The sequence below is a fragment of the Clostridium saccharoperbutylacetonicum N1-4(HMT) genome (assembly GCF_000340885.1).
In the GTDB taxonomy this organism is placed as follows: Bacteria; Bacillota; Clostridia; order Clostridiales; family Clostridiaceae; genus Clostridium; species Clostridium saccharoperbutylacetonicum.
Window position 1 is genome coordinate 209,495 of record NC_020291.1, and the last position, 230,686, is coordinate 440,180.

At 30.2% G+C, this 230,686-nt stretch carries 165 protein-coding genes, 1 riboswitch and 1 other annotated feature (1 of these 167 only partly in view); of the genes, 142 read left to right on the top strand and 23 right to left on the bottom strand.

Features of this window, described 5'->3' with window-relative positions; genetic code table 11:
- Nucleotides 1-116 precede the first annotated feature (116 nt).
- The 16 genes from CSPA_RS01080 (at nucleotide 117) to CSPA_RS01155 (ending at nucleotide 16,810) form a co-directional block, all read left to right on the top strand.
- Complete coding sequence (locus CSPA_RS01080; RefSeq protein ID WP_015390363.1) at nucleotides 117-968, top strand: energy-coupling factor transporter ATPase; 852 nt, start codon at nucleotides 117-119, stop codon at nucleotides 966-968.
- The gene (locus tag CSPA_RS01085) at nucleotides 953-1,810 is read left to right on the top strand and encodes an energy-coupling factor transporter ATPase (RefSeq protein WP_015390364.1); all 858 of its coding nucleotides are present in this window, start codon (nucleotides 953-955) and stop codon (nucleotides 1,808-1,810) included. Before CSPA_RS01080 ends, CSPA_RS01085 begins: the two co-directional genes overlap by 16 nt.
- 18 nt (nucleotides 1,811-1,828) lie before the next feature.
- Nucleotides 1,829-2,629, top strand: a complete 801-nt coding sequence (locus tag CSPA_RS01090; RefSeq protein ID WP_015390365.1) for an energy-coupling factor transporter transmembrane component T family protein — start codon at nucleotides 1,829-1,831, stop codon at nucleotides 2,627-2,629.
- Nucleotides 2,630-2,650: 21 nt separating this feature from the next.
- A complete protein-coding gene (truA, locus tag CSPA_RS01095; RefSeq protein WP_015390366.1) occupies nucleotides 2,651-3,385 on the top strand; it encodes a tRNA pseudouridine(38-40) synthase TruA in 735 nt (244 codons plus the stop codon).
- Between the two features lie 157 nt (nucleotides 3,386-3,542).
- Nucleotides 3,543-3,977, top strand: a complete 435-nt coding sequence (gene rplM, locus CSPA_RS01100) for a 50S ribosomal protein L13 (RefSeq protein ID WP_015390367.1) — start codon at nucleotides 3,543-3,545, stop codon at nucleotides 3,975-3,977.
- 26 nt (nucleotides 3,978-4,003) lie between these two features.
- Complete coding sequence (gene rpsI, locus CSPA_RS01105; protein WP_015390368.1) at nucleotides 4,004-4,396, top strand: 30S ribosomal protein S9; 393 nt, start codon at nucleotides 4,004-4,006, stop codon at nucleotides 4,394-4,396.
- A 233-nt stretch (nucleotides 4,397-4,629) separates the two neighbouring features.
- Entirely contained in the window at nucleotides 4,630-5,292 is a 663-nt protein-coding gene (cwlD, locus tag CSPA_RS01110) for an N-acetylmuramoyl-L-alanine amidase CwlD (RefSeq protein ID WP_015390369.1), read from the top strand.
- 314 nt (nucleotides 5,293-5,606) lie between these two features.
- The gene (locus CSPA_RS01115) at nucleotides 5,607-6,449 is read left to right on the top strand and encodes a fumarate hydratase (protein WP_015390370.1); all 843 of its coding nucleotides are present in this window, start codon (nucleotides 5,607-5,609) and stop codon (nucleotides 6,447-6,449) included.
- Between the two features lie 110 nt (nucleotides 6,450-6,559).
- Entirely contained in the window at nucleotides 6,560-7,123 is a 564-nt protein-coding gene (locus tag CSPA_RS01120) for a Fe-S-containing hydro-lyase (RefSeq protein WP_015390371.1), read from the top strand.
- Between the two features lie 84 nt (nucleotides 7,124-7,207).
- Complete coding sequence (locus tag CSPA_RS01125; protein ID WP_015390372.1) at nucleotides 7,208-7,957, top strand: tetratricopeptide repeat protein; 750 nt, start codon at nucleotides 7,208-7,210, stop codon at nucleotides 7,955-7,957.
- 45 nt (nucleotides 7,958-8,002) lie between these two features.
- Nucleotides 8,003-8,695 (top strand): response regulator transcription factor, encoded by a 693-nt coding sequence (locus CSPA_RS01130; protein WP_015390373.1) that lies wholly within the window; start codon nucleotides 8,003-8,005, stop codon nucleotides 8,693-8,695.
- The gene (locus CSPA_RS01135) at nucleotides 8,667-10,019 is read left to right on the top strand and encodes a sensor histidine kinase (protein WP_015390374.1); all 1,353 of its coding nucleotides are present in this window, start codon (nucleotides 8,667-8,669) and stop codon (nucleotides 10,017-10,019) included. The genes CSPA_RS01130 and CSPA_RS01135 overlap by 29 nt, the downstream gene beginning before the upstream one ends.
- 198 nt (nucleotides 10,020-10,217) lie before the next feature.
- Entirely contained in the window at nucleotides 10,218-12,446 is a 2,229-nt protein-coding gene (locus tag CSPA_RS01140; RefSeq protein ID WP_015390375.1) for a ribonucleoside-diphosphate reductase subunit alpha, read from the top strand.
- 86 nt (nucleotides 12,447-12,532) lie between these two features.
- On the top strand, nucleotides 12,533-13,567 hold the full coding sequence (locus CSPA_RS01145) for a ribonucleotide-diphosphate reductase subunit beta (protein WP_015390376.1): 1,035 nt from the start codon (nucleotides 12,533-12,535) through the stop codon (nucleotides 13,565-13,567).
- Nucleotides 13,568-13,770: 203 nt separating this feature from the next.
- The gene (gene ptsP, locus CSPA_RS01150) at nucleotides 13,771-15,390 is read left to right on the top strand and encodes a phosphoenolpyruvate--protein phosphotransferase (protein WP_015390377.1); all 1,620 of its coding nucleotides are present in this window, start codon (nucleotides 13,771-13,773) and stop codon (nucleotides 15,388-15,390) included.
- A gap of 145 nt (nucleotides 15,391-15,535) precedes the next feature.
- On the top strand, nucleotides 15,536-16,810 hold the full coding sequence (locus CSPA_RS01155; protein ID WP_015390378.1) for a tetratricopeptide repeat protein: 1,275 nt from the start codon (nucleotides 15,536-15,538) through the stop codon (nucleotides 16,808-16,810).
- An 85-nt stretch (nucleotides 16,811-16,895) separates the two neighbouring features.
- On the opposite strand, the gene CSPA_RS01160 is transcribed toward CSPA_RS01155, so the two are convergent.
- Nucleotides 16,896-17,504 (bottom strand): cell wall hydrolase, encoded by a 609-nt coding sequence (locus CSPA_RS01160; protein ID WP_015390379.1) that lies wholly within the window; start codon nucleotides 17,502-17,504, stop codon nucleotides 16,896-16,898.
- A gap of 226 nt (nucleotides 17,505-17,730) precedes the next feature.
- Here CSPA_RS01160 and cdaA point away from each other — a divergent pair, with 226 nt between their 5' ends.
- The 18 genes from cdaA (at nucleotide 17,731) to buk (ending at nucleotide 38,814) form a co-directional block, all read left to right on the top strand.
- Entirely contained in the window at nucleotides 17,731-18,582 is an 852-nt protein-coding gene (cdaA, locus tag CSPA_RS01165) for a diadenylate cyclase CdaA (protein WP_017810874.1), read from the top strand.
- Nucleotides 18,555-19,775: a CdaR family protein gene (locus tag CSPA_RS01170; RefSeq protein ID WP_015390381.1), complete on the top strand. Its 1,221-nt coding sequence runs from the start codon at nucleotides 18,555-18,557 to the stop codon at nucleotides 19,773-19,775. The genes cdaA and CSPA_RS01170 overlap by 28 nt, the downstream gene beginning before the upstream one ends.
- A gap of 275 nt (nucleotides 19,776-20,050) precedes the next feature.
- Nucleotides 20,051-20,353, top strand: a complete 303-nt coding sequence (locus tag CSPA_RS01175; protein WP_015390382.1) for a WXG100 family type VII secretion target — start codon at nucleotides 20,051-20,053, stop codon at nucleotides 20,351-20,353.
- Nucleotides 20,354-20,392: 39 nt separating this feature from the next.
- Entirely contained in the window at nucleotides 20,393-20,902 is a 510-nt protein-coding gene (locus tag CSPA_RS01180) for a type VII secretion EssA family protein (protein ID WP_015390383.1), read from the top strand.
- Nucleotides 20,865-21,104 carry a hypothetical protein gene (locus CSPA_RS01185; protein ID WP_015390384.1) on the top strand — a complete coding sequence of 80 codons (240 nt, stop codon included), beginning with the start codon at nucleotides 20,865-20,867 and terminating at the stop codon, nucleotides 21,102-21,104. Before CSPA_RS01180 ends, CSPA_RS01185 begins: the two co-directional genes overlap by 38 nt.
- A 13-nt stretch (nucleotides 21,105-21,117) precedes the next feature.
- Complete coding sequence (gene essB, locus CSPA_RS01190; protein ID WP_015390385.1) at nucleotides 21,118-22,350, top strand: type VII secretion protein EssB; 1,233 nt, start codon at nucleotides 21,118-21,120, stop codon at nucleotides 22,348-22,350.
- A gap of 8 nt (nucleotides 22,351-22,358) precedes the next feature.
- Nucleotides 22,359-26,789, top strand: a complete 4,431-nt coding sequence (gene essC, locus CSPA_RS01195; RefSeq protein WP_015390386.1) for a type VII secretion protein EssC — start codon at nucleotides 22,359-22,361, stop codon at nucleotides 26,787-26,789.
- Nucleotides 26,790-26,824: 35 nt separating this feature from the next.
- Nucleotides 26,825-29,200 (top strand): hypothetical protein, encoded by a 2,376-nt coding sequence (locus tag CSPA_RS01200; RefSeq protein ID WP_015390387.1) that lies wholly within the window; start codon nucleotides 26,825-26,827, stop codon nucleotides 29,198-29,200.
- Between the two features lie 150 nt (nucleotides 29,201-29,350).
- Nucleotides 29,351-29,770, top strand: coding sequence for a hypothetical protein (locus CSPA_RS01205; protein WP_015390388.1), 420 nt, complete (start codon nucleotides 29,351-29,353; stop codon nucleotides 29,768-29,770).
- Between the two features lie 11 nt (nucleotides 29,771-29,781).
- A complete protein-coding gene (locus CSPA_RS01210) occupies nucleotides 29,782-30,081 on the top strand; it encodes a hypothetical protein (RefSeq protein ID WP_015390389.1) in 300 nt (99 codons plus the stop codon).
- A gap of 22 nt (nucleotides 30,082-30,103) precedes the next feature.
- Nucleotides 30,104-30,415: a hypothetical protein gene (locus tag CSPA_RS01215; protein WP_015390390.1), complete on the top strand. Its 312-nt coding sequence runs from the start codon at nucleotides 30,104-30,106 to the stop codon at nucleotides 30,413-30,415.
- Nucleotides 30,416-30,476: 61 nt separating this feature from the next.
- Nucleotides 30,477-31,238 (top strand): hypothetical protein, encoded by a 762-nt coding sequence (locus CSPA_RS01220; RefSeq protein ID WP_015390391.1) that lies wholly within the window; start codon nucleotides 30,477-30,479, stop codon nucleotides 31,236-31,238.
- A 17-nt stretch (nucleotides 31,239-31,255) separates the two neighbouring features.
- Nucleotides 31,256-33,028 (top strand): Mbeg1-like protein, encoded by a 1,773-nt coding sequence (locus CSPA_RS01225; protein ID WP_015390392.1) that lies wholly within the window; start codon nucleotides 31,256-31,258, stop codon nucleotides 33,026-33,028.
- Between the two features lie 110 nt (nucleotides 33,029-33,138).
- Nucleotides 33,139-33,903 carry a hypothetical protein gene (locus CSPA_RS01230; protein ID WP_015390393.1) on the top strand — a complete coding sequence of 255 codons (765 nt, stop codon included), beginning with the start codon at nucleotides 33,139-33,141 and terminating at the stop codon, nucleotides 33,901-33,903.
- Nucleotides 33,904-34,167: 264 nt separating this feature from the next.
- Nucleotides 34,168-34,779 carry a hypothetical protein gene (locus CSPA_RS28945; protein WP_017810872.1) on the top strand — a complete coding sequence of 204 codons (612 nt, stop codon included), beginning with the start codon at nucleotides 34,168-34,170 and terminating at the stop codon, nucleotides 34,777-34,779.
- A 60-nt stretch (nucleotides 34,780-34,839) separates the two neighbouring features.
- On the top strand, nucleotides 34,840-36,447 hold the full coding sequence (locus CSPA_RS01240; RefSeq protein WP_017810871.1) for an NAD(P)/FAD-dependent oxidoreductase: 1,608 nt from the start codon (nucleotides 34,840-34,842) through the stop codon (nucleotides 36,445-36,447).
- A 252-nt stretch (nucleotides 36,448-36,699) separates the two neighbouring features.
- A complete protein-coding gene (gene ptb, locus CSPA_RS01245; protein ID WP_015390396.1) occupies nucleotides 36,700-37,608 on the top strand; it encodes a phosphate butyryltransferase in 909 nt (302 codons plus the stop codon).
- A 138-nt stretch (nucleotides 37,609-37,746) separates the two neighbouring features.
- Nucleotides 37,747-38,814, top strand: coding sequence for a butyrate kinase (buk, locus tag CSPA_RS01250; protein ID WP_015390397.1), 1,068 nt, complete (start codon nucleotides 37,747-37,749; stop codon nucleotides 38,812-38,814).
- A gap of 76 nt (nucleotides 38,815-38,890) precedes the next feature.
- Here the strand turns inward: buk and CSPA_RS01255 are convergent, their stop codons facing one another.
- Together CSPA_RS01255 and CSPA_RS01260 are read right to left on the bottom strand one after the other, a co-directional pair.
- A complete protein-coding gene (locus tag CSPA_RS01255) occupies nucleotides 38,891-40,771 on the bottom strand; it encodes a hypothetical protein (protein WP_015390398.1) in 1,881 nt (626 codons plus the stop codon).
- 20 nt (nucleotides 40,772-40,791) lie between these two features.
- Nucleotides 40,792-41,895 carry a bifunctional glycosyltransferase family 2/GtrA family protein gene (locus tag CSPA_RS01260; RefSeq protein WP_015390399.1) on the bottom strand — a complete coding sequence of 368 codons (1,104 nt, stop codon included), beginning with the start codon at nucleotides 41,893-41,895 and terminating at the stop codon, nucleotides 40,792-40,794.
- A 223-nt stretch (nucleotides 41,896-42,118) separates the two neighbouring features.
- On the opposite strand from CSPA_RS01260, the gene CSPA_RS01265 reads away from it, so the two are divergent.
- The 40 genes from CSPA_RS01265 (at nucleotide 42,119) to CSPA_RS01460 (ending at nucleotide 95,999) form a co-directional block, all read left to right on the top strand.
- Nucleotides 42,119-42,592 (top strand): HD domain-containing protein, encoded by a 474-nt coding sequence (locus CSPA_RS01265; RefSeq protein WP_015390400.1) that lies wholly within the window; start codon nucleotides 42,119-42,121, stop codon nucleotides 42,590-42,592.
- A gap of 13 nt (nucleotides 42,593-42,605) precedes the next feature.
- Nucleotides 42,606-43,415, top strand: coding sequence for a dihydropteroate synthase (folP, locus tag CSPA_RS01270; RefSeq protein WP_015390401.1), 810 nt, complete (start codon nucleotides 42,606-42,608; stop codon nucleotides 43,413-43,415).
- A gap of 12 nt (nucleotides 43,416-43,427) precedes the next feature.
- The gene (folK, locus tag CSPA_RS01275; protein ID WP_015390402.1) at nucleotides 43,428-44,249 is read left to right on the top strand and encodes a 2-amino-4-hydroxy-6-hydroxymethyldihydropteridine diphosphokinase; all 822 of its coding nucleotides are present in this window, start codon (nucleotides 43,428-43,430) and stop codon (nucleotides 44,247-44,249) included.
- A 30-nt stretch (nucleotides 44,250-44,279) separates the two neighbouring features.
- Nucleotides 44,280-45,116, top strand: coding sequence for an AIM24 family protein (locus tag CSPA_RS01280; RefSeq protein ID WP_015390403.1), 837 nt, complete (start codon nucleotides 44,280-44,282; stop codon nucleotides 45,114-45,116).
- A gap of 132 nt (nucleotides 45,117-45,248) precedes the next feature.
- Nucleotides 45,249-45,569 carry a YerC/YecD family TrpR-related protein gene (locus tag CSPA_RS01285; protein WP_015390404.1) on the top strand — a complete coding sequence of 107 codons (321 nt, stop codon included), beginning with the start codon at nucleotides 45,249-45,251 and terminating at the stop codon, nucleotides 45,567-45,569.
- 200 nt (nucleotides 45,570-45,769) lie between these two features.
- Nucleotides 45,770-47,116: a phosphoglucosamine mutase gene (glmM, locus tag CSPA_RS01290; RefSeq protein ID WP_015390405.1), complete on the top strand. Its 1,347-nt coding sequence runs from the start codon at nucleotides 45,770-45,772 to the stop codon at nucleotides 47,114-47,116.
- A 165-nt stretch (nucleotides 47,117-47,281) separates the two neighbouring features.
- Entirely contained in the window at nucleotides 47,282-48,760 is a 1,479-nt protein-coding gene (locus CSPA_RS01295; RefSeq protein WP_015390406.1) for an alpha-L-fucosidase, read from the top strand.
- 562 nt (nucleotides 48,761-49,322) lie between these two features.
- Nucleotides 49,323-50,015, top strand: a complete 693-nt coding sequence (locus CSPA_RS01300) for a DUF624 domain-containing protein (protein ID WP_015390407.1) — start codon at nucleotides 49,323-49,325, stop codon at nucleotides 50,013-50,015.
- A 47-nt stretch (nucleotides 50,016-50,062) separates the two neighbouring features.
- Nucleotides 50,063-52,870 carry a glycoside hydrolase family 2 TIM barrel-domain containing protein gene (locus tag CSPA_RS01305; protein ID WP_015390408.1) on the top strand — a complete coding sequence of 936 codons (2,808 nt, stop codon included), beginning with the start codon at nucleotides 50,063-50,065 and terminating at the stop codon, nucleotides 52,868-52,870.
- Nucleotides 52,871-53,135: 265 nt separating this feature from the next.
- On the top strand, nucleotides 53,136-54,101 hold the full coding sequence (locus tag CSPA_RS01310; protein ID WP_015390409.1) for an ABC transporter permease: 966 nt from the start codon (nucleotides 53,136-53,138) through the stop codon (nucleotides 54,099-54,101).
- Between the two features lie 94 nt (nucleotides 54,102-54,195).
- A complete protein-coding gene (locus tag CSPA_RS01315; protein ID WP_042314968.1) occupies nucleotides 54,196-55,029 on the top strand; it encodes a carbohydrate ABC transporter permease in 834 nt (277 codons plus the stop codon).
- A 48-nt stretch (nucleotides 55,030-55,077) separates the two neighbouring features.
- The gene (locus tag CSPA_RS01320) at nucleotides 55,078-56,004 is read left to right on the top strand and encodes an alpha/beta hydrolase (RefSeq protein WP_015390411.1); all 927 of its coding nucleotides are present in this window, start codon (nucleotides 55,078-55,080) and stop codon (nucleotides 56,002-56,004) included.
- A 20-nt stretch (nucleotides 56,005-56,024) separates the two neighbouring features.
- The gene (locus tag CSPA_RS01325) at nucleotides 56,025-57,701 is read left to right on the top strand and encodes an ABC transporter substrate-binding protein (RefSeq protein ID WP_015390412.1); all 1,677 of its coding nucleotides are present in this window, start codon (nucleotides 56,025-56,027) and stop codon (nucleotides 57,699-57,701) included.
- A gap of 618 nt (nucleotides 57,702-58,319) precedes the next feature.
- On the top strand, nucleotides 58,320-60,671 hold the full coding sequence (yicI, locus tag CSPA_RS01330; protein WP_015390413.1) for an alpha-xylosidase: 2,352 nt from the start codon (nucleotides 58,320-58,322) through the stop codon (nucleotides 60,669-60,671).
- Between the two features lie 68 nt (nucleotides 60,672-60,739).
- The gene (locus CSPA_RS01335; RefSeq protein ID WP_015390414.1) at nucleotides 60,740-62,887 is read left to right on the top strand and encodes a glycoside hydrolase family 3 C-terminal domain-containing protein; all 2,148 of its coding nucleotides are present in this window, start codon (nucleotides 60,740-60,742) and stop codon (nucleotides 62,885-62,887) included.
- A gap of 216 nt (nucleotides 62,888-63,103) precedes the next feature.
- Nucleotides 63,104-64,873, top strand: coding sequence for a cache domain-containing sensor histidine kinase (locus CSPA_RS01340; RefSeq protein WP_015390415.1), 1,770 nt, complete (start codon nucleotides 63,104-63,106; stop codon nucleotides 64,871-64,873).
- Between the two features lie 20 nt (nucleotides 64,874-64,893).
- The gene (locus CSPA_RS01345; RefSeq protein ID WP_015390416.1) at nucleotides 64,894-66,414 is read left to right on the top strand and encodes a response regulator transcription factor; all 1,521 of its coding nucleotides are present in this window, start codon (nucleotides 64,894-64,896) and stop codon (nucleotides 66,412-66,414) included.
- 194 nt (nucleotides 66,415-66,608) lie between these two features.
- Nucleotides 66,609-67,034, top strand: a complete 426-nt coding sequence (locus tag CSPA_RS01350) for a hypothetical protein (RefSeq protein ID WP_015390417.1) — start codon at nucleotides 66,609-66,611, stop codon at nucleotides 67,032-67,034.
- A gap of 536 nt (nucleotides 67,035-67,570) precedes the next feature.
- The gene (gene ilvN, locus CSPA_RS01355) at nucleotides 67,571-68,080 is read left to right on the top strand and encodes an acetolactate synthase small subunit (RefSeq protein ID WP_015390418.1); all 510 of its coding nucleotides are present in this window, start codon (nucleotides 67,571-67,573) and stop codon (nucleotides 68,078-68,080) included.
- A 61-nt stretch (nucleotides 68,081-68,141) separates the two neighbouring features.
- Nucleotides 68,142-69,731 carry a citramalate synthase gene (cimA, locus tag CSPA_RS01360; protein WP_015390419.1) on the top strand — a complete coding sequence of 530 codons (1,590 nt, stop codon included), beginning with the start codon at nucleotides 68,142-68,144 and terminating at the stop codon, nucleotides 69,729-69,731.
- A 7-nt stretch (nucleotides 69,732-69,738) separates the two neighbouring features.
- Nucleotides 69,739-71,004, top strand: coding sequence for a 3-isopropylmalate dehydratase large subunit (gene leuC, locus CSPA_RS01365; RefSeq protein WP_173682158.1), 1,266 nt, complete (start codon nucleotides 69,739-69,741; stop codon nucleotides 71,002-71,004).
- Between the two features lie 12 nt (nucleotides 71,005-71,016).
- Nucleotides 71,017-71,502, top strand: coding sequence for a 3-isopropylmalate dehydratase small subunit (gene leuD, locus CSPA_RS01370; protein ID WP_015390421.1), 486 nt, complete (start codon nucleotides 71,017-71,019; stop codon nucleotides 71,500-71,502).
- A 128-nt stretch (nucleotides 71,503-71,630) separates the two neighbouring features.
- Nucleotides 71,631-72,707, top strand: a complete 1,077-nt coding sequence (leuB, locus tag CSPA_RS01375) for a 3-isopropylmalate dehydrogenase (RefSeq protein WP_015390422.1) — start codon at nucleotides 71,631-71,633, stop codon at nucleotides 72,705-72,707.
- Between the two features lie 94 nt (nucleotides 72,708-72,801).
- Nucleotides 72,802-74,460, top strand: a complete 1,659-nt coding sequence (gene ilvD / locus CSPA_RS01380; protein ID WP_015390423.1) for a dihydroxy-acid dehydratase — start codon at nucleotides 72,802-72,804, stop codon at nucleotides 74,458-74,460.
- A gap of 163 nt (nucleotides 74,461-74,623) precedes the next feature.
- On the top strand, nucleotides 74,624-76,297 hold the full coding sequence (gene ilvB, locus CSPA_RS01385) for a biosynthetic-type acetolactate synthase large subunit (protein WP_015390424.1): 1,674 nt from the start codon (nucleotides 74,624-74,626) through the stop codon (nucleotides 76,295-76,297).
- Between the two features lie 13 nt (nucleotides 76,298-76,310).
- Nucleotides 76,311-77,315, top strand: coding sequence for a ketol-acid reductoisomerase (gene ilvC / locus CSPA_RS01390; protein WP_015390425.1), 1,005 nt, complete (start codon nucleotides 76,311-76,313; stop codon nucleotides 77,313-77,315).
- A 105-nt stretch (nucleotides 77,316-77,420) separates the two neighbouring features.
- Nucleotides 77,421-77,660 (top strand): GIY-YIG nuclease family protein, encoded by a 240-nt coding sequence (locus CSPA_RS01395; RefSeq protein ID WP_015390426.1) that lies wholly within the window; start codon nucleotides 77,421-77,423, stop codon nucleotides 77,658-77,660.
- A 358-nt stretch (nucleotides 77,661-78,018) separates the two neighbouring features.
- Entirely contained in the window at nucleotides 78,019-79,326 is a 1,308-nt protein-coding gene (locus CSPA_RS01400) for an ABC transporter substrate-binding protein (protein WP_015390427.1), read from the top strand.
- A gap of 104 nt (nucleotides 79,327-79,430) precedes the next feature.
- Nucleotides 79,431-80,297, top strand: a complete 867-nt coding sequence (locus tag CSPA_RS01405; RefSeq protein WP_015390428.1) for a carbohydrate ABC transporter permease — start codon at nucleotides 79,431-79,433, stop codon at nucleotides 80,295-80,297.
- Entirely contained in the window at nucleotides 80,297-81,196 is a 900-nt protein-coding gene (locus tag CSPA_RS01410; RefSeq protein ID WP_015390429.1) for a carbohydrate ABC transporter permease, read from the top strand. Before CSPA_RS01405 ends, CSPA_RS01410 begins: the two co-directional genes overlap by 1 nt.
- Before the next feature lie 259 nt (nucleotides 81,197-81,455).
- Nucleotides 81,456-82,994 (top strand): 4-alpha-glucanotransferase, encoded by a 1,539-nt coding sequence (malQ, locus tag CSPA_RS01415; RefSeq protein ID WP_015390430.1) that lies wholly within the window; start codon nucleotides 81,456-81,458, stop codon nucleotides 82,992-82,994.
- Nucleotides 82,995-83,121: 127 nt separating this feature from the next.
- The gene (locus CSPA_RS01420; RefSeq protein WP_015390431.1) at nucleotides 83,122-84,123 is read left to right on the top strand and encodes a LacI family DNA-binding transcriptional regulator; all 1,002 of its coding nucleotides are present in this window, start codon (nucleotides 83,122-83,124) and stop codon (nucleotides 84,121-84,123) included.
- A 219-nt stretch (nucleotides 84,124-84,342) separates the two neighbouring features.
- A complete protein-coding gene (locus CSPA_RS01425) occupies nucleotides 84,343-85,737 on the top strand; it encodes a methyl-accepting chemotaxis protein (RefSeq protein WP_015390432.1) in 1,395 nt (464 codons plus the stop codon).
- A gap of 96 nt (nucleotides 85,738-85,833) precedes the next feature.
- The gene (locus tag CSPA_RS01430; protein ID WP_015390433.1) at nucleotides 85,834-87,042 is read left to right on the top strand and encodes a CapA family protein; all 1,209 of its coding nucleotides are present in this window, start codon (nucleotides 85,834-85,836) and stop codon (nucleotides 87,040-87,042) included.
- A gap of 357 nt (nucleotides 87,043-87,399) precedes the next feature.
- Complete coding sequence (locus CSPA_RS01435; RefSeq protein ID WP_015390434.1) at nucleotides 87,400-88,818, top strand: efflux RND transporter periplasmic adaptor subunit; 1,419 nt, start codon at nucleotides 87,400-87,402, stop codon at nucleotides 88,816-88,818.
- 5 nt (nucleotides 88,819-88,823) lie between these two features.
- Nucleotides 88,824-89,561, top strand: a complete 738-nt coding sequence (locus CSPA_RS01440; RefSeq protein WP_017810868.1) for an ABC transporter ATP-binding protein — start codon at nucleotides 88,824-88,826, stop codon at nucleotides 89,559-89,561.
- Nucleotides 89,552-90,823 carry an ABC transporter permease gene (locus tag CSPA_RS01445; RefSeq protein WP_015390436.1) on the top strand — a complete coding sequence of 424 codons (1,272 nt, stop codon included), beginning with the start codon at nucleotides 89,552-89,554 and terminating at the stop codon, nucleotides 90,821-90,823. The genes CSPA_RS01440 and CSPA_RS01445 overlap by 10 nt, the downstream gene beginning before the upstream one ends.
- A 127-nt stretch (nucleotides 90,824-90,950) precedes the next feature.
- Nucleotides 90,951-93,227, top strand: coding sequence for an acid phosphatase (locus CSPA_RS01450; RefSeq protein ID WP_015390437.1), 2,277 nt, complete (start codon nucleotides 90,951-90,953; stop codon nucleotides 93,225-93,227).
- A 92-nt stretch (nucleotides 93,228-93,319) separates the two neighbouring features.
- Nucleotides 93,320-93,433, top strand: a riboswitch (SAM riboswitch).
- Between the two features lie 153 nt (nucleotides 93,434-93,586).
- Complete coding sequence (locus CSPA_RS01455; protein WP_015390438.1) at nucleotides 93,587-94,744, top strand: trans-sulfuration enzyme family protein; 1,158 nt, start codon at nucleotides 93,587-93,589, stop codon at nucleotides 94,742-94,744.
- Nucleotides 94,745-94,862: 118 nt separating this feature from the next.
- The gene (locus tag CSPA_RS01460) at nucleotides 94,863-95,999 is read left to right on the top strand and encodes a trans-sulfuration enzyme family protein (protein ID WP_015390439.1); all 1,137 of its coding nucleotides are present in this window, start codon (nucleotides 94,863-94,865) and stop codon (nucleotides 95,997-95,999) included.
- Between the two features lie 94 nt (nucleotides 96,000-96,093).
- On the opposite strand, the gene CSPA_RS01465 is transcribed toward CSPA_RS01460, so the two are convergent.
- Entirely contained in the window at nucleotides 96,094-96,579 is a 486-nt protein-coding gene (locus CSPA_RS01465) for a MarR family winged helix-turn-helix transcriptional regulator (protein WP_015390440.1), read from the bottom strand.
- A 393-nt stretch (nucleotides 96,580-96,972) separates the two neighbouring features.
- Between CSPA_RS01465 and CSPA_RS01470 the strand changes: the two genes are divergently transcribed.
- The 3 genes from CSPA_RS01470 (at nucleotide 96,973) to CSPA_RS01480 (ending at nucleotide 102,338) form a co-directional block, all read left to right on the top strand.
- Complete coding sequence (locus tag CSPA_RS01470; RefSeq protein WP_015390441.1) at nucleotides 96,973-98,271, top strand: TolC family protein; 1,299 nt, start codon at nucleotides 96,973-96,975, stop codon at nucleotides 98,269-98,271.
- Nucleotides 98,272-99,092: 821 nt separating this feature from the next.
- Entirely contained in the window at nucleotides 99,093-100,919 is a 1,827-nt protein-coding gene (glmS, locus tag CSPA_RS01475; protein WP_015390442.1) for a glutamine--fructose-6-phosphate transaminase (isomerizing), read from the top strand.
- 435 nt (nucleotides 100,920-101,354) lie between these two features.
- Nucleotides 101,355-102,338, top strand: coding sequence for a patatin-like phospholipase family protein (locus CSPA_RS01480; protein WP_015390443.1), 984 nt, complete (start codon nucleotides 101,355-101,357; stop codon nucleotides 102,336-102,338).
- Nucleotides 102,339-103,668: 1,330 nt separating this feature from the next.
- On the opposite strand, the gene CSPA_RS31040 is transcribed toward CSPA_RS01480, so the two are convergent.
- Together CSPA_RS31040 and CSPA_RS01485 are read right to left on the bottom strand one after the other, a co-directional pair.
- Complete coding sequence (locus CSPA_RS31040; RefSeq protein WP_241393354.1) at nucleotides 103,669-103,782, bottom strand: hypothetical protein; 114 nt, start codon at nucleotides 103,780-103,782, stop codon at nucleotides 103,669-103,671.
- Nucleotides 103,783-103,989: 207 nt separating this feature from the next.
- On the bottom strand, nucleotides 103,990-104,745 hold the full coding sequence (locus tag CSPA_RS01485) for an SDR family NAD(P)-dependent oxidoreductase (protein WP_015390444.1): 756 nt from the start codon (nucleotides 104,743-104,745) through the stop codon (nucleotides 103,990-103,992).
- A gap of 219 nt (nucleotides 104,746-104,964) precedes the next feature.
- On the opposite strand from CSPA_RS01485, the gene CSPA_RS01490 reads away from it, so the two are divergent.
- The 25 genes from CSPA_RS01490 (at nucleotide 104,965) to CSPA_RS01610 (ending at nucleotide 132,317) form a co-directional block, all read left to right on the top strand.
- Nucleotides 104,965-105,852: an AraC family transcriptional regulator gene (locus CSPA_RS01490; protein WP_015390445.1), complete on the top strand. Its 888-nt coding sequence runs from the start codon at nucleotides 104,965-104,967 to the stop codon at nucleotides 105,850-105,852.
- A 1,507-nt stretch (nucleotides 105,853-107,359) separates the two neighbouring features.
- A complete protein-coding gene (locus CSPA_RS01495; protein WP_015390446.1) occupies nucleotides 107,360-107,608 on the top strand; it encodes an acyl carrier protein in 249 nt (82 codons plus the stop codon).
- A gap of 3 nt (nucleotides 107,609-107,611) precedes the next feature.
- A complete protein-coding gene (locus CSPA_RS01500; RefSeq protein WP_015390447.1) occupies nucleotides 107,612-108,982 on the top strand; it encodes a coproporphyrinogen-III oxidase family protein in 1,371 nt (456 codons plus the stop codon).
- 4 nt (nucleotides 108,983-108,986) lie between these two features.
- On the top strand, nucleotides 108,987-110,225 hold the full coding sequence (locus CSPA_RS01505) for an aminoacyl--tRNA ligase-related protein (RefSeq protein WP_015390448.1): 1,239 nt from the start codon (nucleotides 108,987-108,989) through the stop codon (nucleotides 110,223-110,225).
- Nucleotides 110,226-110,241: 16 nt separating this feature from the next.
- Nucleotides 110,242-111,372: an acyl-CoA dehydrogenase family protein gene (locus CSPA_RS01510; protein ID WP_015390449.1), complete on the top strand. Its 1,131-nt coding sequence runs from the start codon at nucleotides 110,242-110,244 to the stop codon at nucleotides 111,370-111,372.
- An 18-nt stretch (nucleotides 111,373-111,390) separates the two neighbouring features.
- A complete protein-coding gene (locus tag CSPA_RS01515; RefSeq protein WP_015390450.1) occupies nucleotides 111,391-112,140 on the top strand; it encodes an electron transfer flavoprotein subunit beta/FixA family protein in 750 nt (249 codons plus the stop codon).
- A 15-nt stretch (nucleotides 112,141-112,155) separates the two neighbouring features.
- On the top strand, nucleotides 112,156-113,124 hold the full coding sequence (locus tag CSPA_RS01520) for an electron transfer flavoprotein subunit alpha/FixB family protein (protein WP_017810865.1): 969 nt from the start codon (nucleotides 112,156-112,158) through the stop codon (nucleotides 113,122-113,124).
- 10 nt (nucleotides 113,125-113,134) lie between these two features.
- Entirely contained in the window at nucleotides 113,135-113,932 is a 798-nt protein-coding gene (locus tag CSPA_RS01525) for an ABC transporter permease (RefSeq protein WP_015390452.1), read from the top strand.
- Nucleotides 113,932-114,711, top strand: a complete 780-nt coding sequence (locus CSPA_RS01530) for an ABC transporter permease (RefSeq protein WP_017810864.1) — start codon at nucleotides 113,932-113,934, stop codon at nucleotides 114,709-114,711. The genes CSPA_RS01525 and CSPA_RS01530 overlap by 1 nt, the downstream gene beginning before the upstream one ends.
- A gap of 6 nt (nucleotides 114,712-114,717) precedes the next feature.
- Nucleotides 114,718-115,734 carry an ABC transporter ATP-binding protein gene (locus tag CSPA_RS01535; protein WP_015390454.1) on the top strand — a complete coding sequence of 339 codons (1,017 nt, stop codon included), beginning with the start codon at nucleotides 114,718-114,720 and terminating at the stop codon, nucleotides 115,732-115,734.
- Between the two features lie 8 nt (nucleotides 115,735-115,742).
- Nucleotides 115,743-116,756, top strand: coding sequence for a BtrH N-terminal domain-containing protein (locus CSPA_RS01540; RefSeq protein WP_015390455.1), 1,014 nt, complete (start codon nucleotides 115,743-115,745; stop codon nucleotides 116,754-116,756).
- 24 nt (nucleotides 116,757-116,780) lie between these two features.
- Nucleotides 116,781-118,496 carry a non-ribosomal peptide synthetase gene (locus CSPA_RS01545; protein WP_015390456.1) on the top strand — a complete coding sequence of 572 codons (1,716 nt, stop codon included), beginning with the start codon at nucleotides 116,781-116,783 and terminating at the stop codon, nucleotides 118,494-118,496.
- Nucleotides 118,497-118,533: 37 nt separating this feature from the next.
- On the top strand, nucleotides 118,534-119,628 hold the full coding sequence (locus tag CSPA_RS01550; protein ID WP_015390457.1) for a hypothetical protein: 1,095 nt from the start codon (nucleotides 118,534-118,536) through the stop codon (nucleotides 119,626-119,628).
- Complete coding sequence (locus tag CSPA_RS01555; protein ID WP_015390458.1) at nucleotides 119,615-121,063, top strand: class I adenylate-forming enzyme family protein; 1,449 nt, start codon at nucleotides 119,615-119,617, stop codon at nucleotides 121,061-121,063. Before CSPA_RS01550 ends, CSPA_RS01555 begins: the two co-directional genes overlap by 14 nt.
- A 3-nt stretch (nucleotides 121,064-121,066) precedes the next feature.
- A complete protein-coding gene (locus CSPA_RS01560; RefSeq protein WP_015390459.1) occupies nucleotides 121,067-121,339 on the top strand; it encodes an acyl carrier protein in 273 nt (90 codons plus the stop codon).
- Nucleotides 121,340-121,368: 29 nt separating this feature from the next.
- The gene (locus tag CSPA_RS01565; RefSeq protein WP_015390460.1) at nucleotides 121,369-122,274 is read left to right on the top strand and encodes a hypothetical protein; all 906 of its coding nucleotides are present in this window, start codon (nucleotides 121,369-121,371) and stop codon (nucleotides 122,272-122,274) included.
- Nucleotides 122,275-122,374: 100 nt separating this feature from the next.
- On the top strand, nucleotides 122,375-123,304 hold the full coding sequence (locus CSPA_RS01570; RefSeq protein WP_015390461.1) for a peptidase U32 family protein: 930 nt from the start codon (nucleotides 122,375-122,377) through the stop codon (nucleotides 123,302-123,304).
- A 28-nt stretch (nucleotides 123,305-123,332) separates the two neighbouring features.
- The gene (locus CSPA_RS01575) at nucleotides 123,333-124,124 is read left to right on the top strand and encodes a hypothetical protein (protein WP_015390462.1); all 792 of its coding nucleotides are present in this window, start codon (nucleotides 123,333-123,335) and stop codon (nucleotides 124,122-124,124) included.
- A 552-nt stretch (nucleotides 124,125-124,676) separates the two neighbouring features.
- The gene (locus tag CSPA_RS01580) at nucleotides 124,677-125,267 is read left to right on the top strand and encodes an anthranilate synthase component II (RefSeq protein WP_015390463.1); all 591 of its coding nucleotides are present in this window, start codon (nucleotides 124,677-124,679) and stop codon (nucleotides 125,265-125,267) included.
- Entirely contained in the window at nucleotides 125,254-126,609 is a 1,356-nt protein-coding gene (pabB, locus tag CSPA_RS01585) for an aminodeoxychorismate synthase component I (protein ID WP_015390464.1), read from the top strand. Before CSPA_RS01580 ends, pabB begins: the two co-directional genes overlap by 14 nt.
- The gene (locus CSPA_RS01590) at nucleotides 126,610-127,338 is read left to right on the top strand and encodes an aminotransferase class IV (RefSeq protein WP_015390465.1); all 729 of its coding nucleotides are present in this window, start codon (nucleotides 126,610-126,612) and stop codon (nucleotides 127,336-127,338) included.
- Nucleotides 127,339-127,659: 321 nt separating this feature from the next.
- Nucleotides 127,660-128,211 carry a PadR family transcriptional regulator gene (locus CSPA_RS01595; RefSeq protein WP_015390466.1) on the top strand — a complete coding sequence of 184 codons (552 nt, stop codon included), beginning with the start codon at nucleotides 127,660-127,662 and terminating at the stop codon, nucleotides 128,209-128,211.
- Between the two features lie 63 nt (nucleotides 128,212-128,274).
- Nucleotides 128,275-128,976 (top strand): flavodoxin family protein, encoded by a 702-nt coding sequence (locus CSPA_RS01600; protein ID WP_015390467.1) that lies wholly within the window; start codon nucleotides 128,275-128,277, stop codon nucleotides 128,974-128,976.
- 15 nt (nucleotides 128,977-128,991) lie between these two features.
- Entirely contained in the window at nucleotides 128,992-129,624 is a 633-nt protein-coding gene (locus tag CSPA_RS01605; RefSeq protein ID WP_015390468.1) for a VC0807 family protein, read from the top strand.
- Nucleotides 129,625-130,058: 434 nt separating this feature from the next.
- Nucleotides 130,059-132,317 (top strand): glycogen/starch/alpha-glucan phosphorylase, encoded by a 2,259-nt coding sequence (locus tag CSPA_RS01610; RefSeq protein WP_015390469.1) that lies wholly within the window; start codon nucleotides 130,059-130,061, stop codon nucleotides 132,315-132,317.
- An 89-nt stretch (nucleotides 132,318-132,406) separates the two neighbouring features.
- On the opposite strand, the gene CSPA_RS01615 is transcribed toward CSPA_RS01610, so the two are convergent.
- Nucleotides 132,407-133,078, bottom strand: coding sequence for a helix-turn-helix domain-containing protein (locus CSPA_RS01615; RefSeq protein WP_015390470.1), 672 nt, complete (start codon nucleotides 133,076-133,078; stop codon nucleotides 132,407-132,409).
- Nucleotides 133,079-133,325: 247 nt separating this feature from the next.
- Here CSPA_RS01615 and CSPA_RS01620 point away from each other — a divergent pair, with 247 nt between their 5' ends.
- Nucleotides 133,326-133,748: a hypothetical protein gene (locus CSPA_RS01620; protein WP_015390471.1), complete on the top strand. Its 423-nt coding sequence runs from the start codon at nucleotides 133,326-133,328 to the stop codon at nucleotides 133,746-133,748.
- A 63-nt stretch (nucleotides 133,749-133,811) separates the two neighbouring features.
- On the opposite strand, the gene CSPA_RS01625 is transcribed toward CSPA_RS01620, so the two are convergent.
- The gene (locus tag CSPA_RS01625) at nucleotides 133,812-134,429 is read right to left on the bottom strand and encodes a HutD family protein (RefSeq protein WP_015390472.1); all 618 of its coding nucleotides are present in this window, start codon (nucleotides 134,427-134,429) and stop codon (nucleotides 133,812-133,814) included.
- Nucleotides 134,430-134,714: 285 nt separating this feature from the next.
- Here CSPA_RS01625 and CSPA_RS01630 point away from each other — a divergent pair, with 285 nt between their 5' ends.
- Together CSPA_RS01630 and CSPA_RS01635 are read left to right on the top strand one after the other, a co-directional pair.
- Nucleotides 134,715-135,293, top strand: coding sequence for a 5-formyltetrahydrofolate cyclo-ligase (locus CSPA_RS01630; protein WP_015390473.1), 579 nt, complete (start codon nucleotides 134,715-134,717; stop codon nucleotides 135,291-135,293).
- A gap of 36 nt (nucleotides 135,294-135,329) precedes the next feature.
- The gene (locus CSPA_RS01635; protein ID WP_015390474.1) at nucleotides 135,330-137,939 is read left to right on the top strand and encodes a hypothetical protein; all 2,610 of its coding nucleotides are present in this window, start codon (nucleotides 135,330-135,332) and stop codon (nucleotides 137,937-137,939) included.
- Nucleotides 137,940-138,045: 106 nt separating this feature from the next.
- On the opposite strand, the gene thrS is transcribed toward CSPA_RS01635, so the two are convergent.
- Nucleotides 138,046-139,977, bottom strand: a complete 1,932-nt coding sequence (gene thrS / locus CSPA_RS01640) for a threonine--tRNA ligase (RefSeq protein WP_015390475.1) — start codon at nucleotides 139,975-139,977, stop codon at nucleotides 138,046-138,048.
- 157 nt (nucleotides 139,978-140,134) lie between these two features.
- Nucleotides 140,135-140,400 (bottom strand) — a binding site (T-box leader).
- Between the two features lie 297 nt (nucleotides 140,401-140,697).
- Here thrS and CSPA_RS01645 point away from each other — a divergent pair.
- Complete coding sequence (locus CSPA_RS01645; RefSeq protein WP_015390476.1) at nucleotides 140,698-143,079, top strand: methyl-accepting chemotaxis protein; 2,382 nt, start codon at nucleotides 140,698-140,700, stop codon at nucleotides 143,077-143,079.
- Nucleotides 143,080-143,151: 72 nt separating this feature from the next.
- Here CSPA_RS01645 and CSPA_RS01650 read toward each other — a convergent pair whose 3' ends face one another.
- Nucleotides 143,152-143,556 (bottom strand): HNH endonuclease, encoded by a 405-nt coding sequence (locus tag CSPA_RS01650; protein WP_015390477.1) that lies wholly within the window; start codon nucleotides 143,554-143,556, stop codon nucleotides 143,152-143,154.
- Nucleotides 143,557-143,861: 305 nt separating this feature from the next.
- Between CSPA_RS01650 and CSPA_RS01655 the strand changes: the two genes are divergently transcribed.
- On the top strand, nucleotides 143,862-144,536 hold the full coding sequence (locus CSPA_RS01655; protein ID WP_015390478.1) for a hypothetical protein: 675 nt from the start codon (nucleotides 143,862-143,864) through the stop codon (nucleotides 144,534-144,536).
- An 86-nt stretch (nucleotides 144,537-144,622) separates the two neighbouring features.
- Here CSPA_RS01655 and ispF read toward each other — a convergent pair whose 3' ends face one another.
- Nucleotides 144,623-145,099, bottom strand: a complete 477-nt coding sequence (gene ispF / locus CSPA_RS01660) for a 2-C-methyl-D-erythritol 2,4-cyclodiphosphate synthase (protein ID WP_015390479.1) — start codon at nucleotides 145,097-145,099, stop codon at nucleotides 144,623-144,625.
- A gap of 426 nt (nucleotides 145,100-145,525) precedes the next feature.
- Here ispF and CSPA_RS01665 point away from each other — a divergent pair, with 426 nt between their 5' ends.
- Nucleotides 145,526-146,551 carry an anti-sigma factor domain-containing protein gene (locus tag CSPA_RS01665; protein WP_015390481.1) on the top strand — a complete coding sequence of 342 codons (1,026 nt, stop codon included), beginning with the start codon at nucleotides 145,526-145,528 and terminating at the stop codon, nucleotides 146,549-146,551.
- Nucleotides 146,552-146,565: 14 nt separating this feature from the next.
- Here the strand turns inward: CSPA_RS01665 and CSPA_RS01670 are convergent, their stop codons facing one another.
- The gene (locus CSPA_RS01670; RefSeq protein WP_015390482.1) at nucleotides 146,566-147,552 is read right to left on the bottom strand and encodes a polysaccharide deacetylase family protein; all 987 of its coding nucleotides are present in this window, start codon (nucleotides 147,550-147,552) and stop codon (nucleotides 146,566-146,568) included.
- 304 nt (nucleotides 147,553-147,856) lie between these two features.
- On the opposite strand from CSPA_RS01670, the gene CSPA_RS01675 reads away from it, so the two are divergent.
- Nucleotides 147,857-148,585 carry a DUF3298 and DUF4163 domain-containing protein gene (locus CSPA_RS01675; protein ID WP_015390483.1) on the top strand — a complete coding sequence of 243 codons (729 nt, stop codon included), beginning with the start codon at nucleotides 147,857-147,859 and terminating at the stop codon, nucleotides 148,583-148,585.
- Nucleotides 148,586-148,709: 124 nt separating this feature from the next.
- Here the strand turns inward: CSPA_RS01675 and hydE are convergent, their stop codons facing one another.
- Nucleotides 148,710-149,759 carry a [FeFe] hydrogenase H-cluster radical SAM maturase HydE gene (gene hydE / locus CSPA_RS01680; protein WP_015390484.1) on the bottom strand — a complete coding sequence of 350 codons (1,050 nt, stop codon included), beginning with the start codon at nucleotides 149,757-149,759 and terminating at the stop codon, nucleotides 148,710-148,712.
- 188 nt (nucleotides 149,760-149,947) lie between these two features.
- Between hydE and CSPA_RS01685 the strand changes: the two genes are divergently transcribed.
- The 4 genes from CSPA_RS01685 to CSPA_RS01700 all read left to right on the top strand — a co-directional run bounded on the left by CSPA_RS01685 (nucleotide 149,948) and on the right by CSPA_RS01700 (nucleotide 153,004).
- Nucleotides 149,948-150,409: a DUF2975 domain-containing protein gene (locus CSPA_RS01685; protein ID WP_015390485.1), complete on the top strand. Its 462-nt coding sequence runs from the start codon at nucleotides 149,948-149,950 to the stop codon at nucleotides 150,407-150,409.
- Nucleotides 150,410-150,498: 89 nt separating this feature from the next.
- Nucleotides 150,499-150,708, top strand: coding sequence for a helix-turn-helix domain-containing protein (locus CSPA_RS01690; protein ID WP_015390486.1), 210 nt, complete (start codon nucleotides 150,499-150,501; stop codon nucleotides 150,706-150,708).
- 232 nt (nucleotides 150,709-150,940) lie between these two features.
- Nucleotides 150,941-152,389: a DUF4153 domain-containing protein gene (locus tag CSPA_RS01695; protein ID WP_015390487.1), complete on the top strand. Its 1,449-nt coding sequence runs from the start codon at nucleotides 150,941-150,943 to the stop codon at nucleotides 152,387-152,389.
- Nucleotides 152,390-152,431: 42 nt separating this feature from the next.
- Complete coding sequence (locus CSPA_RS01700) at nucleotides 152,432-153,004, top strand: hypothetical protein (protein ID WP_015390488.1); 573 nt, start codon at nucleotides 152,432-152,434, stop codon at nucleotides 153,002-153,004.
- 75 nt (nucleotides 153,005-153,079) lie between these two features.
- On the opposite strand, the gene CSPA_RS01705 is transcribed toward CSPA_RS01700, so the two are convergent.
- On the bottom strand, nucleotides 153,080-155,749 hold the full coding sequence (locus CSPA_RS01705) for a cation-translocating P-type ATPase (protein WP_015390489.1): 2,670 nt from the start codon (nucleotides 155,747-155,749) through the stop codon (nucleotides 153,080-153,082).
- Between the two features lie 410 nt (nucleotides 155,750-156,159).
- Between CSPA_RS01705 and CSPA_RS01710 the strand changes: the two genes are divergently transcribed.
- The 17 genes from CSPA_RS01710 to CSPA_RS01790 all read left to right on the top strand — a co-directional run bounded on the left by CSPA_RS01710 (nucleotide 156,160) and on the right by CSPA_RS01790 (nucleotide 176,302).
- A complete protein-coding gene (locus CSPA_RS01710; protein ID WP_015390490.1) occupies nucleotides 156,160-156,999 on the top strand; it encodes a patatin-like phospholipase family protein in 840 nt (279 codons plus the stop codon).
- Nucleotides 157,000-157,155: 156 nt separating this feature from the next.
- Entirely contained in the window at nucleotides 157,156-157,848 is a 693-nt protein-coding gene (locus tag CSPA_RS01715) for a FadR/GntR family transcriptional regulator (protein WP_015390491.1), read from the top strand.
- Between the two features lie 484 nt (nucleotides 157,849-158,332).
- The gene (locus tag CSPA_RS01720; RefSeq protein WP_042314972.1) at nucleotides 158,333-159,805 is read left to right on the top strand and encodes an L-lactate permease; all 1,473 of its coding nucleotides are present in this window, start codon (nucleotides 158,333-158,335) and stop codon (nucleotides 159,803-159,805) included.
- Between the two features lie 77 nt (nucleotides 159,806-159,882).
- Nucleotides 159,883-160,671, top strand: a complete 789-nt coding sequence (locus CSPA_RS01725; protein WP_015390493.1) for an electron transfer flavoprotein subunit beta/FixA family protein — start codon at nucleotides 159,883-159,885, stop codon at nucleotides 160,669-160,671.
- Nucleotides 160,672-160,712: 41 nt separating this feature from the next.
- Nucleotides 160,713-161,903 (top strand): electron transfer flavoprotein subunit alpha, encoded by a 1,191-nt coding sequence (locus CSPA_RS01730; RefSeq protein WP_015390494.1) that lies wholly within the window; start codon nucleotides 160,713-160,715, stop codon nucleotides 161,901-161,903.
- Between the two features lie 3 nt (nucleotides 161,904-161,906).
- A complete protein-coding gene (locus CSPA_RS01735) occupies nucleotides 161,907-163,310 on the top strand; it encodes an FAD-binding oxidoreductase (RefSeq protein ID WP_015390495.1) in 1,404 nt (467 codons plus the stop codon).
- A 658-nt stretch (nucleotides 163,311-163,968) separates the two neighbouring features.
- Nucleotides 163,969-164,541 carry an RNA polymerase sigma factor gene (locus CSPA_RS01740; RefSeq protein WP_015390496.1) on the top strand — a complete coding sequence of 191 codons (573 nt, stop codon included), beginning with the start codon at nucleotides 163,969-163,971 and terminating at the stop codon, nucleotides 164,539-164,541.
- A gap of 17 nt (nucleotides 164,542-164,558) precedes the next feature.
- Nucleotides 164,559-165,482 (top strand): hypothetical protein, encoded by a 924-nt coding sequence (locus tag CSPA_RS01745; RefSeq protein ID WP_015390497.1) that lies wholly within the window; start codon nucleotides 164,559-164,561, stop codon nucleotides 165,480-165,482.
- Nucleotides 165,483-166,045: 563 nt separating this feature from the next.
- Nucleotides 166,046-167,605, top strand: a complete 1,560-nt coding sequence (locus CSPA_RS01750) for an ABC transporter substrate-binding protein (RefSeq protein ID WP_015390498.1) — start codon at nucleotides 166,046-166,048, stop codon at nucleotides 167,603-167,605.
- Between the two features lie 171 nt (nucleotides 167,606-167,776).
- On the top strand, nucleotides 167,777-168,781 hold the full coding sequence (locus tag CSPA_RS01755) for an ABC transporter permease (RefSeq protein ID WP_015390499.1): 1,005 nt from the start codon (nucleotides 167,777-167,779) through the stop codon (nucleotides 168,779-168,781).
- Nucleotides 168,782-168,796: 15 nt separating this feature from the next.
- Nucleotides 168,797-169,681 carry a nickel transporter permease gene (gene nikC, locus CSPA_RS01760; RefSeq protein ID WP_015390500.1) on the top strand — a complete coding sequence of 295 codons (885 nt, stop codon included), beginning with the start codon at nucleotides 168,797-168,799 and terminating at the stop codon, nucleotides 169,679-169,681.
- 13 nt (nucleotides 169,682-169,694) lie between these two features.
- Nucleotides 169,695-170,672 carry an ABC transporter ATP-binding protein gene (locus CSPA_RS01765; protein WP_015390501.1) on the top strand — a complete coding sequence of 326 codons (978 nt, stop codon included), beginning with the start codon at nucleotides 169,695-169,697 and terminating at the stop codon, nucleotides 170,670-170,672.
- Entirely contained in the window at nucleotides 170,665-171,639 is a 975-nt protein-coding gene (locus tag CSPA_RS01770) for an ABC transporter ATP-binding protein (RefSeq protein WP_015390502.1), read from the top strand. Before CSPA_RS01765 ends, CSPA_RS01770 begins: the two co-directional genes overlap by 8 nt.
- 273 nt (nucleotides 171,640-171,912) lie before the next feature.
- Entirely contained in the window at nucleotides 171,913-173,019 is a 1,107-nt protein-coding gene (locus tag CSPA_RS01775) for a hybrid sensor histidine kinase/response regulator (protein ID WP_015390503.1), read from the top strand.
- Entirely contained in the window at nucleotides 173,012-174,220 is a 1,209-nt protein-coding gene (locus CSPA_RS01780; protein WP_015390504.1) for an oligosaccharide flippase family protein, read from the top strand. Before CSPA_RS01775 ends, CSPA_RS01780 begins: the two co-directional genes overlap by 8 nt.
- Before the next feature lie 4 nt (nucleotides 174,221-174,224).
- Nucleotides 174,225-175,394: a glycosyltransferase family 4 protein gene (locus tag CSPA_RS01785; protein ID WP_015390505.1), complete on the top strand. Its 1,170-nt coding sequence runs from the start codon at nucleotides 174,225-174,227 to the stop codon at nucleotides 175,392-175,394.
- A gap of 23 nt (nucleotides 175,395-175,417) precedes the next feature.
- Entirely contained in the window at nucleotides 175,418-176,302 is an 885-nt protein-coding gene (locus CSPA_RS01790; RefSeq protein WP_015390506.1) for a glycosyltransferase family 2 protein, read from the top strand.
- Between the two features lie 15 nt (nucleotides 176,303-176,317).
- Here the strand turns inward: CSPA_RS01790 and CSPA_RS01795 are convergent, their stop codons facing one another.
- The 4 genes from CSPA_RS01795 to CSPA_RS01810 are packed head-to-tail and all read right to left on the bottom strand — an operon-like array spanning nucleotide 176,318 to nucleotide 179,919.
- A complete protein-coding gene (locus CSPA_RS01795; protein WP_015390507.1) occupies nucleotides 176,318-176,938 on the bottom strand; it encodes a response regulator in 621 nt (206 codons plus the stop codon).
- Between the two features lie 3 nt (nucleotides 176,939-176,941).
- Nucleotides 176,942-177,247, bottom strand: coding sequence for an Hpt domain-containing protein (locus CSPA_RS01800; RefSeq protein WP_015390508.1), 306 nt, complete (start codon nucleotides 177,245-177,247; stop codon nucleotides 176,942-176,944).
- A 15-nt stretch (nucleotides 177,248-177,262) separates the two neighbouring features.
- Nucleotides 177,263-178,774 (bottom strand): response regulator, encoded by a 1,512-nt coding sequence (locus tag CSPA_RS01805; protein ID WP_015390509.1) that lies wholly within the window; start codon nucleotides 178,772-178,774, stop codon nucleotides 177,263-177,265.
- 8 nt (nucleotides 178,775-178,782) lie between these two features.
- On the bottom strand, nucleotides 178,783-179,919 hold the full coding sequence (locus CSPA_RS01810) for a glycosyltransferase (RefSeq protein ID WP_015390510.1): 1,137 nt from the start codon (nucleotides 179,917-179,919) through the stop codon (nucleotides 178,783-178,785).
- Nucleotides 179,920-180,129: 210 nt separating this feature from the next.
- Between CSPA_RS01810 and CSPA_RS01815 the strand changes: the two genes are divergently transcribed.
- The 4 genes from CSPA_RS01815 (at nucleotide 180,130) to CSPA_RS01830 (ending at nucleotide 187,937) form a co-directional block, all read left to right on the top strand.
- Nucleotides 180,130-181,209, top strand: coding sequence for a mannose-1-phosphate guanylyltransferase (locus CSPA_RS01815; RefSeq protein WP_015390511.1), 1,080 nt, complete (start codon nucleotides 180,130-180,132; stop codon nucleotides 181,207-181,209).
- Nucleotides 181,210-181,725: 516 nt separating this feature from the next.
- Nucleotides 181,726-182,823, top strand: coding sequence for a hypothetical protein (locus CSPA_RS01820; RefSeq protein ID WP_015390512.1), 1,098 nt, complete (start codon nucleotides 181,726-181,728; stop codon nucleotides 182,821-182,823).
- Nucleotides 182,801-187,225 carry a polysaccharide biosynthesis protein gene (locus tag CSPA_RS01825; protein WP_015390513.1) on the top strand — a complete coding sequence of 1,475 codons (4,425 nt, stop codon included), beginning with the start codon at nucleotides 182,801-182,803 and terminating at the stop codon, nucleotides 187,223-187,225. Before CSPA_RS01820 ends, CSPA_RS01825 begins: the two co-directional genes overlap by 23 nt.
- Nucleotides 187,226-187,670: 445 nt before the next feature.
- Nucleotides 187,671-187,937 (top strand): sugar phosphate nucleotidyltransferase, encoded by a 267-nt coding sequence (locus tag CSPA_RS01830; protein WP_015390514.1) that lies wholly within the window; start codon nucleotides 187,671-187,673, stop codon nucleotides 187,935-187,937.
- Nucleotides 187,938-188,201: 264 nt separating this feature from the next.
- Here CSPA_RS01830 and CSPA_RS01835 read toward each other — a convergent pair whose 3' ends face one another.
- Together CSPA_RS01835 and CSPA_RS01840 are read right to left on the bottom strand one after the other, a co-directional pair.
- A complete protein-coding gene (locus CSPA_RS01835; protein WP_015390515.1) occupies nucleotides 188,202-190,631 on the bottom strand; it encodes an excinuclease ABC subunit UvrA in 2,430 nt (809 codons plus the stop codon).
- 124 nt (nucleotides 190,632-190,755) lie between these two features.
- Complete coding sequence (locus CSPA_RS01840; RefSeq protein WP_015390516.1) at nucleotides 190,756-192,138, bottom strand: MATE family efflux transporter; 1,383 nt, start codon at nucleotides 192,136-192,138, stop codon at nucleotides 190,756-190,758.
- A 1,055-nt stretch (nucleotides 192,139-193,193) separates the two neighbouring features.
- Here CSPA_RS01840 and CSPA_RS01845 point away from each other — a divergent pair.
- The 7 genes from CSPA_RS01845 to CSPA_RS30450 all read left to right on the top strand — a co-directional run bounded on the left by CSPA_RS01845 (nucleotide 193,194) and on the right by CSPA_RS30450 (nucleotide 224,981).
- Nucleotides 193,194-203,393, top strand: a complete 10,200-nt coding sequence (locus CSPA_RS01845) for an SDR family NAD(P)-dependent oxidoreductase (RefSeq protein ID WP_015390517.1) — start codon at nucleotides 193,194-193,196, stop codon at nucleotides 203,391-203,393.
- Between the two features lie 5 nt (nucleotides 203,394-203,398).
- On the top strand, nucleotides 203,399-211,297 hold the full coding sequence (locus CSPA_RS01850; RefSeq protein ID WP_015390518.1) for an SDR family NAD(P)-dependent oxidoreductase: 7,899 nt from the start codon (nucleotides 203,399-203,401) through the stop codon (nucleotides 211,295-211,297).
- Nucleotides 211,290-222,554, top strand: coding sequence for a non-ribosomal peptide synthetase (locus tag CSPA_RS01855; RefSeq protein ID WP_015390519.1), 11,265 nt, complete (start codon nucleotides 211,290-211,292; stop codon nucleotides 222,552-222,554). Before CSPA_RS01850 ends, CSPA_RS01855 begins: the two co-directional genes overlap by 8 nt.
- Nucleotides 222,555-222,619: 65 nt before the next feature.
- On the top strand, nucleotides 222,620-223,687 hold the full coding sequence (fabD, locus tag CSPA_RS01860; protein ID WP_241393352.1) for an ACP S-malonyltransferase: 1,068 nt from the start codon (nucleotides 222,620-222,622) through the stop codon (nucleotides 223,685-223,687).
- A 436-nt stretch (nucleotides 223,688-224,123) separates the two neighbouring features.
- The gene (locus CSPA_RS30695; protein WP_278046196.1) at nucleotides 224,124-224,255 is read left to right on the top strand and encodes a hypothetical protein; all 132 of its coding nucleotides are present in this window, start codon (nucleotides 224,124-224,126) and stop codon (nucleotides 224,253-224,255) included.
- A gap of 325 nt (nucleotides 224,256-224,580) precedes the next feature.
- Nucleotides 224,581-224,721, top strand: coding sequence for a hypothetical protein (locus CSPA_RS29655; protein WP_157228431.1), 141 nt, complete (start codon nucleotides 224,581-224,583; stop codon nucleotides 224,719-224,721).
- 86 nt (nucleotides 224,722-224,807) lie between these two features.
- Complete coding sequence (locus CSPA_RS30450; protein WP_015390521.1) at nucleotides 224,808-224,981, top strand: hypothetical protein; 174 nt, start codon at nucleotides 224,808-224,810, stop codon at nucleotides 224,979-224,981.
- 548 nt (nucleotides 224,982-225,529) lie between these two features.
- Here CSPA_RS30450 and CSPA_RS01865 read toward each other — a convergent pair.
- From CSPA_RS01865 to CSPA_RS01875, 3 genes are read right to left on the bottom strand one after another with little or no spacing between them, the layout of a single operon-like run.
- Nucleotides 225,530-227,755, bottom strand: coding sequence for an ABC transporter permease (locus CSPA_RS01865; protein ID WP_015390522.1), 2,226 nt, complete (start codon nucleotides 227,753-227,755; stop codon nucleotides 225,530-225,532).
- A gap of 24 nt (nucleotides 227,756-227,779) precedes the next feature.
- Nucleotides 227,780-228,478: an ABC transporter ATP-binding protein gene (locus CSPA_RS01870; protein WP_015390523.1), complete on the bottom strand. Its 699-nt coding sequence runs from the start codon at nucleotides 228,476-228,478 to the stop codon at nucleotides 227,780-227,782.
- A 15-nt stretch (nucleotides 228,479-228,493) separates the two neighbouring features.
- Nucleotides 228,494-229,855, bottom strand: coding sequence for an efflux RND transporter periplasmic adaptor subunit (locus tag CSPA_RS01875; protein ID WP_015390524.1), 1,362 nt, complete (start codon nucleotides 229,853-229,855; stop codon nucleotides 228,494-228,496).
- Between the two features lie 483 nt (nucleotides 229,856-230,338).
- Between CSPA_RS01875 and CSPA_RS01880 the strand changes: the two genes are divergently transcribed.
- Nucleotides 230,339-230,686: the 5' end (the start) of a class I SAM-dependent methyltransferase gene (locus CSPA_RS01880; RefSeq protein WP_015390525.1), read on the top strand. Its footprint extends 1,473 nt past the window's final position; 348 of the gene's 1,821 nt are visible here — the first part of the coding sequence; the start codon lies at nucleotides 230,339-230,341; its stop codon lies beyond the right edge, outside the window.

The window sequence follows — 230,686 nt, forward strand, 5'->3', positions numbered from 1 at the left end:
GAATGTGTTGATTTTTACGATATAATAGAAATAATTAATCAAACGCTTAGTTAATTAATTGATGTATGAGACTTTTGCATAATGTATTAACAATAAATTATCTTGGAGGATAAGAGATGAGTAATGAAATGATAAAATGCACAAATGTGTCTTTTAAATATATTAAGGACTCAGAAGGAGATAAAAAGGAAAAATATGCAGTTAAAGATGTTAATTTAGAAGTTAAAAATGGTGAATTTTTAGTTATATTAGGCCATAATGGATCTGGTAAGTCAACGATGGCTAAACATATGAATGCATTAGTGATCCCAACAGAAGGGACTGTGGTTGTGGATGGGCTTGATACCAAAGAACCTAAAAATGTTTGGGATATAAGATCTAAAGCTGGAATGGTATTTCAGAATCCAGATAATCAGTTAGTTGCAACAATAGTTGAAGAAGATGTAGCTTTCGGTCCTGAGAATTTAGGGGTTGAACCATCACAGATAAGGGTAAGAGTTGATGAAAGCTTGGAGAAGGTTGGAATGAGCAAATATAAGAGACATGCACCACATCTTTTATCAGGAGGCCAAAAACAAAGAGTTGCTATAGCAGGAATACTTGCAATTCAGCCTGAATGCATAATCTTTGACGAGCCTACAGCTATGTTAGATCCTATTGGAAGAAAAGAAGTTCTGAAAACTATAAAAGAACTTAATAAGAAACATGGAATTACTATAATACTAATTACACATTATATGGATGAAGCAGCACAAGCAGATAGGATTATAGTAATGGATGGTGGAAGTGTCAAGATGGAGGGAACTCCGAAAGAAATTTTCCCAAGAGTAGAGCATATGAAAAAAATAGGGTTAGATGTTCCACAGGTTACTGAGTTAGCTTATGAATTGAAAAAAGCTGGCATAGATATCAATGAAAAAATATTAAATGTAGATGAGATGGTGAATGAATTATGTCAATTAAAATAGAAAATTTAACACATATATACATGCCCAAAAGTCCATTTGAAAAGGTAGCATTGGATGATGTGAGTTTAGAAATAAAAGATGGGGAGTTTGTGGCTTTAATCGGACATACAGGATCAGGAAAATCAACTTTAATTCAACATTTTAACGGATTGCTAGAGGCTACTAGTGGAAAAATAATTGTTGATGGAATTGATATTACAGATAAAAAAGTTAAATTAGCAGATGTAAGAAAAAAGGTGGGCTTGGTATTTCAATATCCAGAGTATCAAATTTTTGAAGAGACAATTGCTAAGGACATTGAATTTGGACCTAAAAATTTAGGGCTCTCCAATGAAGAAATTCATGAAAGAGTAATTAAAGCTATGGAGATGGTTGGTTTAGATTATGAAACCTATAAAGATAGATCACCATTTGACTTAAGTGGTGGACAGAAGAGAAGAGTTGCTATTGCTGGAGTTGTGGCAATGCAACCTACTACATTAATATTAGATGAACCAACAGCTGGATTGGATCCCAAAGGTAGAGATGATATATTAGAGCAAATAAGTAAATTGCATAAAGATTATAATATGACAGTAATTATAGTAAGTCATAGCATGGAAGATGTTGCTAAGATTGCTGAAAGAATTATAGTAATGAATAGTGGTAAAGTTGCACTGCAAGGAGTTCCAGGAGAGGTTTTTAAAGAAGTAGATACACTAGAAAAAATAGGTCTTGGTGTTCCCCAAGTGACATATTTAGCTAGGGAATTAAGGAAAAAAGGTTTTAATATTTCAGAGAATATATTCACAATAGAAGAGGCCAAAAAAGAACTTTTGTCTATTTTAAAAGTGAAACATTAAGGAGGAATAGATGAAACTATGTTAAAGAATATTACGATAGGACAATACTTACCAGGAGAGTCATTTATACACAAGTTAGACCCTAGAACAAAAATATTAATATCAATACTATTTATTGTATGTTTGTTTATTATCAATAAATTTATAGGATATACTGTTATTGTTGCGTTTTTATTGGCAATAATACTAATAGCAAAGATACCATTTAGATTCATTTTTAATGGATTAAAGCCAATTTTTTTATTGGTAGCATTAACCGCAATTTTAAATATATTTATGATTAGAGGAACAGAGGGAACAGAAATTTTTAGTATAGGTTTTTTGAAGGCTTATCCAGAAGGGTTAAGCACTGCCGCGTTTATGGCTATTCGATTAATTTTATTGATTATAGGGACTTCATTATTAACATTAACGACATCCCCTATTGAACTAACTGATGGTATAGAAAAATTACTTAAGCCAATTGGGAAGGAAATAGCACATGAATTAGCCATGATGATGACAATAGCATTAAGATTTATACCTACATTAATTGATGAAACAGATAAAATAATGAAAGCTCAAAAAGCTAGAGGGGCTGATTTTGAATCAGGTGGAATTATTAAAAAGGCTAAAAGTTTAGTACCACTACTTGTACCTTTATTTATTAGTTCATTTAGAAGGGCAGATGAACTCGCAATGGCAATGGAAGCTAGAGGATATAGAGGTGGATCAGGACGAACTAGAATGAAAGTATTGAAGTTTTCATATAGGGATATGATCGCTTGGGGAATATTTGTTGTGCTAATTTTGTGGTGTGTAATGGTTAGGTTTATATAATTTAAGATTAAGAGGATATAAATGCGAAATATAAAATTATTAATTGAATTCGATGGAAGTAATTTCTCTGGATGGCAAAGGCAGCCGAAGGGACGAACAGTTCAGAATGTTATTGAGGCGGCCATATCAAAAGCTACAGGGGAACAGATTATGATTAATGGGAGTTCTAGGACTGATGCTGGTGTTCATGCAAGAGAAATGGTAGCAAATTTTTTTACAAATAGCACAATCCCAGGAGAAAAGTTTAGAGAAGCTTTAAATACAAGATTACCTAATGATGTATCTATAATTAAATCAGAAGAAGTTGATGATAGTTTTCATGCTAGATATTCATCTAAAGGAAAAACATATTCTTATACAATTGTGAATAGAGAAGAAAGATTATCATTAGGATATCAATATCTATATCAGTATAAATATAAATTGGATATTAATGAAATGAAAAAAGCATGTAAATATTTTATTGGAAGCCATGATTTTAGAGCATTTATGTCTCCTGGAAGTTCTGCAAAAACAACTGTACGAGATATTAAAGAACTTTTTATAGAAGAAGATGGAGACAGAATAAAAATAATCATAACAGCAGATGGATTTTTATATAACATGGTAAGAATAATAGTAGGCACATTATTAAAGGTGGGGAATGGCAGATTAAATGCTGATGAAATAGAAGAAATAATTATAGAAGGAAATAGAAAAAAGGCTGGTATGTGTATACCGCCTAATGGATTAATATTAGAAAAAGTTTTTTATTAAATGGCAAAAAAATGTTGACACGCCCGTGTGCGTGTATTATAATTAGTTTTGTTTGTTAAATAATTTATGTATATAAGATCCACTAGCCCCGGGTCTTGACATAAAAACTTTTACTTTAGAAAGTAAAAAATAAATGTAAGTTCAGGGAGGGAAACAGATGAAATCATACATTGCTAAAGCAAGTGAAATCGAAAGAAAATGGTATGTAGTTGATGCTGCTGGTAAACCACTAGGAAGAGTTGCTAGCCAAATTGCTTCAATTTTAAGAGGAAAGAATAAACCAACATTTACACCAAATGTGGACTGCGGAGATTTCGTTATTGTAATTAATGCAGAGAAGGTTGTTTTAACTGGTAAGAAGTTAGATCAAAAATTAATGAGAAAACATAGTCTTTACCCAGGTGGATTAAAGGAAACTCCTTATAGAGTAGTGTTAGACAAGAAACCTGAATTCGCTTTTGAAGAAGCTGTTAGAAGAATGCTTCCAAACGGTGTATTAGGAAGACAAATGTTAAAGAAATTAAACGTATATAGAGGTGCTGAACATAATCATGCAGCTCAAAAACCAGAAGTACTAGAATTAAGATACTAATACGATCTCGGGAGGAGGAATAAGAAATGGCAAAAGTTCAATACATGGGAACTGGAAGAAGAAAGAAATCAGTTGCAAGAGTAAGACTTGTACCAGGAAATGGTAACGTAGTTGTAAATAATAGAGAAATAGAAAACTTTTTTGGTTTAGAAACTTTAAGAGTTATTGTAAACCAACCATTAGTTTTAACTGGAACTAAAGATAAGTTTGACGTTTTAGTAAATGTTCACGGTGGTGGATTTACAGGTCAAGCAGGAGCTATCAGACATGGTATAGCTAGAGCATTAGTTAAATCTGATGAAGCTTTAAAATCAGATTTAAAGAAGGCTGGTTTCTTAACTAGAGATCCAAGAATGAAGGAAAGAAAGAAATACGGTCTTAAAGCAGCAAGAAGAGCTCCACAATTCTCAAAAAGATAGTATTTGGAGTATATGCAATCTCACAAACGCAATGTTTGTGGGATTTTTTTATTTATAATACTATCATGCAATAGGGAGTATGCAAAAATCCAAGAAAGAATATTGTGCTTATGGATAAAAAAATATAAGAATGAACAAATAAATATTAAAATTGATATAAGAATCTGAATAATTAAGGTTGTATAGCAAACAATAATTTATATAGTCTTAAAATAGTTTGGAGGAATAACTTTATGAAAATCAAAAATGTAGTAGTACTATTTTTTTTATTTCTTTTTATATTTGAAGTGCCTATTAAGGCGAATTCAGATGAAAAAAAGCAAAAGGGAATAATATTAGTAGATCCAGGGCATGGTGGAATAGACGGAGGAGCAAGGTCTAAAAATGGTACAATTGAGAAAGAGATTAATTTATCAATTTCTAAAAAGCTAAAATCTCAATTAGAGGAAAGTGGATATACAGTATATATGACTAGAGAAGAGGATTTACAATTAGACTCTAAAAAGGTTAAAGATTTAAATGCACGATGCAAAATGAAGAAAGATACTAAATGTGATATTTTTATATCTATACATCAAAATATGTTTCCACAAGCAAGCTGTTATGGAGCTCAAGTTTGGTATTCCTCTAATGATTGCAGTAAAATCTTAGCAGAAGGAATTCAATCTTCACTAAGAGAAGTTATAGATGATAATAATAAAAGAATTCCTAAAGCTGCTAAAGATCAATATAGGATATTAAGAGATGGATATGAAGGTGCATGTGTTCTAGTGGAATGTGGATTTTTATCAAATTATAAGGAAGAAGAAAAATTGAAGAAGGATGAGTATCAAGGTAAGATTGCTGAAGGTATAACTAATGCCGTTAATATTTATTTTGAAAATAAGAATAGTTAATTTGGAGGTTTTATATTAATAGGCATGATTTTACTGCTGTTTCATAGTAATTAGAGAAATTAAGGATTTTAGTTATAGGTTACCAAGCATAAGAAAATTACAGTAGAGAAATAGATTAATATAGTGAATTTTAATATAGAAATCATAGAGTTAAAAAAATAGTATAATAAATAAATTTATTATAGGGTTGTAAATAATAGAAAATAATTTTAAACTTATTATAGTAATGAAAGAACACTTTTTGAGTGTGGAATGCGGTTATATTATTATTTTCATTACTATAACTTAAGCAATGAGCAAAAGGAGCTGTAGAAATGAGAGAAATTAATGTTGAGCTTGTTAGAGATGCTGTGAGAAAATTATCTATAGAAGCCAATTATTTTTTAGGGGCAGATATTAAAGAGGCATTAGAGAAAGCTAAGAATGAAGAAACATGGAAGTTAGCAGAAGATGTTTTAGATAAAATAATTATTAATTCAGAGATTGCATGTAATGAAGAGATGCCTATGTGTCAAGATACAGGCATGGCATGTGTCTTTGTTGAGATAGGACAAGATGTGCATTTAATTGGAGGAAGCCTTGAAGATGCGATTAATGAGGGAGTACGCAGAGGATATGAGGAAGGGTTTTTAAGAAAATCAGTTGTTGGAGATCCAATTAGAAGAGTTAACACAAAGGATAACACACCAGCTGTAATTTATTATGATATTACAGAAGGAGATAAAATTAAAATTACGTTAGCTCCAAAAGGTTTTGGATCAGAGAATATGAGTAAAATTGGGATGCTAAAACCTTCAGATGGGTTAGAGGGAGTTAAAAAATTTATAATAGATACAGTTAAGGCAGCAGGCCCAAATCCATGTCCACCAATGATTATAGGAGTCGGAATAGGTGGAACATTTGATAAAGCTGCTTATTTGGCTAAAAAGGCATTACTTAGGCCTATTAATATAAGAAACAAAGATAACTTTTATGAAGATTTAGAGAATGAATTATTGATAAAAATAAATGAATTAGGAATTGGTCCGCAAGGATTTGGTGGTAGGACTACTGCTTTGGGTCTAAATATTGAAACTTATCCTACTCATATTGCAGGATTGCCAGTTGCAGTAAATATTAATTGTCATGCTACCAGACATAAAGAAGTTGTATTATAAATATAGAAGTTTAGATTTTTTAAATTATGGAACATTTTGAATTAGTAAAGATTTGAGTGATCTTAGTTATAGATTAAGAATACTTATTATATTGTTTGGAGGAAAAAGGGATGGAAGTTAGATTACAAACGCCTCTTACAGAAGATAAAATACTAAACTTAAAAGCAGGGGATAGTGTATTATTAAGTGGAGTAATTTACTCAGCTAGAGATGCAGCGCATAAAAGATTAATTGATTTATTAGTTGAGGGGAAAGAGTTGCCGTTAGATATAAAGGATGAAACTATATATTATGTTGGACCATCTCCAGCGAAACCAGGAAAGGTGATAGGATCAGCAGGTCCTACAACAAGTTATAGAATGGATGCATATGCACCAACATTGATGGATTTGGGACTAAGAGGTATGATAGGTAAGGGTGCAAGAAATGGTGAAGTAATTGATGCAATTAAAAGAAATAAGGCAATTTATTTTGGAGCAATTGGCGGTGCTGCCGCACTTATAGGGAAAAGTATAATTAAATCTGAAATAATTGCATATGAGGATTTAGGCGCAGAAGCGATAAGACGCATGGAAGTTAAAGATATGCCATTAGTTGTTATCATTGATTCAAAGGGAAATAATCTTTATGAAATTGGACAAAAACAATATTTAGATTCAATAAATAAAGAATAAGAACTTTTAAATAGTTTAAAATTATTTACATAGTTATATTATCAAGTAAACTTGAGCTTAGCTTGTACCTAAAAGGAGAATTTTATGGGCAGAATTCAATTACCAGGAAAAGAAAAAAATAAAAAAATATTATTAGTTATTTTAGTATTAGTAGCACTGGGAATAATATTTCATGAAAAAATTGGGAATATATATAATTCAAATTCTAAAAATAATGGGCAAGAGGAAATGCTAACTCCAACTAAAATAGAAGAAGCAGATTCTGTCATCAATACGACTAAAAAAGAGGATGTTGAAGTTAAGAACAATGATGCTGAAAATAAGAATGCTAAAGATAACACTTCGACTGAAGAAAATGAATTATATAATGAAGCATATAATTTATTTTTTGCCCATGAATATGAAAAGTCAATTAATAAAGCAAAGTCTATTATAGATAAATTCCCGAGTAGTGCGAAAGGATATAATATAATGGGAATTTCAAAGGCTTATAATGGAGATTATGATGGAGCTATGAAAGATATAGATAAAGCATTAAGTATTAATGCTAGTTATGGCTATGCACGCTTTAATAAAGCGTTAACATATGAACTGTTTGGGAAAATGGATGAGGCATTAGAATGGTATAATAAGGATTTAGAAATTGAGAATTATGTTTGGAGCTACTATGGAATAGCATCTATTTATGGAAGAAAAGGTGATGTTAAAAATACTATGGTAAATTTAAATAAAGCAATACAATTAGATGCAGGAGTGAAAGAAGTAGCAAAGGCAGAACATGACTTTGATCCAGTAAAGGATTCGGAAGAATTTAAAAAAGTGATATATAATTAATGAAAATATAATGTAAAGAGTGAGTAGAAGTTGGGAGGACTTGATGTGTTTAATGTATTAGTTGTTGATGATGAAAAAGAAATACGAGATGCAATAGAAATATACTTGAGAGGTGAGAATTGGAAGGTATTTAAAGCTCAAGATGGAATAGAAGCTTTAGATATTCTTGAACAAGAAAAAATACATTTGATTATATTGGATATCATGATGCCTAGACTTGATGGAATAAGAACATGTTTAAAAATACGAGAAAAGCAAAATTTACCTATAATAATGTTATCTGCAAAAGGAGAAGATTCAGATAAGATATTAGGTTTAAATGTAGGCGCAGATGATTATATAACAAAACCATTTAATCATTTAGAATTGGTGGCAAGAGTAAAATCACAATTAAGGAGATATGAAAAGCCTCTAAGTGTTGAAGAGGGTAAGGACATAATTACAGTTAAAGACTTAGTTATAGATACTATTGCGAAAAAAATCACTTTACGTGGAGAGGAAATTAAAGTGACAGCAACAGAATATAAAATACTTCATTTATTAGCATCAAATTTAGGGAAAGTTTTCTCAATAAAAGAAATATACGAAAATGTATGGGAAGAAATATTTTATAAGAGTGAAAATACTGTAACAGTACATATTAGAAGAATAAGAGAAAAAATAGAAATAAACACAAAAGAGCCTGAGTATATTAAGGTGGTGTGGGGGATTGGATATAAGATTGAAAAGGAAGATTAAAATATATTTTAGTAGTATTTATCTTATTGATGTAATATTAATAGCGTTGAGTACTCTAATTTTACTTTCAAACTTGGGAGATTATATTCAAGTAAATAGAATACAACATGATTTAGCAATTAACAGAGTCAATAGAGATAAAATAGAATTAATTATATTAATAGCTATTGATTTAGTTTTTATGTTAAAGATAATTTGGATAGTTCGGATTAATCCTAAAAATCCAAAGGTACAGTCTCGTATTATTAGTAATATGATTTTTGTAATAAAAAATGGATTTCTTTATAAAGAAACAAGAAGCACGTTAATAGTATCGATATTGTTAGTATTGGTATTATTGATTGCTTACCTATATTTTCTTGCAACAGGAGGATATGAGAATAATATTTTTGTTAAGTTTTTTCAGACATATCCATTTAAAGGAACTATTTTTGTAATTATAATTATATTTTTAACTATGATGTATGCATTGAAAAAAACATTAGATATAATTGTTGTTAATGAAGCTCTTAGGCGAGTAGGACAAGGAAACTTAGATAAAGATATAAAGTTAGATGGTTCGCAAGCAATAAGAGAATTGGCTGAAAATATTAATTTAATTAAGGCGGGATACAAAGAGATTTTAGAAAATGGGGTTCGTAATGAAAAATTGAAGACTGAACTAATATCTAATGTATCTCATGATTTAAAAACACCATTAACTTCAATAATAAATTATGTAAATATACTGAAGAATGGTGAAATAACTGAAGAAGAAAGGGAAGAATATTTATCTATATTAGAAAGAAAATCTCTGCGATTAAAAGTTTTAATTGAAGATTTGTTTGAAATGTCAAAAATCAATAGTGGTAAAATTAAATTAAATAGGGATCTAATAGACATAGTATCATTGATACATCAAAATATAGGTGAATATAGTACTTTATATGAAGAAAAAAATATCTCATTTAAGGTAACAAGTCAGCAGGATGCAGTATATATGGAGCTCGACGGTAAGATGATGTCCAGAGCGTTAGAAAACATTATAATTAATGCCTTAAAGTATTCTTTAGATAATACCAGAGTCTATGTTGATATAAATATAGAAGATAATTACCTCAAAATAGGAGTGAAAAATATTGCAAGTTATGAAATGCAATTTAATGATGATGAAATGTTTGAACGCTTTGCTAGAGGCGATAAATCAAGAAATTCAAAAGTTGAAGGGTCTGGATTGGGACTTGCAATAACTAAAAGTATAATTGAACTTCATGATGGAGAAGTAAAAATAAAAAAAGAGGGAGATATGTTTAAAATTTATTTGATCCTACCTCTTAAAAAATAAAAATTATTAAATAAGAAAATGTATCTATAAAGTAGTTTATCTGCATAAAATGAAAGATTAACTACTTTTTGCATATATATTAACAAATTTTAGAGTTTTACAACTATCTCTCTAGCAACTATAATATACAATATATTGTATGATGGGAATGAATTTGTGCACTAAAAGCACTATATATAGGTAGGGAGGAAATTAGTAATGTCTATTTTAAATCAATTATGTAAGGATGCTATTAATGCAATTAAAGGCAATGAGGGGATTTATACTGAGGAAAAATTATTAAAAGCAATAACTCATATTGTTAGGGATGGAATGAATGATAATGAAATAAGGAGATGCTTAATTCAAGCAACATTAGAACTTACAAATGATAAGGAACCTAATTGGCAAAATATTGCAGCCAAAATGTATACGTACGAGTTATATGACAAAATTAAAAATATTAGAAAAGTAGATAATGATAATTTATATAGTGATTATTATGAATTTATTAAAGAGCTAACAGAAAAAGGTCTTTATGGAGAATATATCCTTGAAAATTATTCAAAAGAGGATATTTTAGAATTAGAAAAAGAAATAAAACCCGAGAGGGATTTTTTATTTAATTATAGTGGAATAAATCTTTTAGCTAGTAGATATTTAGTTCAGGACTACGATAGAAATCCTATAGAGCTGCCACAGCAAATGTTTATGGGAATAGCTATGCACTTAGCAATTAGTGAGAAGCAAGAAAATAGAGTTTATTGGGCAAAAAGATTTTATAATGTTTTAAGTTCATTAAAAGCTACTATGGCAACACCAACTATGTCAAATGCAAGGAAACCATTTTATCAATTAAGCTCATGCTTTATAGATACTGTAGAGGATAGTTTAGATGGAATATATAAATCACTGGACAGTTTTGCTAAAATATCAAAATTTGGTGGTGGAATGGGAATCTATATGGGAAAGATTCGAGCATTAGGAGCTCCAATTAGAGGCTTCAAGGGAGCATCTGGTGGTGTAATACCATGGGTAAAGCTATTTAATGATACTGCAATAGCTGTAGATCAGTTAGGGGTAAGAAATGGTTCGGTTGCTGTATGGCTTGATGCTTGGCATAAGGATATTCCAGAATTTTTACAAATAAGAGCTAACAATGGAGATGATAGAAAGAAAGCTCATGATGTATTTCCTGGGGTTTGTTATCCTGATTTATTTTGGAAACTTGCAGAAAATGATATAGATGCTAATTGGTATATGATGTGTCCTCATGAGATTAAAACTGTAAAAGGATATGCTTTAGAAGATTTTTATGGTTCTGAATGGGAAGAAAAATACTATGAATGTGTAAATGATGAGAGAATAGAAAAGAGAGTAATAACAGTAAAAGAATTGGTTAGATTGATAATAAGAAATGTAGCTGAAACAGGAACACCATTTGCTTTTTACAGAGATACTGCTAATAAAATGAATCCTAATAAACATAAAGGTATTATATATTCTTCAAATTTATGTTCTGAAATTATGCAAAATATGAGTTCTATGAAGATAGAAAAGAGTGAAACTATAAAGGTTGGAGATGAATATGTTGTAGTTGAAAAAGTGGTTCCAGGGGATTTCGTTGTTTGTAATCTTTCTTCTATTGTACTTGGAAATGTAGATGTTCGTAATGATGAAGAATTGGAATATGTTGTAGAAACACAAATAAGAGCTATGGATAATGTTATAGATTTAAATTATTATTCTGTTCCTTTTGCAGAAGTTACTAACAAAAAATACAGAGCTATAGGACTTGGAACAAGTGGATATCATCATATGCTTGCAAATAATAAAATACAATGGACAGAGCAGGAACATAAGAGATTTGCTGATAAGGTTTATGAAAAAATAAATTATTATGCAATAAAATCAAGTATGAAGATTGCTAAGGAAAAAGGTTCATATGAGTTATTTAAAGATTCTGATTGGGATAATGGTGATTATTTCGAATTAAGAAATTATAATAGTAAAGAATGGGATGAACTTAGAGAAGAAGTACATGAAGCTGGAATGAGAAATGGCTATTTAATAGCAGTTGCACCAAATGGTTCAACAGCAACTATAGCAGGAACCTCTGAAGGTATTGATCCTGTAATGTCTAGATTTTATTTTGAAGAAAAGAAGGGCAGTATAATTCCCAAAACAGCACCAAATCTTTCAGAAGATAATTATTGGTACTATAACTCAGCTTATACTATAGATCAAGCAATATCAGTTGAAATAAATGGAATACGTCAAAGGCATATAGATCAAGGCCAATCATTTAATTTGTATATTACTAATAATTATACTACAAGACAAATTATGAATTTATATATAGAAGCTTGTAAGTGCGGAGTTAAATCAATTTACTATGTTAGATCAAAATCACTTGAAGTAAATGAATGTGAAACTTGCTCAGCTTAATCAAGGAATAAAATATTATGTTTTTGCATGACTTGCTTGCTAGTAAATTAATATGATTGTTGTATATAAGGAGATGTATTAAGAATATGAATATTAACAAAAAACCTCTTTTTAATGAGTTTGGAGATAGAGATGTCAGTAAAAAAAGAATTATAAACGGAAATACTACTAATTTGAATGATTTTAATAATATGAAGTACAATTGGGCATCAGATTGGTATAGACAAGGTATGAATAATTTTTGGATTCCTGAAGAAATTAACCTTTCACAAGATTTAAAAGATTATCAAAATTTATTAGAAGAAGAAAGAACTGCTTATGATAAAATATTATCTTTTTTAATATTTTTGGATTCAGTTCAGACTGCTAATTTGAGCAATATAAATAATTATATAACAGCAAGTGAAATCAATCTTTGTTTAACAATTCAAAGTTTTCAAGAGGCAGTACATTCTCAAAGTTATAGTTATATGCTTGATAGTATTTGTTCTCCAGAAGAAAGAAATGAAATACTTTATCAGTGGAAAGATGATGAGATACTATTAAGAAGAAATAAATTCATAGGAGATTTGTATAATGAATTTATAAATGATCCTACTGATAGCAATTTGTTAAGAACGCTTATGGCTAACTATATCTTAGAAGGAATATATTTTTACTCTGGTTTTATGTTCTTTTACAATTTAGAGAGAAATGGAAAGATGCCAGGTTCAGCCCAAGAAATTAGGTATATTAATAGAGATGAGAATACTCATCTCTGGTTATTTAGAAATATAATAAAGGAATTGCGTAATGAAAATCCTCAATTGTTTACCCGGGAAATAAAAGAAGAGTTAAGACAAATGATGAAAAGTGGAGTAGAGCAGGAAATTTTGTGGGGACATTATGTTATAGGAGATAAAATACAAGGAATAAATAAAAAATTAATAGAGGATTATATAAAATATTTAGGAAACAAAAGATTGAAAGACATTAATTTAGAACCATTATTTGAAGAATATAATGAAAACCCTGCTGCATGGGTAGATAATCTATCTAATGCCAATTTTGTTAAGACAGATTTCTTTGAAGCAAAGTCTACAGCCTACGCAAAATCAGCTAGTTTAGTGGATGATTTGTAAATGATGGTAAAAACTAGAGATAAATTAAGCTATATGCACTTTTTTCGTTAAAAATCATAAAAAATAGGTTAAATTAAGTTAATTTTTTTGTTAATTATGTTATAATAGAAAAGGTTTATACTTAAAAGAAGATTTACAAATATAGTAATATGTAAAAATATCAAATTACAATAAAATTAATTATCAAGGAGGAGTTCCATATTATGAAAAAAGGTATTGCTGCTTCTAAGGGATATGCAATAGGAAGAGTTTTCTTACAAGAACATGAGGAAATTGTTATTAATGATGCAAAAATTACAGATATAGGTGCAGAAAAAGAAAAAATGCAAAAAGCATTAGATAGTTCTAAAGTACAATTAGAAACTATTAAAGCTAAAGCAGAAAAAGAAATGGGTGCAGAAAAAGCAGCAGTTTTTGAAGCACATATCACATTATTAGATGATCCAGAATTTACTGGTGCAATGATGATGGAAATTGAAAATAATAATGTAAATGGATTAAAAGCAATTGATAATGTTACAAATACTTTTGTTGCTATATTTGAATCGATGGACAATGAATACATGAGAGAAAGAGCTGCAGATATTAAAGATGTATCGAAGAGAATATTATCAAATTTTGCAGGTAAGGGCGGAGACTCTATTGCAATAAATGAAGATAATACAATTGTTGTAGCTCATGACTTAACACCATCGGATACAGCAGGTTTAGATAGAACTAAGGTTGTAGGATTTATTACTAATATTGGTGGAAGAACTTCACATGCAGCTATAATGGCTAGAACTTTAGAAATTCCAGCTGTACTTGGATTAGGCGATATAACTAGTTGTGTTAAAACTGGAGACACAATTATAGTTGATGGATTAACAGGAGATGTAATTATAAATCCATCAGAAGAAGTTGTTGCAGAATATAAAGTTAAAAAAGATAAATTCCAAGCAGAGCAAGAAGAATTAAAGAAATTAATAAATGTTAAAACTACTACTAAATCAGGTAGAAGAATCGAAGTTTGTGGTAATATTGGAAAGCCAGAAGATGTTCTTGGTGTTTTAGCAAATGGTGGAGATGGAGTAGGATTATTTAGAACAGAATTCTTATATATGGATAGAGATAGTGCTCCAACTGAAGATGAACAATTCGAGTCTTATAAGTTTGTTCTTGAAAAAATGGAAGGTAAGCAAGTTGTTATAAGAACTTTAGATATTGGTGGAGATAAGACTCTTCCATACTTACCATTGCCAGAAGAAATGAATCCTTTCTTAGGATATAGAGCAATTAGACTTTGCTTAGACAGAAAAGATATATTTAAGGTTCAATTAAGAGCATTACTTAGAGCTTCAATACATGGTAATCTTGCAGTTATGTTCCCAATGATATCAGGATTACAAGAATTCGAGCAAGCAAAAGAAGTTGTTGAAGAGTGTAAAGCTGAATTGAAGGCTGAAGGAAAAGAATACTCAGAAAATATCCAATGGGGTATTATGGTTGAAATTCCAGCAGCAGCAGTTTATGCTGATGAATTGGCTAAACATGTTGATTTCTTCTCAATAGGAACAAATGATTTAATTCAATATACATTAGCAGCTGATAGAATGAGTGAAAAAGTATCATATCTTTATAATCCAATGCACCCAGCAGTGCTTAGATTAATAAAGATGACTATAGATGGAGCACATAAACATGGTAAGTGGGTTGGAATGTGCGGAGAAATGGCTGGAGATGAAGCAGCTATTCCAACATTAGTTGAATATGGATTAGATGAGTTCTCAATGAGTGCTACATCAATCTTAAATGCTAAGAAAATAATGTTAGAGCAAGAATAATATTGAATTTTTATAGAAAATAGAGGCTATCTCAAGTAATTGAGATAGCCTTAATTTTAATATTTAATTGTAAGTAGCAGGTACAATATAATATACTATTAGAGTATAAGAGAATTATATCTTAATTGTGATAGGGGATATATTTATGGATAAAAGGGCTAAGAAGGCTTATGAAAAAGCTATGAATTATTATGAAAAAGGAAAAATAAATAAAGCACTTGAATTGTGTGAAGAAGCATTATCAGAAGGATTAGATAATCCACTTGTTTTAAATTTTAAGGGGCTTTTGTTGTATCAAAAGGGAAATTTAAATGAAGCAGTTACCGTATGGAGAATAAACCATAAGATAAATAATGATGCCATTGCAGAAAATTACATTAGGGATTCTGAAATGGATGAAATGAGACAAGATTTATACAATGAGGCAGAGCAAGCTTTAAATCAATTAAAAATTACAAAGGCATTAGAGTTATTTATGAAATGTGCAGAAAGTGATTTTAATAGTATAGATGTAAATACGAAGATTGCTTTATGTTACCAAAAGAAAGGTGATTTTTATAGAGCTAAAGAGTATGTTGATAAGGCTTTAATGATAGATGGAGATGCAATTTTAGCAAAATCTATTTATGAAGAGTTAAAACAAGAAGGAAATTATTCGAATTATAAAAAATCATCAAAAACATTTCTAGCTGTAATTATAGGATTAGTTTTAGCTCTTATAATAGGTGTTGGGGGATATTCGATAATTAAATTTAAGAATAGCAATTTGACAAATAATATATTAGCAGATAATACAGAGGAATCACAAAATAATGAGCAGAAATCTGAGGAAGATGCAAATAATTCAAAGCTAGTAGAACCAAATGATAAAGTTGAAGGGGAATCTAAAGCACAAATTGGGAGTACAAATTTAGATAAAGAAAAATTGAAATTAATGATAGGTAATAATGATTTTGATGGAATATATGTTCAACTAAAAAACATTAAACAAGAGGAAATAAAACCTGAAGATAACGAGATATACAAAAAGGCTATTAGTTTAATGAAAGATGCTGGTATATCAAAATTCTATGAAGTTGGATTGAAGTATTTTAATCAAAATAATTATTCAGAGGCGAAGGATGAGTTAGACAAGGCGTATACATATTGTGAAGGAAGTAGTATAAAGGAGCACATTTGGTTTTATAGGGCAAGTAGTTATGCTAAATTATCAGATGCTAATGAAGCGGTATCACAGTTTGAAAAATATTATGATAAGTATCCTAAAGGCGTATACACACAAGAAGCATTATATGAATTAGCATTGTTAACGAATAAAAGTGATAAAGAAAAAAGTAAAAAGTACGCAAATATGCTAATTAATAATTTTCCAAATTCAATTTATGTTAATGATAACATTGCAGCAATAGCAAGAAATTAAATTTTTTATTTTTAATAAGAAAAGGGTAAGCTATATTTAAAGATTATTGTAGCCTACCCTATTTTTATGCAATTAATGTTAGAAATTATGCTTTAATTTTGAAAAATGTATGATGACCTATGGTCATCTCGTTCATTTTTTGAGTTTCTTTCATCCAATTACATGTTGCTGTAACTGGATTATAGAAGAATAAAGCATCATTTGTGGGATCAGCACCTTTGATCGCATCGTATACCGCATTATAGCAATCTTGATCTGCAATGGCATTTATTTTACCATTTTTAACACAGGAAAAAGCATTTTTTTGAAAGATTACTTCTTTTATAGTATTTGGAAAATGTGGATCAATAGTACGATTTAATACTACAGAAGCAACGGCAACTTTTCCATTGTATGGCTCACCACCACTTTCAGCAAAAACAAGCTTTGCCATTAATTCTATATCTTCACCCGTTATATACAATTGTTGAGAGTTATGATTAAAAACTTGTAAAACTTCCTCATTCTTTTGGTTAGATAGTAAATAACTTTTTATATTAGTATCTGAATGATTTTCATCGAATGTTTGACTAACTGATGTACTATTAGTTTTACTACAAGTTTCATTTAAAGTTGCGGCAAAAACTAGTTTTGAATTAATAACGGAAAGATATAGTATTAAAGCAGTTACAAAAATACTACATTTCTTTTTCATAAAAAACCTCCTTTAGCATCGTGCAACAAATAATATTATTACCAAAGAAAGTAATTATATGCACTATTTATTTTAATAATCATTTATAGGCATAAGATAAACTACAGAATTAAGAAAAAATTATTATAAAAATAATTAAAAAGTAAGAAAATTATAATTCTCTTTATACCAACACATATAGTATTTGTTGTATAATTTTAATTAAGAGAGAATAGGGGTGAAGAATTTGCAAGAATTGTTATTAATGTTAGAAAAAAGCTTTTCTAATATGTCGTTATGGTCTGTCTTAGATATATTAGTTGTATCTTTTATATTCTATAAAGCGTATATGTTAATAAAAGAAACAAGAGCAGAGCAATTATTAAAAGGTATATTATTAATAGTAGCATTGATCCCAATAAGCTACTTATTAAAATTAGATATGTTATATTTTATTTTAAATAAGACATTAACTATTGGAGTATTATCTGTAATTATAATTTTCCAACCTGAAATAAGAAGAGCTTTGGAGCATTTGGGGAGAAGTGCCTTTGATGATAAACATTATATAAATGATAAAGAAACAGTGATGAAGACTATTAATGAGATAGCAGTTGCAGTACAGAATTTATCAGAGGCTAAAACTGGAGCTTTAATAGTAATAGAACAAAGTACAGGACTTAATGAAGTAATTGGTGCAGGTACATTACTGGATGCAAATGTGACCTCAAATCTTTTAGAAAATATATTTGTAGTAAATACGCCTCTTCATGATGGAGCAACTATTATAAGAAATAATAGAATCTTAGCATCAGGATGTGTTCTTCCACTAACTGATAATAATACAATTAATAAAAAATTGGGAACAAGGCATAGAGCAGCACTTGGATTGTCAGAAGTATCAGATGCATTAATTATAATTGTGTCTGAGGAAACAGGAGTTGTATCTTTAGCTATAAATGGAAGAATTACAAGAGGTTATGATAAGGAAAGATTAAGTACTATATTAATAAAGATAATAGAAAATAGAGCTGAGAAGAAAGTTAAAACAGCAGGAGAGAAGGTGAAGTCGTGGATAAGGGTAAAAATAGAACGTTAATTCCTAAGATAATTTGTTTACTTTTATCCTTTGGATTATGGCTGTATGTTTCAAATGTTGAAAATCCACAAAGAACCCACGAATTAACTAATGTTCCAGTGGAATTGATTAATGAGGATTCTTTAGCTGATTCTAAATTTGCAATTGTTAATAAGCAGCAATTTACAGTAGACTTGGAGTTAGAAGGTCCATCTAGTGAAGTGTTAAAAGTCAAAAAAGAGGATTTTAAAATAGTTGTTGATATGTCTGCATATGCATTAAAAACTGGAGAGAATTTTATACCAGTTCAAATAATAAATGCTCCTCAGAAAATTAATATTAAAAATAATGGATTATTAGGAATAAAGGTTAACTTAGAAGAATTGGAGAAAAAGGAATTTACAATAAAATCTAAAGTGAAGATTAAGTATAAAGAAAATATCTACGAGAAGGAACAAGTGATAAGTCCAAAGGTTGTAACAGCTACAGGTGGGAAAAGTTCTATAGAAAGAATTAGTGAAGCTGTTTTAGTAGGAGAAGAAAAGGATGTAGATAAAGATAAGCAAAGCGATTATGAAATAAAATTTTTAGATGCTTATGGAAATGAAGTGAATAATATTGAAGCTGATAATAAGACTGCAAAATTATCAATCTCTGTGACTAATGGAAAAGTAATACCTATAAATTTGAAAACTACGGGAAATATATCTAAAGGTTTTGTTTTGACTGGTTATGAGTTAAGCAAAAATAGTATAAATATACTGGGGGATAATCAAAATTTAAGCAAAGTACAAGCTGTGAATACTGAACCCGTGGACATATCATCATTGCAGGAAGATAGTGAACTGGAGGTAAAACTAAGTTTGCCAGAGGGTATCACGGCTCAAGATGGAGAAGAAACTATTAAAGTTAAGTTTAAGGTTCAAAAAGAAGAAAGTGTAACTGAGAATATATCATGTAATGTTCAATATAGTAATTTAAATGAGAATTTATCATTGGATAACCAGAATATTACTACAAATGTGACATTAACAGGGATAAAATCTGCTTTAGATAAAATAAGTGCTAAAAATATAAATGTAACATTAGATTTATCTAATTTAAAAGATGAAGGAACATTTGAATATACACCAAAAGCAACACTTGTTGATGGGACTGATGTTACTATCTCAGAGATTGGAAGTGTAAAGGTAGTAGTTAAAAAGAAAAATTAATATAAAAAAATTTTTATGTTAAGTTTTAGTGAAATTATCACAATGAATAAAAAGTATAGAAGTATAGTGCAAAAAATTATGTATTATACTTCTTTATTTTTTTGCATTTATTTAAAAATAAAATTTAATTAAAATAATATATTTTTTTACTAGTTATAAATGCATAAAAATGTAGAATTTAATTGATAAATGGATGCTTAGTGTAAAATGTGTTAAATATATACAGAAAGTATTCTTTTATGTTATAATTGCTAGCTGAAGGGAGAGGATTGATTATGGCAAATCAAGGACAAATTAGAATTACACCAGAAAGAATGTTCGAAAGAGCTAAGGAATATCTTGGAGAGGCAGAAGCTATTGGACAAGTTATCAGTAAAATGGATACGTTGATAAATGAATTACAAAGTGAATGGGAAGGTCAAGCAAGTGCAAAATTTGCAGATCAATATAATGAATTAAAACCAAGTTTTCAAAAAATGCAAGAACTTACAGAAACAATAGCTAAACAATTACAACAAACTGGCAATGCTATGCAACAAATGGATCAAGACATTGCAAATCAATTTGGAGTAAGATAAAAAAAGAGATGTACATCATCTCTTTTTTAGGAGTTAACAATGAAAAAAATTATAATATTATTTGTAATGGCGTTTATGTATATATTTAATATTACTGAGATATATGCAGAAGATGGACTTAAAATAGATTCTAAATCATTGCAAGGGAGTGGTAATGAGGCATATATATCAGTTACAGATATATATGGGATTCCTTTGTTCACAGAAAAGGTTATAAAGAATAAAAAAGAAAATGATCAAAAGAAAAAAGCAGAGTTGAATGAAATAAACAACAATGTATTTCTAAAGGTAACATCGACAAATAATGATACAAGTGAAGAAGTTAGAAAATTAGCTGAAAGTTATAATTTGTTTGTTAAACCTACAGAACATGCAAAGATTAAATATATGCAGGAAAATAGTAGTGATGGAGTATTAAAAGTATCAATCAGCATAATAATGTTATGTATGCTAACAGCCATATTAACAAGAAAATATCATAAACATAAAAGTCAAAAGGAAGATTATAGTAATGAATATAAAGATTACGATAGACCTGAGAGCATATAGAAAAGGAGTATTTGATATCTCTGTAAATAGTGAACAAATAATAATTGAATGTTTGAAGATAATAAGTGAAAGTCAAAATTTAAGCTTAAACTTACTAGAAATAAATTATTGTAAATCAAAAAGAGAGAAAAAGGCAGTATCTGTATATAGTAGTTTTAAAGAAAGCAATATCTATACAGGAGATATATTAGAATTTATATAAAGGATAATTATAGATGAATGATAATAAATTGGAAGTAGTATTAAAAATATCAGATTTAAAAGCAAAGAACAGTATTGAAATCAATAGAATAGCATACGAGCATAGATATCTAGTTCCTTGTGAATTAGATATTCAAGAAGAAGAAGTTAAATTTATATATGATTTAAATGGATTGAAACTTTTTAGTGAGATAAAGAATGCAAAGCTTGTTGATAAATTGAGGGTAGCTATAAATATAAGTGATTTATTTGAAGTACTAGATGAATACTCATTTGATTTAAATCCTAATAATTTATATTGTGATTATAATTTTAATGTGAAGATTTTAGGAAGAGATATAAAGCTAGAAGAAGAAATTATAAATTATGAGGAAATGGTGCTTGAATATAAAAGCATAATTGGGTATATATTCAATTATGAGTACTCATATGATGATTTTTATAATGGGGGACTAGATTTAATAAAAGCTAATAAGCATATAAAAAAATATGCATTGCTTAATAGTATTAAAGAAATACGGGATGAGCTTTTAGTAGAGTTACAAGAACAAGAACGAAATCAAAGAGAAAACTATATAGAAATAAAATTAAGAAGCTTAAAAATAAGAAAATATAGTATTGTTGGTATGAGCATAATAATTTTAGGATTATTAGTATACATGATTTATAATTCTATTTTCTTAAATCCATATTATTTAAATATAATAAAAGCCAACAATTATTATATGACAAAAGATTATGAAGGTGTAATTAAAAGCCTTGAATCAACAAGAGGATTAAAGCTTGATAAAGAATCTAAGTATAAACTTGCATATTCTTATATAATATCTGAAAACCTTTCGGATGCACAAAAGAAAAATATAATAGCAAATCTAGATGCAAAAAGTGATGAAAATATTTTGGATTATTGGATTGCATTAGGAAAATCTAAATATGATGAAGCAATAGACTTATCTAAAAAGCTGCAAGATGATGAATTGACGTTATATGCTCTTTTAAATAAAGATAAATACATTCAGGATAATAATAAGATGACAGGTGAAGAAAAGCAGAAAGAAAAAGAAGCTATCAAATCTGAAATTGATAAATTAACAAAAGAGCTTAATGGAAATAATACGTTTCAAAAAAATTCAGTGAATGATAAAAAAGCTGAAAATACAAACGGAAATTCAACAAAGGAAGAAGTAGCTAAGGATAAAAATTCAAGTGAATCAAGTGGATTGAGTTTGGTTCCGAGCTCTAATTAGGAGGAAAAATGTATTACCGAAATAGTGTATTATTTTTTGTAAAAGATGTTGTAAGGGAAATTCCTTGTGATAAAAAAGTATATATAAAAGAGGACTTTACAATCGGAACTAATAGTAACTACATAGGAACAATCCTTTGTGATACTGAAAATGATAAAGTTATTTTAGATATTAATAATAGAAAAATGGAATTGGAACCTTTCGAAAAACAAGAAATTATTGAAATAGAAGATGTTTCAATCATGTATTTCATAAATGATAGAATTAAGGTTTCTACCAAAGGAAAAGACTTTATTAAGATAGGTGATTCAAAAGAAAATCAAATATCTTTGATTGAAGCTAAAGATATTAGATTAAGACTAGAGGGTAATAAATTATGCAGAGTTAATGGCAATAATACTGAAATATATGTAAATGGACGCATGAAAAAAGATAATCTAATTTCATTAAATGAAGCTGATTTAATATTAATAGACAAAATAAAAATTACATATTACAAAAATACCTTGTTAATTGAAGGAAATGAAAGATACTATGAAGCAAAACTTAAAAGAATACAAGTAAGTGAAATTAAATTTGATGGGTTTCCAGAATATAAAAGATCACCTAGAATAATTAAAATTCCACCTACAGAAGAGGTTGAATTAAAGAAGCCACCAAGCAAGGTTGAAAAGAAAAAAGGTCAGCTTGCAAGAATGATAGTTCCACCATTAGTAATGATGATTGTCACAATAGCGATAAGTATTTTAACTCCAAGAGGACTATATGTTATCATGAGTATCGCGGGTACATCTATGACTACTGTATTTTCATTAACCACTTATTTTAGTGATAAAAAGGAAATGAAAATGAAAAACAAACGTAGAGTAGAAGTATATAATGAGTATTTGCTTAACATTAGAAAAAAGTTAGATATATTAAGAAAAGAACAAATAGAATCATTGAGGTATCATAATCCATCATTAAAAGAAATAGATAAAATGACAGAATTCTATAGCAGCAGAATATATGAGAAAACATATATTGACGATGATTTTTTAAGTGTATCAATAGGAAAAGCAAGTATAGAAACAAGTTATAAAATAAAATTTTCTAATGATATTATTGAGTTGGAAAAAGATCCACTAGTTGAAAGTGCTGAAGAAGTATATAAAGAATTTAATAAAATTGATAATATGCCACTATCAATAGATTTGAAAAAAGCACATTTAGGTATAGTTGGTCAAAAAAAATACATTCATGAACAATTAAATCTTTTATTTGCACAATTAACATTATTTCAAAGTTATCATGACCTTGAAATAATATTAGTGAGCAGTATGAAAGATAGGGAAGCATTTGAATGGTTAAACTGGTATCCACATTTCAATATAAGCTCAATAAATGTAAGAGGAATTATAGATACTGAAGGGTTGAGGGATCAAGTATTTAGTAATATTTCTCAAATATTAAAAGATCGAGATATAACAAGTGAAGAAAAGAAGGATAAAGTGAAATTCTTACCACATTATTTATTTGTTATAGATGAACCAAGCTTAGTACTAAATCATTCAATAATGGAATATTTGCAAAAGTATGATTCAAATTTAGGAATTTCTATAATATACACAAGTCAATTAGAAGCAAATTTACCAGAAAACATTAAGACTATTTTTAGAATAGACAATTATGAGCAAGGAACACTTGTAATCAATGAAGGTACTTTGGTTAATAAAAAAATTGAACTAAATCATGTAGATGTGGAATTAAGTAATATATCAAGAAGATTAGCTTGTTTGCAGCATGTTAAAGGGATGACTAATCAAATTCCTAATAGTATTACTTTTTTTGAAATGTATAAAGTTAAAAAGCCTGAAGATTTCAATGTAGAAAAAAGATGGATGAATAATCAAGCTTATAAGACTTTAGCAGTTCCATTAGGGGTAAGAGGACAACAGGATTATGTGTATTTAAATCTTCATGAAAAAGCACATGGGCCACATGGACTTGTTGCAGGTACTACAGGGTCAGGTAAGAGTGAAATAGTACAATCATACATATTATCATTAGCAGTTAACTATCATCCATATGAAGTTGGATTTTTGTTAATAGATTACAAGGGTGGAGGAATGGCTGGTTTATTTAAAAAACTTCCACACTTATTAGGAACTATTACAAATTTAGATGGATCTGAAAGCATGAGAGCAATGGCCTCAATAAAAAGTGAGCTATCAAGAAGACAACAAATATTCAGTGAATATGGAGTAAACCATATTAATCAATATAATAAGTTATTTAAAAATGGTGAAGCAAAAGAACCAATTCCGCATTTATTTTTAATTTCAGATGAGTTTGCAGAATTAAAGAAAGAACAACCTGATTTCATGAGTGAATTGGTAAGTGCTGCGCGTATAGGAAGAAGTTTAGGAATACATTTAATATTAGCAACACAAAAGCCATCAGGTGTTGTTGATGATCAAATTTGGAGTAACTCTAAATTTAAATTGGCTTTAAAAGTACAAAATGAAAGTGATAGTAATGAGGTTCTTAAAACTCCCGATGCAGCCAAAATCACTCAAGCAGGAAGAGCTTATTTGCAAGTAGGAAATAATGAAGTATATGAGTTATTTCAATCAGCTTGGAGTGGAGCTGTTTATGATAATGAAGAAGATGATGAGTCTATAGATGATAGAGTTTATATAATTAATGATATTGGTCAGGGAGAACTTTTGAATAATGATTTGAGTACTGGAACAGAAGACTTGAAGCTTAAGGAAACGGAATTAGATGTAACTGTTGGTTATATGGAAAAAGCATTTGAAAAATTAGAATTGAACGAAGTGAAAAAACCTTGGTTGCCACCGTTGGAAATCAAGATAACATCACCTCATATTGATATGGATAATATAGTGGATGTAATATCCTTTGAAGAGTTAGATTTAAATGTTTCACTAGGGCTTGTAGATAAACCAGAATTTCAAACTCAGGACGAATACGAGATAAACTTTAATAAAGATGGTAATTTTATGATTTTTTCATCAGCAGGATTTGGAAAAACAACTACATTAACTACGATTATATTATCACTGGCTGTTAAAAATTCGCCCCAAAATGTACAATTCTTTATACTTGACTTTGGTAATTCAGGTTTAATACCAATGAAAGAATTACCACATACAAGGGATTATATAAAGTTTGATGACAATGTGAAGTTTGGAAAGTTTTGCAATATAGTAGATGAAGAAGTTAAGAAAAGAAAAAGATTATTAGGAGAAGCTAGTGCAGCTAATTTCAGTATATATAATGAAGTGAGTGACAGTAAATTACCAGCTTTATTTATAGTAATAGATAATTATGATGCTATAAAAGAATTTGGATTAGAAGCAGAAGATTTTATTTTGAAGTTAACTAGAGATGGTGCTGGGATAGGAATATTCACAATAATAACAGCATCTCGACAAAATGCAGTTAAGTTTGCGGTTCTAAACAATTTTAAAAATAAAATAGCTCACTATATGTTTGATGAATCAGAAATAAATTCAATTATAGGAAGAGGTAATTATAAAGTAACGGATATTCCAGGTAGGGCTATGGTTAAGCTAGAAAGTCCTAATATAATGCAGGTTTATTCAGCTGTTGAATTTAAAAATGAAATACAGTATTCAAATAATATATTAGATATTGTAAAGAAACTTAAAACTTCATATACAGGAGAAGAAGTACAAGGTATTAGAATGCTTCCAGAAGTACTTACTGCTAAGATTCTAAGAAAATTTGCAGATGAGACTAACTTTGAGAAGAAAATACCAGTTGGATTAGATGCTGAAGAGGTAAGAACTCAGTTTGTTGAATTAAATGGAATGATTCAGTTAATTATAGGAGCACCACAGACTGGTAAAACAAATCTTTTAAAAGTTTTACTTACATTGAAACAAGGTGTAGATACATATTTAATTGATTCAAAAAATGGGGAACTGTATTCCTATAGAAATGAAGTTGATAGATATATCACAACGGTTGATGAAGGAAAAGAATTCTTAGAAGAAATTCAAGAAATAACTATGAAAAGAAGAGAAGAATTTGAAAAACAAAGAATTAGTGAGCCTAGCATTATACCAAAAATGTACTATGCATCATTGAAGCCAATCTTGGTATTAATCGATGATTGCGATAATTTTATTTATAATGTAACTTCAATTAAAGATATAAATGTAAATAAGATTATAGAGGATGCAATCAATGTAGGAATCACATTTGTTGCTACTGCTCAATCAAATGGTCTCAAGGGATATGATGATTTAACAAAAATGTTTAAAGGTGCTATAAATGCAATTATTTTAGGGAATCCAAATGAGCAAAATATCATAAATGCTTATATTAGGAATCCAGAAAATGCTATAGATTTAGGTTATATTAATAACAAAGGAAGAAATAAATTGATAAAAATACCAAAGATATAAATTAAGGGATTAAAAATTAGTAAGGGGGAAAAAAGTTGAAGGGCAAATTAAAACCTGTTCTTTTGATTGCAGGTGTTATAATTTTGACTTCAGTTAGTTCGTTCCTTCTTGGAAAGCAGGTTGAGGAGAAAAAGACATTACTTGGTAAGCAAGTTCAAAATGAAGAATCTACTCAAATTGCAGTTGTCAACCAAGATATGGGAACAAACTACAAGGACAAAAGTGTAAATTATGCTTCGGATTTAATAAAATCCTTAGATAATGATTTTGTATTGACTAATAGAGATGCAGGGAAAAGTGGTTTAGAAGATGGGAAATATGGAGCAATGGTAATAATTCCAGGTAATTTTTCTCAGAATATAACAACTATAAATGAAGTTACACCGTCTAAAGTAGAAGTTTATTATGAAACTAATGATAAATTAAGTGAAGAAAATAAACTTAAAGTGACAGCTAAGGTATCAAGTTTTGAAAAGAAATTAAATAGTAAGCTTAGTTACATGTATTTATCATCTGTATTCAATGAATTGCATCAAGGGCAAGATTATGTATCAGATATATTAAAAAATGATAATACTGATTTAGATGCAATTAATTCAATAAACGATGCAGATATACTTGAAACTATAAATTTAACACAATTAGAAAGTCAAAACATTGATATAAAGGATTTAGATTTAAATAAGAATTTTGAAGAAAATAAAAAAATTATCAATGAAATTGATGAAAAATATAGAGATAGACTTTTAGAGCAAGAACAACAATTTAATGGAGTGAAAAATGAACTGTTAAAGGTCACAGGAAATAGTTCTGTTGGAATTAAGTCTTTTAGAAGTAAAATTCAAAATATGACTCCAGAGGAATTAAGACGAGCATTATCAAAACGACATAATTATAACTATGGTGTATTGTCGAGAAATAATGATGTAAATGTTAGTGAAGTTAACGAATTTATAGAAGATTTTACTAAGAAAGATGGATATATAGATGACTTAGTTAACAAATATAATCAAAATGTTTTAGCCCAAGTTGATGAAAAAGGGAAAAACGCAATTGGGAAAGCTAATGAAAATCTAGATAAAGTAAAAGAAACAACAGATTTTAGTAAGGATACGTTAGAAAACAGCACTATAAAACAATTAAAAAGTTTAAGAAGTAATATTGTACTTGGAAATGATCCTAAACTACAATCACTAAATGAAGAATATTTATTATATGGAGAAATGGTTAAGGAGCTTAGAAAGAGTAATCCAGGAGAATTTGATAGAGTTTACAATAATGTTGTTGCTGAAAATAAGATTAATTATTCTAATATATTAAAAGATCCTGCTGCAGAAAGATCTCCAGGTAATACATTTGCAAACTGGAATGATTTGAAGACATATATTACTAATATTCCAGTTGAGCAGAAAGATTCATTTGTATTAGACAGAAGCAGTAAATATAAGAATTCTAATGTAAATGCTCTTAGTTTGAATGGAAATGTAAAGACAATAGATGATGTAATTGGACAAGTAAATAGTGTTAATGATAAATTAAAGGAATGCTCAACCTCAACAAATAATCTTCAAAAGGATTCTGACTATAAATACATCAGTAATCTATTTACAGAGGATACTAAAAAAACATTAGATGAAAAATTAAAATTAAATGAGTCTCTTGTTGATGAAATAAAGGATGACTTAACAGGAAAAAATAAAAAATCATTAATTTCAACAATGCAAGCTAATAACACTAAAAATGTGGAAAGTGTAAAAGATAAAGTTGAAGCTGTGGTTGAAAAGACAGTAGCAGATGATGGTCCTATTGATGTTAATCAAGTATTAAAAATATTTGATGAAAATTATGTGAGCAGATTTGATGACTTAATTAAGAAAGTCGAAAATTTGACTAAAACTCCAAAAAGATTAAGTAAAGATAAAGAAATTTCAGAGCTTTGGGATAAATATAATAAAGCTAATGAAGATTTAAATAAAGCGGTAACTAAACAGCTTGATGATTATGGGAAAGCTGTAGAAACTTCACATGATGAAGCTGAAAAGCATGTAACTACAATGCAAGAAGACTTAAACAAAGGAATTCAGGCATCACAAAGTAAGCTTTCAGGTGCACTTCAAGATGCTAAAGAAACAAAGGAAAGCACTGCTAATTCTAATAAAGAAAAGTTAAATTCACTAGCACATGTATTATCAAATTCAAGAGTTGGTACAGTAGAAAATACAGATATGTATAATTTTATGATTAATCCTGTATCTACAATAAAAACTGAAAATTTATTGGGAAAAGTATCTGAACCAGCAAAAACAAGTAATTATGATAAAGATATTGAGATATTTATATTCGTAATACTTAGTATTTCAACAATATTAATTGGATTGTCAGTACGTAAAAGAAAGAAAAATATATTATAAAAATAAATTTAATATGAGTGAAGGATCCAGTAAGGATTTCCGAAATAATTGAAATAGTCCCTATATAGTTTTTGAAAAATTATTATATAGGGATTTTATTTAAAATTATAACCTTTGAAATTAACTAAATGAATACAGGTGAGGGATAAGATGAGTCATAAATCAATAATGAGGCAAATTAGGAAATATGAAAAATTAAAAAGTGAAACTGAAGAAGAATTAAAAATATATGAGAAAAGATTAGAAAATTTACTTGCTTTCAAAGCAAGATTTATCTCAGGAAAAGAAGAGTTTGATTATAATATAAATCATAGAAGAGTAAGAGCAGAGAACGTAGGCTCTATGTCAAAGCATATAAAATCAGGACAAGCATATTGTAAAGGCATGCTTGAGGATTTAACAGGAGAAAAATATCAAATGGCTGTCAAAAATATTAATTCTATATCAGAGAGTATAGAGATAGTAATAAAATGTCTTGAAGAAAAAATTGAAGATTTGAAAGCACAAATAGCTGAATATGATAGAATAATAGAAGATTTATATGATGAACTAGATAGAGATGATGATTAGGGGGTAAGGAGATGGCAGCAGGACAAAATTCGGGGAATTTGATAGTAATGGATGCAGATTTCTTATGTGCAGCAGAGACGATAAATAAATGTGGAGATAAGTTTAAAGGAGTAATAGATCAATATAAGCAAATAATGTTCTATATATCAGCTCATGGGTTTGTAGATGGATTAATAACTAGTAATATACTAGAAATAGAAGAAGAAGTAGATAAATATACTCTTATTGTTGACGGAATCGTTAATCAGTCAAAAATGATACTTGAAAGTTTTGCTAAGGAAATTGATTCTAATGATAATTTTAAATATTAATACAAATACAGGGAGGAAGATTATGGAAATAAAGGTGGATTTATTAAATTTGGATAATGCAAAGAGTGCATTGTCTCAATTAAAAAGCGAAATGGATACAAATTTTCCTGATAAATTAATACATATAAGTGTTGGGCAAGCATGTGACCAAGTTAATAACATGTATAATTCATTAAATAAAACAGAATTGGCTTTATTAAAATTAATTGAGACTACGCAAACATGTGTAAATAATGGAAGAATAGTTGTAACTAGAACAGATACAGAATTAGGTAATATATATGAAAAGACATATTCAGGATATATTAGTAGTGGTATGCCATCTATAAAATAGGAAATAATTATAGTTTTGATTTAGGAATAAGTGCATATTATAAAATGAAATGAGGGATTTGATGAATAAATTTTTAAGAAGAGTAAGTGCGGTAAGTATATCAATATTACTAGTTGGAATGTGTGGAGGTTGTATGAATAAAGTTAATGATAAAAATCAAAAGGATTCGAGTAAAGTAGAAGAACAAAAGGAAAATGAAGAAAGACCAAAAGGACCAGAAGCAGTAAAGGATAGAATAATAAGCTTCTTAAATGAAAAGTATGGAAAAGAGTTTATTCCCATAAGCTTAACCAATAACGATTGGCAGAATATTACTGATGAGTTATGGGTGTATCCAAAAGGCGGAGATAAAAAGAAAGATGCTTTTGGAGCCTCTGGACAAGTTCAAAATGGTAAATATACTATATATGATGATTATGTAAGTGTGTTAGTAAGAGATGAATATGAAGACAGAATTCAAAAAATTGCAAAAGAATTTTTCCCACAATGCAAGTTAGATATATCATTTGAGTTTAGCCTTCCAAACAAATTTGGAATTAATACTAAATTACAGGATATAATTGATGCTGGTTCCGAAGTCAAATATGATCCAACAGTTAGAATAATGGTTGCTCCAACATTAGGAAGTGTTGAAGAATTTGATAAAAAAGTAGATTTATTTGATCAAAAAATGGCAGATAATAAATTACAAGGAAGTCCAATAATTTTTTATTTAAAAGAGAATAATCTTGATTTGAAGTTTGAAGATATGAATATTCGGACATATCAAAAAAGAAGAGCCATTTATATAGATGAATATTTTAATATTAAAAATTTAAGTTAATATAAGAGAGGTAAAATATGTCACAAGTAAATTCAGCACAATTGACAAATGAACAATTGGCTTTATTAGATTCATTAATGTATATGGATGAAGTTAAAGATGATAAAGGAAATGTGGTAATTAAGGCAATTTCAGATAAAGATAGTAAAGATAAAACATTAGGCGAATATCTTAATAAAATAAATATAGATAAATTGCCAGCAGCGACAAAAGATTCAAATGGAAATATATCAGGTGAAATAACTAGTTATAGCAAAGAAGATTGGAAAAACTTGATAAATGCCGCTAAAAATGATGAAAAATTAAATAACTTAACAATTGAAAGTACATTACCAGATCCAAATGGTAAGAAGGCTAGCGGTGTTTGTTTTGTAGATGATAGTGGAAATGCAACAGTAGCATTTAGAGGAACAGGACAATATGAATGGTTAGATAATGGTAAGATGGCATATAGTGCAGATACAGAGCAGCAAGAATTAGCTAAAGAGTGGGTTAATAGTTTAGGGCATGATGATATAACCGTTATTGGTCATTCTAAAGGAGGAAATAAAGCAGAATATGTTACGATTGCAACTGATAAAATTGCAAGATGTGTAGCATTTGATGCACCAGGCTTTGGTGAAGAATTTTGTGATAAGTATAAGGATGAAATTGCAAATAAGAAAGATAGGATAACTTTAATAGCACCTCAAGATGGGTATGTTTGTGATTTGTTTTTTAATATTGCAGGAATTACAAAATATTATAAGACTAATGGAGGAACTACATCAGACAAGGTTGAAGATGCACTTGGTATAGTAGGTAAAAATTTAAATGGTTTTTCAAAAGATACAATATTTTCTTTAATAGGCATAGGTATAAGTGGAGAACCTACATTATTTAAAATAATAGATGATTATAATATAGTAACAGGTAATGCTGGTGAATATTGGGGGAATGCAGAACCTTTTCTAAAAAATATAGGAGTAATTGCAGGAAGAGCACATATGGCTAATTCATTTTTTACAATTCAAGGTGGAAATGCAGTATTTAATGAAGAAACTGTTCAAGATCCTGCGATGGCGCTAATTCATGATTATATAAATTTTATGGTTAAAAATGTTTCAAAAGAAGACAGGAAATGTTTAACTAAATTCTTGATGGGACAATTTCAAGGCGGCAAAGAAATGGTTAATGGCGAGGTTAAAGACATAGATTTTGGTGAATTGAAACCAGAATTTGTACTTAGAATGGCTAACTTAACTTATTTGTGGGTAGAAACTTTAGGTATTCCAGAAGATGATAAGAAAAAGTTTAAAGATGAATTAAGTAAATTTTTAAAAGGTAAAGAGAGTGCAGCAGAATTTAGTGTCATATTATCAAAAGTAGCTAATGAATCGCATAAGACTATGCTTTCAAGTTTGAAAAATGACATAAGAGATTTTACAAATGTATCAAGAGAAAATCTGATTAATTTAATAAAGGATGTAGAAGGGGATAATCCATTAGAATATAATAAATGGCCTCAATGGGATGCGGTTGATGATTTTACTAGAAGATTATTACATATTGATTACCAACATAATCAAATTAATAAATACTATGAATATTTGATTGAAAAAAATAATTTGAGTATAGATAAAATAAATAAAATATTTGATAAAGCATATGAAATAGATAATGAATATAGTGCTATGCTAATGGAACAGGATGATAAGATTAAGCAGTTTGAAGTAAGAATTGAAAAATTGGTACAAAGATTTGATACAAGTCTTATAAATGTTGATGTATCGAGTGTAAAGGTAAAATGAACTTGAAATCTTTAAAGAAATAGAATGAATAAAAAGTTAATCTAATTAGATATTGGGTTAACTTTTTATTTAAGAGTGTAATTTATATAGCTATAAAAAGAGGTACATAGATGAAAATAAGAAAAAAGATAATAATTTTAATAAGTGTATTAGCATTACTTGTAGTATTGTTTGAAGGATGTATTAATAATGTTAATGACAAAAATAAAAAGGATTTAAGTAAAGTAGAAGAACAAAAAGAAAGTGAAGAAAGACCAAAAGGGCCAGAAGAGATAAAAGATAGGATAATAAGTTTTTTAAATAAGAAATATGGGAAAGAGTTTGTGCCTATAAGTTTAATCGATAAAGATTGGCAGAATGCTAATGATGAGTTATGGGTTTATCCTAAAGGTGGAGATAGAGATAAAGATGCCTTTGTAACATATGGGGAAGTAGAAGATGGTAAATATAATGTATATGATACCTATGTTTGTCAGTTAATAAGAGGCGAATATGAGGAGAGAGTTAGAAAAATAGCAGAAGAATTTTTTCCACAATGTAAGGTTGAAGTTTTGTTTACTAGCGACACTTTTCCGAATGAATTTGAGATTAAAACTAAATTGCAGGATATAATTGGTGCTGGGGCACAAGTAAAATATAATCCCAAGGTGTTAATAATGGTTGCCCCAACATTAGGGAGTGTTGAGGAGTTTGATAAAAAAGTAGACTTGTTTGAAAAAAAGATGGCTGAAGCTAAATTGCAAGGAAGTCCAATAATTTATTATTTAAAAGAGGTAAATTTAAATTTAACATTTGATGATATGAATACAAACACATATCAAAAAAGAAGAGCTTTATATATAAAACAGGATTTTAGCATTGAAAATTATAAATAATTTATAATGAGAATTTTATGCCGCAGGAAAAGTTATCAAAAGAACAGTTAGCTCTGTTAGACTAATTAACAAACAATATTTCAAAGATAAGAAGTTGAGTGAGATAAGGTACCTTAAAGGTTATATTATAATCATGGATAATTTTATATGAATTCTGATTTTGAAATAAAAGAATAAATGGTAATTAGAGATGAAAGTAGATATGTCTCAATTGGAAAACTTGAGCGTAGGATAAAAATAATAAGTTATACGGGGGAAATAATAATGAATAAGAAAAAAATATTTGTACTAATTTTATCTATAGTAGTGGTTTTAATGTTGGTTGGATGTGGGAACAATAAAAAAAGTTCAGATACTGAGACACAAGCGAGTTCAGCAGAAAATTTAAATGAAAATAGTACTGTGAAAGATGATAAAGATAAAAAACAGGAAGAATTAAATACAAAAGATAATGAAAAGGGTGAGAGTGTTGAGACACAAGGAATTTCAGTAATATACCCTTCAGGGTGGAAAAAAGTTAAAGCTGATGGAGATGATGTTTATATCTTAGATGAAAGAGGAACGAATGTAAATTTAACAGTGGAAAGTATGAAAGGATATTCAGAAGAGCAATACAATAAAGCATCAGATATAGATGTGCGTACTAATTTACATGTTAATGATATTCAAGTTAAAGAAGCAAATTTTAATAATAAAAAAGCAAGAGTAACTTATTATGTTCAAAAAAATAGTAGAGGAGCTCTTCCTACATGCCAAGTGACTTTTTTACACAATAATACAGCATATATATTTACAATAGCAGGAACAGAAAAGATTTCTGGTGAAAATATAAAGCTTTTTGAAAATATGTTAAATACAGTTGAGTTTACAAAGTAATAATTGCAATATATACTTAAACTAATTCAATACAGTTTTTAATGGAAAGTAGTGAAAAGTATGGCCATAAGAATAAATAATATAAACTTAAACTTAGATGATGAGTTTAAGGTATTAGAAAAAAAAGTATGTAAAAAGTTAAAAATATCAAAAGAGGATATAAATAAAATAGAAATAATAAGAAAAAGCATTGATGCTAGAAAAAAGAATGATATAAAATTTACCTATAGTATAGATGTGATTTGTGATAATGAGGCTAAGATAATATCAAAAATTCATGATAAGGATGTACGATTAGAAAAAGCTGAAGAGATTGATTCAATAATACCAGGTACAGAAAAAATGGAGCACAGACCAGTAGTAATTGGATTTGGTCCAGCTGGAATTTTTGCAGCTTTGACTTTAGCAAGAAAAGGTTATAAACCGATTGTGTATGAACGAGGAGAATCTGTGGATAAAAGAACAGAAACTGTGGAAAAGTTTTGGAAAAGTGGAGAGTTAAATCTTGAATCTAATGTTCAATTTGGTGAAGGTGGAGCAGGTACATTTTCTGATGGTAAGCTGACTACGAGAATTAAAGATCATAGGTGCACATTTGTACTAGATGAATTGATAAATGCTGGGGCTCCATCAGAAATTAAGTATGAAAGTAAGGCACATGTTGGAACTGATCTTTTAAAAGGTGTAGTTAAAAACATACGTGAAGAAATAAAGCGTCTAGGTGGAGAAGTTCATTTTGATTCTAAATTAGAAAAACTATCATATGAGAATGGAAAGTTGAAAAAGATAATTGTAAGTGGGAAAGAAATACCATGTGAGGCGCTAGTTTTAGCTATAGGTCATAGTTCAAGAGATACTTATGAAATGTTACATAAAGAAAATGTTTCTATGGATGCAAAAGCATTTGCAATTGGAGTAAGAATTGAGCATCCACAAGAACTGATAAATATTAGCCAGTATGGAGAAAACCACAAGCATCCTAAATTGCAAGCTGCTGATTATAGACTAACATATCAAAGTGAAAGATTAAAAAGAGGAATTTACTCATTTTGTATGTGTCCTGGAGGAGTAGTAGTAGCGGCTGCTTCAGAAGAAGGTAGACTTGTATCTAATGGTATGAGTTATCATGCGCGAGATTTAGAAAATGCTAATTCAGCTTTAGTAGTTACTATATCTCCTGAAGATTTTGAAGGGGATTCACCACTTAGAGGTATGGAATTTCAAAGGCATTATGAAGAACTTGCATTCAAATTAGGGGGAGGCAATTATAAAGCTCCAGTACAATTAGTTGGAGACTTTTTAAAGGATAGAATATCGACTAAATTAGGAGAAGTTACTCCAAGTTATACTGCAGGATATGAATTTAAAGAATTAAAAGATTGCTTACCTAGTTATGTTATAGACGCACTTAAAGAAGGAATTTATAATTTTGATAAAAAGATAAAAGGGTATGCACGTGAAGATGCAGTATTGACAGGAATAGAAACTAGAACCTCAGCACCAGTAACGCTTAATAGGGATTCTAAGCTTGAAAGCGTAAATGTTAGTGGACTTTATCCAACAGGAGAAGGCGCTGGCTTTGCAGGTGGAATAATATCAGCTGCAGTTGATGGTATAAAAGTTGCTGAACATATAATCGAAAAATTTGCTTTACCAAAAGAAATATAAGATATATTTATGTGAGTTTGAAAAATACCAGAGAAATCTGGTATTTTTTATATCAAAAATACATTAAATTATTAAATTTGTTAAATTTTTATTTAAATTTAAAAATAATTTTCTGAAAATTTAGCATTTGTACTTATTTTTTGTTACAATAGAAAAAGGGATTATAATAACCATGATTGATATAAATTTAACAAAATATTAACCTTATATTAAATAAATAAAAAAATAATTATTAAGTAAGAGGTGCAAGAAATGAGCAAAAACTTTGACGATTTATTAGCAAGATTAAAGGAAGTTCCAACAAAGAAAGTGGCAGTGGCAGTGGCACAGGACGAGCCTGTATTAGAAGCTATTAAAGAAGCTACAGACAAAAATATAGCTCAAGCTATATTGGTTGGAGATAAGCAAAAAATACAAGAAATAGCAAAAAAGATAGACTTAGATTTATCAAACTATGAAATAATGGATATTGCAGATCCTAAGAAAGCTACCTTAGAAGCAGTAAAATTAGTTTCAAGCGGTCATGCAGACATGTTAATGAAAGGTTTAGTTGATACTGCTACATTTTTAAGAAGCGTATTAAATAAGGAAGTTGGATTAAGAACAGGAAAGTTAATGTCACACGTTGCAGTGTTTGATATTGAAGGTTGGGATAGACTATTATTTTTAACAGATGCAGCCTTTAATACATATCCAGAATTAAAGGATAAAGTTGGAATGATTAATAATGCAGTTGTAGTTGCACATGCTTGTGGAATAGATGTTCCTAAGGTAGCATCTATATGCCCAGTAGAAGTAGTGAATACAAGTATGCCTTCAACTGTAGATGCAGCATTATTAGCAAAAATGAGTGATAGAGGACAATTTAAAGGTTGTATAGTTGATGGACCTTTTGCTTTAGATAATGCAATATCAGAAGAAGCAGCTCATCATAAAGGTGTTACAGGAAATGTTGCAGGTAAAGCAGATGTATTATTATTACCAAATATAGAAACAGCAAATGTTATGTATAAAACATTAACATATTTCTCTAAATCAAGAAATGGTGGATTATTAGTGGGAACATCAGCACCAGTTATCTTAACTTCAAGAGCAGATTCTTTTGAAACAAAAGTTAACTCTATTGCTTTAGCAGCATTAGTTGCAGCAAAAAATAAGTAAAATTAACATATAAAAAGCTATGATAAATTAATAAAAATGTTCCTATAGAATTACAAAATTCTATAGGAGTTCATTTGATAAATTGAGATTATGAAACTGTATAATAAGCAGTAACAATTAAATTGAGGGGGATTTACAATGTCATATAAGTTATTAATAATCAATCCAGGATCAACATCAACAAAGATTGGTGTATATGAAAATGAAAAGGAATTATTTGAAGAAACCTTAAGACATACAAATGAAGAAATAAAAAGGTATGATACTATATATGATCAATTTGGGTTTAGAAAAGAAGTTATATTAAACGTTCTCAAAGAAAAGAACTTTGATATAAAAACATTAAGTGCAGTTGTTGGTAGAGGTGGAATGCTTAAGCCAGTAGAAGGTGGAACTTATGCAGTTAATGATGCTATGGTAGAAGATTTAAAGGTTGGAGTTCAAGGACCACATGCTTCTAACCTTGGGGGAATCATTGCTAAATCTATAGGAGATGAATTAAATATACCTTCATTTATTGTAGATCCAGTTGTTACAGATGAATTGGCAGAGGTAGCTAGATTATCAGGAGTGCCAGAACTTCCAAGAAAAAGCAAATTCCATGCACTTAATCAAAAAGCAGTAGCGAAAAGATATGGAAAAGAAAGTGGACAAGGATATGAAAATTTAAATCTTGTTGTTGTACATATGGGTGGAGGCGTTTCTGTTGGAGCTCATAACCATGGAAAAGTAGTTGATGTAAATAATGCATTAGATGGAGATGGTCCATTTTCACCAGAAAGAGCTGGATCAGTTCCAATTGGTGATTTAATTAAGATGTGTTTTAGTGGAAAATACAGTGAAGCAGAGGTATATGGAAAAGTAGTTGGAAAAGGTGGCTTTGTTGGATACCTAAACACAAATGATGTAAAAGGTGTTATAGATAAAATGGAAGCAGGAGATAAAGAATGTGAAGCAATTTATAAAGCATTTGTTTATCAAATTGCAAAAGCAATTGGGGAAATGTCAGTTGTATTAGAAGGTAAGGTTGATCAAATTATCTTTACTGGTGGAATTGCATATTCACCAACTCTTGTTCCAGATCTTAAAGCAAAAGTTGAATGGATAGCTCCAGTTACAGTTTATCCAGGAGAAGACGAATTATTAGCTTTAGCTCAAGGTGCTATAAGAGTTCTTGATGGGGAAGAAAAAGCTAAGGTATATTAATAATATTAAAGTAAAGGCATTTTGAAATACTTTCAAAATGCCTTTTTATAGCTCATATCAAGAATACTTTTCTGATTTAGGCTATTTTTTCTATTCTAATTTGTTCATTTTCATGAATAATTTTGTACAAGATTCCATCCTTTTCATTTGTAACTTTGATGTTGTTATTATTTAACTCATTCCAAAATATTTCATCATTTTCAGCCATTATTATGTAATTTCTCTTAGCTAAGAACTCTAGGAATTTCTTTTTATCGCTATTTATCAAATTTACATCTATAACATTTAGATCATTTGTAAGCATTTCATATTTTCCAAGAGCTAAATAAAAACCAGTTGTATTATCCTTATCTCCATTATAGATTAATATAGACTCATCTCTTCCTAAATAGTTTTTAACTTTTTCACAGGCTTTTTTGACATCAATTCTTCTAAATTCCTGCTCATTTGGTCTTATGAACAATTGCTTCATACCTGTTCTTACGATATAGAAATTTGGAAGGATAATCATACAGCATATAAGAAGTAGGAGTAATTTTTCAAAAAGAGGCCTCCTTTTATTTGTATTATTTGCAGTAGTAATATGTTCTAAAAGTTTATTAATTGAATTTATTCCACAAATAAGTTGTGTGGATGCAAATAATATGATTGCACTACAAAAATACCTGTCAAAAGAAGCTAAATTAACAGCTTCTGCCTCTGGCATTATTAATAAGTACATTAAGAATTCACCAATAAGGTATGCTACTAACATACAATTACTTAAAGCTAAGGCTTTAAGCTGGAGTGAAGCTCTTTTCTTCAATAATATATAATATATTATTGAAATCAATATAGAAATAGCATTAACAGATATTAATAATTGAGTGTTAATTGAATGTATATCGAAAACTCTATTTATAAATTTAGCTGGCAATGTTTTTACAAACTCGTGAGAGTGAGAATTATAGGTTTCTTTCAACTTGCTCTTAGAGATGGCAAATTTATTTGATTCATAGGCAGTTGATGGATAGGCTTTCTTCACATAATTTGCCCATGAACTTGAAAAAAGTAATGGTACCCATACTAAAAGTATAATTAATGGTAAGATAATTTTTAATTCTTTAATATTTTTTTTGAAAGCTTTAAGTTGAGTGTTACTAAAAAGTACAAATAAAATACATATAAAAAAGAATAACTTACCAGAGTCTTTAGTCAAGACTAGAAAACTTAATAGTGGCAAATTGACAAAAACATTTTTCTTAATATCATTTCTATAATAATAAGTGACAATAATAGATGCACTAGCTAGAAACCCTAAAATGCCATCAACTAACAAATTATAAATATGCAAGGTTGTATCATCAAAGGATAACATTGATATAGTTATAAAAATTATTGTAAAAGATAAAGAATTAAAAAATACTTTTTTTAAATTGTCTTTCCATAAAAAAGTAGCTAGAATGCTTATTACTAAAATAGCTTGTGCAACTAAAGCATGTCCTTCACTATATCCTATAATTTTGCAAAAGTAATAAATAAATATTGCTGTTGCAGGAGGATAGTTTTGAAAAGTTATTGTTGTATTCATATTCGGAAGACTGTCAAAGTAAAACATTTCTTTAACTATTTTCCCAAAGTGAGTGAAGTTATCATAATGAAAATATGATAAATCTTTTAATAAGAACCCAAAATATAATGCTCCTATTAAAAAGAATATTATAGCTGGACATAAAAAAAACTTCATTGAAAAGTTTTTTCTCAAGGCCTGAACAATGAAATAAATAAAAAGCAATAAGCCAGCTATATTTATAATTTGGACTGATAATTCAAGCTGATTAGCAAGTCCAAAAATATAAACTATACCTGTAATAGAAGTAATTATTGTTACTGGAATAAAGGCAGAATTAATTTTAAATTTATGATAGATTAATGCTGCATAACCAATAAAGACTGCAAGTATTAAAAGCATTTCCATTTTTATTAATGTCCTCCTTTTTAGATATCCTCTGCTTTTTCAAAGGAGGTTCTCTTTTTAAATACCCATTCTCTTTGAATTTGAAAGCTTAACATAAATAGAATGAAATCAACAATGATTTTTACAAAGGTTGGATATGCTTTTATAAGCATTGTACCTAAATATACACCACCATAAGAAAGCAACATTTGCGTAATACAAAGGGTATAATATCTTGCAACAGCTGGTTTATTGTCTTCTTTATGTTCAAAAACCATATTTTTATTTATTAAAAAGTTAATAATTGAAGATGAAATTCTTGCTAAAACTGTTGATAACAGTATTCTAACATCTAAGTCTAAAGTTTTAAGCAAAGAATAAACTAATGTAAATAATAACAAATCAGCAATGGATGATAAAAATGAAGCTGATGTAAATTTTAAAATTAATATGTAAATTTTTATAGAATCCTTAAAGGGATTAAAATGGGAAGTTTTGTTTTCTTCAATGTAAACAGTCTTAATTTTAATCTCTTTTATGTTAATACTATTATTTTTGGCTTTTATGAGCATATTGGTTTCAAATTCAAATCGCTCACCTTCCATATCCAAAAATGTAGAAAGATATTTAATTGGAATTGCTCTAAGACCTGTTTGTGTATCAGTTACATTTATACCACACAATGCCTTTAAGGTGAAGCGAGTGAGTTTATTTCCAAAACTACTTCTAAATGGTACAGTATCATGATCAAAATCTCTTGCACCTAATATTAGAGAATCATTTGATTCACTCAATTCTTTAGCAATACTTACTATATCATCTATGTGATGTTGATTGTCTCCATCAACAGTAATAACTCCATTACAAGAATCCTTATAATTTATTAAACAATAATTAAATGCAGTTTTTAAAGCACGACCTTTACCTAAATTGATACTGTGCTCTAAAAGTATGCATTTATCATATTTGTGTATTATATCATTGAAAATTTTTTTGTTTTCTTTTGAACTACCATCATCAACTAAAATGACACGATTAAAACCTATATCAATTACTGCAGCTACTACCTGAGGTAATTTTTCATCTGGATCTAGAGACGGAATGATTATAGGTGTATCTTTCCAGTCATTTTCTTTATATTCCATAACTGTTTCTCCTTTTTAGCCTGTGTTTCCTTATATATTATATCATTTCTGTTTATTTAATCTATACTAGTATTTTCCAGTTTACATTATATAGGAATAATTAACTTCAAAAGTGAGGAATAATTTAATATAGTTATATTTTTAATTATATGTTGATGATATAATAATAAAAAAGTAAGGATAGTTATAGACTAGTTAATATTAAAAATAATTGGGGTAGAATATGAAAAGATTTAATTCCATCTTAAATGATGAACAATATATATATTACTTAAAAATAATTAAGAAACTTGAAAAGGGTAGAAAATTCTGCAAACATAATTTAAAGCATTTTTTAGATGTAGCAAGAATTGCTCAATTAATTAATTTAGAAGAAAATTTAGGTTTTGAAAGAGAAATAATATACGTAACAGCAATTTTACATGATATAGGAAAGTGGATTCAATATGAAAATGGAACACCACATGAGATAGCTTCGTGGGAGTTAGCAGAGGAATTTCTGGAAGCTTATAGCTTCTCTGAAGAGGAAAGTGAAATTATAAAACAGGGAATATTAGGACATAGAAATAAAACAAGTCAAGGTTTTTCAGGTCTTATTTATAAAGCAGATAAACTCTCACGGTTGTGTGTAAGCTGTAAGGCTAAAGCTGAATGTAACTGGAGTGATGAAAAAAAGAACTTGGAAATACTTTACTAGGAGGAATTATAGAATGAAAATAGGTAATAAGGAATTTGAAATTGGGAAAAGGACATACATAATGGGAATTTTAAATTTCACACCTGATTCTTTTTCTGATGGAGGAAAATTTAATAATATAGATATGGCTTTAGAGCATGTAAGAAAAATGATTGAAGAGGGAGCTGACATAATAGATGTAGGAGGAGAATCTACAAGACCTAATCACACACCTGTAGAAGAAGCAGAAGAAATTAATAGAGTAGTTCCTATAATAAAAGCAATAAGAGAAAAATTTGATATTCCAATATCAATTGATACATATAAAGCAAAGGTTGCCGAAAAGGCTATAGAAGCAGGAGCTGATTTAATTAATGATGTATGGGGCTTTAAAATGGATAAGGATATGGCAAAAGTTGCAGCGAAATTTAATGTGCCTTGCTGTCTTATGCATAATAGGACTAATACAGATTATAAGGATTTAATGGGTGAGATACTCGAAGACTTAAGAGAATGTATAAAAATAGCTAAGGAAGCTGGAGTTAACGATGAAAATATAATATTAGATCCAGGTATAGGATTTGGGAAAACTTATGAGCAGAATTTAGAAACAATGAATAATTTGGAGCGAATTAAGGAATTAGGATATCCTATATTACTTGGAACATCAAGAAAGTCTATAATAGGATTAACTTTAAATCTACCGTCAGAAGAGAGAATTGAAGGAACTATAGCTACAACAGTTATTGGTATAATGAAAGATGCTTGTGACTTTGTTAGAGTTCATGACGTATTGGAAAACTTTAGAGCAGCAAAAATGACAGATGCAATAGTTAGAGAATAGGATGGATGTATTTTGGATAAAATGTATATAAGGAATATGGAATTATTTGGCTTTCATGGAGTTTTTGAAGAAGAAAAAAAACTAGGTCAAAAATTTATTTTATCATTAGAATTAGATTTGAACTTAAAATTAGCAGGCAAAAGTGGAGATTTAACAAAATCTGTACACTATGGCGAGTTATGCGAATTAGTAGAAAAGGAATTTAATAGAGAAAAGTATGATCTTATTGAGACAGCAGCTTTAAAAATGGCAGAATGTATTTTAAAGGAATATAAAATAATAGAAGGCGTGAAAGTGTTTTTGAAAAAGCCTTGGGCACCAATAAAAAAACATTTGGATACAATTGAAATAATGATTGAGAAAAAAAGACATAAAGCATATATAGGGTTAGGTTCTAATATTGGAGATAAAGAAAAATATTTAAATGAAGCAATCAATAAAATATCTAATGAAGAGAGTATTGAAGTATTAAAGAAATCTTCATTTATTACAACAAAACCGTGGGGATATTTAGAACAAGAAGATTTTTTAAATTCTGTTATTGAAATTGAAACAACTCTTGAAGTTGAAGAACTTATGGATTTATTATTAGAATTCGAAGCTGAATTAGATAGAAAAAGAACAATTAAGTGGGGACCAAGAACTATCGATTTAGATATTATTATGTATGATGAAATTATATCTTCTAATGAAAAGGTGGTTTTACCACATCCAAGAATGCATCAAAGAGAATTTGTATTAAAGCCGTTAAATGAAATAGCACCATATCTTATGCATCCTGTACTACATAAAAGAATATTTACATTATTGGAGGAATTAACTTTAAATAATTAATTAGAAATTTTGATAAGATAGGAGTAATTTATGAGAAGTTCACTAAAGTTTACAAATAAATTAAAGATGTTATCTGAAATGGAATATGAATCTAAATTTCAAGTATTGGAATATGAAGATTTAGACGGGGCTACAGATGTGCAGACAGCTTTTGGACTAAACATAATAAAACAAAGTGGTATAAAGTTAAAACAAGTTAGAATAATATTAGATGATAGCACAGTGAAACTTGAACCGGGAACATTGAGTTATATGAAAGGAAATATAGAGATACAAAGCAGATCTGGTGGCTTAATAGGGTTTGGAAAAAAAATAATATCAAGTAAGTTAACAGGTGAAACGGCATTTAAACCAATCTATAGTGGTACAGGTGAGATATTTTTAGAGCCTTCTTTTGGGCACTTTGCCTTAATAGAATTGGAAGATGACGAGATAATTTTAAGTGATGATATGTTCTATGCATGTGAGGAAGGCGTAGAAGTTAATGCAGCGGCACAAAGGTCTGCCTCAGCTGTATTTTTAGGTAATGAAGGTCTTTATCAAACTAGACTAGAAGGCAATGGAATTGTAGCAATTAAAGTTCCTGTTCCAGAGAATGAAATATTTAAGTGTGTACTAATTAATGATACCTTGAAGGTAGATGGAAGTTTGGCTATTTTAAGGACTGGAAATATTGAGTTCTCGGTGGAAAAATCATCAAAATCAATTATGGGAACAGCTATTAGCGGAGAAGGTATAGTAAACGTATATAGAGGAACGGGTGAAGTATGGTTAGTTCCTACAAAAAATATCTATAGTGAGTTAAAGCTGAAGGGTGCTCACAAAGCAAACAAGTTGGAAACTGAGTTAGAAGATGAAGATGTTTAATAATATAGACTATTTTGGAATGCATTTATAAGATAATCAGTGTGTAAAATTGCTTTTGCATATTAAAGTTGTAAAGGGAATTATAGATAAGTATAATTATAGATGTAAATAGTTATACAATGAGGTGATAAAGTGAGTTCTTTTGAATCAAAAATTAAGAGTCCAGAGTTAGATATTTTTTTTAAAGCAATTTTAGAACTAAAGAATATAGATGAATGTTATAGATTTTTTGAAGATGTGGCAACTATAAATGAAGTTAAAGCTTTGGCACAAAGGTTACATGTAGCAGCATTACTTAAAAACAAAAAGACTTATTCAGAAATTGCAGAAGTAACAGGAGCAAGTACAGCAACTATCAGCAGAGTTAATAGATGTTTGAATTATGGAAGTGATGGATATAATACCGTACTTGAAAGATTAAAAGATAACAAAGAAATTGATATGAACTATTAGAATTATAAAAAATTGTATTCAATTTAAAAATAAAAAGTATTAAAATAAATAGAAGATTGTAAATATTATTTAAAAATATTATACTATTTAAGGTAAAGCAAATGAAGAGATAATAATTATATATTGTTTTTTATAATAAGAGCTATAAAATATGTGGTTAATGTAGCAATTATAACAGAATGAAAAAGTGAGGTAAAATTATGGGTAGAATGTTTGGAACTGATGGTGTTAGAGGAGTTGCAAATACAGAATTGACAGCAATAACAGCATATAATCTTGGAAGAGCTGGTGCATATGTATTAACAGAAGGAGCTCATAAGCCTAAGATATTAGTTGCAAAAGATACAAGAATATCAGGTGATATGCTAGAATCAGCATTGATAGCAGGAATATTATCAGTTGGAGCTGAAGCAGTAGTGCTTGGAGTAGTGCCAACACCAGCAGTAGCATATTTAACAAGAAAATATGGTGCAGATGCAGGTGTCATGATTTCAGCATCACATAATCCTGTAGAGTATAATGGTATTAAATTTTTTGATGACAAAGGGTACAAGCTTTCAGATGAATTAGAAGATGAAATCCAAAGAATTATAGAAAGTGATTTTGAAGGAGTGCCTAATCCAGTTGGGACAGACTTAGGAAGAGAAACTATAGAAGTATCCGCATTAGATGATTATATAGAATTCGCTAAGGACACAATTCCATACAATTTAAAAGGTCTAAAGGTAGCTTTAGATTGTGCAAATGGAGCATCGTATAAATCCTCAGTAAAAGCATTTAGAGAATTAGGTGCTGAAGTTTTTGTAGTTAATGATAATCCAGATGGAACAAATATAAATGAAAATTGTGGGTCAACACATCCAGAAGAATTGATGGAATATGTTGTGAAAAAGAAATGTGATTTAGGGTTTGCCTTTGATGGTGATGCAGATAGATGTTTAGCAGTAGATGAAAAAGGGAATTTAATAAATGGTGATTTCATATTAATGTTATGTGCTAAGTATTTAAAAGAAATTGGAAAATTAAAAGATAATACTTTAGTAGTAACTGTTATGAGTAATCTTGGATTAGATCTTGCATGTAAAAAAGAAGGAATAAATCTTGTTAAAACTAGTGTTGGAGATAGATACGTTTTAGAAGAGATGGTAAAAGAAAAATATGTTTTAGGTGGAGAACAATCTGGACATGTAATATTTTTAGATTATAATTCAACTGGAGATGGATTAGTTACAGCTCTTCAAATTGCAAGCATTGTTAAGAAAAAAGAAACTCCATTATCAGAATTGTGTTCTATAATGAAAGAATTACCACAAGTATTAGCAAATGCTACAGTACCAAATGATAAAAAAGATTTATATCTAACAGATAATGAAATACAAAGTCAAATAAAGAAAATAGAAGATGCATTAAATGGTGTTGGAAGAGTTTTAATAAGACCTTCAGGAACAGAACCATTAGTTAGAGTAATGCTTGAAGGAGAAGATCAAGCAGAAATAGATAAAATGGCTCATGATTTAGCAAATTTAATTGAGAAAAAATATAATTAAGCAGTTTATTTAGAATATATTAAGCAGTAGATAACTTTTTGAGTAAAACCAAAATATCTGCTGCTTTTTTTAGGAAGAAATCATTCTTTTATTACTTATTTAAGAAGATTCTTAAGAAAAGGTAACTATTAATGGATATATAAAATTATATGAGGAGGCTTAATGATGTATAACAAAGAAAACTATCTTAAAATAATTGATCAGGTTATTGATAAAGGTCCTTTTTATGATAATTGGGACTCATTGGGTGAGTACCAGGTACCGAAGTGGTATAAGGATGTTAAGTTTGGAATTTTTATTCACTGGGGAGTTTATAGTGTTCCGGAATTTGGAAATGAGTGGTATTCAAGAAATATGTATATTAAGGGAAGTACTGAATTTGAGCACCATAGGAAAACTTATGGTGAACATAAGGATTTTGGGTATAAAGATTTTATTCCAATGTTCAGAGGTGAAAAGTTTAATGCAGATGAGTGGGCAGACCTATTTACAAATGCAGGGGCTCAATATGTGATACCAGTAGCAGAGCATCATGATGGCTTTCAAATGTACAAAAGTGAAATCTCAAAATGGAATGCTTATGAAATGGGACCTAGAAGAGATATTCTAGGGGAATTATCTCAAGCATTTCAACAACGTGGAATGAAGAATGGTGCTTCCTCTCATCGTGTAGAGCATTGGTTTTTTATGGGGCATGGGAGAGAATTTGAAAGTGATATAACTAATGAGGAAAAAGAAGGAGATTTTTATTGGCCAGCTATGGAAGAAAAGAATCATCATGATTTATTTAGTGAACCAACGCCGACAAAAGAATTTTTAGAGGATTGGCTAGTTCGATGCTGTGAAATTGTAGATAAATTTAGGCCTAAAATAATGTATTTTGACTGGTGGATACAGCATAGTTCTTTAAAACCATATTTAAAAAAATTTGCTGCATATTATTATAATAGGGCAAAAGAATGGGGATTAGATGGTGTGGTAATTAACTATAAGCATGATGCATTCATGTTTGGTACAGCTGTTATTGATATTGAAAGAGGACAATTTGCTGATATTAAGCCATTCATTTGGCAAACAGATACAGCAGTTGCAAAGAATTCTTGGTGTTATACTAAAAATAATAATTATAAGAAGGCAAAAGATATTATTTGTGATTTGGTGGATATTGTAAGTAAAAATGGTCGCTTATTATTGAATGTTGGACCGAAGGCAGATGGATCAATTCCAAAGGAAGATAAAAATATTTTACTTGAGATAGGGGAATGGCTCAAGGTAAATGGAGAAGCAATATATGGCGCAGGTATTTATAGAGTTCCTGGTGAAGGACCAACAAAGATTACTGAAGGCCAATTTTCTGATGGTAAGGACAAAGTTTTTACTAGCAAAGATATCCGTTATACTATAAAAGGTTGTTATTTATATGCGACAGTGTTAAATTATCCAGAGGATGGATTTGTAAACTTGGTTGAATTGGCAGAACAAGATGCTTCTTTGCTGCCTAAATTTCATGGTATAGTAAAGGATGTTTCTGTTCTGGGCTTTGAAGAAGTTATAGAATGGAAAAGAACGAAAACCGGTTTGCAAATAAAAACTAATAAAGTGAAAAGTGATAAACCAGTGGTAATAAAAATACAAATTGACTAGGCTAAAATATGTATTTTTATTTGATAAGAGAAAAATTAAAATGCTTAAGAGTTCCTTATAGATAAACAGAAAACATGCTTATGATAATTCCATGAATGTGCCTAAATTAGTAGCTTTGAATGATTTTTATAATTATTTATTAAATTTAAAGTTAATAATAAAGAATATAGGTATAATTTTCATGGAATTATTATTTGAGGATGATAAAGAAGAAATATAATTAGCATATATTTTAATTAGAATTATGAAATAGACAGCTTATACTTATTGAATATGTATGAGCTGTCTATTTTTATAATATATATTATAACTTTCAGTTATCAATGGTCAATTACCAGTTAATGAAAAAATTCTATCAATATTTTCAGAAATTACATGTATAGTATTAATTAGAATTTATATATATCTAATTAATATTTTTACGAAATATATTTTGTATATCTAATGTTTAAGGTAAAACATATAAAATTTTTATAGTAGGACATTAAAATAATTAGCTATATAATAATGGTAAAATATTATCATTATAATGAATTATTTAAATAGGAAGTGAAAATTTTATATGAGAAGTAAGTCTGGAATACTAGATAGTATAGTATATAAAATTACAGTGTGTATAACCAAGTTCTTTGTAATAAACTTTTGGTTTTTGATAATGATATCTCCATTTTTATTATATATATTCTTTTTTGAAGGTCACATATCTATATCAATATTATTAGTATTCTCAATATTGCTTGGACCAGCGATAACAACACTTTTCTCGATAAGTGGAAAATTTATAAATGAAGGGGATATATGTCCTTCAAAGGATTTTTTTCGATTGTATAAAATGAATTTTTTCCAAGGAATCTTTATAGGCATAATATTAAATAGTTTTATGGGGATCTTATACTCTGATATGGAGTATTTTAATTCAATAGGAAATACATATCTTTCGCTTATATGTTTACTTTTGTTAATAGTCGTAATTATGCTAAGTTTTTATATATATCCTATTATCTCAAGGTATAACATTAAAATGATATATTTATTTCAACTTTCAATAAAATTATTAATCAAAAAAATATATATAAGTTTAAGCTGTATATCTATGATTATCATTGTATTAGCACTTATAAGAATTACGAGAATATCATTAGTAGGAGTTTTATTTGGAGCAAGTATACTATGCTATTTAATAATGAAAATAGAAAATAAAACAATTGATGAATTAAATGAAGAAATAAAAGAAAAATATAATATAAATGACTAATTAAATAAAGAGTATTAGAATTCTGAGTAGATAAGGAAGATGGATAAATGTATAAAATAATTGATTTAAGTGGTATGTGGAGATTTCAATTAGATGAAGAAAAATTGGGAGTAAGTGAACCGTTTAACGATACAATGACACTACCAGGTACAACTTCCTACTTTAAAAAAGGTAAGAAAAATGAAAAAGTTGAACTTGGATTTCTGACTGAAGAATATAAATTTGAAGGGTATGCATGGTTTTCAAAAACCATTTATATTTCAGAGGATGTTGCAAGTAAGAAGTGTTTTCTTTATTTGGAAAGAACACGTGTAACTACTATTTGGATAGATGAATTTATAGTTGGTACACAAAATAGTCTTTGTACACCACATGTTTATGACATAACAAACTACATGTCAACTGGTGAACATGTAATCAAAATATGTGTTGATAATACAAATTATCCAACTAAGGGAGGTCATTTAACTTCAGCGGATACACAAACAAATTGGAATGGTATTACAGGAAAACTTGAATTGCAAATATATGAGAGGAGTTATATAAGTGATATCCAAATTTATCCTAATACTAGAGATAAATCTGTTACCATAAAGGCGAAGCTTATTGGAGTAAATGAAGGCATTATTTCAATTTCAGGAGTAAGTTTTAATAGTGAAAAGGAACATAAGGTAGAAGAAGTTGATTTTAAACTTGCTTCAAATGAGGTTTTTATAACCTGTGAACTGGGAGAAGATGCTTTGCTCTGGAGTGAATATAAACCTAATTTATATAAGTTAAAATTAAATCTTGTGATTAATGGATTAATAGCAGATACAAATGAGGTTATATTTGGACTTCGTAAATTTAAGGCACAAGGTAATAAGTTTACAATAAATGGTGTTGAAACCTTTCTTAGAGGGAAACATGATGGCTTGATTTTTCCATTAACAGGTTTTGCTCCAACAACTGTTGAAGAGTGGTTAAAAGTTTTGAAGATTTCAAAGTCATATGGAATAAATCATTATCGGTTTCATACGTGTTGTCCTCCTGAAGCTGCATTTATTGCTGCTGATATCCTTGGAATTTATATGCAACCTGAATTACCATTTTGGGGAACTATTACTGATGAGAATGATAAAAATCATAATCAAGTTGAGCAAGATTTTTTATTTAATGAAGGGGTATCTATGCTAAAATGCTTTGGAAATCATCCTTCATTTGTTATGATGTCTCTTGGAAATGAACTTTGGGGTAGTAAGGAGAAATTAGAGGATATATTAAAAAGGTATAAAGACTTAGATAATCGCCATCTTTATACACAAGGGTCAAATAATTTTCAGTTTTGTCCTGTGATTCTAGAAAATGATGATTTTTTCTCTGGAGTTAGATTTTCAAAATATCGTCTTTTAAGAGGATCTTACGCAATGTGTGATGCGCCTTTAGGTCACATACAAATTGACGCACCTAATACAATGAAAGATTATGATGAAAATATTATTCCTAAATTAGTTGATGCTCAGAAAAATTTAATAGTAAACTGTGATGATCCAATAGAAATTCAATTTGGTACAGAGACTAAAATTGTTCAAGCAGCTAATTATGATTCTGAAATTATACCAAGAGTTCCGGTAATTTCACATGAAATTGGTCAGTATGCCACCTATCCAGACTTTAATGAAATAAAAAAATATATAGGGCCTTTAAAGGCAAAGAATTTTGAAGTGTTTAAACAAAAACTTGAAGAAAGAGGTCTTGGTGATTTAGCAGAAAAGTATTTTTACTGCTCAGGAAGACTTGCAGTGTCTTGTTATAAAGAGGAATTAGAAGCAGCATTTAGATCAAGAAGACTAGGAGGATTTCAGCTTTTAGATTTACAAGATTTTAGCGGACAGGGAACAGCATTAGTAGGGATGTTAGATTCATTTATGGATTCAAAAGGATTGATTTCACCAGAAGAATGGCGCAGTTTTTGCTCAGATTCAGTGCTTATGGCGAGATTTAATAAGTATAATTATATATCAGAAGAAAATTTTGATGCGCATGTTGAACTTTGCTATTTCAAAGACATCCCATTACATAGTTTAAATTTATTTTGGGAACTAAAAGATAGTAATACTGTATATGAAAAAGGAGAAAGTTATATTTGCAATATTGAAAATCAAAATTATATTGATATATGTGATATTAATATAAAAATGCCTAATATAACTTTGATGAAAAAATTAACACTATCACTTCAAGTAAAGGAGATAGGTGTTGAAAAAAACTATGATTTGTGGATTTATCCGAAGAATGTTATTTGGGATAAGGCAGGTGTAAATATATTTAATAATTTATCCAAAGGGGTAATTGAATTACTTGAAAATGGCGAAAAGGTAATATTATTTCCCCAAGCAGATACTTTGAAAAATAAAATAGATGGATTTTTTTGTACAGATTTTTGGTGTTATCCAATGTTCCGTTCTATTTCTGAAAGCATGGGCAAAAAAGTTCCTATAGGTACTATGGGCTTATTGATTAATAATACACATCCTATTTTTAATGATTTTCCTTGTGAAGAATATTCAACCTATCAATGGTGGAACATAGTCTCAAATTCATGCTCGATTATTTTGGATGATACTGCAAAGGACTTTAGACCTATTGTGCAAACAATAGATAACTTTGAGCGAAATCATAAGTTGGGATTAATTTTTGAATGTAAGGTATTAAATGGGAAACTGTTAGTTTGTGCGTGTGACTATAATAAGATAATTAATCAACCAGATGGAAGACAATTATTATTTAGTATGTTTAATTACGTAAAATCTAAAGACTTTAAGCCAAGTACTGAAATTAGTATTCCAGCACTCAGAAATCTTTTGTTATCTTAAAAACTATGGTACAGTAGATAGATTGCTTTTATAGCAACTTAGCTACTGTCCTTTTTAATTAAGGGGATTTTAGCTATCAATCAGTAATTATAAAGCAATATAAGGACTATAGAAATTATCGCTTACAATAGCAAGAAATTTACTCCAACATAATTGGGAACTCTAATTTTTATATGAAAACATATACATTTTTTCGGGTAGTTGAGTTTGAAAATCCAGATTAAAATTAATACATAAGTTAGAGAGAAAATAAGGAGGTACATAGATGCAAATTTCAAAAATTGATACAGAAATGCTACTAAAAGATAAAACTAAAAGACAGAAGAAAAATTTATGGAAATTAATAAAGAAACAAAAATTCCTAATATTTATGTCACTGCCTTTTGTGGTTTGGATAATTATTTTTAAATATATGCCATTAATCGGATGGTCGATGGCCTTTCAGGATTATAAGCCTGGTAAATCATTTTTTGATCAAACATGGACTGGATTAAAACAGTTTAAAGTATTATTCACGGAACAACAATTTTATCAATCATTAGAAAATACTATTGCTATGAGTTTGTTGGGATTAGTGTTTGGAACTATATGTGCAATAGGTTTTGCTTTGTTGTTGAATGAATTGAAAAATGTAAAATTCAAAAAGAGTGTACAAACTATTTCGTATTTACCTCATTTTATATCTTGGGTAGTAGCTGCAAGTATAATTACAAGTATGCTTGCGCCAAGTGGAATAGTCAATGAATTATTAGTAAAATTTCATATAATTAATGACCCTATAAGCTTTATGTCAGATCCAAGTTTGTTTTGGGGTATAGTAACTACAGGAGATATTTGGAAGGAAATGGGATGGAATGCCATAATATATCTAGCTGCTATAACAGCTATAGATCCAGAAATGTATGATGCTGCAAAAGTTGATGGGGCAGGACGGATAAGACAGATTATTAGTATAACATTACCTTCAATAAAGCCAACGATAATAGTTTTGTTAATAATGAGTATAGGAAATTTACTGAATATAGGTTTTGAAAAACAAATGTTACTTGGAAATCCTGTTGTTGCAGATAAATCATTGGTAATAGATAAGTACGCTTTGGATTATGGTATCGGAATGTTTAGATATTCTTTTGGTACTGCAATAGGTATATTTAGGTCAATTGTTAGCATTATTTTGTTATTTTCTGCAAATAAGTTAGCAAAAAGAGCTGGAGAAGGTGCTTTGATTTAGAACATGTTGAAATAACTAACCAAAATTCATTTAAAGAGGGGGATATCCAGTGAAGAAAAAGATTAAAAGATTTGATATAGTATTAGTTATTATTATGACAATAATTGCGCTAGTAACAATATATCCATTTTTAAATGTATTAGCAATTTCATTAAATGATGCATCAGATACAGTTAAAGGTGGAATTCACATATGGCCAAGATCTCTTACAATACAGAACTACAAGGAAATTTTCGAGGGAAGTAGTAAGTTACCTCAGGGACTTTTGATATCAGTACTTAGAACTGTAGTAGGTACTATAACAGGAGTTTTAGCGAGTGCAATGGTAGCATTTGTATTAAGCAGAAGAGAATTCATATTCAATAAATTTGTTACAATATTATTTGTTTTAACAATGTATGTAAGTGGAGGATTAATACCTGAATATATGTTGATAAAAAATTTAGGATTGGTAAACAATTTTGCTGTATATATATTGCCTGGGTTAATAAGTGCTTTTAATGTAATTGTTATTAGATCATTTATTGATGGATTACCTCCAGCATTAAATGAATCAGCTATGATAGATGGTGCAAATGATTTTGTAATATTTACCAAGATAGTGCTGCCACTTTGTTTGCCGGTAATTGCAACTGTAGCCTTGTTTATAGCTGTAGGTCAATGGAACAGCTGGTTTGATACTTACCTTTATGCAAGACAAAGTGATGGTTTAACAACACTTCAATATGAACTTATGAAGGTAATGAGCACCGCAAATGCAAGTGCAAAGGTAGATCCAAACAGTGTAGCATTGCAAGCAGCCGCTGTTAATCCAGAATCAATAAAGATGGCAATAACAATGGTTGCAACTGGCCCAATATTACTTGTATATCCATTTGTGCAGAAATATTTTGTAACAGGAATGACTTTAGGTGCAGTTAAAAGTTGATAATATTAGATGGGAAGTTATGTTGATTTTTATAAGGGGGAATCATAATTGTTAATTGAAAAAACTAAACTGTGGGAAGATAATGAAGAGGTTATCTTAACATCATATATTTTAGATAATTCAGAGGAAATAAAATTAAAAAAGCGCCCAGCAATAATCATTTGTCCAGGAGGAGGATTTTTATATACTTCCGATAGAGAAGCAGAACCAATAGCAATGAAATTTGCAGGAGAAGGTTATAACACTTTTGTGCTTAGATATGGAACATATTTTAATAATTCAAAATTGGATTTCAACAATCTGCCAAAGGAAATCGAAGGAAATAAGGGAGTGAAATATCCACAACCATTGTTTGATTTAGCTAAAGCAATATTGACTGTACGAGAAAATTCAGAAAGATGGTCAATAGATAGTGAGAAGATTTTTCTATGTGGATTTTCAGCTGGTGGATATGTGGCCGCTAGCCTTGGGGTGCATTGGCAAGACGAATTGTTAAAAAGAAAGTTTGATGTAGATAATGAATTATTTAAACCCAATGGTATGATATTAGGTTATCCAGTCTTAGATTATGCATTAATGAAAGAAGTTCTAGTAGAAACAAATGATAAATTTTTGCATGAATTTTGGAGGGTATCCAACGATTCCATTTTTGGAGAACCAGAGCCATCAAATGAGTATATTGATAAATTAACTCTTACAAATCATATAACTGAAAAAACACCCCCTACATTTATGTGGCATACGGCTAATGATGGATTAGTAAGTGTAAGAAATACACTCAATTTTGCAAATGAATTATCGAAAACTAAGATTCCGTATGAACTTCATATATTTGAAGATGGATGGCATGGCTTAGCGCTTTGTGATGAAGTTACTGCAAATGGTGATGGGCATATTAATCCAGAAGTTAAAGTTTGGTTTGACATGGCGTTAGCTTGGTTAAAAAAATATTCATTTAATATAAATAAACTGTAATAAAGAAAGAAGGACTAGACATGAAAAAAAGTAAAATTTTATCAGTAATAATTTCATTTACTTTAGTAGCAAGTTTGTTTGTTGGGTGTGGTGGAAGCTCAAAAGGAGATAAAGCGACATCGGCTAGTGGTGGAACAATGGATAAGACACCAGTAACATTAACTATGTATACTGTTGATTCAACAGAAGATATGCTTTTTGATGATGATGTAGCAAAGAAAATAACAGAACTTACAGGGGTAACCTTAAAAATATCACATCCAGTAGCAGGAGATACTCAAGCAATTCCTTTAATGATAGCAAGTGGTGATTATCCAGATTTAATTTATGCTAAAGGTGATACAGGTAAGTTAGTAGATGCAGGGGCAATTATTAAACTTGATGATTATATCGATAAGAAGGGTGATAATTTAAAGGCACTTTATGGAGATCAATTAAAGAGATTAAAATATAGTACAGAAGATCCATCTATATATACGGTTGGAACATATGGAGTACATTCAGATATATTTGACCCAAATGGAATTATGCAATTACAGCACGCTGTTTTAAAAGATTTGGGATATCCACAAATTAAGAATTTACAAGACTATGAAAATGCAATAAAAGCATATATAAAAAAATATCCTGAAATAAATGGTAAGAAGACAATTGGGATGACGCTAATGGCAAGTGATTGGAGATGGTTGATAACATGTGGAAATATAGCTAGCCAAGTAGCTGGAATACCAGATGATGGACAGTTTAAAATAGATGATGAAACTCAAAAAGCTACTTATAAATTTGAATTACCAGAAGTTAAAGAGTACTTCAAATGGTTAAATCATATGAATGCAGAAGGATTGTTAGATCCAGAATCATTTACACAAAAGGAAGACGTATATCGTGCAAAGATAACTCAAGGTAATGTTTTAGGATTAACAGATCCAAAGTGGGATTATGATACTGCAACAAAAGCATTAATTTCATCAGGAATGGATGAAAGAACATTTGCACCACTTTCAGTTACTTTAGGTGATAAATATAAAGATCAAACTATGAAAGATTATGGATATAGTGGAGGCTGGGGAGTTGCTATATCTTCAACAAGTAAAAACAAAGACAGAGCTTTTGAATTTTTAAATTGGTTAGCATCAGATGAAGCCCAAGTTTTATTAAACTGGGGAGTTGAAGGAAAACATTACAAAGTTGAAAATGGTAAGAGAATTTTTTTACCAGAGATACAACAACAAAAAAATTCTGATAAGGACTTTAAAAAGAAGACTGGTATAGGGCAATATAATTATCCATTCCCAGAAAGAGGAGATGGGGCTATAGATCCAACAGGAAATTCTTATACTACTAATACTTTAGATAATTTCATTCAAAATTATAATAAGGGCGAAAAAGCTACCTTAGCAGGTTATGGAAAGAAATCTTTTGTAGAGTTTTTCCCACAAGCAAAAGATTTAGGTCAATCTAAGCACGGACAAGCATGGGAATATAATATTCCAAGTGATAGTGATATGGCTATAATTCAAAAGAAAGCTGATGATTATACTCAAAAGGCTATAACGCAAGCAATTCTTGGAAGTGAATCTAATTTTGATTCAGCTTGGGATAAAATTCAACAAGATCTTAAAGCAATGAATATAGACAAACTTGATGAAGGCATGAGTAAATTAACAGTAGATAAGATTAAGCTTTGGAATAATTAAATTAAAATTATAGATATCCAAACCAAGAATTAGACTTATGCAACAATTACCGAAATATGATACATTTATCTTCCGCAGGACTAGTGAAATTTTCGCTGGAAGGTTCTAAATGTGGGCTTGTCGTCATTTCAGCGTGTTCCAGATGTAAAATCTAGACAAGCTGTAAATGAAACAAGCCCACACTAATAACCTTCAACAGCTCAATTTCACATGCCTGCTCCAGAAAAAATGCATCATATTTCTAGTGTAGTTTAGTAATTTTAATTTCTCAAAAGTGTATACATATTCCATTTATAAGTTTGATTATTCATTTGGATATCTATATGAAGTAGATACACTAAGGGATAGAATAGTTTATTTCATATAAAGAAGATTTTAATGGATGGAAGGGTGTAAATGCTTTTGGATATTCCCAATACTGAGTTGGGTTAGCAAAAATAAAACATCCTTCCATTAAAAATTTTACCTGGTTTGTATAAAAAATAAAGAGATAGTTTAATAAGAGTTAAAGTAAAATATATCCAATTTATTAAGTACAAGTGGTGACAAGTATAATGATTTATATAGCTTTGGACATAATGAGAATAAAAATAATTTGTGTGAAGAAGGAGTGTTAATATGAAATTTAGCAACGGATGTTGGTTAAATAAAACAGGAGTTGAAACATTTAGTCCACAAGAAATTTATAACACTAAAATTGAAAAAAATCTTTTAACAATATATACGCCTTGTAGCAAAATATATAACAGAGGATGTACCCTTGGTGGACCAGTTATAACATATAAAATTACATCTCCTATGAAGAATGTTATAAGAGTAAGAGCTTATCACTATATGGGTCAGCAAAAAAAGAGTCCAAGCTTTGAAATTTATGAAGATGATGATACTAACGTTTTGATAGATGAAAATAAAGATAAGGTTTCGTTCAAATCAGGAAACCTTAGAATGGAATATGATAAAAATACAATTGAAATGAGTTTTTATAGAGGAGATAAAAAATTAACTTCTAGTAAATATAGAGGTATGGCTTATGTAAAAACTGAACCAGAAACAGCATTTCTAGAATCATCAGATAAAGGAATATACATGAGAGAACAACTGCAGTTATCTGTAGGCGAATTAGTATATGGCTTAGGTGAGAGATTTACACCATTTGTAAAGAATGGTCAGACTGTAGATGTGTGGAATGAAGATGGTGGAACAAGTACAGAACAATGTTATAAGAATATTCCATTTTATCTTACTAATAAAGGATATGGTGTATTTGTAAATCATCCAGAAAAAGTTTCTTTTGAAGTGGGATCAGAAAAAGTAACCAAGGTTCAATTTAGTGTTCCAGGAGAATGCTTAGATTACTTCATAATAGGCGGAGGCTCAATGAAAGAAGTAATTGAAAATTATACAAATTTAACAGGTAAGCCAGCAATGCCACCAGCTTGGTCATTTGGATTGTGGTTATCAACTTCATTTACAACAAATTATGATGAAAAAACAGTAAATGAATTTGTAGATGGAATGAGAGAAAGAGAGATTCCATTAAGGGTATTCCATTTTGATTGTTTCTGGATGAAAGAATTTAATTGGTGTGATTTTGAATGGGATAGCAGAGTATTTCCAGATCCAAAAGGAATGTTAAAAAGATTAAAAGAAAAAGATTTAAATATCTGTGTTTGGATTAATCCTTATATAGCCCAAGAATCTAAACTATTTGAAGAAGGAAAGGAAAACGGATATCTTATTAAGAAAGCTAATGGGGATGTATGGCAATGGGATATGTGGCAGCCAGGAATGGCCATTGTAGATTTTACAAATCCAGATGCATGTAAGTGGTATTCAGATAAATTAAAAGAATTAATGGCAATGGGAGTTGACTGTTTTAAAACTGATTTTGGTGAACGTATACCAACTGATGTAGTTTACTTCGATGGATCAGATCCAAACAAGATGCACAATTATTATACTCAAATGTATAATAAGGTTGTTTTTGAAACAATAAAGGAAGTTAAAGGTGAAAATGATGCAATAGTATTTGCAAGATCAGCTACAGCTGGTGGACAACAGTTTCCAGTTCATTGGGGTGGTGATTGTGAATCTGATTATGAATCAATGGCTGAAAGTCTAAGAGGTGGGTTATCGCTATGTATGTCAGGATTTGGATTCTGGAGTCATGATATAGGTGGATTCGAAAGTACATCTACAGCTGACGTTTATAAGAGATGGGTTGCCTTTGGTTTATTATCTTCACATAGCAGATTACATGGAAGTACATCATACAGAGTTCCATGGGCATATGATGAAGCTGCATCAGAGGTGGTAAAATTCTTCAGTAAACTGAAATGTAGTATAATGCCATATTTATATGAAACAGCTAATACAGCTAATGTTAAAGGGATTCCTGTAATGAGAGCTATGGTGTTAGAATTCCAAAATGATCCGACATGTACTTATTTAGATAAACAATATATGTTGGGAGATTCTATTTTGGTAGCACCTATCTTTAATGAAGATGGAGAAGCTAAGTACTATTTGCCTGAAGGAAAATGGACTAATTTTATAACAGGTAAGCAATATGATGGTGGAAAGTGGATTAAAGAAAAACATGATTATTTGAGTATACCTATGATGGTAAAAGAAAATAGTCTTATAGCTTTAGGATATGAAAATAATGTGCCGGATTATGATTATAGAAAAGAAGTTACCATATTAGCCTATGAATTAAAGGAAAATGTCAAAGCTACTGCAAAAATTTTAGATATGGAGAGAAAAGAAAGTCTTAAGGTTGAAGTATTAAAAACTGAGAAAGCTATTAATATAGAAGCAAAGGGAACTGATAAAGGCTGGAGTATTGTTTTAAAGAATGTAGTAAATGTAACTGAAGTTTGTGGGGCAGAATGTAAGATACAAGGAAATGATACAAGGATAATAGTGAAGTCAGGAAACAGTAATATTGTATGTAAATTAGAAGGATAGGAAATATACTGAGAACAGGGAAAAGCTGTTCTCAGTATTAAAAGCATCAAATATTTAGGAGGTTAGTGATGGATAAAAATGAATTGATAGATGAAGAAAAAATAGAGAAAATAATATCGGAATTAACACTTAAAGAAAAAGTAGCGATGTGTCATGGGAATGGCTTGTTCAGAACTGAAGGAGTAAAAAGATTAAATATACCTCCAATAAAAATGTCTGATGGGCCAATGGGAGTAAGAGCAGAATTCCCAGATGATAGCTGGATGCCAATTGGAAATTCAGATGATTATGTTACATATCTTCCATGCAATACAGCTTTAGCTTCCACTTGGAATGTTAACTTAGCCCATGAAGCAGGTAGAGTTTTAGGAAATGAAGCAAGAGGAAGAGGGAAAGATATTATACTTGGGCCTGGAATTAATATTGTGAGAAGTCCTTTATGTGGACGTAACTTTGAATATATGTCTGAAGATCCATATTTAATAAGTAAGTTAGCAGTGCCTTTTATAAAAGGAGTTCAAGAAAATAATGATGTGGCAGCTTGTGTAAAACATTTTGCAGTAAATAATCAGGAAACTGAAAGATTAAAGATTGAAGTAGAAGTGGATGAAAGAACTTTAAAAGAACTATATCTACCAGCATTTGAGGCCGCAGTAAAAGAGGGAAATACTTATTCAATAATGACAGCTTATAATAAGCTTTTTGGATACTATTGTTCCCACAATGAATATTTAATAAAAGAAATATTGGAAGATGAATGGGGCTTTGATGGAGTTGTTGTATCAGATTGGGGAGCAATACATGATACTGTAGAAGCTGCTATAGCTGGTATGGATATAGAAATGAACGTAACATACAATTTTGATGAATATTTCTTTGCTAAACCATTAATTAAGGCTGTTGAAGAAGGCAAAATAAGTGAAGAAGTAATTAATGACAAAATAAGAAGAATTTTAAGATTAATGTATAAGATAAATATTTTTTCTGATGATAGAAAAAGTGGAAGGTATAATTTACCTAAACATAGAGAAAAAACATTAGATATTGCTAGAGAATCAATAGTTCTTCTTAAGAATGAAAATAATGTATTACCATTAAAAGATAGTAAAATAAAAACTTTAGCAGTAATTGGTGAAAATGCAAATACAATGCACTCCAATGGTGGTGGAAGTGCTGAAATAAAAGCCTTATATGAAGTTACACCATTATTAGGAATTAAAACAAGATTAGGTGGACAAACAGAAGTTAAATATGCTAAAGGATATAGTGCTGATAAATCAGAGAAGGAAAAATTAATAGAAGAGGCTGTTGAATTAGCTAAAATATCAGATGCAGTAGTTATAATAGGTGGATTAAAGCATACGGCTGAAGATATGGAATTAGAAAACAATGCACTTACAGTATCAAAAGATAAAGAAATAAAGCGTTATGTTGATAGTGAAGGATATGATAAAACTGATATGGATCTTCCATATAATCAAGATGAGCTTATTAATAGAGTATTGGAAGTTAATAAAAATGCAGTTGTAGTTATGCTTAGTGGTGCACCAGTAAAAATGACTGAATGGATAGATAATGCAGCGACTGTAGTCCAAACGTGGTATAACGGAATGGAAGGTGGTACTGCATTAGCAGAAATACTTTTTGGAGATGTTAATCCTTCAGGTAAATTACCAGTTACTTTCCCAAGAGAACTAGAAGATTCTCCAGCACATAAAATAGGAGAGTTCCCTGGTGGTGAGAAAGTTAAATATACTGAAGGTATTTTTGTTGGGTATAGATATTTTTCAACTTATGACGTAAAACCTCTATTCTGCTTTGGACATGGACTTTCATATACAAATTTTAAATATGAAGATTTAAAAATATCAGTTAACGAAGAAGTAGCTGATGTTGATATATCAGCAGTATTTAAATTAACCAATACAGGCCATATAGATGGAGCAGAGACTGTTCAAGTTTATGTAAAAGATGCAGAGGCATCAGTAGAAAGACCTAAAATAGAATTAAAGGGCTTTGATAAGGTATATCTAAAAGCTGGTGAAATCAAGGAAATTGAAATTAAATTAGATAAAAAAGCATTAGCATTTTATAGTGTAGAAGATAAAAAATGGACAGTTGAAAGGGGGACTTTTGAGATTTTTGTTGGAAGTTCTTCTGAAGATATAAGATTAAATGGTGAAATTAATTTGGAATCAAGCTATAAATTTAAATAGTAAATAGAGTATTACAATAGCTATTAAATGGAAATGCTATAGAACTTTAAAATTGTACCCAATAGAGAATGGAGTTTTTCTGTTGGGTACAATTATATATACCAGGTAGTGGATTTTTAGTTACTATGTAAAATATTTTTAAAATACACGAAGTGATGTATAATGTTATAACAAATGTTTTCTAAATAATTCCATATTTACTGGAGAGGATTAACTATGAAAAAAAATATAAGAATTATAATAAATAATATAAAAATAAAAAATAAACTAATATATACATACTTAATAGTAACCATTGCAACTGCATTAATAGTTGGAACATATTTAACAACACAAATGACAAATGTAATTGTAAATAGGGCAATAGAGAATGCAGAAAATAATTCTGATACAATTCGAAATAGATTAGAAGAAGTACTTAATTTAACAACAAAGGTATCTGATTTGGCGTATTCAGACGAAAAATTAATTTCAATTTTAAAAAATAGATATCAAACTTATGGAGAAGTTATAAATACTTATTCTAATTATCCTGTACTCAGAAATTATCTAAAATATTATAGGGAACTTTCAAGTATAACTGTATATGTAGATAATGACACAATCCTTGGAAATACTGAAATACTAAGAGTTTCAGACAAAGTAAGAACTGAAGATTGGTATAAAAAAGCTGTAAGCAATAGTGGTAAAATAGCATGGAGATATACTACAGATGAATTTACAGGACATGAATATTTATCATTAATTAGGAGTATAAAGGATAATAATGGAGCATTAGTTGGTGTGCTAGTTATAAATATTAATCCTAGTATATTAAATGATCTAATAAGTACAGAACCAGATAATAACATGATACTTTTAGATGGGGAAGTGATTTCATTAAAAAATTCTTATCAAATTGATAAGAAGCAACTACTTAAATATAATACACAATCTAATGAAATTAATGTATTAAAGACTAAATTTAATGATAAAGATAGCTATTTAATTTTAAATTCATTTAAAATAGAGAAAACACTAGAAAATAATTTTAAAGTCGTTACAGTCTTGCCTATAGCTCAAATCACAGATCAAACTAATAAGGTTATTATTAATAGTATAATTGCAATTACAGCAACCATTATATTAGCAATAATAATGATAATATATTTTTCTAAGAATATATCAAATAGAATTGATTTGTTAAGAAGAGAAATGCATAGAGTAGTTAACGGAGATTTTTATATAATGACGAAGATTGATGGTAATGATGAAATAGGACAACTATATGATGACTTGAATATTATGGTTGAAAGTATTAATAAATTAATTAATGAAGTCTATCTAGGAGAAATACAAAAAGAACAACTTAAATTAAGGCAAAAAGAAGCAGAATTTAAGATGCTTGCAAATCAAATAAATCCTCACTTTTTGTATAATACATTGGAGACAATTAGAATGAAAGCCTTCTGCAATGGAGATAAAGAAATAGCTGATATAGTGAAAAAATTAGGGAAAATAATGAGAAGAAATCTTGAAGTTAGTGGTAAGGAAGTTACACTTAAATCTGAGTTGGAGCTTATAGAAGGATATCTTCAAATTCAATCCATGAGATTTGAAGGCATGGTTAGTTATGAAATGAATATAGAAGATAATATAGATACGGAGAGCTATAAAATATTACCATTGTTACTTCAACCAGTTGTAGAAAACGCATTTATTCATGGATTAGAAGAAAAAAGAAATAAAGGTACTATTATAATTAATATATTTATAAAAGAGAAACTTTTAATAGTAAAGATTTGTGATGATGGAGTAGGAATCAAATTAGAAAGATTACAAGAAATAAATAAAAAATTAGATTGCTTTGAAGAAAATAATGGGAAAAGTATTGGATTAATGAATGTAAACCAAAGAATAAAAATGTACTATGGAGGAGAATATGGGATGAATATAGAAAGTGAATTTGGAAAAGGGACAATCGTCACTTTATTTCTTCCTATATAGTGAAAGTGGAGGGATTTTAAATGTTGAATGTTTTAATTATAGATGATGAACCTAATGTTAGACTAGGTCTCAGAAAAATAATTTCTTGGGAGGAAAATGGGTTTAAGGTATGTGGTGAAGGACAAGATGCAGAAGATGGATATGATAAGATAATTAACTTGAAGCCTGATATAGTATTAATAGATATAAAACTTCCAGGAAAGCTTGGAACGGATGTAATTAAGGAAACTATAGAGGCTGGATTCACTGGAAAATTTATAATTATAAGTGGATATTCTAATTTTGAGTATGCTAAAACAGGAATAAAATATGGAGTTAAATCATATATCTTAAAGCCTGTTGATGAAGATGAATTAATGGATATTCTATTAAAATTAAAGAAAGAAATAGAAACTGAAAAAAGATGGGCATTAAAAAAGACGGTAGTACACTATGCTAATTTGCAAGAAATGATTTTAGATGAGAAGTACAACTTTGATAAAGAAGATGAATTAAATTCAAGTTATTATAATTATGATAGGTTTCAAGTAGTCTTAATGCTTAATCAAAGAAATAAAAAAAATAATTTGTTTAATTTGGAGGAGTTTGTAAAGACACAACTTGAAAATCATGGAGATGTAGATATAGTAAAATTCGAAGACTTAATTTTAATTTTATTCAAAGGTTTTAAAGAAGAGAGGGTATTTAAGACATTAGATGCAGTAAAATCAAAATTAGATCAGGAAGTGGAAAATCCAATTTTTATAACTATAGGAACTCCAGTTAATAAGATAAATAAAATAAGAAGTGCTTATAATGAAGCAAAGGAACTTATGGAAAAGAGATTTATATTTTTGGAAAAAGGAATAATTTCAAAAGACAATATTGAATTAAATTTTAATAATATTAAAGTGGATCTCAATGAAGTTGTTTTTAAAATATATAGTTTTGTCGAAGTTAATGATTTAGAACAAATAGAAATAGAGTTTAGAAATATTGAAGCAGCAATTATAAAAGAGGGATACTTGGAAGAGGAAATAAAAGCGTATAGTACAAGAATCTTTATAGAACTAAAAGAAAAGTTAATTAATGATTATGATTCGAGTGAAATCAAAATAATAAATAATGAGGAAATAATAAAAAACATATATAATCAATTAAGTTTGAAAAGCACAATAGATTATTTGATTAAAAATTTTACTGATATTTCAAATCAAATTGGGACAAATTCTTCAGATAATATTATAAAAAGAGTGACTGGTTATATAAATAGAAATTATTATAAGGACATAAAATTAGAAAGTTTAGCTGAAATATTTAATTACAATAGTGCGTATTTAGGAAAACTTTTTAAAAGTATTGAAGGTGAAAGTTTTAATACTTATTTAGATAAGATAAGAATAGAAAAAGCGAAGTTATTATTGGTAGATGATAATCTTAAAGTATATCAGGTTTGTGAAAAAATAGGGTATAAAAATATAGACTATTTCCATAGTAAATTTAAAAAATATGTAGGTACAAGTCCGTTAAGTTATAAAAAACAGTTTGATAAGGAAGAATAGAGTGTATAGAAAAGTTTAATTAGTAACATTTATCTATTACTTCTAACTAAAAGTTATTTTAACAATAAAAATGATAATAAGAATAATTTTCAAGGAATTATTATTTAGTCATTGTAAAAAATAAAAGTAAGAACTATAACATAAAGTGAAAAATAAGAGGTTATATTCTTTAGAAGTTGGAGGTGGAATGATTAATGGATAAAGAACCTTATAATGAGTATTTAGTAGTGATGCCAAGTGGAAATTGTAAAGGATTTAATGATATAGAAGGAGCGAAAGCGTATATAAATATATACTATGAATGGAAATATGATGATGTTATTCACAAGGATGGATTTGTAGATGCGACGGAAATAGGAGGTGATCAACCTAGATTTATTGTATTTACTCAATTAGGAGCTGAGGAAGGAGCAAAATGTGAAATATACAAAACTGAAGCCTTCATTAATGCAATTAATAAGGAGTTAGTATTTGAAGATGAAAAAGAAGAAATAATTTCAAAATTATGTGAAGCCAAGGTTGAATTTAATATATATGATTATAGTTTAGATACAGTTTTAGCAGATATTCAAGAAGTTGAATATATGGAGGATTTTGGAGATTACATTAGTAGAATGTAATTTTTATATACTAATAGTATAAAATGGATATATTTAATTTATTAAAATATATTTGATAATTAATATATATAATCAAATAAATGATAAAATGATTAATAAAATAATAAAAAAATAGCTAAAAAATTAATGAATAAATAATTAAGATGTGCTTTTTGCAAATAAAAAAACAAGAATGAAAAATATATTACGAAAATATTGACAATAGTAAAAACGGAGAGTAAAATTCTATCTAACAAGAAAACTTAATATGTCCTTACGTTAAAAAATGCTATGATGGAGACAATTGTTTAGCAGACAAGTTGCAGAGAGTCGATGGTTGGTGAGAATCGATACTTTAGCTTTAGAATTATCACTCCTGAGCAGAATCCAGAAAGAGAAGGTAAATTTCTCGAGTAAAAGATATCCGGTGTGCATCCGTTATATGCAAGGGTTTGTTGGAACCTAGTGATATTATATAAGGCGGAATATTATCCCACTTCTTATGATTCATATCATTAAGGGTGGATTTTTTTAACCATTTTTAAGGGGGGAAGTAAATGGAGAAGTATGTGTTATCAGTACTGGTAAAAAATTCATCTGGTGTTTTAAGTAGAGTTAGCGGGTTGTTTTCAAGAAGAGGCTATAATATTGAAAGCTTAACTGCAGGCAGAACGGAAGAACCATCAATTTCAAGAATGACAATTACCTTAATGGGAGATGAAAACACCTTAGAACAAGTAAAAAAGCAATTAAATAAATTAGAAGATGTAATACGAGTTGTGAATTTTAAAGCTGATGAATCAGTTTATAGGGAGTTAGTGCTAATAAAGGTAAAAGCAAATGCAGAAAATAGAGCAGCTATAAATGAAACTGTAAAAATTTTTAGAAGTAAGATAATTGATTTATCTACAGATACTTTAACAATTGAATTAACTGGGGATGAAAATAAAATATCAGCATTAATTAACCTGATGGAGGAATATGGAATTGAAGAGCTAGTTAGAACTGGGGTTACAGCACTTCAAAGGGGAGAAAAAACTATAAAGAATTCATCAGAAAACTATTAGTGAATGACTAAACTAGAAGCAAAGGCAATATAGCAATAAGAGTGGAAGGGGGATACGATAAATGAAGCAGGTCAAGATATTTGATTCTACCTTAAGAGATGGAGCGCAAGGCCAAGGAATTTCATTTTCATTAGAAGATAAAATAAAAATAGTAAAAGTGTTAGATGAGATGAATATTAATTATATAGAAGCTGGAAATCCTGGTTCAAATCCTAAGGATATGGAATTCTTTAAAAGACTTAAGGATATACAATTTAAAAATTCCAAAGTGGCGGCGTTTGGATCAACTAGAAGACCTAATATTAATGTGGAAGATGATAAGAATCTACAAGATTTATTAGCATCAGGTGCAGAGGTAATTGTTGTATTTGGAAAGTCATGGGATTTTCAAGTGACAGATATTATTAAAACATCATTGGATGAAAATATTAATATGATAAAAGATACAATTAAATATTTATGTGAAAATGGGAAAAAAGTAATTTTTGATGCTGAACATTTTTATGATGGATATAAAGCAAGAAAGAATTATGCGCTAGAAACTTTAAAGGCAGCAGAAGAAGCAGGGGCTGATGTAGTTGTGCTGTGTGATACTAATGGAGGAACTTTGCCAAAGGAGATATATGATATAACTAAGGCTGTGAAAGAGCAAATTGCAATAGAAATTGGTATTCACAGTCATGATGACATGGGAATGGCAGTGGCAAATTCAATTATGGCAGTAGAAGCAGGGGCCACTCAAGTTCAAGGTACTTTTATTGGAATAGGCGAAAGGTGTGGAAATGCTAATTTAAGTGCAATAATACCAGCATTAAAATTAAAGCTCGGCTATGAGATATTAAATAATAGAAATTTAGAAAATTTAACTAAGACTGCAAGATATATATCAGAAATATGCAATGTTACATTAGTGGATCAAAAACCTTTTGTAGGGAATTCTGCATTTGCTCATAAAGGTGGAATGCATATAGATGCAATAACCAAAGCACCAAAATCATACGAGCATATAGCACCAGAGTTGGTTGGAAATAAAAGAAGATTTTTGGTTTCAGAAGTTAGTGGAAAAAGTACAATACTACAAGAAATACAAAAGATTTTCCCTAATATATCTAAAGATGATACTTCTGTTAAAAAGATTACAGATAGATTAAAGGAATTAGAGTATGAAGGGTATCAATTTGAAGGCGCAGAAGGGACAATTGAACTAGTTATAAGAAAAATTATTGGGAAATATAAACCTTTCTTTCAATTAAATCATTTTAAGATTATTGGTGAGCAGCCTTATGGTTCAGAAGAATTTTCATCAACAGCTGTGATAAATATTACAGTTGATGGGAAAAGTGAGATGACAGCAGCAGAAGGAGAAGGGCCTGTAAATGCACTAGATAAAGCAATAAGAAAAGCGCTTGAAGTATTTTATCCAGAGATTAAGCAAGCAAGGCTTGTGGATTATAAGGTTAGAGTTCTAGATTCAGAAAGTGCAACAGAAGCGAAGGTAAGAGTTTTAATTGAGTCAACAGATGGAATTGAAACTTGGAGTACAGTTGGGGTATCCCGAGATGTAATTCAAGCCAGTTGGATAGCATTAGTAGACTCTATAGAATATAAATTGATAAAAGATATTGAAAGAAAAGTAAAAGCATATTTTTAAGGAGATGATTAAAATGGGAATGACAATGACACAAAAAATCTTAGCAGCACATGCAGGTTTAGAAACTGTAAAGGCAGGACAATTAATAGAGGCGAATCTTGATTTAGTTTTAGGAAATGATATTACAACTCCAGTAGCTGTAAATGAATTTAAAAAGTTTGGGACAGATAAAGTTTTTAGTAAAAGTCAAATTGCAATAGTGCCTGATCACTTTACTCCTAACAAAGATATAAAAGCAGCAGAGCAAGTTAAATATATTAGAGAATTTGCTCAAAAGATGGAGATTGAGAATTTTTTTGAAGTAGGAGAAATGGGAATTGAACATTGCTTACTTCCTGAAAAAGGATTAGTTGTTGCTGGAGATGTAGTCATAGGGGCTGATTCGCACACCTGTACTTATGGTGCACTTGGCGCATTCTCAACAGGTATTGGTTCAACTGATATGGCAGCAGGTATGGCTATAGGAAAATGTTGGTTTAAAGTACCATCAGCTTTAAAATTCGTGCTTAAAAATAAACCAGCCAAGTGGATAAGTGGAAAAGATATAATATTGCATATTATTGGGATGATTGGTGTTGATGGAGCATTATACAAATCAATGGAGTTTGTGGGTGATGGATTAGAATATCTTTCAATGGATGATAGATTCACAATGGCTAACATGGCAATTGAAGCAGGAGGAAAAAACGGAATATTTCCTGTTGATGATAAAACTATTGAATACTTAAAAGAACATGCAACTAGAGAATGGAAGGTTTATGAAGCGGATGAAGATGCTGAATATGATGAAGTTATTGAAATTGATTTAAGTACATTGAGACCAACAGTATCATTTCCACATCTTCCAGATAACACAAGAACAATTGACAATACAGGAGATGTAGTAGTTGATCAAGTAGTAATTGGATCTTGTACTAATGGTAGAATCTCTGATTTAAGAATAGCTAGAGATATATTAAAAGGAAAGAAAGTAAAGAAAGGAATTAGATGTATAGTGATTCCTGGAACTCAAAAGATTTACTTACAGGCTTTAGAAGAAGGAATTATTAAAGATTTAGTTGAAGCTGGTGCAGTATTCTCAACACCAACCTGTGGACCATGCTTAGGTGGACATATGGGGATTTTAGCAAAAGGTGAAAGATGTGTATCAACAACAAATAGAAATTTTGTAGGAAGAATGGGACATGTTGAATCAGAAGTATATCTTGCAAGTCCAGCTGTAGCAGCAGCATCTGCATTGACTGGAAAAATAACAGACCCAGAATTAGTCTAGGAGGTATTAGTAATGAGCGTAAAAGGAAAAGTATTTAAATATGGTGATAACGTAGATACAGATGTAATAATCCCAGCAAGATATTTAAACACATCAGATGCTAAAGAGCTTGCTGCGCATTGTATGGAAGACATAGATGTTAATTTTGTGAAAAATGTAAAAGATGGAGATATAATTGTTGCTAATAAAAATTTTGGATGTGGTTCTTCAAGAGAACATGCACCACTAGCAATTAAAACTGCTGGAGTTAGTTGTGTTATTGCATCAACTTTTGCAAGAATATTTTATAGAAATTCAATCAATATTGGATTACCAATTTTGGAATGTGAGGAAGCTGTAAAAAATATTGATGCAGGGGATGAATTAGAAGTAGATTTTTCAACAGGATTAATTAAAAATCTATCAAAAAATCAAGAATATCAAGGTGAAGCATTTCCGGAGTTTATGCAAAAAATTATCGATAATGATGGACTAATAGGATATATAAGAAATAAATAAGTAAAAATATGAATGCTTTATATTGATATAATTTTTGAATAAAGAGATAATAATAGAAGAACGTTAAATTGAGTGAATTTTCAAATAAGCAATAAGAATCAGAAAATTACAAAAGGGGGATTTTTATAATGAAATATAATGTAGCTGTAATACCAGGGGATGGAATAGGCCCTGAAGTAATAGAGGAAACAATAAAAGTTTTAAAAATTATTGGGGAGAAGTTTGGGCATAGATTTGATTATGAATATGTTCTAGCTGGAGGCTGTGCTATAGACAAAGAGGGAACACCACTTCCAGAGGAAACTTTAGAAATATGTAAAAAAAGTGATGCCGTTTTACTAGGGGCTGTTGGTGGACCAAAATGGGATGATCCTACGGCTAAAATAAGACCAGAACAAGCATTATTAGGTTTAAGAGGGGCCCTAAATCTTTATTGCAATTTAAGACCAGCGGTTTTATATGCACCATTAAAAAATGAATCACCACTTAAAGATAGCATTGTTAAAGATGGAATTGATATTTGTATAGTAAGAGAATTAACTGGTGGAATTTATTTTGGTGAAAGAGGACTAGAAACAGTTGATGGTGTAAAAAGTGCTTATGATACTGAAAGATATAATGTAAAAGAAATAACTAGAATTGCTAAAATTGGATTTGAAACAGCAATGAAGAGAAATAAGAAGCTTACAAGTGTTGATAAAGCAAATATACTAGAAAGTTCAAGACTTTGGAGAAGCGTAGTAAATGATATGGCTAAAGACTATCCAGAAGTTGAAGTAAATCATTTATATGTTGATAATGCAGCAATGCAATTGGTTAAGGACCCAAATCAATTTGACGTAATTGTAACTTCAAATATATTTGGAGATATATTATCAGATGAAGCTAGCATGGTAACTGGATCAATAGGAATGTTGCCTTCAGCATCTCTTGGAGAAGGAACATTAGGAATGTATGAACCAATTCATGGAAGTGCACCTGATATAGCAGGGAAAGGAATCGCTAATCCTTTAGCAACAATTCTTTCAGCAGCTATGATGCTTAGATACAGCTTTTCATTAGATGAGGAAGCTAAGGTTATTGAAAACGCAGTGTTAGCAGTGCTTGAAGATGGCTATAGGACTGGAGATATAATGACAGAAGGAAAGAAAAAAGTTGGAACAGTTGAAATGGGGAAATTAGTTTGTAAAAAAATAGAAGCATAATTGGCAATTATTATTGAAATGGAGAAAATACTGAAGAGTTTTTTCAAAAACATGGTTGCTGAGCATAAAATCAATTAAATAGGAGGAATATAGCGTGAGAAGCGACATTATGAAATTGGGCCCTACTAGGGCGCCACAAAGATCCTTGTTAAAAGCATCAGGATTAACTGATGAAGAAATAGAAAGACCACTAATTGGAATTGTTTCTGCACAAAATGATATAATTCCAGGTCATATTAATTTAGATAAAATTGTTGAAGCAGTAAAAAAGGGTGTTTTAATGAGTGGTGGAACTCCACTTGTATTCCCTGCTATTGGTGTATGTGATGGAATAGCAATGGGGCATGAAGGAATGAAATATTCTTTAGTTACTAGAGAACTTATTGCAGATTCGATAGAATGTATGGCTAAAGCACATGCATTTGATGCTTTAGTATTTGTACCAAACTGTGACAAGATAGTCCCTGGAATGGTAATGGGGGCTCTAAGAGTTAATATTCCATCAGTTGTAGTAAGCGGTGGTGCTATGCTTGGAGGAAAACATAAAAATAAAAGTATTTCCCTTACAACTATGTTTGAAGCTGTTGGTGCATATGAAAATGGAACAATGGATGAAAAGGAATTGTGTGATTTAGAAAATTGTGCATGTCCAACTTGTGGCTCATGTTCGGGAATGTTTACTGCAAATTCGATGAACTGTTTATGTGAAGTATTAGGAATTGCATTACCAGGGAACGGAACAATTCCAGCAGTATTTTCAGAGAGAATAAGACTTGCCAAAAAAGCTGGTATGGCCGTTATGGAAATGCTTAAAAAAGATATTAAGCCAAGAGATATAATCAATGAGAGAAGTATTCAGAATGCATTAAAAGCTGATATGGCACTTGGATGTTCAACTAATAGTGTTCTTCATATAACTGCAATAGCAAACGAGGCAAAGGTTGAAATGAATTTAGATATTATAAATGATTTATCAGCGAAGACTCCAGACCTATGTAAATTAGCTCCAGCATCTGATGTTCAAATTGAAGAATTATATGCTGCTGGTGGGATTTCAGCAGTACTTAATGAACTTTCTAAGAAAAATGTTTTAGATTTAGATTGTATGACGGTTACAGGAAAGACTGTTGGAGAAAATATTAAGGGAGCTCAAGTTAAGGATTATGAAGTAATTAGACCAATTGATAATCCTTTTAGCCAAACTGGAGGAATTGCAATTCTTAGAGGTAATTTAGCTAAAGATGGAGCTGTTGTAAAAAGAGCAGCAGTTTTGCCTGAAATGTTAGCACATGAAGGTCCTGCTAAAGTATTTAATTCTGAAGAAGAAGCTTTAGAAGCTATATTTGGAAAGAAAATAGTTTCAGGGGATGTTGTTGTTATAAGATATGAAGGACCAAAAGGTGGCCCAGGAATGAGGGAAATGCTTCAAGCAACAGCAGCCGTTGCAGGGATGGGACTTGATTCATCAGTAGCTTTAATAACTGATGGAAGATTCAGTGGTGCAACAAGAGGAGCTTCTATTGGGCATGTTTCACCAGAAGCAGCTGATGGAGGAGTTATTGGATTAGTTGAAAATGGGGATATTATTTCAATTGACATAAATAATGCAAAACTTGAATTAATGGTTTCTGAGGAAGTATTAGAAGAAAGAAGAAAGAAGTTTAAACCACTAGAGCCAAAAGTTAAAGAAGGATATCTAGCTAGATATGCTAAACTTGTAAGCTCAGCAGCAGAAGGAGCAATTCTTAAGTAGTTAAGAGTTATGAATTAGGAGTTATGAGTTTGAGGGAAAATTACTTTCGTAATTTTATGAGGCGTATGATAACTGAAAAAATGAAGATTACGAATAAATTTCCTCCACAACTCATAACTGTGAACTCCTAACTCATAACTGAATAAAGGGGGGAGTGAATACAATGTTGTTAACAGGGGCTGAAATCTTAATAAAGTCATTGCTTGATGAAGGAGTAGAGACTATATTTGGATACCCAGGAGGCGCTGTATTAAATATATATGACGAACTATATAAATATAAAGATAAGCTTCACCATGTCTTAACTTGCCATGAGCAAGGAGCAGCACATGCGGCTGATGGATATGCAAGAGCTACAGGTAAAGTCGGAGTATGCCTTGCAACTTCAGGTCCAGGGGCAACTAATTTAGTAACGGGAATTGCTACAGCATATATGGATTCAGTTCCAATGGTAGCTATTACAGGAAATGTAGCTAAGCCGTTACTTGGAAAGGACAGCTTTCAGGAGGTTGATATAACTGGAATTACAATGCCTATAACGAAGCATAATTATATTGTAAGGGATGTTAATAAACTTCAAGAAGTAATTAGAGAGGCTTTCTATATAGCACAAGAAGGCAGGCCAGGACCTGTATTAATAGATATTCCTAAGGATGTTACAGCTGAGAAGACTCAATATACAAAACTTATTCCTAAAGAAGTAATTAGAAAAGCAGATTATATTACTGATAAAGCTTTACAAGAAGCAATAGAATTAATAAATCAAAGCAAAAGACCTTTTATTTATGCTGGTGGAGGTATAAGAATTTCAGGAGCAACTCAGGAATTAATAAATTTTGCAGAAAAAATAAAAGCACCTGTATCAACATCACTTATGTGTATGGCTGAATTTCCTAATGATCATGAACTTTATACAGGGATGATAGGAATGCATGGGACAAAAGCGTCAAATATAGCAGCAACTAAATGTGATTTGTTAATAACACTTGGAGCTAGGTTTAGTGATAGGGTTATTAGTAATCAAAATCATATTAAGAATGCTAAGGTATTACAAATTGACGTAGATCCAGCAGAAATAAATAAAAATGTAAAAGTTGATACCTGTATTGTAGGAGATTTGAAGGTTGCACTAGATAAATTAACTCCATTAATTGATGAAAAGAAAAATGAAGAATGGATAAGTTTAGTTAGTGGCTTAAAAGAAGATATGAAAATACCTTCAACTGATGAACTAAATCCAGAATTGCTTTTTGATAAATTAAACAAATTAAATGACAATAATTTTATAATATCAACTGAAGTTGGGCAACATCAAATGTGGTCAGCGCAATATTTCAAATTTAAAGCTGAAAGAAGCTTCATTACTTCAGGTGGTCTTGGAACAATGGGATATGGACTTGGGGCAGCAATTGGAGCACAAATTGGCAGATCAGACAAAAGGGTTATAAACATTGCTGGTGATGGTAGTTTTGGAATGAACTGTAATGAGTTAGCTACAGCTGTTAAAAATAGACTTCCATTAATACAAGTGATAATGAATAATAACTGTTTAGGGATGGTTAGACAATGGCAAAATTTCTTCTATGAAGGAAGATATTCTGAAACAACGTTGGATAGACCAACAGATTATGTTAAACTTGCTGAAGCTTTTGGAGCCAAAGCATTTAGAATAACTAAAGTAGAAGAGATAGATGAGGTTTTGAGAAAAGCTCTGGACTCGAATGAACCAGTTCTTATAGATTATATGATAAATACAGATAAAAAAGTTTTTCCTATGGTTGCACCTGGTGCACCAATTAATCAAATAATAAGTGAAGAAGATATTAATAATAATTAGGAGGGTCATTAAAATGCCAAAAATGTATTATGAAAAGGACACAGATTTAAATTTATTAAAAGGAAAGAAGGTTGCTATAGTAGGTTATGGTAGCCAAGGTCATGCACATGCATTAAATTTACATGAAAGCGGAGTAGATGTTGTAGTTGGCTTATATAATGGAAGTAAGTCTTGGGCTAAAGCTGAAGCAGCTGGATTAAAGGTTGCAACTGTTGCAGAAGCAGCTAAAGCAGCAGATTTAATTATGATTCTTTTACCAGATGAAAAACAAGCTAAAATATATAATGAAGAAATAGCTCCAAACTTAGAAGAAGGAAATGCATTAGTATTTGCACATGGATTTAATATTCATTTTGGACAAATCAAACCACCAACATATGTCGATGTATTTATGGTTGCACCTAAGGGGCCAGGTCATTTAGTAAGAAGAACATATACAGAAGGTGCAGGAGTACCTTGCTTAATTGCTATACATCAAGATGCATCAGGAAAAGCAAAACAATATGCTTTAGCATATTCAAATGGAATAGGTGGAGCAAGAGCTGGTGTTCTTGAAACTACTTTTAAAGATGAAACAGAAACAGATTTATTCGGAGAACAAGCAGTACTTTGTGGTGGTGTTTCAGAACTTATTAAAGCTGGATTTGAAACTTTAGTAGAAGCTGGATATGCACCAGAAAATGCTTATTTTGAATGTATGCATGAGATGAAACTAATAGTTGATTTATTATATCAAGGTGGATTAAGCATGATGAGATATTCAATTTCAGATACTGCTGAATATGGAGATTATCAAATCGGTAAGAGAATAATAACTGATGAAACTAAGAAAGAAATGAAGAAAGTGCTTACTGAAATTCAAGATGGTACATTTGCTAAGAATTGGTTATTAGAAAATGCAACTAATAGACCTGGTTTCAATGCAAGAAGAAGAATGGAAGCTGAGCATCCAATTGAAAAGGTTGGTAAAGAATTAAGAGGAATGATGAGCTGGATTGATACAGCTAAAGTAGATTAGTTCTAAAAACACTTTTTTGGAAAGTCAAGCTCTCTATGGAGAGCTTGACTTTCTTTTGTGATATAATAAACCTTAGAATAAGTATATAAATTAAGAGGGATATAAATGAACTATGTATATATTGTGGAATGTTCAGATGGAACATTCTATACAGGATGGACAAATAATTTGGATAAAAGGATTGAAATGCATTCGAATGGTACGGGAGCGAAGTATACGCGAGGAAGAGGTCCTGTGAAATTAGTATATAACGAACAGTTTGAAGATAAAAGAGATGCTATGAAAAGGGAATATGAAATTAAGCAAATGACAAGACAGGAAAAGATGTTGCTTATAAATGAATAAGGATGAGCAAAAAGTTTATGCAAACGGTTTTGTGAGAAATAAACTATATTAAAGCAAATGATAATAAATTAAAGAAAAATTGAATAATTTGCCCTAAAATGATAAGAATAAATATTTGTAAAAGTTTTCTTGGACTGTTATACTAATCTCAGGTAGGAAGAAGATTTAAAAAGCTAGATGTTATGCAATCATCAAAGCTAAATTTTTTTGAAGTTTTCGCAAACGGTTGCGAAAACTTCGATATAAAAGATAACATTATATGTTCAAAATAAACATTTTAGACATATGTTATATAAAAATATTATTCTATATTTTAAAAACTGATTAATAAAAATCAGATATGTGGAGGGGTATTTACATGAAAACAAAAAAAATATTATCGTCTATATTGGCTTCAACATTATTAGTTGGAACTATGGTTGGATGTGGAACATCATCAACTAGTACAAGTGATCAAAATTCAAGTGCTTCTGGAAGTGGAAAGACAGTTAGAGTTTATCAATTAAAAGTTGAAATTAATGATGCACTTCAAGAATTAGCTAAAAAGTATGAAGCAGAAAAAGGTGTAAAAGTTGAAGTCACTTCTGTTGGTGGAGGAGCTGACTATGGTGCATCACTAAAGGCAGAATTTCAAAAAGGTACTGAACCAGATATATTTATGATTCAAGGAGCTGGAGACTATGAGACATGGAAGCACAAAATTGATGATTTGAGTTCAGAAAAGTGGGTAGGTGATGCTGTTAAAGGTACACTTGATACAGTTAAAATCGATGGAAAAGTATACGGTATGCCAGCCGCAACAGAAGGTTATGGATTGTTATACAATAAGGAAATATTGGACAAGGCAGGTATAGATCCAAAGTCTCTAGATACCTTTGATAAATTAAAAGCAGCCTTTGAAAAATTAGATAGTAAGAAAGCTGAATTAGGAATTGATAATGTTGTATCTTATACAACAAAAGAGTTTTGGGTTACTGGCAATCATACATTTAATATACCTTTAGCAGCACAAGATAATCCAACTCAATTTACAAAAGATTATCTTGCAGGTAAGGCAGATATAGTTAACAACAAGCAATTTAATGACTGGATGAATTTAGTTGAGTTATTATGCAAATATGGTGGAGGAAAAGCACTAGATACTATTGATTATGCTACTCAAGTTGGTAATTTTGCGCTTGGAAAAACTGCATTCTTACATCAAGGTAACTGGGTCGCTTCAGATTTAAAGAAATTAGATGCAAAGTTCGATATGGGATTTGTTCCATTAGCAATTAATAATGATCCAAAGGTAAGTGGAGCTATTCCAGTAGGAGTTCCAATGTATTGGGTAGTTAACAAAGATTCTAAGGTTAATAAAGATGCAAAAGAATTTTTAGATTGGATGGTTTCTAGTAAAACTGGTCAAGAAGCCTTAGTTAAGAATATGGATATGATTCCTGCATTTAATAACTTTACTGTTGAAAGTGACAATCCATTGAATAGATCAATATCTGAATATAATAAAGCAGGAAAAACAATCCCTTGGGCATTTACTAATTTACCAGATGGATTTAATAAAAATAAATTAGCTCCTTTATTCTCTAAATTCATTACAACTGACATGGGAGCTCAAGCTAAAAAAGATATGTTACAAGGAATTCAAGATGCAGGGAAAGCTCAATAGCAGCAAATGAAATTTTATTCATGGGGAGAGTGATTCCTCCTCATGAATTTTTTAGAAGGAATTTTAATGCAGTAATTAAAAATTTTTAAGAAAGGGGTAAGTATATGAGTAAAAAATCAAGAGAAAGTAAAGATTTTTGGATTTTTGTAGGACCTTCTTTATTTGCAATAACAATGGTAGTAATAATTCCTTTTTTAATTGGTATATATTATACATTTACAAATTGGAATGGTGCTAATCCTAAATATGATTTTGTAGGAATAAAAAATTATTTAGGAATTTTTAAAGATGTTCAATTTATTTATTCATTAAAAATAACTGTTTTATATACAATTGCCAGTGTAATAACTATAAATTTGGTGGGGTTTGGATTAGCATATGTAGTTACAAGAAAACTAAAGACTAGCAGTTTTTTAAGAACTGGCTTTTTCATGCCAAATTTAATTGGAGGATTAATTTTAGGTTTTATATGGCAGTTTATGTTTAACTCTGTATTTACAGGCATAGGCCATGTTTTAGGAAGTGAAACACTTTCGACATCACTTTTACAAGGAGCATCTACATCAATGCTTGCAATGTTAATTGTTTCAACTTGGCAATATGCAGGTTATATAATGGTTATTTATGTTGCAGCATTAGAAAATGTGCCTAGTGATTTAATTGAAGCAGCACATATTGATGGAGCTAATGGATGGTGCACATTTAAGCATATTACGATTCCTATGGTAAGACAAGGAATGACAATTTGTTTATTTTTGACCTTGGCAAACTCCTTTAAACTATTTGACTTAAACTTCTCTCTTACACCATTGAAGACTACTGAGATGTTAGCTTTAAATATTTATAATGAAGCTTTTATGGTAAATAATATGGGTATAGGACAAGCTAAAGCTATTATATTTTTTATACTTGTAACAACCATTTCTTTAACTCAGGTTTATTTTAATAAGAAAAAGGAGGTAGAAGTATAATGGAGTCAAGCAATATCGCAAGTAATGTAGAGAAATATAAACCAGCTAAAAAGCTTAAGACACTAGATAGTTATACTGGAAGATTAAAATTGTTAGAAGTATTTTCCTGGTTACTACTAATTATATATATGGTCCCATTTTATTTAATGTTTATTAATTCATTTAAGACAAGAAGAGAGATTTTTGCAAATACTACTGGATTGCCTAATACCTGGAACTTTCAAAATTATTTAGAAGCAATGAATAAAATGAATATATTAAGTTCCTTCACTAATTCAATGCTAATAACCGTAGTAAGTGTATCATTAATTATATTATTTTCTTCAATGGCTGCCTGGGTATTAGTAAGAGATCAAAGCAGAAAGAGTAAAATATTATTTTATGTATTTACGTCTGGAATGATTGTTCCTTTCCAAGCTGTAATGATACCTCTTGTAAAGTGGATGGCTAAAATTGAATTCGGACCGTTTAAAATGCTAGGAACACACTATGGGCTTATTTTTATGTACATAGGATTTGGTGTTAGTATGAGTATATTTTTATACCATGGATTTATCAAAGGAATACCAAAAGAAGTTGAAGAAGCGGCAACTATAGATGGTTGTACTAAATGGCAAACATATGTTAAAGTGTTACTTCCACTATTGAAACCAACTACAGTTACAGTAGCAGTACTAAACAGTATTTGGATATGGAATGACTTTTTGTTACCTTTCTTAACTGTAAATGGAAAAATAAATACTATACCATTAGCCATGAATAATTTTTTTGGAGCATTCTCAAAACAATGGGAATTAGCAATGGCAGCACTAGTTTTAGCTATAATTCCAATAATAATATTCTACTTCTTTGTTCAAAAACAAATTATTGCAGGAATTGTTCAAGGATCTATAAAATAATTATAGATTAACTACAGAGATTATTTTTAAAGTATAATCAATAAACAATTTTATTATGATTCTACCTGACAGGAATAGGTAAGCTATCTTGTGAAAAGCACATTTTTGTTAGATAAAGTTAAACTTTTAAATAATCTCTTGATTTTTAGATAAAATACAGTAATTAAATAGTGATAGTAAAAACAGAATTTTTTGTGCAAGCGGTTGCTTAAGGGAATATCTATAATATATTTAATTAGTGAGGAAATAGGAGGAAGATATGAATAGAGGAAGCGGCATCATTATGCATATTGCTTCTTTACCAGGTAAATATGGAATAGGAACTTTTGGTGAGGAAGCATATAAATTTGGGGATTTTCTAAAAGACTCTGGACAGAAGTATTGGCAGATACTTCCACTTGGCCCTACTAGTTTTGGAGATTCACCATATCAATCTTTTTCAGCATTTGCTGGAAATCCATATTTTATAGATTTTGATATATTGAAAAAGGAAGGGATATTAAATAAAGAGGATTATGAAGTTATAAACTTTGGAAAAAATCCAGAAAAAATAGATTATGCAAAAATTTTCATAGAAAAGTTTAAAGTATTAAGAAAAGCATATGAAAATTTTAAAATAAAGGGCAATTTTAATGATATAAAGAAATTTGAAGAAAAAGAAGCTTATTGGTTAGAGGATTATGCTCTGTATATGGCATTAAAAAATCATTTCAAATTGAAAAACTGGCAGACTTGGGATGAAGATATTAGATTAAGAAAAGCTGAATCAGTAACTAAATATAAAAAAATATTAAGTGATGAGGTAGGATATTGGAAGTTCTTACAATTTGAATTTTATAAACAATGGAATGAATTAAAAGCATATGTAAATAGGCTTGGAATTCAGATAATTGGAGATATGCCTATATATGTAGCAGAAGATAGTGCTGATGTATGGAGCAATCCAGAAGCATTTTTACTTGATAAAAACACATTAAAGCCTTTAAAAGTTGCAGGCTGTCCACCAGATATATTCTCAGCTACTGGTCAATTGTGGGGAAATCCGATATATGATTGGAACTACATGGAGAAAACTAATTATAAGTGGTGGGTTGCTAGAATAAAGCAAAGTTTAAATTTATATGATGTGCTTAGAATAGATCATTTTAAAGGATTTGAATCATATTGGTCAATACCTTATGGCGATTTAACTGCGGAAAATGGTAAGTGGGTTAAAGGACCAGGTATAAAGATTTTTAATGCAATCAAAGAAAAATTAGGAGAAGTGAATATAATTGCAGAAGATTTAGGAACCTTAACTGAAGAAACAATTAAACTTAGAGACGATACAGGGTTTCCAGGCATGAAAATATTGACATTTGCTTTTGATACAGATAGTACCAATCCATTTTTACCTCATAATTATGAAGAAAATTTTATAGCTTATACAGGTACTCATGATAATGATACAGTTAGAGGGTGGGTGGAAACAACTGCTCCAAAGGAGCAAGTTAAAAAAGCAGTACAGTATTTGGGGTTAAATAATGAGGAAGGATATAATTGGGGCTTCATTAGAGGGGTATGGGGAAGTGTTGCACGTGTTGCAATTGCGCAAATGCAAGATTTCTTAGACTTGGGAAATGAAACTAGAACAAATTTACCATCCACTCTTGGAAACAATTGGTGCTGGAGAATGAAGGAAGATTTAATTAATAATAATTTAGCTAAAAAAATCTATAGTTTAACTGAAATTTATGGAAGATGCGATCAGAAGAAAAATAAACTGGCTAAGGATAAAAATAATCTAGATACCAATTAGAATAGTATAAATTTAGTTATATATTGTTTATACATGAGTCGAAGTATGGTAATATTAACTTAATAGTGTTAGAAAAAATGAATATTTATAAGTTTAGTAAATTTGTAAATATAGATAGGAGAAAAACATGAAGGTTACCATAAAAGAAGTGGCTAGGGAAGCTAATGTATCTCCATCAACTGTATCTAGGGTTATCTCGAATAGTTCGCAGATAAGTGAGGAAACAAAGGAGAGAGTTAGGGAAGCCATAAACAAACTTAAGTATAAACCAAATGCAATAGCTAGGAGTTTAGCTAATCAGAAGAGTAGAATTTTAGGTGTTGTTTTACCAAATGAATCACAGGATTTAATAACTAATACATTCTTTATACAAGCTATGAAAGGAATGAGCAGATATGCTCAAAATAAGAAATATTATATTACCTATGCATTTAGTGAAGATGAAAAAACAGAATTAGAATATATAAATAATTTCATTACCAGTAATTTAGTTGATGGTATATGCTTACTTCGTGCAAGGGCAGATGATAAAAGTATTAAGTTTCTTAAGGATGCGGAATTTCCGTTTGTAGTAATAGGTAGACCTGAAGAAGCTGATGGAGTATTGTGGGTGGATAATGATAATTTTCAAGCTACCTATAATCTAGTGAATGAACTGATAAAGAAAGGACATAAAAGCATAGCTTTTTTAGGAGCAAAAAAAGAATGGAATGTTACAAAAGATAGATTTAATGGGTTTAAAGTTGCATGTGAAATTAATGGTATTTCTATACAAGATAAAATGGTTGTAATGATGAATGACTTTAATGAAGATGAAGGTAAAATTGGAGCTATTAAACTACTAGAAAATGCTACTCCTACAGCTATAATAGCAGAAGATGATATATTAGCATTTGGAATACTCAAAGTATTAAGAGAAAAAAATATTAAAAATATTGAAGTAGTTGGATTTAATAATAATCCATTGTCAGAATTTCAAAATCCTTCATTATCATCAATTGATATAAATGCAGATGAACTTGGATATTTTGCTGTAAAAATTCTAATTGAACATCTTGAAAAAAGTGAAATGTTAATTAATCATCATATAGTTGATTCAAAACTTATAAAAAGAGAATCATTTAAATAATATACATTATAGGGAATCGTTTATGTTAAATAGCAATCGGTTGCGATTTGAGAATGTTATTAATAATTATTGTGCAAAGAGCAGAGTGAAATTTAATATAAAAAATTTCGATTTAAAATAGGTTCCTCAAGTGCATATATTTTTCTTAACTACTAATGAAAAATATATGCACTTAAAATAACTGATAAAATTATCAAGTATATAGTTAAGGAGGAGAATATGAGTATTGAAGTAAGAAAAAATAAAAAGATGGCAATTAGTCTAAAAAGTAAGATAATAATTAGCTATCTCATAGTATTAAGTTTTATGCTCACAATTGCAATCGTTTGCGTAAGACAAATGAAAAGAGTAATGCTAGAACTTGGAACAACACAAGACACAATAAATAATGCAGCAGTTCAAGCTGTAACCAAAATGAATATGAGAAATTCGATTCAAGAACTTGAACATTCTGTGGCAAATGTTACTAATATAATTATTATTACATCTATTATTGGATTTATTATAACATTGATTCTTGCGATGTTAATAATTAGGGGAATCCTTAGACCATTGAGAGATTTGAGTAAATTATCATATTCATTGAGAAAAGGTGATTTAACAGTTAAACTTGAAGGAACATATGCAAAAGAAATTAAAGAAGTTATAGAGAGTTTAAATGAAGCAATAAAAGCAAATAGGGCCATGGTTGGTAATATATATAGATACTCAAATTTATTAATAAAATCAAGTGGAAATTTAAATGATAGTTTAAAGAATATTAATAGTAGAATAAACGAAGTGAATTCTTCAACAGAGTTAATATCAAATGAAGTTGAACAATTGAGTGCAGCCTCACAGGAAGTTAATGCATCAACATTTGAAATAAAAGCTGTAGTATTAGGTTTAAATGAAACTGCATTAACAGATAGTAAATCAGCAGAAAACATTAGAGATAAGGCAATTAAGGTTAAAGATAAAGGTCAAGCAGCAGCAAAAAATGCACGAGGGATATATAGCGAAAAAATTGAGAATATTACTAATGCAATTGAAAAAGGAAGAGTAGTCAATGATATTAAGATGATGGCAGATGTTATTGCTGAAGTATCAGAACAGACAAATTTATTAGCACTTAATGCGGCCATAGAGGCTGCTAGGGCAGGGGAACAAGGAAAGGGATTCGCGGTTGTAGCTGACGAGGTTAGAAAATTAGCAGAACAAAGTAAAGAAGCTGTAAATCAAATAAGGACAGTAATTAATGAAGTACAAGGTGCATTTTATAACTTAAGTGAGCATAGCAAGAATTTATTGAATTTTTTACAAAAAGATGTTGATGGAGATTACGAACTATTGATTCAAACTGCAACAAATTATGAAAGTGATTCGGCATTAATTACTAGCATGGCAGCGGAAATTCAAAATACCAGTGCAGCCATAGAAGAAATTATTATGCAGATAACGCAAGGGATTGGGACTGTAAGTTTTAATGCTGTAGAAACAGCAAGTAAATCAAAATATATACAAAAAAATGTAGATGAAGTTACTGATCAAATAGGCACTATTGTAAATGCAATTAGTGAACAAACTATACTAGCAGAAGAATTGAAGGAGGTCATTAATGTATATAAAATTTAAGCTAATTATAGAAATATATTTATAGAAGGCTAATGAAGAATGTGCTAAAATCTGTATAATGATAACTCAAAATTTTAAAAAAGCTGAGGATTTTATATGGGTAGAAGAAGTATTGAAAATAGCCGTAGAAGACGTTATCTAAGAGAGAATAGGAAGAATAATCACTATTTTAAAAGTTTTATATTAGTTATTATAAGTATTGCAATTGTAATCATATTAGGTCTTTATTTGAAAAGCTTGAAGCTTATAGATACAAATAAAATTGAAAATGGGATTAAGTTAAATGGTGAAATAGTAGGGAGTGTAGCTAAAGAAATAGTAAACGAACAGCTTGTAAAAATGCCAATTAAAAAAGAAATTCTTATTTCCTTTGCTGGGGATTTCACGTTAGGAACAGATGATAAATTTTCGTATGAAGGAAGTTTACCAGCTGCATTTGTTAGTAATGGAAAAAACTATTCTTACTTTATGAAAAATGTAGCTAATATATTCAATAAAGATGATTACACCTTAGTGAATTTAGAAACTACATTAACAAATTCAAATGTTAAAGCTGCTAAGGATGGAGATGTATATTATAACTTCAAAGGGCCTAAGGAATATGCTAAGATATTAACAAGTTCTTCTATTGAAGGAGTTACAATAGCGAATAATCACATTTATGATTATGGAGAAGAAGGAATAAAGGATACTATTTCAACCTTAAAGGAAAATAAAGTTGATATCTGTGGAGAAGGCTATAAAATTATAAAAGATATAAAGGGAGTTAAGTTTGGATTTTTGGGATATACTGGGTGGGAATCTTCAGATAAATTAAAAACGAAGATTGCGAATGATATTAAAGAATTGAGGAAACAGGGAGCTAAAGTTGTTATTCCATATTTTCATTGGGGAATAGAGAGAGAATATGAACCATGTGATGTCCAAAAAAATTTGGCTAGATTTTCTATTGATAATGGAGCAGATGCTGTTATTGGTTCACATCCTCATGTGATTCAAAGTGTTGAGAATTATAAGGGGAAACTTATAGCTTACTCAATGGGGAATTTTTGTTTTGGCGGAAATGCAAATCCACCAGATAAAAGAACCTTTATACTTCAATTTAAAGCTCATATTCAGGATGATAAATTAGCAAACTTTGAATACAAGGTTATTCCAGCTATGATTTCTTCAAGGAATGATAAAAATGATTATGTACCAACCTTGGCAAGTGGTGAGAATAGAATTAATATATTAAATACCTTAAATCAATTATCTCCAAGCTTGAAGGGTAACATTAATGATGAATTTTTTAGTTTGAATTAGCAGTGAACTATTTAAGGATAAAATTTTATTAAAGGTGATATTAAGATGTTTTATATATTTTAATATCACTTTTTGTATTTTTACTGACTTAGATTTTAATCTTACAAAATTGAAAGATAAATGTAATAAAAATCGATTTCTTATAGGTTAATTATTTAATATGCTTTTAATAGAAATAATAATTAGTATAAGTTTAAAGAAGATTTATATTATTAAGAAAAAATTAATGTTGAATTAATACTTATCTTAGATTTTAAGTGCTATACTAAAAAATATATTAATGAATTTTAAAATATTAGAATTAGTGTAAAATAACTACATATTAAGTGATTTGTTGAAAGTAGGGGGAAAACTTATATGCCAAAGTTAGACATTAAAAAATTAAAACCTAAAGGCATAAGCCTTAAGGGAATAAAATTAAAAAGGAAACCGAGTAAAAAGGCAATTATTTTTAGCATAATATTTGTAATAATTGTAGCTGCTATAATTGCTAAGATAATTATGCCTAAGCCAGCACCGCAGGTTAAATACACAACACTTTCTAAAGGAAAAGTCGTAAACAGTGTGAACGTTTTGGGAGAAATAAAAAGTCAGGATACTACAAATATTTATAGCACTGAAAGTAATGCTATAAAAGAAGTAAAAGTTGGAGATAATGTTAAGACAGGTGATATCCTAGCAATTTTAGATTCAGCAGGGTTGGAAAAAGATATTGAACAGTCAACAGCTACTGCAGATGCAACAGATGCTAATAATAAGGTGACTCTTGAAGCTGCCCAAAAAGCATATGATGATGAATTGAAAATATATAATAATAATTTAAATACTGATGTTAAAAATGCTGAAGAAGTTTTAAATTTGGCAAAGATTAATTTAGATGATAAGAAGAAAACTTATGAAAAAAATAAATCATTATATGATGCTCAAGCAATTACAGAGAGTGATTTTAATAAGGTTAAAATTGATTATGATACTGCAAATTCAGATTATGAGAAGGCAAAGGTGTCATTAGAAAATGTAAAGATTAAAGCTGATCAAGCCTTAAGTAAAGCTAAGAATGAGTATGATACAGCACAAAATAATTATAATAACAAAAGTCAAAGGATTGCTATTGAAAAACAAAAGCAGCAATTAGAAAATTGCACAATTAAGGCAACAGTTGACGGAACAGTTACAAGTGTAAATGCTACTGTTGGAAATTCAGGAAGTGGTATTTTATTTGAACTTGAGAATTTAGATAATATAGAAATAACTGTACCTATTAAAGAAGTTGATATAGCAAATATTAAAGTTGGACAAAGAGCAGAGATAAAGACAGATTCAACAGGGAATGATGTTATTGAAGGAGAAGTAGTAAGTGTCAGCCCATCTGCTAAAAAAGATATAATTGCTCAAAGTAAAGCTGCAAGCCAATCTCAACAAGGGACAAGTTCGGATGCAGGATTTGAAGCAAAGGTTAAAGTTAATAATGCAAATCAAAATATGAAAGTTGGAATGAGTGCAAGAGTAAATATAATCACTAGTGAAAAATCAGATGTATATACAGTATCATCAGAAAGTATAATTGAAAATGGAAATGGTAAAAGTGTATATGTAGCTGAAAAAGTTGGTGAAAAAGGAAATGAATATATAGTTAAAGAACTGCCAATAAGTACAGGCCTTGAATCTGATTTCAATGTAGAGATTTCAGGAGAGGGAATTTCAGACGGAATATTTGTAATTAATGATCCTTCAACATGTAAGGTTGGAGAGAAAATTCAAATAAAAGGGGCGTGATTTATTTGAATAAAACTATAATAGAAATGAAAAATATAGTTAAAAGCTTTTATGTGGGTACTCCAAACCAATTGGATATTTTAAAAGGGATTAATATAGTTGTAAATGAAGGTGAATTTGTAGCTATTGTTGGAGCTTCTGGTTCTGGAAAAAGTACATTGATGAACATAATAGGGGCACTTGATAGGCCAACTTCAGGAAAATATATTTTAGATGGTACAGATATTGAGGATAAAACTGACAATGGTTTATCAGAGGTAAGAAACAAAAAGATAGGCTTTGTATTTCAAACCTATAATTTAATACCAAGAAGCTCAGCTTTAAAAAATGTTGAATTACCAATGCTTTATTATGGAATGAATAGACATGAAAGAAGGGAACGGGCAGAACAACTGTTAGAACTTGTGGGAATGAAGGATAGAATGAAACATCAACCTAATGAATTATCAGGAGGTCAGAAGCAAAGGGTTGCTATAGCTAGAGCTCTTGCTAATAATCCAAGTATTATACTTGCTGATGAACCCACAGGGGCCCTTGATTCAGAAACAGGAAGACTTGTTATGGATTTGTTTCATAAGGTACATGAAGTAGAAGGGAAAACTATAGTATTTATAACTCATAATCATGAGCTTGCAGAAGAAACAGAAAGAATTATAACATTGAAGGATGGAAATGTAGTATCAGAAGAGCAGAATGACAAGTTTATTAAAAAATTTCCAAATGGTGAAAAAATATGTTTATAAAAGAAAATATATTGCTTGCAATAGCAGGTATTAGAGCTAGTAAAATGCGTTCCCTATTGACTATGCTGGGAATTATTATAGGGATATCTTCTGTTATAGGAATTGTTTCTATAGGAAGTGCAATTACTTCTAAGGTTTCAGGGGAATTAGATAAACTAGGTGGAAATAATATGTATGTTCAGATTAGAGAGAAGAGTGAAGATGGTGGCGGCGGTGGATATTCCTCTAAAGAACCAGAAGATACTGATTTGCTCACCTTAGATCAAATAAATTCAATTAAGGAAGCATTTTCAGATAGAATTAGTGGTATAAGTATAGATACAAGTACAGGACAAGGAAAAGTTAAAGATGGATATTTATATGCTAACATATCAACAGTAGGAGTAAATGATGAATATAAAGATGTTAATAATATCAAAATGGTTAGTGGAAGATTTATTTCAGATAAAGATGTTAAAGGAACAAAGAAAACAGCAGTAGTTTCTGAAAAGCTTGTTAATAATATGTTTAAAGGTAAAACTAATCCTTTGGGCAAAGAAATTAAAGTGTATATACAAGATAATATTGAAACCTATGTTATTGTGGGAGTTTATGAATATGAACCACCTTCTTTTCTTGAAGGAATGGGGGGGACAGCATCAAAGGAAAAAGATATACAAACTAATTTATACATTCCTATAACAACAGCAAAAGCAGAACAAAAGTATAAGAATTATTATGGTTTTATGATTAAACCTAATGGGAATATTGATTCAGAGAAGTTAGTCAAAGATATAAAGAAATATACAGATAAGTTGTATAAGAGTAATAAATATTGGGAATTAGATGTTAGAAATCTTAAAAATCAAGTACAATCCTTCACCTCAATACTTAGTGCTATATCGGCAGCAATATCTGTAATTGCAGCTATTGCATTGCTAGTAGGTGGAATAGGTGTAATGAATATAATGCTTGTATCTGTTACAGAGAGAACAAGGGAAATAGGAACAAGAAAAGCTCTTGGAGCTAAAAGCAGCCATATTAAAATGCAATTTATAACTGAATCAGTTATAATATGTTCAATTGGTGGAACCATAGGAATAATATTGGGAATTGGAATGGGGATAATTGCATGTTTAGTATTGAATTCACCTATATCAATATCTATTCCAACTATACTAATAAGCTTCACTTTTTCCATGGCTATTGGGGTATTCTTCGGATATTACCCAGCTAAAAAAGCAGCAAATCTTGATCCTATTGAAGCATTAAGATATGAATAATGCACCAAGAATAAATTGGTATTTAACCTAGAATTAATAAGAATACAATTTTTATTAAACAAAACAGTTATAGAATATAGTGGATAAAATTATTTTATGAAAATTTATTAAGCGAGGGAAGATTAACATGAATTTTAATAAAAAAATTATGCCACTAGTTTTAGCAACTACTATAACTCAAGGGTTAATGCCTTTTAAGGCTTTTGCTGCTGATGATTTAACTCCACATGCAGGGGCATATGGGTACTTTGTTGATACATATATGCAAAATTCAGGAGGATATAAACCAGGAGATACTTCACCTGCAACTAATCCAGCGGTTGGTGCCTTATCACAATTTCTTAATATATTTACACCAGTATCAGGAACTGCTAATGGTGATGAATGGACTAGAGGTACAATATTAGATCAAGATATACATGATCAAAATATTAGTACCGTAATTGATATGACAGCAGGAAATACAACTCAAGCAGCTGTTACTACTACAGGGCCATTAGTTAGAGTATTTTTTGATGATCGTAGAAATGCAAGTTATAGTGTTACAGATGGTCTTGGAAAATATACAGATGTATTTAGAAATCTTGCTAATGCAAATACTGCAATTAATGGAGATATGCTACAGGATGCATTAACACAAAAAATAGCCAATGATGATGATCGCGAGGATAGTCATCAAAAGGGTCCTTGGGCAAGCGAAACTTCTGAGCTTGGAAACATGGTTAAATTAATCAATACTTTACGCGGGGGACAAGCTAGTGGAAATCCATCAAAGTATTTTTATCAATACATGCGACCATATCGTTGGAGTTCTGAGGTGAAATTACTTCCAACCTTAGCTCTAGATATAGGAAGTAATCCAAATAAGGATGGAGGTTTTCCAAGTGGACATACAAATGCTGCATACTTAGCATCAATTGGAATGGCTTATGCAGCACCAGAGCGTTTTCAAGAAATGCTTACACGTGCTTCTGAACTTGGAAATGATAGAATTATAGCAGGATATCATTCTCCCTTAGATGTAATGGGAGGACGTATGATTGGTACAGCACTTGCCGCATCAGCTTTATATGATCCAAACAATGCTAGCTTAAAGGCTGCTGCTTATAATGAAGCACAAACTAAACTTTTTACACAAGCAGGCACATCAGAAGATAGATTTAGTGATTATAAGAAGAATAAGGAAGATTATATTAAAAGATTAACTTATGGATTTGGACAAACTGGAGACACAACTATACCAATGAAAGTGCCAAAAGGAGCAGAAGTGCTATTAGAAACTCGTCTTCCATATCTTGATGTTAATCAAAGGCGCGATGTTTTATATACAACTGGTTTAGAATCTGGCTATCCATTATTAGACGATGCTGAAGGTTGGGGAAGGCTTAACCTCTTTGCAGCGGCAGATGGTTATGGAGCCTTTAATAGCAATATTACAGTGAACATGGAAGCATCAAAGGGTGGATTTAATGCTTCAGATAGATGGCGTAATGATATTTCAGGAAGTGGAACCTTAATAAAGCAAGGAACAGGAACTTTAAAATTAGGTGGAGATAATACTTATAGTGGTGGAACAGACATTCAAGGTGGTACTATTGAAGCAGATTCAGCTACAGCTTTTGGAGTAGGAAGTGTTTCAAATGAAAGTGGTACAGTTGTTGAAAATGTAGATGGATTAGTGAATATAAAAAATGACTATAATCAATCACAAAACAGTACACTTGAACTTTCTATTGGAAGCAAAGATGATGTGTTGGAGGTTGATGGTAATGCAACCTTCAATGGAAAGTTGAAGTTGGATTTTAGTAATAGTTATATACCTACAAGTGGTATGACTATAATAAAATTTAATAGTAATAACACAAATAGTAGATTTTCATCAATTGAAACAACTGGTTTACCAAGTAATTATGTAGTAAATCTTGTTTATGATAATAACTCTGTCAGATTATTAATAGGAACATCAGATTCTTCTTCAGGGTCACATCATAATTCACCAAGTAACCATACGAACGCAACTAACGATAATGTAAGCACTAACTCAGATAAAACTGCAACTGATAATGGTGTGACTAATAAAATTGCTACTGAAGGTAACACTGGATGGCAGCAAAAAAATGGACTTTGGTATAATTTGTCAAAAGAAGGAACAATAAATACTGGATGGCTTAAAGACACGGATGGCAAATGGTATTATTTAGATAAATCAGGAATGATGAAGACAGGCTGGGTTCAAAGTGGTGATGGAAACTGGTATTATTTAGATAAAACGGGGGCCATGCAGACAGGTTGGGTTAAGGATACGGATGGGAATTGGTATTATTTAAACCAATCAGGAACTATGGAGCATGATAAGTATATTGATGGATATTATGTTGGTTCTAATGGAGCGTGGGCAGAATAAATACACAAAATCGATAAATTTACTAATATTTATTGACATAAAATTTTTATTATGTATAATTAATAATAACAAATATATATTTGGATAAGTTAATCTTATTAAGAGTGGTGGAGGGACTGGCCCTTTGAAGCCCGGCAACCTGAAAGATTTATATAAATTTTTCGTTGGTGCTAAATCCTGCAAGATAATATCTTGAAAAATGAGAGGCATTAAGACTTAATGGAACTTATGGTTTATATAGTCACTTCTTGTTTTAGGAGTGGCTTTTTTTTATAACCTTCATCTATAAGATGAATTTATTCTTTAGCAGTAACAATAAATAAGTTTTAAGCAATATATAAATTTGAGGAGGCAAAAAAATGACAGTAAAAAAATCTTTTGAAACAATTGCAGTTAGTGGCATATCAGGTGGGGATGAAACTACAGGGGCAATAAGTTTTCCTATTTATCAAGCGGCTACCTTTAAGCATCATGGCTTAAATAATAGCACAGGTTATGACTATTCAAGAGCACAAAACCCAACAAGAGAAGAAGCAGAAAAAACCTTAGCAGTTTTAGAAGGTGGAAAATCAGCCATTGGTTTTTCATCAGGAGTGGCAGCAATAACAGCCTGTATACACTTATTTAAAACAGGGGATCATATACTTTTATCTGATGATTTATATGGAGGGACATATAGGTTATTTGATGAAACTTTTAAAGATTTTGGGTTAGAAGTAACCTTTGTTGATACAACAAGTACAAAAAATATATTGGAAGCAATAAAGGAAAACACAAAAGGTATTCTTATAGAAACTCCTTCGAATCCTATGATGAAGGTAACAGATATAAGAGCTACAGCAGAAATAGCTAAAAATAACAACTTACTACTTATTGTAGATAATACATTTTTAACACCATATTATCAAAAGCCATTAGAATTAGGTGCTGATATAGTAGTACATAGTGGAACAAAATTCTTAGGTGGACATCATGATTTACTAGCAGGTTTTATTGTTGCAAATGATGATAAAATATTGGAAAGATTGAGAAGAATTCATATGTCGACGGGAGCTACGTTATCACCTTTTGATGCCTGGCTTATTTTAAGAGGCTTAAAGACATTACACATAAGATTAGATAGATCACAGGAGAATTCAATAAAGATAGCTAAATTCTTAGAAAGTAGTCCTAATGTAGAAAAAGTTTATTATGTAGGGCTAGAAGCTTTTGAGGGATATGAATTGAATAAGCAGCAAGCAACAGGCTTTGGAGCAACACTTTCCTTCAGAGTTAAGGATAAAGAATTAATACCTAAAATTTTAGAGAGTGTTAAAGTAATAAGGTTTGCAGAAAGCTTAGGTGGGGTTGAAACTTTAATAACTTATCCATTCACGCAAACTCATTCAGAAATACCAGAAGAAATTAAGCAAAAATTAGGTGTTGATGAATATTTACTTAGACTGTCTGTTGGAATAGAAAATATAGATGACCTAATAAATGACTTAGACAAAGCGATTAATTCAATTAAGAGTTAGGAGTTATGAGTTTAAGGAGGAAAAGGCTGTGGCTTTTCTTGTAATATATTTTAAGAATTTGCAAAGCAAATTCAACATTAACAGTTAACTGTAAACTAAAAAGATTGGGGTGTAAATTATGAATTTTGGAACTAAATTAATACATGCAAGTGGAGATATTGATCCTACAACAGGATCTGTAAGTACTCCTATATATCAAACATCTACTTTTCATCAATTTGATATAGAGAATTTTGGAAAGTATGATTATGCTAGATCAGGAAATCCAACTAGAGATGTTGTAGAAAAACTAATAGCAGAACTTGAAGGTGGGGAATGTGGTTTTGCTTTTGCATCTGGGATGGCAGCAATTTGTTCTGTGCTCTCAATATTCTCAGCAGGAGATCATATTATAATTTGCGGAGATGTATACGGTGGAACATATAGGGCAACAACAAAATTGTTTTCTAGATTTAATATTGAGTTTACTTTTGTAGATGCATCAAATATTGAAGAAATAGAAAGAGCTTTCAAAGAAAATACAAGAGGACTTTATTTAGAAACTCCTTCAAATCCATTGTTAAAGGTAACGGATTTAAGAGCTGCTAGTAAGTTGGCTAAAGAAAATAATTCTATTACAATAGTTGATAACACCTTTATGTCACCATATTTGCAAAGGCCATTAGAACTAGGCGCAGATATAGTTGTGCATAGTGCAACTAAGTTTTTGGGTGGGCATAGTGATGTGATTGCAGGACTTGTTGTTACTAAGACAAAGGAACTTGGAGATAGGGTTTATCAAATACAAAACACATTTGGGGCTGTGCTAGGGCCACAAGATTCCTGGCTTTTAGTTAGAGGAATTAAAACTTTAAAAGTAAGATTGGATGCACTTCAAAAAAGTGCTCAAAAGTTAGCAGAATGGCTTGAAGCAAGAGAAGAAGTTGAAAAAGTATATTATTTAGGTTTAGCTTCAATGGAAGGGAGAGAGTTACATTTAGAGCAAGCTGATGGTGCAGGTGCGGTATTATCCTTTAAATTTAAAACTTTTGAAAGAACTAAAGTTTTCTTGAATAATGTTAAAAATGTAGCAGTTGCAGTAAGTTTGGGAAGTGTTGAAACTATAGTATCATACCCAGCTAAAATGAGTCATGCTTCAATTCCAAAGGAAGAAAGAGAAGTGCTTGGAATTACAGATACTTTAATAAGGGTTTCTGTAGGGCTTGAAGATATAGAAGACTTAATAAAGTCTTTTGAAGAAGCAATTGAAAAATAATATCAACTGTATATAGTTAATAATTAAATAGTTAAAAAAATGTACTTCATAAGTTAGATATAAAAATTATCGCTTTTGAAGTACATTTTTATTATTAGTAGATTTTTTTAAATAAAGTTATAAGGTTTAACATAGATTGGTTTAATAGCACTACATCATCATCAGAGAGTGCTGATATTTTTTCTACAAAGGAATTAGAAATAGCATCACGAAAAGCGTCTAGTAAATCATGAGCTTTTTGAGTTAATTCAACTCTAAGAACTCTCCTGTCATCAGAATCTGGGAATCTATTAACCAAGCCGTAATTAATTAAATTATCAATAATAGGAGTCATATTTGATTTTGATATTCCTAAGCTATCAGCTATTTGTGAAATAGGAGAGGAATTACAATGTAAAAGATAAAAAATAACTCGCCCATGTGAAGGCGGAATTGAAAAATCTTTACAACATCCGCGTGTATCGCTACGTGATGCTTGAATAATTTTATTTATATCTTGAGTTTTAAGTACATTATTTTGAATAATCCATAAAAAGTTCATTAATGAATCTGAGACTTTAAATAAATCATCTTTATCCATTTTTAAACAATCCTTCCTAAGATAGTGTATGAGTAGATTATAAACTATTAATAATTTGAAAACAAGGAAAAAAGTTATTGACTTATAATAGTTATGAAAATATAATCAAAATATATTAGTAAAAATATCAAGGTTGGTTATTAAATAGTATAAATGTAAGTTCAAATTAAGTTTAAATTAAGGGAAAAATAAGAAAATTGCTTTATAATTTAATTGAGAAGGTTTAATTTTAAGAGAGACTTAATTATGAAAAAATAAAATGTTATTTATGCAGGATGATTCCATAAAGTGGTTATATAGGTTAAAATTAAATCAGGTGGAATAGTCCCTTTAATAAGAAATATTAAGTGTATTTTATAGTATAACAAAATTTAATTAAAAAGGAGAAGTAACATGAGAAAGAATATAAATAAAATGGTTGCATTTGCAATTGGGATAAGTGTTATGAGCGGAAGTATAGTACCAGTATTTGCAGCAGATACTACACAACAAGTTTCTAATACAGTGACAAGTACACAAACAGTAAGTGGAAAACCACTTTTTACTTTAGATGAAGCTATAAAGGCTGCAATAAGTAATAGTGATATATTAGCAATTGATAATAAAAAAGTAAGTTATCAAGATAAAGTTAATGATGTAAATGAAAGAATAGAGGATATTACTCCTAACCTATCTAGTGATAAGAAAGATCTTAATAAGGATACTCGTAATAATTCACTTGATCAGGCTGAGCAACAAAGAGAATTTGATGAGGATTCTGTAGTACAAAAAACTACTAATGCCTACAATAGTATTGTCACAAGTCAAATGAAAATAGATAAAGCAGCAAGAGATTTAGCTGTTAAAACTAAGCAATTAAATGATGCAAAATTAAAAAATAATTTAGGACTTTTAACAGAAGTTGATTTGCAAGCTAATCAGATTCAAATTCAAAACTTACAATATGCACAAAATTATAGTGAAAATCAATTGAAGGATGCAATATATAGTTTTAAAGTGTTAACTGGAAAAGATGTGACTCAATATAGCTTAGAACAAGATATTCAATTTGATAAATTAAAAATAGATGGAGATGTAGATGCTTATTTTGATGAAGTTATAGATAAGGATTTGAAATATAAAGTAGAATTAAATAAGATTACTAAAGAGTATTATAATGATCATGACAACCAAGTATCTGAAAGGAATGTACAAGATGCAAAGACGAAAACAGATGGTGCAACAGTACCTGTAGCAATTACAGGTGAAACTTTGGAACAGTATATGGCTCGTTATAATCAATATGAGCAAGATAAAAGTGCATATTCAAATGCATTGTCAGCACGTTTAGGATATCTTAGTACAAAACTAAGTATGGATACAACTGATATATCTTTAAATATGACTAAAAAACAACTAAAGGATACACTAAGAACTTTATATACAAATCTCCTTGCACAAGAAGATAAGATTAATTCAACAAAGAGTAGTATAGAATTAACTAATAAACAGCTTAGTAATGCAAAGCTTAAGTATGATTTAGGACTAATGACTAAATCAGATTATGATACATTAGTTATTAATAGTTTAGATTTAAATATTCAATTAAGAAGTGCAATAGATAGCTACAATACTTTAAAAGAAGAAATACAAAAGCCTTGGATAGCTGCAGGTGGAGCTGCGTCAAGCGGTTCAGGAAATGCGGGAGCATAAATAATAGAAATGTTAAATTAAAATAAAATATTTATAGAAAAACATACTGGCATGAAGTTGATATTTTAAATATTGATTTCATGCCTTTGCTTTTTTTATTCAGCTATAATATGATGAAAAACAAAAATGTAGAATATTTAGAGGGAAGTCATATTATATATTTATAGACAAAAAAAAATTATATGATAAAATAATATCCAGGGTATAAAATATAAAAAAGAGGAGTGATAGTATAGAAAAGTGTTTTTAATTTAAAATAAAGCGCCAGAACTTAAGTGTACTACTTAATTAATAGTACTATGGTTCAAAATAAAAGGTGATTTAAATTTATTTTGTAAATACTATAGTAATTTTTTTAAGGAATTTAACTAGCTAAAGCTAGTTAACTAAGTTCGACTAACCAAATCATAGATTTGGAGTCTCACTTATCACTTGCCCGATTACACTGGGTAAGTTCTGCTAACTAAATCGAAGATTTAGAGCATCACTTAAGTTGACGAGGTTGGGGAGTTATCGAAACTTCGGCGGGTGCCCCACGGTATTTGCACTACCGTTAACAACTGGCAAAACTTTAAAGCGATTTAAAGAACAAATCCAGTTTGGTGTTAAAACCTTCTAAAGTTTAAGGCTTTAAGGGTACTAGGATAATTATGCCATTTTTTAATAGGCTTTTGTTTTGTAAATATTCATATAATAAAAATATGAATATGACAGGAAGCTTATTTTGCTAGTACAAAGTTTTAAATTTGGATAAACTTAATTTAAAAGATTTACTCAAATAATTTGTTAGAGTAAGTTTTAAAAAGGAAGGAAGAATTAATATGTGCGGAATAGTAGGATATTTAGGAAGCGGGAAAGCAACATCTTTTTTAATCAATGGATTGTCAAAGTTAGAGTATAGAGGATATGACTCAGCTGGAGTTGCTGTTCTTAATAAAGGAAATATTGAAGTTAGAAAATTTAAAGGACGTTTAGCTAATTTAGCAGATAATATAAAAGAAAATCCTGTTGAAGGTAACATGGGAATAGGTCATACAAGATGGGCTACTCATGGAGCACCATCAGATGCAAATTCTCATCCACATTTAAATAGTAAAGAAACAATTGCTGTTGTTCAAAATGGTATAATAGAAAATTATTTAACTCTTAGAACATGGCTTAAAGGGGAAGGATATACTTTTAAATCAGAAACAGATACAGAAGTAATTCCAAACTTAATTGATTACTATTATGAGGGTAATTTATTTGAAGCAGTTCAAAAGGCACTTAAGAAACTTGAAGGAAGTTATGCTTTAGGAGTTGTTTGCAAAGATGAACCAGACAAACTTATTGCAGTTAGAAAAGAGTGTCCATTAATAGTTGGACTTGGAAAAGATGAAAGTTTTATAGCATCAGATATTCCAGCAGTATTAAGCTATACTAGAGATGTTTATCTTTTAGAAGATCATGAAATAGCAGTGCTTACAAAAGATGGTGTTAAGCTTTTTGCTCAAGATGGAAGTGAAATTCAAAAAGAAATATACCATGTAACTTGGAGCGAAGATGCTGCAGAAAAAGGCGGCTTTGAAGATTTCATGTTAAAGGAAATTCATGAACAGCCAAGAGCAATAAGAGACACTTTAGCTGGAAGAGTTTCTATGGAAAATGAAATATTATTAAATGAATTAAAGATCACTAAAGAAGATCTTCAAAATACAGATAGAGTATTTATAGTAGCTTGTGGTACAGCATACCATGCTGGACTTGTAGGAAAGAATCTAATAGAATCACTTGCAAAAATACCTGTAGAAGTAGATATTGCATCAGAATTTAGATATAGAAATCCACTAGTTACTGAAAGATCTTTAGTTATTGTAATAAGTCAATCAGGAGAAACAGCTGATACTTTAGCAGCACTTAGAAATTGTAAAAATATTGGAGCTACAGTAATTGCACTTACTAATGTTGTTGGAAGCTCAGTATCAAGAGAAGCTGATCATGTATTATACACCCTAGCAGGACCAGAAATATCTGTTGCTTCAACAAAAGCTTATACAACTCAAATTATTGGTATGTATATGATGGCAATGACCTTTGCTAAGATTTTAGGTAAGTTAAAGAGTGATAGATTAGATAAATTAAAAGAAGAATTATTAAATTTACCAGAAAAAGTAGAATTAGTTTTAGAAGATAAAGAAAAAATCAAAGCTATAGCTAAGAGAGTGTATGAAGAAAAAGATATGTTCTATTTAGGTAGAGGTCTTGATTATGCATTAGCCTTAGAAGGATCACTTAAGCTTAAGGAAATATCATATATTCATTCAGAAGCATATGCTGGTGGAGAATTAAAACATGGTACTATAGCATTAATTGAACAAGGAACAAAGGTTGTAGCTTTATTAACTCAAGAAGCTTTAAAAGAAAAAATGGTAAGTAATATTGTAGAAATTAAAGCAAGAGGAGCAGAAGTAATTGGTGTTTGCTACGAAGGAACTAAGGGCTTAGAAGAAGTTCTAAATGATGTGGTTTATATTCCAAGAACAATAGATATTTTTGCACCAGTGCTTGGAGTTGCAGTACTTCAATTATTCTCATATTATATTGCTAAGTTTAAAGGCTGTGATGTTGATAAGCCTCGTAATTTAGCTAAGTCAGTTACAGTTGAATAGACTTTACGGACAAGCTCAACAAATTGTAGATTTATAACAAAGTTGTATCGTTTATAATAAAGTCGTATCATTTATAATAAAGTTGTATTAAAAATAATAAGAATGGTAATACTAAAATTAATGTTTAGTATTACCATTTAAATTAATTACATAAGGAAATTCATAGAAGACTAGACATTTTAAGTAAAATTAATGTCTAGCCTTTTGTTTATTTGGAGGTAAAATTAGTGGTAAAAAGGAAAAGATCAAAAGATATTGAGAAATTAATTAATGAAGTGATTGATATAAGAGAACAATATCCGTTACTTCCTTTGGAAGAGAATTTAGCTATTGTTCTAAAATAGAATTTTTATTAATAGGATTTTTTAGTATACAATGATTATATTAAATGAATACTACTATTAGATTAAGACTTAATAATAGGAGTGATAAATTATGCTAAAATGCGATGCAGTATTTCAAGGTGGAGGGGTTAAAGGAATAGGTCTTGTTGGCGCTGTAAAAGCTATTGAAAAAAAATATAATTTTGTTAATTTAGTTGGTAATTCAGCAGGTGCAATTGTAGCTTCATTACTTGCTGTAGGATATTCTGGTGAGGAAATTGAGCATGAACTTAAAAATTTAAACTATCTTAAATTTAAAGATGAAACACTTATTGATAAAATGGGCATACCAGGTAAGATTTTGAGTACAGTATTAGAATATGGAATATATGAAGGTAATTATTTTAGAAACTGGATTGAAGAATTATTTAAAGCAAAAGGTAAAACTACTTTTGGAGATATAAGAATGAATGATTCAACAGATGAGAAATACTCTTATAAATTCAGTGCAATTGCATCTGATTTAACAGAAAAAAAGATGATTGTAATACCTCAAGATTTAAAATATTTTGGTTTCGATCCCGATAAATTTAGTATTTCTTTAGCTGTAAGAATGAGCATGAGTATACCTCTATATTTTGAACCAGTTAAATTGCAAGATACCACTGGCAAAACTCATTATATTGTTGATGGTGGTGTTTTAAGTAATTATCCAATATGGCTTTTGGACGATGGTAGCAACAATCCGAAATGGCCTACAATCGGATTTAAGTTTTTTGAAAATACAAGAGAAGTACAACAAAGCAACAAAGACCATTCAATTTCATCTATTCTAGAGTATTGTGAAGATTTAGTAGATACTATGTTAAATGCGCATGATAAGCACTATATTTCTACAATTAAGGGAGATTTTGATAGAACTATTATGATTCCTACTGAAATTAACATAGACGGAAAAAATAAAAAAATAAATACAACTTATTTTGATATTACCCAAGAGGAAAGTAATGCTCTTTTATTAAATGGATATAATGCAGCAGAAAAATTTTTAGAAACTTGGGATTTCGATTTATGGAAAGAAAAATTTAGAAGTTAATATATTAATTTTGATTAATATTTGTTTTTTCGTGAGTTAGTCTGTTCGAGAATCTACCAAATTGAAATTACTCTAAATGTTGAAAGAATAATATAAAAACTGTGGTGACAGATATGAAATTTAAAGCTCAAGATACTATATTTGTTAAGCATGTTGACTATTTTCAGAGTATTCTTACAACTGCTTATATATTTGCGAATTTTAGCAAATTAATCAATTTTACTAAAACTCTTAATTGTGTATGAACAGTCCTGGTCTATATATAACAATTATTACATTACCTAATAGTGATTATGTAATCTGTAATGTACATTTCACTAAATTAAGGTGGTTCAGCAGAAGAAGAGAGAATTATTCAATATTTCTTTAAATACTGAGATAATCTCATCTTATTTTGATTACCAAGCTATATTCAAAATACTATAGATAAAAAATGCGAGCTTCAATAGCTGGCAAATGCTGTTCAATTATCTTTTTTCAAAAATAGATTAACCCTTTCAATAAAGTTTGTTCAAAATTATAAATATATTTTGATAAAATATTATCTTTCATCATTTTCATAAGATTGTTCCGATAAATATAGTACTCCAAAAATACTAAGGTAACACATTGGAAAACCTATAATAAAATATCCTATATGTTGAAAAAATAATCCAACAACAACAATTAGAATCACCTCCAATATATATATATAATCAACTACTTTTGTTCAAACTTTATTATAAAAATTCTCATGATACTCATATATTAAAATTAATGTTTTAATCAAAATTTGTTTAAAACATTAGTAATTTAGATTCATTATATTAAGCCATTTATAAACATATTTTTGATCAAACTTTATTCAAAACCTACACAAATTGTAGATTTATAACAAAGTTTGATCGGAATATTTATTATGGATATGCTATATTTTAGAGAATGTAGTATGGAAAAATTAAAAAAATATAAGAATGTAAAAAAATTGTACATTCTCATTTAAGGTGAGAGTGTACAGTTTTTTACTTTATTAGTGGATGGGGCGTGAATGGCAAAAAGAAAAAGAAATTTAGATGTAGCTAAAATACTTAAAGTTTATTAGCTTAAAACTTTTCGGATGTCTTCTAAATTATTTACATATTTTGCTTTTGTCCTTCAAATATCATTACAATTTAAATATTTTATAGTTGAATATATAGAGCTTGCGATAGCAACTATTCTCTCTATTACTGGTACATGTCTAACTTTATATCCACTTTGTTACTACAACCACATTTACAATGTTTAGTTATTATAAAGCTGCGTTCAGTCGACTTTCGAAGAAGATTGAGAATTGAGTCAAAATTTGAACTCAGCTTTTAATTTCATGTCTCCATTTCTTAGTTATATCAATAGTTGCAAGAGATAGTATTTTCCCTAATGACTTATCATTAGGGAAAACTGGTTTACTTTTAGTAAATTTCATAAGTTGGCGATTATAACTTTCCATTACATTTGTTTTATATATTATTTTTCTTCTAGATTATCCAATTCCTCTAATGCGACGTATTCTGTTGGACTTTATATACTAAATTTAAATCAGAATTAAATATTTTTAGATCTTTACTTAGAAATTGCCTTTGTAGGGTATATGCTTTTCAGTATATGACACGGCTGATAGTATTATCCCTTCTTAAAGCAAGTGTCCTCCAGACACTTCGATATCTTGGGCTGTGACCCATCCGAAATCATCGGATAGTAAGTTTACAATGACCTTGGCAAGATCTTCGGGGTGGCCTATTCGGCCGAATATAGATTGCTCAGCTAGCGGCTTAATGAATTCAGGATGTTTATCAAAGACTCCATCGCCAAAATTGCTGTGAGTAGGACCAGGAGAAACCGCATTGACACGAATTTTGCGCGGCGCAAGTTCTTTCGCGATATAGCGAGTCCAAGATGACAACGCTGCTTTTAAAGAGCCGTAGACTGAATAACCAGGAAATGATTGGTTCTTGGATGAGCTCGAGGTATTTACAATGGCTCCAGCATCTTCCATGAATTGCATAAGGTGTTGCGTTAAGAAAACGGGGCCTTTGAAGTTCGTATTAAGAATTTTGTCAAAATATTCTTCGCTCATCTCCAAGAACATCATTGGGCCACCTACACCACCATTATTTACTAAATAATCAAAAGTCGTTCTATTCCAAATTTCTTTGAGATTCCTCTTCACTTCCTGAACAAAACCTTCGAATGTTGATCTTTGAGTCAGATCCAGCTTCAGTGCTACAGCCTGAATTCCCTTATTCTTTTTAATTTCCTTAACAATGTCTTCTGCTCTATCTTTATAGGAATTGTATGTGAGGATGACACTAATTCCGCGTTTGCCAAGCTCAAGCGCAGTTGCTTTTCCAATGCCATTACTTCCACCTGTTACGATTGCAATTTTCATAATAAAATCCTCCTTGTTTTGTTGTTTAAATTTGATTCTATTTTATTCGTTTCTGCTGAAATAAACTAGATCTAATGGTACCATTTTATTGCCTAAAAGTATCACTAGTGATAAAAATCATTTGAATTACTCTGTATTTTTATCTTTTAGAGAGCCTAAAAATGCCATTGAGTTAGGAATTGTGTTGAAAAGCAGGAAGTCATGTGATAGAATACGTGTATGAATAAAGTTTTAGATGAAATTATAGATTTAATGAAAAGAGCAGGCACTCGACCAATAGAAACCGAAGTACCTGGGTTAAGCATGATTAAGGGAGATATTCCAGTACATCAGCTCGCAGCACTCTACAAGCCGATGGTTGGTTTTACGATTCAAGGAACAAAGATTCTTTTAATTGGTGAACATAGTGCTACAATGAAAGGACCTTCATATTACGTGTTGCCGATACATGTTCCTGCAACGGCGAGTGTACATCCAGACTGTGATGGGCGTCCGTACATGTCCCTAGGCCTTGAGTTAAACCAGAATGTTCTTCAGAGTTTGTTAAGGGATATTCCTGAAGATCTAATACCAACTGCTTCTGAGCATTTTGCAGCTTGTGAAATAGACATCGAACTCATGGAGGCATGGCTACGGTTATTGAGGTTAACAAAAACTCCAAGAGATATTCCAGCGCTTGCACCGGCTTATGAACGCGAAATACTTTATCGAGTTCTTATGGGACCGCAAGGGTGGTATCTGAGGCAACTTGGCTTGAGAGAAAGTAATTTTTCTAAGATTTCTCAGGTTGTAAAATGGCTTCGCGATAACTATATGAAGCCAATTGACATCGGTGAGATCGCATTAAAATACGGTATGGCTATAAATACCTTTCACCGTCAATTCAAACGGGCAACGGGTTTAAGCCCTATTCAATTTCAAAAGCAATTAAGGCTTTTGGAGGCTAGAAACCTCATGGCATTTGAGGGATATGCAGTAGCTAGTGCTGCATATGAAGTTGGCTATCAGAGCCCCTCACAGTTTAATCGAGAGTATTCCCGCTTTTTCGGTGCACCTCCAGCTAGGGACACTGAGAAGTTAAGACGAATTGAAGGTGCAAGGGATTAGCAATTAGTAAGTCGCTTATATCAAAGTAATTTAATTGCTACGATTAAGTTATTGCTGGTCATAATTTACTCACTCTTCAATATGATCGCTAAGAGGCTGATGCTTTTGTGTGGCCAGATCACCGGTTCCATGGCCAGAGAGGCAATCAAACGTGGAGAGCAGACAATGGTTGAAGTAGCTAAAGTAATTTGAAAAGTTCATTAAAGTGCCCGAATAAGGTAATGCCCGGAATAATACTGTTCTGGGTATTTTTTTCTTGGATTTAAAAGGTGAAGGTAGTACTAGCAACGGGCGAATGTGCTTAATATTTTAATGAATGTAATAACTGTTTGGAATACACTCTACTTAAGTGTATTTATAATATTTTTCGGGATATGTTTTAATCAAACTTTATTATAAAAATTAAATAAATTTATTACTGAAAATTAAAGTTTTGATCAAACTTTGTTTAAAAAATGTAAAATTTATTTTACGATTTTAAGCCTTTTATAAAGATTGTTTTGATCAAACTTTATTCAAAACCTACACCAAAGGCACCTTTTCTCAGAATTATCAAATAGCCAGCAAAGAAAAGGTAGCTTCTTTGCGTAAGTAGGCTCTATTTTTCTATCATTTAAGGCTTCCACATCACCTTCATTAATGGAGATTTCAGACGTTGAGCAAAAGAGTTCTATTTACATTTTAACCAGTCAAATTTCTTGCTAAAAAATCAGCTAGATGTCGATTCTCAAGGCAGTACACCACCTAAAATTGTGAATTGCTACAATAAATAAGCGATTTTATTAACTGAGGATCTATTAGAAATTGATCCTGAAATATAATCAAATACCTGCTTCCATGGTTCTAAACCTAAGTGCTTAGAAATATGTAAGAAAATCTAAAATTCTCCCATATAGATCTTACTATAGGTAAATCACTACCAACTCCATGTGTATGATATGATTTTCAAAGTTTGGTTTTGATAATTTATTCATAATAATATCGAATTTTTCATTAATTGAATTTCTATTTTGTAGTTATTGTTACTTATAAAAAGAATAATGTGTAAATTTACTTTACAAATTGTGGTGGTATACCAACTCAACTTTTTATAAAAATCAAAATAACAATATTATATTAATTGGAAAAAAATTTGAATGAAATTTCTAAATATATATAGAAATTTGTATAAAATATATAATTTTATATGTTTTCAATTAAAAGTTAATTTAGTATAATGATTACAGGAATTTATTTGAAATAATACATTCTATTTACATTAAATATATAAGTATTATTATATAATAAAAAATGCAATATTTGGAATATAGTTGCAAAATATTTAACATATTATTATATAAGGAATATGGTTATATATAGGATGGTTATTTTATGTTTGTTTTAATAATTACTATAAAATGTACTTTCTTTACAGTGCTTGAGAAAATGAAGTTCTTATTTTGACTCTAATATCAACATGTGAAAAAATATTGATTTTTAAAAATTATAATGAATAGGAGAAATAAAAATGAAAAAAATTTTAAATGAAATTATTGATTACCTATCAAAAGTACTAACTGCGGAGAAAATTCAAGAAGATACTCAGCTAATAGAAGAAAATATGTTAGATTCATTGGGAATTGTAAGTTTATTAACATTTATTGAAACTACATTTGGTATTGATTTGGCAGATGATGATTTTGATATTAATAACTTTAGTTCACCTTTGAAAATTGCGGAACTGATTCATGAACATAGTGTAGAGATGGAGAAATAGGAAATGAGTGAGATGTTCAGACTAAAAGATACAGAACATTATGATTATCCACAATTAAGCATTTTTCATGATGTTTTGAAGCAAACAGATTTCGATGAGTTTTTAAAGGATAATTCATATAATAAGAGCAGTAACACAGCGTTATATATACATATACCTTTCTGTAGAACTTTTTGTATCTTTTGCAATTATTATAAAGAAAAACCAGAAAAGAAACTGGTTGAACAATTGATTTCTGCAATTATTATAGAATTAAAATACTATGCAGATAGAATGCCATCAGAATTAAAAGAAATATCAGCGGTACACTTTGGAGGAGGAACACCGACATCAATTGGTATTTCAGGGCTACAACAAATAATGGAAACCATAAAGGATACTTTTGATGTAAAAGAAAAATGTCTTTTTTCAATAGAAGGGCATGTAAGAGATTTGCATGATTCTAAATTCGTTAGGAATTTGAAAAAGATTGGTTTTAATCGTGTAAGTTTTGGTATACAGACCTTTTCAACGGATATAAGAAAAAAGTATGGATTGCTTCCAATATCAGAGGTAGATGCAACTATTAATAATTTAAAAGAGTATGGATTTGAAGATTATAATGTTGATCTTATGTATAATTTTCCAGAGCAGAATTGTGATGAAGTAGTTGCTGACATTAATAAAGCATTTGACTTTGGTGTGAATTGTATTGATTTATATTCATTGAATGTATTTCCTAATACTAAAATGGAGAATTTTTTAACCAGACATGAAATGTATAAGAAATATATTGATATAGAGAAACGTTCCTCATATTTAGGAATATATGAATATTTAGAGGAAAATAAGGACTGTAAAATGGTAATGTCAAATACAATATCACGAAAGATGGACAAGCCAAACTTGTATCTGAATACCCATCTTGGAGCAAACAAGTTAGATGGGGGGCGTATTATTGGAATAGGACCATCTTCAAGAGGGTATGTGGATGGATTTGCATATAAAAATCATCTTGATGTAAATGGTTACATTAGTGCGATCAAAAAAAATAAGCATGGAAGATATCTTGAACATAAATTATCATATTTTGAGCGTCAAAACCGATTATTTGTTATGTTTCCTAACTTTACTTACATAAAAAAGAAAGATGCTGTTTTTAATGAGTATACAAAAAAAACCATGGATGTATTACTTGAAAACAGATATGTATATGAAGATGGAGAAAAGTACTATATAAAACCTAAAGATTGTTACTGGGCAGGAAATATTTCGGCAATGTTTTATTCTGAGGAGCAGAGAGAAAAAATGATTAAAACACTACTTCTTAACAGAAAAAATAAATTAAATATGTATAATCAAGATAAGATGCAAATTATTGGAAGGGATAGGTAGCGACATGAAAAAAACTGATGTTATTTTTGAAGAGCCTCTTAGTCTTAAATTAGTTGAGGAATTTGAAAAAAAAATATACTATTTGTCAGAAGATATTATATCATATGAAAGAATTTATAAAGATGAAAAAATAATTGGGGAAAGATTGAGCCTTGAGGATGATAAGCACGCAGATAAGATAAGGGACAGGGCATTGCATGTCATTGAAAATGAAATACTTGGTCTAAAAGATATAAAAGTTAATAGATTTTGGAACAATGAAGGAAATAATAAATTTAACAATGAAAATATTATAGAGGAATTAATAAAAAATGAATTGATTTATATACCATCTGATGGTCAAGTATCTTTTAAAGAGCCATTAGTGAGTTTATTTGATTTTTTTGATACTGTCTTTAAGAATATATCAACTAAAATATTTAAATGTGAAAATTACCGTTTCCCTACATTATTAAGATTAGATGTATTAAAAAAGGTTGGATATTTTGAATCATTTCCTAATTTACTTATGTTTACTACAAGACTTCGGAATGCAGTGGATAACTATGAGGCATTTAAAAATTCATTTACCCAAGAGACTGAGGAAGAAGAAATTGCAGATGGGTTAATGGAGTATTGCTGTAATACGTCATTCGGTCTACCACCTACTATGTGTTATTATGTGTATGACATGCTTTCAGGAAAGGAAATAAAGCAAAAAGCTATAACTACATGTGGTAAGTCATTCCGATATGAAAATAAATATTATAAACCATTCGAACGTTTATGGGATTTTACTATTCGAGAGACGGTATTTATCGGAGATTACAACTATGTAAGAAATAATGTAAATGAATACAAGAAAATGGCTGTTAAGCTTATGGAGTTATTAAATATGTCAGGTTTCTGTGAAACTGCTAATGACCCATTCTTCCTGATAGGCAATGCAGCGAAACGTATTAATGCACAAAAAATGTTTGGCTCTAAGTATGAATTACGCCTTAAGCTTAGTGAGGATAATACCACAGCAGTTGGGTCATTTAATTTGCATAGTAACTTTCTGGCAAAAAGATTTAGATTCTATTCAAACTTAGAAAAGGAGGAATATTGCTATACAGGTTGTATTGGGATTGGTTTGGAGAGAATGATGTTTGCATTCTTATCGCAGTATGGATTTAAACAGGAAAACTGGCCAAGTATGGTAAGGGAAGGAATTGATAATCCATTATTGGTGAATAAATATATAGATAAGCTTGTAGAATAATATTTTGGGAGGAATTATGGATTTTGAATTTTCAAATGAACAAATTAAATACAAGAAATATCTAATTGACTTTGTAAAAAAAGATATTAATGGAAATATGCATACTTTTGAGGAAAAGTGGAGGTTATGTGCTCAGTACGGATTATTTGGAATTTCATTTGAAGAAAAATATGGTGGATTCGGAGAAGATTACATAACAGCTGCATTGTTGATGGAAGCATTGGGATATGCTTGTGATGATAATGGCTTTGTGTTTATAGTGACCAATCATTTGTGGGCATGTATGAATACAATTAACCAATGTGGATCAGATGAATTGAAACAGAAGTATATGAGGAAACTTATAGATGGAAGTTTAATAGGTTGTTTAGCGATTACAGAAGATGAATCTGGTTCTGATATTACCCAGATAAAGACAACTGCTACTAAAGTTAAAAATGGTTATATTTTAAATGGAAGTAAGAAATTCATATCCAATGCACCTATTGCAGACATCTTTTTAATATCTGTAATGACTGGAGAACCGGGCTCTATTAATGGGTTAAGTTGTTTTATTTGTGAAAAGGATACAATAGGGTTGGAAATTGGAAAAGAAATCAAAAAGATGGGACTTACATCATGTCCTATGGGAGAGATTCATTTTTCGGATTGTTTTATTCCTGAAGAAAATATGGTAGGGCGTTTAGGAAATGGATTAAGTATAATTAATACTGGATTAGAGTGGGAACGAAGTTTTGAATTTGCAAGTCATGTAGGAGTCATGCAGAAATTAATGGAATTATGTGTGACGTATATAGAGAAAAGGAAATTAAATAATTATCAGGCAGTTACACATAAGATAGCTAAAATGCGTGTCAACATAGAGATGGCCCAGCTTTTGCTGTATAAAATTGCATGGAAGAAGAACTTGCATAAGAATACATATCTTGAGGCCTCTATGTTTAAGTATTTTATCAGTGAGACTTATGTAGAAACATGCTTGGAAACCTTACAGATATTCGGGGCGTATGGTTATAGCATTGAATCCAATATAGAAAAAGAAGTTAGGGATGCACTAGCTTCTAAGATTTATTCCGGCGCATCAGAGATTCAGTTAAACATAATTTATAAGCTTGTGAATAACTTTATTCAGACAAGTTATAAATAAGTAGATTGGAAGAGTGATATGAATATTGTTGTATGTTTAAAACAGGTGGCACAAGGAATATGTTCAGATGGTAATTGTGGGATTAGCCCATATGATTTATTTATGCTTGAACAGGCTATAAATTATAAAAAAACACATCATAATGTATGTATTATATGCATTACAATGGGTCCCTCAGCTTCTGAGGAAATATTAAGGATGGCAATTTCTCTTGGATGTGATGAGGCAATTCGTATTACAGATAAGTGCTATTCGGGTTCAGATACAATTGCTACAGCTTATATATTGTCTGAAGCAATCAAAAAGATATGTGATGTTGATTTAATTTTATGTGGAAAGAAATCTTTAGATGGAGAAACAGGTTTTGTAGGACCGTCTATTGCTAAATTTTTAGAGATTCCATATTTAATAAATGTTACAGGGATTGAAGATGGAGAGGGAAAAGAAATTGTTGTAACTACACTGGAAAAAATGTATGGGATGGATTATCAGGTAAAGTTGCCATGTGTACTTTGCATGGAGGGAATTGATACACATTTAAGCCCTCAGTCTTTATTTTCCATAAGAAAGGCAAATAAGTATAGTGTTGAAGTGTGGGATAACAGCATACTTAATATTGATTTAAATAAATGTGGAACAAATGGTTCAAAGACAAAGGTTTTAAATGTATTTTCACACTATAATGACAAGAAATTAATTGAACGTATAAGTGATGCTGAAGATGCAGTTGATATGATGATCTTAGAATTTGAAGTTTTTAGTGAATAGTTGGTGATGATAGTGATGAAAAATATAATAGTGATTTGTGAAGAAGATAATAAAGTAATAACACAATTAAGTCTTCAGATGATAAGCAAGGCACACGAATTGATAAATGGAATAGATGGTGAAGTGACTATAGTTGTGCCTAATAGGGAAGCGTTAATAGAGTTACCAATTACAGCTAATATTTATAATGTTATTGAATGTTCTGATTTGAGGAGGATAAGCCGGAATCAGACAAGTGAGTTGCTTGTGGAGATGATAACTATGTATATGCCTAATTTAGTATTATTTCCAGATTGTGACTGGTGGCGGTCCGTTGCTGCTAGTATGGCATCAGTATTAAATGCTGGTATTGTTGCTGACTGCATAGAAATCGAGTATAACTCTAATATAGAACAGTTTGTATTTCATAGAACTGCTTATGTTGGTTCCAAGGAAGCAATTGTGGTTGGAAAAGATACAAAGACAATATTAGGTGTTGTGAAGAAAAATGCATTTAATGAAAAAAAACTTGGAAAAATGCCATTAAAAATTGACACATTTTATTATGATAAAGAGAAAAAATCAGATATTATCCTTATTCGGAAAAGGGAAAGAATATTAAATCATGATATTTCTTTACAACTAGAAGGAAAAAAAATTATTTTTGGTGTTGGACGAGGTGTAGACAGTGAAAGTCTTGCTATACTAAAAAAAATAGCAAAGCATCTTGGTGCAGGATTGGGTTATAGCAGACCTATGATTGAACGTGAAGTTGGTACTTCAGATTTGCAGATTGGGCAATCAGGCTGCTTTATACAACCGGATCTTTATATTGCATTTGGAATATCTGGAAGTATACATCATGCATGCGGTATTTTGAATAGCAAGAAAATTATTGCAGTAAATAAAGATTGTAATGCATCAATTTTTGAGTATTCAGATATAGGAATTATTTGTGATTCAGGTGAAATAATTAGGAAAATAGGAGAAAAGATATTTAGTTAGGAGGAATAATATGAAAAGATATTTATATTACATATATCTTTCATTTAAGGTTCAGTCCATGTATAAGGCGAATATTGTATTTTCAATAGCAAGAGCTTTTATATTTCTTGCAGTACAGATTGCTTTGTGGAATGCATTGTATATGAGTGGGGCAAATATCGAATTTTATTCCCTTAATGAGATGCTTACATATCAGATATTAAGTGCAATTATTGCAAGTTTTTTGACTGGGATGGCACCAATGAGTATTGTTCAGAATGATATTAATACAGGAATGATTGTTAACTACCTGAAGCTTCCTTGTAGCTATAAACTTCAGGTTTTTATGACAAATTTAGGGGGAAACCTGTTTGCGTTTTTATTTGTATCTATCCCTATGCTTCTTTTGTCTAACATTTATACTAGGATTATGCTCCCTGCATCAATAGGAGCCTTTGTATATTCTGTATTAGCACTGGCATTTTCAATAGGAGTATATTTTGAACTTTATTATATGTTTGGTTTGATTTCATTTTGGTTTATGGATCGGTATAATACGGTTGGGCTGTTACTTACAAATGTCATTAGAATATTGTCTGGTGCGATTATACCACTAACGTTTTTCCCAAGCTGGCTTTATAAAATTGTAACAGTACTGCCGATGAGATTAGGATTTGATTTCCCTATTTCTATTTATCTGGGAAGGATAGGCATGTTGGAGACTGCTACAGGATTTCTTTTGCAGATTCTATGGATTGTAATTCTATGGGGAGTTAATAAAATATTTTTTAATTTAGGTTTGAAAAAACTAATTTTGCAGGGGGGTTGATGATGGTTGTATATATGATGTTATTAAATGTAAAAGCAAAACTGCAATATGGACATACGCTGCTCTATGAAGTCATTAGTTATTTAATTCGCTATCCAGTAGAATTTATTGCAGCGTGGATTATTCTTTATAACTTCAAGGCCCTTGGTGGATGGAATTTTAGTCAGATTCTGTTTTTGCAAGCGGTTTCTTTTGTTGTTATTTCATTAGGGTGTGCTTTTACTTGGGAACCAATGGTCGCCATGCAGGGATACATTGTTGAAGGAAAACTTGATCAGTTTCTAATTGCGCCAATGAACCCATTCTGGTATGTGATAGGAATAAATTTCAGGGCTACAAACCTTGTGATTACCATAATATGTGGTACAATAGCAACTTTTGCAGCAAATAATGCAGGGGTGACATTATCTTCACGTATAGTTTTTTATCTTATAGGATTAGTGGGAGGGGTTTTAATTGTTGCATCATTCAATGTAATGATAGGGTCATTATCCTTCTGGATATATCAGACACATAATATTATGTCCTTTATGATTGACACTGTGGGTGAACTTTTAAAATATCCAATTAGTATTTATACAAAGGGATTACGTTTTTTATTAACCTTTATTTTGCCGATTTCATTAATTGATTATTATCCAACAGCATATTTACTGGTAGATAATGAAATGAGTTGGACGGTTATGATTATTATTTTATTGGTAGGTATTGTTCTTTTTTATTTATCATATTGTTTATGGTATTTAGGATTGAAACAGTATAAAAGTTCAGGAGGTTGATTATTTATGAATATAAATAATATTGTTATAAAAGCAGAGCATCTAAGTATGGTTTATAAAAAGCCAGTAATGCAAGAGGGTAAGCTTGGTATGTTAAAAGATATGTTCAAACGTCAGTATTCTTATTATGAAGCGTTAAGTGATGTATCTGTGAGTGTTAGAGAAGGTGAGATTTTAGGATATATTGGTCCTAATGGTGCAGGAAAGTCAACGACAATAAAGATATTAACAGGTGTTATGCATCCGACCAGTGGAAGTGTTACAGTGAATGGCATTTCGCCACATAAAAAAAGAATTGAAAATGGAAAAAGTATAGCATTGGTATCAGGACAGCGAAGTAATCTTTATTGGGATTTGCCTGTTTATGACAGCTTCGAACTTCATAAAAGAATTTATAAAATACCAGATAAGCAATATGATGAAAATATGGATATGTTTCAACAGCTATTAAATATCCAATCATTTTTTAAGACACCAGTAAGACAATTGAGCCTTGGGCAAAGAATCATGTCAGATTTTGCACTTGCTTTTTTGCATAATCCATCAGTTGCGTATCTTGATGAACCTACAATTGGACTGGATATATCGGCAAAAGAGAATATTATTAAATTTTTAAAGCAGATTAACCAGCAACGAAAAGTAACTATGATGATAACTTCTCATGATTTATCAGATATTGATAATCTCTGTGAGAAGATACTGATTCTGGATAAAGGGAAAAATATATATGAGGGACCTAAAGATAAACTAATCAAAGAGTACTGTAATGAGCAGTGCACTATTGTTATGGAGATAGAAAATCTACATAACATAAAAGACTTATCAATATTACAGTTTTGTCAAATATCAAAAAATGGAAATAAAGTAAATATTTCTTTTAGCCGTCAGAAAACGAGTCCAGCAGAAATTATGATGAATATCATGAATAAGGGATATAATGTGAAGGATTTTACTATTTTAGAAACAAGCCTGGAAGATGCAATTAGGGTTATATATAGAAATGCAAAAAATAATGTTTTATGAGGTAGCCTATGGAGAAATATGTATTTAAGAAATATTCATCTTTTGTTAGTAATGCTTGTCTGATATCATCATTTTCTAATTTGTTTTATAATTGCGGTTTGGATATTATGGAAAGTGATATATTTTTCCTTGGTGATGGAATGAGATTTGATTATCAATGGGATGATAATGCAAAAAGTCTAAAAGATATTGTTTTATTTCATGATTCCAATATTATGATTCAAAATTTCTTTGAACAGATAAATGAAAAAATTTCAATAAAAAAGATACCCTGTGGTGTGAATGAAGAAGAATTCAATATATTCATTAAAAAGAAGATTGATGAAGGCGTTCCTGTTATTATAGCAATCAACACAGAGTATATTACATATTATAATAAAATTCCCTCAAAATTTAGACCACATTTTTTAACAGTGATTGGTTATCGAGATAATGAAGCCTATATATCTGATTGTCTAGTACCGACAGTAAGAAATTATGAAACATATGTAGGCTTCTTTGGTTTTAGTGATTTGTTTAAGGCATCTAGAAAGATGGGGCATATTTATTATGATTTTAATTATGAGATATCTGTAAAAAAGATAACAACCATAGAATTGAATCAGATTCATTATAAGTTCAAAAAAAATATAGAGATAGATTTATATGATAATTATGAAAAATTAAAAGATTTTGCATATCGGATTAGAAATATGAAGAAACAGTTTCCTATTGAGGAAATTGCAAAATCGGCAGAGGATCTGTTTTTTAATATTAAATATAATGGAATACTGCATAGTAGAATGTTAGTGTATACACATATGCTTAAGTATTATGAAAAAAATCAGGAAGTTTTATCGAAACTTAAAGATATATATATAAAGTGGGAAGCTATAAACTATGCTTTGTTAAAGAATAATCTAACCAATGCACCTGCAGATAAATATGATGGTTTATGTGAAAGCGTATTAAATTTATTAGATTTAGAATATACAACATACAAGTCCATGCTAGCCTGCTATACAGCAGATAAAATATTATGACACTATACCAGGAGGTGAGAATTTATGAGAGAAATACATGCACAAAGTAAATTAATATTCCATAACGAAATATTTGAATATGACAGAATTATGGAAAGAATATTTCAAATTGAAAGCATAGTGCTAACAAATATAAGACAGGAAAGTTTAGTTGCAATAGCATTAGAACGGTCTCCAGATGTCATATTTACTATGCTGGCAATGCTGAGACTTGGCATTACCTTTTTACCATTAGATTTGAAACATCCAAAAGAAAGAATTGAATATATAATAAAGGATTCAGGTGTCCATACTGTAATAACATCATCTAACTATAAAAAACTGTTTACAGGGGTAAATATTATTTCATTAGATGATAGTTATGGAATTAGTTCAGTTACAATTCAAAAACAATACAAAAGTGAATTAGCGTATGTGTTATATACGTCAGGGACAACTGGAAATCCTAAAGGTGTGATGATAAAACGGGAAGGACTAAGGTATTTTATTGATGGAATGGCTAAGTGTATTGATTTTAGAGCGAAAAAACGTATTTTATGTTTAACGACTGCTGGATTTGATATCTTTTTCATGGAGAGTATTGTACCTGTGTATCTAGGTTTAACCGTGATTCTGGCAGATGATGAAGAAAAAAATGATCAGGAAAAGATTGCTGAACTTATTGCTAAGTATGATATTAACATGCTACAGATGACTCCATCAGCACTTCAAATGCTGATAAACAATCAGAATGGGAAAAAGAGTATGGAAAACATATCGGACATCATGGTTGGTGGAGAAAAGTTTCCTCATAACTTACTTTTGAATCTTAAGAATGTGACGAAAGCAAAAATCTATAATATGTATGGTCCAACTGAGACAACAATCTGGTCAATGGTTAGTGACTTAACAGATAAGAATAGTGTTAATATCGGGTTCCCGATTTACGGAACAGAAGTTTTCATTTTGGATGAGAATAGGAAGCCAGTAGCAGAAGGAGAGGATGGTGAAATTTATATTGCCGGAAAAGGGTTGGCGGAAGGATATCTTGGTAAAGAAGAACTAACTAGCAAAAAGTTTGTAAAGATTATAGAAGAACAAAATATAATGGCATTCCGGACTGGAGATTTAGGACGTTTTCTACCAGATAAAACAATTCAGTATATTGGTCGCGTTGATAATCAGATAAAATTTTATGGCTATAGAATAGAACTTGAAGAGATTGAAAGTGTACTCAATCAGATTCCTGGAATAGATAAAGCCATAGTGTTTGTTGAAAATTTAGATATAACTAATAAAAGACTAGTTGCTGCTTATATAGGGGTTAATAAGTCATATACTGAAATAAAGGAATATATATCGAAGAAGCTACCTAAATATATGATTCCTGCTGATTTTATTAAAATGGATAAATTTAAATATAACATGAATGGAAAGTTGGATAGAGATAAAACAATAAGGTGTATTTTGGATGAAGAGCATAGCGGTATTCTAATGAATCCGAAAAGTACAAATTGGACATTGAACAATATTTTGAGAAAAATAATAGAAATAATTAGTGATTTTATCGGAAAGAATGATGGTTTTGAAGTGTCAGCAGATTCAAAATTATCTGATTTAAACATAGATTCTATAGAATTTATACAGATTATTGTTACTTTAGAGGAGACGTTTCAGATTAATTTTGATTATGAGAAGATGACATTTGCAGCGTTTAGTACAATTTATTCCATGGCCCAATATATAAGTACAAAAGTGTAATTGAGTATTAATTACGTACTAGACAAAGGAGACAAGTATGAATAATATAAAGCATGAATTTGAAATTTCTAAAGAAGGTAAAAGAGTATTACCAGTAACCTATCCTATTATAACAACCTATACTAATCATGCACATATGCTGGCAGTTTTGGGTAATAATAAAAAAACACTTGAATGGATTATTAGCAATTATATATTGATTTACTGCAATAAGGATTATGCAAAAGGTCAGTGGGGAGATATGTATTTTCAAGCGCCATATAGGGTGAGACCATATGATCAATGCGAGTGGCTTGTTTCAGACAAAATATCTGTTAAATATATTTTAGATGCTTCTGAGAGTATCATAAATAAGGTAATTAAGTGGATTGATGAGGGAAGATATATAGATATTATGCTTGATTACTACTATATTAGCGATTCAATATATTATAACAAAGAATCATTTGGGCATGACATGCTTATTTATGGTTATGATTCGTTAAAAAAGGTTTTTTATTGCAGTGACTTTTTATTTACAGAATCTCATAAATATACATTTAGCACCATATCCTTTGATGACTTAGAGAATGCTTTTGCACATTCCATTAATGACGAAAAGAGAAATTATCTTAATGATCAACTATATGTATTTCAGTGTTGTGAAGATTGCGAGTTTGAATTTGATGAGCATAATATTATAAATAGTTTACAGTTTTATGCTGAATCTAAGGTTCCGGAGTACTGGTATCTGTATAATGTAATAAATCAGAAAGAGAATGTGTATGGTTTGGATGTCTATGATGCTGTGATTTGTTACTTGGATAATATTGTGAATGAGTGGTGCTACACTAAAATATTCTATATGTTATATGATCATAAACATCTTATGATTAGTAGATTGAATTACTTAGCAGAATTAAAGACAACCTATGAGAAGTATTACAGAGATTTATGTGCCAGATATATAGAATATGAGAAGGTATTGAAAAATGTAACCTTCTTTATGGTAAAGTACAATTTTTGTAAGGATAAAAATATTTTAAGTGACGTTAAAAGCATTTTGAAAGAATTGAAGTGTCAGGAAAAGGAGTCTTTGACTCAGTTTTTTGAGAACATTAATTCTGGGAGGAGCTCAGATGATTATAGATAAAATACTGTTGAATTGTGATCTTAATCCGGAGAAAACAGCTATTTATTATAGAGAAGATTTGATTAAATATGGAATGTTACGAAGTAAGATTAATGAGTACAGTGAGATAATAAAGGGACTAGGGACTGAACAGAATGAACCGATAGGAATCGTGTTTGACAATGAACCAGAGATAATATTCTGGACTTTGGCACTGTTTAAGAGTGGAAATCCAGCTGCACTGTTACCAGTATACTTTAAAAAGAATGAAATCAAATATCATATTAACTGCTTAAATCTTAGGTATTTTGTGGTACAAAGCAAATATATAGAGAATTATGCTAACATGTCTGTAGAAACTGAATTTAATGGGTGTACTTTATTAATAAGAGATTCAAGCTTACAACATTGTATTAGTTGTAATTCGGAGGATAGAATTATTCAATTCACGAGTGGTAGTCAAGGAGAAAGTAAAGCAGTAGCTAGAACCGAAAGTGCTTTGCTTAATGAAATTATTTCATTAGAAAATCCATTTGCACCAGTAGAAACGGATGCAGTTTTTTTGCCATTATCACCTTTGTTTCATTCTTATGGATTGGTAGGTGGAACTTTATTTCCTTTATACTATGGTTTAAGCGTAGCACTTGCGGATATCAAATATCCAAAGTATATTCTGTCGCAGATTGGAAAATTGAAAGTCTCTCATATGTTTGTAACTCCATTTATTTATAAAATGTTTTGTGAGATATTGAAGGCGAATAAAAACATATTTGATTTATCAAGTGTTAAGAAAAGCTTCTCAGCAGGAGGTGCTATTGAATTAGAAACAGCATCTCAGTTCAAAGAACTTTCAGGAATTGATATATTTCAAAACTATGGTTCTACAGAAGCGGGAACTATGGCGATTGGAAAACAGCCGTTGACTTTGGATTATTCAATTGGATGTATGATTTCAGATGCTGTTATTAGTATTATGTCACTTGAGTTTATCGAACAAGAAAATTATGGGGAGCTACTGATTAAAAGTGATATTATAGATTTCCATTATTTATACCCTGAAAAACTCAATGTCGAGAAGTTTTATAATGGTTTATTTAGGACTGGTGATATTGTAAAGAAAGAAAATAATGTTCTGTATTACATGGGAAGAAGCGATAGTATGATTAACATAAATGGACTTAAGGTGTATGCGAATGAAATTGAAAATATCATAAAAGAGATTGAAGGTGTAAGTGAAGTATCAATCATAAGCATATCAGAGGGAAAGGACGATGAAATGAAGGCATATGTTGTATTGAACAATAATGCTGATTTAACGGAAAATTCAATTAAGCAATACTGTAAGAAATTTGTTGCAGACTATAAGATACCTAGAAAAATAGAGTTTATAGATAGTCTTCCTAAAAATAGTTCTGGTAAAATATTGAAGAAATACTTAATAAAAGGAGAAGAATAGTATATGAATTATTCATATGATGAAATAAAAGAAATTATAAAAAATGTAGTAATTGAAACGAATGATGTGAATATAAAAATAGACGAATTGAATGAAAATACTAATTTTATTAATGATTTATCTTTTGATTCCTTCAATTTTATTAAAATGATTGTAGCTTTGGAAGCGCAACTGGATGTTATTTTCACAATGGATGATTTGGATATAAACAAGATGGAAACACTAGGCCAACTGATTAATATTTCATATAGCATATATATAAACACACATAATTAGTTGCAAGAAAGAAAAGAGGTAGTTAAAGTATGTTGGATATAAAGCCATACAGAAATGATAATCTGGCATGTGGAGAAATGGTTTTTGCGACATATTTGGAATGGAAAAGGATACCTCATGAACTTATGTTTGAACATTCATGGGGAAGAGAATTTTTGTATACAGATATTCCTATAGCAGAGACATCATTAAAAAAATATTACAACATTGATTTACAATGGAATGATATTTCAATGGAGAGTTTAGTGAAAGATACCAGAATACTTGAAATAGATAAGCCTTTAGCGTTAGCTATAGATTTAAAAGATGCAGATTGGATAGAAAGTGTATATACTAAGGCATTTCCTATTCATTGTATTATGGCGATAGGTAAAAGTGGTATAGATGGTTTTATATGCCTTGATCCAACTTTTTCAGATGGGATTATAAAATTTTCTAGCAGAAACAAAAGAGCAAGATACGCTATTATGGAAGTGACTCAGTGTAAAAATAATGACCAAAATTTTATTATTGAAGAACTGTATAATAATGCAAGATTATTAAGCACTAGTATGTTGTTTAGTGAAATAAGGAATTATGGGAAGTATCTTTCGGAGAGTCTATTATCAAATGAAATGAGAATGAATTATGCAGAGTTACTGGCAAATGCAAATTTATATCGTCTTAATAGGATACATAAAGACTTGCTGAATTACGCAAGTATGCTTAATTATATTTCTGTAATAACGAATTTGGATTTGAAGATGTTTGTACCAAAGTTAGGGGAGAGGGCAAAACATTGGGAACTGATTCGGAATGCTGTAACAAAATATTATTGTACAGGAAATAAAGGAATTGTAGCTGAAATAGGAAATGGAGTAATTATGGCAGCAGAGAAAGAGGAAAGCCTTAGTAAAGAATTATTAGAATATCTAAATAAAAATTTAGGTAATTAAGAAGCTAAAGTATGAATGTAAATAAGAATGTAATTATTGTCTAAAAATAGGCCACTAGTTTTAGAGGGCTATAACTAAGAATTAGTAAGGAGATAGTTTGATGGTAATAATGGCTCCAGTTAATAGTATGAAATCCTGTATGGCTGTAATTGAAAGTGGTGCGGGTGAAATTTATACGGGTGCGGATGAAGGATTGTTTGGTACATATTCATTCACGGGAAGAGGAAAGTTCACAGGAAATTCAACTAGAATTCTTCCAGAGTTCACAGAACTAGAAAGAATTGTAGAATATGCACATACAAAGGGAGTTAAGGTGAACTTTCTTGCCAATATTCAATATCTACAAGATATTAGTGATAAACATATATTGGAAAGGCACTTTTTAGATTATTGTGGGAATGCTATTCGTGCAGGCGTGGATTCAATTGTTTTGGGGGATTTAGGTCTTCTTAGATTAGTAAGGGAGAAATATGATGTAGAACTGCATAGTAGCATTTTCTTTAGAACAATTAATAGAGAACAAATTGCGTTTTTTAAAGAATATGATATTAAACGAATTTGTTTATCTTATCATGTTACATTACAAGAAATTGAAAAAATGTGTATGTCTAATATCATGGATATAGAAGTTGTTGGTTATCAAGGGTGCTCAATGTTTAATGGAACATGTAGTTTTTTACATGATTATGGAGAAGATAAGTTTGATCCGGGGCTTTTCTGTAAAGGAATTTATCAGGTAAATTCGGATGAACCTTCTAATATATTTGATGTAGAAGCAAGATGTGGATTATGTTCATTAAGGAGATGCAAGTCTGCAGGGGTAAAAGCAATAAAAATTGTTGGAAGGGAAATGGATTATAGAAAAATGCAGGGAATTGTGAGCCTTTTTAGTAAGATAATTAACAATGATGATATTTCTATAAATGAGATTTTACCTTCATGGTGGAAGTATACCTTGTGTAGTAAAAACAGTTGTAAATACATCGGAAATAAATATGAAGAATTTATGATAGGGGGAGATTATCATTAATATTAGTTTTAGAAAATATATCTCAGATTTGGATGATGAAACAATTGAAGTTCAATCCAATGGAGTAGTATTAGGAGATGAAGGGTGTATTTATCTGTGCTTGCACGATTCTGTATTAGATTTTGCAAAAAAGTGCAAGGATAAGCAAAAAACAGTAAGATTTCTTACGCCTATTGTGCCAGACATATATATGGATGATTTAGTAAAAAGAATAGAAGATTTATCAAGGATAATTTCATTAAAGGTTACATTTAATGACTATGGATTGCTTCATAGATGCAGTAAGTTAATTGAAAACAAACAAATTATTCCTGTATTTGGAAGGGTTTTGACTAGATCTATGTTAGACTGTAATTGGGCAAAACGTCTGCTTACTAATGAAAATGATAAAGTAATAGCAGGATTATATGAATATAGTCTTATGGATAATGAGAAGATAAAATTACTGGAAGAATTTCATATACAGGAAATAGAAGTAAATTATCATCCGGAAAAAATAACAGAGTTAAGCGAGGTGGTAAAACTTCCCATTGTGATATACAATAATCAATTATTATCTGTTGGGCGAGTATGCTTTTCAGCAAGATATCAGCAGTTAAAACTTCCTAATTGTGCAGAATGTATGGAATGCAGAAAAAAACTACAGTTTTCTGTAAATAAGAAATGGAGTAAAAAAAGAATGTGTTATGATGAACCTGATGAAGAATTTAAGCAATATATGAGTGATCTTTATGTGCAGGGGAATGTTGTATATAGAAATATTAATGATTTACATTTAGACCTTCAGCAGAATGTGATTGAGGAGTTAATATATGCGTGATTTACAATAAATGAATAGTTTAATCCGCTAGCTATGCTGTGGGAGAATCGTGTAAGCGAAAGCGATGAGGATAACATAAGAAAGAAGCCAGAGAACTTGAAAATACATCGTGAAAAAATGTAGAAAATTTATAATAGATTACAGGCTTGACTATATAAAATTATATACTGAGGTATATCAGATATAATGTGTAAATATACTGATATAGCTTCAAGAAAAATTCCATTGGCTTTTAACAAGAGTTATGAAAGTATATATTTTGGACAATATATAGGTTTAAGAGAGCTGGATCTAGTGTTTCGATGCCAGGGATGATGTATACTATTAAAATCAACTCTAATTTTAATTTTGTTTGAGATTTTTAAATTTACTCAAAGGAAAATAGCATTCTTGTTGAATATATAAGAGAATAACTGATTTTGTTATGGATTTTTTCATCTATAATTATTTAACATTTTGAGTAATTTTTCTTTTTTTATAAAACTGAAAATTAGAAAATTAGCTGTTTAGCAAATATGAAATTAGCTAAATTAATTAGGAAGGATTGATTCAATGTTATTAATGATAGATAATTATGATTCGTTTGTATATAACCTTGTTAGGTATTTTGAGGAAATTGGAGAGGTGGTAGATGTAGTTAGGAATGATAAGGTTGATATGAATTGTATAGATAGAAAAAAATATTTAGGAATAGTTATATCGCCTGGGCCTAAAAATCCTAGGGAGGCAGGGTTTTGTTTAGATATAATTGATAGATTCAAAGGGATTATACCGATACTTGGGATATGCTTAGGGCATCAGTGTATTGGGCATTATTTTGGTTGCAGAATTGTTAAGGGAATAAAACCTATGCATGGGAAAATAAGTGAAATAATGCATAGCGGAGAAGATATATTTTATGGAGTTAAAAAATCGCTTAAAGTAACTAGGTATCACTCATTAATAATTAGTAAAGAAAAAATGTCAAAAGAGTTAGTAATTACAGCAGAAACCTCAGATGGAGTAATTATGGGAGTTAGGCATAATAGTTTGCCTATATATGGAGTTCAATTCCATCCAGAAGCGGAACTTACTGAAGATGGTCATAAAATTCTTAAAAATTTTGTTTTAGAATGTAGGAGGTTTAGAAATGATAAATTTTAAAATAAAAGAATTAAATAAGTATTATGATCCAGTTTATACATATAATCTTTTTAAAGATTATGAAGATAGCATATTTTTAGATAGTTCAAAAGAAGATAAGCTGTTATCAAGATACTCTTTTATTGGATTAAATCCATATAGGAAGTTTGTTGCTAAAGGGAGACAAGTATTAATTGATAACGAAGTATATAATGATGTTGATCCATTTCATAAATTAGAAAAGCTTATAGATGAATATAAGCTTAGCGTTAATAATAAACTTCCTTTTATAAGTGGAGCTATTGGATATTTTTCTTATGATATAGGAAGGGTATTAGAGGAATTACCTAATAACTCAACTGAAGATTTTAGTATTCCAGATAGTATTTTTATTTTTTTTGATAACATGTTTATCTTTGATTTACATAATAAGAAAACATATGTAACTGCAGCAGGACAAAACGAAGAAGCTTCAATAAGTATATTAGGAATAGAAAAATGTTTAGAAAATTATATTGAAGAAGAGTTATCCCAATTAACAAGTTCTAACAATGTGTTTTTTTCTAATTTCAATAAAGATGAATATCAAAAAGCAATATCAATGCTAAAGGAATATATTAGAAGTGGAGATGTATACATAGCTAATATGACTAGAAGGATATGGTGTAATAACAATGAAGATTCTTATAAAATATATAAAAAATTAAGAGATGCAAATAAAGCACCATTTTCAGCGTATATGAATTTTAAAGATTTTCAAGTAATAAGTTCTTCACCAGAAAGATTCTTATCTATTATAGATGGGGTCGTTCAAACAAGGCCAATTAAAGGAACTAGGCCTAGAGGAAGAAATCTTGAAGAAGATGAAAAAAATAAAAATCAGCTAATAAATTCTGAGAAAGATAAATCAGAGTTATTAATGATTGTAGATTTAGAAAGAAATGATTTAAGTAAAGTTTGTAACCCTAATTCTGTAAAAGTTACTGAACTGTTTAAATTGGAGACGTATGAAACTGTATTCCACCTTGTAGCAACAATAGAAGGAAAGTTGAAAGGCAATGTTTCGTCTGTAAAATGTGTGAGAGAGTGTTTTCCAGGAGGATCAATTACAGGTGCGCCCAAGATAAGAGCAATGGAAATAATAGAGGAACTTGAAAAGCTGAAGAGAAATATTTATACGGGATCCATAGGATATTTTGATTTAAGAGGAAATAGTGATTTTAATATTGTTATTAGGAGTATTGTTAAGAAGGATAATAAAGCTTATTTAGGTGTTGGCGGTGGAATCACCTGGGAGTCTATAGAGGAAGCAGAATGGTTTGAAACAATAGACAAAGCTAAAGCATTAATTGGGGTATTATAAATGAGAGAGATAATTTATAACAAGAATAAAATATTATTAGATGAAGGCTTATTTTTTGGAAGAAGCGTATTTGAGACAATTCTCTGGAGAGATAAACCGCTATTTCTAGATGAGCATTTAACAAGATTAAAAAATGCAATGGCAGAAATAAATTTGAAACCTTTAGAAGAGCAGGCGTTAAGAGAATATCTTAATAAATTGTCAATAAAAGATAAGGTGTTAAAAATAACTGTTACACCTTTAAATCTTATAATCACAGAGAGAGAAATTAATTATAAGCAAGAAGATTATAATAAAGGTATGGCATTAACAATTTCAAAAGTAAGGAGAAATAGCACTTCAAGGCTGTGTTATATAAAGTCTACATGTTATATAGAAAATTTAATTGAAAAAGAAAATGCCCAAAAGATAGGATTTGATGATGTTATATTTCTAAATCAAAAAGAAAATATAACAGAAACAAGTTGTGCCAATATATTTATTGTACAGAATAAAGAGATTTTTACTCCTAAACTAGAAGATGGCCTATTAGGAGGCGTAATAAGATCTGAAATTATGAAGAACTTTAAAGTTAATGAAAAAAGTATCACAATAAAAGATTTAGGAAATTCAGAAGAAGTGATTATAACAAATAGCTTAATGGGAGCTATGTCAGTAAGAAGGATAGATTATATTGAATATAATAATGAAGAATTTAGGAAAATGTTCAATGCTCAAATAAATAGTTGAATTTTAGAGTGTATGCAGTAGGTAAAAAAGAATACCTGATACTTTGCTTCACAGATATTATATCAATACAACATTGTGTAAAAGAGTACTCTTTATGGGGTATAAATTTCAAATCATAAATATTGATTAAGATTTATGTACATCTATATACTTAATTGAGTTAGAAAAAGACTAGACATTTTATGTGAAATTTAATGTTTGGTTTTTTTCTATTTTAAGTTAAAAATGTATTGACTTTATATATCAGAGTGATATAATTCAATTATAATATATCAGAGTGATATATATATCGAAAGAAAATATTAAAAGGTGTGAAGCTAAATGGCAAAAATAAATAAAACAAAATATGCTTTATTAGGAGTATTAAGTATAATGTCAGGGTCTGGATATGATATTAAAAAGTTTTGTGATTCCTCGATAGGATACTTTTGGAATGAAAATTATGGTCACATATATCCAATGCTTCAAAGGCTGGAAGATGAAGAATTAATAACAAAAGAAGTAAAACAAACAGAAGGAAGACCAGCAAAAAATATATATTCAATAACTCAAAAGGGAAGGGACCAATTGCAAGAATGGCTTATGCTTCCAATGGAATATGAACCAAAAAGATCAGAATTTTTACTAAGGATATTTTTATCAAAAGATATACCAATAGAAGTAATGAAAGAAAAAATAAAGAAAGTTAAAGAAAAATGTGAAGAAGAACTTAAACAGTATTCTGAAATAGAAAATATACTTAGCACTAAATTACAGAATGTAGATAAGAAAAGCACAATACTATATCTTAGTACAGTGAATTATGGTGTGAAAATGGAAGAGGCACAAATAAAATGGTGTGAAGAGATCTTGAAAAAGTTAGAAGAAGTATAAGAATAATAAAATCAATCAGTGCATAAGTAAGTACACTAGATATATTTAGGAGAGGTGTTTAAAATGAAAGTATTAGCTATAAATGGAAGTCCAAGAGGAGAAAAAGGAAATACTGAAGTGCTTTTGCAGGAATTTTTAAAGGGCTGTGCAGATAAAGGAGCAGAAGTAGAAACAATATATCTAAAAGATAAGGAAATAAAACATTGCATTGGATGTTTTACTTGCTGGACTAAAACACCAGGAAAATGCATTCATAAAGATGATATGGAAGAATTATTATTAAAAGTTTCAGAGACAGATATAATGGTTTATGCTACACCATTATACTATTATACAGTTACTGGGTTAATGAAAGATTTTATGGATCGTAAACTTCCTTTAGGAAAACCAGAAATAATAAAAGTTGATGGTAAATATACACATCCTAGACGTTATGAAAGAGAATCGCTTTCTAAAACTGTATTAATTTCAAATTGTGGATTTCCAGGAAACTATAATTTTGAAGGTCTTTTGAAGACTTTTGAAGTTATGTGCAAAGGAAATTTAGCAGGAGCAATTTTATGTGGACAAGGTGGAATTTTTGGAAGTGTTCAATATGATGATAAACTTAAAGAATTATACAAACCATTATTTTCAGCCTTAAAAAGTGCAGGGGAAGAAGTGGTAACTTTAGGGTATATAAAAGAAGAAACACAAGCTATACTAGATAAAGCTGTTATTGATCCAGAAATTTATATAAAAAATGCTAATATGAGCTGGAAATAAGAGGGGGGAATACTAATGGGGCAAGTACAAAATAATAATAAGTCGGTATTAAAAAATGTGTTTAACAAGGATTTTATAATAAGTGCAATAATTCCTATTCTTATTTTTACAGTATTTGATAAGTATGGCATGACCCTTGAAGGTATAATATTAACTGGTGTTTGGAGTATAGGAGTAGTTTGTATTAACTATGTTAAAGAGAAGACGTTAAATGCGCTTGCAACAATGAGTGCAGTTTTTGCTGGAATTGGATTAATTGGAACCGTTGTTTCAAAAAATCCTACTTTCTATTTAATAGCTCCAATAGTACAGGATATTTTAGTTGCAGCAATATTCTTTGGGTCTTTATTATTTAAGAGATCCTTGATTCAAATAATAGTTGAACAAAGTTATTTAAAAAATGCCCCAGAAGAGGTAAAAAATAGACCACAATTTAGAACGATTATGAAACAACTTTCAATAATATGGGGCTTTGTATGTATGAGCCAAGCACTTGTACGAATTGTATTATTATATACAGCATCAATAAGCACTTATTATGCTATAAGTACTGCATATGGGAATATTTCAACTCCTGTTATGATAGCTTTTTCTATAATGTTTCCTAAGTGGTATTCAAGAAGGTCAAGACAAGGAGCTCAAAACTAAAATAAAAGTTAATTAATTATAAATTAAAATGAAGTGGAAAAATTTTGATTTTTCTTTGGAAGTTTTTGAAATAGAAAATAAATTTTATTTCAAGAACTTCCATTTATTTTAACTATAAATTTAATTATAAACTGAATTACTTTCATAATATGAAAAAATATAGTCGAAATAAAGCTACTATGATGTTATAATTAAATATAATTAGTATTTTGTAAAAATATGTCTGAGAAGCTAGAAATGTTATTTTAAGTTTATTAGTTAGAGTTTATGCTTATGAATTCTTATAGAATAATACAAATTCTAAATTGATATTTGAAATATACAAAAATAAAAAGAAATATACATATGTTTTTTTGTTAAATTGATATAATAATGCTAAATTAAAGTTGCAACTCATCAAAATATAAATTAATTATAAGAAGGTGGGAAATTATATGGTAGAAAAGAATTTAAATGAGATCTTAAAGAAAAGGTTTAAAAAGACAATCAATAAGGCTAGTAGCGAAGAAATTTATTCAGCATTGTTAGAATTGACAAAAGGAATTGCTAAGGAAAAAGGTACAAACCAAGGAAAGAGAAAATTATATTATATATCTGCAGAATTTTTAATTGGCAAATTATTATCCAATAATTTAATTAATTTAGGTATTTATGACGAGGTTAAAGAAGTTTTGGCTAAAGGCGGAAAGGACTTAACTGAAATTGAAGAAATTGAATTAGAACCTTCGTTAGGAAACGGTGGACTTGGACGGCTAGCGGCATGTTTTCTAGACTCTATTGCAACCCTAGGCCTGAATGGCGATGGAGTAGGTTTAAACTATCACTTTGGTTTATTTCAACAAATATTTGAAGATAATAAGCAGAAGGCCATTAAAAATCCATGGTTAACAAAAGAAAGCTGGCTTACTAAATCAAATATAAAATTTGAAGTTCCCTTTGGAGGATTTTCAGTTACTTCAACTCTTTACGATATTGATGTGACTGGATATGATCAAGCTTCAAATAAACTTCGTTTATTTGATATAGATACAATAGATGAATCATTGGTTAAAGAAGGAATTGATTTTGATAAAGAGAATATAAAAAAGAATTTAACATTATTCTTATATCCAGATGACAGTGATGAAGCTGGACATTTATTAAGAATATATCAACAATATTTTATGGTAAGTAATGCAGCTCAATTAATATTACTTGAAGCTGAAGAAAATGGATATGATCTTCATAAATTACATGAGCATGTTGTAGTTCAAATTAATGATACACATCCATCAATGGTTATACCAGAATTAATAAGATTATTAGGTGAAAAGGGAATTTTAATGTCAGAAGCTATTGAAATAGTATCTAAGACTTGTGCTTATACAAATCATACAATCTTAGCAGAAGCTTTAGAAAAATGGCCAATGGCTTATTTACAAAAAGTTGTACCACATTTATTACCTATTATTAGAGAATTGGATAATCAAGTTAAGAGTAAATTCAAAGATGAACAGGTAGCTATTATAGATAAGGATAAAAGAGTGCACATGGCTCACATGGATATTCACTATGGATACAGTGTAAATGGAGTTGCTGCGTTACACACTGAAATCTTAAAAAATGAAGAATTAAAAGCATTTTACGATATCTATCCAGGAAAATTTAATAATAAGACTAATGGAATAACTTTTAGAAGATGGTTAATTCATTGCAATAACGAACTATCAAGCTATATTACTGAACTTATAGGGGATGGATATAAGAAGGATGCTTCTAAATTAGAAAACTTATCTAAATTTATAGATGATAAAGCAGTATTAAATAAACTTGGACAAATAAAGAAAGAAAATAAACTTACATTAAAGAATTATTTAAAAGAAACTCAAAGTATAGATATAGATGAAAACTCTATTTTTGATATTCAAATTAAAAGACTACATGAATATAAGAGACAACAAATGAATGTATTATATATTATTTATAAATATTTGGATATAAAGAAAGGAAATAAGCCAACTACTCCAATAACTATGATATTTGGTGCTAAGGCTGCTCCTGCTTATGTAATTGCTCAAGATATAATCCATACTATACTTTGTTTGCAAGAAATGATTAATAATGATACTGAAGTTAATAAATATTTAAAAGTCATTATGATTGAAAACTATAATGTAACAAAAGCTTCTAAGTTAATTCCAGCTTGTGATGTATCAGAACAAATTTCACTAGCATCAAAAGAAGCATCAGGTACTGGTAATATGAAATTTATGCTAAATGGAGCATTAACTTTAGGAACTGAAGATGGAGCAAATGTTGAGATACATGAGCTAGTTGGTGATGATAATATTTATATTTTTGGACAATCTTCTGAGGTTGTTATTGAACATTATAAGAAAGCAGATTATGTTGCTAAGAAGTTCTATAAAAAACCATCAATTAAAAAATTAGTTGATTTTATAATAAGTGATGAAATGTTAGAAGTTGGAGATGAAGAAAATCTTACAAGACTTCACAAAGAATTAATTAATAAAGATTGGTTTATGACTTTACTTGATATTGAGGATTATATTAAGACTAAAGATCTTATGTTTAAAGATTATGAAGATAGGGAAGCTTGGAATAAGAAAGTATTGATTAACATAAGTAAAGCAGGATTCTTTTCTTCAGATAGAACAATAGCTCAATATAATAAAGAAATTTGGAAGTTGTAATATTTATAGCTTCAAAAAGTAATTTATGATACCCATAATATATTTATATAAAAGACAAAATTTATTTATTTAAATTTTGTCTTTTTTATTTAGCCAAAATTATTATTTCTATATTCAGAGGGAGAAGCACCTGTAAAAGCTTTAAAGACTTTATGAAAGTGGCTTTGGTCATGAAAGCCTAATATTAGACTTATTTCTAAAATACTAGTAGTTGTTGTTACAAGTAATACTTTAGCCCTATCAATTCTAATTTTTTTTGCATATTTCATAATTGTTATTCCCATATGTTTTTTAAAACATTCAGATATATATCCTTCAGATAAATTCAAATCTGTAGCTAATTTTTTCAAAGAAATTTGGCTTTCTATATTAAGGTGTAGATGCTTTAATATTCTGTTTATAACAAAGTTGTCTTTAACTTCAACATCATTAATAAGTAAATTAATGTAAGTATCTATCATCTTTATTTCAAGTTCTTGAAGTTCTTTTAAAGTATTGAGTGATGGTATTAAAGTGTAAAATTTATTGTATATTGGATGCAGATATTTTGTAAGAATACCATTGCCTACTATTTCTCGAGTGTACATTGCATTCCAAATGATTAAATCATTTCTTTTATCTTCAATCGAAATTTCTTCAGAAATCTCATCTAAATGCTTTTTTTCAATAATTTCTAAAATTTGTGGTTTAGCTCTAAGCTTAATTAGAAATGATATATTATTATTAAAAATATTCATATCAGATATAAAAGAATTATCCAAAATCATGTCCTCCTAGTTAGAATTATATTAATTCAAAAGTGATAATATATACATATTATATTAAAAATATACAAGTTTAATCAAGCTCATTTTAATATTATATATATAATGAAAATGTAGATAGATTCTTTAAGATAGTGAAGGGACAAGGAATATACTTGTTTTTAGAATTTATAAATTTTAGACATTACGCATTCATCATGATAAAATGAATAGAAATAGAATATTTATGACAGACGGTGGGCAAATGATTAAAATAAAATTAGAAAAAAATAGAAGTGGAAAAATAATATTTAAATTAAAATTAGATGATAAAGATAAAAGCAATATTTTCTTTAGAAGAGCACTCATGGAGGCAAGAACTATTAAAGGAAATTCAAGATATGAATATGAAGTTCCGTTAAGATTTTTTGTTCCAATATGTAATAATGTAGAGAAAGAAAATATTGTATTAGATAAAAAAAGTTTATTATCTTATTTAGAATTCTCAGATTACTATGATGAAAATTATTATACAGATGTAGATGCAACAGCAAAGTATATGAAAAAGTGGCGTGAAGAAGGGTGTCCTAACATTTATAGGATCACTATAGATAAAGATACTTATGAAATAGTAAAAGAAGTGATTTTCAAAAAAAATAAAATTGTATTAAGAGATTTTGATTTATAGAAAAGGAAATATCTCAAATGTAAAAAAATGCAATTTGAGATTGTGTCCTTTATCAAATATATTCTATTCACGATAGACTATGCTTGTAATTATATTTGTGATTTCCAATGACTCGCTACTAAATAAGAATTCATGAAAATAGTTGGAATTTATGCAATCAACCAATAGTAAATCATTTTTCTGAGCGGTAATAGTTTTATTATCGATAATTATTTTAAAGCCACCAGTTACTACATAAAAGCAAAGTGATATTAAATCTTTATTTAATGCAGCTTTATATTTAAAATTATATTGCTTTTTGGGAAGAATATTAAAATGAATTAATTCCCCATCATAATTTTCTCTTGTCATTAAGTTAAACACAGAAGCTTTACCATAAGTTTTTGTTTTCCAATCACCTAGAAAACTATCTTGATCAAAGGGAGCAAGTAATTTTTTGTATTTTGTTTCATGATCAATAGTAAGTTTACCTTCAGTAACCATGAATTTACGTGAAACACCTGGAAGTTCACTAAAAGTGGATTCTGATATGTCAATTTTAGCTATTCCAAGCCTCCATAGGAAATTTCTATTTGCATAATTAGAAGTTGGTGGATATGTTATCAATTCTGTAGCCATTCCTCCAGACCAAAAAGTTGGTCTATAATGTTCTCGTTTTATTAATTTAATATTGTACTGCATAGATTCTGCTCCTTTCCTCAGATAAGTATTTCATGTTAATTATATTAAAAGATATATGTATAATCAATAAAGTTAAGAACAATATAAAATAGACACATTAACTAAAAAAATATAATTGTAATAATTATCAGTGCATTGTAGATATATTAATTTGTTAAAGTAATAAATATAATAAATATAATAAGAAATATTGCAATTTGTTCGATAAATATATAAGGAATAAAAATTATATTTAGGTGCGAAAAATAAAAAGTACGTTGTAAATATAATTATAGGAGCGGTGTTATGACAATTATTAATAAAAAGGAATTAAGGAAAGAAATTTTAAGAAAACGACAAGTGATGGATGCAATTGAAAAAGAAAAGGCTGACAATAAAATAACTGATGAATTTTTAAAAACTGACTATTATAAAAAAGCAGAAAACATATTTATCTATGTATCCTATGATTCGGAAATAAACACAAAAGGAATAATAAATAGAGCTTTAAGTGATAATAAAAAAATTTATGTGCCTAGAACAGATTTTAAAACTAAAAATATGGATGCGGTCGAAATTATAGCATTAGCTGAATTAATGGAAAATTCCTATGGGATTTTGGAACCTTCAATTGAAAAAACAAGTATTAATCCCAATAATCTTGATTTAATAATAGTGCCAGGAGTAGCATTTGATAGGAATGGCGGAAGAATGGGATATGGAGCTGGGTTTTATGATAGATATTTTAAAAAGCTAAGTAATAAGAAGATTAAAAAATTAGTTTTAGCTTATGATTTGCAAGTAGTAGCTGAGGTGCCAATGGAAGAATGCGATGTTCCTGTAGATTATATAATAACTGAAAAGGAGTTTATAGGTTGTCCTTAAAAGTGATAATTAGGATTATAATTAGGGGGAGAATTTATGGAATATAATGAAAGCAACTTTTTTTACCTGAGGAATACGAGTCTTGAGAAATATTATGATGCATTAGTAAAAGCAGAATATGTATGTGAATATTTTCCTATAATTACTAGGATTATTGTAAGGAAAGTGTTAGAAAGCTTTATAAAAGATATTGCAGAAAAATATAGTATAGAATCAAATGTTGCTGCATGGCAATTAATTAATAATATTAAAGTTAGCGAAAGATATGAGATACCAGATGAAATTTATAGAGCTTTTGAGATTATATTGGTTAATGCATATGATCACTCTTCCTATAATCGAAAACCAAAAGGGATGGCTAAGCATCCGATAGAGATATTGGAAATGATACACAATATTTTTTGTTGGTATTTAAAATCAGCTGAGATACAGGAAATGGCACTTACTGATGAAGTCAGTTTTAGAGCTCCAAGCACTATTGAATATATGAAAAAGGAAATAATAAAAATAGATGAAGATGTTGTGCTAAAGGGTAAACAAATCAATGTTTTAAGGCAAGCAATTCTTGAGCAGTCTAGTGAATTGAAAAACATAAGTGAAATGAATAATAAAATAATAGCAATAAAAGAAGAAAAAGCTTGCTTAGAGAAAATATATATTGGATTGAACAGAAAAATTGAAGCACAAAGAAAACAAGTTTTAGATGTGGAGAAAGACTACAATACCTATATTAAAAAAATTGAAAATTTAAGAGAAAAGTGTAATGAAAGTCAAGAATTAATTTTTGCACAAGAAAGTCAACTTGTTAAAGCGGAAATACAAAAACAGGAAGTAAGTAATTTAATAAAAAAATTAGAAGAAAAAGATGATTCAATAAATAGACTTGAGCAATATCTTGAAGAGGAATTGGAGATTGCGAGAAAAGCCTATGAAAACTTAGTAGATTTAACAAAGAAATATGAAGATAATTTAGAAACTATAGAATTCTCCTATGATAAGAACTTGCAAAAGATATTAGAAAATGAACAAAAGAATATAATGATCAAAATAAATTATGAGGATAAAATATTTAATGATAATATAACCACGTATTCACAAAACATTATTGAAGCAAAAAGGAAGACGTTAATATTCAAGGAAATATTGAATGAAAAAATAAGGAAGGAAATCAAATATGAGCAATTCTATAGAGCTTTCTTAAATATAGAAGGAAAAGAACTAAGGATAGTTTACATAATTGCTACTAGTATAAATTTGATATCTAGCACATTAAATAAGTCTAAAGAACTATTAACAAAATCAACTAAAGACAAGTTTTTAGAATTAGTGAATAGAAGATTAGAGGAACTAAAAAATATAAGTGATGCAGAAATTAGACTTGTATTATATTATAAATTAATAAAATTGGCCAGCATTCCTTCAAGAAATGTGTTTAATAGAAGACAATTTGTACAAGCCTTAGATACGATAGTAGAAAAGGGATATGAATTTTTAATAAATGAGGCTGATTTTAAAGGGAAAATAAATAAGATAGATGGAATAAGCTTATATTATATTGAAAAAGTATTAGAAGCTTTAAAAAGTAAAAGTAACTTACAAGTTGATGAAGAACTAGTTAATAGAATCTATGAGAATATTGTGGAATTGAAAAGTAGAGATGAAAATATTGATAAAAGGCAGATACATTATGAAAAATATAATTTGGATAATATTACTGAAGCTTTACTTAAAGATGCCATAAGAGCACATCCTTTTGAACTATTATCAATAATGATAAATTTAGGAAGCTCATATGAATATTCAGAGTTTCAAGAAATATTATTATATGTAGAAGGTTTAGTAGAAAAAAAACTTGAAGTTAATGCCAATGAATATTTTATGAGCTTGATGTTTTTAGCTAGTAGAGTTAGTGGTACAAATGATGCTTTACAGGAAAATTTATTACCTATATTATTAATGGAAATAATCAATGTTGATTTAATAGCTACTAATAAAGCTACGAATTTAGAGAATTATAAGGAAATGATAAATATATGGAAACAGAAGCAGCATCGATACAATGACATTTCTATGGAAAAAGAAGATAAAGAAAATGAAATTAAATTGTTAATTAAAGAAAAACAAGAATTAGAAATTAATCAGGTTCAATTAATGAAAAATTATGATATGTCGGTGGAAAAATATAATAATTATAAGGAAGAATTTAAGAATATAATTATGAACTCTGAAAAGAGAATATTATTACCATCTTTCATGATTTATGATGAACTTCGTAGTAAAAAAGAAGCGGCTGAAAAGCATATTAATGAATCAAAAGATAAATTCGGTACCTTTAAGAGCATGATTTCTCCTGGGATATGGAAAGAAAAAGCTAGCAAATTTTTAAATGAAACTAATATGGTAGATGCTGAAAAGGCACTTATTGAAGAAGCAAAACAAAAACCGTATTTTATGAAAGAATACTCAGTTTTTCAAGACTTAGAGAATCAGATTAATCATGCAAAGGAATTGGTAAACAAGAATCAGGAGAATATTCAAAATAAAAATTTATTGGTGGAGAATATTACTAAAAAAATAAATGAGTTAGATAAGCAGCTTAACACAATTAAAGAACTTTATCTTGATATTGAAGCTATCTATTATTAAGTAAATATAAAGGACTAAATCGAGTTACATTTTTCAGTTGATAGTAACTCGGTTTAGTCCTTTTAGTTTATTTTGATTATTTCATAAAGATAGATTATTACTAGCTTTATCTTTCTTTATTTGCTATTTCAGCAACAATTCTTTCGATGAATGCATCTAGCTTCATAGCACCTTCATCATCATTCTTTCTGCTTCTTACAGAAACTTCATTATTTGCGGCTTCTTTTTCACCTACAACTATGATGTAAGGTGTTCTTTCAAGTCTTGCTTCTCTGATCTTGTATCCAATTTTTTCAGCTCTGTAATCTGATTCAACTCTAACGCCTCTGTTCTTTAATGCTTTTGCAACTGATTCTGCATAATCATTATATTTATCAGAGATTGGTAATACTTTTGCTTGAACTGGAGAAAGCCAAGTAGGGAATGCCCCTGCATATTCTTCTATAAGCATTGCTAAAGTTCTTTCATAGCATCCAATTGAAGATCTATGGATTATATATGGACGTTTCTTGTCTCCATTTTTATCTATATAGCTCATATCAAATCTTTCAGCTAATGCAAAGTCAATTTGAACTGTGAATAAAGTATCTTCTTTACCATGAACATTTTTAAATTGTAAATCAAGCTTTGGACCATAGAAAGCAGCTTCATCATCAGCTTCAGTATAATTAACTCCTAAGTGATCTAAAATTGTCTTCATTATACCTTGAATTCTATCCCAGGCTTCAGGATCATTGATATATTTTTCAGTATTGTTTGGATCCCATTTAGAGAATCTATAAGTTATTTTATCTGCAATTCCAAGTGTAGTCATTAAATGTTGAATTAATTCAAGAACACCTTTAAATTCTTCTTCTAATTGTTCAGGTGTAACAATTAAATGTCCATCAGCTAAAGTGAATTGTCTAACTCTTATAAGACCATGCATTTCTCCTGAAGCTTCGTTTCTAAATAAAGTAGAAGTTTCACCATATCTTATTGGAAGATCTCTATAACTGTGTTGTTCAGCATTGTATATAGTATATTGGAATGGACAAGTCATTGGTCTTAATGCAAATACTTCATCGTCCTTTTCTTCATCTCCTAATACAAACATACCATCTTTATAATGATCCCAGTGACCAGAAACTTTATATAAATCACTCTTAGCCATAAGTGGAGTTTTAGTTATAACATAGCCTCTTTTTTCTTCTTCATCTTCAACCCATCTTTGAAGTAGTTGAATTATTTTAGCTCCTTTTGGCATTAATAGAGGAAGTCCTTGACCAACATTTTCATCAGTTGTGAATAATTTTAATTCTCTACCAAGTTTATTATGGTCTCTCTTTTTAGCTTCTTCTACAGCTTCTAAGTAAGCATCTAAATCTGATTTCTTTAAGAAAGCAGTACCATAAATTCTTGTAAGCATTTTATTCTTTTCATTACCCTTCCAGTAAGCACCAGCACTTCTAATAAGCTTGATTGCTTTAACTGACTTTAATGATAATAAATGTGGACCAGCACATAAATCAGTAAAATCACCCATCATATAGAAAGATATTACTTCATCTTCAGGAAGGTCATTTATTAGTTCCACTTTATAAGGCTCATCCTTCATTAATTCTAATGCTTCATTTCTTGGAAGTTCAAATCTTGTAATTTCAGGATTTTCCTTAATAATTTTTTGCATTTCTGCTTCAAGCTTTTCTAGGTCTGCAGCAGAAAAAGCAGTTTCTCTATCAAAATCATAATAGAAACCATTAGCAATTGAAGGTCCTATAGCTAATTTTGTTTCAGGGAATAATCTTTTTACTGCATAAGCTAATACATGAGATATACTGTGTCTTACAGCATCTTTACCTTCTTGATCATCAAATGTACATATGCCTAAAGAAACATCCTCATTAATTTCAGTTCTAAGATCAGCTACTTTTCCGTTAATAACACCACAGCAAGCATTTCTAGCTAAGCCTTCACTAATTGCTTTAGCAATTTCATAAATTGATAATCCAGCTTCAAATTCTTTTATTGAACCATCTTTTAAAGTTACTTTTATCATTTTTACTCCTCCTTAATTCAGTTAACAGTTATGAGTTAACAGTTTATGCCCTTTAGGGTATTCTGTGGGCAATTTACAGTTTTGGAAGAAATCACTGCGTGATTTCTTTGAATTATATAATTATATATTTAAATATAAAAAAACTCCGTCTCTAAAATATAGAGACGAAGTGATATCCGTGGTTCCACTCTAATTACCTAAAGAAAGATTAATTAAAATAGCTTATATGTAAAAGCATAAAAACTATTCCAAATAACCTAATAAAATAGGTCACTTAAAATTATCGTAACGTGATAATAACGGACTTTATTAGAGTCACTCAGAGGTGGTTTTCAGTCTAAATTTATCTAAGAATACTCACACCAGCATATTCTCTCTCTGAAAAATAAGATTTTAGCTTACTGTCCTCATCAACGTATTTACTTTATTAATAGTTATTATTATAATCATTGTATTTTTCTATGTCAACAAGTTAATAAAAAAATTATATTAAACATAATTGAGAAATAAAGATATATTTAAAGTAAAATGGAAAACTATATCGAATTGAATTAAATAATTTTAAGGGGAAATTAGTAAAGTTAACGTGTGTTTAACATTTAATTAACGAGAGTTAATTTGGATTTAATGAGGAATTTATACAAGTACACTACAATTAGGCTGTGCAGAAAGATATAAGAATTAGGCATATTTTTCATATATTTATTTTAGGAGGCAGCAATGAATAAAAAAATAAAAAGTATAAAAGTTAAGATCATTATGTTTTTGGTACCAATGTTATTGATTGCATTTACAGCATTAGCAGTTCTAGGCTATAAGTTTGCAAGTAATTCATTAAAGGAAAGTAATTTGAATGTGATGTCAGAGATGACCAAGATAGCTGCATCGAGAGCTGATGATCAAATTCAAAGTGAAATTAAGAATCTAGAGGTCTTAGCAAGTAATCCTATAATTATTAATGAAAATATACAATTAGAAGAGAAAGTTAAAGTTCTTCAAGCTTCTTTAAAAGCTGTTAACCAACTAGATATGAGTATAAGTAATCAAAATGGAGAAGCAATTGATATATCAGGGAATAAAAAGAATGTAAAGACAACTCAAAGTTTTATCAAATCAATAAAAGGAGAAGCTGCAATAACAAATCCATTTGTAGATCCTAATACGAAAAAGAAAGTAATATCATATTCAGTGCCAATTAAAAATTCAGCAGGTAACATAATTGGGATTATTACTTCAATGAAGGATTGCATGGATTTTTCCAAGATAAATAGTGAAATAAGTTTTTTAAAGACAGGAAGTTCAATAATTGTAGATAACAATGGAAATTATATAGTAGCAGCAGATGAAAGCCTAGTAAGTGAAAATAAAAATATTACAAACATAACATCAGATAAAGCATCTTTAGATGATTTAAACAACATAGGAAAGAGCATGACTATAGGAGATCAATCTGGAATAGGAAAATATATGTATGATGGTAAAGCTATGTATATGACCTATAGTCCTATTGGAAAAACAGGACTTTCAATAGGAATAACGGTAGAAGAAAAAGATTTATTAAGTGCATTAAATAGTTTGGCTTTTATCGATGCAATAGTAACTGTAGTTATGATATTATTAATAGCTATATTAATAATTGTATTTACAATAAAGGTGATAAATAGATTAAATGGAGCTAAAACTTATGTTGATAGTATTGCTAATGGAGATTTCTATTCTCAAATAGATAAAAAATACATTAGTGTTAATGATGAAATAAGTTCTATATGCATAAGTGTAGGACAAGCAAAGGAATCAGTTGGTAATATGATAAAGTCAGTAAAGGAAAATGCTAGTGTTGTAAGGACTGGATCATTGTCCTTAAATGAGATATCAGAACAATTAGCGGTTCTTACAGAAGAAATATCAGCATCCATAGGAGAAGTTGCAATAAGTACAAATAAGGAAAGCTGTGATTTCAAAGAGATATCTAACAAGTTATCAATTTTTGGAGATGAAATAAACCTAGTTAAAGATAATGTTAATTTAATAAGTGAAGATGTTTTTATAATAAATAATAAATCTTTAGAAGGTTCAAGAGATATTGAACAACTAAATGATGGAATTGTAAGTGTTAATGATAGTTTTGGAAGATTTTCAACTAGTATTGAATATATACAAGGGGACATGAAAAATGTTCATGAAATTACTAATATTATAAATGGAATCTCAGAACAAATAAATCTTCTATCCTTTAATGCAGCTATTGAAGCAGCGAGTGCAGGAGAAGCTGGAAGAGGCTTTAATGTTGTAGCCTTGGAAGTAAAGAAACTTTCAGATAAAAGTAAAGAATCAGCACAAAATATTAGTAAAATAATAAACAGACTTATGAAAATAATACAAAAACTTGTTGAAGAATCTAATAATATGGATGGTGAATTGCAGAAACAAAAAGATGCAGTTTACAATGCATCAAGTTCGTTTGCTGAGATAGCTGTACTAGTTAGTGAAATTGCACCTAAGGTTACAAATATTAATGATTTATTTAATGATATTAGCAATAACAAAGATTTAATCGTTGATACTGTCAGTGAGTTATCAGAAGAAATAATAAATACATCTAATTCTTTAGTTCAAGTTACAGATTCATCCGTGGAACTAGCAATATTTGCTGAAAAGGTTAGTAATAGTTCTAATTTACTATTGAATAAGGCTGATGATCTGATAGAAAAAGTAAAATTATTTAAAATTGAAAAAAATGAAGTTAATGCTGAAATAACTGTAGATAAGAAAGATGAAAAAATAGGTATTGAAAGCATAAGTTCTTTAGAAAAAGTTAATAATGATGAAGTTAATAAAGAAGATTCAGCTTCCATATTAGATAACAAACTAAAAAAAGAAGAAGTTATTAATAATACTCTTAGTTATTATGAAAACTTAGATTTGCCCTTGATAGAAAATTTAGAAGACTTAGATATATATCAATTGGAGCAGTTTGAAGAAGATTTACAGCTAAAGGATTTTGGATGGGGGGGCACTAAAGTAACAGAGATAAAAGATTATATTAAACAAAAAGAATCAGTAGGTTTTGATGATGACGATGATGAATTTAATATATCCTAATTGAAAGTACAAGGCTATTTGCTTATAAAATGAGCAGATAGCCTTATTAGATATAATAAATTTAAATAAAGTCTAATAATTATCTTCAATCAGTTTATCTAAAGTTAGATTAACAATCATTTCTTCAGTATAAAATTTTTCACCCATTATTATAAAAATTACTTCTGATTTCTTAAAGCCTTCTTTATAAAGCTTTAAGTTTCTAGTTATTCGTTTTAGAGTATTTTTTGGAATATTTAATTCTAAAGCTAATTCTTTAAAAGAATAATAATCTTTTTTTAGTATAAAATATAGTTTATTTTGAAGATCTAATTTATATCTAAGATCAACCTCTTTGGATTGATGGGGGCCATATTTTCCTCTATGATGAGACGGACATAAATATTTGTAGTTTAATTCTATATCAAAGCCACCTTCACTTCTGTGAACAATATGATGTATATCAGCTTCGGCATTACATATTTCACATAAAGACAATTTTTAATCCTCCTTAGATTCTGCTTTATATATTTATAAATACATAAAGGGTAAAAAATATTTTAAATTATATTAATCAATATAAGTATATTCAGTTACTAACAGTTATTATTATAAATTAATCAATAGGAAATAGCAATTTTAATCAATATGATAAAAATTTATAAAATATCAATAAAATGGAAGAAAAAATGATATTATAATATTAGGAAATTCAAATTCATATTGTGCCAAGTGAACCCTAAAAAGGGTTTATAAGTTATATTAATATATTTTATTAAATCTTTAGTAGGAAGGTGAATAAATTGAAAGAGAATTATAATTCGTTTAATTATTGGGAAAACGTTTTAAGAGAAAACAAAAATAGAAGAGCGCATGTATTAATGCAAAAGCTGCCGACAGAGAAGAGTGTTTACTTTCACACAATATTATTTGGAAAGAAAAATGGAATACACAACATGTGGGGGTATGTTCCAAATATAAAAGGTCTAGTAGGCTATCTTCAATATCCATTTTTGCAAGAAGCTTTTTACAGATGGGTACACGGGAAAGATAGAATTATTTCACAAATTCCACACATGACAATTGATAAGATTTCTAAGGAAGGTGAAAAAGCAAAAAAGATAACAAGGGAAACAGCGATAAACATGCGTAGAGACTATGATTTCCTTAATAGCTTATGGGCTCTTCCACATGATAGAATCAAAATGGAATTAGAAAAATTTATAATTGATTTTAATAGAAGATGGATAGGTAATAATCAACGTTTTATATATATAAAGGTTTTTAATACTCCAGAAGAAGTAGGTGAATTTGTAATATCCTCATCTTTGATAACGTCTACAGAAAAAGAATTTGAAAATAAAATAGGAATGACTATAGAGGAATGGAGAGAGGTTTGTAAATTTGCAATAAGTAATTCTGACAAAGGTGAGTTATTTAAAGAGGTTTTGCGAAAAAAATTAAGTGAGGTATATTAGAATAATAGTCGAGCAATAGGTTATGAAATAAATATGAAAGGAAAGTTTACTTAATTCTTAGTAAACTTTCCCTAAAAACTTAGTTTTTATTTGATATTTTCAACAGAAGCTATACTTTGAGCTGAAATTCCAAGCATTTCACCAGTAAAGCCAAGACCTTCTTCAGTAGTAGCTTTAATATTAATTTTATCAAGATCTATATTAAGAGCTTCAGATATATTTTCTCTCATATTCTGAATATGTGGTAACATTTTTGGTTTTTGTGCAATTATAGTAGCATCTATATTATTCACTGCATATCCTGCTTCAAAAATTAGTTTTCCTGTTTCCTTAAGTAATAAAAGGCTAGATATGCCGCTGAATTTACTATCTGTATCAGGAAAGTGCTTACCAATATCTCCAAGGGCACAAGCACCTAACAAAGAATCCATTATTGCATGAAGAAGAACATCAGCATCAGAATGACCAAGTAATCCTTTTTCATATGGGATTTCAACTCCACCTAAAATTAACTTTCTATTTTCAACTAATCTATGAACATCATATCCTAAGCCTACTCGCATATAATAACACCTCATTCAAATAATTATTATATATATTGCAAAATTATATTTGCAATATATATACTTTATTTATTTTAACATAATATGCTATGCGATTATATAAAAAATAATTATATAGAAGTTAGTTGAATACGTATTACTTTGAAATACGACTAATTTTATAAGAATTAACTATTTGTGAGTTAGGAATTTTAACATTAAACCTAATAGTAATGAGTTTGATTACTTTATTTAAAAGGAAATGTATAAAAGAAATTCTGTGCTTTCTTTTAAAATCAACATAAATTATTTTAGCTCTCATAAATAATCTCCAAAATATTAATTTTAAGTATATAATATTTTATTAATGAAGGGCTTTATATGCTATAATAACATAGTATGAAATAGATATATAAAGGGTTAATATTTTAAAGAGGTGTTAATTATATGGATGGATTAGGCTTTAAGAAAGATAGATATGTATTTGCTTCGGCTCCATCAATGATGGTACTAGGAGATGGAAATGAAAGCAATAAAAGCAAGCAAATATCTTTATTTTTAAATGAATTAAATACATATAATGTTTTACTTAAAGATTTAGTTAATTTTCCACTGAGAGAAAATGATAGAAATGTATCTTTAAATGTTGCATATTACATAATAAGTGATGAGGAAATATTACAAAAGGTTATTGAAAAGAAAGACTTGCCTATAGGGAAGTTAAGTAAGTTAACAAGGCTTAAACCTGAATATTTAGAAAAACTTAGAGATTATATTTTAGCATACTACATAGTTTTAAATAATCCTTATTATAAGAGTTTGCAAGATTCACTTAGAATAAAATTAAAGGAAGATAACAATGTTATTAATATTTCAAATAAGAATGAGAAAATACATAAAGGGTTAGCAGTAAAATTGGTAGGCAGAGCTGTATATATTTTGACGTCTAAAGGTGAATTCTTTAAAATAAAGACTAGTGATAAAGTTAGTGTTGGAGAAATAGCAGAAGGTAAAGAAAAACGATTTTTTAGAAATTATAGGATTCACATATCTATTCTATTATTTGTACTTATACTTATTGGTAGTGGTATTATTATTCAATATAGGACAACGCAAAGTACAATTGTCATTGAGACAAGCTCCAATATAAAAATACATATTAATAAATTTAACAAAGTGATATATATGTATTCACCAACGGAAAAGGGAAAAGAGCTTATTAACAGCATAGATGTTGAAAATAAAGATGTAGATGAAGCTATATCTAAAACCTTTGAATATGCTGTGAAAAATCAAATGATAGATTTAAGTAAAAAGACTCTTATGACAATAAGTGGTCAACCACTAAAATATGGAACACTTATTAAAACCAATAAAGTTATTTCTGAAAATAAAGTGCCAATAATTATAAATAATTCAGGAAATCAACAAAACTTACCAAAGGATCAAAGTGAAGATGAAACGAAAAAATAGCCTTAAAATTAGGGCTATTTTTTCGTTTTAGTTAACACATCTTTAAAAGTATCCATGTCATATGTGGAACTAATATAAATTCTATCAAGTTTGAAAAAATTGTCATCTTTATCTGCAAGGCCTCTATTTGTGGTAAATCCAAAAGTATATCCTGAATTTTTGGCTGCTTTTATACTATCTTCGTTATAATCTCCGAAAGGATAAGCGATTGAAGTAACTTCTTTACCAGTTATTGCTTCCAAAGTTTTTTTAGATTCCGTTAATTCTTTTAATTGGTCTTCATATGTGAGTTTATTGAGATGTGGGTGATTAATAGTATGGCTTTCGATATCGATTCCATATGTAGACATTTCTTTTATTGCTTCTTTTGATAAATAATAATTGCCATCTAAATTAGAAGTTATGCAAAATATTGTAGCATTCATATTTAATTCTTTTAATATAGGAAAGGCGCTATAATAATTATCCATATATCCATCATCGAAGGTAATAAGGATACTTTTTTCAGGAATAAGTGAATGATTTAATAAATAATTTTTTAAATCTTTCATAGTAAGGGTTATATAGCCTTTGTCTTTTATATATGTGAGTTCTGCTTTAAGTTTTTCAGGTGTTATTATTACTTCGTTGGTAGCTGGCTCTGTAACAGAATGATAATATAGTACTGGTATGCCTATATTAGCATTAGTTAGTATGACATTATTTAATTTAGCTTTTTTGGAGGTTACTTCATTAATCATTTTATTGAAAAGTTGAGCACTTGAGTTATCCACAGATTTGCTTTCCAAATCATTGTTATGTACTAATTCATTTTTAGATGAACTATTATTAAAATATCTGATAGAGAAACATACTATAGCAAGTAAGATAATGGATATAAAAATTAATGCATATTTTTTACTTAATATTTTTTTGAAAAAATAAATTATGTTCAAATCTTTTAAGTTAGGCATAAATAAACCATTTGACCTCCTATCATTTGAATTGAAAATGTAATTCATCTATAATTATATCCTAAATTACAAGAAAAATTATAGGAATTTTGATTTTTTTAATAAGGTATACAATTAATAGGATTAACAAGAATGCAAAATTAAGAATTGTGGTTATTATCCAATTATATTAAAGGAATAATATTATAAAAAGAGTAGCATAATATATAAATAGTACAACTTATTAACATTGTCCACAGTCGCTTGTGGATAACCTGTTATAAAAGTGTTAATAGACATAATATGACATATGATATTTGTGGATATAAATTAAATTAAGTCATAAAATGTATAAATTCTAGGAGGTGTTTATATGGGCATTTTAACTAATATAGCTGGAATAATTGTAGCAAGTTCAATGTTATATACAGCTTATCCACAGAATTTGTGTATAAGTTGTGTGATTAATGGTCAAAGCGAAATTAAGCTTGTGGAAAAGTCTATAGAGAAAAATTCAGATTATCTAAAAGAAGACATAAAAATACCCCAATTTATAGGTGGAAATGATGAAAAAAGGGTAAATATAATTAATAATACGATTAATGATGATATTTTGCCTAAAATAAATGATGCAGAGAAAACAGCAAAAGAATACTTTGGCAAGATCGGACAAGAAAAACCAACTTTCCCCTATGAAATTTTTTCAAGATATACAGTATCTGAAGATAATAATAAAGTGCTCAGCTTATTTAATGATTATTATGAATATTTGGGAGGGGCTCATGGTATGACCATAAGGAGTTCCTACACAATAGATAAAAGTACAGAAAATTTATTGTTTTTAAAAGATTTATTTGCTCCTGGATATAATTATATGGATACAATCAATAAAGAAATAAAAAGAGAAATAAAGGAAAATCCTCAAAACTATTTTGATTCGGGAAATGTATTTAAAGGTATAAAAGAAAATCAAAATTTCTATATACAAGATGGCGAGCTTGTTATTTATTATCAATTGTATGAATTAGCTCCATATGTATTTGGATTTCCAGAATTTAAAATTCCTTTGAAGGTATTTGATAGCAATTATATTTATACATAAATGAAGTTAAATTGTTATGAAAAATTAATAACGAAAACATATTCAGAGTAAAAAGCTAAATAAAAAAGATGCCAGCAAATTAATATGGCATCTTTTTATGAGTTATAAGATTTTATAGTAAGTTTTAATTTTTATCATGAGCATTAGTATTTTGGTTTCCTCTGAAGCCATAGCCATCTGAAATTATTCTTCCAATTCCAGTTACTTTACCAGTTATGCAGCCCCTACAATGAGCTGGAGTGTCTCCAGTACATATTTTCCCAGGATAAAGAGCATAAAGCTTTCTATATTCGCCTTCAGTTACATTTGGCATTACAACATTTGCACCACTTTGAAGAGCAACTATTCTTCCATTAGGAGCTAAAGATTCCATTGCTGTTGTTGCAGGAATGTTTATATCAGGAAGTAATAATCTAGTTAAAGCCATAACTTTTAGTGCTAGAGTAAGGTTTCCACCCTCTGCGTCTTTTAAAGGAGTATCTTCATTTGGAATGAAGGGTCCTATACCTATCATATCTGCATTAATTTCCTTAAAGAATAATATATCTTTAGCAATAGATTCAAGAGTTTGATTTGGAAGACCAACTAGAATACCACTTCCAACTTCATAGCCTAAATCACGTAGATTATTAAGGCAATTTAATCTTTCTTCAAAACTCATTTCAGGATCCATAGCTTCATATAGTTTTTTATCGGTGGTTTCAATACGGATTAAGTATCTATCAGCGCCAGCAGCTTTAAAAGCTTTATATTCATCATAAGTCTTTTCACCTAGGCTTAAAGTTAAAGCAACACCTAATTTCTTAATTTCTTGTACTATTTTAGTCATTCTTTCAATTGTAAAGAAATCATCCTCTCCGCCTTGGAGTACAAGGGTTCTATAGCCATAAGTAACTGCTTTTTTGGCAAAATCTAAAATTTCTTCTTCAGTCAATCTATATCTTTCAATATTTTTATTATCTCTTCTCAAGCCACAATATAAACAATTTCTTTTACATATATTTGTGAATTCAATTAATCCTCTTAGATGAACAAAATCACCTAAATACTTTTGGCGAACATCATCAGCGGCTTTAAATAATTCTTGGTTTATATCATCATTTTGCAATAATTGTAATATTTCACTTTCATTTAAATTATGTGTAGTCTTAGCTTTTTCAATAAGTTTAATCATATATCCTCCTAAGTTAAATTTGAATATAACATGTGATTATTATTAGTATACTATAGAATTTATTAATGGAACAATAGAAATAATAGAAAATTATAATATATATTATCGATAAAAATATGTTGTTTTTCGATAAAAATATATTGAAATGCAAAATAAATCATACTATAATAAACAAGAGGTGAGAAATTATGAAATTAAAAGCAGATTTTTTAAGTAAAATTTTATACGTAATTATTAGTTTGGGACTTATTGTTTTAACAGCAGTTATAATTGGTTTACCTTGGGTAATGCCGATTATATTTAATGAAAGCACTTTCTATTCTATAGTAAATCATACTTCAATACTTGTACTACTGTATTTAACTGGTATACCAACCTGGATAATTTTATGGATGACAAAAAAATTGGCTGAGAATATTATAAAACGTGAACCATTTTCGGATAGTAGTATTTTTAGTTTGAAATTTATTAGTATTTGTTCAATTTTCGTTTTTATTTGTTATCTATATACATGTGTATTTTTAAGTGCAACCCTTGGAACAATTACTATTGCTGTAGGGGCTTTTATGGTTTCACTTATTTCAACGATTATTTATAAGCTAGTAGAAGTAGCAGTTGAAATACAAAGAGAAAATGAATTAACTATATAGAAAAAGTAGTAAGTTGTATCTTACAATAAAATTTCATAGCAAAAGGAGCAACAATAACTGATTTACGCATATTAGAAGAGGTGATATAAATGGCTATAATAGTTAATTTAGATGTTATGCTGGCAAAAAGAAAAATGAGCATGAATGAACTTTCAGAAAAAGTTGGAATTACACTTGCAAATTTATCTATATTAAAAAATAACAAGGGAAAGGCAATTAGATTTTCAACCTTAGATGCGATTTGTGAAGTGCTAGAGTGTCAGCCAGGAGATTTATTAGAATATATAAAGGAAGATTAGAAAAATTGAATTAGAAAGATTTACACATATAAAAAGAGCAGCTATGCTGCAACAACGGAACTTAAATAAAAAGAGCAGCTATGCTGCAACAACGGAACTTAAATAAAAAGAGCAGCTATGCTGCAACAACGGAACTTAAATAAAAAGAGCAGCTATGCTGCAATACGGATCATTTATGCAACAACAGAACTTAAATATAACAATCAAATTAAGAGAATAAGGAGTAAATTATATGATTGGACAAGATGGAAAAGCTATGATAGCAGCAACTATTGGTACTATCTTATTTATGGAACTTTTGATTTTTGGTGGATGGGGAATAGCTGTACCTATAGCTGTAATTAGTTATTATATTTTGATTTTTTGGCAAAGTAAAATGTTAAAAATTAAGCAAGATATTAAAAACAATATATTACTAATACCAATAGTTATGACAGCGTTATGCTTCATGTTTTTTGATAATGCTTTGCTTAAGTTTTTTAATATACTATTTTTGTATGGACTAATTGTATTACATACAAGTCAACAATTCGGAATTAATTCGTATAATCCATTATCCTTTAGATGGTTTCTAGAAATAATTCCAGTAGGCTTATTTATGCCAATAAAGAATATTAGTAAACCTATTAATATAATTAATGAAACAATAAAAGCAAGGTCTAAAGAGTCTAATAAGATTTTTTTAAAGATTGCAATAGGGCTTGTAATTGGTTTTCCTATAGTGTTTATTGCGACATTACTTTTAATGAATACTGATGCAGCATTTAATGGTGTAATAGAGCTGATATCCAATAAATTTAATTTTGATTTGACATGGATATTACAGAGATTAATTTGCTTTGTACTTATATTTTTCCCATTGAACGGTTTTTTCTATACAATTAGAAATAAAAGGGAAAGTGTAAATGAACAGAAAGAAAGAAGTAAAAATATAAAATTTGATTTTATTATTGTTGTTACAATTGCTAGCTTCCTTTGCGTTGTTTATATGATCTATTGTTTATCTCAATTAACTTATTTTATATCTGCATTTCAAGGAATACTACCTTCAGATTATACTTTTGCAGCATATGCAAGAAAAGGTTTTTTTGAATGCATTCCATTAGGTGGTATAAATTTAATTTTAATTATAGTGCTAACAATGTTTACTAATACTGAAGAAAATAAGAAAAGAAGCTTTACGATTAATGGATTTGCCTTTTATCTTATTGCATTTACTTTATTTTTAGTAATTTCAGCATTTTCGAAAATGTGGCTTTACATTAATGCTTATGGGATCACAATTATGCGTGTTTATGTATCTTGGTTTTTAATATTAGGTTGTATAGCTTTAGTATTGATAGGAATTAAGACATTTTATAATCAATTTAAACTTACTAAAAATTTATTTATTATTTTTACAATTATGTTTTTGGGCTTAAATTATGCAAATATTGATTATAGAATTGGAGAATATGATGCACAGTTATATGAAACAGGACAAGTGAACACTATAGGTGCATTTGATGATTTGAGTGTTTCGGCGCTTGAACCTCTAATTAGAATATCTATTATAGATAAGAATAGTAAAGCGATAATAAATGAATATAAAAATAGGGTATATGAAGAAAGAACGTGGCAGGAATGGAATTATGCAAACTACAAGGGAAGAGAGATAATTGACAAAGTGATGACTAAATAGAAAGTATAGAATATTTATAATATTTCAAGAGAGGTAGTGTAAATGAGGAAAATACTATTATGTTTTTTGATTATTGTAGTTATAATAAGCTTTAGTGGTTGTGGGACTGTACTTTTAGGAGAAAAGTATAAAACAACGAATATTTCTAACTATAGTAAATATTTTGGTCAAAATGGACAGCATAATAATGAGATATTTCCATACAAGGTTCCTAGTTCTGCTAAAATTGAAGAGTTTTGCTATTATTATTATGATCCGTTTGATCCTAATTATGTATCATATTTGGTATACTCATGTAATGATGAAGATTATAAAACAGAAATAGATAGACTAGCAAAGTTAGATTCTTCTAAGAATTATTTGATATATAGTGCAACAGGATTTAATTATCCAGTATGTGCAGCCTATGCTGATAGTTATAAAGGTTACATTTATGCTTTGACAGATAAACAATATAACAAATTGATTTATGTTGAAATTAATTTTTGTAATTATTTTTCTGACATTGATTATGAAAAAATAATTGATAATAAATATCTCCCAATAGATTTTGATGCAAAACCAGGGAATCCAACTCAGCAAGGCTTTAAGGAAAGTAAACTTAGAGAAAAATAGACATTTATGTTATACATTAAAAAATAAAGAATTCTCATTAAAAGAATTCTTTATTTTTATATGCTTAATTATTATTTAAGCAGCATGGGCTTTTGTCTTATCATTATCAATATTATTAGGATTAACTGTTTCATTTTTTGTTTCAATAAAACCCCTAACCACTTTAACTAGTTGTATTATTAAAGTTGGGATAAAAGCTAACAAGTGAATCAATAACATTTCATTAGTAGTCAGTGGAGTTATTTCAAATAGTCCTTGTAAAACAGGAATAAGTAAAACTGCATTAATTAGTATAACGCCTGATATGAAAGCTATCCAACTAAATTTATTACTAAAAACTCCTAGAGCAAAAATAGATTTTTTACCACGACAATTAAATCCGTGGAATAATCTTGCTAAACATAAGGTACTAAAGGCCATGGTCATTGCTATTCCATGATTGCCAGTAGCTAGTCCTATATGATATGAAGTCATAGTGAATATCCCTATAAGCAAACCTTGTAAGCAGATATCAGTAATAAAATCTTTAGTCAATATTGATTCATTGGCATCTCTAGGTTTATCTTTTAAAACATCTCTTTTAGATTTTTCCATACCTATTGCAATAGCCGGTAAACTATCTGTTAAAAGGTTAATAAATAGTAAATGTACAGCTGCAAATGGAACAGGAAGTGCTAATAGTGACGAATAAAGTACAGCAAGTATTCCAGACATATTACCTGAAAGAAGAAATTTAATAGAATTTTTTATATTAGCATAAATATTTCTCCCGTTAGTAACTGATTTTACAATAGTAGCAAAATTATCATCTGTTAATATCATTGAAGCTGCATCCTTTGAAACTTCAGTACCGGTTATTCCCATTGCAATACCGATATCAGCTTGTTTAAGTGCTGGTGCATCATTAACACCATCTCCAGTCATAGCAACAATCTTACCTTTGTTCTGCCAGGCTTCAACTATTCTTATTTTATGCTCAGGTGAGACTCTGGCATAAACTGATATATGTTTTAATTTAGAGTTAAGTTCAGCATCTGACATTTTATCAAGTTCTAATCCTTCTACGGCTAAATCACCATCTTGTAGGATCCCAATTTCTTTTGCAATAGCAGAAGCTGTAATCTTATGATCTCCAGTTATCATTATTGGTTTAATAGACGCTTTAATACAATCACTAACTGCTGCTTTAGATTCTTCTCTAGGTGGATCAATCATTGAAATTAATCCAAGGAAGGTAAAGTTGTCTTCATCCTCTAAAGAAAGTTCTCTATCTTCAGTAAGTTCTTTATAAGCAAAAGCTAATACTCTTAACCCTTGTGATGAAAGTTCTCTATTAGTGTTGTTTATATTGATTTTATCGTTATTGGTAAAGGCATTTGTACCATTTGATGTCTTTATTGAAGTAACTCTATCTAATAATACATCAAGTGCACCTTTAGTAATCATTATATTTTTTCCATCAATATTATGAAGGGTACTCATAAGCTTTCTGTCAGAGTCAAAAGGAATTTCTTTAAGTCTTTCATGAGTATTTCTACATTCAATTTCGTTTATAGAATATTTATGAGCTAAGTTAACTAAAGCAACTTCTGTTGGGTCACCAATTTCATTTCCATCTATAGAAGTTGAGTCGTTACAAAGTACAGAACTAGTTAAAAGAAAACTTACATCAGAATTATCTGTATCTATCTTATTAGCATCTATTAATTTGTTATCTACAAAAATTTTCTTTACAGTCATTTTATTTTGAGTTAAGGTACCAGTTTTATCTGAGCAGATAACTGATACACAGCCAAGCCCTTCAACAGCTTTTAATTTCTTAATAATTGCATTTTCTTTAGCCATTGATTGAGTTCCTATGGCTAATACTATTGTAACTATTGAACTAAGTGCTTCAGGAATAGCAGCAACAGCAAGAGCAACAGCAAACATTAAAGAATCTAAAATATCAGTACCTCTGTAGATGCTTAATCCAAATACAATTACACATATTCCCATTATTGCTATAGCAAGCTTTTTAGAAAAATCATTTAAAGAAGCTTGAAGTGGAGTGGTCTTTTCTTGAGTTGACTCCATAAGAGAAGCTATTTTACCAAGCTCAGTATTCATACCAGTATTAGTAACAAGAACTGTTGCTCTACCATATGTAACTAGAGAGCTAGAAAAAACCATATTTTTTTGATCACCTAGAGCAACTTCATCTTTATCAATAACCTCAGAGAACTTGTCTACACTTTCTGATTCACCAGTTAATGAACTTTCATTAACTTTAAGAGAGAAATTTTCTAAAATTCTACCATCGGCAACTACTAAATCACCAGCTTCTAAGATTAATATATCACCAGGAACAACATCTTTAGAAGGTATTTCGATTTTAACTCCATCTCTAATAACTTTAGCATTAGGTGCAGATAGTGCTTTTAAACTATCCAAGGATTGTTCAGCTTTAACATATTGAATAGTTCCTAAAATAGCATTTAAAATTATAACAGCAATAATTACAAAGGTGCTTTCCATATTTCCAGTCATAGCTGAAATAATAGCAGCAATAATTAAAATGATTACTAATAAGTCCTTAAATTGTTCTACGAATACAGAGAAGATACTTTTCTTCTCTTTTTCATTAAGAATATTTTCTCCAACTGTGTTTAAAATTTCTGAAGCTCTTGTGCTTGTGAGACCAGATAAGGTAACATCAAAGTTTTTTAATGCTTCATCTGTAGTTTTAGAAAAATATTTTTCCATAAATTACATCTTCCTTTCGAATTAGATATTTTAGATAAAAACTATATATTGAGGTTATAAATAAAAAGAGACCTTTAATATAACTTCGATTTTTGAAGCTATATTAAAAGTCTCGTTACCTTAAAGGTATATAACACCAGACTAAAATTTTAGCCGCGATTGTTGATGTTATATTTATAACTACTCCCCTTTAATATAAAGTAAGTGTTTATACTAGTATAATATAAAAAAAATTAAAGGTCAATAATAATTATTTAAAAGGTTATTTTATAACGCTTAGTGTGTTAGAAATAATAAAATAATTGGTTACACTTTATTTTTTATATTTATTAATTTAAAATAGTTAATTATGGATATAATTTATACTTATAGTATAATAAAGTAATTAAATGAAGGTGGAGGAGTAATTTATGACTGGACTTGTACTTGAAGGTGGAGCTTTTAGAGGATTATTTACAGCTGGAGTATTAGATGCTCTTTTAGATATAAGAGCAGAATTAAAATATGTGATTGGAGTATCCGCTGGGGCTACAAATGCTTATTCCTATGTTTCTAAGCAAAGAGGAAGAAATTTAGAAATAATGGAAAGATTTATGGATAATAAAAGATATATTAGTTATGGAAATTTAATAAGGTGTAAATCTTTAATGGATTTAGATTTTGTATTTGATGAGATACCTAATAAACACTGCGTGTTTGATTATAAGACGTTTTATGAATTTAATGGGAGAATGTTAGCTGGTGCTTTCAACATTCAAACTGGAAAAGTAGAATATTTTGATAAGGAATTATTAGATAAAAGAAATTCTATACTTAGGGCAAGTATAGCAATTCCTTTGGTATTTCCATTTGAAAAGATTAATGGAAATTACTATGCGGATGGAGGGCTTTCTGATCCTATACCAATTAAGAAATCAATAGAAGATGGAAATGATAAGAACATAATTGTGTTGACTAGAAATGAAGGGTATAGAAAAACACAATCCAAGACTAATAAATTAACTTATAGAATATATAAGAATAAGTATCCAAAGTTGGCAAATGTATTAAGAGACAGGCATATTAAATATAATGAACAGCTTGATTTCTGCAAGAAATTAGAAGAAAATGGAGAGGCAATGATAATAAGACCAACAGTAGATATGAATATAGATAGATTCGAAAGAGATAAAAATAAGTTAAAGGCAATATATCAAAATGGATATGATTTAATTGTAAATAATAAAGAAAAAATACTTAAATATATATAATCAAGTAAAGAAGCAGTAGAGTATATTGCTTTTTTATGGTATAAAGAGGAGTATCAAATATATAAGTCATTATAGGATTTAGATTGTCTTTGATGTATAATATTCAATGAAAATAAATAGATATATTGAATGTAAGTAAGGGAGATACGAATAATTATGCCTAATAAGAATCCAAAAGTATATGATCAAGTTATAGATGATATTAAAAATAAAATAAAATCAGGGGAAATAAAAAAAGGAGATAGATTACCATCAGAAAGAGAGCTGTCAGAATCACTTGGGGTATCAAGAACATCTATAAGAGAGGCGATAAGAGCGTTAGAAGTAATTGGTTTAGTGGAAAGTAGACGTGGAGCTGGAAATTATATAAAAACTAATTTTGAAGATTCATTATTTGAACCACTTTCAGTTATGTTTATGTTACAAGAAAGCTCTCCAAGAGAAATGTTTGATGTAAGAGAATCTTTGGAATTACAGTGTGCTAGGTTATCAGCCAAGAATATACAAGATAATGAACTTGCACTCTTAGCAGCAATATTAGATAGAATGTATCTTGCAGAAAGTGAAGAAGAAAGTCTTGAACTGGATATTAAGTTTCATTACATAGTAGCAAAAGCTTCGAGAAATGTATTATTAATTAATGTTCTAGAGGTTATTTCGCAGCTAATGGATGAATTCATTAAAAAGTTTAGAATGCAAATTTTACATGTAGGTAACACAAAGGAAAGTTTATTAGAAATACATGAAAATTTATTTAGAGCATTGAAAAGTAGAGATGAAGCTAAAGTTTATAATGCTATGAAGGAACATTTCAATTTAATTAGAAAAGCATATGACTATGATGAGTAAATAGTATAGTTAATTAAGAGATAAATTAAATATGGAGATAGTTTAGAAATATTAAATAAAATAACAAGTTTATATTTGTGATGGATATTTTTTATCAAGCAATTGGCTCTTATATGAGATTTAATAAGGTGAATTTGCCAGTATGAATTGATGAAAAATGAACTTACAGATATGCTTGTTATTTTTTATACAAAAAAATAACAAGAACAACTAAAATATTATGCTAAAAAAATTTTTTTGAAAAGTTAAAATAATAACAATGCCTGTGCTGTATTGAAAAAACGAGAAGCATAAAAAAATAAGCGGATTTTTCTATGTAAACATTTTCTGTTAATTATATAACTATTATTTACAATTAATATTTTGATAGATATAATAAAAGTGAAATTGGTACTACCAATTTGAAATTGGTATGATATAATAAAAGGGAGGAGTTCAATTGTATTTATCATTTTTTTTAGCATGTATTCCTATTGTCTGGCTCATGGTCTCTCTTGGGAAGCTTAAAATTCCAGGATACAAGGCCTGTCCTATTGGATATTTAATAACGGTGTTAATAGCTGTAATTATCTTAAAGATGAATATTACAAATGCTATTACGGCAACCTTAGAAGGTGTTGCAACAGCTTTATGGCCAATAGTACTTGTAATTATAGGTGCAGTATTCACTTATAATTTATCCATTTATACAGGAAGTATGGAAATTATAAAAAAGATTATGACAAGTGTTACAAGTGATAAAAGAATTTTAGTATTAATACTTGCCTGGGGCTTTGGAGGATTTCTTGAAGCTGTTGCAGGATTTGGAACTGCAGTTGCAATTCCAGCAAGTATACTTGCTGCACTAGGGTTTGAACCAGTCTTTGCTGCAATTATTTGTTTAGTGGCTAATACTACACCAACAGCTTTTGGTGCGATAGGTCTACCAGTATCTACATTAGCTCAAGTTACAGGTTTAGATGTAGGTCAATTATCCTACATAACAACTGTTCAGCTAACAATAATGATAATATTAATTCCCTTTATATTAGTTTCCTTAACTGGTAACGGTATAAAAGCTATAAAAGGAGTTTTTGGAATTACATTAGCATCTGGAATTGCATTTGCAGTACCACAGATACTTGTAGCTAAATTTATTGGAGCTGAATTACCAGCGGTAATTGGATCAATAGTTTCAATTGCAGTAACAATATTTATGGCAAAGAAATTTTACAATGATAAAAATGATGAAAAAGAAATTGATGTTACTTTTAAAGAAGGTTTTATGGCATGGCTACCATTTGTATTGGTATTTCTATTCGTAATGATATGCTCACCACTCTTTAAAGCGATATACACTCCATTATCTCAAATAAAAACTTCAATATTGATTTATACAGGACAGGGAGCAAAACCAGATACTTTTTCGTGGATTGTAACGCCTGGAGTATTGATAATTATAGCAACTTATTTAGGTGGTTTACTACAAGGATATAAGTTAAAAGAGATAAGTGTAGTTTTGGTGAAGACGTTTAAACAGATGACAAAATCTGCAGTAACAATAGTTTCAATTGTATCTCTAGCTAAGATAATGGGATACAGTGGGATGATAAATTCGATAGCTCAGGTATTGGTATTAGTGGCTGGAGGATTTTATCCAGCAGTTGCTCCAGTAATAGGAGCGCTAGGAACGTTTATAACCGGAAGTGACACATCAGCTAATATACTCTTTGGTCAACTACAAGTTCAGGTAGCAAATGCTATTGGAGCTAATCCATATTGGATTGCAGCTGGTAATGTACTTGGAACTACAGCTGGAAAGATGATTTCACCTCAAAGTATAGCAGTTGCAACAGCAGCAACTGGCTTAATAGGAAATGAGGGGAAAATATTAAATTCAGCATTAAAAGTTTGTGTAGTATACATAGTTATCTCTGGAATAATAGTATTTTTCGGTGGATCAATATTAGGATTTTAAAACATAAACGCAGATAAATTTTAATCACCGCAAGGCGTATGTAAATTTAAATATAAATTATTAGGAGGAAAAATATAATGAATATTTTAGTATGTATTAAACAAGTACCAGGAACTTCAAAAGTTGAAGTTGATCCAGATACTGGTGTATTAAAGAGAGATGGTATAGATTCTAAAATGAATCCATATGATTTATATGCTTTAGAAACAGCATTGAAGATTAAAGAAGATGAAGGTGGAACAGTTAAGGTTTTGAGTATGGGACCTAATCAGGCGATGAGTGTAATAAAAGAAGCCTTTACAATGGGTGCTGATGGAGGAACCTTACTATCAGATAGAAAATTTGGAGGAGCTGATGTTTTAGCCACTTCATACACAATTGCTCAAGGAGTTAAAAAAATGGGAGATTTCGAACTTGTAATCTGCGGTAAACAAACCACAGATGGTGATACAGCTCAAGTCGGTCCTGAAATGGCGGAGTGGCTTAATATACCTCATGTGGCAAATGTTAAAAAAATAGTGAAAATAGAAGATGAATTTATTACAGTTGAGATGGACATGCCTGAAAGTATTGAAACAGTAAAAATAGCATATCCTTGTTTAATCACTGTTGATAAAGGAATTTTTGAACCAAGACTACCATCTTATAAGAGGAAATTAGATACACAAGATAGAGAAATAACAGTGTTAAGTCTTAATGAATTGGATGATAAGAATGAAATGAATTATGGTTTAAATGGTTCTCCTACTCAAGTAGAAAGAATTTTTCCACCAGAAGTTAATAATGACAGGGAACTATGGACAGGAAATTCTAGTGAATTAAGTGAGAAAATTGGATGTAAGTTAAAAGAACTTAAATTTATTTAATTAGGTTTTTTAAGAAATAAGTCGATGGAGGAGAAGAGAATATGGCAAAATTAGTTGTAAATCAGGATAAAATAACAAATATTGAAGAGTTAATAAAAATTTGTCCTTTTGGTGCTCTTGAAAATAATGCTGGCAAAGTTGAAATAAATGGAGCATGTAAGATGTGTAAGCTTTGCGTTAAGAAAGGTCCTAAGGGTGCAGTTGAATATATAGAAGATGAAGTTAAAGAAATAGATAAGAGTGCATGGAATGGAATAGGTGTATATGTTGACCATGTTGAGGGTGAGATTCATCCAGTTACTTATGAATTAATTGGAAAGGCTAGAGAATTAGCAGGTAAAATAAATCACCCTGTTTACGCAGTGTTTGTTGGAAATAATATTTCTCATAAAGCAGAAGAACTTTTACACTATGGCGTTGATAAAGTTTTTGTGTATGACGATGAAGCATTAGAATACTTTAGAATAGAACCGTACACAGCAGCATTTGAAGATTTTATAAACAAAGTTAAGCCAACCGCTTTATTAGTAGGAGCTACAACAATAGGAAGATCTTTAGCACCAAGAATTGCAGCAAGATTTAAGACTGGACTTACAGCAGATTGTACAATTCTAGATATTAAGGAAAATACAGATCTTGTTCAAATAAGACCAGCTTTTGGCGGTAATATAATGGCTCAAATAATCACACCAAACTCTAGACCTCAACTAGCAACTGTTAGATATAAAGTTATGACAGCACCTAAGAGAAGTGAAGAGATAACTGGTGAGATAGTCAATTGTAATATTGATAAAGAAAAATTAAATTCAGGAATAGAAGCACTTGAAATAAAGAAAAAAGTTTCAGAAGTTGGAATAAGTGATGCAGAAGTAATTGTTGCAGCAGGACGTGGAGTTAAGTCAGAAAAAGATTTAGAGATGTTAAAAGAATTAGCAAAAGCTTTAAATGCAGAATTTGCATGTACTAGACCGCTTATTGAATCAGGATGGATTGATGCTAAGAGACAAATTGGATTAAGTGGAAGAACCGTTAGACCAAGACTTATAATAGCTTGCGGTATTTCAGGAGCAGTTCAGTTTACTGCAGGAATGAATAATTCAGATTATATTTTTGCAATTAATACAGATGAAAAGGCACCAATATTTAAGGTTGCTCATTATGGAATCATTGGAGATATGTATGAAGTAATTCCAGAATTAATAGAAAAAATAAAACTTGCTAAGGAGGCATAAACTATGAGCTACAAAGAAGTTGAATTAAAAGATTATGAATATATATTGTCTGTAGCAGAAAATGATAAAGAAAGAGTCTTTTTTAAAGACCAAATAAATGAAGACTATAGTCATGATGAATTAGGTGGAATAAAAAAGATGCCTGACATAGTGGTTCAGGCAACTAGTGCAGAAGAAGTTTCAAAGGTAATGAAATATGCGTATGAAAATAATATTCCAGTTACTCCAAGGGGGTCTGGTACTGGGCTTGTAGGTGCAGCTGTTCCTCTTAAAGGTGGAATTGTTATTGACCTTAGCAGGATGAATAGAATCTTAGAACTAGATGATGAAAACTTAACTCTTACTTTAGAACCTGGAGTACTTTTAATGGATATAGGAAAATATGTTGAGGAGTTTGATTTATTCTACCCTCCAGATCCAGGTGAGAAATCTGCAACAATTGGTGGAAATATAAGTACTAATGCAGGTGGAATGAGAGCAGTAAAATATGGAGTTACAAGAGATTATGTAAGAGGTCTTGAGGTAGTTCTTCCAAATGGAGAAATAGTAGAACTTGGAGGAAAAGTTGTTAAAAATAGTTCTGGATATTCATTAAAAGATTTAATGATTGGTTCAGAAGGAACTTTAGGAATAGTAACAAAAGCAGTTTTGAAATTATTGCCACTTCCTAAAAAGGCTTTAAGTCTCTTAGTTCCATTTGAGAGTCTTGAAAAAGCAATAGAAACTGTTCCTAAAATAATTAAGTCAAAATCTATACCAACAGCTATAGAATTTATGCAAAGAGAAGCTATTTTAGCTGCAGAAGAGTTTTTAGGAAAGAGTTTCCCAGATAAATCTTCGGATGCATATTTATTATTAACTTTCGATGGAAATTCCACAGAAGAAATTGAAAAGGCTTATGAAAATGTTGCGAAAATATGTTTAGAATCAGGAGCATTAGATGTACTTATTTCTGATACAGAAGAAAGACAAGAATCTATATGGTCAGCTAGAGGATGTTTCCTTGAAGCAATTAAAGCATTAACAACTGAAATGGATGAGGTTGACGTTGTTGTGCCAAGAAACAAGATTGGAGAGTTTGTTACCTTTACACATGAACTAGAAAGCAAAGCCAATGTTAGAATAAAGAGTTTTGGACATGCTGGAGATGGTAATTTACATGTGTATATATTAAGAGATGAATTAAATGAAGAAGAATGGAAAGCAAAATTGAGTGAAGTTATGCAAATAATGTATGACAAAGCTAAAGAATTAAGAGGACAAGTTTCTGGAGAACATGGTATAGGTTTTGCTAAAAAAGGATACCTAAAGCAATCACTACCTGACAAATGTATAAATATAATGCAAGGAATAAAATTAGCATTTGATCCTAGAAATATATTAAATCCAGGAAAAGTATGTGAATAAAGTATTATATATTGGTTCTGGAAAAGTATCTCAAGAATATTCTATGATAATATAATAAATAGTTTAGTGAAAAAGAGTAGTTAGTATTTGAAACTACTCTTTTTTCGTTGATAATATAATTTATAGATATTCAAAGCGAGAATTAGACTTATGCAACAATTACCGAAATCAGATACATTTATCTTCCACAGGACTAGTGAAATTTTCGCTGGAAGGTTCTAAGCGGAAGGTTGCACCCATTTCTGCATGTTCCTAAAGTAAATTTATGACAAGCAGAAAATGAAACAACCTTAGAGGAAACTCGACTCACGTTCGTTCGCTAAGCACACGATTCACACCAAATCAGTTTTTTAAAGGAGGTTAACTCATGAATGAGTTAACTAAGTTCAAGAAACCAAATCATAGATTTGGACTTTCACTTATCTGCTTAATAATCATCACAGCTTAATTTCATATGCCGCTTGCACAAATATGTATCTAATTTCTAGTGTAGTTTTACGATTATAATTTCTCAATGATGTATGTATATTCCATTTATAAGTTTGATTCTTAAATTGGATATCTATATAAAAGAAGAAAAAATAATATTAACAAAACCTTTTGTATAAATTAGTGCTCTTATATTATAGGAGCTCCAAAGAAGAAAAGAGGTGCAAGAATGGAGATAGAAGAAATAATAATGCGTTGTAAGCAGGGAGAAAAAGAAGCCTTTCGTGAACTTTTACAGACTGTTGAAAAAAAGGCATTAGCAACTGTTCATTTTTTGGCAGGAAATAAAGGGATTGCGGAAGATATACTCCAAGAAACATATATGAAATGTTTTATAGAAATACACAAACTTAAAGAACCACAGGCGTTTAAAGTATGGTTCTTTAGAATTCTTATTCGTACAGGATGGAAAATGTTAAAAAAACAATCAGAGCTGGTTCCGTTGGAAATAACATCAGAAAATGAAGAGTTGTTTTGTGATGAGAACCAAGGGAAAAGGAATGTAATTGATAATTATGAAATGAAAAGTGTAATGGAAAATGCAATTAATGATTTAAGTGAAAATTTAAAAACAGTTGTTATTCTTTATTACTATAATGATATGTCAATAGAAGAAATTTCAAAGGTTACAGGCTGTTTCAAAGCTACGATAAAATCAAGACTATTTTATGCGCGGGCAGCCTTGAGAAAGCAATTAGGAAACTGTATGGAAAATGAGCATGGAGTGCGAATAGTTAAATAGAAGGGAGTGTAATTAAAATGAGGAATAATGATAATTTAGATAATGTTATAAAGTCTGCAATAGATGATAATATATCTTATATCGAGCCTTCAAGAGATATTTTTAATGAGGCTTGGAATAAGAAGGAGAAAGAAATGTGCAAGAAAGAAAAAATTAATATGAAACATATGAAGAAAGTTGCACTAGTGCCTGCATGTCTCATTACACTTAGCATTTTAGGTGTTTTTACATTTTCATCAGGAGCAAGGGTTGCTGCAGAGGAGATGTTAAAAACAATATTTTATCCAGATAAATATGGGAATGTTGTAGAGAATTCACAAGAGACAAAAATTCCAGTTTATAGTGCACCTATACCAATAGATGATGAAAATAAGAGTGATATAGAGAGAAGATTTGGTTTTAAAGTTAACTTACCTGAAAAGTTTGGTAAATATATTTATTCAAAGGAAAATGATGAAGTTAGAGTGCCATATGCTAGGATAAGAGTTGAAAACGTAAAATATAAAGAGATAGATAGTATAATGCATGAATTAATAAAGGCTGTATATGATGATACCGCTTATAAAAAACTTAATAAGAAATATAAGTTAATCGGAAATGTGGACTCAAAATATACAGATGGGCAAGGCAATGAATTTTGGTTGACTTTGATGAAAGAAAATGAGGATTCAAAAGAAGATAATGAGAATATTGAGCAAGAAATTACTATTGATGATATTGTATGTAAAATTATAAAAGAATCACAACCTGAGTACAATATGAAAGAGGTTGGAAATGGAGTTAGTAGGACAGACATGGAAAGTAAGCCTGTTGATATTGTGACTAAATATAATATGGAATGGGAATATGACGGTGTAAAATATTATATATACGTTGGAAAAGATCTTTCAAAAATTAATGAAATTAAAGAATTTGTATCAGAATATATTAAAGTATTGTAAAAGATAACTGAGTAGTATTTTATGGCATATAGAATACTACTCAGTTATTTTTTGTTAAATGATATTTATATTTAATAGTATTATTATTTGAAGTTGTTTTTGAAATAGATAAAATATAAAAATAGAAATATTACTCGATAATAAAATTTTAAATTATTAATAATTATATTAAAATATTAAAATTTTAATATACAAGCGTTAAAAAATATGCTATACTTGTAAAAGATTAATGGTTTTGTTAACAGATTCGTTAAATAAATTAATGCTTCAATGGGGAAGAATAAACTAAGAGTTTTTTTATTAAAACTTTTAATTTACTTTTCCTTTTTGTATAGGAATAATTATGAAAAAAATAATGATAATTACATAAAATAAATTTATTGACAAGATTTAAAATGTAATTTATATTAAAAAGTATATAATACCTATTGAAATAGTAGGATATAAATTGGGGATTAGTTAATGTTAATAAACTAAAATGATTTATTAAAACAATAATTTGTAATACTAAATCATATTAGATTAATGCAATAATTAAAAAATAAAAAGGGGGATAAAATAATATGAAAAAAAGAATATTAGCATGTGTGCTTGCTGGGGTGCTTGCTGCAACCGCTCTTGTAGGATGCGGAGGTAGTGGACAAGCAGCTAAGACGGCAGCAGCAAAAACCTTTATATTTGCGCAAGGAGCAGATCCAAGAGGTCTTGATCCAGCTTTTGTTGACGATGGAGAGTCAGCTAAAGTTATGTGTAATATATATGAAGGCTTAGTTAAATACGGGGATGATAATACAAGCGTTGAACCATGCTTAGCAGAAAAATGGGATATTAGTGCAGATGGCAAAGAGTATACTTTCCATCTTAGAAAAGGAGTTAAATTCCATGATGGAACTGATTTTAATGCAGATGCAGTTGTTAAATCAGTAAGTCGTCAATTACCTCCAAATGCAACAGATGATATGCCTTATGCTTCATTTACTTTTAATGGAGTTAAAAAGGTTGAAGCAGTTGATGCAAATACAGTTAAATTTACACTTGAGTCTGCTAATACACCATTTTTAGCAAATCTTGCAATGACACTTGCAGCTCCAATTGTAAGTCCAACTGCTCTTGAAAAAAATAAGGGTAATTTAAATGAGGCACCAGTTGGTACTGGACCATTTAAATTTGTTTCTTGGGAAAAGGGATCAAAAGTAACTCTTGAAAAGAATAATGATTACTGGGGCGAAAAAGCAAAACTTGATAAAGTAGTAATCAAGATTGATAAAGAAAATTCAGTAAGAGCTAGTGAACTTATGACTGGTGCAATTGATGCAATGGATGGATTAGATCCAAGTGATGTTGATAAATTAAAAGAAAAGGGTATGAATATATTCTCTAAACCTGGAATGAATATAAATTATATGGCTTTTGATTGTGACAGAGCTCCATTTAATGATCCAAAGGTAAGAGAAGCTGTATCTTATGCAATTAATCGTAATGAATTAGTTCAATATTTATATCAAGGTTATGCAGATCCTGCAAAAACTATGTTACCTAATTTTATTGCTGGATATAAGGATGTAGCAGCATACGAATATAATCCAGAAAAAGCTAAACAAATGCTTAAAGATTTAGGAAAAGAAAATCTTAAAATTAAGATGATTACTTATTCTAATCCAAGACCTTATAACTCTGTTGGTGGACAAAAATTAGCAGAAGCGGTACAAAATTATTTAAGCAAAGTTGGTATTACTGCAACAATTGATGTATATCAATGGACTGAATATAAAGATAAAACTAAGCAAGGTGAAGGCGATATTAAATTCTATGGATGGAATGGTGATAATGGAGATGCAGATAACTTCTTATCATTAGTTGATAGTAAAGAAATTGCTTCAAGTTTAAATGTTGCTAGATACACAAATCCAGAAGTTGATAAACTTTTAGCACAAGGTAAAGCTACACCAAATGGGGATGCTAGAAACGCAATATATGGACAACTTCAAGATATACTTGCAAAAGAGGCACCATGGGTTAACATTTCATATGCTAAATCAATGGCAGCTTCATCAGCAAAGGTTAAGAATTTCAGTGTTCATCCAACAGGTTCAGTTTTCTTCCAAAAGGTTGATAAAGAATAATTATTACTTTAACTAAGCTCCGGCAGAAGTCGGAGCTTTCCAATTAAGGTACATGAAACAAAATAATCAATTTAAGATGCGATGTATAATATTTTTCATCAGAAGAGATTTTATGCGTGCATAACTTGATATTTTTGAATGTACCCAATACATATTCAAAGAGGTGAGGTTATGTTTAAGTATTTTATAAAGAGATTATTATTGTTAATACCAGTAGTTATTGGAGTTTCAATCCTAGTATTTTTAATAATGCATGTATTTTCAACAGATCCTACGTCAATAATTTTAGGTCAGCATGCTAGCCAAGAACAAATAGATGCTTTGAGACAGCAATTAGGATTAAATGATCCTTTGTATGTTCAGTACTTTAAATTTATAGGTGGTATTATTACAGGAGATTTTGGTACATCTCTTATAACTAAAAGTTCTGTGGCTACTGAGATTTTCTCAAGATTTCCTGCAACTATCGAACTTGCAATACTTTCTATAATAGTAGCATCTATTGTAGGTATAACACTTGGAGTTATTTCAGCTGTAAAGCAAAATTCGATTTTAGATTATCTTTGTATGGGGACATCTTTAGTTGGGGTATCTATGCCTATATTTTGGCTTGGATTACTATTGATAGTTTTATTTTCAGTAGTATTGGGATGGTTTCCTGTATCAGGTAGAGCAACTATAGGGTTAGAGCCAGATAAGATTACTGGACTTTATCTTCTAGATAGCTTGATTTCAGGTAATATAGCTGCTTTTATTGATTCTTTAGAACACTTAGTGTTACCTGTGATAGCACTTTCATCATATTCTACTGCGATTATTGCTCGTATGACACGTTCTACTATGCTTGAAGTTTTAGGACAAGATTACATTAGAACTGCAAGATCTAAAGGATTAGCTGAAAAAATAGTTATAAAAGGTCACGGTTTAAGAAATGCTTTAATCCCAGTAGCAACTGTTATTGGACTCCAATTAGGATCTTTGCTTGGAGGAGCTGTTTTAACGGAAGCAGTTTTTTCGTGGCCAGGAATAGGAAGCTATACAATTGATGCTATTTTAAAGTCAGATTATCCTGTGGTACAAGGGGCTGTTATGATAATGGCTATTATATTTGTTTTAGTAAATTTATTTGTTGATTTACTTTATGCATTTATAGATCCTCGTATTAAATATTCTTAAAGATGGAGGCATTTTATGGAGACGATCAATTTAAATTATCAAGAAGAAAAAAAATCATTATTGAAAAGATTTAAGAAATTTATGGGATTAGTCATTTCAAATAGAGCTGCACTTGTTGGATTAATTGTTATTGTAGTAATAGTGCTGGTTGCTATTTTAGGAAGTTTTATAATGCCTTATGATCCTAATACTGGTGAACTATCAAGTTCACTTCAAACTCCATCAGCTTCACATTTTTTTGGAACAGATGAACAAGGAAGAGATATTTTCTCAAGGGTAATTGATGGTACTAAAATTTCACTTAGAGTTGGTATAGTTGCTGTAGCTATTGCTTTATCAATTGGAACTGTAGTTGGTTCAATTTGTGGATATTTTGGAGGAAGGCTTGATATGTTCTTAATGAGAATTATGGATATAATTTTGGCATTCCCATCATTATTACTTGCAATTGCATTTATGGCAGCTTTAGGTAGAGGAATTGATAAAGCTGTTATTGCAATTAGTATAGTTACTATTCCTGAATATGCACGTATAGTACGTGGTTGTGTGTTATCAGTAAGAGAAAGTGAATATGTACAAGCAGCGAAGGCAATTGGAAATAATGATTTTGTTATAATTTTTAAACATGTACTTCCAAATATTTTATCGCCAATAATTGTTCGTGCAACACTTGGAATTTCAGGTGCAATCTTAGATGCTTCAGCATTAGGCTTTTTGGGACTTGGAGTTCAGCCACCATATGCTGAATGGGGAACAATGCTTGGTTCAGGTAGAACTTATTTCTTTAATGCACCACACATAATTTTATTCCCAGGTCTTGCTATTACAATTACTGTACTTGCATTTAACTTACTCGGGGATGGGCTTAGAGATGCACTTGATCCTAAGCTAAACGCTTAAGGAGGGATAGATTATGTTACTTGAAATAAAGAACTTAAAGACAGAATTTAAAACTAAAAAAGGAACTGTTTGTGCTGTAAATGGTGTTGATTTTAGTGTAAATAAAGGTGAAGTTGTAGCAATTGTTGGAGAATCAGGTAGTGGAAAAAGTGTTACATCGCTTTCGGTAATGAGACTTCATTCAAAAACTACAAAAACAAGTGTTACTGGAGAAGTGTCATTTAAGGGTGAAAATTTATTGGATAAATCGGAAAAAGAAATGCAAGAGATGCGTGGTAAAATGCTCTCTATGATATTTCAAGAGCCTATGACCTCTTTGAATCCAGTATTTACAATAGGAAGGCAAATTTCAGAAGCTATTATTAAGCATGATAAAGTGAGCAAAGCTGAAGCAAAAAATAGATCAATCGAGATGTTAAGATTGGTTGGAATACCATCACCAGAAACGAGAGTTAACAACTATCCTCATCAACTAAGTGGTGGTATGAGGCAGAGAGTTATGATAGCTATGGCTCTTAGTTGTAATCCAGAACTTTTAATTGCCGATGAACCTACAACTGCATTAGACGTTACAATACAAGCTCAAATTCTTGATCTTATGCTTGATTTAAAAGAAAAGTTGGGAACAGCTATTCTTCTTATAACTCATGACTTAGGGGTTGTAGCAGAGGTAGCAGACAAGGTTGTTGTAATGTATTGCGGAAGAGTGGTTGAAAAAGCTGAAGTTAAAGAACTATTCGGTAATCCAAGGCATCCTTATACTAAGGGACTTCTTAATTCGATTCCTAAAATAGATGAAGAGGCTGAAAGATTATTTATCATACCTGGTACTGTTCCGAATCCTTTGAACTTACCTTCAGGCTGTGCTTTTAGAGATAGATGTCCAGATTGTATGGAAAAATGCAAAAAAGAACAACCTCCGTTATATAATTTAAATGGTAGAGAAGTTCGTTGTTTCTTATATGAAGAGGAGGATAAAGCAAATGGATAAGGAAAAATTAATGGAAATAAAAAATTTAAAAAAATATTTTCCTGTGGGATCTTCAGGCTTTTTCCAAAAACCTGCTTACGTTCAAGCGGTTGACGATGTTACTTTTGATATCTATAAAGGAGAAACTTTAGGTATAGTTGGAGAATCTGGTTGTGGTAAGTCGACTATGGGAAGACTTCTTGTGACATTACTCGATTCTACCTCTGGAGAAATATTATTTGAAGGAAAAGAAGTGCATACTATTCGCAAAAGCAATAGAAAAGATATAAGTAAGAATATACAAATTATATTCCAAGATCCATATGCTTCTTTAAATCCTAGAATGACAATTGGAGATATAATAAGAGAGCCTATGAGAATTAATGGTATTGCAAGTGGTGATGAATTAGAAAAAAAACTTGATACTCTTTTAAGTCAAGTTGGACTTGCTTCATATCATAAGGACAGATACCCACATGAATTCAGTGGTGGACAAAGACAAAGGGTTGGGATAGCTCGTGCTATTTCAGTGAATCCTAAACTTATTGTTTGTGATGAGGCTGTTTCGGCTCTTGATGTATCAATTCAAGCCCAAATATTAAATCTTTTGGATGACCTTCAAAAAGATTTAGGTTTTACGTATCTTTTTATAGCTCATGGATTAAATGTTGTTAAACATATAAGTGATAGAGTAGGTGTAATGTATCTTGGCAAGTTGGTTGAACTTGCAGAGGTAGATAAGTTGTACTCAACGCCAATGCATCCATATACACAGGCATTACTTTCAGCAATACCAATTCCTAATCCAGAGAAGAAAAAAGAGAGGATTATTTTAACTGGTGATGTACCAAGTCCAATAAATCCACCAGCAGGATGTAGATTTCATACTAGATGCTCAAAATGTATGGATGTATGTAAACAGACAGAGCCGCTATTAGTTGAATTAGAATCAGGCCATAAGGTAGCGTGTCACTTGTATAATAAATAAATTATTAGAAACTGCTTATAAATTAGAATTTCAATTGTAGTTTATAAGCAGTTTTTTTGTTGTAAAAAAATGTGTTTTACAGCTATTTTGAGTAAAAGTGCAAAAAGTACAAAAAACTACATTCCATAAGTATCCATTTGAGATGTTCATATGAAAAAATGTAAAGTAATATATAAAAATGTCGATATATATATAAGAGGATAACGCTGGAGGAGTTAAAATTATCCAAATTTTGATTAAATAAAATTTAATGTAAGGGAACGGAAAAATGATATGGGTAACAGTAATGGAAAAATTTTGATTGTTGATGATGCTTTGTTCAACATTAGAATTGTAACCAATATACTTGAACATGCTGGATACGAGATCCATAGTGTTAATTCAGGCATAAGAGCTATTATTGAATTAAGGAATAATAAATACGATTTAATTCTTTTAGATGTAGTTATGCCGGAAATGGATGGTTATAAAGTCAATAAAGTACTTAAGCAGAACAAAAATACAAAAGATATACCAATTATTTTTTTGACAGCCAGAGGTGATAGCAACAGTGTAGTAAAAGCATTAGATGATGGCGCGGTAGATTTTATCACAAAGCCATTTAATGAAAAAGAATTATTATCTCGAATCAGAGTACAATTAGAGTTGCAACATACAAGAAAAAAATTGGAGGAGACAAATGCAACAAAAGATAAATTCTTTTCTATAATAGGTCATGATTTAAAGAATCCAATTGGAGCAATTAGAGGATTAGCTGAGGAGTTAGTACAAAATATTGATCAATTTGATATTGATGAAGTAAATGATTTTTCGATAAGAATATTAAAAAATTCAGAAAAGGTATGTCAGTTATTAGAAGATATACTTCAATGGTCAAGGCTTCAAGGTAATAAGATTGAGTACAAGCCTTCGGCATTAAATTTAGCAGAAGTAATAGATACAAGTGTTACACTTCTTTCATTAAATGCAAAGAAAAAAAATATAAATATTAAAATGCTGATTAAAGAGGAGATTAAAGTATTTGCAGATTATAATATGTTAAATACTGTTATTAGGAATCTTATTTCTAATGCTATTAAATTTACCTATGATAATGGAGAAATTATTGTTTCAGCTTATAATGATGGGGATTTGATTTTAATCTCTGTAGAGGATAATGGAGTAGGAATGCAGCAAGAAAACATAGAAAAACTGTTTAATATAGGTTCGAATTTTAGTACAAAAGGAACTCAAAAAGAGGAAGGAACAGGTCTTGGACTTATACTATGTAAAGAATTTGTTGAAAGAAATGGTGGGAGTATTTTTGTTGAGAGTGAATATGGAAAAGGTAGCTGTTTTTCATTTACAGTTCCCCAATATATGGTGAATCAAGATGAGTAATAGAGTAAAAAAATATCAAGCAATGCTTTTTCCTGTTTTTGATATAGCACTAAATGGATTGAATTATTTCTTTCAAATTTTCATTAGTTGGTATTTGATACCTGAAAATTATGGTGTATTGAACTCATTACTTTCATTTTTAGCAATTATTTTAGTCGTAGGAATTGCATTTCAAACTTACACTGCAAAAGAAGTTGCTAAAGGTAAGCTGAAGGAGGTTAATATTGAGGGAATATTTAAAACTTCAATATTTTATATGAGTGTAGTATTTGCAATTTTATTAATCACTAGTCCTCTTATTCATGGGTTTACGAGAGGAAGTTATTCAGCAATTATCCTTATAATGATAATTTCACTTGTGAATATACTTTTAAGTATTTCGAGAGGTATATTTCAAGGTTCAGAGGAATTTTTTAATTTAAATAAAAGTTTTTATATAGAGGTAATTTCCAAAATGCTATTCATATTGGTGGCGATAAGGTTATTCCGTAATGTTGAGGTTATTTTAATTTCAATTCTTGTAGGAATGACAATATCATTAATATATGGATTAATAAAGAATAGGACTAAGTTTAAAATAAATAGAAGTAGTTTTAAAGAGATAACAATAAAAGAGCATTACTTAAAAATCGTAAAAGTCATAATAGCAAATTTTTTCTTTTATTTTTTTACTTCTATTGATATGATAATGGTTAATTTTTATTTGCCAAAGGAATCAGGTATATATGCAGTAGTATTGAAATATAGTCAAGTTCTTCAATTTGTATCTTTAAGTATAATGACTGTATTTGTAACTATGCTAAGCAACAGCTTAAATAATAAAGCGGAATTCGATAATAAAGTAAGAAAGTTATTTGCTTTAATTTTAGTTTTGAGTATTGGGACAGTGATTTTTTATAAATTAGTGGCGCCATACACTGTTGAGATGTTTTTTGGAGCTATATATAAGGAAGCTAGAGATTACCTTTGGATGGGTGTAGTACCATATATTTTTATGATATATACTTTTTTAATAATAAATATAAATGTTATTTTAGAAAGAACAAGATATTTATGGATTCTATTTATTGGAGCAATTCTTATTACAATTCTTATTACAATTTTTCATAGTAATATCCAAAGTATTTTTATAATTGAATCGATTTTTTATTTTTCTTTAATGACAATTTTATTAATCCAATTTAAAGTTGAAAGGAGATAATCTTGTGGATATAAATGACTATAAGCTAGAAAAGAGTGAAAAAATAACTTTGCTATTTCTTTCGTGGAGAGATATAAAGGCACCAAAGAAAGGTGGAGCAGAGGTTTATACACATGAAATGTTAAAAAGAATAAACTTTGATAAATATAGAATTATACATTTTTCTCCAAGCTTTCAAGGTGGGAAAGAAATTGAAAACATTGATAATATTACTTATATTAGAAGCGGAAATGCATTTTCTGTTATAGGGGATGCTAGAAAATATTATAAAGCTAATGAGGAGAATATTAATTTTGTAGTTGATCAATGTAATACTCATAGGTTTTTTACAAAGTTTTGGGTTGAAGCTAAAAAAAGAATATTTTTTATTCATCAGCTCACTAGAGAAATATGGTTCATGAATGCAAAATTCCCAGTAAGCGCAATTGGGTATATTACAGAAACTCCTTTTTTAAAACTTTCTAAAAATGATTATACTATGACAGTTTCAGAATCTACAAAGAAAGATTTGATAAAGATTGGATTTAATATTGATAAAGTGAGGATACTTCCAGAAGGAATAGAGTTTACACATTGGAAGAAAGAAGAATTTAAAGAGAAAGAAGAATGTCCAACATTTATTTATGTTGGAAGATTCGTTAATTATAAAGGAATTGATGCCTGTGTACTTGCATTTGCGCAAATAAAAAAAGAATATCCAAAAGCTAAGCTTTATATTGTAGGGAAGAAGAATGAAAGCTATATTGAAAGAAATCTTAAGCCAATTTTTAAAGAAGGAAATATTACATATGGTGGAGAAGGAGACAATAAGGACGTAACGTTGTTTGGCTTCGTGAGTGAGGAAAGAAAACTGGAGTTAATGAGTAAGTCGCATGCACTTATATTCCCATCACAAAGAGAAGGCTGGGGACTTATTGTAACTGAAGCAGCGGCAGTAGGTACACCTAGCATAGTATATAATTCCCCAGGAATAGTTGATGCTGTAGATTATGGAAATGCGGGATATCTATGTGAAGAAAATAATGTTCAAAATATTTATACTAATATGAAAGCAGTTATAGAAGATAAAAAAGATTATGAAAAACATATAGAAAGTGCATATGAATATTCACTTAAGTTTCATTGGGATGAAACGGCAAAAAGCTTTGATAAATTTATAGATGATATAATATAAATAAGACAGGGAGGCAATAAATTATGAGTAAGAGAGTTTCTATAATCTTTTCAACATATAATAGTTCAGACTATGTAGTAAAATGTTTAAAAAGCTGTCTTTGTCAAAATTATGAGGATTTGTTTGTGATAGTTGCTGATGATGGTTCTACTGATAATACTATAGATAAGATGAACGAAGCGGCAAAAGGCTATAATAATTTTAAAGTTATTCCTCTTCCACATGGAGAGAGAGGAATAGCAAGGTTTAAGGCAATAGAAATGGCAAAGGAATTAAATTCAGATTACATTTACATAATTGATTCAGATATGATTCTTAAAGATAATCTTATAAAAGATTGTATTGATTTCTTTGATAAAAATGAAAAGGTTGGAGGGCTTATTGTTCCAGAAATTTCGTTTTCCGATTATACTAATTTTTATTCAAAGGTTAAAGTTTTTGAGAGAAATATTATAAATAATGCAGGTGAGGATATTGGAAGTAATTCTGTTGAAGCAGCAAGATTTTGGAGAATAAAGGAATATGATTCAACAGGAGGAATTAATATAAATCAAATTTCTTTCGAGGAAACACAGCCTACCATAAGGTATATTGAAAATGGAGGAATAATAAAGCGAGCAATATTTACGCAAATTCACCATAATGAGAAAAAAGCAACATTGAAAGGAATTGTTCAGAAAAAGAAATATTATTTTAGTGTCATGAATAAGACAATTGAGAGTGAAGAAGGCGGCTTGAAGAAGACACTTTCAAGGTGGTATTTTTTTAGACCTGTATTGTATAGAAAAGAAAATCTTAAGAAATATATAAAAAGTCCATTGTTAACCCTAGGGATGATTTATATGTATGTAATCTTATCCTTTATAGGAGTTATAGAAATAATTAAATCAAAAGTAATAAAGAAATAATCTGTAATTTACAGATTATTTCTTTATGTAGATATATGAATCATTATTAATTTTATGTTTATTATAAAGAATAAGTTCTTTTTCAGCTATTTCTTCATTTATTACTAATTCGGTAATTGTATCTGATTTTAATACAAGCTTATCATCGACAGTTATAAAAAATTCTTTGTTATAACTGCTCATTATATCTTTAATGTTTTCTTCAGTAAAGGAAAATCCTGAAATTGGTTTATAATAAGTGCCATATCTTTTTATGTAATCTGAATATTGTATTGCATCACGTATAATCATTTTTCCGTTATCAGTTACTTTCCAAGGTTTTGTAATATATCTAAAGATATCTCCTTTATTAATGGCTTCGACGATAAATGGAACTTGAGCATAACCAGAAAGTACAACTCTAACAATACTTGGATATTTTAATTTTAGAATTTCAAGAAATTGAAGACCGCCTATATCAGGCATTAACATATCTGTTACGATAACATCAATAGATTCTTTTTCTAGGATATCTAAAGCTTCTTTTGGACCATTTGCAAAAAACTTTGTATAATCTTCATTTTTTAATATTCGCTCGATTAATATTAATATATCTTTTTGATCATCAACAAAAAGTACTGCATGCTTGTTGCTCATAGTTTATTCCTCCACGTAAATAATTTCAATATTATCAAAATGTTGTTGTAACTCTATTACTAGTTTTTCAATCTCTTCTAAAGATTTGTTCATGGAAGCTAACTCTATTTCTTTTGCTAAGAGAGAGAGATGATCAAAGCCATATCCTCCAGCAGTCCCTTTTAAGCTATGGCTTAAAAATTTAATATCTTCAAAGTTAGAATTAGTAACAGCTTCCTTTAAGGAATTAATTTCAGCGGCTCTATTTTTTAGAAAGTTAGGGATTAAATCTTCAAGTTCAATGTTAACATGTACAATATTAGTATCCATTTTTCAAAACACCTTTCATAAGACATTGGTTATTGTTTCAAGCAGCATAGCTTTTTTTACTGGTTTCGTTAAGGTAAAATTACAACCGGCTTCTATGGCTTTGTCAAGATCTTCTTTAAAGGAAAATGCTGTTAAAGCAATAATTGTAGTTGGTGGCAGGTTATTTTGCTTTTCATAATCTCTTATAAGACTAGTTGAAGTATAACCATCCATTATAGGCATTTGTATATCCATAAGTATAAGGTCATAAGTTGCTAATTTGAATTTTTCATAGGCCTCTTTTCCGTTTTCTGCATCATCAATACTATAAGGAGTTTTTTTCAAATAAGAATGAAACAAAAATCTGTTATCTTCAGAATCTTCGACTATTAATATTTTTTTGGTTTCATTGCTACTACTTGAGTTTACCTTAGGCATTATTTCAAAGGGGCAAATAAAGTTCACAGTAGTTCCAGTATCAGAAGAGCTTTTAATGTCAATTGTACCATTAACCAGAGCAACTAATTTTTTTGCAAGAGCAACATTAAAAAGTGTAAGGCGATGTTTGTCATATGCAAAGTTGCTTAATCTTGAACCGAAATCTAAAATGTTTAATAGTTCACTTTTTGGTATGCCTAAGCCAGTATCGCTTAGTGTAAAACTAATATAGATTTTGTTGTTTTCTTCGATACTTTTAAGGTCTATATTAAAAGCTATTTCACCACTGTCAGTAAATTTAAGACAATTATCTAATAATGAAGATAAGATTTTTTTTAATTTTGCACTATCTCCAATTAAAGCAGGCGGGATTTTTTCATCATAATTATAATTAAAGGACAAACCCTTACCTAGTATTTTATTTTTATAATCATCGACTAATGAATTTACCAAGTCGGTAATGTTAAATAAACTATTGTTTGAACCATCATTGCCAGAGTCAAGCTCTGATAAACTGAGCATGCTTTCTATTAAGTCCAATAACTGTTTAGAATTGCTTTCTAGTGTGTCTAAATATTTTTTGTCCATATCAGAGGAATCTGTTTTTGTTAAAAGATCAACGATTCCTATTATACAGTTTAAAGGAGTTTTCATTTCGTGACTTATGTTTGATAGAAAACAAGATTCAGTTTTTAAAGCTTTTTCTTTTTGAATTTTTAATGATATTTCTTTTGTTATATCGTCAAAATAAAATAAAAAATATAATAGAGAATTATTTGTGTCATAAATAGGATGAAAACTAAGTGAAATGTAAGTATTAATCATATCTTTTTTATAATTTAAAAGTTTGTTTTTTATTATTTCTTTATTAATAATTAAATCATATAGAGTCTTTTTAGTTGAAGCATCTAAATTATTTAAAATTATATCGAATAAATTATTTTGTAGAAGTTCTTCTTTTGAGTACTTTGTAATATTTAAAAAAGAAGTATTAGCATAAATAATAGGGTAACCATCCTTGTTAGGATCTGCGACTAAGATACCCGAATTAGTAGTATTAAGTATGCTAGACATTAATAATTGATTGTTTTCAATGAAATTATTGTCCATAAATCACCTCAGTTAATATCATTTTTATCTAAAGAAATATTTTTATTTACAGTAAGAAGTTTTAGTATTATTTTTAAAAAGGCTATTGAATCCTTCACTATATTTACATGGGAACCTTCTTGATCGATACATTTGACTGGCAACTGTAAAGCTCGAAAGTTAAGTTTTTTTGCTATATACATCATTTCAAGGTCAATAGCTAGTCCAGTATTATCATGTAAATATGGAAGAAGCATTTTTGAACAATTAGCATTTATGCCTTTTAAGCCTGTTTGCGAATCATAAATACCTTTAGGTAAGAGTGGTTTTGTAAGAAGTCTTTTAAAGAATGATATTAATCGTCTTAAAATTGAACGATTGGTTGCAGAAAAATCTTTTGTTCCAACAACAATATCATAATACCCTATATTTAGGATGTTTATCATTTTTGCAATATCGCCTATTTCAAAAGAGTCATCAGCATCTACGAAAATCATTACACTAGCATTTATTGAGCGAAGTCCTTCAAGGTATGTACCGGCTTTTCTTGTATTTTGCTCAAGTTCGTAAGTATTCAGTTGAAAATAGTTCGAAATTGTTGTAGTTTCTTCATGTTCAACTTCCAGTAACTTATCAATAAGCTTTTGTGTATTATCTTTGCTCCCATCGTTTACAAAATAAATTGTTGCATTTGTGAAACTTTCGTCTAAAAGAAATTTTAATTTTTGAATGAAGTTATATACTTTTTCAAAGCGAGATTCTTCATTGTATACAGGTATAATAATTGCAATGTCAGATATCTTGCTGGGGAATTCAGGATGCAATAAATCCTGAACATTTATTAAAATTTCATCAGGATAAGTTCTTCGCCAGCGCAATATTTTTGTTTTTCCATAGCCCTTTATTTTTGTTAAAATTAAATGTTCTGCAGGTGAAAGAAAGTTATTTATAAGTAATACATTTGAGGATGGATTTATATTCCGTAATCTATTTGTAATTTCAATTCCATCTGAAACTTTTTCTACATCAATAATTACAACTGGTTCAGTTATTTCGGTAATAGAATCTATGGAATTAGAATTTATTATATTAAGTTCATAAAAAGTAATTATGGATTCATAGGGGATAGCTTTTTTGAAATCAGTTATAATTAAAATTTTTTCCATTTTTGATGCTCCTTTTTGTTTCATATCATAGAATGGTATGAAAAATATGCGTTAAAAATTTATTGGATATCACATATTGTAAAAATATGTGATATATACTATATACTATATCATATATTGTAAAATTATGATATATTTATATTATGATGTATAATATAAATTAGATGGTAAATAACCTATATGTAACATAATGATTAAGGGGTTGGGGATATGAAGAATACAGCAATTATAATGGCAGGTGGCAAAGGTGAAAGATTTTGGCCTAGAAGTAGAAAAAACATGCCAAAGCAATTTTTGAGTTTAACAGAGGATGGAAAAACTCTTATTCAGCTTACTGTAGAAAGATTGAAAAGCTTGGTTGATATTGAAGATACTTTTATAGTTACAAATAAGGATTATAAGGAATTAGTTTTGAGTCAAATACCTAATATTCCAGAAGAAAATATATTGTTAGAGCCAGTTGCAAGAAATACTGCTCCATGCGTAGGCTTAGCTGCAATGCATGTTAAGAAAAAGTATGGTGATGCCACTATGATAGTTCTTCCATCAGATCATTTAATAAAATACAATGAATTTTACATAGATACTTTAAAAGTTGCTATAGATGTAGCAGAAGAAGAAAATAATCTTATAACAATAGGAATAATGCCTTCATATCCTGAAACAGGTTATGGATATATAAATTTTGAAAGAAATTTTGATAATTCAAGAGGAAATAATGTATATAAAGTAAATAGTTTTGTCGAAAAACCAGATTTGAATACAGCTAAAGAGTACTTAGCTTCAGGAAGATATTTGTGGAATAGTGGAATGTTTGTTTGGAAAGCTTCAAGCATATTATTAAATATTAGAGAATTACTTCCTGACATGTATAATGGACTAGAAAGGATATATGAAACTATAGATGAAAGCAATTCAGAAATTGTTTTAAAAGAAGCGTTTGAAAATATGAAATCTGAATCTATTGATTATGGAATTATGGAAAGAGCCAATGATATATATACTATTCCAGGGAGCTTTGGATGGGATGATGTTGGAAGCTGGCTTGCTCTTGAAAGGATAAATAAAACTAATGATGATGGGAATGTTGTAAAAGGAAATGTAATAACTATTGATACTAAAAAATCAATTATACAAGCACAAGATAAATTGATAGCAACAGTTGGAATAAAAGATGTGATAATTATTGATACTGAAGATGTATTACTTATTGCCAATAAAGAAGATACTCAAAATATTAAGAAAATAATTGAAAATTTAAAAATTTGTAATAGAGATTGCTATTTATAAATAGTATTCTTTATATAGATATCCAAAGTGAGAATTAGACTTATGCAGCAATTACCGAAATAAGATACATTTATCTTCCACAGGACTAGTGAAATTTTCACTGGAAGGTTCTAAATGGCGGCTTGTCGTAATTTCAGCGTGTTCCAGATGTAAAATCTGGACAAGCTTAAAATGAAACAAGCCATAGAGGGAACTCGACTCACGTTCGTTCTCTGCTTAAGAACCATCATCAGCTCAATTTCACATGCCTGCTTCCAGAAAAATGTATCTGATTTCTAGTGTAGTGTTACGATTATAATTTATCAATAATGCATATATATTACATTTATAAGTTTAAGTATTAATTTGGATATCTATATCAAAAACCAAATACTTATTATTTCTAAATTATTGTTATGTATAAGTTCTGATTAAAATTTCACAGCTCTCATCAAGAAATCCTGAAAAGATTTCGTAACTAACGACAATTTATAATTGAACATTGATAATTGAAATATATATATTAAGAGGTTTTATATGAGAAAGAAAAGAAGATTGCTAAATCTAAGAAGAATTGTTTTTTTAGCAGTTGTAATAGTTATTTTGTTACCCTTAATTTCAATTAATACATTTTTTATAATTCAATCTAAAAATTATCTTAATCAGTATGGAACTAAAGAAATTGAAGGTGTTAGAAACGAGAAAATACAGAACATTAAGCAATTTTATGAATTTATGAAGCTGGATATAAATAGCTTCTCAAATATTCAGGCAATGAATTATTTTGAACAAGACAATTCTAATAAGTTCATTGACATGAGCATTTTGAAGAATGTTAAATATTTGGGAAATGTATATATATTAGATCGAAATTTTAATCCAGTATATACATATAGAACAGAGGAATTTAACGAAAACTTAAACCAAGTAATTAAGCAGGCAAAATTTACAAAGCAATATTATATAAGTGATTTCTATGTTAAAGATGGAAAAGGATATCAATTTATTTTTAATAAAGTTATTAAAAACGGAGAAGTGATCGGCTTTGCTGCATTTGAATTTAATAAGGTTTTTTTCGATGAGCTTTTAAACAATAATAATGATGTTAATATTGATATTTATAATGGAAATTTTACAATTGTGGCATCAACCTTTGCTAATAGTGCAAATAGTATGAAAATAGATCAGTATACAAAAAAAATGCTAAACGGTGACACAAATACTGAAGTATCAGATGGTACAAGATTATCCTACAGCTTTATTGACTTAGGAGATAATTCTTTATATATTATTGCATCGAAAAGTGAGAAGTTGATTTTTAGTCCAATAAATAATTCTTTTATTTATTTGTTTATTTTCTTCATGTTGTCATTAGCATTTACAGTGGTGATTGCAGTTAGAGTTATATATTATATAGAGAAGAATATTAAAGCTACGCTTTTGGATAAGATTACACCAGAACTTAATGGGATTTTCGGTGAGGTTATGCCTGAAATGGAGGAAACCCTTGAACTGATTAATAATTCTGTAGAGAAGCTAGATGAATTAAAAGAGATAAAATCTAAGTTGTTGAAAGATTACAATGAAATAAAAAATAAAGAGGATAAGATAGATGAGGAAATTAGGAATATGTAAGAAACTTAGTAAGTATATCTATATATATCGTTATGATATTTTTTCAATAAATATTATGATTCTAATTATTTTGTGTATGTTAGCTCCTATTTATAAGCAAGGTCAGATTGTTTTTAGTGATATGGCTTTTGGCTTCACATCTGAAAGATATATGAATGAAATATTTGGCATTTGGAATGAGCGTTGGAGTACATCAACGCTTTTGAATGTTCCTAGATTAGCTTATATTTATCCTCTTTATCTATTATCAAAAATATGTAATTACGATGGACCTATATTTGTAAAAAGTTTTATTACAGTATTGATGTTAACCTCGGCAATATCAATGTATTTATTTTCTAAAAGAATTGTAAGTATCTATTTTTCAAAAAAATTTGATTTTCTTAAAGTATTTGCATTAATAACAGGATCAATTTTCTATGCGGTTAATCCATGGGCAGTAATTAGGATACAGCATATATATCTTCTTTGTGGATATAGTCTAATTCCGGTGGTATTAATGTTTTTCTTTAATACCTTTGATCCTAAATTTCAAGAACAATTAATACCAGGGTATTACATTTATTCAAGAAAGTTGTATCGTAGAAATGTAGTTGACATATTTTTCTTGAGCATTGTTTTTACAATAAGTGCAGGGGCTATTCATTATTTTTTCTATGATATCATTTTTATGGGTATTATTGGAGTACTAATTATAGGAAAAGCTATGATTAAGGCGGGATTAAAAAATAAAAATAGAATATATAGTATTTTAATAAATACTATAAAAAAGATAATTTTATTTGGTTGTATATTTGGTTGTTTTAGTGCCTACTGGTTATCTGCATATTTTGGTAGTATTTTATTTAAAGCTCAAGCTTCACAGCACAATATTAATGTTGTAGATACTCTTTCTCTGTTTAGTAGAAATAGTTCGATTAAAAATGTTGTTTATTTTATTTCTTATTGGTGGCCAATGTTCGACTTATCGAGTTTATCCATTTCTTTTTATTTAGGTGGAGCAGTAATTATTCTTTTTGTGTTTTATGCAATGTTTTTTAGAGGCTATAAATATAATATAATTGGTTTTTTTGCTTTGTGTACAGCGTTTTTTATGATATTTTCCACTGGAGTTAACTTGGACTTTTTCTCTGATACCTTTATTTTTATTGTTTCAAAAACTCCTATTATAGGATCTATGTTTCGAGATCCAAATAAATTTGTGGGGTTGATGGCAGTAGGCTTTAGTGTATTATTGACCTTTGGAATTCAAAGCTTTTTTGTTAGGTTTCAAAATAAGTCCTATGGATATTTTGCGAAAATATCAGTTATCGTTCTTGTAATTGTTTCTTTTTGTTTATATCTAGCACCTTTTTATATTCATTATATTAATGGTTTTTATACACCTATTAATATACCTTCAGATTATCTTGAAGTTCAAAATCACTTCAAAGATAAAGAAAAATTTGATAGTAAAGTGCTCTATATTCCAACTGCAGATAATATGATTCAAAGCTATAACGGGGTAGCGACACCTTTTTGGAATAAAAATAATGATGCGGGTGGAGTTGAAAAGGCTACTGGTGATATTCAAGTATATTCTTCGCAGAAGAATACGATTTTTCAACATGAAGGTAATAGCTTAAGCATTAACTATTACATGAATTTTCTTCAAAGTATGCTGGATAAGGGAATGACTCAAAATATGGGGAAGCTTACATCGGCATTTGGAGTAAATGAATTAGCGTATCATAATGAATATAATGGACAAGAAGTAAGGCAGAAATTTAATCTTGAGATGTTAAAAAATCAGAAAGGTTTAGAGAAGACCTATGAGAATGGAATATTTAGTTTATATGATGTAAAAGATAATATACCGTATTTATACAATGTGCCTAAAAAAATAATGACACCTTATGGTTATAGTAGATTAGAGAGTTATTCCAATGTACCAAATTTTAATTTTAAAAATTATGGAGTTATCTTTTCTTCTCTTGAGGGGAAGAGTTATATTGGAGCAATGAATGAAGGAGATTATATTGAAGTTAATAAGTATAATGATTTATTACTTTCAAATCTTCCAAAAGAAAATTATGTTTATCCTTTTGATGTTATTAATGATGGGGATGCCTTTTTGAAATGGAGTAAAACTTTAGTTAGTAATAATGATTGGAATTGGTATTTATCTTCACAAGGTTTGAAAAACTTTCCTTATGATTTTGATTTTGATTCAGGAGTGGCACTTACATATGCTACAAGTAGATTAGATGTACCACCTACTAAAATTGATAGCGTAAAGGGGTCACTTGTTGCAGATTTTGATTCTATGCTTAGAACAGAAAAATTTTTTGTACCAGATAATCCTCAAATATTTAATGTCGGTTCTAATCCAATAACAAACAACAATTCAGTACCAGTTTTACAAGGGGAAATTATGAAGGGTGACCCTCAAAATATTTGGCAGGTTGCTAAATCGGGATTACTTGATGCTAAAGCAAATAATCCATATAAATTTAATATTGTAGTTTCTGGAAGAGGAACAAATAAGATGCATATAAAAGTAAGGTTCTTTGACAGGCAAATGAATGATTTGGGCACAAATTATGTAGTAGCACCAAATGAGGATGTTAATTTTGATGCAGTTAATTTTAAAGGTGACTTTGTTTCTCCAAGTGGAAGTGCATATATGAGAATGGAACTTTTGAGTTATCAAAAACCTGAGCAAAAGAATTATTGGTGGATTCATGAGATAAATATCTATGATTTAGGAGAGTATAAAAAACCAAATAAGTTTACAATGACTAAAAAGTTTGACTATAAGCAAAAGGCAAAAGTCTATATGAGGACATTAGTTTCTGCTAAAGGAGGAGAACTTGGCGTTGAAATAAATGGGAAGGAAGTAGATGTAAATACGAAGGATAATTCATTAACACAATTTAAATGGATTGAACTTGGAGAGTATGAATTCAATTCTGGAAATAATGAAATTTCAGTTGAAAATAAGGAAGGTTTCAATGCTGTAAATGTTCTTGCAGTAATTCCTAATGATGATTATGATAATATATCCTTCCCAGTAAATGCTGCAATAAAGAGGAGCAATATATTTGCAGTATTAGAAGCTGAAAATGATTTTAATTATTCAGGAAATATTCAAAGTGAACGAACATATCCTAAACTAAGTATGGGGAAGGGAATAAGTTCTCAAAATGGTGTATTGGAAAGAGATATTGATATTGTTAAGGATAGTAAGTATTCTTTTTCCTTAAAGATAAATGGAGTTAGTAAAAACAATGGAAAGCTGAATATTAAACTCTTAGATGAAGATAATAATGCAGTGCTTGATAAGGATATATTAACCTCAGAATTGGCTTCCAATGGAAATAAAAAGGATATGGTGGTTGACAAAGAACCATTAAATGAGACGTTTCCGCAAACTATAAAGTATTTGGACAGCATTATTAACAATTATAATACAATAACACTTCATGATGTTTCTCTTTCAGAAGGAAAATATAAAATGAAAATCACCTTTGATAGTAATGTACCTTCTGCAAGTACAATAGCAGATATTCATAAATTTCAGCCTGATGAAATAAAAGTGGTAGATAATATTGAGGATATGTATGATGAAGGTGGAGGCGGAGATGACGTTTTAAGTGATAATATGATGAAGGATAGAATAGATGGAGACACCTTGCATCTGGATTTTGATAAAACTAATTCTACTAACTGGTATAATTATGCTTCAAGGAAAGCTGCTGTAGTACCAGAAGAAGAATACTTAGTTACTTTTAACGCTATTTCTGAAAATATAAGAAAGAGGCATATGAAGGTTACGTTTCTTGATGAAAATAACCAATATATAAGTGCAACCTACATAAATGATGTTGAAGAAAAAGAAAAGACTAAGTGGAATAACTATCAACAAGTAGTAAAAGCACCAGCAGGGGCAAAATATATGCAATTCAATATTCTATGTCTTGGGAATAAAACAGAAAAAGGATATATTGAAATGAATAACTATAGTATTCTTCCATATAAAGAGCTTATTACACTTGATAATGTTATGTATTTTGAAGGGGATAATATTGATAATTTCTTTGAGGGTAATTTAGAAGGTCATAAAGTAGAGTATAACCGTGTTGATACAATGAAAAGAAATTTTGAAATAAGTAATCCTTCTAGGGATAAAGTACTCTTAAATTACTCTGAGTCACCAAATCCTTTATGGGAGATTTCTCTTGGAAGCTTTAAAGATAGAGGCGTACTAAAACTCAATGGGGTAACTACAGGGATTATAACTGATGAGGATGGAAAAGGTACTATAGAAGTAGTTATTAGAAAATTATATTATTTCAGCTTTATTTTTATTTTTGTAGGGATAGGATTGTGTTATATTGCATTTAAAAAATGCAAAAAGTAGAATTTTATATATAGATATCCAAACCAAGAATTAGACTTACGCAACAATTACCGAAATATGATACAGTTATCTTCCGCAGTACTAGTGAAATTTTCGCTGGAAGGTTCTAAGTGGAAGGTTGCACCCATTTCTGCATGTTCCTAAAGTAAATTTATGACAAGCAGAAAGTGGAACAACCTTCCACTAATAACCATCATCAGCTCAATTTCACATGCCTGCTCCAGAAAAAAATGTATCATATTTCTAGTGTAGTGTTACGCTTATAATTTCTGAATAATGCATACATATTCCATTTATAAGTTAAACTCTTAAATTGGATATCTATAAGTTAAAACCTTTATGCTGTTATTTTGTAAAAAAATATCGGGGCGGTTATAGTGAGTTTCACATATATACAGGTTTAAACATATAATGAACTAGTATCATTACTTGGAGTTGAAAATGCGTGATATACGGGCTTATTTTAGCTGGAGGTAAAGGCAGTAGATTATATCCTCTATCAAGAGCCGGAGAGCCGAAACAATTTTTGAAGCTTATTAACGACAAAAGTTTTTTAGTTAATACTGTTGATAGGGTAATCCCATTAATAGATAAAGATAATATTTATGTTGTGACAAATTCAGAGTATAAAGAAAAAGTAAAAAATGAACTTGCAGGTATTAAAGAAGAAAATATATTTGTGGAACCTGCTAATAAAGAAACTGCGTTGTAGATGATAAAGGTCTTTTTTGAAAATTGGGATGGATAGTGTTTAATCAATATATAGATTCTTATATAGGATGTATTATTTTATCTTTAACTAGTAAATTAGATGATTTATACTACAAATGTACTTGAAGGGTTTAATTTGGCTTATTTTCTTAAATTAACTTGATGACCTTGTGTGATAGTCCTCCTGCATACTCTGACTTTTTAGCTCTATGTCAAGAGCAGGTGAGGGTTCTCACCTGTCTTGATAATAGAGTTATATTTTAGACTAAAGTCTTTCTTTTAAATATTTACCAGTTATAGATTTTGGATTGTCTTCTAAATCTTTAGGAGAACCTTTTGCAATGACAGTTCCACCATTGACTCCACCATCAGGACCTAATTCTACAATCCAGTCGCAGGATTTTAAGACATCAATATTATGCTCGATGATCAAAACGGAATTACCATTTTCTATGAGTTTGTTTAACAATTTAATGAGTTGAGCAGTATCATACATGCTAAGACCAGTTGTTGGCTCATCCATTACATACAAGATATTGCCTTTACGTTTTTTACCTATTTCCTTGGCAAGCTTTAGTCTTTGCGCTTCTCCACCACTTAAAGTTGAAGTAGGTTGCCCAAGTTTAATATATCCCATACCAATGTCTTTCATAATTGTAAGAGTATGAACGATTGGTTTGTTATCTTCAAATAAGCTTACTGCTTCTGATATTTGCATATCTAAAATTTCTGAAATATTTTTCCCTTTGTACGTCACTTGTAAAGCTTCAGGGTTATATCGCTTACCTTTACAGGTATTACAAGTTGTATACATTTGTATATTGCTACCTGGAAAAACTGATTTTCTACCACTACCGCTACAATCAGGACAAGCGCCATCTGAATTGAAAGAGAAGTGTCCTGCAGTAAGACCAAGCTCTATTGATTTCTCTTGTGATGCAAAGAGATTTCGTATCTTATCCCAGATTTTTATAAATGTAACAGGGCTAGAATTTATATTTCTGCCGATTGGAGCCTGAGAGACCTCAGCAAACCCAGAAATACTTTCGGCACCTAGAATAGTTTCTGCAATGGTTTCAACTAATGCGGAATCTTCATCACTTTCATCGCAATCAAGTATGTTTTTAGAATAATTTCTGAAATAGTCTTTTAACATAGGCACTAATGTATCTGAAATGAGAGAACTTTTCCCACTTCCGGATACTCCAGCGATACCAACAAGAACTCCAAGAGGGAATGATACGGAAACATCCTTCAAATTATTTGTTTTCGCATGTTTGATAGAAATCCAGGAGGTTGTTTTATCATTTTGAAGATTAGGTTTTAGGTTACGTTTCATAATCTTTTGTGTATCAGATAGATATTGCCCTGTCAAAGATTTATCGCATTGGAGTAATCCTGCATAATCACCTTCATAAATCACTTCTCCGCCAGCAATACCAGCCTTAGGACCAATATCCACTATGTGTTCTGCAACCTGAATTATTTTCCTATCATGCTCTACAATTATTACGGTGTTTCCTAAATCCTTAAGTCTCTTAATTGATTTTAATAATTCTTCTTTTTCTAATTCATGAAGGCCAGTGGTTGGTTCATCAAGAACGTATATAAGTGAATCCATGTTAGATTCAAGGTGTGCATTTAGGAAAATTCTTTGAATTTCTCCTCCACTTAATGTTGACATTTCTCTATACATTGTTAAATGACCTAAACGAGAATCAATTAAGGAAGACAATTTATTTATGATATCCTGAGCAAGGGTTTTGCCAAGCTGAGTGAACTCAATTTCTTGCAAAGTTTGTACTAGAAAATCCCTTGTTTGTTCAAGTGTCATTTTTCCAAGTTCTCCGAAGTGTTTTCCGTTAATTAATACACTTCTTGCTTCTTCGCCAATACGGTAGCCGTTACATGCACTACAAGAAATGGGGCGATATAAATCACCTATAAACTCCCCTTTTTTCTTTCGGGCTTCTAAAATTCGGGATAAACAATAACTTTTATTATTTGCACCACTATTACTTGTGTAATGTCCATTTTTAATCTCATTCTTTATTTCGTCAGGAACTTTATAATATGGAAGGTCCATGTATTTATGTAAATTACGGTCCAACACGCGTTCAATGCCACTAGTAGTACCTGCATTTCTAAACACTTGACGAACGGTTATGCTTTTATTTGATACCAGTTTGTTCATATTCACTTTACTATAGGAACCTTTACCAAAGCATTTCTTACACATTCCATTTGGACTATTATATGAAAAATAACTTACATCTAGACTATGCCCTTTGTAATCACAAGAACTGCATTGTAGATTTTTGCCTAGCGGAGTTCCACAATTAGGACATATTAGGGTTCCTTCACTATGATAGAGCATTGCTAACTGACTAAGTAGTCGAGTTCGTGAGCCAACAGTGGAACGAGGATTACTTTGACGCACAAGGCTTTGTCTTACAGAAATAGTAGGACTGACTCCAGTGATACTGTCAAATTTTTTATCATCTTCTAAACCTGGAAAGATGCCAAGCGACTGAAGATATTGTTTTCGTCCCTCTTCAAATATAATATCAAACATTAAACTAGATTTTCCTGAACCGCTCACACCAGTTGCCACAGTTATTTTGTTTTTAGGAATGCTAATATCAAATCCTTTTAAATTATGAATCCTAGCCCCTTTAATCATTATATTATTCATTTTTATGCCTCCTAGATATAAAAATATATTTCTAGACAAAATAACCACCATGTATAATTGTACGATTATACAATGTCATTATAAGTTTAGTAAGAAAAAGTATTTGGATACCTCATCTAGTTATCTATAAAACAGACTTAAAGGATAAGTTTTTCAATTGCTTGTGAAGCCAAACGAAAGCAAATGGAGTAGATAATACATTACCAGCTACAACACAAATGAATATACTGTAAATATTTCCATGGAAAACGTATTGAGTTAAAAATGCACATCCTAAAGTTATAACGACTCTACTGTAAAGAACGATAACTCCAGGTAGTGGCTTTCCTATTGCTTGGAAGAAAGCAGCCACAACCCAGTTAATGGCTACAAAACATGTAGATAATGCCGTAATTAAAACCTGTTTGTTTGCTAGGTCAATTACATCACTAATATCTGTGAAAATAGAGAAAATCCAATATGATGAAAGCATATAGAGGAGTGCTAAAGCAAAGCATAATCCAAAAACAAACTTTATATTAGTATTCATTGCCTTTTTGATTCGCTCAATATTATTATGACCAAAGTTTTGGGAAATCAATACGATAGTAGCACTTGAAATGGCAATAATAGGGATGAAGAGAATCTGATCGATTCTTCCAACTAGTGTCCATGAATTCATAATATCTTGAGAGTAGTAAACTGTGATGATTTTATTGTAAACACCTGAAATTATATACATTGATACAGTCATTAAAAGTTGTGGTAGCCCAATACTTAAAATTTGACTCATGATAGATTTATCTGCAAATGAAAAACTAAATTTAATAGGAATCACAGATTTACCTTTTAACGTATAAACAAAAACATATACAAAAGAGAAGAATAATGAAATTGAAGTTCCTAAACCAGCACCAAAAACACCTAATTTAAAAACAAACATAAGCAAAGGGTCTAATACGAAATTTAATATAGTCATAATCATGAAACCTTTTGTAGTTACAGAGGCTAAACCCTGCCCGACGAGAACGCCACCGATGATTTGTGATAAAATCATAAAGATGATTCCAGGTGCAATTCCATATAAATATTCAAGAGCGTAATTCGCTGCTTCCGAACTTAATGCGGAACCAGAAAGTAAATTTATAATCTCTGGGCCACAAGCATAACATAGTATTGTTACAGGTACACTAATTATTAGGCCGAGAATGAGACCGTTAGCTCCAAGGCATTTACATTTATCAAGTTTTCCTTCACCTATAAGCCTTCCTGTAGTTGCACTTAATCCGGTAGCAAGTCCAGCGGCAATCGCCTCAAAGGACAATTCCAAAGGATACAATAAACCTGTTCCAGAAAGTGGTGCGGACGAATGTGGATTGACAAGCGAGATAAAGTATGTATCTCCTAATAGATAAACGTAGTTAACAAAATAACTAATCATGATTGGGAACGCGAAAAACAATAGCGTAGAAATTATAGGGGCTTCAAACATACGCTCTGCCATAGAAATATTTTTTTGAGTTTTCATAAATTTTCTCCTTTTTCCAATAATTTTATTATTACGATAACGCCATGATAGCATAATGAATTTTAATTGACAATCCCCAATATAAAATGGCATTCTGGAGTGTTCTGAGACAATTAGCTATGCAAAATCTATGATTTTCTCCTGATTTCTTAAATTTCCTATTTGTTTAAATTATTTAATAATTTATAATCTCATGTAAATAATGGTATTTATATACAGCGATAGGAAGGGGTGATATCTCAATGCTAGTTCTTCTGACGGTTAAATCCTCCATTTTCTTCCCACTAAAGTTATTTTCACTGAATATATTTAAGACTCTTTCTGATGCATAAAGACTGTCTGTCAGCAGAATGATCGGCAATCTCTGAAATTTATTTTTCAAAGCTAATAAAAGGATTTTATGCGGTTTTTGTTGCAAAGCTTGAATTCATATATTGGGCGGAACCAGTTCAGTGAGTCATTTAGTTATAAAAATTTACAATTTTAACTATAAATTCATTGTAATACCTTTATTAAAAAAAAGGGAAGAAAAAGTTGAAAATGTAAAAATATGTGTTAAAATTTAAATATAAATAACATATAAGTGAGTATTATCCAGATATTTAAAATGGTTATGTAATAAATTTCGTATAATTTGATATATTCGGTATTGAAGTACGCTACATGGAAAGAGATTAAAAGTTTCTTCCCACATATATGCAATATGTATTAGAAGCTCATATATTTTAATTTATTCCCATATTTTTTATCAGGCTAATAACAAGGAATGATGCCGTCACGCTTGTGAACGGGGTAGGTATTTTTCAAATGAAGTTAAGTATAAGAAATGTCTAAATTCTTAAAGTAATCTATGATGTTTTAGGTTAATTGGGCAATCGCATTAGGATAATATTTGCGAAGGTTAGTAATAAGAAAGTTTCAAAGAATTATAAAGTGTTTTTGAAAATAAGGTTGATATTTTAATAAAAAAGGAAATTTTAAGAGCAGATATGCAGCAAAAGGTAAAATATTAAGAAAGGAATATGATATATAAGATTTAGTATCATAAAAAGAATATGAAAAGAAAAAAGGAAAATAAATTATATCTATCATGTATTCTTGATAAATGTATTAAGTATAGTGATAGAGTATTTTTGGTTTTTGAAGATGAAAAATTAGTTCCATGTAGAGTTAATGGAAAAATACTTAATAAAAGAATTGAAAGTTTTGCATTTGAATTGAAACATGAGTTAAGAGCACATGATTTGGCCCTTATCGTTTTACCACAAGGATTAGATTATATCTATTCAATATTGGGGTGTTGGTATAATAACATAACGGCAATTCCAACACCAATTGTTGATATTGCCTTGAAGGCGGAAGATATTTTAAAACTCATTACATATGCGGAAGATTCATCATCTCGAACTATCATTACGAATACAGCTATGTTAGAAACATTAAAAGAGGTAGAAGAGTTTAAAGATTTCAATTTTATTAATGCTGATTTAATAGAACGTGATGTTGAGAGAAAAATTACACTACAGCAAATGAAAAAAGAGGACTTGGCATTACTTATGTATACCTCTGGTTCAACTTCAAAACCAAAAGGAGTTATGCTTACGCATGAAGATATTTTAAATCAAGCATCTGCAGATCAATGGCGTATCGACAGTAATACACGAATGGTTACTTGGACACCACAGTTCCATGCATTTGGATTGTACAATAATATTCTTGTGCCTATGTTACATGGAGCATTAAGTGTTATTTTGCCACCAGCAACTTTTATTAAAAGACCAAGTCTTTTCTTAAAACTTATAGGAAAATATAAAGGTACACATATCGCAATGCCAAATTTTGCATTTGATTATTGTTATAACAATGTGGATCTAGATGATATTCCAACAAATTGTTTAGAAACACTTAGGGCAATTATTTCAGCAGGAGAACCAATTAGAAAAGAAAGCTACGATAAATTTTGGGAGAAATTTTCAAAATGCGGGCTTAGTTGGAATGCGTTATGTCCGTTATTAGGGTTATCTGAATTTTGCCCAGTTTGTAGTATAAAAGTGGATGAAGAGCCAAGATTTTTATCATTGGATCTTGCTCAATTGGAAAATGGAATTGTGCAAATAAATAATGATTCGGAAAACGGAAAAAACATTACAAGTTGTGGTTCTGTGGAGAAATCACTGAAAATAAGGATCGTCGACACAAAAACAATGAAAGAATGTGAACCAGATAATATAGGTGAAGTATGGATAAAATCTAATTGTAAAGGTAGCGGTTATTTAAATAATGAAGAAGCTACAAAGGAAATCTTTGGTGCCGCATTGGAAGACAACAAGAGTGAGACTTTTTTTAGAACTGGTGATAATGGTTTTGTATATGACAATCATTTGTATATAGTTGGGAGAAGTAAAGAAGTGATTATTATTAACGGAAAGAAGTATCATCAAATAGATTTGGAGTGGACGATAAAGAATAGTATTCCTGAATTAATTTTGCCTGTCAGTGCTTTTTCATGTGATGTAAATAATGCGGAGAGAGTAATTGTAATTCAAGAGATTGAGAAGAATACGACTACGGAGACATGTAAAGAAATTGTGCGCAATATTATAACCTGTATTTCTAAAAAATTCAGCTTAGAAATATATGAAGTGGATTTAGTAGAAAAAGATCAGATACCTAAAACAGGAAGTGGTAAAGTGCGTAAGAAGGAAAGCTTAAAACGCTACAAAGAGAATCAATATACTATTATGTATAAGTTTTGTAAAGCGGATAGATATGATTTGAAAGAAATACCTGCAAATAATAAAGAACATAATATTATGAAGGTATTGAAACAAAAAGTATTTGGAGAGGTTCTGGAATTAAATAGTGAGGTTATAGAAGAGGCAGAATCGATATCGGAGTTAAATATTAATTCAATTCAAAATATACAGATTGCCAAGAAAATATCGAGCATATTTGATACAGAATTTGAACCATATATGATGTATCAGTTTTCTGATTTTAGTCAGTTAGAGGATTATCTTTGCAAAAGCGTTAATGTTAAAGCGGAGGTAAATGAGGATACAGGTATTACAGAATCTAAAATAAATAAAGAAAACAAACAGGTGATACAAAGCGATATCAATGAAAATGATATCGCAATTATAGGTATCAGTTGTAATTTCCCGGGAGAAGCAGATACCCCAGAAAAGTTTTGGGACAATATTGTTAAGGGAAGAGATTGTATATCGGAAGTAGAAAAAGAGCGTCCTTGTATTATAGAAGATTATTACAATCATAATCAAGCAGATGAGTATTATCCGAAATTCGGCGGTTTTATTAAAGATGTTGATAAATTTGATGCATCCTTCTTCGGAATTTCTCGTATTGAGGCGGAAAGTATGGATCCGCAGCAAAGAAAAGTGATGGAGATGACTTGGAATGTAATCGAGGATAGTGGATATAATCCACAGTCACTAGCAGGTGAACAAATAGGTGTTTATTTAGGAGTTCATAATAATGATTATTCGGAATTATTGCTTGATGATGAGGATACTATGGAGCAGTATGGTGGTTATGCCGATTCTGGAGTTCATATGAGTCTAATTGCTAATCGTATTTCAAGAATGTTCGATTTTCATGGACCTAGTGAAATTGTAAATACTGCATGTTCTAGTTCGTTAGTAGCAATACATAATGCGATACAAGGAATTAAAAGAAATGAATGTAAGATGGCAATTGCGGGTGGAATAAACCTAATACTTTCATCTCGTGTCTATGTTGCATGTGAGAAAGCTGGTATGTTATCAAAGGATGGTCGATGTAAAACTTTTGATGAAACAGCCGATGGTTTTACACGAGCAGAAGGATATGGAGCTGTATTGCTTAAACCATATGATGAGGCAATTAGAGATCATGATAGTATCTATGGAATTATAAAAGAAAGTGCAATTAATCATGATGGTCGTTCCACGTCCTTACGTGCACCAAATATGAATTCTCAAAAAGAATTAATTAAATCTGCGTACAAAAAAACAGGAATGTCCCTAGAGACAATCGGTTATATTGAAACACATGGAACAGGTACATCACTAGGAGACCCAATAGAAATTAGAGCATTACAAGATGCATACAGCGAGATGGGGATTAAGAACAAGGAACATTATTGTGGGCTTGGTACTGTGAAAACAATCATTGGACATTCGGAGTCTGCCGCGGGTGTTGCAGGATTAATAAAAGTTCTAATGTCGATGAAACATAAGGAATTAGCAGGTATTACAAATTTTAAAAAGTTAAATTCCTATATAAAGTTAGAGGATAGTCCGTTTTATATCGTTGAAGAAAATAAGAACTGGGATAGTTTGATGGATTCAAATGGAAAGGTAATGCTTCGAAGAGCTGGAATTAGTTCATTTGGATTTGGAGGAACAAATGCACATATTATTGTAGAGGAGGCGCCGGATAAGGTTTCGATAGAAAATACTTTTGCGGGTGAATCGGAAGAAAAGGTAATTCTTCTCTCTGCAAGGACAAGAGAAAGCCTTAAAATGATGGCGCAGCAGCTTCTGCAGTATTTGAATGAAACAGATCAGAATAATATTAATTTGGACGATTTATCTTACACCTTACAAGTTGTCAGAGGAACGATGAAAGAAAGAGTAGGGTTTATAGTAAAGAGTTTATCGGAACTTATAAGTAAGTTAGAGAACTACCTTTTAGAAGATCAAAAGAATTCAGAAGACTGGATTGCAAGTAAAGATGGCAAAAGTATAATTCTAAGTAAATTAAAGGGAGAAAGAGAACTGGAAGATTTCATTCAGATATGTAAGAAAAGAAAAAGTTATAAGTTGCTTGTTGGACTCTGGGTAAGTGGAATACAGGTTGAATGGAATATGTTATTTACAAGCAAAGAAGTACATCGATTACATCTGCCAACGTATCCATTTCAAAGAAAATCATTTTGGATTTCGGGAAGGAGTCCATATGAAGAGGTTGACATAACTTACAAGGGTGCTTTTGATGATAAAACAGATTTTGTGTCAGAAGAAGAAATTGTATCTGAAGTGACTGTTTCTTCCATAGATATCACAGATGATTTGAGGGAAATGGAAATAAATCATTTAAAAATGCTTTTTTCCAAAATAAGTAAATTAAGTATAGATGAAATTGAGTCAAATAAGGACATGGAGGAGTACGGAATTGATTCTATTCTAATAAAGAATTTGAGTTGTGAATTAGAAAAGGAACTTGGTCAAGTTTCAGTGACTATCTTCTTTCAATGTCGGACAATTGAAGCATTAGCTGATTATTTCATTGAGAATTATAACGAAAAGTTAAAGAAATTCTTTCATACTGAAAACAATGGTATTAGGAAAGAAAACGAGAGAAACACTATTAATACAGTAGATAAGATTCAGCCTAAACACAGAAATCGTGGTAAAAGAAGACTGATTCCAAAAGATAACAGTGATAATATTGCTATTATCGGTGTATCAGGTAAATATCCCCAGGCTAATAATTTAGATGAATTATGGGAGAATTTGAAACAAGGGAAAGATTGTGTTGAAAAAATTCCAAGCGATCGCTGGGACTACCATGAGAATTTTGATGAGGATAAAACAAAACCAGGAAAGATTAATAGTAAGTGGGGTGGCTTTATAAATGATGCCAATACTTTTGACCCCTTATTCTTTAATATTACTCCACAAGAAGCAGAGATGATGGATCCACAGGAAAGACAATTTTTACAATGTGTCTATAAAACTATAGAAGATTCTGGTTATACACGTGAGTCATTAAAAAAATATAAGAATATTGATTCAGCCGGAAATGTAGGTGTATTTGTAGGAGTTACGTTTTCAGATTACCATCTATACGCAATCAATGAACAGTTGCATGGTAACATGGTTGCTTTATCCGGAAGCACGGCATCTATTGCAAATAGAATCTCTTATTATTTCGATTTTAATGGCCCAAGTTTAGCAGTTGATACAATGTGTTCTTCCTCTTTAACAGCACTTCATCTTGCATGTAATAGCATACATCAGAATGAATGTAAGATGGCAATTGCAGGTGGTGTTAATCTATCTTTACATCCTAATAAATATATCTATTTGAGCCAATATAACTTTCTCTCTACCAAGGGAAAATGCGATAGCTTTGGGAATAGTGGTAATGGATATGTTCCTGGCGAAGGTGTGGGTTCTGTCTTACTGAAAAAATTATCAGATGCCGAAGCAGATGGAGATCATATCTATGGAGTCATTAAGGGAACAGCAGTCAATCATGGTGGTAAAACCAATGGTTTCTATGTTCCGGATCCAGATGCACAGGCTAATGTTATAGGGAGAGCAATCGAACAGGCTAAAATTAATCCAGAGGAAATTAGCTATATAGAAGCACACGGAACGGGCACTGTATTGGGAGATCCAATTGAAATTGCCGGTTTGACGAAAGCATTTAGAAAACATACCCAAAAGTGTGGATTTTGTTCTGTTGGTTCTATTAAGAGCAATATTGGACATTTGGAAGCAGCAGCTGGAATTGCATCGCTTACAAAAGTATTACTGCAGATTAAAAACCGAGAGCTTGTCCCAATCGTAAATTCAGGAACATTGAATCCTAATATTGACTTTAGCAGTACACCATTTGTAGTACAGTCTAAGCTAGAGCATTGGGGAAAAAATGATAATGCAGAGGAGAAAGATACTAGTACATTGTTGATCGCCGGGATTTCTTGTTTTGGTGCAGGAGGTTCTAATGCACACGCTATTATACAAGAATATGGCGGAACAACGCATAATAGTACCAGACAACTTCCAAGTGATAAGACTGCTCTATTTGTACTATCATCTAAAAGTTTGGATACATTAAAGCGGCAATGTGCTATGTTGATTGATGTAATAAAAAGAAACAAAATGGGTCAGGAGCAATTATTTGATATTGCTTATACTCTGCAAGTAGGTAGAGAAGCTATGAATGAACGAATAGCATTTACTGCATCGTCAATAGAAGAAGTAATTGAAAAACTGGATAAGTGCATAAAAGATGACAGTAGTATTGATGGATTTTATCGAAGATCAGGAAGATCATCCAACCATTTGTTAAATACATTGAAAAGTGATAAGGATTTCCAGACAACTATTCTTACATGGATAGAGAGAAAAAAATATGCAACTTTATTGCAACTTTGGGTACTTGGATTAGATATTGACTGGGAGAAGTTATATTTGAATGGAAAGCCAAGGAGAGTAAGTTTAAACACTTATCTATTTGAAACAGAAAAGTATTGGCTTTTTCATTCAACGAATGAGCAATTAGCAGCAAAGAGTAATACTAGCGAGAGTGCAATTGTTGATCAGAAGATACAGGGAGAGATAACCGATGATTCAGAACAAGTTATTTGTTCGAAAGCATTATTGGTTCCAGAATGGAAAGAAATATCAGAGTGCAATTTTGATAGAAAGGACGACTTTGATAAACGGTTAATTGTACTTGTGGATGTAACAGATAAAAAAATAGAAGAGATGCTTCAATTAAAGATGCCAGATACGATCTGTTATAGTTTAAATAATCCACAGCAACCAATAGAACAACGCTATGAAGTATATGCATGGTCATTATTGAAGAAGATTAAAGAGCTGATAAAGGAAAAGAAGGGTGTTTTGGTTCAATTAGTTATTCTTAAGGGACGTGAGAGTATGTTGTTTAGAGGATTAACAGCTATGCTTAAGACGGCTCATTTGGAATATGAGGAGCTAGCATATCAGGTTGTTGAATTTGATTATGAAGTGGATGCAGAAATAATCAGTGACAGATTAAATGAGGTTAAGCATACTTATAGAAATAAACAGTACATTTTATCACCTGACAAAATTATGGTGAAGAGTTTTGAAAATGCCAAAAAAAATTCTATACAAAATTCTGCATCAGATCTTCCATGGAAGGAAAATGGTGTTTACGTATTATCTGGTGGAGCAGGAGAGTTGGGTTTACTATTTGCCAATGAAATATTAGAACAAGTTAGCAGTGCACGTATTATATTATTGGGAAGGAGTATACTTGATGACAAAAGAAAAGAGAAGATCGAAAAAATAAAGAAATTGAATGGTTGTGTGGAATATAGAGCAGTTGATATTGCTGATACATTTGCGATGAGACAATGTGTTGAGGATATTGTCAACACATACGGAACAATAAATGGTTTCATTCATACAGCAGGTGTAATAAGAGATCGTTTTATTTTAAATAAGACAGAAGAAGAGTTGAATACAGTTTTTCATCCAAAAGTACAAGGGCTTGTTAGTCTTGATGAAGTAACTAAGGACATTCGGTTAGATTTTATTGTACTGTTTTCATCGGGTGCAGCAGAGATGGGAAGCATGGGACAAGCGGATTATTCTTCAGCAAATGCCTTTATGGACTCATATTCTGAGTACAGAAACGTATTGGTGACAAAAGGAGAACGTTTTGGCAAGACTGTTTCCGTTAATTGGCCCCTATGGAAAAATGGTGGTATGAGAGTGGATGAAGTAATAGAAAAGGCCTTGTTTGAAGAACAAGGAATGATTTCTATGGATTCACAAACAGGAATCTCTTTTCTATATGAAGTGTTACAAAGTCCTTTTAATCAGGTAATGCCGATTGTCGGAGATATAGTGAAAATTCAGACACTTATGGAGAAGGATAAAGAAGAAGAGAATGTTTTAGAAGAGATTATTGAGCCTGAATTGAAGAATGTTGTCAAAAAGCTTAAAGAAGTTCTGGCAGAAAGTACAAAATTAAAAGTAAGTCAGATTGATGAAGATGAGCCATTTGACACATACGGTATTGACTCCGTGATGCTTACATTAATAACTCACGAACTAACAAAATATTTTAAAAAGTTATCACCCACAGTGTTATTTGGTTACAATACGGTCATTGAATTAGCACAATACTTATTGTCAACATATAAATACGAATGTGCTATATGGATAGGTGGTGCACCTAAGAAGGTTAAGACACATTCTTATTCTGAGAAGGTAACGAAAGCGAGTGATAGGAAGGCTTTTGCAAATAAAGAACTTGTTTCGCAAGATATAGTTGAAGTAATAGGTCAGGAAAAAGAAAATATCACAGATAATACTATGGATAATCAAGAGGAAACCCTTATCGCTATTGTTGGGGTAAGTGGTCGATTCCCTAAATCAGAAAATCTGGAACAGTACTTTCAAAATTTAAAGGAAGGCAAAAATTGTGTAACAGAATTAGACGAGGAACGCTGGAGTTTAGAAGGCTTTTATCTCTCTGATAAGGAAAAGGCTCTAAAGAAAAACAAAAGTTACAGTAAATGGGGTGGGTTCCTAGATACTTTTGCTGATTTTGATCCGTTATTCTTCAACATTTCACCAAATGATGCAAAATATATGGACCCGCAAGAACGACTATTTATGGAAGAATGCTGGAAGGCATTAGAGGATGCGGGTTATATGTCGGAACGATTGAGTAGGAATCTGCGAAAAGAAACTGGAGTTTATGGTGCCATAACAAAAACAGGTTTTGAATCATGGAATAATGAAAATGAAAAATATTATAGGACATCATTTTCATCAATGGTTAACCGATTCTCTTATTTTATGGATTTTGAGGGACCAAGTATTGCTTATGATACGATGTGTTCCTCCACATTAACTGCATTGCATGAGGCATGTAATAACTTAAGAGAAAGAAAAGTTAAAATGGCACTCGTAGGAGCTGTTAATCTGTATCTTCATCCAAACAATTATGCAGGTCTTTGCCATGCAGGTCTTATATCGAATTCTAGTGAGAGCAGTGTTTTTGCAAAAGACGGAATTGGATTTATTCCATCCGAAGGAGTAGGAGCAGTAATTTTAAAACGGTTGTCTGATGCAGAAAAGGATAATGATAATATTTTGGCTATCATTCGTGGTAGTGCAGTTAACCATAGTGGAAGGACAAGTGGTTATAGTGTTCCTGATCCAGTGAAGCAAGCACGTACTATTGAAGAAGCGATCAAGGAAGCCCATGTGAAAAAAGACTCTATTCGCCATGTGGAATTGGCAGCCAATGGTTCAGCGTTAGTGGATCAGATTGAAATGTCAGCAATATCGAAAGTATTTGCACAAGAAGAACATAGAGAAGGCAATCTTTATACCATGGGAAATGTCAAAACGTTAATTGGACATGGTGAGGCAGTATCCGGGATGGCTCAGATGATAAAATGCATCTTGATGCTTCAAAATAAGATACTAATTCCAACAATGCTTCCAGAACAGTTAAATCCGAATATAGATTTTAAAAAGATACCATTTCGATTTGTAACGAAACAGAGTGTATGGAATGATATGGAGCTTAAAGGAGAATATATTCCAAGAAGAATTGTGATTGATAGTTTTGGTTCTGGAGGTGTTTATGCAAGCTTGGTGCTTGAGGAATATAAAAATAACCATATAGTAGAGCCAGTAGAGAAGTCACAGAATTCTAATTATTTATTTGTGTTTTCTGCCAAAACATCCAGTGCTTTAGCAAAATTTCTTTTAGATTGGAAAGTCTACTTTGAGGAGAAGGATGAGATTGACTTAAAGAAAATTTCGTATATTTTGCAAACAAGAAGAAAGCACATGAAGAAAAGATTTGCTTGTGTTGCCAGAAGCAAGGAGGAGTTAATAAGAAATATAGAGGATTTCCTTAACAGCGAGGCAAATGGAAATAATTATTCATCTGAAACGAAAGATGAAAATATATTGGAAGATAATCCTAATGTGACTAGCATATCTGGGCATGATAATTGCACAATACTAGCGAAATTATGGGTATCAGGCGAAAAAATAAATTGGAATGAACTGTATGAAGATTATAATCCGAAACAATTATTCCAGCTTCCAACCTACCCATTTGATAAAAAACATTTTTGGGTAAAAGAGCGGAATTTATTACAAGTGGAAGAAGACTTTGTCTCATTAGATGACATATGTGAAAAGGAATCAGAAGTGAACCAGACAGAAGACGGTCAAGAGGAAAAATACAGTCTGAGTGAGGTTAAGGAACATATAAAGAAGATTCTATTTGATATTTTGTTCCTCAATGAAAGTGATGAGTTTGACGAATGCGATGCATTTATGGAATTGGGAATGAATTCTATTTATATGGTTAAATTTATTACACAGCTGAACACACAGCTGGCATTGCAGTTAGATGAGACAGTTTTATTCGAATATTTCAATGCAAAGGATCTGGCAGAGTACATTTACGAAAAAATGAAGAGGGGAGAACAGTAAAATTTATGAGTATAGGATATCTATGTGATAAATTTCTTGAATATGCAAAATCATTTAAATTTCCTATGGCAGATTACGAAAGTGAATTTAAAAGTGGGAAATACGATGAAAATTATTGTACAAGTCGTGATTATTTAATTCGTCTAGCGCAGTTGAAGGATATGGATTCGCTTCTGAAGATAGAAAGAGACTGTTGGGCAGAAAAGGTCAGGGCTGATCAATTAGAACTTGAAGAAAGAATTAATAGTAATGCTTGTTTGAACTTTGCTCTTGAATATCAGGGGGAAGTCGTGGGTGTTTTATATACGCAAAGATTGTATGAAACCAATATTAGGCATGTGAAGTCCAATGCACTTGAAAAATACAGAGTTGCAGACGGTGAATGTATTCAATTGATTACATTAAATGTAAGATTGGATTATCAGGATAGAGGATGGGGATATGAACTACTGGAATTTGCTTTGGAATATTTTTCTCTTCACCCAGAAATTAAGCATGTGTATGCTGTGACACGTTGTAGAGATTTCTTAAAATCTGGTTTAAATACGATGCAAGAGTATATGAAAGCTAGATTTATAGATGGCAAGGTCGATGATCCGACCTTGCAATTTCATCAATCTCATGGAGCAAAAGTGCTTGGCTTAGTAAAAAATTATAGACCAGATGATTTGGAAAACCAAGGATGTGGAGTTTTAATAAAGTACAATATAAAAGAACGTGTTTGGCTTGGAGGACGTAGTAAAGGTCAGGGAGAAAGAAAGAAGAATGCAGGTGAGCTGCTCATCGAGTTTATCAATAAAAGATTAGATATAAACACAGATGTGAAAGACAAGACATTGCATGAACTAGGATTAGATTCCTTAGATTTTACCGAACTCCTTGCATATTTACAACAAGAATTAGGTGTTAATATTTCTACAAGACAGTTAAATAGTAGGACATTGAATGAGATTATCAAGTTTTGTGAAAATGAGAATGTGGAAACGGAACATGTTGAAAAACAGGTTCCACTTCAAAAAAGAATGCATAGCATTATGAAAAAGTATGAGGAAGTTGTTCCATTGACGCTAGAAGGAGAAGGACCATTAACCTTCTGGATCCATCCGTTATCTGGGGACGTAGGAATCTATAGTGATATTGCAAATGAATCGGACAGATCATTTCGAATGATAGCAATAAAAGCGTGTGGCTTCCTTTCGATGAATAAGGAGCCGCTAACATCTGTAGTAGATATTGCAAAATATTATTGTGAAATTATTACGGAGATACAGCAACAGGGACATTACCATATAGCAGGCTTTTCATTTGGCGGAACCATTGCATATGAAATAGTACATCAGTTGCAATTAGCAGGGAAGAAAACAGATACACTGATTCTTGTAGAAGCACCTTATATTGACGGAAATGAAAAAGATTTATTTGTAACAAACGATAGGAATAATCTATTGATGAATGCAAACTTTCTTCTTTTGACCTTATTAAGTAGAGTGAAAGCGCAAGAGATAGACAGTGGATATATCCCAATCTCTAAGGAGGAAATAGCAGACGTTCTAAATGAAAAATTACTCGATTATGTAGTGAAGTGCTGTAAGAAGAGAGGATTAAAGCAAAGTGAAAAAGAATTAGCATTTAAGATTTCTTCTATGGCAAAGGTGCATAGTTCAAATCTTGAAGCCATACGTAATTACAAGGCATTACCATTGTTAAAACGTGAAACAACAAGAATCTATCTTTTTCGTACAAAAAGTGCAAATGCAGTTTCGAAGAAGTTATGGAATCCAGACTATTTAGAGAATATACAGAGAAAACATGGTTCGCTACTGCCGTTGATGAAAAAATGGAGCAAAGTCTTTCCATCAATTAAGACCATTATTTTAAATGGAGATAACCATTTTGATATATTTCACGATAAAAACAATATTAAGCAGTTCTATGATTATTGCAAGGATGTCTATGTAGGTCAATCCCAGGAAAGCAGCAATCACATAGAACCATATACTATGCAGATTGCAATCATAGGTATGTCGGGACGGTTTCCAGATGCAGACAATGTAAATGAGCTGTGGGAAAATTTAAAAACTGGAAGAAACAGTATTAAAGAGTTTCCTAAAGAGCGGGGATGTAATATTGATGATTTCTATGATTCTAGGCAAAAGATACCTGGTAAATCCTATGTGAAAAGAGGGGGATTTATATCGAATGTAGATCAATTCGATCCACTATTTTTTAAGATATCTCCGAAAGAAGCAGTACACATGGATCCTAGTGAACGAATCTTTATGGAAGAAACATGGAAAGCAATCGAGGATGCTGGTTATAATCCCAAAAGTATAAGTGAACAGTCATGGGGAGTATTTTGCTGTGCAAAAGGTGATTATGAAGAAAAAATAGTGATGACAGCTGATCGGGCGTATTATAATCCAACGAATTCATTTGCTAGTAGTCGAATCTCCTATTTTTTGAATTTGACTGGTCCTGCAGTATTCTCTGATACTGCCTGTTCATCAACGCTGACAGTCATAGAAGAAGCGTGTGACAATTTAGTATTAGGAAACTGTGAAGTGGCAATAGCCGGGGGTGGAGGAATCTATTCGACTCCAAGCATGATGGTAGGTTCAAGTCAATCACTGCTGTTTTCACCTGATGAAAAGTGCTATACATTTGATGCGAGAGCGAATGGAACAGTAATAGGTGAAGCAATAGGCGTCGTTATACTAAAACCTCTTGAGAAAGCAATTGCAGACAAGGATCATATCTATGGAGTTATTCGTGGGTGGGGAATCAATCAAGACGGAAAGACAAATGGGATTACGGCACCAAGTAATAAAGCACAAACGAGTTTACAAAAAAAAGTTTATGAACGATTTAAGATATCACCTGAGAACATTACCATGATTGAAGCACATGGAACAGGAACTGAATTAGGAGATGCAATTGAGTTTCAGGCACTAACCAATACATTTCAAGGATATACGGATAAGAAAGGATATTGTAGCATTGGGTCATATAAACCGAATCTGGGACATGCATTTTTTGGATCGGGCATTCTGGGGGTTATCAAACTATTGCTTTCTTTAAGGTATAAGCAGATTCCTCCTATGCTAAATTTTAAAAAAACAAATTCTAAGATTGATATGGGAAATAGTCCTTTTTATATCACAACTAAACTTAAAAATTGGGAGTCATTAAATAATAAACCGTTATGCGGAGCAATCAACTCATTTGGTGCTACAGGAACAAATGTGCACGTAGTAATTGAGGAATACAAGGAAAAGTTCTCCTCTCCAAATGACGAAGAAGAGAATAAAGTGGTATTTCTTCTCTCAGCAGAAGATAGCGCGACTCTTGATGATTATGTCCAGAAATATATTGATGCAATCGATAAAAAATATTTAGAAGATAAGCATTTAATTGATATGGCATACACATTGCAGCATGCAAGAGAACATATGAAATATCGGCTTGGATTTATCGTCAAGTCAATCAATGATTTAAGAATGAAATTAGTGCAATATCAATTCGGAAAATTTGACTCAAATCATATTTTTTATGGGAAGATAGGAAATGGATTTTCTTCCAAAGCTACTGACACAAATGATGCATTAGTAGGAGAGAAAAGTACTTCAGATTTAGAGAAGCTTATTAGTTTATGGATTGAAGGTTATTCGATTGATTGGAATATGCTTAATGAAGAATGTGATAAAAGAAGAATATCACTCCCAACATATCCATTTGCGAAAGAGCATATCTGGATAGATAAAATACCAGAACAACAAGCAGTTCAAGAAGAACAAATTATAGATAAAAAAAAGAAAAAAGAATCTCTCTATCTTTTTGCAGAGCAATGGTTAGAGAAGGAAATAAAAGAAAAGCCGGAGTGTAAGGCAGAAACGATTGTGTGTCTCGTCTCAAAGGAAACAAATCAGAGAGCATTAAAGGAACAATTTATCTATCAAAATCCTAATGTAAATGTAGTATTTATAGCAGCTGGATTAGAGTCATTAAGATTGAATGAAGACTGTTATACAGTAAATGCAGATAAGCAAGAGTCTTTTCAGCAAGCATTTAGAACAATAGTAAATGAGAATGATAATATATCGAAGATCATCTACTTCTGGCCTTATGAAGAGCTTGCTTATGTGAGCGACTATAAAACTTTGCTTCACATCATAAAAGCTTTGGCAGTAGAACAAGTAAATGCAAATAAATTATTGTTAGTAGGACAGTATCAGAACGGATTACAGCGTTGCTATCTGGAGTCATGGATTGGTTTCGAACGCTCATTAGGTAATATGATATTCAGGACGCAGGTTAATACGATAATGTTTGAAAGCGACAATTTGCAAGAAAGTATTGTGACGGAGAAAGATGCGGAAAAGATAGTGTTAGAAGCAAATGCGTCAAATATGTATAAAAGTTCAGTACATAATGATGGAAAAAGGTATGAACTTGAGGTACAGCCACAAACTATGAAGAATAGAGAGGTTGCAATTAAGAGAAATGGTACCTATTTAATTACTGGAGGAATGGGTAAATTAGGATTCTTATTTGCTAAGCACTTAACGAAACAATATAATGCTAATCTTGTTTTGACAGGAAGAAAAATCTTGGATGAAGAAAGAAAAAGTCGGATTCGCGAACTTGAAGAATTAGGTGGAAATGTTATTTATGTTCAAGCAGGTGTTTGTAATAAAGCAGAAATGGAAAATGTAATTCGAGAGGCAGTTCAGTATTTTACCACAATTGATGGTGTGCTCTATATGGCAGGAACTGCTAATGAGGTAAATATTTTAAATAAAGATGTAGAAACGTTTTGTCAAACCATTGAACCTAAGATAAAAGGAATCCAGATTCTTAGCGAAGTATTAGAAGCATATTCTGTTGACTTTATCTGCTATTTTTCATCTTTAGCAGCGGTTCTTGGTGATTTTGGTATGTGCGACTATTCACTTGGAAATCGATTTGAAATGGCATATTCTGCTTGGCTAAATCGCTTACAGGAAAAAGGAGAAATATCGAAAAAAACCATTGCCGTTGGTTGGCCGTTATGGAGAGACGGTGGAATGAAGCTTAGTGGTGGTAACAGCGAAGCCTATCTTAATGTAAGTGGGCAGCGTTACCTTGAGACAGAAGAAGGAATTGCACTGTTTGAACAGTTGCTTTCGAGATCAAATAAAGAATACTTTGTGATAGCAGGGGATAAGAAGAAAATTTATAATAACCTCAAGTTACAAAATACAGATGAGGAGGGGCAGACAATGACTTATAGTAAAGAGCTAAAAGAGAATCATCAAGCAAATACTCATGAATTAGTAGATACAATAGAAATGGATATTAAGAAAATTGTAAATGAAATGCAGGGAATACCTGTTGAAAAACTGGATGTAGAAACATATCTAACAGATTACGGATTTGATTCTATTATACTATTTGATTTTGCACGAAGAATAAGTGACCAGTACAAAATTGATATTAATGCTACAACGATATTGGGGTATCCTACTATTTCCCAAATTGCACAATACTTAGCCGAGAACTATACACAAGATATCAATCTGTGTCTTGGTAAAAAGAGTACCCAACAGGAAACCAATGAGAAAAAAATGGTTGATAAGAGTAGGAAAGATGACAACGAGTGTCTCAAAACAAAAGATATACAGGTTTCCAGTAAGAAACAGGAGCCAATTGCCATCATTGGAATGAGCGGACGGTTCCCACAGACAGACACGGTTGATGAACTTTGGAATAAACTACTCGAAAAAGAAGAATGTATTACAAGTATACCGAAAGATCGTTGGAGAGTGGATGAAGCCAGCAGTTTGGAGCAGCTTAAATGTAAACGAGGAGGATTTATTAAAGGTATTGATGAATTCGACCCACTATTCTTTAACATATCTCCAAAAGAAGCTAAGTTGATGGATCCTTGTCAGAGAGTATTTCTACAAGAAGCGTGGCACTCACTTGAAGATGCAGGATATATGGGAGAGCGCATTAAAGGGAAATCCTGTGGTGTTTTTGTAGGAGCAGAAGAGAGCCAATACGCATTTATGGCCAGAAAATCAGGAAATGTAAGTATTGATCAAAATGCAATGCTTTCTAGTCGAATTGCATATGCATTAGATTTGAAAGGACCAAACATGTCGGTTACGGCATCTTGTTCTTCTGGTTTGGTTGCATTGCATCAGGCATGTCTATCGTTACGGAACGAAGACTGTGATATGGCGATTGCAGGCGGAGTTTGTCTCATCACATCTCCAGTATTTTATGAGGAAATGGATCGGCTAGAGATGCTTTCAGAAGATGGAAAGGCATATGTCTTTGACAGTAGGGCGAATGGCTTAGTACCATCTGAAACTGTAGCAGCTGTTGTCCTGAAACCTTTGTCAAAGGCGATTGCAGATCATGACCATGTATATGGCTGTATTAAAGGAAGTGGGGTTAATTACAACGGACGAGGAACTGGAATTATGTCTCCTAATCCAAGAAGAGAAGCTGAACTTATGGAAAATGTGCTTGAAAAATATGACGTTAACCCACAAGATATCCAGTACATTATGACGCATAGTGTTGGAATACCATTAGGCGATGCTTCAGAGATAGAAGGACTAAAAAGTGTATTCCGTAACCATGCAGTCAACAGCCATGAATGTTATCTTGGAACAGTAAAGCCAATCGTAGGACACACATTTGCGGCTTCTGGAATCACCAGTTTAATAAGTATGCTTTTGGCTATGAAGAATAAAACGATATTTGGTGTAAGTAATTTCGAAACACAGAATCCTAATATTACCTTAAACAATACACCATTTAGAATCAATGTAAACAGTGTGAAGTGGGAAAGAAGAAATAACAAGCCACTACAGGGTGCAATCAGTACATTTGCTAATAGTGGAACAAATGCATTTGCAGTGATTGAAGAGTATGTACAAGAAGAAAATCTAAATGTTCGTGAGGAACAGGAAAGAGAACATATTTTTAATTTTCAGGCGTCAGATGAGCAACAGCTTTATGAAGTAGTGAAAATTAATTGTGAATTTATTGAAAAAAGTGAAATGGCATTGTTAGATGATATTGCATATACATTGCAGAACGGAAGAATGGAGCAGCATTTTAGAATGGCGATTATAACTAATAATCGAGCCGAACTGCTTAATCGGATGCATGATTATCTCAACTATAAAGAAGGGAAAACACCGATACAGGAGCTTGAACATATCTTTATAAGCCAGCCGGATAAGGAACGGGAAAAGGTAGGTGCTGTATACCAAAGATATGAAAAAATGATGCTTAAACAAATGATAGAAAACCATGATTTAGAGATGCTTTGCGTTTATTGGACAAGGGGAAATCATGTGGAATGGAATGATTTGTATCATACAGAGAAAGAACAACATCGTGTATCTTTACCGGGATATCCTTTTAAAAAGGATAAATATTGGTATTTTGATGAGTCTAAGGTTAAGACTTTTGAGAATGAACCAAACAGATCAATACAGGAAAAAAATGTAGATCAGGAATATGATGGAGACAGTAATAATGTGAAAGCGTATATTTTATCATTGCTTTCAGATTGGCTAGGGTTATCAAAAGATAAGATTGAATTAAATCGTGATATTCTGGATTATGGTATGAATTCTATTATGGTTATGAAATTTGCAAGAGAGTTTGGAAAGAAGTTTGATTGCGTACTAGCAAGTCGAGAAATTTTTCAATATCCTACCGTAAATTTACTATCGGAATATTTAAACAAGAAATTAAATTTAGAAGTTCAAGAGGATTTAGAAGAAGATGCGAATGAAGAATATCATGACAGTGATGCCATGGACTTAATTAATCAATTTAGAGAAGAATCAATAACAATTGATGAGTTAAAAAACACTATGGGAGTAAAGAAAAATGATTGATGATAAGGTTATGGAGTCATATTTTAATGATTACGAAAACAGAAAGATTTCAACGAAAGAACTACTAAAAAAACTAAATAATATTGGATTAAGTCGAAAAACAAAGAGTTTGCTTTCAGAAGGACAAAAGGGATTATGGGCAATTCAAAATATGGACAAGGAAAACACGTCCTATAACATTCCAATTTGCTTTCGGTTTCAAAAAAAGGAAAATCTTAATTTATTCCGTAAGGCGGTAGAATTTATATGGAAGCAATATCCTATTTTAAAGAGCACCATTATTGAAGAAAGTGGAAAGCTGTATCAAGTGATTGATACAGCAATGCTACTTAGTTATGAAGTTATGCAAATTGAAAACAAAGATGATTTTGAGATGGCAGCATATATTAAGGAAATCGCAAACCAGCCGTTTACGCTCAATGAAGGACCATTATTTCGGGTACAGGTATTAGAAAGCCCAAATAATCAAACAGTATTAGTTAATATACATCATATTATCTGTGATGGAACTTCATCTGTCATTTTGACCAAGGCATTATTGCATGCATATCAACAGCTTGTAGAGCAGAAAGAACCAAAGTTAGTTGATAGAAAAGATTCCTATTCGGATTTTGTAGATTGGGAAACAACTATGTTATCTGGGAGAAGAGGCAAGGAACATAGTGAATTTTGGAAACAACAGCTCCAAGGAGAATTAACAGCTACTGAGCTTATGCCGGATCTATCGGAAAGCAAGCAAAGTGGTGCAATAGGTGACATGTTTCAATTGTCATTATCAAGTGAGATAAAGAAGAAGATAAAAGCATTTGCAAACGCACAAAGAATTAGTTTGCCATCTTTTTTCTTATCTGTTTTAAATATTTTTCTATATCAGTGTACGAACCAGAGTGATATTACTGTTGGAGTTGCCAGCATGGGCAGACCAGAGGAAAGATTTGAATCCTTGCTCGGATATTTTATTAATATGATTCCAATTCGAAGCCAGATAAAGGAGTCAGACAAGTTTCAAGACTATGCAAGAGATTTACAGAATAAAATGCTTGATTGTTTAGATCATGCAGATTACCCATGTACTTATATTATCAAAGACAGAAGGAAGGAGAGAAACGGGGATACTTCACCAATTTTCAAGGTAGCTTATTATTACCAGAATTTTTTAGAGTCAGATTTTGTGTCATCTCTTAAAAAATATGAAACCATGTTTAACATAAAATTCCTTTCTGCGATTCATCAAAAAGGGGAATATGATTTTGTCTTAGAAGTGTTAGAAGAAGAAAATGGTATTTTGCTAAGCATAAAATATAATGAAATGATGTACTCTAGGGGATTAATGGAACATTATGCAAAAAACATTGCAGCTCTTTCTGAAAAACTTGCAGAAAATCCAGATAAGGAGATACAGAAGTATCCTCTTATATCAGATGAGGAAAAAAATAAAATTCTATTTGATTGGAATGACACAGAGATTACTTATCCAAATACAAAAATGGTGCATGAATTATTTGAAGAACAGGCAGATGCAAATCCTGACAGAATTGCGGTAGTTTATGAAAATGAATCATTAACTTATAAGCAATTGAATGAAAAAAGCGAGAAACTAGCCATATATTTACAATCTATAGGTGTAGTGGCAGATACGCTTGTTGGAATCTGTGTAGAACGTTCACTGGATATGATTGTGGGATTGTTAGCAATTCTTAAGGCTGGTGGAGCTTATGTGCCACTTGATCCAGAATATCCAAATGAGCGTGTGGAATATATGATAGAAAATAGCAATATCAATATTATTTTGGCGCAATCAGCTATGAAACAAAAGAAAGGTTATTTAAATACAAAGGGATTACGTACAATTTTTATGGATGCGGAAATGGATACTCTGAATATCACAGGGAGTCTTTCACACAAGGTTGGAAAGCGTAATCTAGCATATGTACTATATACCTCTGGAAGTACAGGAAAACCAAAAGGAGTTATGATTCCTCACGAAGCATTAACAAACTTTTTATTACAGATGGCTGATATTCCTGGATTTGGTGAGGATGACACGTTACTTGCAGTTACAACATTTTGTTTTGATATTGCGGGACTTGAATTATATTTACCTTTAATCAAAGGGGCGAAATACTATATCTGTAGTACAGAAAAGAAAAAGGACATTGAAAAGCTGAAGAAAGAAATTCAGCGAGTGAAACCTACTGTTATGCAGGCAACACCAGCTACATGGATGGCACTCAATTTAGTCGGATGGAGAAATGAAGAGCATGTTAAAATCCTTTGTGGTGGAGAAGCGCTGCCGAAAAAATTAAGAAAATATTTTATGGAAAGTCACAGCGAAGTATGGAATATGTTTGGTCCAACAGAGACAACGATTTGGTCTACCATGAAAAGAATAGAAGAAGGTGAAGAGATTACAATCGGGAAACCGATGGCCAATACACAAGTTTATATTTTGAATAAAAACAATATGCCTGTTCCAGTGGGTGTTCCAGGTGAACTTTACATTGGTGGTACTGGTCTTTCAAGAGGATATTATAATAGAGAAGATTTGACGAAGGAACGTTTTATTGCAAATCCATTTATAGTGGGTGCCAAAATGTACAAAACAGGAGATGTAGCTAAATGGACATCCAATGGCGAAATAAATTTTATCGGTAGAGCCGACAATCAAGTCAAAATTCATGGTTTCCGAATCGAGTTAAGTGAAATTGAAACCAGAATGAATGAGTATGATCAAATTGAACAAAGTGCAGTAATCGTAAGTGAACGGGATGGAAATAGGCAATTGAAGGCCTTTTTTGTAGGTAAAAATAAGGATACTAACCAGAAAGTTGATTTAAAACAGCTGCGTACCTATCTGAAAAACAATCTACCTGTTTATATGATGCCTAATTTATTTGTACAAATTGATATGCTTCCTATAACACCGAATGGAAAGATTAATCGATTGGAATTGGGAAAATATAAGGAACATAGTAAAGACAACGAGAAAGAGACAGAAACGAAAAACAAACCAGTTGAAACGATTGACTTAAAACAGATACAAGCTACTTTGCTTGAATTCTGGAAAATGATCATTGGAAATGATGATATTCAAATAAATGATGGCTTTTTTGAAGCTGGTGGTGATTCAATCTTAGCAGTGCTTATAGTAGAAAAAATAAAAGAATATTATAAGTGCGATATCAAAGTTACACATTTATTTGAGTATTCCAATATAGCAAATTTAAGCGAGTTCATTGCAGAAGAATTGAGTAAGGAAAATAAGCTAGTTAGTGTCAAAAATAGTATGAAAGCACAAGCGGAACAAAAAGAAGAAGATGAGCTTGATGCGTATGAAGATTGCGTTGCAATTATAGGTCTTTCATGTCAATTCCCAGGTGCAAAGAATGCAGATGAGTTCTGGGATAATTTGATAAATAACCGAGAATGTGCGAACCGTCTTACCAAGGAACAGCTCATAGAGATGAACATTCCGAAAGGGTTAATAGAGAATAAAAGATTTGTACCAATTCGATTAAGTATAGAAGGAAAAGAATTATTCGATAATGAATTTTTCAGTATATCACCAAAGGATGCGGAAAATATGAATCCTCAGATGCGTCTGTTATTGGAGAATTCGTGGAAAGCAGTTGAAGATGCAGGATATGTTTCGAAAACCATACCGAATACAGGTGTCTATATGTCATCAAGCAATAACTCTTATCTGACATCAGGCGGAATGCAGAATGATGGACTAATTGATTCTTCAGAGAGTTATGTTAAGTGGTTGATGAGTCAAACCGGAACGGTTCCAACTATGATTTCCTATCGATTAGGGTTTACTGGTCCAAGTTTTGCAGTCCATTCTAATTGTTCATCTGCATTGGTAGGTTTATCACTAGCATATCAGAATATTAAGGCAGGAGAAATTGACTACGCACTAGTGGGAGCTTCGACAATCCACTCTAAAAATAATGCAGGATACCTATATGTGCCAGGAATGAATTTCTCAAAAGACGGTCATATTCGAGCATTTGATGCAAAGGCAGATGGTATGATAGGTGGAGAAGGCGTGGCAGTAATCATGTTGAAAAATGCGAAAAAGGCAATAAAAGACCACGACCACGTATATGCAATGTTGAAAGGAATTACCGTTTCTAATGATGGAACAGAGAAAGTTGGATTCTATGCACCAAGTATAAAGGGGCAATCTTATGCGATCGAAAAAATGATTGAGAAAACAGGAATTAATCCAGAGACAATCTCTTATGTTGAGGCTCATGGAACAGGAACCAAGTTAGGAGATCCGATTGAATTCAAGGCATTGAAAAAGGTATATGAAAAATATACTGATAAAAAGCAGTTTTGTGGCATTGGTTCAGTCAAGACTAATGTTGGGCATTTGGACACTGCAGCAGGATTAGCTGGATGTATTAAGTTAGCATTAAGCTTAAAAAATAGAAAAATCCCTGCAACCATTAATTATAGTGAAGCAAACCCAGAAATCAATTTTGAGGATTCACCATTTTTCATGACCAATAAGGTAATCGAATTAGAGGAAAGTATAAGACCAGCAAGAGTTTCTCTGAGTTCTTTTGGTATTGGAGGAACAAACGTGCATGCTCTTTTAGAGGAATATAAGGAAAACGAAGAAAAGAATCTGTATAGCAACAATAAATGTATTATTCCAGTATCTGCAAAGAACGAAGAAAGATTAAACGTATATGTAAAAAATATTTATGAATATCTATTAACCAGACAGGGTGAATCACTTGATTTACAAGATATTGCCTACACGTTACAGACGGGACGAGAAGCAATGGAGTCTCGAACCATTTTCTGTGTAAATAGTATTGCCGAGTTAAAAGAAAAAATGAATCTTTACCTAAATGGCGGACAATCCGTAATTGATGAGGCAGTAGATGAGTTACTTGTTAACATGCAGAAAATTTGGATGGCAGGGAAGCCCGTTGATTGGGATAGCCTATATACGGAACAGGCAAAGCCAAAGAAAGTCAGTCTGCCAACATATCCTTTTGAAGAAAAGAGGTTTTGGAAAGAGGAAGAAGAGATTAAGAAACAGTCTACTATGACAAATTCCGTAGCTGCAAAGAAAGTACACTATCTGTTGGATGAGAATACTTCTTCCTTTATGCAGCAGAGCTATACAACCAGATTTACTGGTGAAGAGTTCTTTTTAAAGGATCATGTTATTAACAACAAGTTAGTTTTACCCGGAGTAGTCTATATTGAAATGGCAAGAGCAGCTGGTCAGGACGCAATACGGGGTAATATAATTGGAATTAAAAATGTGGTTTGGCCACGTCCTATAACGGTAGAGCAGCCACGTGATGTACGTGTAATCTTGGATAATAAACATCCTAATCAGCTAAGCTATCGTATTGTGACAATGGAAAATGAAAATGAAGTTGTGCATTCACAAGGGAAATTGCTGTATCAAGATAAAGCAGCTGGGTTATCAGATAGAAAAATTCCAAATCAAGTTTTCCAAGAACAAGCTTGCAGAAAAAGATGTAACGTATATATTTCAAAAAGAGATTTTTATCAGTCTTCGTTAGCCTCTGTTTATCAATATGGTGCTACGTTTCAACCTATAAAAGAAATGTTTTTTAATGATACAGAATCTCTTGCTTACCTTGAAATACCAAGCGAAAGATATCATGATTTTGAAGACTTTAAACTGCATCCATCCATATTGGAAGGTTGTCTTCAATCGATTACGGGATTGCTCTATCGAGTAGACCAAACGCCATTTATGCCATATACAATTGAAAAAATTGATATTTATAACCATTTTTCAAAGAAATGTCTTGCGTATGCAACATATTCAGATGAAAAGACTAGCCATGAGCAATTTAGAAAGTTTAATATAAAGCTATATGATATGGAAGGAAGATTATTAGCGTCTATTAGAAATTATACAATCAGAAAAATACCGTCTAATACTACAAATGTAACGGAACCAGTCAATAAGCAGGATATGCAGATGTATCATTATGTATGGAAGAAGAACAACAAAAAAATGATGAATGGTCGTTCTAAGGTGGGTTCACTTCTTATTTTCGATAATGATAAAATATTAGCACAAGAATTTAGATATGCCAATGATATCACTTATGTATTGTCAGGAAACAAATTCAGAGAATGCCAGAATGGAGTATATGAAATCGCTACTAGCGATGAAGAGAGCTACTTTAAGTTATTTGATGAATTGAGAAGAAGAGGAAAGTTGCCAAATCAGATTGTTTACAAATGGACGTATATTGGTAACAGCACGGGAGAGAATGTACGGACGGCATTCTATGCAATGCTGCATATTGCAAGAGCACTTGTTAAACTTAAAATACGGGATAAAGTGAAGTTGCTCTATTTGTATCAGGATGAGAATAATCATGAGGCTGTCATGAATGATGCACTTAGCGGATTTGTGAAAACTCTTCAGATGGAACATCCCAATTTATATTTTCGAATCATTAAAATCAAAGGTATTCAATATTCCATTAAGGACTTAATAGAAAGCGAATTGCAAGTGGATGATACAAACACGGTGTATTATCAAGATAATACCAGGTACATGGAGCAGTTGATTCGGGATGATGTCAAACATCTTGATAGTAAAGTTCCTTTTAAAGAAAGAGGAACCTATCTAATAACTGGAGGAATGGGCGAAATAGGTCTGTCATTAGCAAGATATCTAGCTTCTAATTTCCGTGCGAATCTTATTCTGACTGGAAGAAGTGTGCTTGATGCTAAAAAGCAGGAGAATCTTGAGGAGTTAAGAATGCTAGGTGCAAATGTAAGTTATATTAGCGTAGATATGTCCAAACGTAAAGATGTTATGAGGATGAAAGAACAGATCAAGGATCAGTTTACAACAATTCAAGGAATCATTTCCTGTGCAGGTGTTGTGAGGGATAGTTTTATTATTAATAAGACAATGTTACAGATAGAAGAAGTGCTTCGTGCTAAAATTGACGCAACAATTATTATGGACCAAGTTATGAAGGATGAAAAATTAGATTTCTTTTTACTATTTTCATCGATATCACATCTGGGCAACATAGGACAAGCTGATTATGCTGTTGCAAATAGCTTTCTGAATAGTTTTGCTAGTTATCGGAAGAAGTTATGTATGGAACGAGAACGATACGGAAAGACAGTAAGTATTAACTGGCCTATATGGGAACAAGGTGGAATGCATATGGAAACTGCTGTATTAGAAAGACAGAAAGAAAGGACAGGTGTTTATCCATTGCCAACACAGGTTGGATTAGAGGCCATTAGAAATTCTTTAATGCAGGAAAATGATACTGTCCTTATATTATATGGTGAGGGTAAAAAGCTGCAAAAATTCGTATCACACTTGAATAGTAGGGAGGATCAAATGGGGGAGAAAGAAATCGAGGTGAAGAGTGAAATGAATCAAAAAGAACTTATAGAGAGTGTTATGACATTTTTGCAGAATACAGCAGAAGAACTTATTAAGGTTAACGATTTAAATATAGATAAAGATTTGTCAGAATGTGGATTTGATTCAATTAGCAATACAGATTATACCAATAAAATTAATGACTATTATGGCTTGGAAGTTATGCCGACAATCTTTTTCGAATTAGAGATGCCAACGGTAAGAGCTCTATGTAATTATTTAATAAAAAATTATTCTGATGAATTGAGTTCTTTTTATGGGCAAAGTTCAAATGAAATGGATTCATTTGAGGCAAAAGAAGAGATCGTTGATAATAAGTATATAGTAGAACAAGCAACATCAAATAAAGATGTGCTAGACAAAGTATTAGGATATTTGTCACAGACGATAGAGACTTTGCAGAAAATAGATCATGTGGACATTGACAAGAATATGAACCTGTATGGATTTGATAGCATAAGTAATACGGAATTATGTAACTTAATTAATGACAATTACGATATTGATCTAATGCCAACAATCTTTTTTGAATTAGAGGAGGCTACGGTTCGTAAGCTTGCAAGCTACATATGTAATCAATATAGTAAAAAAATGGAGTTGTTCTATAAAGAGGAAAGAGTGACTTTAAAAGAGGAAGAAGCTGTTCTTTACGATGTTAATGAAGAGGAAGAGGTGGTACAATTATTTCATACGAATACTCCAGTAAATGACGCGTTTGAGGATGCGGTTGCTATCATTGGTATGGATGGAGCGTTTCCACAATCCGAGAATCTACATGAATTTTGGAATAAAATAGAACAGGGAGATACCTTGATAACGGAAATACCGACTGAAAGATTTGATTATCACGATTTCGATGACCCATGTATGAAGTGGGGGGCATTTATGAAGAATGTTAGCTTTTTTGATGCTGATTACTTCGGCATGTCAAAACAGGAGGCAGAAGTTCTTGACCCACAGCACAGAATGTTTATACAGACTACATGGAATACAATTGAAGATGCGGGGTATAAACCATCTTATCTGTCGGGAACAGATACTGGTATCTTTGTAGGCATTGGCACACAAGATTATACTGAGATAGTGGAAAAGAATTTGACAGAATTTAATCCATATGCACTTACGGGAAGAAGTCCTTTTATGATGCCAAACCGTATTTCATCCTTATTAAATATTCATGGACCAAGTGAGGCAATCGATACTGCATGCTCAAGCTCCTTAGTGGCAATTCATAAAGCAGCAGAAGCTGTTAAAAATGGCACATGCAATATGGCTATTGCTGGTGGTGTAAACTTAATTCTATCTCCTCTAGTACATAAAGCCTTCAGCACAGCTGGGATGTTGAGTAAAACCGGAAAGTGTAGTGTATTTGATAAAGATGCAGATGGTACAGTAAGAGGAGAAGGTGTTGGTGCAATTCTTCTAAAGAGATTAGATAACGCAAAGAGAGATGGTGACCATATCTATGCAGTGATTCGCAGTTCTGGAGAGAACCACAAAGGAAAGAGTGCTTCTTTAACTGCACCTAATGCAATTGCAGAGAAAGAATTGATTAAAAGTGTATATGAGAAGGCGCATATTAATCCTTCCAGCGTTAATTATATAGAAGTTCATAGTACGGGAACAAAACTAGGCGATCCAGTTGAAATAACAGGATTAAAGAATGCATTTACTGAACTATCTCAAATATATGGTGTAAGGTTAGAAGCTAATAGCTGTGCAATTAGCAGCGTGAAGCCAATTATTGGGCATCTTGAGGCAGCAGCTGGCATTGTGTCAGTTCTAAAAGTTATATTGTCGTTACAACATAAAAAGATACTGAAAGTGTCAAATTTTAAAGAGTTAAATCCATATATAAATTTGGAAGATAGTCCATTTTATATAAACAAATCCAATTGCCAATGGGAACGTATCGATAGCAATGTACCAAGAAGAGCAGGAGTTAGTGCATTTGGATTTGGAGGTGTGAATGCACATGTGTTGATTGAGGAGTATATGGAGGATGCAAAGGAAGAATCCTATAATCACAAGGATAATTTAAAGGCAAGCTGCATTTGTCTTTCTGGAAAAACGAAAGAGGCTTTAGAGAAGCAGGTAAGAATGTTGCTTGAGTCAATTGAGGAAAATCAATTTATGGATGATGACTTAGTTGACATTGCATATACACTTCAGACTGGTAGAGAAGAATTTGAAGAAAGAGTTGGATTCACTGTAAGGACGATAGAACAGCTAAAAGAAAAACTGGATGCTTTTATAAGTCAGAAGAAAAGTTATGGCAGTAAGATTTTCTATGGAAGGGTAGTTGAAAATAACAATCTTTTGTCGTTACTCAATAAAAATAATATGGTGGATGATATAGTTGAACCACTTATTTCGTCAAATCAAATGGATAAACTAGTGGAACTTTGGGTAAACGGAGTATCCATTAACTGGAGAAAATTATATATACACCGTAAAGTAAAAAAAGTCTCGCTTCCCGTTTATCCGTTTGAACAAAAGCGGTATTGGGTTGAATTAAAGGATGAAAAAAAGGAAACAAATAAATTCGAAATTCAACTTGAAAATCCAATAGTGCAAGGGGAGCCTAGCAAAGTGGTTATGGGTGTTTTGGCACAAATGCTTGGAGTTAAGGCTGATGAGATAGATAAAAATGACAGTACCAGTGAATTAGGTATTGACTCTATTATTCTTATGCAGTTGTTAAGAAAGGTTCAAATTATAAATCCAAAGGTAGATTTTGAGTCTCTTTATCAGTGTGGAACGATAGAAGATATATTGAATATCGTTAATTCGAATGATAATAGGCAGAAAGAGATAGAAAATCAGGAGTCTTTAGAAAATAAAAAAGATGAAAATGATACAAATAAAATAATGTCAATGGTTTATGGAACAGGTGTCCAAAATGATGAATATATTGTCTTGCAAAAGTACCCTGAGTTAATTAAAATGAACCATTCCAGTGAGGGAAGACCTGTATTTTGGTTACATGGAGGATTTGGAGGTGTTGAGGTTTATCGATTAATAGCAAGTGAGTTTGAAAGACCATTTTATGGAATTCAAGCGAGAGGGTATATGTCAGAGGATGAACCAATTGAAGGGCTTGAAGAAATGGCAGCATATTATGTAAAGATAATAGAATTAATTCAACCCAATGGACCATATGATTTAGGGGGACTGTCACTTGGAGGAATTCTTGCTTATGAAGTTTGTCGTCAGTTACAATTAAAAGGACAAAAAGTGAATTCGATTGTTATGTTGGAATCAATCTATGTGGATGAAATAATGCGAACAGAATGGAGCAATATTTCAACGGTCAATCTTAAGAAGGATCAAATGTTCCGAGCAAGCAATTTATTACTGGCATTCTCAACTGATACAGAACTGAATTTAGTAACAGAAAGTGAAATGAAAACGGACGTCTCAGATGATGAGTTCCTAGAACAATTAGTTCAGATATCCCAAGCACGAGGGATTCACAAATCATCGGAACAGTTAAAGAAATTAATAATTGGCTTTCAGAAAATCCTTAATGTGCTTGATACAGGTACTACCTTTTATGAGGCGAAAAATCTGACAAATCAAGATGATGTGCAGTGCTACTATTTCTGCAACCCAGAAGGAACATTATTTGGTCAGAGCGAAGAGTATTTTAGATTAGTGGATAAGGGACGTTCTTATGATTTCGCTTATTTTGCAAAGATGTGGAAGGATAAGATGCCTAAATTAGAAACGATAGAGATTCATTCCTCTAATCACATGACTATATTAACGGAGACAGAACCAAAACAAATTATTGTAGACTTATGTAAGAAATTATATGCGAAATAAAGATACAGAAATATAAGGAAAAGGAGAGAAGAGTATTGTAACTTATGATACTCATAGAAAAAAAGATGAAAACATATGTATTTCCAGGGCAGGGCTCACAAAAAGTAGGTATGGGAGAAGAGTTATTTAAAGAATTCCCGGAGTTAGTAAAAAAAGCAGATAATATCTTAGGTTATTCCATTGAAAAATTGTGTTTAGAGGCCCCAGATAATCAACTTTCCCTCACACAGTTTACGCAACCAGCACTATATGTTATAAATGCATTATCCTATTATAGTAAAATAAAAAGGGAAGGGGTAAAACCGGATTTTTTAGCAGGTCATAGTCTTGGTGAGTATAGCGCAATTCTTGCAAGTGGAGGATTCGATTTTGAAACTGGATTAAAACTGGTGAAAAAACGTGGTGAATTAATGAGTTTAGCAAATGGCGGCTCTATGGCAGCAATTATTGGTTTGTCAAAAAGTGACATAAGAAATGTTTTAGATAAAAGTAATTTAGATACGATTGATATTGCAAATTTGAATTCACAAATACAAAATGTTATCTCTGGAACATTAAAGGATATCGAATTAGCTAAGAATGTTTTTGAGCAGGAAGGTGCAAGATTCGTGAAACTTAATGTGAGTGCTTCATTTCACTCAAGATATATGAAAAGTGCCAGCATTGAGTTTGAGAAGTATATGCAAAGCTGTCAGTTTTCAAATTTAGAAATACCAGTAATATCTAATGTAACTGCGGTACCATATAGGACTACAGATCTGATTCCAAACTTAACAAAACAGCTATATTCATCTGTCCGTTGGCTAGAAACTGTAGAGTATTTGTTAGAACAAGATAAAGATATGATTATTGAGGAAGTTGGACCCGGAAAGGTGCTCACCAATCTAGGAATAAATATTAGAAAGAATTATACCTCAAGATCAGAAACGGATACTGTCTATAATGATGTGAATACGTACATCAAAGACTGGAATAGTAAATATCCAATCGCAACCAAGGTTACCTGCAAGGGTTATGAAATTGAGCTGGTTACTAGAACAGAAGCAGTATTGCTTTTTGGACATCGTGCAGGAGTCTATATGGATGGATATTATGGTTATTTTGATTTGACTGAGATCAAACCAGTAGAGTAACGCGAATAAATTAAATAGCAGTTCTTTTTATTCAGTGAAGAAATTAATATAAGAGTAGTATCAAAATAAATACTAAGCTCATTTTTGTATGAGCTTGGTATTTTGGCTTTATGTCAAGTGTTTGGGTGCAAGGTGCGTCACGCTTACATACACACTGTTACTATAAAATATTATTTAGTACATAACTAAATGTGATTATTTGAATGTCTATATAGCTTAAATATTTATAATCATAAAAGTTTTGGTACCTATTTTTAAATTTTCATATGTATTAAAATATCCAGTAAGGCAGTTGTCTTTAATGGGATTAATTTTATTTTTTATCTTTAATTTTTATGTTTTCAAAAATCTTATTGGACCAAGGCATAAGATTCTCTAGGCTTTCGCTATTTGATAATCTAAGCACCGTTTTACAACTAGTTTATTAGTCTTAGCAGTGGAAAAGTATTTAGTATATTTATTTGAAGTGTTAGCAAGTTCAGAAATTAAAGAAAGTAACATACTAGAAAGATGTATGCCATGGTCTGAAAACATTCCATTTGAATTGCATTTTAAGACTGCCAAATAATTATATCAATATAAAATATAAACTTTTCTATTGGATTTATTTGTGTGCCCAGTATGGGCACAAGCTAATCGGTGAAAGTCTGTAATTGATAAGACAAAGGTGTCCATAGTGAGGTGAAATCAGAAGGAAGTCGGCAGCAAAGAATTGGTTTGAGGTATACGAATCACATTTGAGATTCAATTCTATGGGTAAACTTGCAAAACAAAGTAAAGCCCAATAACTATCAGAAACAGAAAGAGTAAATGTGGCAGATGGATGAGGTGAAAGTACGTGCTCTTACCTGGGGAGGTCTGATAGATATGTACTGAAAGAATTAAGTTTCCAAGTGCAAATTGTACAGTTATGTATAACTGATTTATCAGAAGTTATAGTAACGCTGCTAAACTCGATAGAGGATGAAGGACTGAACATTAGGAGGTTTACAACTTTGGACAAGTCAAAGAAAGAAGATACCTCAAAAGTGTAATTCTAATTAATGTAATTTCGGTAACAAGTGAATAAAGAGTCAATTAAGTCAATTATTAGCAAATATAAGGCTAGACGGATCTTGAAATGCGAGGTCACAAATTTTGCAGATATGCATATGATGATAATGTATACATCAAAAGAAAAAGAGCAGGGTTTAGAGTAATGAAATCTATGACCAATATAATTGAAAATAATCTAAAACTTAAAGTAAATAAGAATAAAAGTGCAGTAAACTGCATATCTAAACGAAAATTTTAATGGAATTAATATATGAACTATAACAGATAAAATATTAATTTAAGTTTAATTAAAAAATGGTATAATTATATTACATTACATGCAACATTGTATCCTAATACAAATAATTAAAGTATTATGTAATAAATGTTTGAAGGAGAATGACTAATGGTTTAATTAGTCACTAATTGTATATATGAGAATAGTAAAGCATAAGGTAGATTTTAATTTGAGCAAAGAAAAATTTAATTATTGCCTAAATTATATAAGTGAGGAAGAAAAAGATAAGATATTAAAAGTATGAGGATTCTTTAAGATCACTATATGGTAAATTAATTCTTAATAATATGTTAGGTTTAAATAGAATAGAGTTTAAATTCTTAAAAGAACTACACATAAAAAGTGCATAAATTCCTACATTTCCATGTTGGAACTTTTATGCACTTTCATATTAACATTTACAATATGTTTAATACATGGTTGTTATGCATCGATTCTCTGACGTTTATGAAAAAATTGTGTTAAAAAAAGCTTAGATTAATTATCTTTCGTAAAAGTAATAATTTGTATTAATCTCTATTTTTTAAAGCTTCTGTCATAGGAATTGAATATAAATGTCTTTTTAAAAAGTATAAGCTAATATAGTATGAAGTAAAAATAATTATAAACATAAATAAATAATCATAACCAGTTAAAGATATAGGCATATAAGTTTGCAAATCGGATGTTAAATTGGGCCATAGTGCTTTTGTTATGTTAGCGCATAATGGAATCGCAACAAGAGCAGAAACTAAAACGACATAGAATGAACTTCCTAGATAAAGTTTATTTAATTCTTTTTGAGTATATCCTAAAACTTTTAATAATGAAATACTATAAGTGTTTTTATCAATAATTAATTTTAGTAATAAGTACATGGTAATAACAAACATTATACTTGCAAAAATAATTACAAGTAAGATAGCATCCGACATTGAAGCAGTCATATTTTCACAACTTTTAATGAGGCTTTCTTTTGTTACCAAAGAAGCAATATACTTATCATTAATATTTAATTTTTTACTTGAAAGATAAGAATTAAAGTAACTTTTAGATTTATCAAGTAGTAAATTCATTTGCTCTCTATTCATAAATACATATAGACCAGTTGAGTAATCTACGATACCTGCAACTTTTAGGTTATAAATCTTATTATTAGAAGTATCTTTCAAAAACATAGTATCACCTATATTTAATCCTAGTTTATTGTGGATATTATTAGATATATATATACCTGGATCAGAATTTTTAATATTAAAGTTATAAAATTTAGAGTTTTCTTTAATTCCTTGGAATGTTAAATCTATATTTTGGCCAAGATCCTCATAGAAGATTGATAAACTTGTTACAGTAGTTTTTTCAACGTCATTATTTTCTGTAATTTCAATAGGTAAATTTAGAATATAATTATATTGAAATTTGTTTTCAGTAGTTATATTTTGGATATATGTTTTTACAGCACTATTAGTACCTAATCCAAAAATAAGTAAAAATGTTGAAATAATTATTCCAAATAATAAAATTAGATTACTTTTGTATTCACGTAAAAATTGACGAAGTCTAAATTTTGTAATAAAGCTGAAATGACGGATAGTTATTGTATTCATTTTGGCTTGTTTTTTTTCATTACGTAATAGTTGTAGTGGAGAACTATTTAAACGTTTGGATAAAATATAAGTGTTAACTATTACTACAATCAGTATAGGGACTAATATTCCTAGAATTAATAATGATGGTGTATAAATTGTTGGAATATATGGAAGACTATAATATTCAGTTGAAGTTACTATAAGAGGTCTGGCAAGAAGGAAACCTAAAAATGTTCCAACAACAGAACCGATGCTGACAAGAATCAATGGAAGAATTAAAAAATGATAGAGTAGTTCATTTTTTAAGTATCCAAGAGAATATAAAGTTCCAATTATAGCACTTTCTTGATCTATTGTATTAATAATTGATACAGATATAATAAAAGAAATCATGATTATCAAAACAACTCCAAGAATAATGCCAACCTTTTTATTTGTAAGATTATCATCAATATAACCAGATATTCTGTGGTTATCCTTAGAATTTAAAAATGAAATTAATGAAGCATTTTTTCTAAGGATATTTTTAAATTTCTCAGAAGAAAATCCATTTAACTTGAAAGAATAATTATAAGTTATATTATTATTAAATTTATTAAAATTATTAGAAGATATAAAACCTATACCAAAATTTTCAGGTGATGCATTTGAGTCAGTAATTTTCTTTATTACAAGAGAATAATCAGGAGCAACACCATATCCAATAACTGTGTATGGGGAATTGTTCAATTCTAATGTATGATTAATAGAATATTTATTTACTGAAGCAAAATGTTCATCTAAAATTATATCCATATTAGTATCAATATCAGAAGAAAAATTCTTACCATTAACTATGGAAAGTTTATTTAAATTTTTACGTTCTTTAAATAATCGAAGTGTTTTATCATTATTAATTGAGTAGTCAATATAAAAATTTTCATCTACTGTGACACCTACATCATGAATCTTTTGTAAAGTAAAATTATCTAATTTAAATTTAACCTGAAATTCGCCATCCTGAAGATTATTTTCTTTAGCTATTTTTTCTCCTATTTGAATAACGCAGTCTGCTGAATTAGAAAAAGCAACAAGAGCCATTGAACTTAATATTATCAATAGAATTAAACCAATATATTTAATTTTATTTTCTTTGAATTCACGGATAATTCTTTTATTTAAAATCATCTATATTCACCTTATTTCATGGGATTACCATTCTATTTGAGAAGCAGGAAGTATATTCGAATTTTCAAATACAGACTCAATACTGCCATCTTTAACTTTAATTACTTTATGGGACATATATTTTATTGCATCATTATGTGTAACTATAATAATAGTAGTACCATATATTTTATTTACGTCCTCTAGTAATTGAAGAATTTCTTTGGATGTTTTATAATCTAATGCACCAGTGGGTTCATCACATAATAAAAGTTTTGGATTCTTTATAAGAGCTCTGGCGATAGCTGTCCTTTGCTGTTGCCCACCAGATAAATGCTTTGGAAGTTTGTTTCTATGATCCCATAATCCTAAAGTTTTAAATAGATTTTCTTTATTTAGTGGATTTTTTGTTAAATATTCACATACTTCTACATTTTCCATAACAGTTAAGTTAGGGACGAGATTATAAAATTGAAATATGAATCCAAGATGGCTTCGTCTAAAACTTGATAATTCCTTTGGAGATGCATTTGAAAGATTAATATTATCAATTATTATAATTCCAGAATCGATAGTTTCTAATCCTCCGATTATATTCAGTAAAGTCGATTTACCAGATCCCGAAGGGCCTAATATCGTACAAATTTTACCTTTCTCTAAATCAAAGCTAGCTCCCTTAAGAACTTGTACTAAGCTATCTCCTTCACCATATGACTTTTTTACATCAGTAACATTTAAAAACATAATAAATACTCCTTATTATTTGATTTTTATTTTACTACCAGATTTATAGTCAAGTGGCTTAGTTAAAATTATAAGATTGTCTGTAATTTCTTCTCCGCTGATTTCTGCATAAAGATCATTTTGACTACCTACAGTTACTGGAATTTGTCTAATTGTATAATCATTAGAATTAGTATTTTTTTCAGCTATATAAAGGCAATTATTATCATCAGAATTTTTAAAAATACTTTCACAAGGAACAGTATAAACATCTGGAGCTTCATCTAAAATAATATTTATATTTGCATTCATTCCTAATTTAAATGCATCTACTGGATTATCTGTATCTATAGTTACTTTATATTTAGATTCTTTATTATTAGAATCATCATCTAACTTGAGTTGATTATCGTCTTTCTCAGAGACTTGATTGATTTTAGACACTTTACCATAAAACAATTGATTTCCTGTAGAGTCGGTTCTAATTTTAGCAACTTGTCCAATTTGAATTTTTGAAATGTCTGCTTCATTTACAGAAGCAACTACCTTTAAAACATCAGTGTTTTCTATTTTAAATAAATTACTTAGACTTGTATTGCCAGCAACTGCATTTACCTGCGTTATAACACCAGTAATTGGAGCTAGTATATTACATTCATTAAGTTGTTTCTTCTTTTCATCAAGGTCTATTTGGTCAGACTTATCATTGCATTTACTAAGAGCACTGTTATAATCAGTTTCAGCGTTTTTTAAGTTGTAACTAGCTTCTTGTCTAAGATTATCTAATTTAGTAAGTGCAGCATTATAAGTAATTTGAGCATGTTCAAAATCAGTTTTATATGCTCTTAAATCCTGATCAGATATCCCATTTTGATCATGTAAGGTATTGTAAGCTTCAAATGATTTTTTTTTGTCTTCTAAGTTAAGTTTAGCAGTTTCAATATCAGCTTTAGCTTGTACAATATCAGAATTATTATCCTCAACACTTAACTTTGAAGCATGATCATATGCGTCTTTAGCTTTAGATAATGTAGATTTGTTTATTTCATTATTTGTATTAATTTTTTCTTCTAGTTTATTTATAGAATTCATTAAGTCAGTAGAATCTATAGTTGCAAGTATATCTCCTTGCATAACATAATCGCCTCGTTTTACATTTACATTTTTAATAGTGCTATTAACTGTTGAATACACATCAATAGATTTTTCACTTTCAATAGAACCTTTAACATCTAGGCTGTTTATATTATTGCTTTTTTGCAACAGTAGATAAGAATCAGTCGGGATAGTTTGAGGCATAGATGAAATGAAATATATTATTGTAGCTACAACTACAATGGTAAACAAAATCAATATTAAAAAATATTTTTTTTTAATGATTTCTATTGGTTTAAACACAGAAAGACCTCCTATTTTTCGTAAAAATATAATAATTTTACAATATTGCTTAACAATTACATGATAGTTTAACTTTTAAATGATGTCAATAATCAATATTAATTAATTAATTGAAAATCAAATTATAAATAAATGTTATAGTTGTTAAAATTTATATGACAATAAAGGAGTAACTATTCAGCTGCTTCAAATATAATATATTACATTGTTAGTATGACAAATATATTTTGATTTGAAATTAATTATAAAGTTGCATGAATATATATTTAATTACTAAAAAATACAATATTTACTTAGATTTGAAGTGGTGATATAATGAAATGGTTAACAAAATGGAAAAAAATATAAAAACAAGTATAAAATTCAATGAATTCATATAAAAGTATTTTGATGAAATGAGGTGTATAAGTGGAAATACGTATAAAATTTGTAATATTTATAAAGAACTTTTGGTAAATGAATATTTAGATTGGAGTGATAAGTATGATATGTAAAGATAGAATTATAATATTTAATGGTTTAAGTCAAAATAGATATGAATTAACAAAATATCTTAATTTAAAGAAGAACAAAAAAATTATTTTAGTTGAATGTAAATCCGAAAAATATGACGAAGAATTTTCAATTAATGTATATAGTAGTGAAAGTAAAGAGGAAAATTTACAAATTGAAAATGCAATTATGGAAAAATGTCAGATAAAACTTAGGAAAGACTATGATGGTTTATATCATATGATGGATAGAGTATGTTTAAGTTGTGCATCAGTTATTTTTAAAAATAAAGCTTTTTCATCAACTAAAGAAAAATACAATATTAACGAATTAATGATG

Bases quoted from the DNA above. Each gene is read 5' to 3' on its own strand.
- CSPA_RS01155 (WP_015390378.1), top strand. From the start codon at position 15,536: ATGGATAAAAGGGCTAAGAAGGCTTATGAAAAAGCTATGAATTATTAT.
- CSPA_RS01790 (WP_015390506.1), top strand. From the start codon at position 175,418: ATGAGTAAGAGAGTTTCTATAATCTTTTCAACATATAATAGTTCAGAC.
- CSPA_RS01400 (WP_015390427.1), top strand. From the start codon at position 78,019: ATGAAAACAAAAAAAATATTATCGTCTATATTGGCTTCAACATTATTA.
- CSPA_RS01300 (WP_015390407.1), top strand. From the start codon at position 49,323: ATGAGAAGTAAGTCTGGAATACTAGATAGTATAGTATATAAAATTACA.
- CSPA_RS01750 (WP_015390498.1), top strand. From the start codon at position 166,046: ATGAAAAAAAGAATATTAGCATGTGTGCTTGCTGGGGTGCTTGCTGCA.
- CSPA_RS01525 (WP_015390452.1), top strand. From the start codon at position 113,135: ATGAAAAGATATTTATATTACATATATCTTTCATTTAAGGTTCAGTCC.
- CSPA_RS01090 (WP_015390365.1), top strand. From the start codon at position 1,829: ATGTTAAAGAATATTACGATAGGACAATACTTACCAGGAGAGTCATTT.
- CSPA_RS01255 (WP_015390398.1), bottom strand. From the start codon at position 40,771: ATGGAAATGCTTTTAATACTTGCAGTCTTTATTGGTTATGCAGCATTA.
- CSPA_RS01325 (WP_015390412.1), top strand. From the start codon at position 56,025: ATGAAAAAAAGTAAAATTTTATCAGTAATAATTTCATTTACTTTAGTA.
- CSPA_RS01120 (WP_015390371.1), top strand. From the start codon at position 6,560: ATGGAAGTTAGATTACAAACGCCTCTTACAGAAGATAAAATACTAAAC.
- CSPA_RS01700 (WP_015390488.1), top strand. From the start codon at position 152,432: ATGAGGAAAATACTATTATGTTTTTTGATTATTGTAGTTATAATAAGC.
- CSPA_RS01725 (WP_015390493.1), top strand. From the start codon at position 159,883: ATGAATATTTTAGTATGTATTAAACAAGTACCAGGAACTTCAAAAGTT.
- CSPA_RS01185 (WP_015390384.1), top strand. From the start codon at position 20,865: ATGAATATAAAGATTACGATAGACCTGAGAGCATATAGAAAAGGAGTA.
- CSPA_RS01820 (WP_015390512.1), top strand. From the start codon at position 181,726: ATGAGAAAGAAAAGAAGATTGCTAAATCTAAGAAGAATTGTTTTTTTA.
- CSPA_RS01540 (WP_015390455.1), top strand. From the start codon at position 115,743: ATGGAGAAATATGTATTTAAGAAATATTCATCTTTTGTTAGTAATGCT.
- CSPA_RS01215 (WP_015390390.1), top strand. From the start codon at position 30,104: ATGGAAATAAAGGTGGATTTATTAAATTTGGATAATGCAAAGAGTGCA.
- CSPA_RS01220 (WP_015390391.1), top strand. From the start codon at position 30,477: ATGAATAAATTTTTAAGAAGAGTAAGTGCGGTAAGTATATCAATATTA.
- cwlD (WP_015390369.1), top strand. From the start codon at position 4,630: ATGAAAATCAAAAATGTAGTAGTACTATTTTTTTTATTTCTTTTTATA.
- CSPA_RS01555 (WP_015390458.1), top strand. From the start codon at position 119,615: ATGATTATAGATAAAATACTGTTGAATTGTGATCTTAATCCGGAGAAA.
- CSPA_RS01590 (WP_015390465.1), top strand. From the start codon at position 126,610: ATGAGAGAGATAATTTATAACAAGAATAAAATATTATTAGATGAAGGC.
- leuD (WP_015390421.1), top strand. From the start codon at position 71,017: ATGAGCGTAAAAGGAAAAGTATTTAAATATGGTGATAACGTAGATACA.
- CSPA_RS01345 (WP_015390416.1), top strand. From the start codon at position 64,894: ATGTTGAATGTTTTAATTATAGATGATGAACCTAATGTTAGACTAGGT.
- CSPA_RS01630 (WP_015390473.1), top strand. From the start codon at position 134,715: ATGACAATTATTAATAAAAAGGAATTAAGGAAAGAAATTTTAAGAAAA.
- CSPA_RS01280 (WP_015390403.1), top strand. From the start codon at position 44,280: ATGAGAAGTTCACTAAAGTTTACAAATAAATTAAAGATGTTATCTGAA.
- CSPA_RS01500 (WP_015390447.1), top strand. From the start codon at position 107,612: ATGAGTGAGATGTTCAGACTAAAAGATACAGAACATTATGATTATCCA.
- CSPA_RS01535 (WP_015390454.1), top strand. From the start codon at position 114,718: ATGAATATAAATAATATTGTTATAAAAGCAGAGCATCTAAGTATGGTT.
- CSPA_RS01395 (WP_015390426.1), top strand. From the start codon at position 77,421: ATGAACTATGTATATATTGTGGAATGTTCAGATGGAACATTCTATACA.
- CSPA_RS01685 (WP_015390485.1), top strand. From the start codon at position 149,948: ATGAAATTAAAAGCAGATTTTTTAAGTAAAATTTTATACGTAATTATT.
- CSPA_RS01855 (WP_015390519.1), top strand. From the start codon at position 211,290: ATGATTGATGATAAGGTTATGGAGTCATATTTTAATGATTACGAAAAC.
- yicI (WP_015390413.1), top strand. From the start codon at position 58,320: ATGAAATTTAGCAACGGATGTTGGTTAAATAAAACAGGAGTTGAAACA.
- CSPA_RS01675 (WP_015390483.1), top strand. From the start codon at position 147,857: ATGGGCATTTTAACTAATATAGCTGGAATAATTGTAGCAAGTTCAATG.
- CSPA_RS01670 (WP_015390482.1), bottom strand. From the start codon at position 147,552: ATGAATTACATTTTCAATTCAAATGATAGGAGGTCAAATGGTTTATTT.
- CSPA_RS01695 (WP_015390487.1), top strand. From the start codon at position 150,941: ATGATTGGACAAGATGGAAAAGCTATGATAGCAGCAACTATTGGTACT.
- CSPA_RS01645 (WP_015390476.1), top strand. From the start codon at position 140,698: ATGAATAAAAAAATAAAAAGTATAAAAGTTAAGATCATTATGTTTTTG.
- essC (WP_015390386.1), top strand. From the start codon at position 22,359: ATGTATTACCGAAATAGTGTATTATTTTTTGTAAAAGATGTTGTAAGG.
- CSPA_RS31040 (WP_241393354.1), bottom strand. From the start codon at position 103,782: ATGAAATTTACTAAAAGTAAACCAGTTTTCCCTAATGATAAGTCATTA.
- CSPA_RS01705 (WP_015390489.1), bottom strand. From the start codon at position 155,749: ATGGAAAAATATTTTTCTAAAACTACAGATGAAGCATTAAAAAACTTT.
- ilvB (WP_015390424.1), top strand. From the start codon at position 74,624: ATGTTGTTAACAGGGGCTGAAATCTTAATAAAGTCATTGCTTGATGAA.
- CSPA_RS01205 (WP_015390388.1), top strand. From the start codon at position 29,351: ATGAGTCATAAATCAATAATGAGGCAAATTAGGAAATATGAAAAATTA.
- CSPA_RS01505 (WP_015390448.1), top strand. From the start codon at position 108,987: ATGAAAAAAACTGATGTTATTTTTGAAGAGCCTCTTAGTCTTAAATTA.
- CSPA_RS01125 (WP_015390372.1), top strand. From the start codon at position 7,208: ATGGGCAGAATTCAATTACCAGGAAAAGAAAAAAATAAAAAAATATTA.
- CSPA_RS01490 (WP_015390445.1), top strand. From the start codon at position 104,965: ATGAATAAAGTTTTAGATGAAATTATAGATTTAATGAAAAGAGCAGGC.
- CSPA_RS01080 (WP_015390363.1), top strand. From the start codon at position 117: ATGAGTAATGAAATGATAAAATGCACAAATGTGTCTTTTAAATATATT.
- glmM (WP_015390405.1), top strand. From the start codon at position 45,770: ATGGGTAGAATGTTTGGAACTGATGGTGTTAGAGGAGTTGCAAATACA.
- CSPA_RS01315 (WP_042314968.1), top strand. From the start codon at position 54,196: ATGACAATAATTGCGCTAGTAACAATATATCCATTTTTAAATGTATTA.
- cimA (WP_015390419.1), top strand. From the start codon at position 68,142: ATGAAGCAGGTCAAGATATTTGATTCTACCTTAAGAGATGGAGCGCAA.
- CSPA_RS01470 (WP_015390441.1), top strand. From the start codon at position 96,973: ATGAGAAAGAATATAAATAAAATGGTTGCATTTGCAATTGGGATAAGT.
- CSPA_RS01425 (WP_015390432.1), top strand. From the start codon at position 84,343: ATGAGTATTGAAGTAAGAAAAAATAAAAAGATGGCAATTAGTCTAAAA.
- CSPA_RS01805 (WP_015390509.1), bottom strand. From the start codon at position 178,774: ATGGACAATAATTTCATTGAAAACAATCAATTATTAATGTCTAGCATA.
- CSPA_RS01260 (WP_015390399.1), bottom strand. From the start codon at position 41,895: ATGGAATATAAAGAAAATGACTGGAAAGATACACCTATAATCATTCCG.
- CSPA_RS01610 (WP_015390469.1), top strand. From the start codon at position 130,059: ATGGTAGAAAAGAATTTAAATGAGATCTTAAAGAAAAGGTTTAAAAAG.
- CSPA_RS01600 (WP_015390467.1), top strand. From the start codon at position 128,275: ATGAAAGTATTAGCTATAAATGGAAGTCCAAGAGGAGAAAAAGGAAAT.
- CSPA_RS01595 (WP_015390466.1), top strand. From the start codon at position 127,660: ATGGCAAAAATAAATAAAACAAAATATGCTTTATTAGGAGTATTAAGT.
- CSPA_RS01560 (WP_015390459.1), top strand. From the start codon at position 121,067: ATGAATTATTCATATGATGAAATAAAAGAAATTATAAAAAATGTAGTA.
- CSPA_RS01295 (WP_015390406.1), top strand. From the start codon at position 47,282: ATGTATAACAAAGAAAACTATCTTAAAATAATTGATCAGGTTATTGAT.
- malQ (WP_015390430.1), top strand. From the start codon at position 81,456: ATGAATAGAGGAAGCGGCATCATTATGCATATTGCTTCTTTACCAGGT.
- CSPA_RS01565 (WP_015390460.1), top strand. From the start codon at position 121,369: ATGTTGGATATAAAGCCATACAGAAATGATAATCTGGCATGTGGAGAA.
- nikC (WP_015390500.1), top strand. From the start codon at position 168,797: ATGGAGACGATCAATTTAAATTATCAAGAAGAAAAAAAATCATTATTG.
- CSPA_RS01405 (WP_015390428.1), top strand. From the start codon at position 79,431: ATGAGTAAAAAATCAAGAGAAAGTAAAGATTTTTGGATTTTTGTAGGA.
- glmS (WP_015390442.1), top strand. From the start codon at position 99,093: ATGTGCGGAATAGTAGGATATTTAGGAAGCGGGAAAGCAACATCTTTT.
- ispF (WP_015390479.1), bottom strand. From the start codon at position 145,099: ATGCGAGTAGGCTTAGGATATGATGTTCATAGATTAGTTGAAAATAGA.
- ilvC (WP_015390425.1), top strand. From the start codon at position 76,311: ATGCCAAAAATGTATTATGAAAAGGACACAGATTTAAATTTATTAAAA.
- CSPA_RS01730 (WP_015390494.1), top strand. From the start codon at position 160,713: ATGGCAAAATTAGTTGTAAATCAGGATAAAATAACAAATATTGAAGAG.
- CSPA_RS01755 (WP_015390499.1), top strand. From the start codon at position 167,777: ATGTTTAAGTATTTTATAAAGAGATTATTATTGTTAATACCAGTAGTT.
- CSPA_RS28945 (WP_017810872.1), top strand. From the start codon at position 34,168: ATGAATAAGAAAAAAATATTTGTACTAATTTTATCTATAGTAGTGGTT.
- CSPA_RS01635 (WP_015390474.1), top strand. From the start codon at position 135,330: ATGGAATATAATGAAAGCAACTTTTTTTACCTGAGGAATACGAGTCTT.
- CSPA_RS01495 (WP_015390446.1), top strand. From the start codon at position 107,360: ATGAAAAAAATTTTAAATGAAATTATTGATTACCTATCAAAAGTACTA.
- CSPA_RS01845 (WP_015390517.1), top strand. From the start codon at position 193,194: ATGAAAAGAAAAAAGGAAAATAAATTATATCTATCATGTATTCTTGAT.
- CSPA_RS01665 (WP_015390481.1), top strand. From the start codon at position 145,526: ATGGATGGATTAGGCTTTAAGAAAGATAGATATGTATTTGCTTCGGCT.
- CSPA_RS01160 (WP_015390379.1), bottom strand. From the start codon at position 17,504: ATGAAAAAGAAATGTAGTATTTTTGTAACTGCTTTAATACTATATCTT.
- CSPA_RS01410 (WP_015390429.1), top strand. From the start codon at position 80,297: ATGGAGTCAAGCAATATCGCAAGTAATGTAGAGAAATATAAACCAGCT.
- CSPA_RS01450 (WP_015390437.1), top strand. From the start codon at position 90,951: ATGAATTTTAATAAAAAAATTATGCCACTAGTTTTAGCAACTACTATA.
- CSPA_RS01430 (WP_015390433.1), top strand. From the start codon at position 85,834: ATGGGTAGAAGAAGTATTGAAAATAGCCGTAGAAGACGTTATCTAAGA.
- rplM (WP_015390367.1), top strand. From the start codon at position 3,543: ATGAAATCATACATTGCTAAAGCAAGTGAAATCGAAAGAAAATGGTAT.
- CSPA_RS01480 (WP_015390443.1), top strand. From the start codon at position 101,355: ATGCTAAAATGCGATGCAGTATTTCAAGGTGGAGGGGTTAAAGGAATA.
- CSPA_RS01485 (WP_015390444.1), bottom strand. From the start codon at position 104,745: ATGAAAATTGCAATCGTAACAGGTGGAAGTAATGGCATTGGAAAAGCA.
- CSPA_RS01780 (WP_015390504.1), top strand. From the start codon at position 173,012: ATGAGTAATAGAGTAAAAAAATATCAAGCAATGCTTTTTCCTGTTTTT.
- CSPA_RS01140 (WP_015390375.1), top strand. From the start codon at position 10,218: ATGTCTATTTTAAATCAATTATGTAAGGATGCTATTAATGCAATTAAA.
- CSPA_RS01530 (WP_017810864.1), top strand. From the start codon at position 113,932: ATGATGGTTGTATATATGATGTTATTAAATGTAAAAGCAAAACTGCAA.
- CSPA_RS01745 (WP_015390497.1), top strand. From the start codon at position 164,559: ATGAGGAATAATGATAATTTAGATAATGTTATAAAGTCTGCAATAGAT.
- CSPA_RS01230 (WP_015390393.1), top strand. From the start codon at position 33,139: ATGAAAATAAGAAAAAAGATAATAATTTTAATAAGTGTATTAGCATTA.
- CSPA_RS01550 (WP_015390457.1), top strand. From the start codon at position 118,534: ATGAATAATATAAAGCATGAATTTGAAATTTCTAAAGAAGGTAAAAGA.
- CSPA_RS01765 (WP_015390501.1), top strand. From the start codon at position 169,695: ATGTTACTTGAAATAAAGAACTTAAAGACAGAATTTAAAACTAAAAAA.
- ilvN (WP_015390418.1), top strand. From the start codon at position 67,571: ATGGAGAAGTATGTGTTATCAGTACTGGTAAAAAATTCATCTGGTGTT.
- CSPA_RS01340 (WP_015390415.1), top strand. From the start codon at position 63,104: ATGAAAAAAAATATAAGAATTATAATAAATAATATAAAAATAAAAAAT.
- CSPA_RS01265 (WP_015390400.1), top strand. From the start codon at position 42,119: ATGAAAAGATTTAATTCCATCTTAAATGATGAACAATATATATATTAC.
- CSPA_RS01520 (WP_017810865.1), top strand. From the start codon at position 112,156: ATGAAAAATATAATAGTGATTTGTGAAGAAGATAATAAAGTAATAACA.
- CSPA_RS01690 (WP_015390486.1), top strand. From the start codon at position 150,499: ATGGCTATAATAGTTAATTTAGATGTTATGCTGGCAAAAAGAAAAATG.
- rpsI (WP_015390368.1), top strand. From the start codon at position 4,004: ATGGCAAAAGTTCAATACATGGGAACTGGAAGAAGAAAGAAATCAGTT.
- CSPA_RS01605 (WP_015390468.1), top strand. From the start codon at position 128,992: ATGGGGCAAGTACAAAATAATAATAAGTCGGTATTAAAAAATGTGTTT.
- CSPA_RS01180 (WP_015390383.1), top strand. From the start codon at position 20,393: ATGAAAAAAATTATAATATTATTTGTAATGGCGTTTATGTATATATTT.
- thrS (WP_015390475.1), bottom strand. From the start codon at position 139,977: ATGATAAAAGTAACTTTAAAAGATGGTTCAATAAAAGAATTTGAAGCT.
- CSPA_RS01775 (WP_015390503.1), top strand. From the start codon at position 171,913: ATGGGTAACAGTAATGGAAAAATTTTGATTGTTGATGATGCTTTGTTC.
- CSPA_RS01735 (WP_015390495.1), top strand. From the start codon at position 161,907: ATGAGCTACAAAGAAGTTGAATTAAAAGATTATGAATATATATTGTCT.
- CSPA_RS01865 (WP_015390522.1), bottom strand. From the start codon at position 227,755: ATGATTTTAAATAAAAGAATTATCCGTGAATTCAAAGAAAATAAAATT.
- CSPA_RS01825 (WP_015390513.1), top strand. From the start codon at position 182,801: ATGAGGAAATTAGGAATATGTAAGAAACTTAGTAAGTATATCTATATA.
- CSPA_RS01740 (WP_015390496.1), top strand. From the start codon at position 163,969: ATGGAGATAGAAGAAATAATAATGCGTTGTAAGCAGGGAGAAAAAGAA.
- leuB (WP_015390422.1), top strand. From the start codon at position 71,631: ATGAAATATAATGTAGCTGTAATACCAGGGGATGGAATAGGCCCTGAA.
- ptsP (WP_015390377.1), top strand. From the start codon at position 13,771: ATGAAAAAAGGTATTGCTGCTTCTAAGGGATATGCAATAGGAAGAGTT.
- CSPA_RS01810 (WP_015390510.1), bottom strand. From the start codon at position 179,919: ATGGAAAAAATTTTAATTATAACTGATTTCAAAAAAGCTATCCCCTAT.
- CSPA_RS01835 (WP_015390515.1), bottom strand. From the start codon at position 190,631: ATGAATAATATAATGATTAAAGGGGCTAGGATTCATAATTTAAAAGGA.
- CSPA_RS01335 (WP_015390414.1), top strand. From the start codon at position 60,740: ATGGATAAAAATGAATTGATAGATGAAGAAAAAATAGAGAAAATAATA.
- CSPA_RS01145 (WP_015390376.1), top strand. From the start codon at position 12,533: ATGAATATTAACAAAAAACCTCTTTTTAATGAGTTTGGAGATAGAGAT.
- CSPA_RS01225 (WP_015390392.1), top strand. From the start codon at position 31,256: ATGTCACAAGTAAATTCAGCACAATTGACAAATGAACAATTGGCTTTA.
- CSPA_RS01465 (WP_015390440.1), bottom strand. From the start codon at position 96,579: ATGGATAAAGATGATTTATTTAAAGTCTCAGATTCATTAATGAACTTT.
- CSPA_RS01715 (WP_015390491.1), top strand. From the start codon at position 157,156: ATGCCTAATAAGAATCCAAAAGTATATGATCAAGTTATAGATGATATT.
- CSPA_RS01620 (WP_015390471.1), top strand. From the start codon at position 133,326: ATGATTAAAATAAAATTAGAAAAAAATAGAAGTGGAAAAATAATATTT.
- CSPA_RS01770 (WP_015390502.1), top strand. From the start codon at position 170,665: ATGGATAAGGAAAAATTAATGGAAATAAAAAATTTAAAAAAATATTTT.
- hydE (WP_015390484.1), bottom strand. From the start codon at position 149,759: ATGATTAAACTTATTGAAAAAGCTAAGACTACACATAATTTAAATGAA.
- pabB (WP_015390464.1), top strand. From the start codon at position 125,254: ATGATAAATTTTAAAATAAAAGAATTAAATAAGTATTATGATCCAGTT.
- CSPA_RS01795 (WP_015390507.1), bottom strand. From the start codon at position 176,938: ATGAGCAACAAGCATGCAGTACTTTTTGTTGATGATCAAAAAGATATA.
- CSPA_RS01350 (WP_015390417.1), top strand. From the start codon at position 66,609: ATGGATAAAGAACCTTATAATGAGTATTTAGTAGTGATGCCAAGTGGA.
- CSPA_RS01850 (WP_015390518.1), top strand. From the start codon at position 203,399: ATGAGTATAGGATATCTATGTGATAAATTTCTTGAATATGCAAAATCA.
- folP (WP_015390401.1), top strand. From the start codon at position 42,606: ATGAAAATAGGTAATAAGGAATTTGAAATTGGGAAAAGGACATACATA.
- CSPA_RS01570 (WP_015390461.1), top strand. From the start codon at position 122,375: ATGGTAATAATGGCTCCAGTTAATAGTATGAAATCCTGTATGGCTGTA.
- CSPA_RS01515 (WP_015390450.1), top strand. From the start codon at position 111,391: ATGAATATTGTTGTATGTTTAAAACAGGTGGCACAAGGAATATGTTCA.
- CSPA_RS01580 (WP_015390463.1), top strand. From the start codon at position 124,677: ATGTTATTAATGATAGATAATTATGATTCGTTTGTATATAACCTTGTT.
- CSPA_RS01445 (WP_015390436.1), top strand. From the start codon at position 89,552: ATGTTTATAAAAGAAAATATATTGCTTGCAATAGCAGGTATTAGAGCT.
- CSPA_RS01815 (WP_015390511.1), top strand. From the start codon at position 180,130: ATGAAGAATACAGCAATTATAATGGCAGGTGGCAAAGGTGAAAGATTT.
- CSPA_RS01240 (WP_017810871.1), top strand. From the start codon at position 34,840: ATGGCCATAAGAATAAATAATATAAACTTAAACTTAGATGATGAGTTT.
- CSPA_RS01800 (WP_015390508.1), bottom strand. From the start codon at position 177,247: ATGGATACTAATATTGTACATGTTAACATTGAACTTGAAGATTTAATC.
- CSPA_RS01840 (WP_015390516.1), bottom strand. From the start codon at position 192,138: ATGAAAACTCAAAAAAATATTTCTATGGCAGAGCGTATGTTTGAAGCC.
- CSPA_RS01455 (WP_015390438.1), top strand. From the start codon at position 93,587: ATGACAGTAAAAAAATCTTTTGAAACAATTGCAGTTAGTGGCATATCA.
- CSPA_RS01175 (WP_015390382.1), top strand. From the start codon at position 20,051: ATGGCAAATCAAGGACAAATTAGAATTACACCAGAAAGAATGTTCGAA.
- CSPA_RS01460 (WP_015390439.1), top strand. From the start codon at position 94,863: ATGAATTTTGGAACTAAATTAATACATGCAAGTGGAGATATTGATCCT.
- truA (WP_015390366.1), top strand. From the start codon at position 2,651: ATGCGAAATATAAAATTATTAATTGAATTCGATGGAAGTAATTTCTCT.
- CSPA_RS30450 (WP_015390521.1), top strand. From the start codon at position 224,808: ATGCGAGGTCACAAATTTTGCAGATATGCATATGATGATAATGTATAC.
- CSPA_RS01420 (WP_015390431.1), top strand. From the start codon at position 83,122: ATGAAGGTTACCATAAAAGAAGTGGCTAGGGAAGCTAATGTATCTCCA.
- fabD (WP_241393352.1), top strand. From the start codon at position 222,620: ATGAAAACATATGTATTTCCAGGGCAGGGCTCACAAAAAGTAGGTATG.
- CSPA_RS01545 (WP_015390456.1), top strand. From the start codon at position 116,781: ATGAGAGAAATACATGCACAAAGTAAATTAATATTCCATAACGAAATA.
- CSPA_RS01710 (WP_015390490.1), top strand. From the start codon at position 156,160: ATGACTGGACTTGTACTTGAAGGTGGAGCTTTTAGAGGATTATTTACA.
- CSPA_RS01305 (WP_015390408.1), top strand. From the start codon at position 50,063: ATGTATAAAATAATTGATTTAAGTGGTATGTGGAGATTTCAATTAGAT.
- CSPA_RS01510 (WP_015390449.1), top strand. From the start codon at position 110,242: ATGGATTTTGAATTTTCAAATGAACAAATTAAATACAAGAAATATCTA.
- buk (WP_015390397.1), top strand. From the start codon at position 37,747: ATGTCATATAAGTTATTAATAATCAATCCAGGATCAACATCAACAAAG.
- CSPA_RS01870 (WP_015390523.1), bottom strand. From the start codon at position 228,478: ATGTTTTTAAATGTTACTGATGTAAAAAAGTCATATGGTGAAGGAGAT.
- CSPA_RS01115 (WP_015390370.1), top strand. From the start codon at position 5,607: ATGAGAGAAATTAATGTTGAGCTTGTTAGAGATGCTGTGAGAAAATTA.
- CSPA_RS01085 (WP_015390364.1), top strand. From the start codon at position 953: ATGTCAATTAAAATAGAAAATTTAACACATATATACATGCCCAAAAGT.
- essB (WP_015390385.1), top strand. From the start codon at position 21,118: ATGAATGATAATAAATTGGAAGTAGTATTAAAAATATCAGATTTAAAA.
- CSPA_RS01720 (WP_042314972.1), top strand. From the start codon at position 158,333: ATGGTCTCTCTTGGGAAGCTTAAAATTCCAGGATACAAGGCCTGTCCT.
- ptb (WP_015390396.1), top strand. From the start codon at position 36,700: ATGAGCAAAAACTTTGACGATTTATTAGCAAGATTAAAGGAAGTTCCA.
- CSPA_RS01210 (WP_015390389.1), top strand. From the start codon at position 29,782: ATGGCAGCAGGACAAAATTCGGGGAATTTGATAGTAATGGATGCAGAT.
- CSPA_RS01310 (WP_015390409.1), top strand. From the start codon at position 53,136: ATGCAAATTTCAAAAATTGATACAGAAATGCTACTAAAAGATAAAACT.
- CSPA_RS01625 (WP_015390472.1), bottom strand. From the start codon at position 134,429: ATGCAGTACAATATTAAATTAATAAAACGAGAACATTATAGACCAACT.
- CSPA_RS01435 (WP_015390434.1), top strand. From the start codon at position 87,400: ATGCCAAAGTTAGACATTAAAAAATTAAAACCTAAAGGCATAAGCCTT.